The organism is Brachybacterium aquaticum (assembly GCF_014204755.1).
Taxonomy (GTDB): Bacteria; Actinomycetota; Actinomycetes; order Actinomycetales; family Dermabacteraceae; genus Brachybacterium; species Brachybacterium aquaticum.
Genome location: NZ_JACHLZ010000001.1, coordinates 173,015 through 401,062, shown reverse-complemented (window position 1 = coordinate 401,062; position 228,048 = coordinate 173,015). Strand labels below are relative to the sequence as shown.

General features: G+C 72.8%; 191 protein-coding genes, 7 tRNA genes and 1 pseudogene (2 of these 199 only partly in view). 98 read left to right on the top strand and 101 right to left on the bottom strand.

The window, feature by feature from the left end:
• A protein-coding gene (locus HNR70_RS01690) for a Pls/PosA family non-ribosomal peptide synthetase (RefSeq protein WP_184324132.1) crosses the window boundary here: on the top strand, window positions 1-3,800 show its 3' portion. Its footprint begins 217 nt before the window's first position; 3,800 of the gene's 4,017 nt are visible here — the last part of the coding sequence; its start codon lies off the left edge, out of view; its stop codon occupies window positions 3,798-3,800.
• Window positions 3,797-5,164: a M1 family metallopeptidase gene (locus HNR70_RS01685; RefSeq protein ID WP_184324131.1), complete on the top strand. Its 1,368-nt coding sequence runs from the start codon at window positions 3,797-3,799 to the stop codon at window positions 5,162-5,164. Before HNR70_RS01690 ends, HNR70_RS01685 begins: the two co-directional genes overlap by 4 nt.
• Before the next feature lie 6 nt (window positions 5,165-5,170).
• Here the strand turns inward: HNR70_RS01685 and HNR70_RS16355 are convergent, their stop codons facing one another.
• On the bottom strand, window positions 5,171-5,767 hold the full coding sequence (locus HNR70_RS16355) for a 4'-phosphopantetheinyl transferase family protein (RefSeq protein WP_184324130.1): 597 nt from the start codon (window positions 5,765-5,767) through the stop codon (window positions 5,171-5,173).
• 23 nt (window positions 5,768-5,790) lie between these two features.
• Complete coding sequence (nrdF, locus tag HNR70_RS01675; RefSeq protein WP_184324129.1) at window positions 5,791-6,759, bottom strand: class 1b ribonucleoside-diphosphate reductase subunit beta; 969 nt, start codon at window positions 6,757-6,759, stop codon at window positions 5,791-5,793.
• Between the two features lie 280 nt (window positions 6,760-7,039).
• Between nrdF and HNR70_RS16350 the strand changes: the two genes are divergently transcribed.
• Complete coding sequence (locus tag HNR70_RS16350; protein WP_312857540.1) at window positions 7,040-8,407, top strand: DUF418 domain-containing protein; 1,368 nt, start codon at window positions 7,040-7,042, stop codon at window positions 8,405-8,407.
• A gap of 7 nt (window positions 8,408-8,414) precedes the next feature.
• On the opposite strand, the gene HNR70_RS01665 is transcribed toward HNR70_RS16350, so the two are convergent.
• Window positions 8,415-8,846, bottom strand: coding sequence for a hypothetical protein (locus tag HNR70_RS01665; RefSeq protein ID WP_184324128.1), 432 nt, complete (start codon window positions 8,844-8,846; stop codon window positions 8,415-8,417).
• Between the two features lie 143 nt (window positions 8,847-8,989).
• On the opposite strand from HNR70_RS01665, the gene HNR70_RS01660 reads away from it, so the two are divergent.
• The 3 genes from HNR70_RS01660 (at window position 8,990) to HNR70_RS01650 (ending at window position 11,124) form a co-directional block, all read left to right on the top strand.
• Window positions 8,990-9,865, top strand: coding sequence for a WXG100 family type VII secretion target (locus HNR70_RS01660; RefSeq protein ID WP_184324127.1), 876 nt, complete (start codon window positions 8,990-8,992; stop codon window positions 9,863-9,865).
• 63 nt (window positions 9,866-9,928) lie between these two features.
• Window positions 9,929-10,453: a hypothetical protein gene (locus HNR70_RS01655; RefSeq protein WP_184324126.1), complete on the top strand. Its 525-nt coding sequence runs from the start codon at window positions 9,929-9,931 to the stop codon at window positions 10,451-10,453.
• Window positions 10,450-11,124, top strand: coding sequence for a hypothetical protein (locus HNR70_RS01650; RefSeq protein ID WP_184324125.1), 675 nt, complete (start codon window positions 10,450-10,452; stop codon window positions 11,122-11,124). The genes HNR70_RS01655 and HNR70_RS01650 overlap by 4 nt, the downstream gene beginning before the upstream one ends.
• Before the next feature lie 31 nt (window positions 11,125-11,155).
• Here HNR70_RS01650 and HNR70_RS01645 read toward each other — a convergent pair whose 3' ends face one another.
• Both HNR70_RS01645 and HNR70_RS01640 read right to left on the bottom strand, forming a co-directional pair.
• Window positions 11,156-11,908 carry an anaerobic ribonucleoside-triphosphate reductase activating protein gene (locus HNR70_RS01645; protein WP_184324124.1) on the bottom strand — a complete coding sequence of 251 codons (753 nt, stop codon included), beginning with the start codon at window positions 11,906-11,908 and terminating at the stop codon, window positions 11,156-11,158.
• Entirely contained in the window at window positions 11,905-13,836 is a 1,932-nt protein-coding gene (locus HNR70_RS01640) for a ribonucleoside triphosphate reductase (RefSeq protein ID WP_184324123.1), read from the bottom strand. Before HNR70_RS01640 ends, HNR70_RS01645 begins: the two co-directional genes overlap by 4 nt.
• A gap of 308 nt (window positions 13,837-14,144) precedes the next feature.
• Here HNR70_RS01640 and HNR70_RS01635 point away from each other — a divergent pair, with 308 nt between their 5' ends.
• Complete coding sequence (locus tag HNR70_RS01635; protein ID WP_184324122.1) at window positions 14,145-14,480, top strand: PadR family transcriptional regulator; 336 nt, start codon at window positions 14,145-14,147, stop codon at window positions 14,478-14,480.
• A complete protein-coding gene (locus HNR70_RS01630) occupies window positions 14,477-15,487 on the top strand; it encodes a permease prefix domain 1-containing protein (RefSeq protein ID WP_184324121.1) in 1,011 nt (336 codons plus the stop codon). The genes HNR70_RS01635 and HNR70_RS01630 overlap by 4 nt, the downstream gene beginning before the upstream one ends.
• A 120-nt stretch (window positions 15,488-15,607) precedes the next feature.
• On the opposite strand, the gene nrdE is transcribed toward HNR70_RS01630, so the two are convergent.
• From nrdE to HNR70_RS01610, 4 genes are all read right to left on the bottom strand, one after another.
• Window positions 15,608-17,740: a class 1b ribonucleoside-diphosphate reductase subunit alpha gene (gene nrdE, locus HNR70_RS01625; protein WP_184324120.1), complete on the bottom strand. Its 2,133-nt coding sequence runs from the start codon at window positions 17,738-17,740 to the stop codon at window positions 15,608-15,610.
• Window positions 17,741-17,745: 5 nt separating this feature from the next.
• Window positions 17,746-18,144 (bottom strand): class Ib ribonucleoside-diphosphate reductase assembly flavoprotein NrdI, encoded by a 399-nt coding sequence (gene nrdI, locus HNR70_RS01620; RefSeq protein ID WP_184324119.1) that lies wholly within the window; start codon window positions 18,142-18,144, stop codon window positions 17,746-17,748.
• Window positions 18,145-18,165: 21 nt separating this feature from the next.
• Window positions 18,166-18,420, bottom strand: a complete 255-nt coding sequence (nrdH, locus tag HNR70_RS01615; RefSeq protein ID WP_184324118.1) for a glutaredoxin-like protein NrdH — start codon at window positions 18,418-18,420, stop codon at window positions 18,166-18,168.
• A 640-nt stretch (window positions 18,421-19,060) separates the two neighbouring features.
• Window positions 19,061-20,626 (bottom strand): Gfo/Idh/MocA family oxidoreductase, encoded by a 1,566-nt coding sequence (locus tag HNR70_RS01610; RefSeq protein ID WP_184324117.1) that lies wholly within the window; start codon window positions 20,624-20,626, stop codon window positions 19,061-19,063.
• Window positions 20,627-20,838: 212 nt separating this feature from the next.
• Between HNR70_RS01610 and HNR70_RS01605 the strand changes: the two genes are divergently transcribed.
• Window positions 20,839-21,519, top strand: a complete 681-nt coding sequence (locus tag HNR70_RS01605) for a lysophospholipid acyltransferase family protein (protein WP_184324116.1) — start codon at window positions 20,839-20,841, stop codon at window positions 21,517-21,519.
• 40 nt (window positions 21,520-21,559) lie between these two features.
• On the top strand, window positions 21,560-21,943 hold the full coding sequence (locus HNR70_RS01600) for a universal stress protein (RefSeq protein WP_184324115.1): 384 nt from the start codon (window positions 21,560-21,562) through the stop codon (window positions 21,941-21,943).
• Between the two features lie 109 nt (window positions 21,944-22,052).
• On the opposite strand, the gene HNR70_RS01595 is transcribed toward HNR70_RS01600, so the two are convergent.
• Both HNR70_RS01595 and HNR70_RS01590 read right to left on the bottom strand, forming a co-directional pair.
• Window positions 22,053-23,564 (bottom strand): catalase, encoded by a 1,512-nt coding sequence (locus HNR70_RS01595; protein ID WP_184324114.1) that lies wholly within the window; start codon window positions 23,562-23,564, stop codon window positions 22,053-22,055.
• A gap of 91 nt (window positions 23,565-23,655) precedes the next feature.
• Window positions 23,656-24,102 (bottom strand): Fur family transcriptional regulator, encoded by a 447-nt coding sequence (locus HNR70_RS01590; protein ID WP_184324113.1) that lies wholly within the window; start codon window positions 24,100-24,102, stop codon window positions 23,656-23,658.
• A gap of 188 nt (window positions 24,103-24,290) precedes the next feature.
• Between HNR70_RS01590 and HNR70_RS01585 the strand changes: the two genes are divergently transcribed.
• The gene (locus tag HNR70_RS01585) at window positions 24,291-24,866 is read left to right on the top strand and encodes a GNAT family N-acetyltransferase (RefSeq protein WP_184324112.1); all 576 of its coding nucleotides are present in this window, start codon (window positions 24,291-24,293) and stop codon (window positions 24,864-24,866) included.
• Window positions 24,867-24,929: 63 nt separating this feature from the next.
• On the opposite strand, the gene HNR70_RS01580 is transcribed toward HNR70_RS01585, so the two are convergent.
• The 4 genes from HNR70_RS01580 to HNR70_RS01565 form a co-directional block, all read right to left on the bottom strand.
• Window positions 24,930-25,002, bottom strand: a tRNA-Thr gene (locus HNR70_RS01580).
• A gap of 97 nt (window positions 25,003-25,099) precedes the next feature.
• Window positions 25,100-26,791: an alpha/beta hydrolase gene (locus HNR70_RS01575; protein WP_184324111.1), complete on the bottom strand. Its 1,692-nt coding sequence runs from the start codon at window positions 26,789-26,791 to the stop codon at window positions 25,100-25,102.
• A 130-nt stretch (window positions 26,792-26,921) separates the two neighbouring features.
• Window positions 26,922-27,656, bottom strand: coding sequence for an ABC transporter permease (locus HNR70_RS01570; RefSeq protein ID WP_184324110.1), 735 nt, complete (start codon window positions 27,654-27,656; stop codon window positions 26,922-26,924).
• Window positions 27,657-27,687: 31 nt separating this feature from the next.
• A complete protein-coding gene (locus HNR70_RS01565) occupies window positions 27,688-28,650 on the bottom strand; it encodes an ABC transporter ATP-binding protein (protein WP_184324109.1) in 963 nt (320 codons plus the stop codon).
• 172 nt (window positions 28,651-28,822) lie between these two features.
• Here HNR70_RS01565 and HNR70_RS01560 point away from each other — a divergent pair, with 172 nt between their 5' ends.
• On the top strand, window positions 28,823-29,956 hold the full coding sequence (locus HNR70_RS01560) for a sensor histidine kinase (protein WP_184324108.1): 1,134 nt from the start codon (window positions 28,823-28,825) through the stop codon (window positions 29,954-29,956).
• Window positions 29,938-30,621 (top strand): response regulator, encoded by a 684-nt coding sequence (locus HNR70_RS01555; RefSeq protein ID WP_312857539.1) that lies wholly within the window; start codon window positions 29,938-29,940, stop codon window positions 30,619-30,621. Before HNR70_RS01560 ends, HNR70_RS01555 begins: the two co-directional genes overlap by 19 nt.
• A gap of 25 nt (window positions 30,622-30,646) precedes the next feature.
• Here the strand turns inward: HNR70_RS01555 and HNR70_RS01550 are convergent, their stop codons facing one another.
• Window positions 30,647-31,012, bottom strand: a complete 366-nt coding sequence (locus tag HNR70_RS01550) for a metallopeptidase family protein (protein WP_184324107.1) — start codon at window positions 31,010-31,012, stop codon at window positions 30,647-30,649.
• A gap of 121 nt (window positions 31,013-31,133) precedes the next feature.
• Between HNR70_RS01550 and HNR70_RS01545 the strand changes: the two genes are divergently transcribed.
• Window positions 31,134-31,206: transfer RNA gene (locus HNR70_RS01545), tRNA-Glu, on the top strand.
• A 17-nt stretch (window positions 31,207-31,223) separates the two neighbouring features.
• Here the strand turns inward: HNR70_RS01545 and HNR70_RS01540 are convergent.
• Window positions 31,224-32,126 carry a glycosyltransferase family 2 protein gene (locus tag HNR70_RS01540; RefSeq protein WP_184324106.1) on the bottom strand — a complete coding sequence of 301 codons (903 nt, stop codon included), beginning with the start codon at window positions 32,124-32,126 and terminating at the stop codon, window positions 31,224-31,226.
• A gap of 138 nt (window positions 32,127-32,264) precedes the next feature.
• Between HNR70_RS01540 and HNR70_RS01535 the strand changes: the two genes are divergently transcribed.
• The 4 genes from HNR70_RS01535 to HNR70_RS01520 all read left to right on the top strand — a co-directional run bounded on the left by HNR70_RS01535 (window position 32,265) and on the right by HNR70_RS01520 (window position 34,024).
• A tRNA-Asp gene (locus tag HNR70_RS01535) sits at window positions 32,265-32,338 on the top strand.
• 84 nt (window positions 32,339-32,422) lie between these two features.
• Window positions 32,423-33,442, top strand: a complete 1,020-nt coding sequence (gene curA / locus HNR70_RS01530; RefSeq protein WP_184324105.1) for an NADPH-dependent curcumin/dihydrocurcumin reductase — start codon at window positions 32,423-32,425, stop codon at window positions 33,440-33,442.
• 97 nt (window positions 33,443-33,539) lie between these two features.
• Window positions 33,540-33,615 (top strand) — tRNA-Phe (locus HNR70_RS01525).
• 178 nt (window positions 33,616-33,793) lie between these two features.
• Entirely contained in the window at window positions 33,794-34,024 is a 231-nt protein-coding gene (locus HNR70_RS01520; RefSeq protein WP_184324104.1) for a DUF1129 domain-containing protein, read from the top strand.
• A gap of 16 nt (window positions 34,025-34,040) precedes the next feature.
• On the opposite strand, the gene HNR70_RS01515 is transcribed toward HNR70_RS01520, so the two are convergent.
• Window positions 34,041-34,634: a MarR family winged helix-turn-helix transcriptional regulator gene (locus tag HNR70_RS01515; RefSeq protein WP_184324103.1), complete on the bottom strand. Its 594-nt coding sequence runs from the start codon at window positions 34,632-34,634 to the stop codon at window positions 34,041-34,043.
• Between the two features lie 99 nt (window positions 34,635-34,733).
• On the opposite strand from HNR70_RS01515, the gene HNR70_RS01510 reads away from it, so the two are divergent.
• Together HNR70_RS01510 and HNR70_RS01505 are read left to right on the top strand one after the other, a co-directional pair.
• Window positions 34,734-37,025: an MMPL family transporter gene (locus HNR70_RS01510; protein ID WP_184324102.1), complete on the top strand. Its 2,292-nt coding sequence runs from the start codon at window positions 34,734-34,736 to the stop codon at window positions 37,023-37,025.
• Window positions 37,026-37,161: 136 nt separating this feature from the next.
• The gene (locus HNR70_RS01505) at window positions 37,162-38,835 is read left to right on the top strand and encodes a formate--tetrahydrofolate ligase (RefSeq protein WP_184324101.1); all 1,674 of its coding nucleotides are present in this window, start codon (window positions 37,162-37,164) and stop codon (window positions 38,833-38,835) included.
• A 44-nt stretch (window positions 38,836-38,879) separates the two neighbouring features.
• Here the strand turns inward: HNR70_RS01505 and HNR70_RS01500 are convergent, their stop codons facing one another.
• The 6 genes from HNR70_RS01500 to HNR70_RS01475 are packed head-to-tail and all read right to left on the bottom strand — an operon-like array spanning window position 38,880 to window position 45,752.
• Entirely contained in the window at window positions 38,880-39,470 is a 591-nt protein-coding gene (locus tag HNR70_RS01500; RefSeq protein ID WP_184324100.1) for a cation:proton antiporter, read from the bottom strand.
• Complete coding sequence (locus HNR70_RS01495; protein ID WP_184324099.1) at window positions 39,467-40,039, bottom strand: MrpF/PhaF family protein; 573 nt, start codon at window positions 40,037-40,039, stop codon at window positions 39,467-39,469. Before HNR70_RS01495 ends, HNR70_RS01500 begins: the two co-directional genes overlap by 4 nt.
• On the bottom strand, window positions 40,036-40,575 hold the full coding sequence (locus HNR70_RS01490; protein ID WP_184324098.1) for a Na+/H+ antiporter subunit E: 540 nt from the start codon (window positions 40,573-40,575) through the stop codon (window positions 40,036-40,038). The genes HNR70_RS01495 and HNR70_RS01490 overlap by 4 nt, the downstream gene beginning before the upstream one ends.
• On the bottom strand, window positions 40,572-42,182 hold the full coding sequence (locus HNR70_RS01485; protein WP_184324097.1) for a Na+/H+ antiporter subunit D: 1,611 nt from the start codon (window positions 42,180-42,182) through the stop codon (window positions 40,572-40,574). Before HNR70_RS01485 ends, HNR70_RS01490 begins: the two co-directional genes overlap by 4 nt.
• On the bottom strand, window positions 42,179-42,835 hold the full coding sequence (locus tag HNR70_RS01480) for a Na(+)/H(+) antiporter subunit C (protein WP_184324096.1): 657 nt from the start codon (window positions 42,833-42,835) through the stop codon (window positions 42,179-42,181). The genes HNR70_RS01485 and HNR70_RS01480 overlap by 4 nt, the downstream gene beginning before the upstream one ends.
• On the bottom strand, window positions 42,825-45,752 hold the full coding sequence (locus HNR70_RS01475; protein ID WP_246375334.1) for a Na+/H+ antiporter subunit A: 2,928 nt from the start codon (window positions 45,750-45,752) through the stop codon (window positions 42,825-42,827). The genes HNR70_RS01480 and HNR70_RS01475 overlap by 11 nt, the downstream gene beginning before the upstream one ends.
• A 148-nt stretch (window positions 45,753-45,900) precedes the next feature.
• Here HNR70_RS01475 and HNR70_RS01470 point away from each other — a divergent pair, with 148 nt between their 5' ends.
• Window positions 45,901-47,253, top strand: coding sequence for an MFS transporter (locus tag HNR70_RS01470; RefSeq protein ID WP_184324094.1), 1,353 nt, complete (start codon window positions 45,901-45,903; stop codon window positions 47,251-47,253).
• On the opposite strand, the gene HNR70_RS01465 is transcribed toward HNR70_RS01470, so the two are convergent.
• Both HNR70_RS01465 and dcd read right to left on the bottom strand, forming a co-directional pair.
• Window positions 47,250-48,053, bottom strand: coding sequence for a hypothetical protein (locus HNR70_RS01465; RefSeq protein WP_184324093.1), 804 nt, complete (start codon window positions 48,051-48,053; stop codon window positions 47,250-47,252). The two genes, HNR70_RS01470 and HNR70_RS01465, sit on opposite strands and share 4 nt — an antisense overlap.
• Window positions 48,050-48,643: a dCTP deaminase gene (dcd, locus tag HNR70_RS01460; protein ID WP_184324092.1), complete on the bottom strand. Its 594-nt coding sequence runs from the start codon at window positions 48,641-48,643 to the stop codon at window positions 48,050-48,052. The genes HNR70_RS01465 and dcd overlap by 4 nt, the downstream gene beginning before the upstream one ends.
• A gap of 143 nt (window positions 48,644-48,786) precedes the next feature.
• Between dcd and HNR70_RS01455 the strand changes: the two genes are divergently transcribed.
• Together HNR70_RS01455 and HNR70_RS01450 are read left to right on the top strand one after the other, a co-directional pair.
• Window positions 48,787-48,857, top strand: a tRNA-Gly gene (locus tag HNR70_RS01455).
• Between the two features lie 90 nt (window positions 48,858-48,947).
• The gene (locus tag HNR70_RS01450) at window positions 48,948-49,523 is read left to right on the top strand and encodes a TetR/AcrR family transcriptional regulator (RefSeq protein WP_184324091.1); all 576 of its coding nucleotides are present in this window, start codon (window positions 48,948-48,950) and stop codon (window positions 49,521-49,523) included.
• On the opposite strand, the gene HNR70_RS01445 is transcribed toward HNR70_RS01450, so the two are convergent.
• The 7 genes from HNR70_RS01445 to HNR70_RS01415 form a co-directional block, all read right to left on the bottom strand.
• Entirely contained in the window at window positions 49,520-51,916 is a 2,397-nt protein-coding gene (locus HNR70_RS01445; RefSeq protein WP_184324090.1) for a pyrophosphatase, read from the bottom strand. The two genes, HNR70_RS01450 and HNR70_RS01445, sit on opposite strands and share 4 nt — an antisense overlap.
• 63 nt (window positions 51,917-51,979) lie before the next feature.
• Window positions 51,980-53,884, bottom strand: coding sequence for a thioredoxin-like domain-containing protein (locus tag HNR70_RS01440; RefSeq protein ID WP_184324089.1), 1,905 nt, complete (start codon window positions 53,882-53,884; stop codon window positions 51,980-51,982).
• A 94-nt stretch (window positions 53,885-53,978) separates the two neighbouring features.
• Window positions 53,979-54,644 carry an HAD family hydrolase gene (locus HNR70_RS01435; protein WP_246375117.1) on the bottom strand — a complete coding sequence of 222 codons (666 nt, stop codon included), beginning with the start codon at window positions 54,642-54,644 and terminating at the stop codon, window positions 53,979-53,981.
• Window positions 54,641-55,333, bottom strand: coding sequence for an HAD family hydrolase (locus HNR70_RS01430; RefSeq protein WP_184324087.1), 693 nt, complete (start codon window positions 55,331-55,333; stop codon window positions 54,641-54,643). Before HNR70_RS01430 ends, HNR70_RS01435 begins: the two co-directional genes overlap by 4 nt.
• A 23-nt stretch (window positions 55,334-55,356) precedes the next feature.
• On the bottom strand, window positions 55,357-56,634 hold the full coding sequence (locus HNR70_RS01425; RefSeq protein WP_184324086.1) for an O-acetylhomoserine aminocarboxypropyltransferase/cysteine synthase family protein: 1,278 nt from the start codon (window positions 56,632-56,634) through the stop codon (window positions 55,357-55,359).
• A 76-nt stretch (window positions 56,635-56,710) separates the two neighbouring features.
• Window positions 56,711-58,339, bottom strand: coding sequence for an ABC-F family ATP-binding cassette domain-containing protein (locus HNR70_RS01420; protein WP_184324085.1), 1,629 nt, complete (start codon window positions 58,337-58,339; stop codon window positions 56,711-56,713).
• A 100-nt stretch (window positions 58,340-58,439) separates the two neighbouring features.
• A complete protein-coding gene (locus tag HNR70_RS01415; protein WP_184326488.1) occupies window positions 58,440-59,378 on the bottom strand; it encodes an N-acetylmuramic acid 6-phosphate etherase in 939 nt (312 codons plus the stop codon).
• A gap of 112 nt (window positions 59,379-59,490) precedes the next feature.
• Between HNR70_RS01415 and HNR70_RS01410 the strand changes: the two genes are divergently transcribed.
• On the top strand, window positions 59,491-60,486 hold the full coding sequence (locus HNR70_RS01410; protein WP_184324084.1) for an N-acetylglucosamine kinase: 996 nt from the start codon (window positions 59,491-59,493) through the stop codon (window positions 60,484-60,486).
• Entirely contained in the window at window positions 60,483-61,349 is an 867-nt protein-coding gene (locus HNR70_RS01405) for a DUF1345 domain-containing protein (RefSeq protein ID WP_184324083.1), read from the top strand. The genes HNR70_RS01410 and HNR70_RS01405 overlap by 4 nt, the downstream gene beginning before the upstream one ends.
• Before the next feature lie 27 nt (window positions 61,350-61,376).
• Here the strand turns inward: HNR70_RS01405 and HNR70_RS01400 are convergent, their stop codons facing one another.
• Entirely contained in the window at window positions 61,377-63,194 is a 1,818-nt protein-coding gene (locus tag HNR70_RS01400; RefSeq protein WP_184324082.1) for an HNH endonuclease signature motif containing protein, read from the bottom strand.
• Between the two features lie 795 nt (window positions 63,195-63,989).
• Between HNR70_RS01400 and HNR70_RS01395 the strand changes: the two genes are divergently transcribed.
• Window positions 63,990-65,414: a flavin-containing monooxygenase gene (locus tag HNR70_RS01395; protein ID WP_184324081.1), complete on the top strand. Its 1,425-nt coding sequence runs from the start codon at window positions 63,990-63,992 to the stop codon at window positions 65,412-65,414.
• A gap of 22 nt (window positions 65,415-65,436) precedes the next feature.
• Here the strand turns inward: HNR70_RS01395 and HNR70_RS01390 are convergent, their stop codons facing one another.
• The 9 genes from HNR70_RS01390 to HNR70_RS01350 all read right to left on the bottom strand — a co-directional run bounded on the left by HNR70_RS01390 (window position 65,437) and on the right by HNR70_RS01350 (window position 76,077).
• Window positions 65,437-67,218, bottom strand: a complete 1,782-nt coding sequence (locus tag HNR70_RS01390; protein WP_312857537.1) for a CopD family protein — start codon at window positions 67,216-67,218, stop codon at window positions 65,437-65,439.
• Entirely contained in the window at window positions 67,215-67,625 is a 411-nt protein-coding gene (locus HNR70_RS01385; protein ID WP_184324080.1) for a fluoride efflux transporter FluC, read from the bottom strand. The genes HNR70_RS01390 and HNR70_RS01385 overlap by 4 nt, the downstream gene beginning before the upstream one ends.
• Window positions 67,622-68,206, bottom strand: coding sequence for a fluoride efflux transporter FluC (locus tag HNR70_RS01380; RefSeq protein WP_312857536.1), 585 nt, complete (start codon window positions 68,204-68,206; stop codon window positions 67,622-67,624). Before HNR70_RS01380 ends, HNR70_RS01385 begins: the two co-directional genes overlap by 4 nt.
• Before the next feature lie 55 nt (window positions 68,207-68,261).
• Window positions 68,262-69,710, bottom strand: coding sequence for a dihydrolipoamide acetyltransferase family protein (locus HNR70_RS01375; RefSeq protein ID WP_184324079.1), 1,449 nt, complete (start codon window positions 69,708-69,710; stop codon window positions 68,262-68,264).
• 32 nt (window positions 69,711-69,742) lie between these two features.
• Window positions 69,743-70,738 carry an alpha-ketoacid dehydrogenase subunit beta gene (locus tag HNR70_RS01370; RefSeq protein ID WP_184324078.1) on the bottom strand — a complete coding sequence of 332 codons (996 nt, stop codon included), beginning with the start codon at window positions 70,736-70,738 and terminating at the stop codon, window positions 69,743-69,745.
• Complete coding sequence (locus tag HNR70_RS01365; protein WP_184326485.1) at window positions 70,735-71,844, bottom strand: thiamine pyrophosphate-dependent dehydrogenase E1 component subunit alpha; 1,110 nt, start codon at window positions 71,842-71,844, stop codon at window positions 70,735-70,737. The genes HNR70_RS01370 and HNR70_RS01365 overlap by 4 nt, the downstream gene beginning before the upstream one ends.
• 58 nt (window positions 71,845-71,902) lie before the next feature.
• Window positions 71,903-73,381 carry a glycoside hydrolase family 3 N-terminal domain-containing protein gene (locus HNR70_RS01360; RefSeq protein WP_184324077.1) on the bottom strand — a complete coding sequence of 493 codons (1,479 nt, stop codon included), beginning with the start codon at window positions 73,379-73,381 and terminating at the stop codon, window positions 71,903-71,905.
• Window positions 73,382-73,408: 27 nt separating this feature from the next.
• Window positions 73,409-74,686 (bottom strand): Gfo/Idh/MocA family protein, encoded by a 1,278-nt coding sequence (locus HNR70_RS01355; protein ID WP_184324076.1) that lies wholly within the window; start codon window positions 74,684-74,686, stop codon window positions 73,409-73,411.
• 62 nt (window positions 74,687-74,748) lie between these two features.
• Window positions 74,749-76,077: an MFS transporter gene (locus tag HNR70_RS01350; RefSeq protein WP_184324075.1), complete on the bottom strand. Its 1,329-nt coding sequence runs from the start codon at window positions 76,075-76,077 to the stop codon at window positions 74,749-74,751.
• A gap of 212 nt (window positions 76,078-76,289) precedes the next feature.
• Between HNR70_RS01350 and HNR70_RS01345 the strand changes: the two genes are divergently transcribed.
• Window positions 76,290-76,808: an RDD family protein gene (locus HNR70_RS01345; RefSeq protein ID WP_184324074.1), complete on the top strand. Its 519-nt coding sequence runs from the start codon at window positions 76,290-76,292 to the stop codon at window positions 76,806-76,808.
• A gap of 62 nt (window positions 76,809-76,870) precedes the next feature.
• Here HNR70_RS01345 and HNR70_RS01340 read toward each other — a convergent pair whose 3' ends face one another.
• Window positions 76,871-77,980: a histidinol-phosphate transaminase gene (locus tag HNR70_RS01340; RefSeq protein WP_184324073.1), complete on the bottom strand. Its 1,110-nt coding sequence runs from the start codon at window positions 77,978-77,980 to the stop codon at window positions 76,871-76,873.
• 154 nt (window positions 77,981-78,134) lie between these two features.
• On the opposite strand from HNR70_RS01340, the gene HNR70_RS01335 reads away from it, so the two are divergent.
• The 7 genes from HNR70_RS01335 (at window position 78,135) to purB (ending at window position 85,913) form a co-directional block, all read left to right on the top strand.
• Window positions 78,135-78,533 carry a phage holin family protein gene (locus tag HNR70_RS01335; protein WP_184324072.1) on the top strand — a complete coding sequence of 133 codons (399 nt, stop codon included), beginning with the start codon at window positions 78,135-78,137 and terminating at the stop codon, window positions 78,531-78,533.
• A gap of 1,271 nt (window positions 78,534-79,804) precedes the next feature.
• Window positions 79,805-80,395 (top strand): hypothetical protein, encoded by a 591-nt coding sequence (locus tag HNR70_RS01330; protein WP_221421068.1) that lies wholly within the window; start codon window positions 79,805-79,807, stop codon window positions 80,393-80,395.
• A gap of 108 nt (window positions 80,396-80,503) precedes the next feature.
• On the top strand, window positions 80,504-81,544 hold the full coding sequence (locus HNR70_RS01325; protein WP_221421067.1) for a peptidoglycan-binding domain-containing protein: 1,041 nt from the start codon (window positions 80,504-80,506) through the stop codon (window positions 81,542-81,544).
• Window positions 81,544-82,191: an ABC transporter ATP-binding protein gene (locus tag HNR70_RS01320; RefSeq protein WP_184324069.1), complete on the top strand. Its 648-nt coding sequence runs from the start codon at window positions 81,544-81,546 to the stop codon at window positions 82,189-82,191. The genes HNR70_RS01325 and HNR70_RS01320 overlap by 1 nt, the downstream gene beginning before the upstream one ends.
• Window positions 82,188-83,276 carry an ABC transporter permease family protein gene (locus HNR70_RS01315; RefSeq protein ID WP_184324068.1) on the top strand — a complete coding sequence of 363 codons (1,089 nt, stop codon included), beginning with the start codon at window positions 82,188-82,190 and terminating at the stop codon, window positions 83,274-83,276. Before HNR70_RS01320 ends, HNR70_RS01315 begins: the two co-directional genes overlap by 4 nt.
• A 362-nt stretch (window positions 83,277-83,638) precedes the next feature.
• Window positions 83,639-84,349, top strand: a complete 711-nt coding sequence (locus HNR70_RS01310) for a hypothetical protein (RefSeq protein ID WP_184324067.1) — start codon at window positions 83,639-83,641, stop codon at window positions 84,347-84,349.
• A gap of 148 nt (window positions 84,350-84,497) precedes the next feature.
• Window positions 84,498-85,913, top strand: coding sequence for an adenylosuccinate lyase (gene purB / locus HNR70_RS01305; protein ID WP_184324066.1), 1,416 nt, complete (start codon window positions 84,498-84,500; stop codon window positions 85,911-85,913).
• 36 nt (window positions 85,914-85,949) lie between these two features.
• On the opposite strand, the gene HNR70_RS01300 is transcribed toward purB, so the two are convergent.
• Window positions 85,950-86,666 carry an SDR family oxidoreductase gene (locus tag HNR70_RS01300; protein ID WP_184324065.1) on the bottom strand — a complete coding sequence of 239 codons (717 nt, stop codon included), beginning with the start codon at window positions 86,664-86,666 and terminating at the stop codon, window positions 85,950-85,952.
• Window positions 86,667-86,716: 50 nt separating this feature from the next.
• On the opposite strand from HNR70_RS01300, the gene HNR70_RS01295 reads away from it, so the two are divergent.
• Complete coding sequence (locus HNR70_RS01295; protein WP_184324064.1) at window positions 86,717-87,469, top strand: CPBP family intramembrane glutamic endopeptidase; 753 nt, start codon at window positions 86,717-86,719, stop codon at window positions 87,467-87,469.
• Between the two features lie 22 nt (window positions 87,470-87,491).
• On the opposite strand, the gene HNR70_RS01290 is transcribed toward HNR70_RS01295, so the two are convergent.
• From HNR70_RS01290 to mshD, 10 genes are all read right to left on the bottom strand, one after another.
• Window positions 87,492-87,818: a rhodanese-like domain-containing protein gene (locus HNR70_RS01290; RefSeq protein ID WP_184324063.1), complete on the bottom strand. Its 327-nt coding sequence runs from the start codon at window positions 87,816-87,818 to the stop codon at window positions 87,492-87,494.
• A 10-nt stretch (window positions 87,819-87,828) separates the two neighbouring features.
• The gene (locus tag HNR70_RS01285; RefSeq protein WP_184324062.1) at window positions 87,829-89,190 is read right to left on the bottom strand and encodes a permease; all 1,362 of its coding nucleotides are present in this window, start codon (window positions 89,188-89,190) and stop codon (window positions 87,829-87,831) included.
• The gene (locus HNR70_RS01280) at window positions 89,187-90,029 is read right to left on the bottom strand and encodes an ABC transporter ATP-binding protein (protein WP_184324061.1); all 843 of its coding nucleotides are present in this window, start codon (window positions 90,027-90,029) and stop codon (window positions 89,187-89,189) included. The genes HNR70_RS01285 and HNR70_RS01280 overlap by 4 nt, the downstream gene beginning before the upstream one ends.
• Before the next feature lie 280 nt (window positions 90,030-90,309).
• Entirely contained in the window at window positions 90,310-91,095 is a 786-nt protein-coding gene (gene pstB / locus HNR70_RS01275) for a phosphate ABC transporter ATP-binding protein PstB (protein ID WP_184324060.1), read from the bottom strand.
• Between the two features lie 29 nt (window positions 91,096-91,124).
• Complete coding sequence (pstA, locus tag HNR70_RS01270; RefSeq protein ID WP_184324059.1) at window positions 91,125-92,288, bottom strand: phosphate ABC transporter permease PstA; 1,164 nt, start codon at window positions 92,286-92,288, stop codon at window positions 91,125-91,127.
• Between the two features lie 7 nt (window positions 92,289-92,295).
• The gene (locus HNR70_RS01265) at window positions 92,296-93,396 is read right to left on the bottom strand and encodes a PstC family ABC transporter permease (RefSeq protein WP_184324058.1); all 1,101 of its coding nucleotides are present in this window, start codon (window positions 93,394-93,396) and stop codon (window positions 92,296-92,298) included.
• 120 nt (window positions 93,397-93,516) lie between these two features.
• Window positions 93,517-94,668 carry a phosphate ABC transporter substrate-binding protein PstS gene (gene pstS, locus HNR70_RS01260; protein ID WP_184324057.1) on the bottom strand — a complete coding sequence of 384 codons (1,152 nt, stop codon included), beginning with the start codon at window positions 94,666-94,668 and terminating at the stop codon, window positions 93,517-93,519.
• A gap of 262 nt (window positions 94,669-94,930) precedes the next feature.
• Window positions 94,931-95,494 (bottom strand): DUF4190 domain-containing protein, encoded by a 564-nt coding sequence (locus HNR70_RS01255; protein ID WP_184324056.1) that lies wholly within the window; start codon window positions 95,492-95,494, stop codon window positions 94,931-94,933.
• 78 nt (window positions 95,495-95,572) lie between these two features.
• Window positions 95,573-96,517 (bottom strand): NUDIX hydrolase, encoded by a 945-nt coding sequence (locus HNR70_RS01250; protein ID WP_184324055.1) that lies wholly within the window; start codon window positions 96,515-96,517, stop codon window positions 95,573-95,575.
• A 3-nt stretch (window positions 96,518-96,520) separates the two neighbouring features.
• Window positions 96,521-97,474, bottom strand: a complete 954-nt coding sequence (gene mshD / locus HNR70_RS01245) for a mycothiol synthase (protein ID WP_184324054.1) — start codon at window positions 97,472-97,474, stop codon at window positions 96,521-96,523.
• Between the two features lie 181 nt (window positions 97,475-97,655).
• Between mshD and HNR70_RS01240 the strand changes: the two genes are divergently transcribed.
• The 6 genes from HNR70_RS01240 to HNR70_RS01215 all read left to right on the top strand — a co-directional run bounded on the left by HNR70_RS01240 (window position 97,656) and on the right by HNR70_RS01215 (window position 102,752).
• On the top strand, window positions 97,656-98,405 hold the full coding sequence (locus HNR70_RS01240) for a hypothetical protein (RefSeq protein ID WP_184324053.1): 750 nt from the start codon (window positions 97,656-97,658) through the stop codon (window positions 98,403-98,405).
• Window positions 98,406-98,591: 186 nt separating this feature from the next.
• The gene (locus HNR70_RS01235; RefSeq protein ID WP_184324052.1) at window positions 98,592-99,233 is read left to right on the top strand and encodes a heme-binding beta-barrel domain-containing protein; all 642 of its coding nucleotides are present in this window, start codon (window positions 98,592-98,594) and stop codon (window positions 99,231-99,233) included.
• Window positions 99,226-100,398, top strand: coding sequence for a CAF17-like 4Fe-4S cluster assembly/insertion protein YgfZ (gene ygfZ, locus HNR70_RS01230; RefSeq protein WP_312857535.1), 1,173 nt, complete (start codon window positions 99,226-99,228; stop codon window positions 100,396-100,398). Before HNR70_RS01235 ends, ygfZ begins: the two co-directional genes overlap by 8 nt.
• Before the next feature lie 93 nt (window positions 100,399-100,491).
• On the top strand, window positions 100,492-100,938 hold the full coding sequence (locus HNR70_RS01225) for a hypothetical protein (protein WP_184324051.1): 447 nt from the start codon (window positions 100,492-100,494) through the stop codon (window positions 100,936-100,938).
• Window positions 100,935-102,296, top strand: coding sequence for an FUSC family protein (locus HNR70_RS01220; RefSeq protein ID WP_184324050.1), 1,362 nt, complete (start codon window positions 100,935-100,937; stop codon window positions 102,294-102,296). The genes HNR70_RS01225 and HNR70_RS01220 overlap by 4 nt, the downstream gene beginning before the upstream one ends.
• Window positions 102,297-102,434: 138 nt before the next feature.
• Window positions 102,435-102,752 carry a DUF2516 family protein gene (locus HNR70_RS01215; RefSeq protein WP_184324049.1) on the top strand — a complete coding sequence of 106 codons (318 nt, stop codon included), beginning with the start codon at window positions 102,435-102,437 and terminating at the stop codon, window positions 102,750-102,752.
• A 181-nt stretch (window positions 102,753-102,933) separates the two neighbouring features.
• On the opposite strand, the gene fbaA is transcribed toward HNR70_RS01215, so the two are convergent.
• The 3 genes from fbaA to HNR70_RS01200 all read right to left on the bottom strand — a co-directional run bounded on the left by fbaA (window position 102,934) and on the right by HNR70_RS01200 (window position 105,434).
• Window positions 102,934-103,962, bottom strand: a complete 1,029-nt coding sequence (gene fbaA / locus HNR70_RS01210) for a class II fructose-bisphosphate aldolase (RefSeq protein ID WP_184324048.1) — start codon at window positions 103,960-103,962, stop codon at window positions 102,934-102,936.
• Between the two features lie 147 nt (window positions 103,963-104,109).
• A complete protein-coding gene (locus HNR70_RS01205) occupies window positions 104,110-104,742 on the bottom strand; it encodes a TrmH family RNA methyltransferase (protein WP_184324047.1) in 633 nt (210 codons plus the stop codon).
• Window positions 104,739-105,434: a DedA family protein gene (locus HNR70_RS01200; protein WP_184324046.1), complete on the bottom strand. Its 696-nt coding sequence runs from the start codon at window positions 105,432-105,434 to the stop codon at window positions 104,739-104,741. Before HNR70_RS01200 ends, HNR70_RS01205 begins: the two co-directional genes overlap by 4 nt.
• Before the next feature lie 254 nt (window positions 105,435-105,688).
• Here HNR70_RS01200 and ypfJ point away from each other — a divergent pair, with 254 nt between their 5' ends.
• Window positions 105,689-106,621, top strand: a complete 933-nt coding sequence (gene ypfJ / locus HNR70_RS01195; RefSeq protein ID WP_184324045.1) for a KPN_02809 family neutral zinc metallopeptidase — start codon at window positions 105,689-105,691, stop codon at window positions 106,619-106,621.
• Between the two features lie 136 nt (window positions 106,622-106,757).
• Here ypfJ and pyrE read toward each other — a convergent pair whose 3' ends face one another.
• Complete coding sequence (gene pyrE / locus HNR70_RS01190) at window positions 106,758-107,357, bottom strand: orotate phosphoribosyltransferase (RefSeq protein ID WP_184324044.1); 600 nt, start codon at window positions 107,355-107,357, stop codon at window positions 106,758-106,760.
• 25 nt (window positions 107,358-107,382) lie between these two features.
• On the bottom strand, window positions 107,383-108,234 hold the full coding sequence (locus HNR70_RS01185) for an SDR family NAD(P)-dependent oxidoreductase (RefSeq protein WP_184324043.1): 852 nt from the start codon (window positions 108,232-108,234) through the stop codon (window positions 107,383-107,385).
• Between the two features lie 93 nt (window positions 108,235-108,327).
• Here HNR70_RS01185 and HNR70_RS01180 point away from each other — a divergent pair, with 93 nt between their 5' ends.
• The 7 genes from HNR70_RS01180 (at window position 108,328) to HNR70_RS01150 (ending at window position 114,068) form a co-directional block, all read left to right on the top strand.
• On the top strand, window positions 108,328-109,128 hold the full coding sequence (locus HNR70_RS01180) for an exodeoxyribonuclease III (RefSeq protein ID WP_184324042.1): 801 nt from the start codon (window positions 108,328-108,330) through the stop codon (window positions 109,126-109,128).
• 352 nt (window positions 109,129-109,480) lie between these two features.
• Window positions 109,481-110,650 carry a CpaE-like family protein gene (locus HNR70_RS01175; protein WP_184324041.1) on the top strand — a complete coding sequence of 390 codons (1,170 nt, stop codon included), beginning with the start codon at window positions 109,481-109,483 and terminating at the stop codon, window positions 110,648-110,650.
• A complete protein-coding gene (locus HNR70_RS01170) occupies window positions 110,647-111,855 on the top strand; it encodes a TadA family conjugal transfer-associated ATPase (protein WP_184324040.1) in 1,209 nt (402 codons plus the stop codon). The genes HNR70_RS01175 and HNR70_RS01170 overlap by 4 nt, the downstream gene beginning before the upstream one ends.
• Window positions 111,852-113,000, top strand: coding sequence for a type II secretion system F family protein (locus tag HNR70_RS01165; RefSeq protein ID WP_184324039.1), 1,149 nt, complete (start codon window positions 111,852-111,854; stop codon window positions 112,998-113,000). The genes HNR70_RS01170 and HNR70_RS01165 overlap by 4 nt, the downstream gene beginning before the upstream one ends.
• Before the next feature lie 113 nt (window positions 113,001-113,113).
• Window positions 113,114-113,344 carry a DUF4244 domain-containing protein gene (locus tag HNR70_RS01160; protein ID WP_246375116.1) on the top strand — a complete coding sequence of 77 codons (231 nt, stop codon included), beginning with the start codon at window positions 113,114-113,116 and terminating at the stop codon, window positions 113,342-113,344.
• Window positions 113,344-113,739 (top strand): TadE family type IV pilus minor pilin, encoded by a 396-nt coding sequence (locus tag HNR70_RS01155; protein WP_184324038.1) that lies wholly within the window; start codon window positions 113,344-113,346, stop codon window positions 113,737-113,739. The genes HNR70_RS01160 and HNR70_RS01155 overlap by 1 nt, the downstream gene beginning before the upstream one ends.
• Window positions 113,736-114,068 carry an Rv3654c family TadE-like protein gene (locus tag HNR70_RS01150; protein ID WP_184324037.1) on the top strand — a complete coding sequence of 111 codons (333 nt, stop codon included), beginning with the start codon at window positions 113,736-113,738 and terminating at the stop codon, window positions 114,066-114,068. Before HNR70_RS01155 ends, HNR70_RS01150 begins: the two co-directional genes overlap by 4 nt.
• Window positions 114,069-114,094: 26 nt before the next feature.
• Here HNR70_RS01150 and HNR70_RS01145 read toward each other — a convergent pair whose 3' ends face one another.
• Both HNR70_RS01145 and HNR70_RS01140 read right to left on the bottom strand, forming a co-directional pair.
• Window positions 114,095-115,855 carry a heparan-alpha-glucosaminide N-acetyltransferase domain-containing protein gene (locus tag HNR70_RS01145; RefSeq protein ID WP_184324036.1) on the bottom strand — a complete coding sequence of 587 codons (1,761 nt, stop codon included), beginning with the start codon at window positions 115,853-115,855 and terminating at the stop codon, window positions 114,095-114,097.
• Between the two features lie 210 nt (window positions 115,856-116,065).
• Window positions 116,066-118,540, bottom strand: coding sequence for a DNA 3'-5' helicase SftH (locus HNR70_RS01140; RefSeq protein ID WP_184324035.1), 2,475 nt, complete (start codon window positions 118,538-118,540; stop codon window positions 116,066-116,068).
• A gap of 95 nt (window positions 118,541-118,635) precedes the next feature.
• Here HNR70_RS01140 and HNR70_RS01135 point away from each other — a divergent pair, with 95 nt between their 5' ends.
• The 3 genes from HNR70_RS01135 to topA all read left to right on the top strand — a co-directional run bounded on the left by HNR70_RS01135 (window position 118,636) and on the right by topA (window position 124,143).
• Entirely contained in the window at window positions 118,636-120,375 is a 1,740-nt protein-coding gene (locus HNR70_RS01135; RefSeq protein WP_184324034.1) for a DUF7059 domain-containing protein, read from the top strand.
• Window positions 120,372-121,304, top strand: a complete 933-nt coding sequence (locus HNR70_RS01130) for a phosphatase PAP2 family protein (protein ID WP_184324033.1) — start codon at window positions 120,372-120,374, stop codon at window positions 121,302-121,304. The genes HNR70_RS01135 and HNR70_RS01130 overlap by 4 nt, the downstream gene beginning before the upstream one ends.
• A gap of 103 nt (window positions 121,305-121,407) precedes the next feature.
• Entirely contained in the window at window positions 121,408-124,143 is a 2,736-nt protein-coding gene (gene topA, locus HNR70_RS01125) for a type I DNA topoisomerase (RefSeq protein WP_184324032.1), read from the top strand.
• Window positions 124,144-124,226: 83 nt separating this feature from the next.
• On the opposite strand, the gene HNR70_RS01120 is transcribed toward topA, so the two are convergent.
• The 3 genes from HNR70_RS01120 to HNR70_RS01110 form a co-directional block, all read right to left on the bottom strand.
• Window positions 124,227-125,153: a carbohydrate ABC transporter permease gene (locus HNR70_RS01120; protein WP_184324031.1), complete on the bottom strand. Its 927-nt coding sequence runs from the start codon at window positions 125,151-125,153 to the stop codon at window positions 124,227-124,229.
• A complete protein-coding gene (locus tag HNR70_RS01115) occupies window positions 125,150-126,088 on the bottom strand; it encodes a carbohydrate ABC transporter permease (RefSeq protein ID WP_184324030.1) in 939 nt (312 codons plus the stop codon). Before HNR70_RS01115 ends, HNR70_RS01120 begins: the two co-directional genes overlap by 4 nt.
• A 93-nt stretch (window positions 126,089-126,181) precedes the next feature.
• On the bottom strand, window positions 126,182-127,528 hold the full coding sequence (locus tag HNR70_RS01110) for an ABC transporter substrate-binding protein (protein WP_184324029.1): 1,347 nt from the start codon (window positions 127,526-127,528) through the stop codon (window positions 126,182-126,184).
• Window positions 127,529-127,781: 253 nt separating this feature from the next.
• Here HNR70_RS01110 and HNR70_RS01105 point away from each other — a divergent pair, with 253 nt between their 5' ends.
• The 3 genes from HNR70_RS01105 to HNR70_RS01095 are packed head-to-tail and all read left to right on the top strand — an operon-like array spanning window position 127,782 to window position 130,782.
• Window positions 127,782-128,855, top strand: coding sequence for a Gfo/Idh/MocA family protein (locus tag HNR70_RS01105; protein ID WP_184324028.1), 1,074 nt, complete (start codon window positions 127,782-127,784; stop codon window positions 128,853-128,855).
• On the top strand, window positions 128,852-129,583 hold the full coding sequence (gene tmk, locus HNR70_RS01100) for a dTMP kinase (protein ID WP_184324027.1): 732 nt from the start codon (window positions 128,852-128,854) through the stop codon (window positions 129,581-129,583). The genes HNR70_RS01105 and tmk overlap by 4 nt, the downstream gene beginning before the upstream one ends.
• The gene (locus HNR70_RS01095) at window positions 129,580-130,782 is read left to right on the top strand and encodes a DNA polymerase III subunit delta' (RefSeq protein WP_184324026.1); all 1,203 of its coding nucleotides are present in this window, start codon (window positions 129,580-129,582) and stop codon (window positions 130,780-130,782) included. Before tmk ends, HNR70_RS01095 begins: the two co-directional genes overlap by 4 nt.
• Window positions 130,783-130,857: 75 nt before the next feature.
• Here HNR70_RS01095 and HNR70_RS01090 read toward each other — a convergent pair whose 3' ends face one another.
• The 4 genes from HNR70_RS01090 to HNR70_RS01075 form a co-directional block, all read right to left on the bottom strand.
• Window positions 130,858-131,922, bottom strand: a complete 1,065-nt coding sequence (locus HNR70_RS01090) for a DUF3027 domain-containing protein (RefSeq protein WP_184324025.1) — start codon at window positions 131,920-131,922, stop codon at window positions 130,858-130,860.
• Between the two features lies 1 nt (window position 131,923).
• A complete protein-coding gene (locus tag HNR70_RS01085; protein WP_184324024.1) occupies window positions 131,924-132,310 on the bottom strand; it encodes a cold-shock protein in 387 nt (128 codons plus the stop codon).
• Window positions 132,311-132,604: 294 nt separating this feature from the next.
• Window positions 132,605-133,327 carry an NUDIX hydrolase gene (locus tag HNR70_RS01080; protein ID WP_184324023.1) on the bottom strand — a complete coding sequence of 241 codons (723 nt, stop codon included), beginning with the start codon at window positions 133,325-133,327 and terminating at the stop codon, window positions 132,605-132,607.
• Window positions 133,324-134,091 (bottom strand): endonuclease III domain-containing protein, encoded by a 768-nt coding sequence (locus tag HNR70_RS01075; protein WP_184324022.1) that lies wholly within the window; start codon window positions 134,089-134,091, stop codon window positions 133,324-133,326. The genes HNR70_RS01080 and HNR70_RS01075 overlap by 4 nt, the downstream gene beginning before the upstream one ends.
• 153 nt (window positions 134,092-134,244) lie before the next feature.
• Between HNR70_RS01075 and HNR70_RS01070 the strand changes: the two genes are divergently transcribed.
• Window positions 134,245-134,922: a Crp/Fnr family transcriptional regulator gene (locus HNR70_RS01070; RefSeq protein ID WP_312857534.1), complete on the top strand. Its 678-nt coding sequence runs from the start codon at window positions 134,245-134,247 to the stop codon at window positions 134,920-134,922.
• 113 nt (window positions 134,923-135,035) lie between these two features.
• Here the strand turns inward: HNR70_RS01070 and HNR70_RS01065 are convergent, their stop codons facing one another.
• Genes HNR70_RS01065 through HNR70_RS01050 form a run of 4 tightly spaced genes read right to left on the bottom strand, consistent with a single transcriptional unit; the run spans window position 135,036 to window position 136,903 of the window.
• Complete coding sequence (locus tag HNR70_RS01065; RefSeq protein ID WP_184324021.1) at window positions 135,036-135,857, bottom strand: MBL fold metallo-hydrolase; 822 nt, start codon at window positions 135,855-135,857, stop codon at window positions 135,036-135,038.
• Between the two features lie 11 nt (window positions 135,858-135,868).
• Window positions 135,869-136,402 carry a RidA family protein gene (locus HNR70_RS01060; protein WP_184324020.1) on the bottom strand — a complete coding sequence of 178 codons (534 nt, stop codon included), beginning with the start codon at window positions 136,400-136,402 and terminating at the stop codon, window positions 135,869-135,871.
• A 4-nt stretch (window positions 136,403-136,406) separates the two neighbouring features.
• Window positions 136,407-136,577, bottom strand: a complete 171-nt coding sequence (gene sp36 / locus HNR70_RS01055) for a Sp36 family protein (protein WP_184324019.1) — start codon at window positions 136,575-136,577, stop codon at window positions 136,407-136,409.
• Window positions 136,578-136,600: 23 nt separating this feature from the next.
• Complete coding sequence (locus HNR70_RS01050) at window positions 136,601-136,903, bottom strand: WhiB family transcriptional regulator (protein ID WP_184324018.1); 303 nt, start codon at window positions 136,901-136,903, stop codon at window positions 136,601-136,603.
• Between the two features lie 240 nt (window positions 136,904-137,143).
• Here HNR70_RS01050 and HNR70_RS01045 point away from each other — a divergent pair, with 240 nt between their 5' ends.
• The 6 genes from HNR70_RS01045 (at window position 137,144) to HNR70_RS01020 (ending at window position 144,792) form a co-directional block, all read left to right on the top strand.
• Complete coding sequence (locus HNR70_RS01045; protein ID WP_184324017.1) at window positions 137,144-139,543, top strand: transglycosylase domain-containing protein; 2,400 nt, start codon at window positions 137,144-137,146, stop codon at window positions 139,541-139,543.
• Entirely contained in the window at window positions 139,543-140,481 is a 939-nt protein-coding gene (locus tag HNR70_RS01040) for a metallophosphoesterase (RefSeq protein WP_184324016.1), read from the top strand. The genes HNR70_RS01045 and HNR70_RS01040 overlap by 1 nt, the downstream gene beginning before the upstream one ends.
• Before the next feature lie 55 nt (window positions 140,482-140,536).
• Window positions 140,537-140,613 (top strand) — tRNA-Pro (locus HNR70_RS01035).
• Window positions 140,614-141,241: 628 nt separating this feature from the next.
• Window positions 141,242-142,369, top strand: coding sequence for a C40 family peptidase (locus HNR70_RS01030; protein WP_184324015.1), 1,128 nt, complete (start codon window positions 141,242-141,244; stop codon window positions 142,367-142,369).
• A gap of 338 nt (window positions 142,370-142,707) precedes the next feature.
• Window positions 142,708-144,120, top strand: a complete 1,413-nt coding sequence (locus HNR70_RS01025; protein ID WP_184324014.1) for a beta-N-acetylhexosaminidase — start codon at window positions 142,708-142,710, stop codon at window positions 144,118-144,120.
• A gap of 48 nt (window positions 144,121-144,168) precedes the next feature.
• Complete coding sequence (locus HNR70_RS01020; protein ID WP_184324013.1) at window positions 144,169-144,792, top strand: LytR C-terminal domain-containing protein; 624 nt, start codon at window positions 144,169-144,171, stop codon at window positions 144,790-144,792.
• Between the two features lie 39 nt (window positions 144,793-144,831).
• Here HNR70_RS01020 and HNR70_RS01015 read toward each other — a convergent pair whose 3' ends face one another.
• Window positions 144,832-146,865 (bottom strand): Ig-like domain-containing protein, encoded by a 2,034-nt coding sequence (locus tag HNR70_RS01015; RefSeq protein ID WP_312857533.1) that lies wholly within the window; start codon window positions 146,863-146,865, stop codon window positions 144,832-144,834.
• A gap of 166 nt (window positions 146,866-147,031) precedes the next feature.
• Here HNR70_RS01015 and HNR70_RS01010 point away from each other — a divergent pair, with 166 nt between their 5' ends.
• Complete coding sequence (locus tag HNR70_RS01010; protein WP_184324012.1) at window positions 147,032-148,513, top strand: phosphotransferase; 1,482 nt, start codon at window positions 147,032-147,034, stop codon at window positions 148,511-148,513.
• Here HNR70_RS01010 and HNR70_RS01005 read toward each other — a convergent pair.
• A complete protein-coding gene (locus HNR70_RS01005; protein ID WP_184324011.1) occupies window positions 148,476-148,985 on the bottom strand; it encodes a hypothetical protein in 510 nt (169 codons plus the stop codon). The two genes, HNR70_RS01010 and HNR70_RS01005, sit on opposite strands and share 38 nt — an antisense overlap.
• Before the next feature lie 245 nt (window positions 148,986-149,230).
• On the bottom strand, window positions 149,231-152,638 hold the full coding sequence (locus HNR70_RS01000) for an ATP-binding protein (RefSeq protein WP_312857532.1): 3,408 nt from the start codon (window positions 152,636-152,638) through the stop codon (window positions 149,231-149,233).
• Between the two features lie 241 nt (window positions 152,639-152,879).
• Here HNR70_RS01000 and HNR70_RS00995 point away from each other — a divergent pair, with 241 nt between their 5' ends.
• From HNR70_RS00995 to HNR70_RS00980, 4 genes are all read left to right on the top strand, one after another.
• Window positions 152,880-154,529: a glycosyltransferase family 2 protein gene (locus HNR70_RS00995; RefSeq protein WP_184324010.1), complete on the top strand. Its 1,650-nt coding sequence runs from the start codon at window positions 152,880-152,882 to the stop codon at window positions 154,527-154,529.
• Window positions 154,475-155,788, top strand: a complete 1,314-nt coding sequence (locus tag HNR70_RS00990) for a CDP-glycerol glycerophosphotransferase family protein (protein ID WP_246375115.1) — start codon at window positions 154,475-154,477, stop codon at window positions 155,786-155,788. Before HNR70_RS00995 ends, HNR70_RS00990 begins: the two co-directional genes overlap by 55 nt.
• 73 nt (window positions 155,789-155,861) lie before the next feature.
• Window positions 155,862-156,548: an IspD/TarI family cytidylyltransferase gene (locus HNR70_RS00985; RefSeq protein WP_184324009.1), complete on the top strand. Its 687-nt coding sequence runs from the start codon at window positions 155,862-155,864 to the stop codon at window positions 156,546-156,548.
• The gene (locus HNR70_RS00980; protein WP_184324008.1) at window positions 156,541-157,248 is read left to right on the top strand and encodes an SDR family NAD(P)-dependent oxidoreductase; all 708 of its coding nucleotides are present in this window, start codon (window positions 156,541-156,543) and stop codon (window positions 157,246-157,248) included. Before HNR70_RS00985 ends, HNR70_RS00980 begins: the two co-directional genes overlap by 8 nt.
• Window positions 157,249-157,257: 9 nt before the next feature.
• On the opposite strand, the gene HNR70_RS00975 is transcribed toward HNR70_RS00980, so the two are convergent.
• The 5 genes from HNR70_RS00975 to HNR70_RS16345 form a co-directional block, all read right to left on the bottom strand.
• Window positions 157,258-158,124, bottom strand: coding sequence for an ABC transporter ATP-binding protein (locus HNR70_RS00975; RefSeq protein WP_184324007.1), 867 nt, complete (start codon window positions 158,122-158,124; stop codon window positions 157,258-157,260).
• Entirely contained in the window at window positions 158,117-159,064 is a 948-nt protein-coding gene (locus HNR70_RS00970; RefSeq protein ID WP_312857531.1) for an ABC transporter permease, read from the bottom strand. Before HNR70_RS00970 ends, HNR70_RS00975 begins: the two co-directional genes overlap by 8 nt.
• Window positions 159,065-159,242: 178 nt before the next feature.
• Window positions 159,243-160,250 carry an NAD-dependent epimerase/dehydratase family protein gene (locus HNR70_RS00965; protein WP_312857530.1) on the bottom strand — a complete coding sequence of 336 codons (1,008 nt, stop codon included), beginning with the start codon at window positions 160,248-160,250 and terminating at the stop codon, window positions 159,243-159,245.
• Window positions 160,251-160,294: 44 nt separating this feature from the next.
• Window positions 160,295-161,014: an IspD/TarI family cytidylyltransferase gene (locus HNR70_RS00960; RefSeq protein ID WP_184324006.1), complete on the bottom strand. Its 720-nt coding sequence runs from the start codon at window positions 161,012-161,014 to the stop codon at window positions 160,295-160,297.
• Entirely contained in the window at window positions 161,011-163,047 is a 2,037-nt protein-coding gene (locus tag HNR70_RS16345; RefSeq protein ID WP_184324005.1) for a CDP-glycerol glycerophosphotransferase family protein, read from the bottom strand. The genes HNR70_RS00960 and HNR70_RS16345 overlap by 4 nt, the downstream gene beginning before the upstream one ends.
• A gap of 296 nt (window positions 163,048-163,343) precedes the next feature.
• On the opposite strand from HNR70_RS16345, the gene HNR70_RS00950 reads away from it, so the two are divergent.
• Complete coding sequence (locus tag HNR70_RS00950) at window positions 163,344-164,927, top strand: polysaccharide pyruvyl transferase family protein (RefSeq protein ID WP_184324004.1); 1,584 nt, start codon at window positions 163,344-163,346, stop codon at window positions 164,925-164,927.
• Between the two features lie 49 nt (window positions 164,928-164,976).
• On the opposite strand, the gene HNR70_RS00945 is transcribed toward HNR70_RS00950, so the two are convergent.
• The 7 genes from HNR70_RS00945 to HNR70_RS00915 form a co-directional block, all read right to left on the bottom strand.
• A complete protein-coding gene (locus HNR70_RS00945) occupies window positions 164,977-165,678 on the bottom strand; it encodes an acyltransferase (RefSeq protein ID WP_184324003.1) in 702 nt (233 codons plus the stop codon).
• 107 nt (window positions 165,679-165,785) lie between these two features.
• Window positions 165,786-166,835, bottom strand: a complete 1,050-nt coding sequence (locus HNR70_RS00940) for an alcohol dehydrogenase catalytic domain-containing protein (RefSeq protein ID WP_184324002.1) — start codon at window positions 166,833-166,835, stop codon at window positions 165,786-165,788.
• Between the two features lie 38 nt (window positions 166,836-166,873).
• Window positions 166,874-168,748 carry an SIP domain-containing protein gene (locus tag HNR70_RS00935; protein ID WP_184324001.1) on the bottom strand — a complete coding sequence of 625 codons (1,875 nt, stop codon included), beginning with the start codon at window positions 168,746-168,748 and terminating at the stop codon, window positions 166,874-166,876.
• Window positions 168,749-168,752: 4 nt separating this feature from the next.
• Window positions 168,753-169,844 carry a FecCD family ABC transporter permease gene (locus HNR70_RS00930; protein WP_312857529.1) on the bottom strand — a complete coding sequence of 364 codons (1,092 nt, stop codon included), beginning with the start codon at window positions 169,842-169,844 and terminating at the stop codon, window positions 168,753-168,755.
• Complete coding sequence (locus tag HNR70_RS00925) at window positions 169,841-170,839, bottom strand: FecCD family ABC transporter permease (protein ID WP_184324000.1); 999 nt, start codon at window positions 170,837-170,839, stop codon at window positions 169,841-169,843. The genes HNR70_RS00930 and HNR70_RS00925 overlap by 4 nt, the downstream gene beginning before the upstream one ends.
• Before the next feature lie 3 nt (window positions 170,840-170,842).
• A complete protein-coding gene (locus HNR70_RS00920; RefSeq protein ID WP_184323999.1) occupies window positions 170,843-171,907 on the bottom strand; it encodes an ABC transporter substrate-binding protein in 1,065 nt (354 codons plus the stop codon).
• A gap of 238 nt (window positions 171,908-172,145) precedes the next feature.
• Window positions 172,146-172,817, bottom strand: coding sequence for a DUF4194 domain-containing protein (locus HNR70_RS00915; protein WP_184323998.1), 672 nt, complete (start codon window positions 172,815-172,817; stop codon window positions 172,146-172,148).
• 230 nt (window positions 172,818-173,047) lie between these two features.
• Here HNR70_RS00915 and HNR70_RS00910 point away from each other — a divergent pair, with 230 nt between their 5' ends.
• Together HNR70_RS00910 and HNR70_RS00905 are read left to right on the top strand one after the other, a co-directional pair.
• A complete protein-coding gene (locus HNR70_RS00910) occupies window positions 173,048-174,880 on the top strand; it encodes a coiled-coil domain-containing protein (RefSeq protein WP_184323997.1) in 1,833 nt (610 codons plus the stop codon).
• Window positions 174,881-174,981: 101 nt separating this feature from the next.
• Window positions 174,982-175,419 carry an MGMT family protein gene (locus tag HNR70_RS00905; protein WP_376768812.1) on the top strand — a complete coding sequence of 146 codons (438 nt, stop codon included), beginning with the start codon at window positions 174,982-174,984 and terminating at the stop codon, window positions 175,417-175,419.
• Here the strand turns inward: HNR70_RS00905 and HNR70_RS00900 are convergent.
• Window positions 175,389-176,966 carry a DUF3375 domain-containing protein gene (locus tag HNR70_RS00900; protein WP_184323996.1) on the bottom strand — a complete coding sequence of 526 codons (1,578 nt, stop codon included), beginning with the start codon at window positions 176,964-176,966 and terminating at the stop codon, window positions 175,389-175,391. The genes HNR70_RS00905 and HNR70_RS00900 overlap by 31 nt on opposite strands.
• A 190-nt stretch (window positions 176,967-177,156) precedes the next feature.
• Here HNR70_RS00900 and HNR70_RS00895 point away from each other — a divergent pair, with 190 nt between their 5' ends.
• Both HNR70_RS00895 and HNR70_RS00890 read left to right on the top strand, forming a co-directional pair.
• Window positions 177,157-180,153 carry a glycoside hydrolase family 2 TIM barrel-domain containing protein gene (locus HNR70_RS00895; RefSeq protein WP_184323995.1) on the top strand — a complete coding sequence of 999 codons (2,997 nt, stop codon included), beginning with the start codon at window positions 177,157-177,159 and terminating at the stop codon, window positions 180,151-180,153.
• A 368-nt stretch (window positions 180,154-180,521) separates the two neighbouring features.
• Complete coding sequence (locus HNR70_RS00890) at window positions 180,522-180,962, top strand: hypothetical protein (protein ID WP_184323994.1); 441 nt, start codon at window positions 180,522-180,524, stop codon at window positions 180,960-180,962.
• Between the two features lie 161 nt (window positions 180,963-181,123).
• Here HNR70_RS00890 and HNR70_RS00885 read toward each other — a convergent pair whose 3' ends face one another.
• Both HNR70_RS00885 and tgt read right to left on the bottom strand, forming a co-directional pair.
• On the bottom strand, window positions 181,124-182,968 hold the full coding sequence (locus HNR70_RS00885; protein WP_246375114.1) for an outer membrane protein assembly factor BamB family protein: 1,845 nt from the start codon (window positions 182,966-182,968) through the stop codon (window positions 181,124-181,126).
• 20 nt (window positions 182,969-182,988) lie between these two features.
• Window positions 182,989-184,290 (bottom strand): tRNA guanosine(34) transglycosylase Tgt, encoded by a 1,302-nt coding sequence (gene tgt, locus HNR70_RS00880; protein ID WP_312857528.1) that lies wholly within the window; start codon window positions 184,288-184,290, stop codon window positions 182,989-182,991.
• A gap of 363 nt (window positions 184,291-184,653) precedes the next feature.
• On the opposite strand from tgt, the gene HNR70_RS00875 reads away from it, so the two are divergent.
• The 4 genes from HNR70_RS00875 (at window position 184,654) to HNR70_RS00860 (ending at window position 193,060) form a co-directional block, all read left to right on the top strand.
• Complete coding sequence (locus HNR70_RS00875; protein ID WP_184323993.1) at window positions 184,654-187,308, top strand: SGNH hydrolase domain-containing protein; 2,655 nt, start codon at window positions 184,654-184,656, stop codon at window positions 187,306-187,308.
• A gap of 129 nt (window positions 187,309-187,437) precedes the next feature.
• Window positions 187,438-189,552, top strand: a complete 2,115-nt coding sequence (locus HNR70_RS00870; RefSeq protein ID WP_184323992.1) for a DUF6541 family protein — start codon at window positions 187,438-187,440, stop codon at window positions 189,550-189,552.
• On the top strand, window positions 189,549-190,868 hold the full coding sequence (locus tag HNR70_RS00865; protein ID WP_184323991.1) for a M18 family aminopeptidase: 1,320 nt from the start codon (window positions 189,549-189,551) through the stop codon (window positions 190,866-190,868). Before HNR70_RS00870 ends, HNR70_RS00865 begins: the two co-directional genes overlap by 4 nt.
• A 44-nt stretch (window positions 190,869-190,912) precedes the next feature.
• Window positions 190,913-193,060, top strand: a complete 2,148-nt coding sequence (locus HNR70_RS00860; protein WP_184323990.1) for an acyltransferase family protein — start codon at window positions 190,913-190,915, stop codon at window positions 193,058-193,060.
• 37 nt (window positions 193,061-193,097) lie between these two features.
• Here the strand turns inward: HNR70_RS00860 and HNR70_RS00855 are convergent, their stop codons facing one another.
• Window positions 193,098-193,364: a hypothetical protein gene (locus HNR70_RS00855; protein ID WP_184323989.1), complete on the bottom strand. Its 267-nt coding sequence runs from the start codon at window positions 193,362-193,364 to the stop codon at window positions 193,098-193,100.
• Between the two features lie 162 nt (window positions 193,365-193,526).
• On the opposite strand from HNR70_RS00855, the gene HNR70_RS00850 reads away from it, so the two are divergent.
• The gene (locus HNR70_RS00850; RefSeq protein ID WP_184323988.1) at window positions 193,527-194,357 is read left to right on the top strand and encodes a uroporphyrinogen-III synthase; all 831 of its coding nucleotides are present in this window, start codon (window positions 193,527-193,529) and stop codon (window positions 194,355-194,357) included.
• A 16-nt stretch (window positions 194,358-194,373) separates the two neighbouring features.
• Window positions 194,374-194,838: a hypothetical protein gene (locus tag HNR70_RS00845; RefSeq protein ID WP_184323987.1), complete on the top strand. Its 465-nt coding sequence runs from the start codon at window positions 194,374-194,376 to the stop codon at window positions 194,836-194,838.
• A gap of 7 nt (window positions 194,839-194,845) precedes the next feature.
• On the opposite strand, the gene HNR70_RS00840 is transcribed toward HNR70_RS00845, so the two are convergent.
• The gene (locus tag HNR70_RS00840) at window positions 194,846-196,378 is read right to left on the bottom strand and encodes a glutamyl-tRNA reductase (RefSeq protein ID WP_184323986.1); all 1,533 of its coding nucleotides are present in this window, start codon (window positions 196,376-196,378) and stop codon (window positions 194,846-194,848) included.
• Between the two features lie 354 nt (window positions 196,379-196,732).
• On the opposite strand from HNR70_RS00840, the gene hemE reads away from it, so the two are divergent.
• The 9 genes from hemE (at window position 196,733) to HNR70_RS00795 (ending at window position 206,817) form a co-directional block, all read left to right on the top strand.
• Window positions 196,733-197,791 (top strand): uroporphyrinogen decarboxylase, encoded by a 1,059-nt coding sequence (gene hemE, locus HNR70_RS00835; protein WP_184323985.1) that lies wholly within the window; start codon window positions 196,733-196,735, stop codon window positions 197,789-197,791.
• Entirely contained in the window at window positions 197,788-199,296 is a 1,509-nt protein-coding gene (gene hemG, locus HNR70_RS00830) for a protoporphyrinogen oxidase (RefSeq protein ID WP_184323984.1), read from the top strand. The genes hemE and hemG overlap by 4 nt, the downstream gene beginning before the upstream one ends.
• The gene (gene hemQ, locus HNR70_RS00825; RefSeq protein WP_184323983.1) at window positions 199,293-200,018 is read left to right on the top strand and encodes a hydrogen peroxide-dependent heme synthase; all 726 of its coding nucleotides are present in this window, start codon (window positions 199,293-199,295) and stop codon (window positions 200,016-200,018) included. The genes hemG and hemQ overlap by 4 nt, the downstream gene beginning before the upstream one ends.
• Before the next feature lie 46 nt (window positions 200,019-200,064).
• On the top strand, window positions 200,065-201,318 hold the full coding sequence (locus tag HNR70_RS00820) for a ferrochelatase (RefSeq protein WP_184323982.1): 1,254 nt from the start codon (window positions 200,065-200,067) through the stop codon (window positions 201,316-201,318).
• Complete coding sequence (hemC, locus tag HNR70_RS00815; RefSeq protein WP_184323981.1) at window positions 201,315-202,310, top strand: hydroxymethylbilane synthase; 996 nt, start codon at window positions 201,315-201,317, stop codon at window positions 202,308-202,310. The genes HNR70_RS00820 and hemC overlap by 4 nt, the downstream gene beginning before the upstream one ends.
• Window positions 202,310-203,152, top strand: a complete 843-nt coding sequence (locus HNR70_RS00810) for a uroporphyrinogen-III synthase (RefSeq protein WP_184323980.1) — start codon at window positions 202,310-202,312, stop codon at window positions 203,150-203,152. The genes hemC and HNR70_RS00810 overlap by 1 nt, the downstream gene beginning before the upstream one ends.
• Complete coding sequence (hemB, locus tag HNR70_RS00805; RefSeq protein ID WP_184323979.1) at window positions 203,149-204,171, top strand: porphobilinogen synthase; 1,023 nt, start codon at window positions 203,149-203,151, stop codon at window positions 204,169-204,171. The genes HNR70_RS00810 and hemB overlap by 4 nt, the downstream gene beginning before the upstream one ends.
• 100 nt (window positions 204,172-204,271) lie before the next feature.
• Complete coding sequence (gene hemL, locus HNR70_RS00800; protein WP_184323978.1) at window positions 204,272-205,609, top strand: glutamate-1-semialdehyde 2,1-aminomutase; 1,338 nt, start codon at window positions 204,272-204,274, stop codon at window positions 205,607-205,609.
• A gap of 2 nt (window positions 205,610-205,611) precedes the next feature.
• Window positions 205,612-206,817, top strand: coding sequence for a WD40 repeat domain-containing protein (locus tag HNR70_RS00795; protein ID WP_184323977.1), 1,206 nt, complete (start codon window positions 205,612-205,614; stop codon window positions 206,815-206,817).
• Window positions 206,818-206,871: 54 nt separating this feature from the next.
• Here the strand turns inward: HNR70_RS00795 and HNR70_RS00790 are convergent, their stop codons facing one another.
• Window positions 206,872-208,470, bottom strand: a complete 1,599-nt coding sequence (locus tag HNR70_RS00790; RefSeq protein ID WP_184323976.1) for an HNH endonuclease — start codon at window positions 208,468-208,470, stop codon at window positions 206,872-206,874.
• A 235-nt stretch (window positions 208,471-208,705) separates the two neighbouring features.
• On the opposite strand from HNR70_RS00790, the gene HNR70_RS00785 reads away from it, so the two are divergent.
• Window positions 208,706-208,779 (top strand) — tRNA-Met (locus HNR70_RS00785).
• 20 nt (window positions 208,780-208,799) lie between these two features.
• On the opposite strand, the gene HNR70_RS00780 is transcribed toward HNR70_RS00785, so the two are convergent.
• Window positions 208,800-209,264 (bottom strand): methyltransferase family protein, encoded by a 465-nt coding sequence (locus HNR70_RS00780; protein ID WP_221421063.1) that lies wholly within the window; start codon window positions 209,262-209,264, stop codon window positions 208,800-208,802.
• A gap of 173 nt (window positions 209,265-209,437) precedes the next feature.
• Between HNR70_RS00780 and HNR70_RS00775 the strand changes: the two genes are divergently transcribed.
• Window positions 209,438-210,100, top strand: a complete 663-nt coding sequence (locus HNR70_RS00775) for a pentapeptide repeat-containing protein (RefSeq protein WP_184323974.1) — start codon at window positions 209,438-209,440, stop codon at window positions 210,098-210,100.
• A gap of 462 nt (window positions 210,101-210,562) precedes the next feature.
• Here the strand turns inward: HNR70_RS00775 and HNR70_RS00770 are convergent, their stop codons facing one another.
• From HNR70_RS00770 to HNR70_RS00760, 3 genes are read right to left on the bottom strand one after another with little or no spacing between them, the layout of a single operon-like run.
• Window positions 210,563-211,348: a GNAT family N-acetyltransferase gene (locus tag HNR70_RS00770; RefSeq protein WP_184323973.1), complete on the bottom strand. Its 786-nt coding sequence runs from the start codon at window positions 211,346-211,348 to the stop codon at window positions 210,563-210,565.
• Window positions 211,341-212,474 (bottom strand): glycosyltransferase, encoded by a 1,134-nt coding sequence (locus tag HNR70_RS00765; RefSeq protein ID WP_184323972.1) that lies wholly within the window; start codon window positions 212,472-212,474, stop codon window positions 211,341-211,343. The genes HNR70_RS00770 and HNR70_RS00765 overlap by 8 nt, the downstream gene beginning before the upstream one ends.
• Before the next feature lie 10 nt (window positions 212,475-212,484).
• Complete coding sequence (locus HNR70_RS00760; RefSeq protein ID WP_184323971.1) at window positions 212,485-213,633, bottom strand: NAD-dependent epimerase/dehydratase family protein; 1,149 nt, start codon at window positions 213,631-213,633, stop codon at window positions 212,485-212,487.
• Window positions 213,634-213,778: 145 nt separating this feature from the next.
• On the opposite strand from HNR70_RS00760, the gene folP reads away from it, so the two are divergent.
• Window positions 213,779-214,807, top strand: a complete 1,029-nt coding sequence (folP, locus tag HNR70_RS00755) for a dihydropteroate synthase (RefSeq protein WP_184323970.1) — start codon at window positions 213,779-213,781, stop codon at window positions 214,805-214,807.
• Between the two features lie 37 nt (window positions 214,808-214,844).
• Here the strand turns inward: folP and HNR70_RS16560 are convergent.
• The 3 genes and pseudogenes from HNR70_RS16560 to HNR70_RS00740 all read right to left on the bottom strand — a co-directional run bounded on the left by HNR70_RS16560 (window position 214,845) and on the right by HNR70_RS00740 (window position 219,405).
• A pseudogene (locus HNR70_RS16560) lies at window positions 214,845-217,576 on the bottom strand (alpha-mannosidase).
• Between the two features lie 147 nt (window positions 217,577-217,723).
• Window positions 217,724-218,545, bottom strand: a complete 822-nt coding sequence (locus HNR70_RS00745; RefSeq protein WP_184323969.1) for a serine hydrolase domain-containing protein — start codon at window positions 218,543-218,545, stop codon at window positions 217,724-217,726.
• Window positions 218,542-219,405, bottom strand: a complete 864-nt coding sequence (locus HNR70_RS00740; RefSeq protein ID WP_184323968.1) for a serine hydrolase domain-containing protein — start codon at window positions 219,403-219,405, stop codon at window positions 218,542-218,544. Before HNR70_RS00740 ends, HNR70_RS00745 begins: the two co-directional genes overlap by 4 nt.
• Before the next feature lie 349 nt (window positions 219,406-219,754).
• Here HNR70_RS00740 and HNR70_RS00735 point away from each other — a divergent pair, with 349 nt between their 5' ends.
• From HNR70_RS00735 to pknB, 8 genes are all read left to right on the top strand, one after another.
• Window positions 219,755-220,510, top strand: coding sequence for a L,D-transpeptidase family protein (locus HNR70_RS00735; protein WP_184323967.1), 756 nt, complete (start codon window positions 219,755-219,757; stop codon window positions 220,508-220,510).
• Between the two features lie 233 nt (window positions 220,511-220,743).
• Entirely contained in the window at window positions 220,744-221,457 is a 714-nt protein-coding gene (locus HNR70_RS00730) for an FHA domain-containing protein (RefSeq protein WP_184323966.1), read from the top strand.
• A gap of 7 nt (window positions 221,458-221,464) precedes the next feature.
• Entirely contained in the window at window positions 221,465-221,992 is a 528-nt protein-coding gene (locus HNR70_RS00725) for an FHA domain-containing protein FhaB/FipA (RefSeq protein WP_184323965.1), read from the top strand.
• On the top strand, window positions 221,989-223,413 hold the full coding sequence (locus HNR70_RS00720; protein ID WP_246375113.1) for a PP2C family protein-serine/threonine phosphatase: 1,425 nt from the start codon (window positions 221,989-221,991) through the stop codon (window positions 223,411-223,413). Before HNR70_RS00725 ends, HNR70_RS00720 begins: the two co-directional genes overlap by 4 nt.
• Window positions 223,413-224,825, top strand: coding sequence for an FtsW/RodA/SpoVE family cell cycle protein (locus HNR70_RS00715; protein WP_312857527.1), 1,413 nt, complete (start codon window positions 223,413-223,415; stop codon window positions 224,823-224,825). Before HNR70_RS00720 ends, HNR70_RS00715 begins: the two co-directional genes overlap by 1 nt.
• Window positions 224,822-226,267, top strand: coding sequence for a peptidoglycan D,D-transpeptidase FtsI family protein (locus HNR70_RS00710; RefSeq protein WP_184323964.1), 1,446 nt, complete (start codon window positions 224,822-224,824; stop codon window positions 226,265-226,267). Before HNR70_RS00715 ends, HNR70_RS00710 begins: the two co-directional genes overlap by 4 nt.
• Complete coding sequence (locus HNR70_RS00705) at window positions 226,264-227,931, top strand: serine/threonine-protein kinase (protein WP_184323963.1); 1,668 nt, start codon at window positions 226,264-226,266, stop codon at window positions 227,929-227,931. Before HNR70_RS00710 ends, HNR70_RS00705 begins: the two co-directional genes overlap by 4 nt.
• A protein-coding gene (gene pknB, locus HNR70_RS00700; protein WP_184323962.1) for a Stk1 family PASTA domain-containing Ser/Thr kinase crosses the window boundary here: on the top strand, window positions 227,928-228,048 show its beginning. Its footprint extends 2,192 nt past the window's final position; 121 of the gene's 2,313 nt are visible here — the first part of the coding sequence; the start codon lies at window positions 227,928-227,930; its stop codon lies beyond the right edge, outside the window. Before HNR70_RS00705 ends, pknB begins: the two co-directional genes overlap by 4 nt.

Here is a 228,048-nt window from a genome sequence, read left to right as displayed (position 1 = left end):
CGAAGGTCGGGGTGCGGATCAGCTCCGGCACCACCGATCTGTACGTCGCGATCCTCGGGGTGCTGCTGGCGGGCGCCGCCTACGTCCCGGTCGACGCCGACGACCCCGACGAGCGCGCCCGCGTCGTGTTCGAGGAGTCCGCCGCCCTCGCCGTGATCGGCGACGGCCTGGTCATCACCCCCACGGCCGCCGCGCCCTGGGCCGGGATCGCGCCGGCCCCCGGCGCCCCGTCGGCCGGAGCCCCGTCGGCCGACGTGCCCGTCGAGCCGGGCGCTCCCGTTACCCCGCGCGCGCCGTCCCCCGCCGACGACGCCTGGGTCATCTTCACCTCCGGCTCGACCGGCAAGCCCAAGGGCGTCGCCGTCACCCACCGCAACGCCGCCGCCTTCGTCGAGGCGGAGTCGCGGATGTTCCTGCAGGACGCACCGATCGCGCCCGGCGACCGGGTGATGGCGGGGCTGTCCGTCGCGTTCGACGCGAGCTGCGAGGAGATGTGGCTGGCCTGGGCGTACGGCGGCTGCCTCGTCCCAGCGCCGCGGTCGCTCGTGCGCTCCGGCGTGGACGTCGGCCCCTGGCTCGAGGCGAACCGGATCACGATCGTCTCCACCGTCCCCACCCTCGTCTCCCTCTGGCCGGACTCGGCGCTGACGGAGGTGCGGCTGCTGATCATGGGCGGTGAGGCCTGCCCGCCCGAGCTCGCCGCCCGCCTCCAGGCCACCGGCCGCGAGGTGTGGAACACCTACGGCCCCACCGAGGCGACGGTCGTCGCGTGCGGCGCGATGCTCGACGGCACCCCGCCCGTGCGGATCGGCCTGCCCCTGGACGGCTGGGACCTCGCGGTCGTGGACGCACAGGGCCAACCCGTCGGCCCCGGAGAGAGCGGCGAGCTGATCATCGGCGGCGTGGGACTGGCCCGCTACCTCGACCCCGCCAAGGACGCGGAGAAGTACGCCCCCATGCCCAGCCTCGGCTGGGAGCGCGCCTACCGCTCCGGCGACATCGTGGTCAACGACCCGGACGGGCTGCTGTTCGCGGGCCGCGCCGACGACCAGATCAAGCTCGGCGGGCGACGTATCGAGCTCGGCGAGATCGACGACCAGCTGCTGCGCCTGCCCGGCGTGGTCGGCGGTGCGACCGCCGTGCGCTCCAGCAAGACCGGCAACAAGCTCCTGGTCGGCTACCTCACCGTCGACGACACCTACGACGCCGAGATCGCGCGCGGCCTGCTGCGCCAGCGCATGCCCGCCGCGCTCGTGCCGCGCCTGGCGGTCGTGGACGACCTGCCCACCCGCACCTCCGGCAAGATCGACCGCGACGCGCTGCCGTGGCCGCTGCCCGGCTCCTCCGAGCGCAGCGCCGACCTCTCCGGCACCGCCGCCTGGATCGCGGAGATCTGGGCCGACGTGCTCGGCGCCGAGGTCACCTCCGGCAAGGACGACTTCTTCGACCTCGGCGGCGGCTCCCTCACCGCCGCGCAGGTGGTCAGCCGCCTGCGCGAGCAGCACCCGGAGCTGACCGTCGGCGACGTGTACCAGCAGTCCACGGTCGCGGCGCTCGCCGCGCACCTGGACGCCATGGACTCCACTGCCCAGCGCAGCACCCGCACCGTCGCGCCGCTGCGCCGCCGCACCCAGATCGCGCAGCTCCTCGCGCTCGTGCCGCTGCGCACCCTCGCGGCGCTGCGCGGCATCTCCTGGCTGATGCTCGTCTCCACCGTGCTCGCCGCGCTCACGGACGTGCCCTGGCTCGTCGCGTTCCCTCTGTGGCTCGTGATCCCGATGGCGCTCGTGTTCATCCTGCCGCCCGGGAGGATGACCCTCGCCGCGCTGCTGGCCCGGATCCTGCTGCGGAAGGTCACCCCCGGCAGTCATCCCCGCGGCGGCAGCGCCCACCTGCGGCTGTGGCTTGCCGAGCACGTCCAGGACGAGCTCGGCGCGACCTCCCTCTCGGGCGCCGTGTGGTTCCCCTACTACGCGCGCCTGCTCGGGGTGCGACTCGGCAAGGACGTGGACCTGCACTCCCTGCCGCCGGTCACCGGGATGCTCGAGATCGGGGCGGGCGCCTCGATCGAGCCGGAGGTGGACCTGGCCGGGTACTGGATCGACGGGGACGTGCTGCGCATCGGCCCGGTGCGGATCGGGAAGCGGGCCCGCATCGGCGCCCGCAGCACCCTCGGCCCCGGCGCCCGCGTGGGCCGGGACGCCGAGATCGCCCCCGGCTCCGCGGTGCTGGGGAAGGTGCCGGCCGGCGAGTTCTGGTCCGGCTCCCCCGCCGCGTACCGCGCCGAGTCGCGCGGGCCCTGGTCCGACGACGCCCCGCCGCGCCGCCCCCTGTGGGAGCTAGCCTACGGGGCGCTGTCCCTGCTCATCGCCGCCCTGCCCGGGCTCGGCGTGCTCGTGGGCGGCGCCGTGCTGATCCCCGCCGTGCGCGGCACGGACACCCTCGGCGCAGCGGCCCTCGCGGCCCTGCCCTGGCTGCCGCTCGCGGCGCTCGCCGGCTTCGCGGCCGTGGCGCTCGCGGTGCTCGTCCTCACCCGTCTGCTCGCCCGCGCCATCTCCCCCGGCCACCACCCGATGCGCTCCGCGGCGGGCGTATCGATCTGGGCGACGCTGCGACTGCTGGACGAGGCCCGCACCTGGCTGTTCCCGCTGTACGCGGGCGGACTGACCCCCGTGTGGATGCGGATGCTCGGCGCGAAGGTGGGCAAGGGCGCGGAGATCTCCACCGCCCTGCTCATCCCGAGCCTCGTGCAGGTCGGCGACCACTCCTTCCTCGCCGACGACACGCTCGTGGGCCCCTACGAGCTCGGCGGCGGCTGGATCCGCGTGGAGCGGGTGAAGGTCGGCAAGCGCGCGTTCGTCGGCAACTCCGGCATGCTCGCCGCCGGCCGCAAGGTCCCCAAGCAGTCCCTCGTCGCGGTGCTCTCCGCCGCCCCGCGCCGCAAGTCCGCGAAGGCCGGCACCTCGTACCTCGGCAGCCCGCCGCGGAAGCTCCGCCGCGCCGAGGAGGAGCACGATGACGCCCTCACCTACGACCCGCCGAAGAAGCTGCTCGTCCAGCGCGGGATCGTGGAGACCCTGCGCCTGGTGCCACTGCTCATCGCGCTGCTGCTGCCGGTCGCGGTGTGGGGCGGCCTGTACGCGCTGCTGGTGCGCGGGACGGCCGGGATCGTCCTGGCGCTCGTGCTCGGCGGGGCGGTGCTCATGCTCGCGGGGCTGCTGGCCGCGGGAATCACGGTGGTCGCGAAGTGGGCGATCATCGGCAGGCACCGCCCGGGTGAGCACGCCCTGTTCACCGCCTACGTGTGGCGCTCGGAGCTGGCGGACACGTTCACCGAGGTGCTCGCCGCGCCCTGGTTCGCGAACGTCACCGCCGGGACCTGGGCGCTGAACGTGTGGCTGCGGGCGCTCGGCGCGAAGGTCGGCGAGGGCGTGTGGTGCGACTCGTACTGGCTGCCCGAGACGGACCTGGTCACCCTCGGCGACGGTGCGACCGTGAACCGCGGCTGCGTGGTCCAGACCCACCTCTTCCAGGACCGGGTGCTGAGCATGGACACCGTCACCCTCGGCGCGGGTGCGACCCTGGGGCCCGGCAGCGTGATCCTGCCGGCCGCGGCGATCGACCGCCATGCGACCGTGGGACCCGTGTCCCTCGTGATGCGCGGCGAGCGCGTGCCGCCCGGCACCCGCTGGACCGGCAACCCCATCGGCCCCTGGGACGACGAGGACGCCGCGCAGGACGAGCAGGACGAGGACGTCGAGAACGATCAGGACGAGCAGGACGAGCAGGAGCGCGTATGAGCAGCACCCACCCCGGCAGCGACCCGTACCTCCCCGGCCACGGTGACGCCTCCTACTCGGTGCGCCACTACGACCTCGACCTGACCTACAAGGTCGAGACCAACCGCCTGGACGGCACCGCGACCCTGGCCTGCCAGGTGCACGAGGACCTCGACTCCCTGCACCTGGACCTGCACGGCCTGCAGGTGGCCGCCACGAAGGTCGACGGCAAGCAGGTCAAGCACACCCACCGCGGCGGCGACCTGGTGCTGAAGAAGCAGTTCCCCGCCGGCCGGGAGGTGCGCGTGGAGGTGCGCTACGGCGGCAAGCCCCGCCCGGTCCGCGCGCGCGTCCACGGCGCGACAGGCTGGGAGGAGCTGACCGACGGGGTGATCGTCGCCGCGCAGCCCCACGGCGCCCCGTCCTGGTTCCCGTGCAACGACCGCCCGGACGACAAGGCGACCTACGAGATCAGTCTGGCCGCGAACCCCGCCTACCACGTCGCCGTCTCCGGCGAGCTGCAGGGCAAGCGCCGCAAGGGCAACGCCACCACCTGGACGTACCGCCAGGACGTGCCCATGCCGACCTACCTCGCGACCGTCCAGATCGGCCGCTACTCCGAGGTGAAGCACCGAGGCAGCGCCGTGCCGGTGCGGTCCCTGGTCCCCTCAGGCGTCGGGGCGAAGGATCTCGCGCACGGCTTCGCGCAGCAGCCGCAGATGCTCGAGCTGTTCGCGCGGATGTTCGGCCCCTATGCCTTCCCCTCCTATACCGCGGTGATCACCGACGACGAGCTGGAGATCCCGCTGGAGTCCCAGGCGCTGTCCACCTTCGGCCGCAACCACCTCGCCGGCGACTGGGAGGCGGAGCGGCTGATCGCCCACGAACTGTCCCACCAGTGGTTCGGGAACACCGCAACCCTGAAGCGCTGGCAGGACATCTGGCTGCACGAGGGCTTCGCCTGCTACTGCGAGTGGCTGTGGGCGGAGGAGAGCGGCCGCGCCACCGTCGAGGAGGAGGCTCGTCAGCATCACGCGTCCCTCGCCGAGCTGCCCGAGGACCTGCTGATCGCCGACCCCGGCCCGGAGCTCATGTTCGACGACCGCCTCTACAAGCGCGGTGCCCTCACCGTGCATGCGCTGCGCCAGCGCGTGGGCGACGAGACGTTCTTCCCGATGATCCAGTCGTGGCTCGCGCAGCACAGGGGCGGCTCGGTGACCACGGAGATGTTCGAGGCGCACGTCGCCCGCGAGAGCGGCGAGGACCTCACCGACCTGTTCGAGGCGTGGATCCACACCGAGGAGCTGCCGGACCTGCCCGATCAGCCGGCGCGGCGCGAGCCCACGCACCGCGGCGGGCTGCTGGGGCTGTTCGCGCGGGACTGAGCAGGATCAGCCCAGCGCCACCGCGATCACGAACCCCGCCGGCGCCGCAGCACCGCGCACGTCGTGGTCGGCGAGACGCACCTGCGTCATCGGGGTGCGCAGACCGTTCCCGGCGAGCTTGAGCACCGCCTCCTTGCCCGCCCAGAGCCGGGCGCGGCGCTCGGCAGTATGGGGATCGGCGGCGCGCGGGTCAGCCTCGTCCGGATGCAGCACGAGGGAGCCGTCCCAGCCGCGGTCCACCGCGGCGATCTCCTCGATGTCCACCCCGATCCCGCCGCCGAGGCGCACGGCGGTGAGCAGATGCGGGCCGGAGCGGGAGAGGCTCACGCCGACGAGCGGGGGCCGGGCCCTGCCGGCCGCGACCCCGTCGGCCGCTCCCCCGTCGGCGGCCGGTGCGACCCGCGCCCACGGCCGACCGTGCCGCGAGGAGCCGCAGGCGGGACAGAGCCGCCCCACCTGCACGTCGGTCGCGCTCGCCCCGACGACGTCGCGGACGTGCGCCCGCAGGGGGTCGTCGGCCGCCGCCTCGAGCGGATGGAGGCGGAGCGAGAACGGCGCCGGACCCGAAGGTCCGGCGCCGTCAGCGCGTTCGTGGGAGAACACGAGGGTTCAGAGGGGTCTGCCGCTCAGAAGTCCCAGTCGCCGTCCTCGGTCTCCACGGCCTTGCCCATGACGTAGCTCGAGCCGGAGCCGGAGAAGAAGTCGTGGTTCTCGTCCGCGTTCGGGGAGAGGGAGGCGAGGATCGCGGGGTTCACCTCGGTGGACTCCTGCGGGAACAGCGACTCGTAGCCGAGGTTCATCAGCGCTTTGTTCGCGTTGTAGCGCAGGAAGGTCTTGACCTCCTCGGTCCAGCCGACCGGGTCGTAGAGGTCCTCGGTGTACTCCTCCTCGTTGTCGTACAGCTCCATGAGCAGCGAGAAGGTGTAGTCCTTGAGCTCGGCCTGGCGGGCGGCCGACGCCTTCTCCACCGCGCGCTGGAACTTGTAGCCGATGTAGTAGCCGTGCACGGCCTCGTCGCGGATGATCAGACGGATGATGTCCGCGGTGTTGGTCAGCTCGCCGTGGCTGGAGTAGCGCATGGGCAGGTAGAAGCCCGAGTAGAACAGGAAGGACTCCAGCAGGGTCGAGGCGACCTTGCGCTTCTCGGCGTCGTCACCGGCGTAGTAGCCCATGACGATGTTGGCCTTCTTCTGCAGCGGCTCGTTGAACTCGCTCCAGCGGAAGGCCTCGTCGATCTGCTTGGTGTTCGACAGGGTCGAGAAGATCTGCGAGTAGGACTTCGCGTGCACCGACTCCATGAACGCGATGTTGGTGTACACCGCCTCCTCGTGGGGGGTGATCGCGTCGGGGATCAGGGAGACCGCGCCGACGGTGCCCTGCACCGTGTCCAGCAGGGTCAGGCCCGTGAACACGCGCATCGTGAGGGTCTGCTCCTGCTCGGGCAGACGGTTCCAGGACTGGATGTCGTTGGACAGCGGGACCTTCTCGGGCAGCCAGAAGTTGCCGGTCAGGCGGTCCCACACCTCCTGGTCCTTGGGGTCCGGGATCCGGTTCCAGTTGATGGCCTGGACCGTCGTCTTCAGGTGGTCGTTCACCGCAGCCTCACAGTCAGAAGTTCGGGGGTCAGTCCCGGCCAGTCTAGGCAGGGATCAGGCTCCCGGGCCCGTCGGACCGCCCCGGGGCGCGGTGGGAAGCGCCACCTTGACGACGCCGCCCGCAGCGGGATGCCGACGAACCATGACGTCCTGCCCGACTTTCGTCGGACGATCCCGCCGGCGGTGCCCGCTAGGTTCGAGGCATCGCGCGGCGTCAGGGGTGGGTCGGCGAGGGAACGGCCCCTCCCCGAAGCGCGTCGCCAGGACGGAAGGCCGCCCCGTGACGACCTCAGCCCGCAGCTCGCTCCCGCTCCCCACGTCCACCGCGCCGCCCCGCTCGCTCGCCCCCGACATCGCGCGCGGGCTGATGCTCGCGCTCATCGCGATCGCGAACGTGTCCTGGTACCTGTGGGGCCATCCCGGCGCCGTCGGCATGAGCCCCCACGTCCCCGCCCGGAGCGGCCTGGACACCGCGGTGCAGACCGTGATGACGATCGCCGTGGACCATCGGGCGATGCCGCTGTTCGCGTTCCTCTTCGGCTACGGGATGGTGCAGTTCCACCGCTCCCGCCTCGACCGGGGCATGGCTCCGGCGCTCGTGCGCGCGATGCTGCGCCGACGCCACTGGGCGATGCTGCTGCTCGGCGCGCTGCATGCGGCGCTGCTGTTCTACGGCGACATCCTCGGCGCGTACGCGATCGCGGGGCTGCTGCTGGTGTGGATCTTCTTCGGCCGGCGCACCCGCACCCTGATCGTCTGGGCGGCGGTGATCGGCGGGCTCCTGCTGGTCTTCTCGCTGTTCAGCGTGCTCAGCGCGACGGTGATGGCGCTGTTCGCCCCGCCCGAGGTGATCGTCGAGATGAACGCCGGTGCCGGGGCGTACTCCTCCGAGGCGTACCGCGAGGCGGCCTACGGCGGCCCCTACCTCGCAACGGTCCTGTCACGGCTCTCGCTGTGGGCGGTCAGCACCCCGGCCGCCGCGCTCACCGCCGCGCCGCTGCCGATCCTGCTGGGCTGGATCGCGGCGCGCCACCGCCTGCTCGACGAGCCGTGGCAGCACGTGCGCACGCTGCGCCGCCTCGCCGTCGGCGGCATCGCGATCGGCTGGCTCGGCGGACTTCCCGACGCGCTCGTCCTCCTCGGCGCGCTGCCCCTCCCGGAGGGTCTGGCCTGGGCTTTCTACGGGCTCAACGCCCTGACGGGCGTCTGCTGCGGCATCGGCTACGCCGCCGCCTTCGCGCTGCTGGCCGCCCGGCTCGAGGGGCGTCGGGCCCCGTCGGCCGACGCGACTCCCCCGGCCGACGGGACTTCTCCGGCCGACGGGACTTCTCCGGCCGACGGGACTTCTCCGGCCGACGCGACTCCGGCGACCAGGGCGCCGTCCGGGATCGTGCGGGTGCTCTCCGCGGTCGGGCAGCGTTCGCTGACCTTCTACCTGTTCCAGTCGCTGCTGCTCGCGCCGCTCATGGCGGCGTGGGGGCTGGGACTGGCGCCGCACCTGTCGACCTGGTCCGCCGTCGCGATCGCGCTCGGCGTGTGGCTGCTGTCCCTGCCGCTCGCGGCGTGGATGGACACGCGCGGGATGCGCGGCCCGGCCGAGAGGCTGCTGCGGCGCATGACCTACGGGAAGCTGGTACCGGCGCGCTGACGCGGGCTCAGCGCCGACCGGGAGGCAGCTGCTCCCGTTCCCGTCGGCGGGTCTCCCGCAGCCAGGACGGATACATCCACAGGGGCAGGATCCATCGCTGCCAGGTCGCGAAGTGGGCGACCCCGTAGAGGACCGCCTGCGCGAGCGCCACCACGAGCGCGAGTGTCAAGGTGGGACCCGAGACCGGGGCGAGCATCGGTCCCAGCACGGCCACGAGCGCCAGCAGCATCAGGGTCTCGGCGAACACCGGGATCAGGACGAGGGCGAGCCCTTCGTGGTGCGGGCGCATGCGGTCCTGCGGGTGCGGCTCACAGCGGACCCACCATCGCGCACCCTCGGTCCTGCCGGCGCGCCACCACAGGCACAGCCCCGCGAGGGCGAGACCGGAGACGAACAGGACTGCTCCGATCAGCAGGCCGAGGAGCATGTCGCTGGTCATGGCCCCATGGTGTCACGTGGGGAGTTCTCCCCATCGCCGCCGTGGGCCACGCCCCGTAGGCTCGTCGCGACGACCACGGACGCGTCCTGTGACGCCGTCCCCGCGAGGGCCCCCGCAGGTCGGGGCGCCGAGGAGGAGAGAGCATGAGCGGCTTCTGGGGAATGGACACCGCCCAGGGCGACGACTTCGGCACCCTGCTCGGCCGGGCGCGCACCACGACCGAGCAGCGGTTCGGCGATCTGCAGTCCGTGGTCAGCGGCATCGTGGGAACGCAGTGGGTCGGCCCCGACGCCGACGCGTTCTCCGAGCGGTACGCCCAGGAGGTGACCGCCGGGGTGGACGCCGCGGTCGCGCGCATGCAGACGCTGCTCACCGAGCTGACCCAGCACATCCAGGAGCAGGAGACCGCGTCCGGCGCCGGGGACGCGTCCGGGGACATCGTCCTGACCTCCACCGTCCTGCCGACCCAGACCCCGCCCCCTGCCCCGGAGACGGAGGAGCGCCCGGGATTCTGGCAGCGGTGGGGCGAGGGGTTCCTCGACAACCTCACGCCGAGCTGGATGGGCGGCGCCACCACCCTCACGTCGGTCGTGCACAACCTCCCCGGCTACCTGCTCGAGAACGTCCCGCGCTTCGTCCCGATCCTCGGCGATGTGTACACGGGACTGCTGGCCGGGGCGGAGCGCTTCGGCGAGGAGTCCCACCTGCCGCTCGGCGAGCGGCTCCAGCGCGCCGCCCTGGACGGAGTCCTCACCGGAGGCGGCTCGTTCATCGGCGGCACCGCCGGCACCCTGATCGGCGCGTTCGGCGGCGTGCTCGCGGGCGGCGGCTCGGTGGGGCTCGCAGGCGCGGCCGCGGGTGCCGCCGTCGGCGGTGTCGGCGCGATCCCCGGTGCGCTCGCCGGCGCCGGGACGGGCGCGATCGTCGGCGGGGTCCTCGGCGGCATCGCCGGGGACCTGATCGGCGGCTATGTGGGTTCCGCGGCCGGCGCGGGCCTCGCCGACGCCATCCTCGACTGACGGTGAACCTCGACCGACCGTGAACCTGGACTGACCTGGAACGGAGCCACGTACGCTGTGAGCATGAGCCCCACGACCCGCACCGTCCGGATCACCGATCCGGGCGCGCCGTCCCTCCGGATCGCGCTCGAGGTCCCCGAGGCCTGGGTCGCGCCCGACCTCCCCGATTCCCTCCCCGCCGAGGTGCTCTGCGTCCTCAGCGACGGCGGCGCGCTGACCGCCGGGTTCTCCACCAATGCGGTGGTGCTCGCGCAGGAGCTTCCCGAGGGCCTCGCGCTCGACGACTGGCAGCGTCAGGCGCTCACCCAGCAGCTCTCGACGCTGCCCGATGTGCAGGTGTTCGACGACCGCGTCCTCGAGGGGCCGACCCCCACCTGGTACCGGGCTCGTGTGGCGACCGGCGAGGGGCCGGCGACGCTGCTGGTGCGCGAGTGGTCCCGCATCGTCGGCGGTCGCGGGCTGACGCTCACCCTCACCACGGTGCCCCCCGTGGACGCCGCGCACGGCGACCTGCTGGACGCGATCGCCGGGTCTTGGACCACGCAGCTCGACGAGGACGCCCCCGCGACGGGCGAGGAGGACGCATGATCACCTACGACCCCTCCCAGCCGACCGTTCTGCGGGTCGACCCGGACTCCACCGAGGAGGTGCTCGCCGCGCTCGCGGCGCAGCGCCCCGTCGACGGGTCCGACCAGGTCGATGCCGAGGTGCTGGGGATGTTCGCGACGGTCCTCTCCGCACCGCGCGGCGCGCTGCGCCTCGAGTCGGTCGGCGCGGAGCACTACGTCGCGCACGAGTTCACGCTCGCTGCGCAGGGAAGCCTGCGCGTCACGCGAGGGCGGGACGAGCTCGTCGAGATCGGGCTCTTCCCGACCCAGTTGTTCTCCGGCGTGCTGCTGCGCCTGCTGCAGCTCGCCCCGGTCGAGCCGCTCCCGGCCGCGGTGCGGGTCACCCTGCCGGCCGGGCTGCTGGACGAGGTGCTCACCGAGAACCGTGCCGCCCGGACGGCGCCGCTCGCGACGCTCCAGGAGGCCGGCGCCTCCCTGCCGCCGGCCCGCGATGCCCGCCTGGAGCAGGCACCGCTGCGCGTCCACCGGCTCGTGCGCCGCGACGAGGCCGGGGACCGCACCGCGCAGCTGGTCATGCTCCGGGGGCGCTACCTGCGGGTCGAGTCCGGTGCCTTCGGTACGGCGCTGGTGGGCACCGATCCCACCGGGGCCCACCGGGTCATGAGCGATCTGCTGAACCCTCGGCGCTGAGCCGCCCGGTCGAGGTTCCCGGACCACTGCCTCAGGGACGCACGGCCACCGTCACGCCGCACCGCTCCCCGCGCTCCGCGGCCCGTTCCGCGATCGCCGCGAAGCGCTCGGGCCAGTCCTCCTCCCCGTCGAGCGCGGCGGCGAAGTCTGGCGACGCCCCGTCGGCCCGCGCGCGCTGGAGCACGAGCGATGTCCCGCCCTGTCGGCCGACGAGGTCGAGGACCTCGGGGACCTGGCCGGCGAGCGCCGGGGTCACGGTCATCCGCAGCTCGTGCGCCGCCCCCGAGTCGCGCAGGATCCCGAGCGACTCCTCGACCTTCGCCGCCGCGGCATCGCTCCCGACCAGCTCCGCGTACCCGGCGGGCGAGGCCTTCACGTCCATGCCCACCCAGTCCACGAGCGCAGGGCCGACGCGCCGCCCCGCGCGGTCCACGCCCAGCAGGGCGCGCAGCCGCGCGGGGTGGGCGCCCCCGGTGTGGAGGCCCACGGCGAAGCCGACTTCCCGCACCCGGGCGGCGGCAGGGATGAGCGCATGCTGCGCGGTCGCCTCGCCGCCGCTGAACACGACGCCGTCCAGCAGGCCGCGGCGCCGCCCGAGCAGCTCCTCGACCTGCGAGAACGGCACCTGGCCGGGCACGGTCGGGTCGAGGATCGCGGTGTTGTGGCAGTAGGTGCAGCGCCACGGGCAGCCCTGGCAGAACACGGTCGCCGTGAGGCGGCCGGGCCAGTCCACCGTGGACAGCGGCACCAGCCCCGCGATCCTCAGCTCCGCCGCGCCGCTCACCGCGAGGTCACCGCCGGCTGGTGCGCGAGGTCGGACTGCTCCCCGAACGCCGCGTGCTCGGTGAAGAAGGTGCGCTCGGCGTGCTCGCCCTGCTTGCCGATGTTGAACGAGGCGACGGGGCGGAAGTAGCCCATCACGCGCGTCCACACCTCGCAGGCCTGCCCGCAGCGCGCGCACTCGGTGTGCTCGCCGGAGAGGTAGCCGTGGGTGGGGCAGATCGAGAAGGTCGGGGTGATGGTGAGGTAGGGCAGGCGGAAGGTCGACAGCGCCCGGCGCACCAGCTCCTTGCAGGTCGCCGCGGAGCTCATCGCCTCGTTCATGTACAGGTGGAGCACGGTGCCGCCGGTGTACTTCGACTGCAGCTCCTCTTGGTGCTCGAGCGCCTCGAAGGGGTCCTCGGTCGCGCCGACGGGCAGCTGCGAGGAGTTCGTGTAGTACGGGTTCTGCGCGGTGCCGGCGGTGAGGATGCCGGGGAAGCGGGCACGGTCCTCCTTCGCGAAGCGGTAGGTGGCGCCCTCGGCGGGGGTGGCCTCGAGGTTGTAGAGGTTCCCGGTCTCCTCCTGGAACTCGACCATCCGCGCACGGACGTGGTCGAGGATGCGCAGGCACATCTGCCGGCCCTCCTCGTCCATGACGTCGTGGGCGTCGGCGGTGAAGTTGCGGACCATCTCGTTCATGCCGTTCACCCCGAGGGTGGAGAAGTGGTTGCCGAGGTGGCCCATGTACCGCTTGGTGTACGGGTACAGGCCCGAGTCCATGAGCTCCTGCACGGTGGCGCGGCGCCGCTCGAGGGTGTCCTTGCCGAGCTCGAGCAGACGGTCCAGCGCCTCCCGCAGCGCGGGCTCGTCCCCGGCGTGGAGGTACCCCAGCCGCGCCATGTTCACGGTGACCACGCCGATGGAGCCGGTGAGCTCGGCGGAGCCGAACAGGCCGTTCCCGCGGCGCAGAAGCTCCCGCAGGTCCAGCTGGAGGCGGCAGCACATCGAGCGGATCATGCCGGGGTCCAGGTCGGAGCTGAGGAAGTTCTGGAAGTAGGGCAGGCCGTACTTCGCGGTCATGTCGAACAGCCGCTCGGTGTTCTCGCTGTCCCAGTCGAAGTCGGGGGTGATGTTGTAGGTGGGGATCGGGAAGGTGAAGGCGCGGCCGTCCGCGTCGCCCTCGGTCATCACCTCGAGGAAGGCGCGGTTGATCAGGCCCATCTCCTCGGCGAGGTCGCCATAGGCGAAGTCGCACACCTCCCCGCCGATCAGGGGGTGCTGCTCGCGCAGGTCCGCGGGGCAGGTCCAGTCGAAGGTGAGGTTGGTGAAGGGGCACTGGGAGCCCCAGCGGCTGGGGACGTTGAGGTTGTGGATCAGCTCCTGCATCGACTGGCGCACCTGGTCGTAGGTGAGGCCGTCCAGGCGCACGAAGGGCGCCATGTAGGTGTCGAAGGAGGAGAACGCCTGTGCGCCGGCCCATTCGTTCTGCAGGGTGCCCAGGAAGTTCACGATCTGCCCGCAGGCGGAGGAGAAGTGCTTCGGGGGGCGGGAGCCGATGGCGCCGGCGACCCCGTTGAAGCCCTCCTCGAGCAGGGCGCGCAGGGACCAGCCGGCGCAGTAGCCGGTGAGCATGTCGAGGTCGTGGATGTGCAGATCGCCCTCGCGGTGGGCGCGGCCCGCCTCGGGGCTGAAGACCTCGTCCAGCCAGTGGTTGGCCATCAACTTCCCCGCGGCGTTGAGGATCAGCCCGCCCACCGAGTAGCCCTGGTTCGCGTTCGCGTTCACGCGCCAGTCGGACCGCTCGACGTACTCGGTGACGGTCGCGACGGGGTCGACGAGACGGCGGGCGGGCGCGGGCGCGCCGGCCGACGGGGCGGCGGGGGCGGGCGCGCCGGCCGACGGGGCGGCGGGGACGTGGGCGTGCGAGGAGGCGACGGGGGCCTGGGTCATGGCTCTCTCCTGAGCGGTGCGAGGGTGAGGCGGGGGTGGGGAGAGACCCCGGGGCACGTGTCCCGGGACGGTCGCCGAGCTCGGCGATGCCGTCACGCTATTCCCGCTCTCCACAACATCTGGGGGTGCGGCGCGCCGACGACACGACATGTTGTGGTGTGCGGCCGCTTCGGGGTGGCGCCGCCGGGACCGAGGTCCCCGTCGGCCACACCATTCCCCTTGCCGTACTACGCCTGCCGTAGTACGTTGAGTGGAGCACAGCACCGGACGGCACAGCACCACCGGACGGCACAGCGGGAAGGAGCGCCGTGATCGGAGCCGACGCGATCCGCGGGCACATCGACCTGATCCTGCTCGCGATCCTGGAGGAGGACTCCTCCTACGCCTACGAGATCTCCCGGCTGCTCACCGAGCGGTCCCGCGGCGAGTACGTCATCAAGCAGACCACCCTCTACACGGCGCTCAAGCGCCTGGAGGGGCAGGGCCTGCTCACCGCCCACGAGGACCTCTCCCCCACCGGGAAGCCTCGCACCTACTACTCCCTGACCGCCGAGGGCCACGAGCAGCTCGCCCTCAAGCGCGCCGAATGGCGCAGCACCCGGGCACTCGTCGACCGCTTCACGGAAGGACCGGCACCGTCATGACCGTCATCGACTCCTATCTCGACACCCTGTTCGCCCCTTACCCCGACACCCCGCGCCTGCGCGAGGCGCGCAACGAGCTGCGGGCGCTCATGGAGGACCAGCAGCAGGCGCTGATGGACGCCGGGCGCTCCGAGTCCCAGGCCGTCGGCGCGGTGATCGCCGAGTTCGGCAGTCTCGAGGAGGTCGCCGCCGAGCTCGGGATCTCCGCGGAGCTCGGCGGCGGTCCGGGCGCCTCCGCCGCCGTCCCCGCACTGCCCGTCCTCACCGCAGAGCGCGCGAGGGAGTACATCGAGGCCATCCGCCGCGGCCGCTGGGTGCCCGCCGTCGCGATCCCGCTGTTCGTCCTCTCCCCGCTCCCGCTGCTGGTCCTGATCGCGATCGGCGGGGAGGAGCCGGGGCCCTGGGCGCTCGGCATCGGCCTCACTACGGTGCTGGTCCTCGTCGGCCTCGGGGTGCTGCTGCTGGTGATGCAGGGCAGCCGGATGGAGGAGTACGAGGAGATCACGAAGGGGCGCTTCACCCCCACCTCGGCGGTGCGGGAGCTCGCGACCACGCTCCGCCGGGAGCACCGGCGCGAACGCGGACTGTCCATCGGGGTCGGGATCATGCTGTGGATCCTCGCGGCCGTGCCGACCACCCTCGCGGGCGTGCTCGCCGAGGCGGGGTCGCTGTCCCCGCTGTACGGGGTGTGCCTGACGCTGGCGATGGTGGCGCTCGGGCTGTGGCTCGTGCTGCGGGCCGGCTGGTCGGAGACCGCGGCGGTCGCCCTGCTGCAGGAGGCCGACGAGGACGACCTCGCCGCCACCAGCGCCTCCCCCGCGATCCGCGCGATCGCGGCGGTGTACTGGCCCATCGCCGCCGCGATCTACCTGGCCTGGAGCTTCCTCAGCGGGGACTGGCACCTCACCTGGCTGGTCTGGCCGATCGCCGGGGTGCTGTACGCGGGGCTGTGGTCGCTGAGCGGCGCGCTCGGGACGCGGGAGGACGCCCCCGTGGGCCGCCGCTGAGCCGCCGGCACCCGTCGAGCCCGCCCCCACCCACAGAGCGAGCGGCCCGCCCCGGGATCTCCCCGGGACGGGCCGCTCGCTCATGGCCGGGCCTGCGCGCAGGCGCTGACCCTCAGGCGCTCACAGCATGCAGCTGACGCAGCCCTCGACCTCGGTGCCCTCGATCGCCATCTGGCGCAGGCGGATGTAGTACAGGGTCTTGATGCCCTTCCGCCAGGCGTAGATCTGCGCCTTGTTGACGTCGCGCGTGGTGGCGGTGTCCTTGAAGAACAGCGTCAGCGACAGGCCCTGGTCCACGTGCTGGGTGGCCGCGGCGTAGGTGTCGATGATCTTCTCGTAGCCGATCTCATACGCGTCCTCGTAGTACTCGAGGTTGTCGTTGGTCATGTACGGCGCGGGGTAGTACACCCGGCCGATCTTGCCCTCCTTGCGGATCTCGATCTTGGAGACGATCGGGTGGATCGAGGAGGTGGAGTGATTGATGTAGGAGATGGAGCCGGTGGGCGGCACCGCCTGCAGGTAGGCGTTGTACATGCCGTGCTCGGCGACCTCGGCCTGCAGCTGCTTCCAGTCGTCCTGGGTGGGCAGGTGCACGTTCGAGTTGGCGAAGAGCTCGCGGACCTTGTCGGTCTTCGGCTCCCACTCCTGCTCGGTGTACTTGCGGAAGTACTCGCCGGTGCCGTACGCGGAGTTCTCGAAGTCGTAGAACTTCTCGCCGCGCTCCTTGGCGAGCTTCATCGACGCGAGGATCGCATGGAAGGTCACCGCGTAGAAGTACATGTTCGTGAAGTCGATGCCCTCCTCGGACCCGTAGAACACGCGCTCACGGGCGAGGTAGCCGTGGAGGTTCATCTGGCCCAGGCCGATCGCGTGGGACTTGCGGTTGCCCTCGGCGATCGTGGGGACGGACTCGATGTCGGAGGTGTCCGAGACCGCCGAGAGGCCGCGGATGGCGGTCTCGATGGTGCGGGCGAAGTCCGGGGAGTCCATTGCCTTGGCGATGTTCAGCGAGCCCAGGTTGCAGGAGATGTCCCGCCCCATCTGGTCGTAGCTGAGGTCCACGTTCATGGTGGAGGGGGTGGAGACCTGCAGGATCTCGGAGCACAGGTTCGAGTGGGTGACCTTGCCCGGGATCGGGTTGGCCCGGTTCACGGTGTCCTCGAACATGATGTACGGGTAGCCGGACTCGAACTGGATCTCGGCGAGGACCTGGAAGAAGTCGCGGGCCTTGATCTTCTTCTTCGCGATGCGCGGGTTGTCGACCATCTCGCGGTAGTGGTCGGTGACGTTCACGTCCGCGAAGGGCTTGCCGTACTCGCGCTCCACGTCGTACGGGGAGAACAGGTACATCGGCTCGTTCTTCTTGGCGAGCTCGAAGGTGATGTCCGGGATCACGACGCCGAGGGAGAGGGTCTTGATGCGGATCTTCTCGTCGGCGTTCTCGCGCTTGGTGTCCAGGAAGCGCAGGATGTCGGGGTGGTGGGCGTTGAGGTACACCGCACCGGCGCCCTGACGCGCGCCGAGCTGGTTGGCGTAGGAGAAGGAGTCCTCGAGCAGCTTCATCACGGGGATGACGCCGCTGGACTGGTTCTCGATGTGCTTGATCGGCGCACCGTACTCACGCAGGTTGCTCAGCAGCAGCGCCACGCCGCCGCCGCGCTTGGACAGCTGCAGCGCGGAGTTGATGGAGCGGCCGATGGACTCCATGTTGTCCTCGATGCGCAGCAGGAAGCACGAGACGAGCTCGCCGCGCTGGGCCTTGCCGGCGTTGAGGAAGGTGGGGGTGGCCGGCTGGAAGCGGCCGTCGAGGATCTCGTCGACGAGGTTGCGGGCGAGCTGCTCGTCGCCGTGGGCGAGGGTGAGGGCCACCATCACCACGCGGTCCTCGAAGCGCTCGAGGTACCGCTTGCCGTCGAAGGTCTTCAGCGTGTACGAGGTGTAGTACTTGAACGCGCCGAGGAAGGTCGGGAAGCGGAACTTCTTGGCGAACGCCTGGTCCGAGAGGGACTCGATGAACGAGAAGTCGTACTGGTCGAGCACCTCGCGCTCGTAGTAGTCGTTCTCGACCAGGTAGTCCATCTTCTCGCGCAGCGAGTGGAAGAACACCGTGTTGGGGTTCACGTGCTGCAGGAAGTACTCCCGCGCGGCCTCACGGTCCTTGTCGAACTGGATGCTGCCGTCCGGACCGTACAGGTTCAGCATCGCGTTGAGCGCGTGATAGTCCAGCCGCCGGTTGTGCTCGACCGGGGGCATCTCGGTCAGTGTCGCCAAAACTCTTCCAATCCGTCATGGACCCGCGTCACGTCGCGCGGGGTTCCGAACAGTTCGAACTTGTACATGTGGGGGACCTTGCACTTGGCGGAGATGATGTCCCCCGCCAGGCAGTAGGCCTCGCCGAAATTGGTGTTCCCCGCGCTGATCACGCCCCGGATGAGCTTCCGGTTGCGTTCGTCGTTGAGGAACTTGATGACCTGCTTGGGCACGGCGCCGCGGCCGTTGCCCCCGCCATAGGTCGGGACCACGAGGACGAACTCCTCGTCGGCGACGAGGGGCTCGTCCGTGGGACGCAGTGGGATCCGGTCGGCCGGCATCCCGAGCTTCTCGACGAAGCGCTTGGTGTTGCCGGACACCGAGGAGAAGTAGACGAGGTTGGACACGCCGACGCCTCCCCGGGGGGATCAGACCGCGGCGGACCGGCGCTGCGCGCCGGCGCCCGCGAGGGCCTTGATCTTGTCGGGGCGGAAGCCGGACCAGTGGTCCTCGCCGGTGATGACGACGGGAGCCTGGACGTAGCCGAGGGACTTCACCTTCGCCAGGGCGTCGGCGTCCTCGGTGATGTCGACGACGTCGTAGGCGACGCCCGCCTTGTTCAGCGCGCGCTTGGTGGCATCGCACTGCACGCAGAGGGGCTTCGAGTACACGGTGATGTCCAAGGGAGGGGCCTTTCACGAGCGTTGCGCCGGAGCGCGGGGCGGGAGACGGAGCGGGATGGTCCGGAGGCCGTGGAGCTGTGCCGAGGAACAGCGCCGACGGGCCGTGTCGCCGCGCCGTGGGCCCTCTGCGGGGCCGGTGCGCGCCGACCTGATCAACACTACACCTAGTGGTGCCGGGGCGCGAGGACCACAAGATGTACTGAACTACAACAATGTCATCCACAATGCGCTGTTGACAGGATGTGGACGACGGGGCCTCCATTGGGGACGGAGCGACGCCGCCCCGTGCGAGCGGCCACGATGCATGCACATCCCAGTGTGGACGGGGGGTCCGACAGCCCACGGCGGCGGTGGAAGGCGCCGCGGCGCGGCACCGGGAACCGGCCCGATCGTGAGGTGGATCCCGGCGTGTCCGACGCGCCGCTCGGCGTGTCGCGCGGAGGCCCGCGGCGTGTCGCCCGCTCCTCCCCCGCCGTCCCCCGTCCGTCCCCCGTCCATCCCCAGTGGGAGGGATGGGCGCGGCCGACGGGGTCGGCGGCCCACGCCATCCCCGCCGACGACGGAGCCCCCGCCGTCCCTCAGCGGGACGACGGGGGCTCCGTGCGCGGGTGCGTGCGACGCGGGGGCCGACGCTCGCGTGTCAGTCGCGGCGCTCCTCGGGCGCCTCGCCACCGGCGGGGAAAGTCTTCGGCGTCGCGCTCTCCTCGACGGACCACACGTCGTGGACCTCGGCAGCGGCCTGCGCGCCCGGCGCGGTCGCGGGCTCCTCGTGGGAGGGCTCGTCAGGGGCGGGGGCGGGCTCGGCGCTCTCCGGCTCGGCGCTCTCCGGCTCCGCGTCGGGCGGAGCGGAGTCGACGGCCTCCGCCTCGATCGGTTCGGCGACCGCGAGTTCCTCGAACCCGGGCTCGTCGACCGCGGGCTCCGCCGGCGGCGCCGTCACGACCGGTGCCGCGACGGCCGCTGCGCCCGGCGCGACCGACCCGTCGGCCGAGACATCCCCGTCGGCCGACTCGGTCTCGGACGCCACATCCTCGGGCTCCGTCTCCTCCCCCGCGGCGACCTTCGCGCCGGGGTCGCCCTCGAGGCTGCGACCGTCGGCCGCGACGACCGCAGCGAGCACCTCGCGCAGCAGGCCGACCTGGCGCTGGGCCTCGGCGGCGCCGGAGACCGGGGCGACGCCCTTCTCCACGAAGGCGTGGAAGGCCTCCCACATCGACTCCGCGGAGCCCTTCGGGGCGAGGGTCGAGGTCTCCTGGACCACGCCCGACTTCTTCTCCCGCATCGACACGGTGGAGCGCTCGTCGCCGTGGGAGGGCGCCGCGAGCTCGACGCGCATCCGGCGGCGGGCGGAGAGCACCTGGAGGCGCTCGGAGTACTCGGGCGCGAAGGGGAGGTAGTGCCACACCAGGCGCACCTGGGCCCCGCCCTCGAGCTCGCCGAGCAGCTCGATCGAGCCGGGGATGACGCCCTTGGGCCAATGGCGCACGGCGATCAGGGAGGTGATCGGGCCGTAGGCCGCCTCGGTCACCGCCATCTGATGGGCGACGCCCGTCAGCAGACCCTTCACATAGAGGTCGCGGTCGCGCTGGGTGGCGCCCTCGCCGGCGCCGACCTCGACCGCGGACTGTAGGGCCTTGCGGCGCTCGGTGCGGCGGTCGGTGGGGATGTCGTAGGAGGAGGTGGTGACGTGGGCCTGGCCGAACAGCGGCTGGCTCGCCGGCATCAGCACCTCGTGGTCCACCATGCGCAGGTCCTTGGTGGCGATGTGCTCGCCCATGCGCACCACGGCGTCGTCGTACTGCTGGGGGTAGGCCATCATGGTCAGGCGCCGCCCGGTCATCCGCTCGAAGTCCGCGACCTGGGCGATCTCCTCGGCGGAGTAGCCCAGCGGCGGCTCGACCAGCACCGGGATGCCGCGCTTCATGAGCTGGAGCAGGTCCTCGACGTGCAGGCCGTCGGTGGACAGCAGCGCCGCGTCCACCGCGACGGTCTTCGCGCGCACGGCGGCGATCAGATCCGCGACCGACTCGTAGCGGCGGTCCTCGGCGATGCCCCACACCTCGGAGGACTCGCGACGGCGGCGCGGCGAGTGGTCCACCAGCGCGGTGACGGCGAAGCGGTCCCAGCGTCGGCGCAGCACCGGCAGGTGCACGGCCTGGGCCATGGTGCCCGCACCGATCACGGCGATGTTCAGGGTCTTCGGCATCGACAGGCTCCTCGGGGATCGTCGGGGACGGGCGCCGCGCTCGGCCGACGGGCCGGCGGCGCCGGACGGTCCCCGGCTGCGCGCCCCTGGCGGGCGCGTGACGCACGCCTGTTCTACCACACGCACCCGTGCCCGAGTCGTGCCGCCGACCGTCCCCACCTGCACGGCGGCGCTATCGTGGTCCGCGATCAGACCCCTCAAGGAGGACACCAGTGGCCGGACGCTTCTACATCGGCGCGCGCGCCTTCGCGCGCCCCCTCGTCAGGCTGATCTGGAACCCCAGGGTGAGCGGTCTGGAGAATGTCCCGGAGCAGGGCGCGTTCGTCATCGCCTCGAACCATCTCGCCAACATGGACAGCTTCATGATCCCGGTGGTGCTGCCGCGCACGATCCGCTTCGTCGCCAAGGACACGCTGTGGACCCAGAAGGGCCCGCAGGGCGCGGTGCTGCGCTGGTTCTTCGACGCCGTGGGCGCCGTGCCCGTGGACCGCGAGGCCCTCGCCTCCGGCAAGGGCGCCCTGCAGGCGGGGCTCGAGATCCTCCGCAGCGGGGCGGGCTTCGCCGTCTACCCCGAGGGCCACCGCTCCAAGGACGGCCTGCTGCACCAGGGCAAGCAGGGCGCGGCCTGGCTCGCGCTCGAGGCCGGGTGCCCGGTGATCCCGGTGGGCGTCAAGGGCACCGAGCACATGTTCTCCCGCCTCCTCCCCGAGCGCGGCGCGATCACGATCCGCGTGGGCACTCCGATCCTGCCCGAGGAGATCGACCCGTCGGCCTCCAAGGGGCTGCGCCGACGCCTGCTGACCGCCCGGATCATGGACGAGATCCAGGCCCTGTCCGGGCAGCGCCGGGCCGATGGCCCGCAGGGACGCTCCGCAGACCAGCAGGACAAGTAGGATCGGGCGCAACCCGAGCCCGCACCCCGAGGAGCGCATGATGGCCGTCGTCGTCGGATTCATCCCCACCGAGGTGGGCTTCGCCGCGCTCGCCGCGGCGCGGCAGGAGGCCGAGCAGCGCGGCGGCCCGCTGATCGTGGTGAACGTGCTGCGCGAGGGCGTCGATGAGGATCCCCGCCACGCGAATGACCAGCAGCTGGAGATCGCGCGCGACGAGCTGCGCGGCGCGACCGTGCGCGTCGCCTTCCGCCAGGAGACCGTCGACGACGACATCGCCGACGTGTTGCTGCGCGTGGTCACCGAGGAGAAGGCCGAGCTGCTGGTGATCGGCGTGCGCCGCCAGCGCGAGCTCGCCCGGCACCTGCTGGGGCTGACCGTGCAGAAGCTGCTGCTCTCCGCCCCCTGCGAGGTGCTCGTCGTCTGACCCGGCGACTGAGCAGCACCGCTCGCCCACCGCACACGACGGCGGCCCGCCCCCTTCCGGGGACGGGCTGCCGCGGCGTTCCGGGACCGCTCAGGTCACCGGGCAGGGATCACTCGTCGACGGGATCCGCGCCGGGGACCTGCTCGTCCTGGCCGGCCTTGACCGCGGCCTCGATGGCCTCGCCGACCTCCTGATCGATGTTCTTCCAGTACTGGAAGGCATTGGAGAGGACGGGCTCGACCACGGTGGACAGCGCACCGGAGACGGTCTCGATGAGGCGCTGGCGGGCGCCCTCGTCCATGACCTCGCGGATCAGGGTGTGGGCCTGGCCGAAGTCGTCGTCCTCGGCGTGCAGGGTGTACGCGGAGCGGACCAGGGTGCCGTCGGCCTCCCAGCCGTTGTCGACCGGGCCCTGCTCCTCCTGGTACGCGCGGCCGAAGGAGTTCGGCGCGTAGACCGGGGCGTCACCGCTGTGGAAGAACTCCATCGCGCCCTCCTTGTCGTACGAGTTGGTCTCGACGACGGGACGGTTCACGGGCAGCTGGTTGAAGTTGGTGCCCAGGCGGTTGCGCTGCGCATCGGGGTAGGAGAACACGCGGCCCAGCAGCATCTTGTCCGGGGACACGCCCGTGCCCGGCACGGTGTTCGAGGGGCTGAAGGCGGCCTGCTCGATCTGCGCGTAGTGGTTGGAGGGGTTCTGGTTCAGGGTGAAGCGGCCCACGGGGATGCGCGGGTAGTCCTTCTTCGACCAGGTCTTGGTGAGGTCGAAGGGGTTGAAGCGGTACTGCTTCGCCTCCTCGTAGGGCATGACCTGCACCTCGACCTTCCAGGACGGGAAGTCGCCGGCGTTGATCGAGTCGAACAGGTCGCGGCGGTGGTAGTCCGCGTCGGAGCCGGCCAGCTTCTCGGCCTCCTCGTTGCTGAGGAACTCCAGGCCCTGCTCGGTGAGGAAGTGGTACTTGACCCAGAACTTCTCGCCGGCCTCGTTGACCCACATGTAGGTGTGCGAGGAGTAGCCGTTCATGTGGCGCCAGGTCTTGGGCAGACCGCGATCGCCCATGAGGTAGGTGACCTGGTGGGCGCTCTCCGGGGAGAGGGTCCAGAAGTCCCACTGCATGGTGTTGTCGCGCAGGCCGGAGGCCGGCAGGCGCTTCTGGGAGTGGATGAAGTCGGGGAACTTCATCGGGTCGCGCAGGAAGAAGATCGGGGTGTTGTTCCCGACGATGTCGAAGTTCCCCTCCTGGGTGTAGAACTTCAGCGCGAAGCCGCGCACGTCGCGCCAGGTGTCGGGCGAGCCCAGCTCACCGGCCACGGTGGAGAACCGCGCCAGCATCGGGGTCTTGGTGCCCTTCTGGAACAGGCCGGCCTTGGTGTACTGCGAGACGTCCTCGGTGATCTCGAGCTCGCCGAAGGCGCCGGAGCCCTTCGCGTGGGGGCTGCGCTCCGGGATGCGCTCGCGGTCGAAGCGGGCGAGCTTCTCGACCAGGGCGACGTCGTGGAGCATCAGCGGGCCGTCGGCGCCGAGGCTCAGCGAGTGCGCGTCGGACTGGCGCGGGGCGCCGGACTCGGTGGTCGACGGGAGCGAGCCGTCGTGGGGGGCGGTGGGATCCAGATCGGTCATGGGACTCTCCTCGGGTGGTGGGTTTCTGACAGGTCGTGACGAACTGCGGAGACAGCGGTCCTGCGACCCTGGGGAGCGGCGGGGCCGCGCCTCAGGGAGTTCTCGGGGTGGTGGCGGCGAGGCGCGCGCGGCACTCGGAGCAGACGCCCCGGTAGACCACGTCGGCGACCTCGATCTCGAAGCCGTGGTCGTCGTGCGGCAGCAGGCACGGTGCCTCGCCGATAGCGCACGGGACGTCCTCCAGGCGCCCGCACTCGCGGCACACCAGGTGGTGGTGGTTGTCGTGGCGGTGCAGCTCGTACTGCATGCTGCGCCCGCCGACGGAGACGCGGCGCAGCAGCTCCGCATCGGACAGGGCGTTCAGGACGTCGTAGACCGCCTGGCGGGAGACCGTGCCCAGGTGCTCGCGGACGGCCTGGGCGATGGTCTCGGCGTCAGCGTGCGGGTGGGCCTCGACCGCGGCCAGGGTCGCGAGCCGCGGGGCGGTCACGCGCAGGCCGGCGCTCCGCAGGGCGGAGGTGTGGTCGGTGCTCGACATGGCTCACACCCTAGTCACCTTTCTGGACAGAATCAAGAAAGCGTCGCAGTCCGGGCGGCGGTGCAAGAGGTGCATGAGGAGCCCTGCGCGGGCCGGCCCGCGCGCCCTTGACGCGCCCCTCCCCCGCGCGCAGACTGACCCCACCGCGGAGTCCGAGGACGGGCCCCGCCCCACCGGGAGGAGCCGGGATGGCTCACGAGATCCGCGCCCTGACCACCGAGACCTTCCCCGCCTGGGAGGCCCTCGCTGCGAAGCACAACGGCGTGTGGGGCGGCTGCTGGTGCTCCTACTTCCACGGCGACACCCCGATGACCCTCAAGGGCGAGCACGACGGGCCGACGTTCAAGCGGCGGCTCGTCGAGGAGGGCGTCGCGCATGCGGCGCTGGTACTCGAGGGCGAGCAGGCGATCGCCTGGTGCGAGTACGGCAGCCCGCTCGAGCTGCCGAACATCTACCACCGCAAGGAGTACGACGCGGGCGAGACCTCGCCCGCGCCGTGGCGGATCACCTGCTTCTTCGTGGACCGCGACCATCGCCGCCAGGGCGTGGCGCGCGAGGCGCTCGACGGGGCGCTCGGCCTGATCGCCGCGGCGGGCGGCGGGGAGGTCGTCTCCTTCCCGAACGAGCTGGTGGAGGGGAAGCGCACCTCCTCCTCGTTCCTGCACAACGGCACCCGGGCCATGTTCGAGAAGGCGGGGTTCACGATCGAGCGGAGCCTCGGCAAGCGCAAGACGGTCGCGCGGCGCACCGTCGCCCCGGCGTGACCTGGGCGCGCCGGGAACGGAGCAGGCCCGGCCCCCTCACCGGGGACCGGGCCTGACCTGCGGAGCCGCCTGCGGGAATCGAACCCGCGACCTATTCATTACGAGTGAATCGCTCTGCCGACTGAGCTAAGGCGGCGTCGCCGCGCAGGGCGGCGGACCGGATCACTGTACGTGACCCGGATCGACGGGTGCAAAGCTGTCCGGGGCGATCCCCGTCACCCCGGTCGCCCCCGTCAGCAGGTGAAGCCGTCCTCCGGGACCGTGTCCTGGAGGAGGTAGGCGTCGACCTGCTCCTCGATGCAGCCGCCGGAGCGGCCGTAGGCGGTGTGGCCGTTGCCCTGATGGGTCAGCAGCACCGCGTCGTCGAGCTGGGAGGCGAGGCTCTCGGACCACTGGTAGGGGGTGGCGGGATCGCCGGTGGTGCCGATGACGACGATGGGGCCGGCGCCCTCGGCGCTGATCGGCGCGGGCTCGCGCACCGGCTCCTCGGGCCACAGGGCGCAGCCCTGACCGCCGAGCATCGGGCCGAAGGTCGGGTACAGCTCGGCGAGGCGCTCGGCCTCCTGCTCGACCCACTGCTCGTCGGCGACACCGGGGTGGTCCAGGCAGTTCACGGCGGAGATCGCGAAGGTCGCGTTGGTGCGGTAGGTGCCGTCGGCCGAGCGCTCGGAGGAGAGGTCGGCGATGTTCAGCAGGGGCGCCCCGTCGCCGCTCATGGCGGAGGAGAGGGCCTCGCGGCCCATCTGCCACAGGGAGTCCTCGTAGAGCAGGACGAGGAAGGCGGAGCGGGCGAGCGCACCGGTGAGCAGCCGGTCGGGATCGGTGGTGGTCAGCGGTGACTCGTCCACGCCGGCGAAGAAGTTCAGCAGCTGCTGCTTGGCCTCGGCGGCGTTGCCGCGCAAGGGGCACTCCTCGCCGGCGTTCAGGCAGTCGGCGACGAACGCGTCGGTGGCGTGCTCGAAGCCCTCGGCCTGGCCGGCGGAGAACTCGTTCATCGAGATGCTGGGGTCCAGGGCGCCGTCGAGCACGAAGTGCCCCACCCGCTCGGGGTACAGGTCCGCGTAGCTGGCGCCGAGGTAGGTGCCGTAGGAGTAGCCGAGGTAGTCGAGCTGCTCGCTGCCCAGCGCCGCGCGCAGCACGTCCATGTCGCGGGCGGCGGAGTACGTGTCGACGTAGGGCAGCACGTCGCCGGAGTTGGCCTCGCAGGCCTCGACGACCCGCGTGCCCCACTCCTCGGCGAGCGCGTCGCCGTCCTCGCTGCCGGGCTCGCCGGTGGCGGCGAGGTACTCGTCGGTCTCGGCGTCGTCGAGGCACTCGACGGGGGCGGAGCGGTTCACGCCGCGCGGGTCGAAGCCGACCATGTCGTACTGGGCACGGACGCCCTGGGAGATCAGGTACGGCACGGACTCGAGGAAGTTCACCCCGGAGCCGCCGGGTCCGCCGGGGTTGATGACCAGGGAGCCCTCGCTCCGGCCGGTCGCGGCGATGCGGCCGACGGCGATGTCGATGTCCCCGGCACCGGGGTCGTTCCACTGCAGCGGCACGGTGATCGTGCCGCACTCGGCGCCGTCGACCTCGATGCCCTCGCAGGCGCCCCACTGGATCTGCTGGGAGTAGTAGGTCTCGTACGCCGGATCGCTCGCGGGGTCGCCGTCGATGCCCATCGCGGCGGACTCGCCGACCTCCTGGAGCGCGGGGCCCGCCGACTGGTCGTCCTGGGTGCCCTGGTCGTCCTGGGTGCCCTGGTCGTCCTGGGTGCCCGTGTCGCCCCCGTCGGCCGACGAGGAGGAGCTTCCGCCGTCGCTGGCCCCGTTGGCGCCGGTGCCTCCTCCGGCGTCGGTGCAGCCGCTCAGCAGCAGCACTGTCGCGGCCGCCGCCGCAGCGAGGCGGGTGAGGGGGCGGCGGGCACGGGAGGCGAGGGCCATGCGGTCTTCCTTGTCCGGTGGGGTGCGGGGTCCGGTGGGATGCGGGGTCCGGTGGGGTGCGGTGTCCAGTGGGGTGCAGGGTCCGGCCATCCTAGGCCGGACCTCGGGCGGGAGGGTCCCAGGCTCCCGCTCAGGCGATCTCGCGCCGCATCCAGCGCCGGGTGCCGAGCACGGCGGGCAGGAGCACCAGCAGCACCAGCGGCAGCAGCTCGAACGCACCGGCGCGCCCCTCGGCGAGCGCCACGGCGGCGGCGGTGAGGTCCAGGGCCCGCACGATCTCGGCGAGGGTCTCGGAGCCGAAGGCGACGGCGAGCGTCCCCGCGGTCGAGACGACGAACGGGATGCCGATCGCGGCGACGATGCCGAGCACGGTGGACTGCAGCAGGATCCCCATGGAGAGGGACAGCAGCACGGTCGCGCCGAGCACGGCGAGCTGCGTGGTCAGCACGCCGTCGAGGGTGGAGAGGATCGCGCCCTCGCCGAGCAGCTCGCCGCCCACCCAGGTCGCCCCGAGCGCGAGCAGCACCGTGACCAGCACGATCCCGGCGGCGAGGACCAGCGCCGTGAGGGTCTTGGAGCCGAGCACGCCGGCGCGGCCGGGGCGCTGGAGGAAGGTGTTCTGGATGGAGCGGTCGGACCACTCCCCCGCCACGACCGGCACGATCACTGCCGGGAGGATGAGCGCGAGGGGCAGGGTCATGAGCACCACGGTCAGCTCGACGTCGCTTGTGCGGCCCTCCATGAGGGAGGGCTGGAGGAGGCCGCCGAGCGCGGCGGTGCCGGCGAGGGCGAACAGGGACAGGGTCAGCAGGATCGCGGCGCCGCGGGTGTCGAGGGCGGCGCGCAGGTCGAGGTCGGGTCGCATGGGAGGGCTCCTTGAGCGGGTGGGTCGCGGATCAGGCCGCGGCGGCGGTGGCCGGAGCGAGGGCGGGCTCGCCCTCGCCGGTGAGCTGGAAGAAGACCTCCTCGAGGCCGCTGCCCTCGCTGGTGCCGAGCGCGGTGAGCACGAGCTGCTCGCGCAGGGCGAGGCGGCCCATGTCCTCGGGGCTGAGGCTCGCGACGAGCTCACCGCCGGCGCGCAGCTCGTGGGCGATGCCGTGGAGGTCCAGGGCCCGCACGAGCGCCGGCATGTCCGCGCTCGCGACGCGGGTGCCGGTGACGGCGGTGAGGTCGGCGAGGGTCCCCTCGCGCACCAGCCGGCCGCGGGAGATCACCACGAGCCGGTCCACGGTCGCCTCGACCTCGCGCAGCTGGTGGCTGGAGAGCAGCACGGTGCCGCCGGCATCCGCGAAGGAGCGCAGCAGGCGGCGCATCCAGCGGATCCCCTCGGGGTCCAGGCCGTTGGCGGGCTCGTCGAGCACGAGCACGTCGGGGTCGCCGATCAGCGCCGTCCCGATCCCGAGCCGCTGGCGCATGCCGTAGGAGTAGCCGCCCACGCGGACCTTCGCCGCACCCTCGAGGCCCACCATCGCGAGCACCTCCTCGGCGCGGCCTCTCGGCATGCCGACCGTCCTCGCGGCCAGGCGCAGGGTCTCGATGCCGGTGCGGCCGCCGTGCAGGGCGCGGGCGTCGAGCATGACGCCGATCTCGCGGGCGGGGCGGCGCAGGGTGCGGTAACGGCGACCGCTCACGAGCGCCTCGCCGTGATCCGCGTCGGCGAGGCCCGTGAGGATCCGCAGGGTGGTGGACTTGCCGGCGCCGTTGGGGCCGAGGAATCCGGTGATGGTGCCGGGGCGGCAGGAGAAGGTGAGGTCGTCGACGGCCGTGCGGTCGCCGTAGCGCTTGGTCAGTCCGCGCACCTCGAGGGCGGGGGCGGCGGCAGGGGTCTCGTCGGTCTCGTGGGGCTCGTCGTGGCTCATGGCTGAAGCGTCCTCCCCGGTCCCCGTCGGCCGACACCGACCCCCGGCGCGCGCCTGACTGACGAAGGTCTGTCGGGCCCGGGCCGGAGGGCCCGGGGGCACCGACCTCCGTCGGCCGCGCCGCCGCCCTTCGTCCGCCTTTCGTCGCCCGCCCCGTCGGTACAGTGGCGCCGTGGACCACCAGGGAGCTCCGGCGCGGCAGCGCTGGCAGGAGGCGGCGATCCTCGTCGCCGTCACGGCCGAGGCGATCGCGCAGCTGCTGCTGTCCACCACGTGGATGGGCCTGGTGCGGGGCCTGCTCGCCCTCGTGCTCGGCGCGGCGCTGCTGCTGCGCCACCGGCACTGGCGCTGGCTGCTGCCGCTGGTCGCGGCGGCGAATGCCGCGGCCATGTCGGTGACCGTGCTGATCATCGCGACCTACGCCTTCGCCACCCGCTCCTCGAGCCGCCTGCTGACGGTGCTGTTCGCTCTCCTCTCGGCGCTCGCCTCCTCCGTGCCCGCGCTCGTGCAGCTGAAGGCCGAGCCGCAGGCGAGCATCATGGGGATGGTGCTGACGCTGCTGATCGTCGCCGCCTCGGCCGCGATCGGGATGTACACCGCGGTGCGGCGCACGCTGCTGGCGGAGCTGCGCCAGCGGGCCGAGCAGGCCGAGTCCGGGCGCGCCGCCGCGGAGGAGCAGGCCCGACGGGCCGAGCGCACCCGCATCGCCCGGGAGATGCACGACATCGTCGCGCACAAGATCTCGCTGGTCGCCCTGCAGGCCGGGGCGCTCGAGGTGAACCCGAACCTGGAGCGCGAGCAGGTCCAGCAGTCCGCCGCGCTGATCCGCGGCACCGCCACCACCGCCCTGTCCGAGCTGCGGGAGGTGCTGGGGGTGCTGCGCGGCGACGGGGAGCAGGCGCCGCTGGCCCCGCAGCCCACCTGGGAGGACGTGCGCAAGCTCGTCGATGAGTCCAAGGACGCGGGCGTGGCGGTGGACCTGTTCGACTTCATCGACGACCCCGTCCCCGATCCGCTGGCCCGCACCGCCTACCGCGTGGTCCAGGAGGGGCTGACCAACATCCACAAGCACGCACGGCACACGAAGGCGCGGGTCGCACTGATCGGCGAGCCCGGCACCGACCTCGTGATCGAGGTCAGTAATGTGCTCCCCAAGGGGTTCACGACCGATCTGCCGGGTGCGCGGATGGGCCTGTCGGGCATCGAGACCCGCGTGACGCATGCGGGCGGCACCATCACGTCGGGACCCACCGACGACGGACGATTCGAAGTGAGGGCGGTGATCCCGTGGCCGACGACGACGTGACGCGCGTGGGACTGATCGACGACGACTCGCTGGTGCGCGCGGGCCTGGCCATGATCCTGGGGGCCGACCCCGAGATCGAGGTGGTCGGGCAGGCGGCCGACGGATCCGAGGCGGTCACGCTCGTCCAGAAGCATCGCCCCGACGTGCTCCTCATGGACGTGCGCATGCCGACCCTCGACGGGATCGCGGCGACCAAGGCCGTGACGGCCCTGCCGAACCCGCCGAAGATCATCATGCTCACCACCTTCGACATGGACGAGTACGTCTTCCAGGCGCTCGAGGCCGGGGCCAGCGGCTTCCTCCTCAAGGACACCCCGCCGCAGGACCTCGCCCGTGCCGTGCACGTGGTCGCCGGCGGCGAGGCGATGCTCTCCCCCACCGTCACCCGGCGCATGCTCACCCACTTCTCCGACGCGAACCCCGGCTCCCGTCAGGAGCGCCACCCGGGCCTGGACCAGCTCACCGAGCGCGAGACCGAGGTGCTCGGCGCGGTCGGCGCGGGGCTGTCCAACGCCCAGATCGGGATGCGGCTGTTCATGAGCGAGGCGACCGTGAAGGCGCACGTCTCGAAGATCTTCGCGAAGCTCGACTGCACCAACCGCGTGCAGATCGCGATCATCGCCCACGAGGCCGGGCTCACCGACCTCGACGTCGACCAGGTCTGACGGCGCGGTCGGGGCTGGGATGGACTCAGCCCCAGCCCAGCTCGTGGAGGCGCTCGTCGGAGATGCCGAACAGGTGCCCGAGCTCGTGCAGCACGGTCACCGCGATCTGGTGGACCAGCTGCTCGCGGGTGCGGGAGATGCGTTGCAGCGGGCCGCGGAAGACGAAGATCCGGTCCGGCTGGCGGTACCCGTCGAAGACGCTGCGCCTGTCCAGCGGGATCCCCTCGTACAGCCCCAGCAGCTCGGTGCCGGCGGACTGCTCACGGCTCGGCTCCTCCTCCACGAGGATCACCACGTTCGCCTCGGCGATCGCGCGGGCCACCTCGTCCGGCAGCGAGTCCAGGGCGTCGTCGACCGCCTCCTCGAACTCCTCGCGGCTGATCTCGATCATCTGCCCATCGAACCACGCCGGCGCACGCCCGGCGGTGTCGGATAGGACGCATCGGCGCGGAACTCCGAGGCGAGGGCGGCCGACGGGTGGGTATGCTCTGTGCGGGCAGTTCTCTGCCCGGGCCCCCATCGTCTAGTGGCCCAGGACACCGGCCTTTCACGCCGGCGACACGGGTTCGAATCCCGTTGGGGGTACTGTCACTCGGCCGCTGTCACGATGTCGTGCCGCCGCCGAGCACGTCCTCCCAGGTCGCCCCGGGAGCAGGGACCCCGATCTCGGCCACGGGTCGGCGGGGTGCCGTCGCCTCAGCCCATTCCCGCTCGATCTCGCCGTCGTAATCCGCGAGCCGCTTCCAGTGATCCGCGACGCGTGGCCCGAACTCGGTATCAGCGCGCACAGCGGCCGCCCCGTTGACCGCTTTGGCCCGCATCTGCCCGAGGCTGCGGTACGGGATGTGGAGGATCCGCAGTTCGGACGGTGCGGAACGGGCCAGGTCCAGTGCGCTGTGGTTGCCCATGTCCACCCACGCCCAGCCCTCCGGCCGGATGGCGACCTTCTCCGTGTTCGGTTCCGTCTCCACCAGGAGGCGGCTCCCCGCCGCCGTGAGATCGACACCCTCCGGTCCGTCCGGATGCGCGTCATGGAGCGCAGCCGCCGCGACGCGGGCCCCCTCTATCCCCCCGAGCACCTCAGCCACGGTCCCGCCCTGCGCACACCAGAACTCATCGGCGTCGAACAGTACGACCCAGTCCGCCCCGGCGCGTCGGGCCCGATCGGCGAGGTACGACATCACCCGGGCCTGACGGTGCGCAGGATCCTGATACGTCCCGAGATGGACGCGAGGATCCTCGGCGGTGATCCCGGCCAGCACCTCGCGCGTGGAGTCGGTCGAGAGATGATCGAGCACGATCACCCCGTCCACACCCTGGGCGAGAAGGTTCCGCACCGTCAGTCCGATGACGTCGGCCTCGTTCCGCACCAGGGACACGGCCCAGACCGAGCCGACCTGGCGCGCGCGGCGCGGGAGGCGTGGCAGCGTGATGGCTCGCTGGGTGCGCAGCTGCAGCGGACGATGCCTGACGATCCAGCGCCTCACGGAGGACTTCACGCTCATGCGCAGAGCGTAGCGAGCACCTGTGCACCGGCCACTCGATCAGGTGCGAGAGGGGTCACACCGAAAGTGGTCGTGAGCCCCGAAAACCTCCGGTAGAGTTATCCGAGTCGAAAGGCCGAGAGGCCCGGAGACGAGAGAGGCCCTGTAGCTCAGTTGGTTAGAGTGCCGCCCTGTCACGGCGGAGGTCGCCGGTTCAAGCCCGGTCAGGGTCGCCCCTCCACGAAGGCCCCGGAACATCGTTCCGGGGCCTTCGTCGTGCTCGGCGTACGTTCACGCTCAGGTCCTACCCTCGAGGGATGAGCACCACCACGAACCACCGCATCCGCCTCGCCGCCCGCCCCCACGGAGTCCCGGTCGAGTCCGACTTCCTCCGCGACGAGGCACCGCTCCCCGCTCCCGGGCCCGGCCAGGCCCTGCTGCGCACCCTGTGGATCTCCCTGGACCCCTACGTGCGCGGCCGCATGAGCGACGCGAAGTCCTATGCCGCCCCCATGGAGGTGGGCGACGTGATCGTGGGAGGGACCGTCTCCGAGGTGGTCTCCGCCGAGTCCGACGCCCTCTCCCCCGGCGACATCGTGCTCGGCTACGGCGGCTGGCAGGAGTACAGCGTCGAGGACGTCTCCGCGCTGCGCAAGCTGGACCCGTCGGCCGCCCCGATCTCCACCGCCCTCGGCGTGCTCGGCATGCCCGGCTTCACCGCCTACGCGGGCCTCACCGCGATCGGGAAAGTGCGGCCCGGCGAGACCCTCGCCGTCGCCGCGGCGGCCGGACCCGTCGGCTCCGCCGTCGCCCAGATCGCCAGGCTCCGCGGCGCCCGCGCGATCGGCATCGCCGGCGGCGAGCGCAAGGCCGCCCACCTCGAGGCGCTGGGCCTGGACGCCGCGCTCGACCACCGCGCCCCGGACCTGCCCGGCCGCCTCGCCGCGGCCGCGCCGGACGGCATCGACGTGTACTTCGAGAACGTGGGAGGCGCGGTCTGGGACGCCGTGCTGCCGCTGCTGAACGAGTTCGCGCGCGTGCCCGTGTGCGGACTGGCCGCGAACTACAACGCCACCTCCCTGCCCGAGGGGCCCGACCGCAGCGGCGCCCTCATGGGGCAGATCCTCTCGAAGAGCCTCACCGTGCGCGGCTTCATCCAGCGCGAGTTCGCGCCGACGATGTTCGCGGACTTCCAGCGCGAGATGAGCGGCTGGATCGCGAGCGGGCAGGTGCTCTACACCGAGGACGTCACCGAGGGACTGGACCGCGCGCCCGAGACCTTCGTGGGCATGCTGCGCGGCGACAACCTCGGCAAGACGCTCATCAAGGTCGCCTGAGCACGGATCGCCGTGGTCTGCCTCTCACCGGGGCCGCTCGGGTTCAGCCGACAGCACGAGGACTGTTACGCTTGTCCTCGGTCGCCACGGCGACCACGGCTCTGTAGCTCAGTTGGTAGAGCGTTCGACTGAAAATCGAAAGGTCACCGGATCGACGCCGGTCGGAGCCACCACCCCGAAGCCCCCTGGTCACCCAGGGGGCTTCGTCGTTCCTGGGGGTCGGCTCGACCTCCGGCGGCGCGTCCTCTGGGGGCTGTCCCCCGGGGGGATGGGGAGTCCTCCCCGTCGCGCGCGACCGACGGGTGCCGTGGAATGGTCCCGTCACGCCGGACCGATCCGCAGGAGCAGCTCATGCCTCGCAATGCCGATCCCGACGGGCCCCGGGCCCGCTCGCTGCATCGCCGCCTCGCGATCCTGTGCGGTGCGGTCGCCGTCGCCTGGCTCGCGATCGCGCTCGGCAGCTCGGCGCTGCCCACCGGATCGATCCCCTCGATGGTGCTACTGGGGCTCGCCGCTGCGGTCTTCGCGACCCTCGCCCTGCTCCACGCCCGCTCGGGCTGGGGCCGCTCCCTGCGGCGCTGAGCCCCGAGGCGGAGCGTCAATCCTCCGCGGACTCGGCCCAGTCCACCCCGTCCATCGAGAGCCGCTGCGCCATGTCCTCGAGGAAGTCGATGACGACTCGGCGCTCCCCGGGAGCGAGCCGACGAGCGGCCTCGACCCGGCGGGCCTGCTGCGCTCCGACCGTGCGCAGGGCGGCGGCGCGGGTCGACGGCTCGACCGCGAGCACCGTGGCGCGGCGGTCCGACGGATGGGGCTCGCGCCGCACGTGACCCGCCCGCTCGAGACGATCCAGCAGCTTGGTGGTCGAGGCGGTGGAGATCCCGAGGGCACGCGCGAGGGAACCGGGGGTGGCAGGCGTCCCCCTGTTCCCGGCGACGATCAGCACGTGCAGAGCCCGCATGTCGGTCTCGCCCAGCTCCATGTAGCGCAGCGACGCCTCGGCGAGCGCCTTCTCGGCGGCACGCAGACGCACGAGAGCGGCCATGACCGCGTCGATCTGGGCCACGTCCTCGTCGGCGAGTCCGCTGCGGTCCACGAGCTCTCCGCGGGGATCGCTCGCCGCGAGGCTGAACAGCGACGTCCCGAGGTCGGGGTCGGTCCGCTGTCGCTCACTCCCGGGATCAGCTGCCATGGGAGCCATGGTAGCCCCACCTCTCTCACCAGGTAGATATCTAGCCAAGCTAGCAATGTGTGCGAGAATGGGCCGACTCCGTTCGCGAAGGGACACACCATGCCGCACTCCGCCTCCTCCCCCGCTTCGTCCTCTTCCCCCGCTTCCCCCGACCCTGCCGGTCCTGGCGCCCCGTCGGGTGGAGCCTCTGCGCACGCCGGCTCGCCGCAGAGCGGCGGGCGTCGGCATCGCCGGGACCTGCCCCGCACGCCCCGGGCGCTGCGCATCCTGCTGCCGGCGCTGCTGATCGTCGGCTGGCTCGCGCTCGCGGGGGTGGGCGGCCCCTACTTCGGGCGGGTCGACGAGGTCTCCTCGAACGACCGCACGGCCTATCTGCCCGAGTCCTCCGAGGCGACCCGCGTCGCGCAGCTCGCCCCCGAGTTCACCGGTTCCGATGCGATCCCCGCGATCATCGTCATCACCTCCCCCACCGCGATCGACGCGGAGTCCTCTGCGGCGATCGAACAGGCCACCGCCGATCTGGCCCAGCTCGAGCAGGTCCGCGGCGACATCTCCCCGCCGATCACCTCCGAGGACGGACTCGCGGTCCAGGTGTTCGTGCCGCTGGACGCCGAGACGGACCTCGCCGAGGCGACCACCGCCATCCGGGCCGAGCTCGAGGCCGATCTGCCGCCGGGCCTCACCGGGTACGTCACCGGGCCCGCGGGCTTCTCCGCCGATCTCGCCGAGGCCTTCGCGGGGATCGACGGCCTGCTGCTGGGCGTCGCCCTCGCTGCCGTGCTGCTGATCCTGGTGGTGGTCTACCGCTCGCTGCTGCTGCCCGCCGTCGTGCTCGCCACCAGCATGTCCGCCCTGTGCGCGGCGCTGCTGCTGATCTGGCACCTGGCCGCCGCCGATGTGCTGCTGCTGTCCGGCCAGACCCAGGGCATCCTGTTCATCCTGGTGATCGGCGCGGCCACCGACTACTCCCTGCTCTACGTCGCCCGGTACCGCGACGAGCTGCGCCGCACCGCGAGCCGCTGGACGGCCACCACGAGGGCCCTGCGCGGCACGATCGAGCCCGTCCTCGCCTCGGGCGGCACGGTGATCGCGGGACTGCTGTGCCTGCTGCTCTCCGACCTGCGCTCCAACAGCTCCCTCGGACCGGTCGCCGCGGTCGGCATCCTGTTCGCGATGGCGGCCGCCTTGACCTTCCTCCCCGCCGCGCTGCTGCTCCTCGGCCGTACGGCGTTCTGGCCCCGTCGGCCGCGGCTCGAGACCGGGGCCGACGGCGGGGCCGAGACCGGCACGTCGGGCCACGGCGTCTGGGAGCGCATCGCCCGCGCCGTCCGCCGCCGCCCGCGCCCTGTGTGGGTGCTGACCGCGCTGGTCCTCGCCGTCGGCGGGATCGGCCTGGTCCAGCTCGAGGCCGACGGGGTCCCGCAGTCGGATCTGGTGCTCGGGGAGTCCGCGGCCCGGGAGGGGCAGGCCGTCCTCGGCGAGCACTTCCCCGCCGGTGCCGGCTCCCCTGTGCAGGTGCTCGTCCCGGAAGCGGACCTGGAGGCCACGGCGGAGCTGCTGCTCGCGGCCGACGGCATCGACTCCGTCGCGGTGACCGCCGCGGACTCCCCCAGCGGCTCCGCCCCGGTGACCGCCGACGGGATCCAGCCCCTCGGCCCGCCCGGGAGCCCCGCCCCCGAACCGACCGTCGTCGACGGGCAGGTGCTGCTGCAGGCGACGCTGTCCAGCGCGCCGGATTCCCTCGCGGCGGAGGAGACGGTCCGCGAGCTGCGCGGCGAGCTCGCGGCGCAGGATCTGCCCGCCCTGGTCGGCGGCTCCACGGCGACCGCGCTGGACACGGACGAGACGTCCGTGCACGACCGCGCGCTGATCATCCCCATCGTCCTCGTGGTGATCACGGTGATCCTCATGCTGCTGCTGCGCGCGATCCTCGCCCCGCTGCTGCTGATCGCCACGACGGTGCTGTCCTTCGCGACGGCGCTCGGGATCTCCGCGATCGTGTTCGAGCATGTGTTCCGCTTCCCCGGCGCGGATCCCGCCGTCCCCCTGTACGGCTTCGTGTTCCTCGTCGCCCTCGGGATCGACTACAACATCTTCCTCATGACCCGGGTGCGGGAGGAGTCCCTGCGGCACGGGACGCGGGACGGGGTGGTCCGCGGGCTCGCCGTGACCGGCGGGGTCATCACCTCCGCCGGCCTGGTGCTCGCGGCGACCTTCGCGGCCCTCGGGGTGATCCCGATCCTGTTCCTCGCCCAGATCGCGTTCATCGTCGCCCTCGGCGTCCTGCTGGACACCTTCGTGGTCCGCACCCTGCTGGTGCCGGCCCTCGCCCTCGACCTCGGTCGGGTCATCTGGTGGCCCTCGGCGCTGTGGCGGCGCGGGAAGCCGTGAGCCGGGCGCTCCACCACCGCTCGCCGCGGTCGCTCCGCAGGTCCTCCCGGAGCGACCGCGGCGAGCGGCCGCGCCTCCTAGGCTGAGGGGGACCCCCGGGAGAACCCCGGACCCGACCATCCCCTGGAGGACGACGATGTCAGCCCAGAACCCGGATCTCGAGATCGCCCAGGCGGCGACCCTGCTGCCGATCCGCGAGATCGCCGAGCGCGCCGGGATCCCCGAGAAGGCCCTGATCCCCTACGGCACGACGAAGGCCAAGGTGGACGTCCGCGCGATGGAGCCGACGGGGCGCACGGGACGCCTCGTGCTGGTCTCCGCCATGTCGCCCACCCCCGCGGGCGAGGGCAAATCCACCACCACCGTCGGCCTCGCCGACGCCTTCTCGCTGCTCGGCCATCGCACGATGGTCGCCCTGCGCGAACCCGCACTCGGCCCGATCATGGGCGTCAAGGGCGGCGCCACCGGCGGCGGCTACTCGCAGGTGGTGCCGATGGAGGACATCAACCTCCACTTCACCGGCGACTTCCACGCGATCCAGATCGCGAACAACACCCTCGCGGCCCTGGTCGACAATCACCTCCAGCAGGGCAACGAGCTCGACATCGACCCGCGCCGCATCCAGTGGAAGCGGGTCGTCGACGTGAACGACCGCGCCCTGCGCCAGGTCGTCATCGGGCTCGGCGGGACCGGGCAGGGCGTCCCCCGCGAGGACGGATTCGACATCGTCGTCGCCTCCGAGATCATGGCGATCCTGTGCCTCGCGACAGATCTCGCGGACCTGCAGCGCCGCATCGACGCCATCGTCGTCGGCTACCGCCGCGACCGCACCCCGGTGACCGTCGCCGATCTCCAGGTGGGCGGCGCGATCACCATGCTGCTCAAGGACGCCCTGCTGCCGAATCTGGTCCAGACCCTCGGCGGCACGCCCGCCCTCGTGCACGGCGGGCCTTTCGCGAACATCGCCCACGGCTGCAACTCCCTCGCCGCGACCCGCCTCGCGCTCTCCCTCGCGGACATCACCGTGACCGAGGCAGGCTTCGGCTCCGATCTCGGCGCGGAGAAGTTCCTCGACATCAAGTCCCGCCTCGGCGGTCTCCATCCCGACGCCGCCGTGGTCGTCGCGACCGTTCGCGCACTGAAGATGCACGGCGGCGTCGCCAAGGAGGACCTCGGCACCGAGGACCTCGACTCCGCGCTGAAGGGCACCGCGAACCTCGCCCGCCACGTCGAGAACCTGCGCAAGTTCGGCATCGAGCCGGTCATCGCGCTGAACCGCTTCCCCACCGACACCGAGGCGGAGCTCGAGGGCGTCCTCGCCTGGGCGAAGGAGCAGGGCTTCCGCGCGGCGCTGTCCGAGGTGTGGGCCAAGGGCGGCGAGGGCGGCAAGGCCGTGGCCGAGCAGGTGCTCGCCGCGATCGAGGAGGACAGCCCCTCCTACCACCCGCTCTACGACCCGGCCGACGGGATCGAGAACTCCCTGCGCACCCTCGCCAAGGAGATCTACGGCGCCGACGACGTGGTCTTCGAGGACAAGGCCCCCGCACAGCTGCGGATGCTCAAGCGCAACGGCTGGGACACCCTGCCCGTGTGCGTCGCGAAGACGCAGTACTCCTTCTCCGACGACCCCAAGGCCCTCGGCGCGCCCACCGGCTTCGTGCTGCACGTGCGCGACCTGGTCCCCAAGATCGGCGCGGGCTTCGTCGTCGCCCTCACCGGCGCGATCATGACCATGCCGGGCCTGCCCAAGGAGCCGGCCGCCCTGCGGATGGGCGTCACCGAGTCCGGGGAGTCCGTCGGCCTGTTCTGACGCGCAGCCGGTCGCGCGGGGTCGCCCTTCGCGACCGGCGGTGCTCAGCGCCGCTGGTCGCGCTCGGCGACCTCCTCGGCCTCGAGCTCGGTCTCGTCGTCCAGGTCGATGTCGATGACGTCCTCGTCCTCGACCTCGTCGGCGCCCTCCTCGGGCTCCTCCCAGTTGTGGCCGGTGATCGCCGGGACCGCGTCGGTGACGGTGTTCTCCGGGAAGCGGTCGCCGCCGGCGTCGGCCATGCCCTCGTGGTCGTCGTCCTCCTCGTCCACGAAGCCGTCCTCGTCGTCATCGTCGTCCGACGGGGAGGCCAGGCGGTCGCTGAGCTCGTCGATCGCATAGTCACCGCCGCGTACGAAGCCGCGGCGGAAGGCCGCACGGCCCACCATCACGCTCGCCACCGGCACGGTGAGCATCTGCGCGAGCAGCACCACCAGCAGGAACGCGGCCAGCGACCAGGACCCGGCGGCGAGCGACGCCCCGGCGAAGACCAGGATCAGGCCCAGCACCTGCGGCTTGGACGCGGCGTGGATGCGCATGAGCACCCCGTCGAAGCGGTTCAGGCCGATCGCGGCGACCACGCCCAGCAGCAGCCCGGCGCCCATCAGCACCGCGGCCACGATCTCGACCGCGCTCATCGCCGCTCCTCCGTCCAGTCGTCCTCGAAGCCTCGCGAGCTGCCCGACTCCGCGCCGAAGCCGACCTCGGAGCCGTCGTCGGCGCCATCCGCGGCGCCGTCCCCGCCCGCGGGCGGCAGCGGCTCGCCGGGGTGCTCGGAATCCTCCTCGGGGTCGTCGGCCGACAGGGGCGCGGCCTCGGGGGCCGACGGGTGCGGCGCGGGCAGGCCGTCCGCGGTCTGCTCGCCGGGCTCGGCGTGGATCGCCTCGTGCGGGCCGGTGTCGGTGGAGGGCTCCTCGGGGTGGGGGCGCCGTCCCTGCATCGGGTCCTCGCGGGCGACGAAGCGGGCGAAGGTGACGCTGCCGACGAAGGCCAGGCCCGTCAGGCTCAGCATCGCGGGGCCCGCCCAGGCGGCCTGCGCGTGCGCGGTGTAGATCGCCATGCCCATCACCACGAGGGTGACCAGGGATTCGCTGGAGATCGCGCGGTCCAGGATGGTGGGGCCCACGATCATGCGGAAGACGACCGCGAGCGCGGCGAGGGCGAGGATCGCGCCGTAGACGACCAGGACGATGTCGAAGGCGCTCATCGCAGACCCGCCTCCTCGAGCACCTCGCGGCGGCCGACGGCCCACAGCAGCCGCTCCTCTTGGGCGAGGACGTCGCGCCGGGCCTTCTCCACGGCCTCGGGGGTGCCGGCGTTGAAGGTGTGCAGGAACAGGGTGCCGGTGGCGCGCTGCGCCTCGACGACGACCGAGCCGGGGATCAGGGTGCACAGCACGCCGGTGAAGGTGAGGAAGAAGTCCGAGCGGGAGGCCATCTTCACCGCGATCACGGAGCTGGGCGGCTGGGGGCCGGGGCGCAGCGCCCAGTAGCCCACCTGCACCGCGGAGACGCACAGGTCCAGCAGGAAGCGCAGCACGAAGGCGATGAAGCGCAGCGGGCGCAGGGTCAGCTCGTGGCCGGTGGGCGGCATCGGGAACAGGACGAACACGAGCACGGCGACGATGAGACCGCCGAGCACGTTCTTGAGGTCGATCCCGCCCCACAGCAGGCACCACAGCACGACCGCGGTGAGCATCCACATCCAGGAGCCGCGGAGGTCCTTCAGGCGTCGCGCGATCATCCGTCGGCCCCCTCACCGGTGTCGGTCGCGCCGTCCTCGACCACGACCCCGTCGTCCAGGCGGTGGCCCTCGTCGTCGATGCGGTAGCGCAGCTCCCCCGCGGCCTCGTCGCCGATCACGGCGCCGACGTACGGGGTGCGCTGGAGCACCGAGTGGGAGGCCTCGTCCGCGTAGGTCATCATCGGGCCGGCGAAGACGGTCAGCGCGAGAGAGAAGGCGATCATCGCGGCGGTCGCGCCGGTCATCACCTTCGGCATTTGCACGTCGCGGGCGACGATCTCCTCGCTCGGCTCCTGCCAGAAGGCGCGGTTCCAGATCTTCGCGATCGCGTACAGGGTCAGCAACGAGGTGATCACGCTGATGGCGATGAGGATCCAGCCGGAGGTGCGGTCGAACTCGATGCCTGCCTCGATCAGGCCCACCTTGCCGATGAACCCGGAGAACGGCGGGATGCCGGCGAGATTCATGGCGGGGATGAAGAACAGCACCGCGATCAGCGGGGCGAGCTTCTGCAGGCCTCCGAGCTTGGCGAGGTTCGTCGTCCCGCCGCGGTGCTCGATGAGCCCGGCGGCGAGGAACAGCGTGGACTGCACGGTGATGTGGTGGGCGACGTAGTAGATCGTCGCGGCCATGCCCAGCTGCGTGCTCATCCCGATGCCGAAGAGCATGTAGCCCATGTGGGAGACGAGCGTGAAGGACAGCACGCGCTTGAGGTCCGTCTGCGCGACCGCGCCGAGGATGCCGATGATCAGGCTCAGCGCCGCCGCGGCCAGCAGCAGCGCGGAGATCTGGGAGGCGGGGAAGAGCAGGGTCTCCAGGCGCAGGATCGCGTAGATGCCGACCTTGGTGAGCAGGCCCGCGAACACGGCGGTGACCGGGGCGGGCGCGGTCGGGTAGGAGTCCGGCAGCCAGGCGCTCAGCGGGAAGATCGCGGCCTTGATGCCGAAGGCGACCAGCAGCATCAGCTCGAGGATCATCCGGGTGCCGGGCTCGAGACCGTCCAGGCGCACGGCGAGCTCGGCCATGTTCACGGTGCCGACGGCGGCGTACACGGCCGCGATCGCCGAGAGGAAGATGATCGAGCTGAGTACGGAGACGATCACGTAGGTCGTCGCGGCGCGGACGCGGCTGGCGGAGCCGCCGAGGGTGAGCAGCACGTAGCTGGAGGCCAGCAGCACCTCGAAGCCGACGTAGAGGTTGAACAGGTCGCCGGCGAGGAAGGCCATCGACACGCCCGCCACGAGCGTGAGGTAGGTGGGGTGGTAGATCGCCACCGGGGTGCGCTCGACGTTCTCGCTGACGCTCTGGGCGCTGGAATAGACCAGTACCGCGAGGGTGACGAAGCTGGAGACGACGAGCATCAGGGCCGTGAGCCGGTCGGCGACCAGCACGATGCCCAGCTGCGGGGTCCACGTGCCGATCTGGAGGACCAGCACCCCCTCCTGGTTGACGTGCCAGCCCAGCACGATCGCGATGACGAAGATCGAGACCAGGGTGAGGATCGCCAGCCACAGCTGGATCTTCGTGTGATGGCGCAGCAGCAGCGTGGTCGCCGCGCCCAGCAGCGGCAGCATCACGGGCAGGGCCAGGAGCATCTCGATGCTCATGCGTCCCCCCGTCCGTCGGTGTGCTCTCGTCCGGGCTCGGTCGCCGGTCCCGCGCCGGGCGGGACCGGGCGGTGCCCGCGGCCGGTGCCGGAGCCGGGGCGGGACGGTGCGGCCTCGCCCTCGTCGGCCTCGGTGGCGTCCTGGGGGACGTCCTCGGCGCTGGTGAGGTCGGCGCCCAGCGGGTCCTCCTCGTGGGGCCGCTCCCCCAGGCCCTGGGACTGGGCAAGGGCGCCGCGGCGGGCCTCCTCGCTGAGCGCCTGCGACCAGGGCAGGTGCTCGGCGTCCTCGGTGCGGCGGCGCCGACGGCGCAGCACGCGGCGGTCCTCGACGTCGTCGGGGACCTCGTCGTGGCCGAACAGCTGCCAGGCTCGATAGGCCAGTGCCATGCCGAAGGCAGTGACGCCGAGGGTGATGACGACGGCGGTGAGCACCATCGCGAACGGGAGCGGGTCGGTCATCTGCTCGGGATCGCCGCTGCCCTCGAAGGGCGGCGCGCCGATCGGTCCGGCCGCGACGATGAACAGCAGGTTCACGCCGTTCCCGGCGAGCACGAAGCCGAGCATGATGCGGGTGAGGGTGCGCTCGAGCACCAGGTAGATGCCGCAGGCGATGAGCACGCCGGCGGTGAGCAGGAGGGCGAGGCTAACGGGCATCGGCGTCGGCCTCCTGCTGCTGGTCGATCTGGGCGCCGAGGGTGCGCAGGAAGTCGAGCATCACGCCGACCACCACGAGGTACACGCCGAGGTCGAACAGCAGCGCGATCGGGAACTTCAGCTCGCCGAGGAGCGGCACGTCCACCACGGGCGTGACCTGGGCGAAGATGGTGCCGCCGAAGAACACGGGCAGCACCCCGGAGGCCACGGCGAGCGCCATGCCGGCGCCGAGCACGAAGCCTGCCTGCAGGGGCATCGCCTCGGAGAGCTCGTAGCGGCCACCGGCGAGGTAGCGCACGGCGAGCGCGAGGCCCGCGACGAGACCGCCGGCGAAGCCGCCTCCGGGCAGGTTGTGCCCGGCCATCAGCAGGTACACCGAGAACATCATCATCATCGGGAAGACGATGCGAGTGATGACCTCGAGGATCACCATGCGCCGCTCGGGGGCGAGGGTCAGCCCGGCCGAGAGCCAGGTGCGCCAGCGGTTGCCGCCGGCGACCTCGTCGGGGCGCGCGTCGAAGTCCAGGGCGTTCTGGGGCAGGTCGGAGTCCGCGCGGCGGCGCCAGATCGAGGTGCGCGAGGAGTCGATGTCGCGCACGCGGGCGATGGGGCGCTCGCGACGCGTGACGAAGATGAGGGAGGCGACGCCGGTGGCGACCACGAGCAGCACCGAGATCTCGCCCATGGTGTCCCAGACGCGGGCGTCCACGAGGGTCACGTTGACGACGTTGTGCCCGCCGCCCTGCTCGTAGGCCGGCTCGATGAGGCCCTTGCCGAGCGCCTCGCGGTAGCGGGCGTCGGCCGCGTAGAGGGTCCCGCCGCACAGCACGAGCGCGGTGGCGATCGCGATCCCCCAGCGGCCCCAGGAGCCGATCCGCAGGGGGCGGCGGGAGAAGTGGATGGGCAGGCGGCGCAGCACGAGCACGAGCACGACGGTCATCGCCGTCTCGACGAGCACCTGGGTGGTGGCGACGTCCGGCGCACCGGCGGCCAGGAACAGCACCGCGACGGCGTAGCCGGTGACGGTGATGAGGAAGACGGCGCGCAGGCGGCGGCGGGAGCGGGCCGCACCGATCGCGGCGAGCGCGGCGACGGGCAGCACGAGCATCTCGGCCGGGTGCTGGAAGAGCACGAGGTTGTCCGGCAGCGGCGACTGGGTGAGGGCGACGGGCGCGACGAGCGCGACCAGCACCACGAGCATGGTGCCGAGCGTGTAGGGCAGGGAGCCGCGCTGGAAGAGCGGGGTGATCGCGACGGACAGCGCGTCGGTGCTGCGCAGGATGCGGCGGAAGCCGCGCTCGGCGTCGAAGGCGTCCATCGCGCCCTCGGACGCCCAGGTGAGCGGCGAGACCTTCTTCTGCAGCTTCGCGAAGGGCTTCGCGACCGCGCAGAGGGCCGCGCCGAGGCCGAGGGTCACCAGCGACAGCAGCAGCGGCACGCCCAGGTGAGGGATGACGGCGAGGTAGATGCCCTCACCGGTCTCCGGGAGCACGGAGGAGTAGGCGCGCAGCACCTCCTCGAGCGGGGCGGTGACGAAGGGCAGGGCGACGGTGCCGAGCGCCACCACTGCCGGCGGCAGCCAGAACAGGACCGGGATCCTCGCCGACGCGACGCGGGGCGCGCCCGGGGCGGGACCGAAGGCGCCCACCACGAAGCGCCAGGAGTAGGCGACGGTGAGGACCGAGCCGGCGACCAGGGCGAACAGCAGCCCTCGCTGCCAGCCGCCCGCCTCCCACAGCGCGGTGTAGATCGACTCCTTGGCGACGAAGCCGTACAGCGGCGGGACCGCGGCCATGGACGCGGCCGAGACGATGCCGATCACGGCGACGACGGGCGCCGCCTTCCCGACGCCCGACAGGACGCGCAGGTCGCGGGTGCCGAACTTCTTGTCGATGATGCCGACGACCATGAACAGCGGCGCCTTGAACACGGCGTGGGCGATCAGCATCGCGAGGCCCGCCATCACCGCGTCGTGGGTGGCCAGGCCCGCCACCGCCGCGAGGAAGCCGAGCTGGGAGACGGTGCCGTAGGCGAGCAGGAGCTTGATGTCGGTCTGACGCAGGGCCCGCCAGCCGCCCAGCAGCATCGTCGCCGCGCCGAGCACCGCGAGGATGATCGAGAGGATCTCGAGGTGGGTGAGCGCCGGGGCGAGGCGCAGGATGAGGTACACACCGGCCTTCACCATCGCCGCGGCGTGCAGGTAGGCGGAGACCGGGGTGGGTGCGGCCATCGCGCCCGGCAGCCAGAAGTGGGTGGGCAGCAGCGCGGACTTGGTGGTGGCGCCAGCGAGGATCAGCACCATTGCGGTGATGAGGTACGGGCCCGGGTCCTGCCACATCGGGTCCGCGACGATCGCGCTCAGGCGCAGGGTCCCGGCGGAGGAGGCGACCATCAGCAGGCCCACCAGCATCGCCAGACCGCCGGCGGTGGTGGAGATCAGGGCGTTCAGGGCGGCGCGGCGCGAGGCCTGCTTGTCCTGGTAGTGCCCGATCAGCAGGTAGGAGAAGACGGTGGTGAGCTCCCAGAAGGTGTAGATCACCATGACGTCGTCCGCGAGGACGAGGCCCACCATGGCGCCGGCGAAGGCGGTGAGCACGGCGGCGAAGCGGCCCAGTCCCGGCTCGGTGTCCTTGAAGTAGCGGGCGCAGTAGAGCAGCACGATCGCGCCGATGCCGGTCGCGATCAGCGCGAGCACCCAGCTGAGGGTGTCCAGGCGGAAGGCGAGGTCGATGCCGAAGGCGGGGATCCAGGGGACCGCGACCTCGCGCGGCGCCTCCCCCAGCGTGCGCGGGTCGATCGTCGCCAGCCACACAGCGGACGCCGCGGGCACGAGGGCCAGCGGGTAGAAGGCGTTGCGGCCGACGGCGCGGACCAGGATCGGAGCCACGAGCGCCGCCACGAGGTGGGCGAGCAGCATCGTGATCACGGAGACTCCGTCCGGCGCGGGGAGGAAAGGGGCCGTGGCCATACTACGGGAAGCGGGGTCCACTTCCTGGACCGGTCCTGATGCCGCCCCGAGGCCGTCCTGATCCCCGGCGGGGATCCGCCCTCCGTAGAGTGTGCTCATGACCACGCCCTCGGCCCCGCAGGCCGCTGCACGGAAGCGTCCCCCCGTCATCCCCTTCGCCCTGTGGGACGGCGGGATGAGCGCCTTCAGCTCCGTGATCCTCACCTTCGTGTTCGCGACCTATGTCGCCAGCGCCGTCGCGGCCGAGGGCGCCGTGGGCGACGAGGCGATCAAGGCCGCCCAGGACCACGGCTCGCAGGTGCTCACCACCTGGCAGTCGATCGGCGCGGTCGCCATCGCGCTGCTCGCCCCGCTGCTGGGCAACCTCGCCGACCGCGGCGGGGCCCGCAACATGCTGCTGCGGGTGACGACGATCGCGACCGTGGTGGTCGTGGCGCTCATGCCGCTGGTGGCGCTGGACTCCGACTACCTCACCCTCGGGGCGGTGCTGATCGCGCTGGCGGTGGTGTTCAGCGAGCTCGCCGGGGTGTTCGTGAACTCGGTGCTGCCGGAGATCTCCACCCCCGAGAACCGCGGACGGATCTCGGGAACCGCGTGGGCGGTGGGCTACTGGGGCTCGATCGTGTGCCTGGGCATGGTGCTGGTGCTGTTCGTCATGCCGGGCACCGGGATCCTCGGGATCACGGACGAGAACGGCTGGAACTACCGGGCGATCCCGCTGTTCGTGGCGCTGTGGATCCTGGTGGGCACCCTCCCCCTCATGCTCCGCGCCCCGCGCCATCCCGCGTCCGCGCCGGAGGAGAGGTGGAACCCGTGGCAGGGCTACGCGAGCATCGTGCGCCGCGTGATCCGGGCCTTCCGCGAGGAGCCCGTGATGCTGCAGTACCTTGTGGCCTCCGCGATCTACCGCGACGGCCTCGGGGCGGTGTTCTCGATCGCGGGCGTGCTCGCCGCGAACGCGTACGGCTTCTCCACGGTGGAGATCATCATCTTCGGCATCGCCGCGAACCTCGTCGCCGGCATCGGGGTGTTCCTCGGCGGGCGGATCGACGACCGCGTGGGCCCGCGGCCCGTGATCATCGGCGGCTGCGCGGGGATCATCGTGCTGGGCCTGGTGGTCCTGGCCTTCGGATCGACAGCCGTGTTCTGGGTGGCGGGCCTGGCGATCTGTCTGTTCGTCGGCCCCGTGCAGTCCGCCTCGCGGAACCTGCTCACCCGCCTCTCGCAGCCGGGCCGGGAGACCGAGAACTTCGGGCTCTACGCCACGACCGGTCGGGCGCTCGGCTTCCTCGGCACCGCCGCCTTCTCCGCGACCGTGGCGATCTTCCAGGACACCCGCACGGGCATCCTCGGGATCGTCATCGTGGTCGCGCTGGGCCTCGTGGCCTTCGTGCCGATCCGGCTCGGTGCCGCCGGGCGCGCCGCGACGACCGTCCGGACGGCCCGCTAGCCGAGGTCCGCGGGGTCGACCAGGAACCCGTCGGGATCGGTGACGTACCCGCCGACGGTCTCGACGAGCGCCTCGGCGATCCGGCCGATGCGCCGGTACGCCTCCTCCCAGCGGGCGGAGGTGTCGAGGTCGGGCACCTCGATCGCGTCCTCCTCCTCGTCGGCCGGGACGTGCACGAGCTGGTAGTCCACCGCGTCGTCCAGCCAGCCGAGCGCCGTGAGCGCCATGGGCCGCACGGTGCGGCCCACGCGGAGCTCGAGCACGTCCCCGCCGGGCAGCGGGGCGCTCAGGGAGTAGCCGGTGCGCTCGGCGCCCTCGGGCACCGCATCCAGCTCCGCCTCGGGCTCCAGCGGGGCGATCAGCTGCGCGAGGGACTCGGGGGCGAGGGCGTGGGGGCTCGTGACCGTGAGGTCCCGGACGTGGAAGGGGTGCGGCTCGAGGCGCACATGACCGTCTGTCACCACGGCCCCGTACAGCCGCCGTCCGAGCGCCCACACGAGGTCCAGCGCCCGGCGCTCGACGCCGAATGGGATGCCGTCCTCGAAGGCGCGGCCGTAGCCGTGGGAGTCGGTCATGCCCTCCGGCAGCGGGTCCTCGCGATCCTGCGGGGTGTCCAGGGTCCAGCGGCCCGCGCCGCGCGGGGAACGGTCCGGCACCAGGCGCGCATCGTCGCCGAGGTCGATCGCGCCGTCCTCGTCGGCCTCGGCCCCGGGGCGCACGTTGCGCACCATGGTGAGCACGTCCGCGGGGTCGGTGTCGCGGGGCAGCTGGAGGCGGTGGCGGGTGCGGTTCCCGCTCACTTCTCGCCCTCGACGGGGATCAGGGTGCGGTGGAAGTTCTGGGCGGAGCGCGAGGGGGTGGGGCCGCGCTGGCCGAGGTAGCGGTTGAGGTTGCCCGCGCTGCCGTAGGGGCGCTCGGCGGGGCTGGAGAGGCGGAAGAAGCACAGCTGGCCGATCTTCATCCCCGGCCACAGGGCGACGGGGAGGGTCGCCATGTTCGACAGCTCCAGCGTGATGTGGCCCTCGAAGCCGGGATCGATGAACCCGGCCGTGGAGTGGGTGAGCAGGCCGAGCCGGCCCAGCGAACTCTTGCCCTCCAGGCGCGCGGCGACGTCGTCCGGGAGCGTGATGCGCTCATAGGTCGAGGCGAGCACGAACTCGCCGGGGTGGAGCATGTACGCCTCGTCCGGGTCCACGGCGACCTCGCGCGTGAGGTCGGCCTGCTCGACGGCGGGGTCGATCAGCGCATGCTTGTGGTTGTCGAAGAGCCGGAAGAACCGGTCGATCCGCACGTCCACGGACGCGGGCTGGATCATCTCGTCGTCGAAGGGGTCCAGACGGACCCGGCCGGCACCGATCTCGGCCCGGATGTCACGATCGCTCAGCAGCACGGCGCCCACCCTAATCGTCGGCGCGGCGCGGCGGCACCCGGTCCCGCCACCCGTCGCCGGTTCGCGGAGCACTCGCGGATCGGGGTATGCTGGCTCCCGTTCGCTCGCACGGCAGGACATCCTGGCCGGTCGGGCGGCTCTTCGCGGGTGTAGTTCAATGGTAGAACTTCAGCTTCCCAAGCTGACAGCGCGGGTTCGATTCCCGTCACCCGCTCTCGCGACGCCGGTCCCTTCGGGGGCCGGCGTTCTCCGTTCCCGGGGCCGACGTTTTCTGTCAGACCGTGCGCAAGTGCAAGAATGCGCCATGCCCAAGATCATCGGAGGGTCGCTCGAGGAGCATCGGGAGCGCACGCGCGAGAAGATCTTCGCCGCGCTCGCGGAGCTGCTGGAGGACCAGGAGTTCGAGTCGATCACGTTCTCCCGCATCGCCACCGCGGCCGGGGTGGGCCGCACGGCGATGTACAACCACTTCCCCGACCGCGAGACGCTGCTGGTCGAGTACGCGATCCACGAGACGACCGACTACATCGCCCAGCTGCGCGCCGGGGTGAGCGACTCCGCCACGCCGCGGGACGCCGCGATCGCCTATGTGCGCACGCAGCTGGACCTGAACGTGTCCTTCCACGTCCCGCAGACGGCGGGCCGCGCCTCCCTGACCCCGGAGGCGGCCGCGCGGATGCGCGAGCACGTGGTGCTCATCGAGGACGTGCTGCGCACGATCGTGGCCGACGGGGTCGCCGCGGGCGACTTCGCGGCCGACCTCGACGTGGATGCGACGGTGCGCATCATCAACGGCCTGCTGGTCGGCTCCTCCGCGAAGCGCTACGCGCGCGGGGCGCTCGAGGACTTCGTGCTGCGCGGGCTCGGCGCCGCGGTCTAGCGGCGCTCCTCCGCCTCCCAGTCCATCGCGTCCAGCGAGTCCGCGGGCTCGGTCTCGTCGGCGCGGGCGAAGAGCGGCTTCGAGATGCCCTCCTGCTCGTCCTCGAGATCGACCTCGGGGGCGGTCGCGGCGATGACCCAGCAGGTCACGACGATGATGATCGCGAGCACGGCGATGCCCCAGCGCAGGAACACGCTGGTGCCGTCGGTGTTCAGGGAGACGACGGCGCTGATCGAGAGCGCGCCGAGCAGGGCGCTGGTGAGCGCGAGCGGCAGCGCGATGGAGCCGAGCACCGAGCGCAGGATCCCGGTGAGCACGGCGCCGCCGAGGGCCCCGGAGTGGCCCCAGGACCCGGCGCCGCCGTAGCGGCCCGAGCCGATCACGGAAGCGGCACCGGCGAGGGTGGAGGATGCGCCGAGGGTCCACAGCCCCAGGCCCGCGCCGGTGAGCACGACGCCGATCACGTAGGCGGGCAGCGCGGCCGGGCCGAGGCCGAAGCCGGCGACGACGGGGCCGAGCACGGCGACGACCACCGGGGTCAGGCTCGCCCGGCGCACCGTCTCGGCGAGCTCGGGAAGGTCGGCGCGGGCGCGGCCCTCGAGCATGCTCGCGCGGGTCTCGACCACGGCGCCGGCGCCGACACGACGGGAGGCATCCAGCAGCGAGGAGCCGATCAGCAGCACCACGACCACGCCGAGGCCGAGGCCGCCGATCACGGTGGGCGAGGCCGGGCTCAGCGCGTGCAGGGCGCGGTCCTCCCAGATGGTCCCGGCGCGGGGGGCGGTGCGGAGGGCGGAGACGATCGGGGCGAGGGCGCCGAGGGCGAGGAGCACCGAGGCGACGAGCAGGGCGCCGAGCGGACCGGTGGCGGCACCCGCCGCGGCGCGCCTGGGCCCCGCCTCGGTGCCGGGGCGGTCCAGCAGCGAGGGGGCCATGAGGGCGCCGGCGTGGCCGGCGACGACGATCAGCGCCCCGAGGCCGGCGTGGACCGCGAGGGCGAGGGCGAGGGAGGGCACTCCGGCCGAGATCGCGGAGAGCACGAGGGCGACGAGCACGACGAGGCCGAGCGTCCCGGCGGCCATGAGCGCGGTGGAGCCGAGCCCGGTCGCGGTGCCGAGCGCGCCGCCGGTGCGGGAGGTGCGGGCCGCGCGCAGCACGGAGGCGCCGCCGCGGCGCCCCGTCGAGCCCAGCAGCAGCTCGGTCGCGAGCGCGACCAGCGCGCCGAGGCCGAGCGCGGCGGCGACCGTGGTGGCGGGGTCGATGGAGTACAGGCCGAACAGGTCCAGGAACGCCGAGGCGTACTGGCCGTCGTCGGTCGAGGAGATCACCGAGGAGAGGTCCTTGGCGAGCTCCTCGATCTGCGGCTCGAGCTGCTCGCGCGGGGTGTCGGTGCCGCCGGTGATCGCGGGGTCGGTGAAGTTCTCCAGGCCCACGTCCTCGAAGCGGAGGTCCTTGTACGCGGCGGGGATCCACAGCGCGGAGGCGACCGTCGCGCCGACGATGCCGAGCACGGAGGGGATCAGCCCGCCCATCTGCAGCCAGGCCCGCTCCTGCCCGGGTCCGCCGCGCAGCGGGATCAGGGCGGCCGCGGCGGCGGCGAGCAGGGCGACGCCGAGGGCGAGGAGCACGACGATGAACCCCTCGGCGGCGAGCACGGGCACCCCGAGCAGCACGCCGAGGGCGGCGCCCGCGAGGGCGACGGCGACCAGATCGGCGCTGAGCGCACCGCCGCGGCGCACCATGCGGGCGCTGCGCAGGTGCGGGGCGCCGAGGTTGTCCTCGTCGTCGGCCGAGAGCTCGTGCTCGTCGGTGCCGACGAGGAGCGCGGCCGCGGCGGCCCCGGCCTCGATGGGCGCCGCGCAGGCGCGCAGCACGAGGGCGGAGATCGCGGCGCCCGCGGCGAGGGCGACGAGCGCGGGACCGGCGGTGGTCTGCAGGAACCAGATCACGATGACGACCGGCAGCAGGGCGAGGGCGAGCGCGCCGGTGACGGTCAGCGCGCCGAGCCGGGGCACCATGGCGCGGCGCCGCTCGGGGTCCAGCCCCAGCGCTGCCAGCTGCACGGCGAGACCGCGCCAGGCGGCGAGCGGGCCGAGGGCGAGGCCCACGAGCAGCAGGGCGGAGCGCAGGATGCGGTCGTCGGTCGTGCCGGGGGCGAGGTAGAGCACGACCGCCAGCGGCAGTCCGACCCACAGCAGGATCGAGCCGGCCGCCATCAGCGGTGCGCCGAGGCGGCGGCCCAGGGTCTCGTCGACCTCGGTCGAGTCCTCGTCGCGGCGCAGGCGGGAGGGGACAATCGCCCCTGCCACGAGGGCGGCCACGGCGAGGACGCCGAGCACGAGCAGGGTGACGGCGAGGTCGTCGCCGAGGGGGAATTGCGTGATCAGGTCCACGAAGAGTCTTCCGACGGCGGTGCGAGGTCAGTCAGGGCAGTCAGGGCAGCGCGGGGCGGCGGCTCAGGCGAGCAGCGAGAGGTCCAGGTGGTCCGGACCGCCCTCGACGACCCGGATCGGGACGCCCCAGTCCTGCTGGTGCATGTGGCAGGCGGGGAACTCGACCGCCGGGTCCGCGTCGCAGGAGGCGGCGCGGGCGCTGACATGCAGGACGCCCTCGGTATACGAGGTGTCCAGGGTGATGGTCCGCTCAAGCGCCGTGTCGACCCCGGCGCCGTCGGCGACCATCGAGGTGGGGGTCGTGGCGACCGTGACCTGGGTGGACGGGCCGAGGGAGTTGTCGAGCTTGTGCCCGGGCGGCGGGGTGAACAGCACCCGCACGGTCAGCGGGCCGGGGCCCACCTCGGTGACGGGCCGCTCGGAGCGCTGGGCGCCCTCGTCGATGACGCGCTCGGCGGCCTTGGCGACCGGCACCCAGGTGATGCGGTGCCCGCCGGACTCGACGACGATCAGCTGGCCGATCCCGTCGATCGGGGGGCCGACGATCGCGTCGGACGGCTCCTTGAGGTCGGTGGCGACCGTGACGACGGTGCCCGCCTCCTCGTCGAGGAGGCGGATGGCGCCGTTGTAGGTGTCCGAGACGGCGATGCGGCCGTCGGGCAGGGCGGTGACGCCGAGGGGGTGCTGCAGGCGGGCGTGGTCGACGGGGCCGTCGACGTGCCCGAAGTCGAACAGGCCCTTGCCGACCAGGGTGGTGATCCGCATGGTCTGCGGGTCCAGCACGCGCACCGCGGAGGACTCGGAGTCGGCGACGACGATGCGGCCATCGGGCAGCTCGTCCAGGCCCGAGGGCTGCGCCCACCAGGAGGTGACGGCGGGGCCGTCGACGAGGCCCTCCTGGGTGGTGCCGGCGAGGACCAGCAGAGCGCCTGTGGCGGGGTCGTAGGTCCACAGCTGGTGGATGCCGGCCATGGCGATCACGGCCCGGTTCAGGGCGTGGCTCCAGGTGAGGTCCCAGGGCGTGGACAGAGCGTAGGAGGTGGCCTCCCCCTCGCCGCGCGGCAGCGGCTCGCCCTGCATCCACTGCGCGCCGGAGCCGGCGACGGTGGTGACCTCGGTGGCGGTGCGGGAGCGCAGCAGCCGGTCCTGCCCGACCTTCACGCCGCGCAGGCGGTGGTTCGCGGTGTCGGCGACCAGCAGGTCGTAGCCGACCTCCGAGGCGACCTCGGCGGGCAGGGCGAGAACGCCGTTGGGCTCGGCGAACTGCGCGGTCTCCTCGTCGCCGTCGGCGTGGCCGCGGGCGCCGCTGCCGATGATCGCGTCGACCGTCGCGCCGTCGTTCTGGAAGACGACCAGGCGGTGCTGGCCGGCGTCGGAGACGACGAGGCGGCCGTCGGGCAGGACGGCGAGCTTCGAGGGGAAGCGGAGGGTCTGCGGGGTGCGGTCCTCGAGGACGGTCGGGGCGGGGCCGCGGCGCAGGGACCCGTCGGCCTCGCCCTCGGCGACGAGCCGCTCGATCAGCTGGTCGAGGTTCGCGGCGTGCCCCTCGCCGGAGAGGTTGCCGGCGATGCGGCCGTGGGTGTCCAGCACCATGAGGGTGGGCCAGGCGCGGGCGCCGTACTCGCTCCAGGTCTCCAGCTCCGGGTCGTCGATGACGGGGTGGGAGACCTCGTAGCGCTCGATGTTGGCCTGGAGCGCGTCGGGGTCCTTCTCGAACTCGAACTTCGGGGAGTGCACGCCGACGACGACCAGCTCATCGGCCCACTTCTCCTCGAGCGGGCGCAGCTCGTCCAGGACGTGCAGGCAGTTCACGCAGCAGAAGGTCCAGAAGTCCAGCAGCACGATCTTGCCGCGCAGCGCCTCGAGGTCCAGGTCCGCGCCGCCGGTGTTCAGCCAGCCGCGACCGCGCAGGGGCGTGCCGGGAGCGCGATCGGAAAGGGGCGCAGAGGAGTCCGACGGAGGGGTCATGGGGTCCAGTGAACACCGGAACAGCGTCCGGGGGCCAACTCAGGTGACACGTTCGGACATCCGCACAGCGGATGCTCAGGCACCTGACCTGCCGTCACCAGGTCGCGATCCACTCCCGCAGCGCCGGGTCGGTGAGCGAGGTGAGGGCCGCGTCCGCGGGCGGCGCGGGATGCCCCGGCGCGGGTACGGCGATGAGGCGCAGCCCGGCGTCGCGGGCGGCGCGGGCGCCGGTGGCGGAGTCCTCGAAGGCCAGGCACTCCCCCGGCGCGAAGCCCATCGCCGAGGCCGCCGCGGCGTACATGTCGGGGGCGGGCTTGGGATTCGGGACGGTGTCGGACGCCTCGAGCACGGTGAAATGCTCGCGCAGCCCGCCGGTGGTGAGCTTGTGCTCGAGCGCCTCGAGCCACGAGTTGGACGCGCAGCCCAGCGGCACCTTCGCCCCGGCCGCCGCGAGCACCTCGGCCGCGCCGGGCATGGTGCGCACTCCCCCGCCGAGCTCGCGCTCGAACTCGCGGGTCAGATGCGCGAGGGTCTCCTGCTCGTCGACCCCGGCGCGGCGGGCGATGATCTCGCCCGCCACCTCGAGGGTCGAGCCGTGCAGTGCTACGTCGTCCTCGGCGGTGAGGTCCGCGCCGAGGGCGGCGACGACGGTGTCCTGGGCGCGCTGCCACACCGTCTCGGTGTCCAGCAGCAGGCCGTCGCAGTCGAAGACGATCGCGCGCGGCGTCCAGTTGCCGAAGGCCTCGCTCAGGGCGTTCATCGGCGCGCCTCCCATCCGGAGATCCAGTCGGCGAGCACCGGGTCGGCGAGCGAGTCGAGGCGGCGCGGGGCGCGGGGGTCCTGCCCGGGGATGGAGGGCACGGCGATCAGCTGCATGCCGGCGGCGGTCGCGGCCTGCGCCCCGGTCTCGGAGTCCTCGAAGGCGAGGCAGTCGACCGGCCGGGTGCTGAGCGCCTCGGCGGCGACCAGGTACAGGTCGGGGGCGGGCTTGCCGGCGGAGACCTGGTCCACGGCGACGGCGGCGTCGAAGGCGTCCTCGAGGCCGAGCCCGGCGAGGGTCTGCTCGAGCAGGTCGCCCGGAGAGTTCGATGCCACGGCGATCGGGCGCACCGCGGCGATCGCGCGGACGGTCTCGACGGCGCCGGGCAGCGGCACCAGCGGCTCGCCGAGCCGCTCGTGGTGCTCGACGTACAGGTCCTGGCCCACCGTGCGGGGGTCCTTGTCCACGGCGTCGGCGATGGCGGTGACGACCACCTCGATCGGCCGACCGGTCAGCGCGCGCCGGACATGGCCCTCCAGCTGCGCGCCGTGCCGGGCGAGGTAGTCCTCCTGCAGGGCGACCCACCTCCCCTCGGTGTCCACGAGCAGGCCGTCGCAGTCGAAGACGACGGCCGACGGGGCCCATGCAGGGGGCCAGGTCGCGAGCGGTGAGGGGTGCGCCTCGGTCATGACCCCAGCGTATCCGCCTCCGCTCACTGCGCCGCGGCGAGGCCCTGCTCGAGGTCGGCGAGGATGTCGTCGATGTGCTCGATGCCGACGCTGAGTCGCACGAAGCCGGGCTCGACGCCGGCGGCGCGCTGCTCCTCCTCGGTGAGCTGGGAATGGGTGGTCGAGGCGGGGTGGACGACGAGGCTGCGCACGTCGCCGATGTTGGCGACATTCGAGTGCAGGGTCAGGGCGTCCACGAAGCGGCGTCCGGCCTCGACACCGCCCGGGAGGACGAAGCCGAGCACGCTGCCGGAGCCGCGGGGCAGGTAGCGGTCGGCGAGCTCCTTGTACGGGGAGGACTCGAGCGAGGCCCAGGTGACCGACTCGACGCGCTCGTCGGCCTCGAGGAAGCGGGCGACCTTCCACGTGTTCTCGAGGTGGCGCTCCATGCGCAGCGGCAGCGTCTCCAGACCCTGGCCGATGAGGAAGGCGTTGAACGGGGAGACGGCGGGGCCGAGGTCGCGCAGCAGGTTGGTGCGGGCGCGGGTGGCCTGCGGGGCGGGCAGTCCCGCGAAGACGAGGCCGTTGTAGGACTCGTCGGGCTCGGTGAAATGGGGGTACTTCGCGGCGTGGGCGGTGAAGTCGAAGCTGTCGCCGTCCACGAGGACACCCGCGATGGAGGTGCCGTGGCCGCCGAGGAACTTGGTGGCCGAGTGGACCACCACGTCCGCCCCGTGCTCGAGGGGGCGCAGCAGGAACGGGGTGGCGACGGTGTTGTCGACGACGAGCGGCACGCCGACCTCGTGGGCGACGTCGGCGAGGGCGCGCAGGTCAGCGATGTCCTGCTTGGGGTTCGGGATGGACTCGACGAAGAAGGCCCGGGTGGTCTCGTCGGCCGCCGCCCGCCAGGACTCGGGATCGTCGGGATCAGCGACCCACTGCGCCGTGATGCCGAGGCGCACGAGGGTGTGCTTGAAGAGGTTGAAGCTGCCGCCGTACAGGCTCGGGGAGACCACGACGGAGTCGCCGGCGCCGGCGAGGTTCAGGATCGCGAGGGTGATCGCGCTCTGCCCGGAGGCGACGAGCAGACCGGCGGCGCCGCCCTCGAGGGCGGCGACCCGGTCCTCGACCGCGCTCTGGGTGGGGTTGGTGATGCGGGTGTAGATCGGGCCCGGCTCGGTGAGGGCGAAGCGGCCGGCCGCGGACTCGGCCGACGGGAAGACGAAGCTGGTGGTCTGGTGGATCGGCAGCGCGCGGGAGCCGGTGTCGGTGTCCGGGGTCTGGCCGGCGTGGATGGCGAGGGTCTCGAACTTCTGCGACATGGCGGTGCTCCTCCGGGTCGGGGTGTCGCGCTCAGCGTCGCGCGCCGCGGCCACGGGGCCCGAGGAATGTGAACCTCTATGACGCCGCGGGCGCGAGCTCGAGCACCCTCCCCTGCCAGCGCCGCCGCAGCCACCGGTCGTGGGAGGCGATCAGCACCGCCCCGTCCCAGTCCTCGAGGGCCGCCTCGAGCCGGGTCGCGGTGACCAGGGCGAGGTGGTTGGTGGGCTCGTCAAGGACCAGCAGCTCGGGCGGGTCGGCGAGCACGGCGGCGAGCATGACGCGGCGCAGCTGCCCGCGGGACAGCGCCGTGAGCGGCCGGTCGAGGTCGCGGGGGTGCACGAGCCCGTACAGCTCCGCCCCCTCCCCGAGCTGCTCCCGGACGGCCCGCCCCGGCACGGCCTCGTCGTCCTGGCCGAGGTGGCCGATGCGCAGCCCGCGCGGCGCGTCCACGGTGCCAGAGGTCGGCGCGAGCCGGCCCGCCACGAGATCCAGCAGGGTCGACTTCCCCGCACCGTTCGGGCCCGTCACGAGCAGCTTCTCCCCGGCCGACAGGCTGAAGGAGGTGGGCGCAAGCCGGCCGGTGACCGCGGCGCCCGCGACCGACAGCAGCACGCCGCCCCCGGTCCGTGCCGCGGCGGGCAGGTGCGTGAGGTGCAGCTCCGCCGGGGGCTTCCTCACCTGCTCGCGCTCGAGCCGCTCGAGCCGGGCCCGCGCCTCGCGCAGGCGGCGGGAGACGACGGTGGCGTTGCGGTCCGCGTAGAACTTCTTCGAGGCGCGGGCCTCGGTGCGGGGTGCGGCGCCGGCGTGCCCGACGCTGCCGGCGTCCTGCACGGCGGCGCGCAGGGCCTTCAGCTCCTCCTGCTCGGTGCGGTAGCGCTGCTCCCACCGGTCGCGGGCCTCGAAGCGTGCGAGCAGGTGGTCGGTGAAGGTGCCGGTGTAGGCGGTGACGCCGCCGGGCTCCGCGTCGAGCGGCGTCTCGGCGGGGTCGAGGTCGAGCTGGGCGCGGGTCGCGTCGTCGAGGAAGGCGCGGTCGTGGCTGGCGATCAGCACCGGGCCGGGGTGCTCGGCGATCCGCTCGGCGAGGAAGGCGGCGGCGCGGTCGTCGAGGTGGTTGGTGGGCTCGTCGAGCAGCCAGGTGACCGGGCGGGCGATGAGCAGGTGGGCGAGGGCGAGCCGCTCCCGCTGCCCGCCGCTGATCTCCCCGAGCGGCGTGCCCCGGTCGATCTCCGCGAGGCCGAGCCCGTCCAGGACCTCCTCGGCGCGGCGCTCGGCGTTCCACACGTCGGCGAGGGTCGCTTCGGCGAGCAGCGCGTCGTACCGCCGCGCCGCCTCCGCATCGCCGCCGGCGAGCTGCTCCCCCGCCGCTTCGAGCTCCCGCTCGAGCCGCCGCGAGCGGGACAGCGCATCGCGCACGACCTGCGCGAGCGGCGTCCCGGCCGGGAAGGGCAGCTCCTGGTGCAGCACGCCGACGGGGCCGGGCGCGCTCCAGGTCCCGGTGTCGGGCGTGAGCTCCCCGCCGAGGATGCGCAGCAGAGTGGTCTTCCCGCTGCCGTTCTCGCCGAGCAGGCCCATGGGGCGCCCCGCGGGCACGACGAGGGACACGTCGGTGAGGACCCGGCGCTCGTCGGCGCCGCGGGACGCGGGGTGGGTGAAGGAGATCCCGTCGGCCCTCAGGTGCAGGGCGGTGTCGGGGTGCGCGGGCATGGATCAGCTCCTCATGGCGAGGCGGTACGGCGGACGACGGGGCTGATCACAGGCGCATGACGCCGACCCTAGGGCGTGAGGCGCGGGGACGTCGAGCGATTTACCGCTCGGCGGTGAGCGCCGCCACGGCGGACCGGATCCCGGCGGGATCCCCGACCCGCCGCGGATCGCGCGGATGGGCCTCCAGCGCGCCCCGCGCGGAGCCCGCGTCGGCCGAGGCGAGCAGTGCCACGAGCGCGACCCGCACCTCGCCGCCGGCCTCCTCGAGCACCGCCGCGGCGCGCTCGGGGGTGGCGCCGGTCGCCTGGACGAGCATGCGCACGGTCCGGGCGACGAGCTTCGCGTTGGTGGGGCGCACCTGGATCATGAGGTTCCCGAAGGTGGTGCCGAGCCGCACCATCGTGGCCGTGGACAGGGCGTTCAGGGTGAGCTTCTGCGCGGTGCCGGCCTTCATGCGAGTGGAGCCGGTGACGACCTCGGGGCCGACGTCCAGCAGGATCCTGTGGTCGGCGAGTTCGGCGAGGGGAGCGGCGGGGTTCGCGGAGATGAGGGCCGTGGGGAGGCCGTCGGCCCGTGCCTGCCGCAGGGCCCCGCCGACGAAGGGGGTGCGACCGGACGCGGCGAGGCCGATGACCACGTCCCCGGGGCGGCAGGCGGTGCGGACGAGCTCGGCGCCCTGCTCCTCGGAGTCCTCGGCGCCCTCGACGGCGGTGCGGAAGGCGCCGAGGCCGCCGGCGAGGTGGGCGGTGACCATGGACTCGTCGGCGTCGAAGGTGGGTGCGAGCTCCACGGCGTCGAGCACGCCGAGCCGGCCGGAGGTGCCGGCGCCGAGATAGTGCACGGTGCCGCCGGCGGCGATCGCGGCGACGCACTCCTCGACGAGGCCCGCGATCCGTGCGGCCTGCGCCTGGACCGCCGCGGCGACGGCCGCGTCCTCGCCGAGGATCACGTCGACCATGCCGCGGGCATCGAGGCTGTCGAGCTCGGCGCTGCGCGGGTTGCGCTCCTCGGTCGGGGAGGCGAGGTCGACGAGCGACATGTCGAGAGGGCGGGAGGTGCTCACGGGGACTCCTGTCGTCGGTGACGGGTGCCAGGGTAACGGGCGCGGGACGAGCGGATACCCTGGGGATCCGCGCCGAGAAGGGGGCCCGATGAGCAAGTCCGCAGGGCTGCCGCCGCGCGCCATGACCGTGATCGCCGGGGACATCGGCGGCACCCGCGCCCGCCTCGCGCTCGCGCCCGTCGACAGTGCGGTGATCGCCGAGGTGGTGGGCCCCGGTGCGAACATCCGCGCCTCCGGTGCCGCCGCGCTCGACACCCTCGCAGAGTCCGTGGCCGAGCTGCTGGAACGCGGCGCCGCGTCGATGGAGGCGGAGGTCGAGGTCGTCGCCGCGGCCCTCGGCATCTCCGGCGCCGGACCCGCCCGCGCCGACGAGGTGCGCCGCGCGCTCGGCGACCGGCTGGTCGGCCTCGGGATCCCGGCCGAGCGCCTGCTGGTCACCGACGACCTGCACTCCGCGTTCCTCTCCGGGGGTGTGGGGGACACGGGTCTGCTGGTGCTCGCGGGGACCGGCGCGGTGGCGGTGCGCTTCGAGGACCGCGAGGCGGTCGCGCGGCGCGACGGGATGGGCTGGCTGCTGGGCGATGTGGGCTCCGCGGTGTGGCTCGGCAGGCGCACGCTCGAGGCGGTCGCGGCGGACCTCGACGACCGCGGACCCCGCACCCTGCTCACCGAGGAGGTCGGTGCCGCGCTCGGCCTCGATCTGCGTCGCGGCGGGGACCCGCCCTCCCCGACCGGCGATCCGCGCCAGGACCTGATTCGTGCGCTCGACGAGCAGCTCCCTGCCGGAGCGCCCGCGGCGCTGGGCCGGTTCGCGGTGCTGCCCGGACGGGTGCCGGAGGACGCGGTCGCCGGCGAGATCCTGCAGTCCGCGATCGCGCACGTCCTGGAGACGGTGCGGGCGCTGGATCCCGGGGCGGCGCTGTCGACGGTGCTGGCGGGCTCGGTGCTCACCGGTCCGGGTCCGCTCCGGGACGGGGTGCTCGACGCGCTGCGCGCGGAGCGCCGCGAGGTCCGCGAGGCGCCCGACGGGATGCCCGGCGCGCTCCTGCTGGCGCGCGAGCTCGCCGCGGAGGTGCGGGGATGACGCGGGACGAGACGGCGGAGGCGGAGGAGAGGGTCGAGGAGCCGTCGGTCGACGCGCCGGTCGAGCCCGCCGAGGGCGACGCGCCGGCCGAGCCCGCTCCCCCGCCGCGCTGGCGGCGTCGGCTGTCGCGCTGGCGCGCGCTGTCGTGGCGGCGCCGGCTGCTGTCGGAGAACCTGCGCCTGGGGGTGGCGTGGCTGCTCGCCTTGGCGATCGGCCTGCCGACGGTGTTCCTGTTCAGCGCGCCGATCCCGGACACCCGCGCGGACGGGGTGCAGATGCCGCTGACCCTGATGGTCGTGATCGTGATCCTGTCGATCTATGCGCTGGTGTTCGCGGGGCTGACTCTGTGGGTGCTGTCCGGGGCGTCGCGCTCTCGGATGGTCGCGGCGGCGCGGCTGCCGCGGGCGAGGCGGCATGTTCGCTTCTACCGCTGGTACCTGGGGCGTACGAGCGCGTTCGGCGAGGTGGTTCAGATGCTGCTGATCGCGGTGACGGCGGTGTTCCTGCTGATCTCGCCGCCGCCGTGGATCCCGGTCGCGGCGCTGCTGGCGCTGACGGTCGCGGCGGTGATCACGGCGTGGATCAGCGCGGTGGCGACGTTCGCTGTGGAGTACGCGGCGGAGGACTCCCGGGGATCGGCGTTCTCGTTGCCGGGGTCGGAGGCACCGACGGGCGCGGACCGGGACATCCAGGACTACGTGTACGGCGCGCTGCTGATCCAGACCACGTCGGGGACGGGTGAGATGGTGCCACTGACCTCGTCGGCGCGGCGCCTGGTGCGGCGGCACGTGCTGCTCGCCTATCTCATGAGCACCATCATCATCACGCTCGGGGTCTCGGCGGTGATCACGGCGGTGGCGTAGGGCCGGCCGGGTTCCTGGGCACTGCGGTCAGAAGGGTGGTTCGCCCCAGTCGGGGTGGGGCGGGATGATGCGGCGCCGTGCGAGGGCGAGGCGTTCCTCCGGAGTGAGGTTCTTCAGCTGCTCGTGGATCGAGAGCTTCTCCGCATAGGTGCGTTCGTGAATGCGGGCGGCCATCTCGAGCTCCGCGGCGATGACCGGGGTGAGCAGGTCCGTTTCCTCAAACGTGGTGGTGGTGATCCCGTCCCCGAGGTGCCATGTCGTCGGGTACGGGCCGGCGATGGTGGTGCCGTCCCCGCGGGCAGGATCCAGTGCCTCGTCCCGGACCGGGTCGAGGAGCTTCTTCGTCTTCAGTTGATGGTGGAAGTGACACAGCCGGTGGAGGTTGAACAGGCTGGTCTGTCCACCCTCGTCGGGATGGTGATGGTCGTATTCGAGGATGTGATCGTCCTCCGCCATCAGGACTGTGGGTCTGTCACACCCGGGTACCGCACAGACGGGGTGTCTGAGCCGGAGTTGTAATCGCATCTGGGCGGTGGGGGTGTAGGTCGCGGCGTTCACGGGAAGGAACGCCCCCGAGATCGGATCGGTGAGGATCCTCTGCCACGTCTTCTCCCCGGCCGCGAGGCGGCGCGCCTGCTCGGCCGGGATCGGGGTCATCCCCTCCAACATCGCGGGCGCGTTCGACAAGCCCATCATCGTCGTGACCGGCACGGTGAGCAGCAGCTTGATCGCACTGGTGGTCTCCTGGACCGGGTCGATGTCCAGGATCGAATGGGTCAGGATCGCGTAGCGCAGATGACGCAGAGACATCGGCCGGCCCTGCTCCCGCAGCACCTCATCGATATCGAACGGGAGCGGTCCTTCCTCCTCGTCCTGCAGCATCCGCCGCTGATCCTTCTGCACCGTCCGCGAGGCGACATCCAGACGGTGCATCAGCGCTTTGATCTCCAGGACCGGGCCCGTGATCGTGAGCGTCGCCGTGCCGGCATCCTCGTCGATCCCCGCCAGATCCACGCTCCGCGCGGTCGATGGAAGAGTCGGGAGGGTGCCGGCGGTGACGAGCTTCGTCCCGACCCTCACCTGTTTCTCGAACGCGAGCTGGGGAACGTTCGCGATCTCCACCCCCGCCATGTGCTCATCCAGACGCCGCGCCTGCTCGGGGGTGAGACGGCGGGCGTGACGCAGGAGGTAGCGGTGGAACGCCTCGGGCATGTCCCCCGCCAGCAGGATCTCGAACGTGGCAGGCATGTCACAGACCGCGCGGTGGGCGTCGTGGACCAGCGCGGTCGCGGACAGGTTCGAGACCCGCAGCCCCGTCGCGATCTTCACCGCCGTCACCTCGGCAAAGTCCAGCGACCCCTCGTTCTCCGTATCCTCCGCGAACAACTCCGCGACCTGCTGCAGGTGGAGACCGTACAGATGGGCACGCTCCCGCATCAGCAGATGGATCTGCAGCACCGACCCCGCCAGCGGAGACTCGAACCCACCCGCATCCTCCACCACCACCGATGCGTCCAGCCTCCGCCGCGCGCGAGTGTGGAACATCCGCGCAGGCTCCGGCGCCGCATCCGAGGCGTCACAAGACTCCGGGACGTCACTCGCGGGCATCGGGACAGGGAAGTGAACAGGCCTCGCAGGGACGTCCTGGGCCGCGAGAACATCCGACGCAGGCGACGGCCCACCCGGGGATGCAGCGGAAGCGGAACCCGATGCGGGCGACGCCGCAGTAGAAGCCGTGGAGGCTGAACGCGGTGCGGGCGCGCGTCGCGACGACGTCTCGGCGTCCCCGGCCTTGTTCGTCTTCCCGGTCTTGCCCGGCACGTCGTCCTCGAACTCCCCCACCACACTCACCCCCTCCGCGAACCCCTCGAAGACCCACCCACGGGCGCTCCATTTCGAATACCCCCACACTACCAACCACACCCCCCATTACTAAGGGTCAGAACCATATGGGGACGAATTTGTGGATAACCCTGGAGTGTGGAGGAAAGGTCGGTGCGAGACAGTAGTGCGCCACGACCGAGCCGGCGATCCAGAGGACCGAGGGGGCGACCGGCGGGCACCGCGCGGACAGCCCGACCCCCGGGCCTACACGCGCCAACAGGGACCGCCGAGGCGGTATCGCGGGCAGGTAAAACACCATTCTGCCCACAGCCGCCGACGTCACGACAGGCCACCCCGGGCAGCACGGGCGGGCACACCGACACCCCCTCTCGACACCCACGAGACCCCGCTCCGAGAATTCCCGACACGCCCTACCAGAAACCCCCGACAGACGAAGCTCAACGCTGAACGAATTGCGGAAAAGTGGGCCATGTGGAGGAATCATCAGCCCGACATGATGAATTCGCCCGCGACAACCCTCCAAGCCTTACCGCGCCGATCCCACTCGTCGTCCCCAGCGCCATCCCGCCGGCCGCCCCCGTGCGCGCCGCAGGCCGCACCGCTCGCCGTCGGCCCGTCGGCCGCGCCGAGCGCACCCCGTCGGCCGCGCCGCCTCGAGCGCACCCCGTCGGCCCGCCCGCGCCCCGTCGCCCGCACCACACCGTCCACTCGCCCCCACGCCCCTCCCGCCCAGGCCCTGACGATTAGGATGGCGGGCGTCAGCGCGCCGTCCCGACCGGAAGAAGGCTCCTCCCGATGCCCGAGCTCCACGACCAGATCCCCACCCGTGAGAAGGTGCTGATCATCGGCGCCGGTCCGGCCGGTCTCGCGGCCGCCGCGTCGCTCAAGGCGCTGTCGGTGCCGTTCGACCTGGTGGACCGGGCCCGGCACGTCGGCGGCATCTGGGATCCCGAGCGCGAGGACAGCCCGGTGTGGCCCGCGATGGAGATGATCTCCTCGCGCGAGTACACGCAGTTCGAGGACATGATCCAGCCGGTCTCCTTCCCGGAGTTCCTGGCCCCCTCACACATGGCGAAGTACCTGCGCGCCTACGCCTCGCACCACCAGCTCACCGACCACTTCCTCCCGCGCACCACCGTGCGCTCGGCGCGCCCTTTCGAGGAGGGCGTGTGGGAGGTGGAGCTGTCCACCGGTGCGGTGAACATTTACCGCGCGGTCATCTCCGCGCACGGCATCGCCGAGCGTCCGCACCGCCCCGACTGGGCCGCCGATGTCCCGAAGTCCGTGCAGGTCATCCACTCCAAGGAGTGGAAGGGCTCGGACGGTCTCGAGGGCAAGCGGGTGCTCGTGGTCGGCTCGGGCCAGTCCGCCGCGGACATCGCGGTCGACGCCGCGCGTCGCGCCCTCGAGGTGCGCTGGTCGGTGCGCACCGGCCACTGGGTGGTGCCCCGCCGCATCGCCGGGATGCCCGGTGACGTCGCCGCGGCGCGCGAGCCCGCGATGCTCGGCTCCCTGAACGCGAAGATCGCCGAGAGCGTCATCCGCCGCACGGTGGGCGACCCCGCCTCGGCCGGTCTGCCGCGCCCCCGGCTGCCCCTGCTCGAGGACACCGTGATCGTGTCCGACGACCTGCTGGACCGGGTCCGCGAGGGCCGGATCGCACCGGTCGGCGAGGTGCTCGAGGTCGATCCGGAGGGCGCGGTGCTCCACGCCCGCACCGGCGGCCGCACCGGCACCGACGCCTACGCGGCGGATCTCATCGTGCTCGCCACCGGCTACGAGACCGGCGCGGACCACCTCCCCCAGGACGTCATCCCCCGCACCGCGAGCGGTGAGCCGGACCTGTTCCTCGGCGCCTTCGCGCGCGGCCGCGACGACCTCGTGATCCTCGGCCAGCAGCGCACCTCCGGCGGGGTGCTGCCGATCCTCGTCGAGCAGGCAGACATCACCGCGTACATGATGGCCGCGACCAAGGGCGGCGGCTCCACGCCGGCGCTCGAGCAGTTCCGCAAGGTGCGCGCCGGCTCCGAGAGCGCGATCCCGGCCCGTCCCGCGCCTGCCGCGGACGGTGTCCGCGGGCGCCTGCAGACCGCGCTCGGCACCCGGAAGGTCACCGCGCGCGAGCTGCCGGCCCGTGCGGCCGAGCCCGAGCTGATCCCGGCCGTGGACCGGGACACCCTGCTGGGCCGCCTGCGCTCGGTGCGCTCGCTGTTCGACTGACTCGCTGTTCGACTGACGGGTCTCAGGCGCGCGGGGCGCGCCGCCGCCCGGCGAGCGCCACGACGGCCGACGCCAGTGCGGTCGCGCAGGCGACCACCAGCACCAGCACACCCGTGAGGTGCTGGTCGTCGAGCGCGGTCGCGCCCCAGTCGCGGCCGGTCGCGCCGAACCAGCTGGCGGCCATGAGGTCGTCGGTGACCAGCAGGACCATGCCCGCCGCCACGCCCAGCAGCAGCGGGAGGCCGGCGACGACCGCGCGCCGCCCTCCGCCTGCCACCGTCCGCACGGCGAGCGCCGTGAGCGCGCCGCCCCCGAGCGACAGCATCTGCAGCGCGAGGTGCGCGGCATGGCCGTCGAGGCTCACCCGCAGGAACGGCCCGATGTACGCGAGCACCAGCAGTGCGGGGCCCGCGAGGGCGAGCAGCGCCGCCGCCCACCAGCGTCCGCCCACGAGCGCGCGCAGCCGCGACGGGACCGGCATCGCAGCACCGATCAGCACCCCGGCAGGGACGAGCAGCAGCAGGTGCTGCAGGACGTGCGCGGAGATGAGCACCTTGCCGTAGACGTTCAGCGGTCCCGAGGTGAGCAGCACCAGCAGCGCAGCACCCACGACGAGCATGGCGCTGTCCCGGCGCGGACGCTCAGGCGCCGTCGGCCGCCACCAGGCGAGCACGAGCACACAGGCGAGCGCCATCCCGAAGGGGTCCGGGCGCCACTGGGTCAGGACGGTGCCGAGGTCCGGGGCGGGCGGGAGCGGGTAGCCGGTGAGGATCCCGGCGGCACCCGGGGGCGGGGTGCCCGCGTCGGTCGGCGGCGGGGAGGAGCTCATCGCCGCGGCGAGCGCGACAGCGAGGCCCATGAGCGCGAGCTCGAGCAGGGCGAGGCGCCGGTAGGTCGCGCGGGCGCGGCGGCCATCGTCCGACGCCGTGAAGCCGGTGGCGAGCTGGCGGCGCTGGAGCGCGCCGAGCCCGCCGAGGGCGAGAAGCAGCACCGCCTTGCCGAGACCGATCTGGACATAGGGGCTGGTGAGGATGTCGGCGGGGCCGTTCATGCGCACCGCGATCGCCCACACGCCGCTCGCGGCCAGGGCGATCCAGCAGATCAGCGCGAGATGCGAATAGCCGCGCAGCACGCGGAGGTCGTCGCGCCGGCCGCGCGGGAGGATCTGCAACACGGCGAGGCCGCCCACCCAGATCCCGACGGCGAGCAGGTGGACGAGCATGGTCGAGGTGCCGACCTCGTGGGTCTGGTCGCCCGCGGCGTGGCCGGTCATGGCGGCGGCGAAAGCGACCACGCCCGCGAGCACGGCGACGGCCCGGGCGAGGCCCTGCGAGGTGCCCAGCAGCGCCACCGTCGTGGTCGCGGCGGCCGCGACCAGGGCGGTCAGCAGCCACACACCGAGGTCGGTGGCGAGGAAGACGGCGAGGTCGGAGCCGAAGCGGGGCGAGCCGACGGGCTGGCCGGTCGCGATCGCGTAGGAGAAGGCGAGGGAGGCGCCGCGGGCGAGGGTGGTGACGGCGGCGGCGCCCGCGACGACGGCGAGGGCGCGGGTGCGGTCGGCCTCCTCGCGCAGCAGCCAGCCGGCGACGACGGCACCGCCGAGGGTGAGGGCGCCGGCGAGGTCGGCGAGGGTCGCGGCGATCGGCGCGCCGAGGCGGGCGACGGGGCCGGCATCCATGAGGACGAGGTTGTCGCCGCCGGCGGCGTCGGCCGCGAGGACCGCGACCAGCGACAGCAGCGCGAGGGCGAGCAGGAGCAGCAGCAGCGCCCCGGGGCGGGGGCGCCGGAGGGTCGGGGAGCTCACGTGGCGATCACCAGGCCGACCCAGAGCGCGCCCATCCCGACGCCGGCGCTGAGCATCAGGTAGGCCAGCGCGATCGAGTACTCGCCGCGGCGCACCATGTCCACGATGTCGTGCGCGGCGGTGGACAGGGTGGACAGGCCACCGCAGAACCCGGCGCCGAGCGCGGCGTAGAAGTAGCCGCCCGGGCCGGTGGCGGAGCCGAGGCGGGCCACGACGACGCCGAGCAGGAAGCAGGCGATGACGTTGACCAGAAAGGTCATCCAGGGCTTGACCCGCTCGTCGCGCTCGAGGCCGCGCCCGGCGGCGACGCGCACGCCGAGGGTCTGCACGCCCCAGCGGGAGACGGCGCCGAGCCCGCCGCCGATGCCGATCACGAGCGCGCCGAGGAGGAAGGCGAGGGGGCTCATCGCGCCTCGCTTCCCTCGTCGGCTCCCTCGGCGGTGCGGCGCAGCGAGCGCGCGGCCAGGTGTCGGCCGATCAGCAGGCCGAGCGCGACCGCGCCGAGGCACAGCACCACCGTCTCCGCGGCGTAGAACAGGGCGAGGATCGGGAAGTTCGCGCCGATCATCGCGGAGCCCTCGAGCACCACGGTGGACATGGTGGTGAAGCCGCCGCACAGGCCGGTGCCCAGCAGCGGCGTCATCCATGGCCGGCCGGGCCGAACCTCGAGGGAGCCGTTCAGGGCGCCGAGCGCGAGGCAGCCGAGCACGTTGACCCACAGCGTCGCCCAGGGCACCTCCACCAGGGTGGGGGTGGTGACGGTGGGGGCGAGGACCGTGAGGGTGTAGCGCAGGATCGCGCCGAGCGCGCCGCCCGCGGCGACCAGGAGCGCGACCTTCCAGGGGGCCAGGCGCGGACGGACCGGGCCGGAGCCGAGGGTCTCGGAGTCGGCGACGTCCTCGTGGCGCACCGCCGCTATCTCGACGGTGCGCATGCGCGGGTCGCCGCGCCGCGGCACGCGCGAGGCGGGGGTGGGGTCCGAGGTCACCGCCCCAGGGTACCGACGCGCGGCGGGACGCCCCTCCCAGCCGGGGCGGACATGCTCAGCCCCACACGAGGCCGAGCGAGGGGTCCTCGAGCACGGCGGAGACGTCGCGCAGCAGCTCGGCGCCCAGCGCCCCGTCGATGAGGCGGTGGTCGAAGCTCAGCGACAGCGTCGCGACCTGGCGCGGCTCGATGCGGCCGTCGACCACCCAGGGCTTCTCCTTGATCGCGCCGACGCCGAGGATCGCGGACTCTCCCGGGTTCAGGATCGGGGTGCCGGAGTCGATGTCGAACACGCCGTAGTTCGTGATCGTGATGGTGCCGTCGCGGGTGTCGCGCAGGGCCGTGCGGCCGGCGCGCGCGGTGCGGGCCAGCTCGCTGATGCCCTCGGCGAGCTCGCGCAGCGTCATCAGGTGCGCGTCCTTGAGGTTCGGGACGATGAGGCCGCGCGGGGTGGCCGCGGCGATGCCGAGATTCACGTAGTGCTTGTAGACGATCTCCTGCGCGTCCTCGTCCCAGGAGGCGTTGACCTCGGGGTTGCGACGGATGGCGACGAGCAGCGCCTTGGCGATCACGGCCAGGGGGCTCACCTTGACGTCGGCCCATTCGCGCGAGGCGCGCAGCTGGGAGACGATCCGCATCACGCCGGTCATGTCGATCTCGTTGAACACGGTGACGTGCGGGGCGGTGAAGGCGGAGGCGACCATCGCCTCGGCGGTGCGCTTGCGCACCGAGCGGATCGGCACGCGAGTGGTGCGCTCGTCGCTGGTCACGCCCGAGAACGGTTGGTCGCGGGTGGACTTCATCGCGCCTCCGAGGCCCGCGGGCGCCTGCGGCGACTCCTCGGGGAAGTAGTGGCCGTCGCTCTCGCCGCCGTAGGCGCGCTGCTGGGCGTTCAGGACGTCCTGGCGGGTGACGGTGCCCTCGGGGCCGGTGGCGAGCACGTCGTGCAGGGCGATGCCGAGATCGCGGGCGAGCTTGCGCACGGGGGGCTTGGCGAGGATGCGGTCGATGGGGACCTGCTGGTCGTCGGCCTGCGCGGGGGCGGTGCGGCGCCGGCGGCGGCGCTGCGGGGCGGGGCGGTCGCCGTAGCCGACGAGGTTCTTGGGCTCCTCGTCCGACGGGGCGTCGGCGGGCGCGGCGGGCGCGGCGGGCGCCTCGGGCTCGACCTGCGCGGCGACCTCCTCGGCCGACGGGTCGGCCTCGGGGGCGTCGGCGGGCTCGTCGGCCGACGGGGCGGGGGCGGGGCCGCCCGCGGTGTCGACGCGCAGCAGCGGGGCGCCGACGGCGACCTCCTCGCCCACGGCGACGAGGATCTCGACGACGGTGCCGGCGACATGGCTGGGCAGCTCGACGGCGCTCTTGGCGGTCTCGACCTCGACCACGGGGTCGTTGATCTCGAGGCGGTCGCCGACGGCGACCTTGATCTCGAGGATCTCGGCCTCGGTGAGGCCCTCACCGGGATCGGTGAGGTTGATCGTGACGATCTGCGGTGCCGACGTGTTCATGGTCGTGATCCTTTCACGCAGGGGCGCGGCCGTCAGTGCTCGAGCAGGCGATCCACGCCGTCGAGCACCCGGTCGAGGTCGGGGAGGTAGGCGTGCTCCATGCGGGAGGGCGGGTAGGGCAGGTGGTAGCCGCCCACCCGCAGCACGGGCGCCTCGAGGTGGTAGAAGCAGTCCTCGGAGATGCGGGCGGCGATCTCAGCGCCGAGGCCGCTGACCACGGGGGCCTCGTGGACGATGAGGAGCCGGCCGGTCTTGCGCACCGAGGCGGCGATGGTCGGGTAGTCGATCGGGGCGAGGGAGCGGGCGTCGATGACCTCGAGGTCGATCCCGTCGGCCGCGGCGGTCTCCGCGCTCTCGCGCACCACCGGCATGCTCGGCCCCCACGCGAGCACCGTCGCGTCGGTGCCGGGGCGCACCACCTGCGCCTGCCAGGGCGAGAGCGCGGGGCGGTGGTCGGGGTCGACGTCGCCCTTGACCCAGTAGCGGCGCTTCGGCTCCAGCATGATCACCGGGTCCTCGCACTCGATGGCCTGGCGGGTCATCCAGTAGGCGTCCTGGGCGGTGGAGGGGGCGAGGATCCGCAGGCCCGCGGTGTGGGCGAAGTACGCCTCGGGGCTCTCGGAGTGGTGCTCGACCGCGCCGATCCCGCCGCCGTGGGGGATGCGGACCACGACCGGCATGGTCACCCGGCCGCTGGTGCGGTTGTGCATCTTGGCCAGCTGGGTGGTGATCTGGTTGAAGGCGGGGAAGACGAAGCCGTCGAACTGGATCTCGACCACGGGCCGGTAGCCGCGCAGGGCCAGGCCGATCGCGGTGCCGACGATGCCGGCCTCGGCCAGCGGCGTGTCCACCACGCGCTGGGAGCCGAACTCGGCGTGGAGCCCGTCGGTGACGCGGAAGACGCCGCCGAGCACGCCGATGTCCTCGCCCATCAGCATGACCTTGTCGTCCGCGGTCATCGCGTCGCGGAGCCCGGCGGTGATGGCCTTGGCAATGGGAAGGGTGATGGGGGCCTTCTGTCCGCTCATGCCTGCTCCTCCTCATCGTCGTCGAACTGGGCGGCGTACTCGAGGTACTCCTCGCGCTCGCGGGCCACGATCGGGTGGGGCTCGGCGTAGGGATGGTCGAACATGTGCACGGGGTCGGGGTCCTCCATGCCGTGGATGTGGTGGTGCAGCTGCATGGCGAGGTCGTGGGCCTCCTCGTCGCAGCGGGCCACGAAGTCCTCGTCGATCTGGTCCAGCTGCTCGAGGTGGCGGCGCAGGCGCAGGATCGGGTCCTTCTCCGCCCACTCCTGCTCCTCGGCCTTCGGGCGGTAGCGGGAGGCGTCGTCGCTCGTGGTGTGTGCGGCCATGCGGTAGGTGACGGCCTCGACGAAGCGGGGGCCCTCTCCCTCGCGGGCGGCATCCAGAGCCGTGCGGACGGTGCCGAGCACGGCGAGGACGTCGTTGCCGTCCACGCGCGCCGACGGGATCCCCCAGCCGCGGGAGCGCTGGGCGAGCGGCACCCGGGTCTGGACCTCGGTGGGCACCGAGATCGCCCACTGGTTGTTCTGCGTGTAGAAGACGATCGGGGCCTGGAAGGAGGCGGCGAAGGTGAGGGACTCGGAGACCTCGCCCTCGCTCGAGGCGCCGTCGCCGAACAGGGCCAGCACCGAGGTGTCGGTGGAGAGGTCGCCGGTGCCGACCAGGCCGTCGCGCTGCAGGCCCATGGCGTAGCCGACGGCCTGCGGCGCCTGGGAGCCGAGCACGATCATGTACGGATGGGTGCGCAGCTCGTTGGGGTCCCAGCCGCCGTGGCTGACGCCGCGGAACATCTCCAGCAGGCGCCACGGCTCGATGCCGCGCGCCCAGGCCACGCCGTGCTCGCGGTAGGTGGGCACGAGGTAGTCCTGCTCGCGGGCGGCGTGGCCGGCGCCGATCTGCGCGGCCTCCTGGCCGAGCGCGCTGGCCCACAGGCCCAGCTGGCCCTGGCGCTGCAGGCTCGTGGCCTCGAGATCCGCGGCGCGGATCATCACCATGTCGCGGTAGTAGCCGCGCAGGCGCTCCGGGGACGCCAGGCCGTGCTCGTCCAGCACGGCGTCGAGCTGCTCGTGCGGGGTGCGGGTGCCGTCGGCATCCAGGAGCTGGACCATCGGCTCCTCGGCCGCGACGTCGGGGATCGTGGATCGGAAGACGCTCACGGGCCCGAGACTAACCTACGGTGCCGTAAGTTCCAAGGAGATGCGCGACGGCTCGCATCATCGTGCGGCCTGCGCCGTGGGCGAGGACGAGGGCGCGATGGTCCGGGGCGGCGTCGGGCACCCCGGTGTGGACGGCGATCGCGTCGGGGCGCGTCGCGAGGGCGGCGGCGAGGCGGCGGCCCTCCTCGGCGTCGCTGCGGGGCAGTCGTGTGAGGACCAGGACCTGCACGTCCGGGCCCGGAAGGGTGTCGTAGTCGGGGACGTCCGTGCGCAGTCCGCGCTCGCGCAGGGCGGTGACCAGGGCGTCCGGCCGTCCGCCGCGGCGCACGTCGAGGACGGCGGCGGGTCGGAGGTCGAGGCGGGCGTGGCCGTGGCGGGAGCGGACCGCGCGGGCCGCGGCCCCGGCGCCGAAGCGCTCGGCGCGGGCGAGGGCATCCTCGAGGGCGGGGGCGGGGACGAAGCGGCGCCGGGTGCGCAGGGAGCGGAGCCGGTCGCGGGCGCGGGACGCGCGGGCGCGCAGGTCCTCGCGGGTGAGGCGGCCGGTGTCGACGGCGGCGAGGATCGCGTCGTGGGCCTCGCGCAGCATCTGGCGGTCCTCGCGGCGGGCGCTGCTGCCCAGGCACAGCAGGTCGGCACCGGAGACGAGGGCGCGCACGGCGGCCTCGCCGTACCCGGGGTTCTCGGCGACGGCGGCCATGTCCAGGGCGTCGGTGATGACGAGGCCGCGGAAGGTGCCGCCCACGGCGCGGTCCAGCAGCGGCCGCGCCCAGGGGGAGATCGAGGCGAGGCCCTCGCCGAGGGCGGGGACGAGCACGTGCGCGGTCATCACCGCGTCCAGCCAGGGCGCGATCCGCCAGGGGGCGAGGTGCTCGCGCTCGAACTGCGCAGCGGGCAGGTCGATGCGGGGCAGGGCGGTGTGGGAGTCGGTGGCGGTCGCGCCGTGGCCGGGGAAGTGCTTGGCGCAGGTGCCGATCCCGGCGTCGATCAGGCCCGTCGCGAAGGCGCGGGCGTGGGCGGCGACGCGGTCGGGCTCGTCACCGAAGGCGCGGGTGCCGATCACGGGGTTCGCGGGGTCGGTGGAGACGTCGAGCACCGGGACGAGGTCGAGGTCGATGTCGCAGGCGGCGAGCAGGTCGCCGAGGGCGCGGCCGACGTGCCGGGTGAGCTCGACGTCCCCCGCTTCCCCGAGCGCCCAGGCGGTGGGCAGGGAGGAGCCGGTCGCGGCCTGGAGGCGGGTGACGTCCCCGCCCTCCTCGTCGATCGCGATGACCAGGTCCTCGCTGCGCGCATGGAGAGCGCGAGCGAGGTCCCGTGCCGTCGCAGGATCGGGGGTGCTGTGGCCGAAGAGGATCACCGCGGCGAGGCCCTCGTCGAGGGCCTCGCCGAGCCATTCCGGCACGGCGGTGCCGGTGAAGGGCGCCATGAGGACGCCGAGGACGTCCCCGTCCCATGCCCTGACCTGCTCCACCCCGCCCTGCTCACGCTCCATGCTCGAACAGTACCGAGCGGGACGCGTTCAGGAGAGCTGTGCGAGTGCGTCCTCCAGGGCGGGGATGTCCAGCGGCTCCTGGCCCGCGTCCAGGTCCTGCACCGGCAGCGGGCAGTCTCCGAGGTCGGGGATCTCCAGGCGCTCGCCGCCGGCCTTCATCGACTCGTGGGCGATGATGCCGGGGAGGGTGTAGCGGGCGGCCTGCCAGGCGTTGACCTGGGACTGGAGGCCGTCCGCGACGGCGCGAGCGAAGTCGTCGACGAGGAAGTGATGGGCGCCCTCGTGGCCGTTGGGCAGACCCTGGAACTCCCGCGGCAGGCGGGCCTGGTGGTGGGAGCGGGCGGCGCCGGCGACGAAGGCGTCGCGCAGGGTGGGCGAGACATCGGCGAGGCGCGGGTCGTCCAGCGACATGGTGGCGTCGGTGCCGATCAGGTCGGTCACCTCGAGCACGCGGCGCTTGTCGTGCCAGTAGGTCGCCTCGACGGTCTCCTCGAAGGAGGACTCCTCGCCGAAGAAGCGGAAGCGGGACTCGCGCTTGTGGGAGGGGTAGCCGACGCGGCGCAGCTCGTTGGTGCGGAAGGCGCCGCCGTTGTCCATGCCGAACAGGGCGAAGGCGTTGGAGACGTCGTTGCCGAACATCGACACGTCCTTGTCGAACACGCCGTCGCCGCGGGTGTCCGGTCGACCCAGGCACGAGACGGACACGGCGTGCCGCTCCCCCAGCACCCCGAGGATGCCGCCGATCGAGTGGGTGGGGTAGAGCATCGGCGGGTACGAGGCGGTGGCCTTCCAGCCCTCGCCGCCGGAGTACTTGTAGGCGTCGTAGAACCCGAGATCCATGTCGTGGACGTAGTCGCCCTCGGCGTAGAACACCTCGCCGAACACGCCCTGGCGGTGCAGGCGGCGGGCGAGGACCACGGCGGCGTTGTACTGGCTGGTCTCGCCCATCATGTAGACCAGGCCGGTGCGCCGCACCTCCTCGGTGATCGCCCGGATCTCCTCCTCCTCGATCGCCATCGGCACCGCGGAGTAGACGTGCTTGCCGGCGCGCAGGGCGGCCAGGGCGTGCTCGCCGTGGGTCCAGCGCTGGGTGAAGATCGCGACGGCGTCGACGTCCGAGGCGAGCAGCTCCTCGAGGGTGGCGAAGCGGCCGGCGAAGTGCACGCCGCGCGCCTCGACGGCGTCGATCCGCTCGGGGACGGCGTCACAGGCGTAGAGCGCCTCGATCTCGGGGTGGGCGGCGAAGAGCTCCGCGAAGTGGGAGCCGAACTGGCCGATCCCGACGATCCCCAGGGTGAACGACATATTTCCTCCTCGAAATTAAGTGGTGGGGAAACGCTACCCAGATCGCGGCGACGCGGCAAGCCTCAGAGCCGGCGCCAGCGCCCCGAGCGCCACACGTCCCGCCACGGCGGCACCTCGCGGCCCTGCGCGGCCATCCGCCGCCGCAGCCGGCGGCGGGAGAGCAGCATGCCCGCCACGCCGAGGCCCAGCAGCGGGAGCTGGACCGCGAAGGCCACCCGGAAGGCGTGGAGGTCGTAGGCGCCGTCCGGCCGCAGCAGGTCCAACACCAGGCCGATCAGCAAGATCGAGAGCAGTCCGCCGATGAACCCGCCCATGATCACCACGCCGGTCGCCGTGCCCAGCCGGTGCCGGGCCAGGTCCGTGCGAGGGAAGTCGAAGCCCACGCTGCTGGCGGGCCCGCCGATCGAGAAGCCCGCCACCAGCAGCACCAGCAGCCAGATGGGCGCCGGCCCGGGCCACAGCACCAGGGCCAGCAGGGGCACGCCGATGCAGGCCACGATCAGCAGCACCAGGGTGGAGCGCCGCAGCGGATGGCGCTCGGTGAGCGCACCGATCAGCGGCCCTCCCACCACGGCCACCACCACCAGCACGGTCATCACCGCCGAGGCCGCGGGCCGGCTCAGCCCCTCCCCCGCGGTGAGGTACGGGTAGCCCCACATCATGGAGAAGGCGATGCCGGTGAAGCCGGCCGTGAAGTGGGTGAAGAACCCCAGCTGGGTGGAGGGATGGCGCACGATCCGGGCGAGCACCAGCGGGATCCGGGCGAGATCCTGCCGCACCCGCGGGCGCGGCATCCCCGGCGGGGTCGCGCGCACCACCAGCAGCGCGAGCAGCGCGGCGAGCGCGCTGACGGAGGCGGCCCCGCCGAAGGCGGGCGTCCAGCCCAGCATCGTCAGCGCCGCCACGAAGGGCACTGCGGAGGCGATCTGCCCCACCTGGCCCAGGATCCCGGTGAGCTGGGTGAGGATCGGCACCCGCGCCGCCGGGAACCAGGCGGGGACCAGCCGGATCGCGCTGGAGAAGGTGAGGGCGTCCCCGGCTCCCAGCACGATCCGCGCGATCATCGCCACGCCCACGGTCTCCGTCTGGGACATGAGCACCTGGCCCAGCGCCATGAGCACGGCGCCGGAGGTGAGGGTCGCGCGGGAGCCGAAGCGGTCCAGCAGCACGCCGGCGGGGATCTGGCAGAGCGCGTAGACGGCCAGCTGCAGCACCACGAAGGTGGAGACGATCGTGGCGGAGGCGCCGAACCGCTCGGTGGCCTCGAGCCCGGCCACGCCCATCGTGGTGCGCTGCAGCACCGCGATCGCGTACGCCGTCACGGCCGCGACCCACACCCCGTAGGCGCGGGGGCCTCCGAGGGCGGGGGCGGGCGCGGCGGGGGTGCTCATGGAGGTCCTTTGGGGAGGTCGGGGCGGGGGCAGTCGGGCCGAACGCTGCGGGCGCCCTCCTACTCCGGCAGGGACCCGACCGGCTCCGAGGGTAGCCGCCCGGGCCGCTGCCCGGCGCGGATGTCCGACGGTTGCCGCGGGGCGCGGTGCGACCCGCGGGTCACGGCGGATGGTCGGTGGTGGGCGGTGGGCGCGGATGCTTGGCTGGGGCCATGGATCCTCTGGCGTCGCGGCGCGTGCGCGCCCACCTCACGGACTGCGTCGGCTACCTGGGTCTCGCCGCGGCGACGGCGCCCGTCGGAGTGCTGCTGGTGAGCACCACCTCTCTCGGGGAGAGCCGACTGTTCGCGCAGCTGGTCAGCGCGGTGCCGCCCGTGGCCGCGACCCTGCTGGCGGCGCGGGCCGAGTCCGGGCCGCACCGGGCCACCTGGGGCAAGCGCCGGCAGGGTCTCGAGGTGGCGGGCGCCGGCGGGGCGGCGCTGCCGTTCTCCCGAGCGCTGGGACGGAACACGGTGAAGATCCTGGTGCCCTGGCAGCTGGGGCACCTCACCGCGATCGGCGCCGTCGGGGGCGGCTTCGAGGAGGGCGATGCGCTCACCTACGGCTCCGCCGTCGCCGTCTACGCGACGCTCGGCGTGGTCGCCGCGACGGTGCTGCGCCGCCCCGGGCGCGGGGTCCACGACCGGCTCGTCGGCGGCCGCGTGCTCCTCCCCGCCGCACCCCGCGGCTGAGGCGCGGGCCCAGGATCTGCCCGAGGCCCGAGCCCGATCCCGGAGCGCGGAGCGCGGAGCGTTCAGCGGGAGCGCCAGGCGGCGGCGATCTCGATCAGCAGGTCGTTGGCCTCCTGGCCGGCGATCGTGGCGCGCACCCCCTCGGTGCCGTAGGCGCGCATCACCAGGCCGCGGGCGTCGGCGAACTCGGCGAAGGCCGGAGTGTCCTCCCCCAGCGGGAAGTACACGAAGTTGCCGTGGCTCGCGGGCAGCTCCCAGCCCTGCGCGGCGAGCGCCTGCTGCACGCGGGACCGCTCCGTGCGCACCCACTCGGCGCGGCGCTCGAGCTCCTCGGCGACCGTGGGCTCCAGGCAGGCCAGCGCGGCGGCCTGGGCGGGGCGGCTGGCGGAGAAGGGGATCGCCACCTGGCCCAGCGCGGCGGCGAGCCGCGGATGCGCGACCGCGTAGCCGAGCCGGAGCCCTGCCAGGCCCTGCAGCTTGGAGAAGGTGCGCAGCAGCACCACGTTGGCGTGGCGGCGGAAGATCCCGGCCGTGCCCAGCACGGTGGCGGGGTCGTGGAACTCGCGGTACGCCTCGTCGATCGCGACCACCACGTGCTCCGGGACCTGCGCGAGGAACGCCTCGACCTGGGCGGTGCTCAGCGAGGGCCCGGTGGGGTTGTTCGGGGTGCACAGCAGCACCAGGCGGGTGCGCTCGGTGATCGCCGCCGCCATCGCGTCGAGATCGTGCTCGGCGTCCGCCGTGAGCGGCACCTGCACGGAGGTGCCGCCCTGGGCGCCCACCAGCAGCGGGTACGCCTCGAAGGAGCGCCAGGCGTAGACCACCTCGTCCCCCTCGCCCACCAGGGCCCGCACCAGATCGGCGGTGACCGAGACCGAGCCGTTGGACAGCGCGATCTGGGCCGGCTCCACGCCGTGGTTCTCCCCCAGCGCCTCGCGCAGCGCGATCCCGGCGGCATCGGGGTAGAGGTGCATCTCGTCGAGCGTCGCGATCACGGCCTCGCGCACCGCCGGGACGGGCGGGAAGGAGGACTCGTTGGAGGAGACCTTCAGGCGGCGGATGCCGTCATCGGCCGGCGGCTTCCCGGGAACGTAGACCGGCAGGTCCTCGAGGGCGGGGCGCAGGCGGATGGTCTCGACGGGGGCGTCGGGGCGGGGGGACGTCTCAGACATGTCGCCAGGATAGGCGGCGCCGGGCAGGCGGCGGCCTTGCGGTGAACGCACCCGCCGCGACCGGCGCACGGCGCCGCTCCGCTCCGCCCACGGCCCGCGCGATCCGGGGGCTCTCCCCCGTGCGTCGAGCGGGCACGGGCAGGACAATGGCGCCATGAGATTCCTCGGCCACATCATCGTCACCGGCCTCGCGCTGTGGGTCACGGCGCTGATCCTGCCCGGCATGCACCTGGGCGAGAACAGCGCGAGCGTGCTCACGCAGGTGCTCACCATCGGCGCGATCGCGCTGATCCTCGCGCTGATCGACACGATCGTGAAGCCGATCCTGGAGCTGCTGGCCCTGCCCATCACCTGTCTCACGCTGGGCCTGTTCCAGCTGGTCATCAACACGCTGATGCTGCTGCTGGCGAGCTGGGTCTCCGGCCTGCTGGGACTGACCCTGACCTTCGACAGCTTCTGGTGGGCGCTCGGCGCCGGCATCATCATCGGCATGCTCTCCGCGATCGTCGAGGCGGTGACCGGGCTCGGGGAGTCGCACGCGAAGAGTGAGTAACGCTCCCACGACGACTCCTCCACTCATATTTCAACGACATGTGTCACGTGCCACGATGCAGTGAGCAGCCGCACGACTCGACGGGAGCACCCCAATGACGCGCCGCCTCACAGCCATCGCCACCAGCGCCCTGTTCTTCACCGCACTCGGGATCACCCCAGCCCTTGCCCCAACCGATTCAGGCCCCTGTCGTGCAGCCATGGAACGACCATCGGCGTCCGCGGCGAGCAGCAGCGACTCGACACCCTGACCATCAAGGCCAACGTGGTGATTCTGGATTCGACGACTTCCGCACTGGTGACTCGGACGGTATCGACCGCGACCAGCGGACGTCGGAGCGCCTCGTCGGCCTCGTTGCTGTATTCCGGCAGCTACGGCGGGTGCACTCCTGACATCTCGCGCTGAGCGATGAAAGACTCACATTCCTCCACCGCATGTCGGACCCACGCCCGCACTCGGCGCATCACCCTCGCACCCTGCGTCGCCGCGCTGGTCGTCGCTCCGGGATGCACGACGGAGCAACCGGGGTCCGAGAGTCCCGGCTCCCCGTCGGCAACCGCGGTCGACCCCACCGGCGCGCCCACACTCAACTCTGAAGAGCCACTTTTCCGCACACCTGGTAACGATCATATTTCGGGCAACGAGCTCCAGCACCATCGCTGCTACGTTGACAGCGACATTCACGGAACGATCAGTGACATTCACGGAACGATCGGAGGCACGCAGTGAAGCGTCGACTTGCCGCAATCGCTACGGGAGCCCTCCTCCTCACCTGCTCCCTTGGGGTCGGCCCTGCCCTGGCGGCAACTGAATACGGCTCCTTGTCATGCAGCCACGGTGCGACGATTGGGGTCCGGGGTGAACAACAGCGTCTCGACCGGTTGGAGATCCGTGCGGGCGGTGGGCTCGTCGATTGGACCAACTCGTCATACACCATCTCCGGAGTTTCTGGCGTGACCAGCGGCAGTTGGAGCGCATCGTCATACTCGTTGTACTACGCCGGAAGCTATGCCTGGTGCAATGGCGACATCTCACGGTGAACCATGTTCGTGCACCGGAGAGAGAATGGGAGATCCTCCAACGGGATTTGCCCGCGCCATTCCATGAGGTGGTTGCCCCGGCAGCGAGGGATCACCGACATCCTCCTCTCGGTCAGCTGGCGTGAGTTCACACGGCTCACGATCTGCATGAGCGCCATAGCCACGATGGCTGTCAGCTGTTCAGGGCCACCAGCGACAGAGGACCATCCGGCGACCTCGGGAGCTCCGGCCGTGAACCCTCGGACATGGGAACCGGACCAGGAGATCTCCCACCGCACGTACTCGGACCAAGAGCTCGAGCAGTTCCGCGTCAGCTTCCTGGACGAACAAGCGGCGTCGATGGACATCGAGTCTCCGCCTGAGGTCGAGCTCGTCAGATGGACCTTCACACGCGAAGAGCATTCCCAGGCACTGGCAACGTGCGTCACCGAGGCCGGATTCCCAGCTGAGTCCGCCTCTCATGGAGGCGTCTCGTTCGACCCTCCCCCTCCTGCCGCCCAGAACGATGCAGTTTACCTGGCACTCTACGTCTGCGACGCGAAATACACCCCGCACCCCGCTCTGGTCACCGACTGGACCCCAGAGCAGATCGGAATGGCCTGGGACTACTGGAACGAAGCGTTCATCCCGTGCCTCGAAGCGCAGGGGGTGCCCATCCCCGAAGCAGAGGTTCCGTCCCGGCAGACGTACATCGACACTTTCTTCGCTGGTGAGCCCCGGTGGTACCCGCCGGCCTGGGTCGCACAACTGGGCGACAGAGCTGACGCCGTCGAGGACGCGTGCCCGCCGATGCCGCCCCACGAATACTTCTATGGCAGCTGACACCCAGGAGATCCACCGGTGAACGAAGACGACGCAGTTGGAGACCCGAGCTCGCCGACTCCACCATCACAGAAGCATCCGCGGCGCGCCCGCACGGTCGGCGTGACGGTGATCGTGCTGCTCCTGATCGTCGGCGGGTACTGGATCGGCAGGACGACTGCCGGCGGCAGCGACGACGAGACGGCCGCCCCCGCGTCCGAGACACGCACCGTCGAGGTGAGCACTCAAGAGGTCGGGAGATCGCTCACCCTGGTCACCTCGGTGACGAGGGAGTTCTCGACGGTGGCGACGAATCGCCTCTCGGGGACCATCACGGAGGTCGGTGATCTCGACGCCATCGAGCCCGGCGACATTCTGTACCGGGTGGACCATGTCCCCGTCCGGGCTGTCGCCGGGACGGTGCCCTTCTACCGGGACCTGGGCCGCGGGGACTCCGGGGACGATGTGGCCCAGCTCCAGGAGACGTTGCGCGCATTGGATCTGCTGTCGGGCCCCTCCGACGGCGAGTTCGGCCCGGCCACCAGGGATGCTGTCCGTGACTGGCAGGAGTCGCTCGGCCTCGAGGAGACCGGTGAGATCACTCTGGGCAGGCTCATCGCGATCCCTCAGCTGCCCGGCCCCGTCCGTTTGGACCCGTCAATCATCGCCCCTGGCCTGCTCGTCTCCGGCGGGGAGTCGGTGGTCGCCGTGCCGGGCGACGAGCCGGAGTTCGTGATGCATCTCAGCACCGCCCAGGCCGATCTGATCCCCTCCGGGGCAACGCTGACCGTCACCCACGGGGAGCAGTCCTGGCCGGCAGTCATCGCCTCCTCCGGGCCCGGCGATCAGGGGACCGACCTCACCCTCACCGCGCCAGACGGCTCCTCGGTCTGCGGCCAGGAGTGCAGTGCGCTGAGCGGCGCCGAGACGATCAATCTCATGACCCAGGTGGAGATCGTCCCGTCCGTCACGGGGCCCGCGATCCCGCTGGCCGCGATCAGCACCGGCCCCGACGGCCGCACCACGGTCGAACATGCCGACGGCACCGACGTCGAGGTCGAGATCCAGGGGATCGAGGCCGGGATCGCAGTGGTCGACGGTCTGGACGCGGGGGACGAGATCAGGCTCCCCGACGGCGCAGCGCCTCCTCCCTCCGACGGGGGCGGCTGATGGACCGCGCCGATCTCGCCGTCGAGGATCTCCGCTTCCGCTACCGCCGCGGCGGCGAGGAGATGTACCGCGGGTTGAACGCCACCTTCACCCCCGGTGCTGTCACTGCCATCACCGGTGCATCCGGCCGGGGCAAGAGCACCCTGCTCTACCTGCTCGGGCTCCTCCTGTCGCCGTCCTCGGGCCGGGTCCTGCTCGATGGGCAGGACGTCTCCGCGGCGCCCGACGCCGAGCGCTCGGCGCTGCGAGCCGGACGGTTCGGCTTCGTCTTCCAGGACTCCGAGCTGGACCCCACCCGGACCCTGCTGGACAGCGTCAGCGAGGTGGGGCTGTACGGCGGTATGCCCGCTGGGACGCTGCGGCCCCGGGCGCGGGAGCTGCTGGACCGTTTCGGCCTCGGGCACCGTGCCGATCATCGCCCCGGCCAGATCAGCGGCGGGCAAGCTCAGCGGGTGGCGCTGTGCCGGGCGCTGATGAACGATCCGGACATCGTCCTGGCCGATGAGCCCACCGGGAACCTCGACCCGGGCAATGCGGATCTGGTGCTCGACCAGCTCACCGAGATCGCCGCAGACGGCCGTTCCGTGCTGATCGCGACCCACGACCCGCAGGTCCTCGCCCGCAGCACGGAGGAGCTGGCGCTGTGAAGATCTCCGCACTGTGCCGCGAGGCGCTGGTGAGCGCCCTCGCCGCCCGAACCTCCTCCGCGCTGGTGATGGTCGTGGCCGCCGCCATGTGCCTGGCAGCGATCCTCACCGCCGGCCAGGCCGAGGCCAGCCGCAGCGCGATCCACGATCAGCTCACCAGCGACAGCTCACGCCTGGTGAGCGTCTCTGCCCAGGACGAGGCCGGATTCGTCACCCCGGCGACCGTCGGCGTGATCCATGGGCTGGATTCGACCGATGTGGTGCTCGCCCGCACGCCGGCCACCGATGTGGTCAATGCCGCCACCGGCACCGGTGGCCCGGTCGTGCCCCTGTGGGAGGTGCACGGTGACCTCGACTCCGCCGTCACCCTGCTCAGCGGCCGCTGGCCGCAGCCCGGTGAAGCACTGATCTCCGAGACGTCCCGACAGACCTTCGGCCTCACCGACGACGCCGGGGCCGCCCAGCTGGGAGAGGGCCGCCAGATCCCGATCGTCGGGACCTTCCGCGCCGCCCCGGCATTCACCGTCTACGATGCCGGGATCCTCGCCGTCAGCACGCCGGGCACCCCACTGGCCTCGGTCGACGTACTCGCGACGTCCCTGGCGGATGTCGAGGCGGCCCAGGCCGGCACCCTCGAGATCCTGGCTCCCGACGGCCCGCAGCAGGTGACCGTCGAGTCCCAGCTCAGTGCGGCCCGTACGGCGATGGAGCTCGATGCCCAGCTGGCCGAGACGTCCCGCACGCTGCTGATCACCGTGCTGGGGATCGGTCTGCTGCTGGTCTGCGCCGTGGTGCTGGCAGACGTGCTCATCCGGGCCCGGGACCTCGGACGACGACGAACGCTGGGCATCAACCGCACCGATCTGGTGGCGATGGTCTCGCTGCGCGCGGGCGCGGCGGCCGTTCCCGGGATCGTGGCTGCCGTGGGAGTCACGCTGGCGCTCGGCCAGGACATCGTCGACGTCTCCCCCCTGGTGGCTCTGCCCATCGGACTGCTCACCCTGGATGCCGTGCTGCTGGCCGCGATCCCGCCGGCGCTGCTGGCGGCCTTCCGCGACCCGGTGCGCGTGATGCGAGTGGCCTGAACCGCCCAGCAGCTGCCATCGCCGGAGCAGGTCGCGGGCCGGACGATCTGACGGCTGGTGGACACGTTCTGATCGACGCTCCCGGGCGGCGTGACCATCGACATCATCACGACGACCGCAGAGGGCGCCCCGGCCTCGGCACGGAGCGACAGCCACGGGAACGTTCGGATAACGATTCAGAGTGCGGCGAGAACATTTTTACGACACATGACACCCTCGAAATGCACCTAAGGTCGAGAACCTCTGAGGAGAACTGCCATGACGCGCCGTCTCGCCACTATCACGACCACCTTTCTTCTCGCCGTCTGTGCAGTGGGAGCGGGTCCCGCACTCGCTGCGACCGACTCCGGCTCACTCACCTGATGCCCTCAAGGACGCGTCGCCTTCGGCTCGCCGCAGTCATCGCACTCTCCGCGCTGATCACACTCACCGGATGCTCGGACACGCCCTCGAGCACTCCCACCCCTCAGCACACGACGACTGCGGAAGACCCGCACACGTGGGTCCCGGACGAACCGATCGAGCACCCCACGTACAGCAAGGAAGAGCTCGACGAGTATCGATCCGCCTATCTGGATGAGCGCGCAGGATTATTGGATTCACCTCCCCCGGACGTCGAACTGATCCGCTGGACGACCACCCCGGAGGACAATTGGGAAACGACTGTCACCTGCCTCACAGAGGCGGGCTTCCCGGCCGAAGTCGGTCCGACGGGCGGAACCGTGTTCACGCCACCGGTGCCAACATCGCAGGAGGACGCCCTTCTCCTGGCGCAATATATCTGCGACGCTCAATACACGCCGGTCCCCGCACTTCGCACCGATTGGACGCCGGAACAGATCGGAATGGCGTGGGATTACTGGACCGAAGCCTTCATTCCCTGCCTGGAATCCAATGGGGTCACTATTCCCGATGTACCCACGCCCTCTCGCGAGACGTACATCGACACCTTCTTCGACGGGCCCCGCGCGTGGTATCCGCCCGACTGGATCCCGCACGACCAGCCTCGTCGCGAACGGATCGCAGAGAGCTGCCCGCCGATGCCTCCCCATGAGTACTTCTACGGCACGTGAGCGCCCCGGAGATGCCCATGTGCGCCGCTCTCCCAGCGCAGGTCCTCCGTGGGCGCCCTCCTGCAGTTCGCGCCCGGTGCATCACGCACGCGCCCACCTCCTGGCACGGTCTCTCGCCCGATCCGCCGGGTCTGGGAGAATGCTCCCCATGGCTCACTCCTTCGCGGACATCACCCCGCAGATCGCCCTGACCCCGCTCGACGGCCGCTACCGCGCGCAGACCGCGCCGCTGGTGGACCACCTCTCCGAGGCGGCGCTGAACCGCTCCCGCCTGGTGGTGGAGACCGAGTGGATGATCCACCTGCTGGATCAGCAGGTCATCCCCGGACTGCGCACCCTCACCGACGAGGAGCGGGCGCTGCTGCGCGCGATCCCGAAGGACTTCGGCGCCGACGGCATCGCCGAGCACGCCGAGATCGAGCGGGAGACCGTCCACGACGTCAAGGCGATCGAGTACTACATCAAGCGCCGCCTCGCCGGCACCAGCCTCGAGCCGCTCGCCGAGGTGGTGCACATCTACTGCACCAGCGAGGACGTCAACAACCTCTCCTACGCGCTGATGGTCAAGGGTGCGGTGGAGCAGGTGTGGCTGCCCGCGCTGCAGGGCGTGATCGCGGACCTCACTGCCCTGGCCCGCGAGGCCGCGGAGGTGCCGATGCTCTCGCGCACCCACGGCCAGCCCGCCACCCCCACCACGCTGGGCAAGGAGGTCGCGGTGTTCGCGCACCGCCTGCGCCGTCAGGAGCGACGGATCGCCGCGGACGAGTACCTGGGCAAGATCAACGGCGCGACCGGCACCTATGCCGCGCACGCCGTCTCCGTCCCGGGCGCGGACTGGCAGCAGGTCTCCCGCTCCTTCGTGGAGCACCTGGGCCTGATCTGGAACCCGCTGACCACCCAGATCGAATCCCACGACTGGCAGGCCGAGGTGTACGCGGACATCGCCCGCGCCGGTCGGATCCTGCACAACCTTGCCACCGACGTGTGGACCTACATCTCGCTGGGCTATTTCCGCCAGCGCCTGTCCGCGCAGGGCGGCACCGGCTCCTCGACCATGCCCCACAAGGTCAACCCCATCCGCTTCGAGAACGCCGAGGCGAACCTCGAGATCTCCGGCGCGCTGCTGGACTCGCTGGCCCAGACCCTGGTCACCTCGCGCCTGCAGCGCGACCTCACCGACTCCACCACTCAGCGCAACATCGGCACCGCGCTCGGCCACTCGCTGCTGGCGATCTCGAACCTGCGCAAGGGCCTCGCGGGACTGGACGTGGACGCCGACGCCATGGCCGCGGACCTCGAGGGCAACTGGGAGGTGCTCGGCGAGGCCGTGCAGTCCGTGATGCGCACCCTCGGCGTGCAGGGCGTGCCGGGCCTGGACAACCCCTACGAGCGGCTCAAGGAGCTCACCCGCGGCCACCGCGTGGACGGTGCCGGGATGCGCGCGTTCATCGAGTCGCTCGGCCTGCCCGAGGCGGAGCGGGAGCGCCTGCTGGCGCTCACCCCGCAGACCTACGTCGGCCTCGCCGCGCAGCTCGTGGGGCACCTGGACGACGAGCGGGTCTGAGCCCGCCCGCCGTCCGGGCACCCGGCGGGTCCTGCGTCAGCGCGGCCGGATCGAGAGGGTGTCGATGCTCGCCTCGGCCGGCAGGCGCAGGGCGAGGGCGACGGTCGCTGCGACCGAGGTGGGCTGCACGTAGTCCTGCTCGCGGTACTCGCCGTTCTCCGAGCCGCGCAGCTGGCGCTGCATGTCGGTGGCGACACGGCCGGGGTGCACGGAGCTGACGCGCACGCCGTGCTCGCGCTCCTCGGCGCGCAGGGAGTCCGTGAAGGCGCGCAGGGCGAACTTCGAGGCGGCGTAGGCGCCGCCGCTGGGGCCGGCGTTGAAGCCGTTGCCGGAGTTGATGGTGACCACGGTGCCGCGGGCGGCGCGCAGGGCGGGCAGCAGCAGGCGGGTCAGCTCCGCGACCGCGACCACGTTCACGGCGAGGGAGCGGGTCCACTCCCCCGCCTCCAGCTCGTCGACCCGGCCGCGCACCAGGATCCCGGCGGAGTGGACGACGCCCGCGAGCCCGCCGGAGAGGTCCAGGGCCTCGACGGCCGCGGCGACGGCGGCGTGGTCGGTGAGCTCGGCGACGAAGGGCTCGGCCGACGGGAACTGCGCCGCGAGCGCCGCGGTCGCCTCCGCGTCGCGGCCGCCGAGGATCAGGTGGTGGTCGGCGGCGAGCTCGTCGGCGACGGCGCGGCCGATGCCGCGGGTGGCGCCGGTGATCAGCACGGCCGGGAGGGACACGGGAGACGCAGCGTTCGTGGAGGTCATGGGAACGAGTCTGGCACGGCAGGACGTGGCACGATGACGCCGTGGAGCCGATGAGACCGAGCCGAGCCTGGCTGCGCGCGGAGGTGCTGGTGGTGCTCGCGCTGTCGCTGGGGCGCAGCGCCGTGTACTCGCTGCTGTCCCTCGCCCAGGCCCTCGCCGCCGGGCCGCTGTCCACCCAGTCCACGTCGCTGAACACGTCGCTGCGGGAGAACCCGTGGCTGGACCTGCTCTACCAGCTGCTCTCGATCGCCTTCACCCTGGTGCCGGTCGCGCTCGTGGTGCTGCTGCTCGCGGCGACCGCCGGGTCCGTGCACCAGGCGCTGCGGGATCTGGGGATGGACCTGGGCCGACCGCTGCGGGACCTGCTGCACGGGGTGCTCATCACCGCCGGGATCGGGATCCCGGGGCTGGCCGTGTACTACCTGGGCCGGGCGCTCGGCGCGACCGTCGAGGTGATCCCGGCGGCGCTGGCGACCCATTGGTGGACCACCCCGGTGCTGATCCTCCATGCGCTCGAGAACGCCCTGGTCGAGGAGGTGATCGTGGTCGGCTACCTCTACCAGCGCCTCGAGCGGCTCGGCTGGTCGCCGCGGCGGATCCTGCTCGCCTCCGCCCTGCTGCGCGGGGCCTGCCACACCTATCAGGGGGTGGGGCCGGGGCTCGCGAACCTCGTCATGGGGCTCGTGTTCGGCGAGTGGTACCGCCGAACCCGCCGCACCATGCCGCTGGTCGTCGCGCACACCCTGATCGACGTGGTCGCCTTCGTGGGCTACGCGCTGCTGAAGGACGTGCTGGCGACCTGAGCCGGTGGCCGCGCGCGGCGCGTCAGAGGATGAAGGGCTCGCCCTCACCGTCGGAGACGATCGGCAGCCCCGACTCGTACCAGAGGTCCATGCCGCCGGCGACGTTGATCGCGTCGTAGCCGTTGCCGTTCAGCCACTGGGCGACCTGGAAGCTGCGCCCGCCGGAGCGGCACACGATGTACAGGTCCGCGTCGTCCTCGGGGAGCTGGTCGAGGTTCTGCAGCAGGGTGCTGGCGGGCAGGTGCTGGGCGCCGGGCGCGTGCCCGGCATCCCACTCCGCCTGCTCGCGCACGTCGATGAGGTGCGCTCCCTCGGGCACGGCGTTCGGGGCGACGGTCTCGAAGTCCATGGGATCCAGACTATCCCCGCCCTGCGCCGCCGCGGAGCGCGGCCCGTCGCACGAGCGGTGAGGCGACCAGCACCGCCGCGATCACCAGGCCGTACGCGGCGAGGACGGCCAGCAGGTACTGCACGGCCTGGCCCGGGTCGCTCGGGGAGCCGAGCACCGCGGTGATCACGAGCAGGGCCGTGCCGGTGGCGAGCACGGAGCTCAGCAGCACCGGCAGCGCGATCTCGGCGAGCCGGGCGCGGTGCAGCTGGCCCACCTGGGCGCCGGCGATGTGCTGGGCGCGCAGCACCGGGACCTGGTCGATGACGCGGGCGGTCTGGGTGACGCCGGTGGTGACGGCGGCGAGGACCGCGGCGATGCCGAGGGTGAGCAGCCCGCCCGTGGTCAGCGCCGTGGCGAGCATCCGATCCTCCGCACGGGCACCGTCGGCCAGCAGCGAGATCACGGTGAGGAACCCGGCGACGACGAGGGCGAAGGTGATGCCGGAGACGGCGCGCCAGCCGGCCTTGGGGTCGGCGGCGAGGCGGCGCGCGCCCACCATCAGCGCGGGCCCGGGGGCGAGGCGCGCCGCGAGCAGTGCCAGCAGCCACACCAGGAACGGGCCGATGACGTTCAGTCCCGCGACGACCGCGCCGACGAACAGCACCAGCACCGCGATGTAGGCCATCCCGTCGGCCACCCCGCTGAGCATCCCGGCGCCGACCTGCATGAACAGCAGGAACCCGCCAACGAGCAGCGCCCAGCCCACCACGCGCAGCACCGACATGCGCACTACCCGGGAGTCGCGCGCGACGCCGAGGGGGCTGAGGGCCACGCCGGCGAGGGACACGCCCGCGGACACCGCGGCGAGCAGCACCACCCCGGCGACGCGCACCGGGTACGCCCACACCGGCATCAGCAGATCGGCGGTGGTGAAGGGGCGGATGCCGAAGTCGAGCCCGGTGAGGGCCGGGGTGACGGCGAGGTGCGCCAGCACCCCGGCGATCGCGCCGAGCAGCGCCTGCGCGGCGACGTCGAGCACGGCGACGGCCCCGACCTGTCCGGCGGTCCCGCCGACGAGGCGGGTCGTGGCGAGGTCCTGCTCCCGTCGGGCGAGCGACAGGCGCGCGGCGGAGCCGCCGAGGCCGACGGCGCTCGGCAGCAGCATGACGCTCGCGGTGAGCGCGCAGGTGACGAGGAACGGGATGAGCCCGGCCTCGCCGCCCGCGGCGGCGGAGGGCTCGGCGGGGAGGCGGCCGACGAAGGCGGCGGCACCGCCGAGGACGGTGGCGAGGATGCCGGTCGCGGCGGCGAAGGCGATCACCGGCAGCACGTCGGCGAGGGCGCCGCGGCGGCGCAGCAGCAGCGGGGCGGAGGCGAGCAGCGCGGTCATCGGGACTGCCCCTGTCCCTGCACGACCTCTCTCTGCGCGGCGGGGCGCACGAACTCGCGCTCGATGCGGCCGTCGCGCAGGGCGACGGTGCGGCGGCAGGCGGCGGCGACCGCGGCGTCGTGGGTGACCATGACGAGGGCGGCGCCGGAGTCGCGGCAGGAGTCCACGAGGATCTGCAGCACGGCCTGGCCGGTGGCCTGGTCGAGCGCGCCGGTGGGTTCGTCGGCGAAGACGACCGAGGGGCGGCCGTCGAGGGCGCGGGCGATGGCGACGCGCTGGGCCTGCCCGCCGGAGAGCTGGGTGGGGCGGCGGTCCTCCATGCCCTCAAGGCCCAGCCGCTCGAGCCAGGCGCGGGCCTCGGCGGTCGCGGCGCGGCGGGAGGTGCCGCCGAGCATGCGCGGCAGGATGACGTTCTCGAGCGCGGTGAGCTCAGGCAGCAGCTGGCCGTCCTGGAAGACGAAGCCGAAGGCGCTGCGGCGCAGGAGGGTGCGGCGGCGGTCGCCGAGCTCGGCGAGGTCCGCGCCGTCGTGCAGGACGCTGCCGGCGGTGGGGGTGAGGATCCCGGCCAGCAGGTGCAGCAGGGTGGTCTTGCCGCAGCCGGAGGGGCCCATCACGGCCAGGGAGTCGGCCGGGGCGATGTCGAGGTCCACGCCGTCCAGGGCGCGGGTCGCGGCGCCGGTGCCGCCGTAGGTCTTGCGCAGGCCGCGGGCGGCGAGGACCGGGGCGGGGCGAGGGGCGGGCGGGATGTCGACGCGGGGTGCGTAGGTCGTCGGGGCGGCGGCCGACGGGGCAGGGTGCGCCGGGACGGCCGACGGGACGGGAGCGGGTGCGTGGGTCATGGCTCCAGGCTCGCGCCCGGAGCCGGGGCGGCGCGTCCGCCTGCGGTGCGGTCCTGCCCGGTGCAGGTCAGACCGTGGGTGGACGGTCGGGTGCGCCCGTCGGCCGCCGACGGCCATCACACCCGTCGGCCACACTCAGCCCCGTCGGCCGCGCAGAGCCCCGTCGGCCGCGCCGGGCCCTGACGACGAGAAAGTCCGGTGCTGTGCCGGATCCCGAGGGATCTGGGACAGCACCGGACTCCGGTGCGCAGAGGGCCGGCGCGTGGTGGCCCGGGGCGGCTCAGCCGAAGCGGCCGGAGATGTAGTCCTCGGTCTGCTTGTTCGAGGGGTTGGTGAACATCTTCTCGGTGTCGTCGACCTCGATGAGGTGGCCGGGCTTGCCGGTGCCCGCGATGTTGAAGAAGCCGGTGCGATCCGAGACGCGCGACGCCTGCTGCATGTTGTGCGTGACGATCACGATCGTGTACTCCTCCTTCAGCTCGTGGATGAGGTCCTCGATCGCGAGGGTGGAGATCGGGTCGAGCGCGGAGCAGGGCTCGTCCATGAGGACGACCTCGGGCTTGACCGCGATGGTGCGGGCGATGCACAGACGCTGCTGCTGACCGCCGGAGAGGCCCATGCCCGGCTTGTCCAGGCGGTCCTTCACCTCGTTCCACAGGTTCGCGCCCTTGAGGGAGCGCTCGACGAGCTCGTCGCCCTCGGAGCGGGAGATGCGGCGGTTGTTGAGCTTCACGCCGGCGAGCACGTTGTCGCGGATGGACATGGTGGGGAAGGGGTTGGCCTTCTGGAACACCATGCCGACGCGGCGGCGCACGTTGACCGGGTCGATCTTCGGGTCGTAGATGTTCTCGCCGTTGATCTCGACCGTGCCCTTGGCGTACGCGCCGGGGATGACCTCGTGCATGCGGTTGAGCGTGCGGAGGAAGGTCGACTTGCCGCAGCCCGAGGGACCGATGAGGGCGGTCACGGACCGGGGGCGGATCTGGATGTCGACACCCTCGACGGCGAGGAAGTCGCCGTAGTAGATGTTGAGATCCTCGACGTTGATGGGCTGGGGGGCTGCCATCAGGAGTCCTTTCGCGGTGGGGACCGGGCTCAGCGGGAGAGCTTCGGCGAGAAGTAGTAGGCGATCAGGCGGGCGATCAGGTTCAGCACCATCACGATGACGATCAGGGTGAAGGCGGCGGCCCAGGCTCGGTCGATGTTGGTCGAGATCGAGCAGGCGTACACCTCCTGGTTGATCGGGTTGGTGACGGTGTCCGTGCGGCACTGCGCGTTGCCGGCACGGTACTGCTGGTTGATGAACGTGGGCAGGGTGGCCATGCGACCGTCGAACATGTTCCAGTTCAGGCCCGTGACCATGCCGACCGTGAGCAGCAGCGGGGCCGTCTCACCGATCACTCGGGCGATCGCCAGGGTGACGCCGGAGGTCAGACCGCCGATCGCGGTGCGCAGCACCACCTTCACGATCGTGAGCCACTTGGGCACGCCCAGCGCGTAGGAGGCCTCGCGCAGGTCCAGCGGGACCAGACGCAGCATCTCCTCCGCGGAGCGGACCACGGTGGGGATCATCAGGACCGACAGCGCGACGGCGCCCATGATGCCCATGCGGGTGCCCTGGTCGGGCATCAAGGCGATGAAGAGGCTCAATCCGAACAGACCCGCGACGATCGAGGGGATGCCGGTCATGACGTCCACGAGGAAGGTGACGCCCTTGCCGAGGACCTTCTTCCAGCCCTCCCCGGCGTACTCGACCAGGAAGATCGCGGTGAACAGGCCCACCGGGATCGAGATGATCGAGGCCCACAGGGTGATCAGCAGGGTGCCGACGGTCGCGTGGAGCACACCGCCGGCGTCCGCGCCGCCGATCACGCCCGACATGTCCGAGGTCCAGAACGCGAACGGGGTGGGCGCGGCCTTGACCACGCGGACCAGTCCGCGGCTGATGACCTCCCACATCAGGGAGATCAGCGGGAACATCGCGATGGCGAAGGCGCCGATGACGACCAGGGTCACCAGGCGGTCCATCGCCCAGCGGCGACCCTCGCGGACGCGCGAGTAGAGGTAGCCGAAGAGGAGGTGGAGGACGAAGCCCAGCAGGATCGCGCCGGGGATCGACAGGGCACCGGCGATCGCGAGGATCGCGATGGCGACCAACAGGCCGGCCAGGCCCGTGAAGACGAGGTGGTACCAGGGCAGACGGCGCTCGTCGGTCGTGCGCATCGTCGGCCGGGTCTCGGTGGGGGTGGTGGTGCTCATGCTGACCTCAGCTCTTGACGCCGCTGCGGGCGACGATCCAGCGGGCGATGGCGTTGATGATGAACGTCAAGACGAACAGCACCAGGCCCGTGAAGATGAGAAGGGACATATCGACGCCGGAGGCCTCCGCCTGCTTGGCGGCGATGTTGGCCGCGATCGACTGGTGCAGACCCACTTGCAGGATGTGGAAGCTGAAGGTGGCACCGGGCGAGAGGATCATGAGCACGGCCATGGTCTCGCCGAGCGCGCGCCCGAGGCCCAGCATCGAGGCCGCCACGACGCCGCTGCGCCCGAAGGGCAGCACGACGGTGCGGATGGTCTCCCAGCGGGTCGCGCCGAGCGCCAGGGCCGCCTCCTCCTGCAGCCGCGGGGTCTGCAGGAAGATCTCGCGGGAGACGGAGGTGATGATCGGCAGGATCATGACCGCCAGCACGACGCCGGCGGAGGCCATGTTGCGCATCGGGGAGGTCGGGTCGCCCGCGAAGAGGCCGAAGATCGGCTCGCCGCCCCAGCCGAACACCGGGGTGCCCGCCCAGTCGTACAGCGGGAAGCTCTGCGGCCAGGTGACGCCGTCGAGGAAGAAGTTCTCAGGCCAGCGCAGGAAGTTGAAGATCGAGTCCTCGTTCCCGCCGCCGAAGGTGTTGTGCAGGAACTGGTACAGCGGATCGAGCCTGGGCACGAGCCAGATGCCGCCCCAGAGGCCGTAGACCACGGAGGGCACGGCGGCCAGCAGGTCGATCATGTAGCCGAGGCCGGAGGCCATGCGGCGGGGGGCGAAGTGCGAGATGAACAGCGCGATGCCCAGCGAGATCGGCACGGCGATCAGCAGCGCGATGGTCGCGGCGAGGATCGTGCCGAAGACCAGCGGCAGGCTCTCCTCGATGAGCGAGAACTCCGCATCAGCACCGGCGAACTCCCGGCTCTCGGTGATGGCGGGCATCGACTCCGAGGTGAGGAAGATGGCGACGGCCGCCAGGGTGAGGAAGATCAGCAGGCCCGAGCCGACGCTCAGACCGCTGAAGAGGGAGTCGCCGTAGCGCTTGCTGCCGGACTTCATCGAGGCCGGCGGCGCAGCCGGGGCGTCCGGCTCGATGTCGGTGGTGCTCATGCGGGACCTTCCTCAGAGCTCACAGGACTGCGGGGGTGGGGGTGAGGTGTGGGACGCCGCTGTCGCGGCTGTGCCGCCGGGTCAGAAATGACCCGGCGGCACCCCGTTGTGCGACTGGGATCAGCCGACGGTGATCGCGTCGATCGCGGCCTGGGCCTCGGCGCGCAGCTCCTCGGAGATCGGGGCCGAGCCCGCGTTCTCCTCGCCGACCTTCTGGCCGTCCTCGGAGATGATGTAGGACGCGTACGCCTTGACGGCCTCGCCCTCGGCGGCGTCGGCGTAGGAGCCGCACAGTGCGAGGTAGGAGACCAGGACGATCGGGTACACGCCGGACTCGGTGGTGGTGCGGTCGAGATCCACGACGATGTCGTTCTCGGCGCGGCCCTCGGCGCGCGGCGAGACGTCGACGGACTTGGCGGCGGCCTCGGAGCTGTAGGGCACGAACTCCTCGCCGACCTGGATGGCGGCGGTGCCGAGGTTGACGGCCTGGGAGGCGTCGGCGTAGCCGATGGTGCCGTTGCCGCCCTCGACGGTGGAGATCAGGCCGGAGGTGCCGTCACCGGACTGGCCGCCCTCGATGGGCCAGGTCTCGACCGCGCCGTGGGTCCACGCGTCGGGAGCGTTGGCGTCGAGGTACTCGGTGAAGTTCTCGGTGGTGCCGGAGTCGTCGGAGCGGTGCACCGGGACGATGGCGGTGTCGGGGAGCTCGGCGTCGGGGTTGAGCTCGGTGATCTTGGGGTCGTTCCAGGTGGTGATGTCACCGGCGAAGATGCCGCCGATGACCTCGGCCGAGAGGTTCAGGGAGTCGACGCCCTCGAGGTTGAAGACGACCGCGATCGGGGAGATGTAGACCGGCAGGTCGAAGGCCTGCTCGCCGTTGCACACCTCGGTGGAGGAGGCGAGCTCTTCCTCGTCCAGGGCGGCGTCGGTGCCGGCGAACTTGACCTCGCCGTTCAGGAACTGCTCACGGCCGGTGCCGGACCCGGTGGGGTCGTAGGTGACCGTGAGGTCGCCGCCCTCGGCCTGCACGAGGCCCATGAAGGACTCGGTCCATGCGGTCTGGGCGTTCTGCTGCGAGGACGCGCCGGAGCCCGCGAGGTTGCCGGACAGCTCGGCGTAGCCGCCGGCCGTGGCCGCGCCGCCGTTGTCCGAGGAGCCGGAGCCGGTGGAGTCGCCACCGTTGTCCGAGCCGCCACCGCACGCGGTGAGGGCGAGGCCGCCGACGAGGCCGAGCGCGGCGAGCGAGACGAGCTTGTTCTTACGAACGTTCACTGCGTGTCCTTTCGAGGGCCGACGGCCCAGGAGTTCGACTGCTGAGGGAGGTCTGTCGGCGGTGAACCTAGGGAGAGCAGATGACGCGCCGCACGTCGTTGGATGAACAGCAGGTGAACACCCCTTGCGGATGACTGTTTCCGCAGGTCACGCCAGATTACGAACGGGTCACACTCTGGAATCCGAGGCCCGGGAGTGCGCTGCGCCACGTCGTGGCGCCCGCTCGCGTCCGCGCGCGGTCGGCGCGAGGTTGTCAGCGGGATCAGTAGCCGCCCTCGGTGCTGGCCACGATGATCACCAGCACGAAGTACGCGATGAGGAAGAGCAGCACGAGGCAGCCCAGGATCGAGAGCACCAGGCCCGCGATCGCGAGGCCCCGACCGGACTTCGGCGCGGTGGCGGACGGACCCGTCTCGCGCATGCCGAGGATCGAGAACACGAGGCCCACGGGGGCGGTGAGCCCACCGCACATGAGCAGCGAGGCGATGCCGAGGATGAAGCCGGCGACGCCCTTGCCGGAGGTCGGCATCGGAGGCGCGTAGCCCACGGGGGCGTATCCGCCGGCGCCGGCGGGAGCGGCCGACGGGGAGCCGAAGGACGGGCCGAACCCGTCGGCCGAGGGGGCCGGCGCAGCGTAGGGGTCGTGGGCGCCCGGGGCGCCCGGCGAGCCGTAGGGGGTGGAAGAGCCGTAGGAGGTCGCAGAGCTGTAGGGGTCCTGGGCGTACGGGTCCTGCCTGGAGGAGCCCTGGCCGTACGAGTTCTGGCCGTAGGGATCGGAGCTGCCGTACGGGTCCTGCGCGCCGTAGCCGCCTCGGTCGTCGCTCATCGTCGTGGGGTCCCCTTCGTGGTGGTGCGGTGTGGCAGTGGTGCGGTGTGACAGTGGTGCGGGTCGGCAGTGGTGCGGTCAGCCGATGTTGGGCAGGTGGCGCTCCACGGCGACCACCGTGCCGCCGGGCGTGGCGTGCAGCAGCAGCGCCTCCCCCGCGGCGAGGTACGGGTCCTCGCGCGGCAGCTCGAGCGCGGCGCCGGGCAGGGCCACGGCGCGCACGGCCTCGATGAGAGTGGGCAGGACGGGGCGGTGCGTGCACACCACCGTCGGCCGCGCCTCGCGCAGCACGCGGTCCATGACGGCGGCGGTGCGCGAGGGATGGTCCTTGTGCCCCGCCTCGGTGAGCTCGTCCTTGGTGCGCACCTTGAGCCCCTCGATCTTCGCCAGCGGCTCGACGGTGCTCAGGCAGCGCTCCCACGGGCTGGAGACGACGGTCGCGGGGTCGAAGGCGTCCAGGAGCGGCGGCAGGGCCTTGGCCTGCTTCTTCCCCTTGGAGTTCAGGGGCCTGGTGCCCTCGCCCTTGCGCCACTTGGCACGGGACACCGCAGCGCCGTGGCGCTGGACGATGATCGGCACGGTCTGGAGCTCGCCGGCCTCCAGGAAGCGGCGCAGCGCGGCGAGGGGCACGAGGTCGCCCTGTCGGGCGACCAGGTCCTCGGCCTCGTCCAGCGCCACCCAGCGCACCTTGTCGATCTCGCCGGCGTCCTTCGGGCCGGGGGCGACCTTCGCACGGACGGTGCCGGTCCAGTACTGGACGATCTTGGTGCGCCCGTCGGGCAGGAGGTAGACGGAGGCGGGCAACGGCCGGTGCAGCCGCACCCGGTACCCAGTCTCCTCGGCGACCTCGCGCACGGCGGCGGCGGGGAAGGTCTCGCCCTTTTCGAGCTTCCCCTTGGGGATCGACCAGTCGTCATAGCGCGGACGGTGGACGAGCAGCACCTGGATCCTCTCGCCCTTCTCGCGCCAGGCGAGGGCGCCGGCGGCGAGGACGGGCGGCGGCTTGCCGGGGACGACGCTCACGGCTCAGCCCTCGGTCGCGGCCGACGGGGCCCCGTCGATCGCGTCTCCGTCGGTCGCGCGCTGATCGTCCGCGTCCTGCCGGCGCATCTGGACGTCGCGGCCGGAGACGGTGAAGCCCCAGGCCTTGTAGAGGCGCAGCGCCGGGGCGTTGTCCGCCTCGACGTACAGCTCCACCCCGGGCACCCCGGCGGCCGCGAGGCGCTCGAGGGAGGCGGCCAGCAGCACGGTCCCCACCCGGTGGCCCTGCACCGAGGGATCGGTGGCGACGACGTAGATCTCGGCGTCGGACGGCGCGGTCGCCGCCTCCCCCGCGTCCTCGCGCTTGGCCCACACGAAGCCGACGAGCTCGTCGCCCCGTCGGCCGACGACCATGTCGCCTGCGTCGAACCAGGACTGGGCCATGCGCTGGTCGAGGTCGGCGCGGGTCAGGGCGCCCTGCTCGGGATGGGAGGCGAAGGCGCGGGCGTTCACGCCGACCCATGCGTCGGCGTCGCGCTCGGGGTCGAAGGTGCCGAGGGTCAGCCCCGGCAGGGTCGACCCCGGCGCCGCGGGCAGCGGCTCGGCATCCGGACCGAGCGGGCGGTGGAGGGTCAGCAGACGGCGGGTCTCGCCGAGGCCGGCCGACGTGAGGAAGGCCAGGGAGCCCTCGAGCGCGCCGTGCGCCCACACGCCCGCGTCGGGGCGCTCGGCGAGCGCGGCCTCGAGCAGGGCGGTGCCGTGGCCGCGTCGTCGGTGTCCCGGATGGACCATGCCCTGCACCGTGCCGTCGGCGAGCACGCTCGCATAGGCGAGCGCCGTGCCCTCCTCCTCGAGCAGGAGGTGCCGGGCGCCGGCGCCGTCCAGGGCCAGCCGCGCCGCCTCGTCGAGCGCAGCGACGCCGTCGTGCGCGGTCGCCGCATCGAGCAGGGCGCGGACCCCGTCCCGACTCTCCGGGGACAGCTCGGACGTGGTGATCATGAGGTCCTTCCGGGGAGGGGCGGACGGGCGGTGCGGCGACGGCCGGCGCGCGGGATGCGCCGGGTTCGGGGCACGAGTATGCCTTCACCTGCGGCCACTCGTAGACTGCCACTGTAGCGCCCGGCGGGATGATGCCCGCCTGCGCGTCGAGACGACCGGAACGGACAGCGAGGGAGGCCCAGTGACCGCTCCCGAGCGCGCCCCGCTCGGCGCCGCCCTCGCGCTGCTCCTGGCCCTGGTCTCCCTCACCGGCCCCCTCTCCCCCGCCCTGATGGCCGTCGCCGTCGGCGTCCTCGCCCTCCTGGTCGGGATCGGCTGGCCGGACCTGCTCGAGCTCCCCTCGGCCACCGGCACCCGCATCGTCGTCGCCGCCACCGGGATCGTCGGCGCCCTCGTCGCCGTCCTCGCCCCCGAGCGCTTCACCCCGGTCTCCGGGGTGGTGATGGTGTGCGCGACCGGTGTGTTCGCCTCCTTCGTCCACCAGATGCTGCGCCCGGAGCGGCGAGGGCTCACCGAGTCGCTCACCGGCACCGTCGCGGGCGTGTTCGTCTCGGGCATCGGCGCCTGCTGGGTGATCGCGCAGAACGAGTCTGCAGATCTCGGCACGGGGACCGTGGTCACCGCGATCGCCGCGGGCCTCGCCGCGACCCTGCTGCTGGGCGCGACCCCGCTGCGGGCGCTCGCGCGCTTCGCCGCCTCCGTGCTCGTCGGCGCCGCCGTCACGGCCGCCCTCGCCGCGACCCTGGCCGGCATGGCCCCGCTCGTCGCCGTCCTGGTGGGGCTGGTGACCGCCGTCGGGGCGAGCGCCGCGCAGCTGCTCGTGGACTCCTCCCTCGTGGCCCGCGACCCCCTGCCCTCCCTCGCCGTCGCCGCGGTGCCGGTGGCGACCGTGGGCGTGCTCGCCCACCTCGCCGTCATACTCGGGCTCTGACACGGACTCCGACTCCGACCCTGCCGCCCGACGTGCCCGGGCCCGCACCGGGACGCTAGACTTCCCCCATGTCCGCGATGTCGCTGTTCTTCCTGCTCCTTGTCGTCCTGGTGGGTGTCGGCACCCTCGCCTTCGCCGTGCTGGTGATCTCCCGCCTGTTCGACCGCTGAGCGGCCTCCGGCACCGATGCCCATCACGCTCGACACCTCGCTCCCGCCCTCGCTGTACCCGCTGGCCTGGCTGATCGGCCGCTGGGAGGGCAGCGGTGCGCTCGCCACCCCGTCGGCCTCCTCCCCTGATCTCCGCGTCGAGCAGACCCTCATCTGCTCCGCCCAGGAGGACGGCACCCTCGCCTGGCGCTCGGTGATCCACCGGGTCGACGCCCCCGCACCCCTGCCGCCCACCAGCGCCTTCGCCCGCGACGCCGAGGAGTCGGCGCCGCCGGCGGACCCCGCCGCGACCGGTGAGCGCTCCCTCCTGCACCGCGAGGACGGGGTCTGGACCGTCGGAGACCTGCTGCCCGGCCAGGACCGCGCCGCCGCCGAGGCCGCCCCGCCCGGCAGCCCCGCCAGCCACCTCTCCTACCGCCTGGACGCGCGCTTCGAGCGGCGCGGTGAGCAGGCCGAGCAGTGGCAGGGCGAGGTGCGCGGCCCGCGCGTCCAGCTCGCCCTCCCCGGGGCCGACGGGCAGGTCGCCGCGACCCGCATGTTCGGCTACGTGCGCGGGACGCTGATGTGGCTGTGGGAGCAGCCGGCCCCCGTCGAGGGCGGCGCCCCCGGCGAGACGGTCCTCGCTCCGCACCTCTCCCTGGAGCTCCACCGTGCCTGACCTCACCCCGTCCGAGCCCGCTGCTGACGCCCCTGACACCGACTGCGCCGCGCCCGCCCGCGCGATCCGGCCGCTGCTGACCGCGGGCGCCGTCCTCGGCGACGGCCCGGATGCCGCGGTGCCCGCCCACTACGGGGCGCCGCTGCGCGAGCAGCGCCATCTGCTGGACGGCACGGCCGTGGTGGACCTCGGCCACCTCGAGCTGCTCGAGGTCGCAGGTCCCGACGCCCGCACGTGGATGACCACGATCACGAGCCAGGTCCTCACCGGCACCCCCGTCGGCACCTCCTCGTCGCTCGCCGTGCTGTCCCCGCAGGGCCGGGTCGAGCACCTCGCCTCCTCCGTGGTCACCGGTGAGGAGTCGCTGCTGCTGGTCCTCGACCCCGGCGCGCGCGCCGGGCTGCGCCGCTACCTCGAGATGATGCGCTTCGCCGCGCGCGTGGAGCTCACCGACCGCGACGACCTGCGGGTGCTCGGCGCCCCCTCCCCCGCCCCGGCCGTGCTGCCGGGCCTGGGCCTGCCCGAGCCCGTCGCGGTGTGGGCGGAGCCGTGGCCCGCGATCGCCCCCGGCGGCGTCGCCTACGGTCCCCCGCCCGAGGATCCCGTCGGCGCGGTGCTGAGCGTCTTCGACGGCGCGGCGCTCGAGGCGCTGCCCTGGGAGATGCGGCACCTGGCGGGGATGAGCTCCTGGGAGGCGCTGCGCATCGCGGATCATCGCGCCCGCCAGGTCCGCGAGGTCGACGAGCGCTCCATCCCCCACGAGCTGGACCTGCTGCGCACCACCGTGCACACCGCCAAGGGCTGCTACCGCGGCCAGGAGACGGTCGCGAAGGTGCTGAACCTCGGCCAGCCCCCGCGGCGCCTGGTGATGCTGCACCTGGACGGCTCGCAGGACGTGCCCGTCGTCCCCGGCGGCGAGGTGCGCCTCGGCGGCGCGGACGGGAAGGTCGTCGGCACCGTCACCTCCGCCGCCCTTCACGCCGATCTGGGCCCGATCGCCCTGGCCGTGGTGCGCCGCGCCGTGCCGCTGGACGCCCCGCTGACCGTGCAGGTCCCCGTCGCGGAGGCCGACGGCGGTGCGGGCGAGATGTGGATCGACGCCGCACAGGAGCCGATCGTGGTGCCCCGCGACCACGGCGAGCGCCCCGCGACCGCGAAGCTCTGACACCCGCCCCTCCACAGCCCCTTCGCGGATCCTGCACGGCTCTCCTGCGCCGTCCCCCTGTCCCGAGCCCGGGGACCTGGGACAATGGCGGACATGAGCAGTCAGGCCGCACCGGAGGACGAGCAGCAGGACTGGACCCGGCACCGCCGTGAGGTGGTCGAGGCCCAGGAGCAGGCGCTCCGCGCCGCCCGCGACGAGGAGCACGAGAAGGCGACCGCCATGATCCGTGCGGCCGTGGACCGCTACCGCGCCGCCGGCATCGCGCCCGTGCCCCTGCGCGCCCGCCCCTACCGCGGCTCCGGCACCGTGCGCACCGGCCTCGAGGGCTGGTACCTCAAGCAGGACCGCTCCCTGGCCGTGGACGCCGAGGGCCGCTACTACGTGCTGCGCGTCGACGGGGGCCTGCTCTCCCGCCTGCGCGGCGCCGCCCCGGAGCCCAGCCCCGCCCCGCTGATCGTGGGGCGCGGCGCACGGGACGGGGACACCTTCCGCCTCGAGGAGCTGCTCGAGATGCGGCTCGCAGATCCGGTCACCGCATGAGCGCCTCGAGGAAGAATCGCGGCGAGCAGCGCACCGGCGACGCCCGCACCGCACCCGCCCACATCCCCCCGACCACCACCACCGGCTCGCTGCCGGTGGTCGAGCGGGCCCGCGGCCGGTTCCGCACCTGGCTGAGCGGAGGCGTCTCCCGCGGCCGCGCCGACGCGCTGACCGTGGGCCGCGCCGCCATCGCCGCTTCGCTCGCCTACCTGCTCAGCGGCCTGATCTGGGGCCACGAGCACCCGTTCTTCTCCTCCATCGTCGCGTTCATCATCATCGGCTTCGGCATCGAGAAGAAGATGCGCAAGGTCGTGGAGATGGCCGGCGGCGTCATGGTCGGGGTGCTGCTCGGCGAACTCACCCGCCAGCTGCTCGGCTCCGGCGCCTGGCAGATCCTCGTGGTCGTGTTCTGCGCGGGGATGATCGCGCGGTTCCTGGAGAACAGCAGCCTGTTCGGCTTCCAGGTCACCATCCAGTCGCTGCTGGTCATGATCATGCCCACGACCCCCGGGATGACCCCGGGCGGGAGGGTGCTCGACGCGCTCACCGGCGTGACCGTGGCGCTGCTGATCCACCTGCTGCTCTCGGGCAACCCGCGCCGCCTGCAGAGCCGGGCCGCGAACTCCTTCTACCTCGAGCTCGAGGACGCGCTGGTCAGCCTCGCCCTCGCGGCCCGCACCGGGGACCGCGGCGTCGCGCAGGCGGCGCTGAAGAACCTCCGCGACGTCTCCCAGAAGTACACCGACGAGTGGCAGCTGGCCAACGACGTCGCCAACGAGATGGCGACCTTCTCCCCCTCCGGTCTGCGCCATGCCGACGACGTCGAGCGGATCCAGCACCTCCTGGTCGGCTCCGACCGGGCGATGCGGAACATGCGCGTGATCGCCCGGCGCGAGGTCGAGTTCCTCGATGCCGTGCGCGGCGACGCCCACTCCACCCTCGCCGACTCGCTGCTGGCCGCGCGCGACGCCGTGCAGGAGCTGCGCAGCGCCGTCTCCACCGACGAGGACGTGGACTTCACCGCCGCCCGGCGGGAGCTGCGCCTGTTCTGCTCCTACCTCTCCCCCGAGCTGCTGCTGCGCAACGACGAGGGGATGCGCCCCGGCCGCGCCGGCCATTTCGAGGGCGTCACCCTCACCATCCAGCTGCGCTCGCTCGCGATCGACCTGCTGCAGGCCACCGGGCTCACGGCCGCGGAGGCCAAGCGCTTCCTGCCCAGCCTCGTCATCGCGGCCGACGGCGACTCGATCGGCCCGCGCCCGATGACGGTGGAGATGCGAGCGGTGGAGCCGCCTGCGACCACCGAGGCGCTCGAGCTGCTGATCACCGACCGCTCCGATCCCGACCGGCGGCGCTGAGCCAGTCCGCAGGTGCTGAGCCCGTCCGCAGGTGCTGGGCCTTGCCCCGGCACTGGCCTGACCCCGTCGCTGCCCCTCGTCACCGAGGACGGCTCGCGCCGTCAGGGACTCCTCCAGGGCCGCCCGTATCCTGGGGCGATGATCGTCGCCATCCAGACCTGGATCTTCCTCGTGCTCGCCGTGGCCCTGTTCGCCCTCGAGATCTGGGCGTTCGTGAACGCCCTGCGCTTCCGGGCGGACGCCTACGTCGCCGCGGGCAAGCGCACCAGGGTGTTCTGGAGCGTGCTGACCGGCGTGGCGATGCTGCTGGGGTTCCTGTCGCTGCCCTACCCGATCGGCCGCGGCAGCAACATGCTGTTCATGCTCGCCGGCGTCATCATCGCCGGGATCTTCCTGGCCGACGTGCTGCCCGCGCTGAAGCGGGTCATGGGTCGGGCGCAGGGCAACCGGTGGTGACGCGGGGCTGAGGGACCGCGCGTCCCCGTCGGCCGCGACCTCCCCGGCGGAACGGGGAAGGGCCCCGCAGCAGTTCGGCTGCTCCGGGGCCCTTCTCTATGCGCTCTTCGCGCTCAGTGCGTTGCGATCAGCGGTGCTCGATCGGCTGATCTCCTACCGCTCGTTCCTCGCAGTACGTCGATCAGCCCTGGTGGGTGCCGGCGGAGCGGAGGTTCTCGCAGGCCTCGACGATGCGAGCGGCCATGCCGGCCTCGGCCTTCTTGCCCCAGGCGCGGGGGTCGTAGGCCTTCTTGTTGCCGACCTCGCCGTCGATCTTCAGCACGCCGTCGTAGTTCTCGAACATGTGCGAGACGACGGGGCGGGTGAAGGCGTACTGGGTGTCGGTGTCGATGTTCATCTTGATGACGCCGTTATCCACGGCCTCGCGGATCTCCTCGAGGGTGGAGCCGGAGCCGCCGTGCATCACCAGGTCGAAGGGCATGTCCTTGCCGTACTCGGCGCCGACGGCCTTCTGGATGTCCAGGAGGATCGAGGGGGTGAGCTTGACGTTGCCCGGCTTGTACACGCCGTGCACGTTGCCGAAGGTGAGGGCCGTGAGGTAGCGACCCTTCTCGCCCAGGCCCAGGGCCTTGGCGGTCTTCAGGCCGTCCTCGGGGGTGGAGAAGAGCTTGGACTCGTCGACGTCCGCGGAGACGCCGTCCTCCTCGCCGCCCACGACGCCGACCTCGATCTCGAGGATCTTCTTCGCGGCGACGGTCTTCTCGAGCAGGCGCTCGGCGATCTCGAGGTTCTCGTCCACCGGCACGGCGGAGCCGTCCCACATGTGGGACTGGAACAGCGGGTCCAGGCCCTTGTTCACGCGGTTCTCGAGGTCCCACTCGATCAGGGGCTCGACCCAGGTGGGCAGGACCTCCTTGGCGCAGTGGTCGGTGTGCAGCGCGACGGTGATCGGGTAGTTCTTCGCGACGGCGTGCACGTACTCGGCGAGCGCCAGAGAGCCGGCGACGCGGTCCTTGATGGTGGAGCCGGAGAGGTACTCGGCACCACCGAAGGACACCTGGATGATGCCGTCGGAGCCGGCCTCCGCGAAGCCCTGCAGGGCGGCGGTGGCGGTCTGGGAGCTCGAGACATTCACGGCCGGGTAGGCGAACTTGCCCGCCTTGGCGCGGTCGATCATCTCTGCATACTGATCCGGGGTGGCGACTGCCATGGGGATTCTCCTTCGTCGATGGGAGTCCGTGACGACCGGCGGGGCGATGGCACCGCTCAGCGTCGTCCGATCGTCGTCATTGTTCCACAGCGCCCCGGGCCCCAGCTGGCCGCAGGTCCCCCGTGGACAGGGGCCCGATGTGCGGGCTCAGCGCAGCGGGCCGTCCGGGATCTCGGCGTGCTGGAGGATCCAGGTGTGCATCGCGATCGCGGCCGCCGCGGCGACGTTGATCGAGCGGGTGGAGCCGAACTGGGTGATGCCGACGACGAGGTCCGCGGCCTCGAGGATCTCGGGGCTCACCCCGGGCCCCTCCTGCCCCACCACCAGCAGGGCGTTCGCGGGCAGGGCGGTGCGCTCGATCGGCAGCGCGCCCTCGACCAGGTCGATCACGACCAGCGGGCGCCCCTGCTCGCGGGCCCAGGCGATGAGGTGGGCGGCGTCGGGGTGGTGGATCTCGTGCTGGTAGCGGTCGGTGACCATCGCGCCGCGCCGGTTCCAGCGGCGTCGGCCGACGACGTGGAACGCGCCGACGGCGAACGCGTTGGCGGTGCGCACCACGGAGCCGATGTTCGCGTCGTGCTCGAGGTTCTCGATGGCGACGTGGAGGTCGTGGCGGCGGGTGTCGAGCTCGGCGACGATCGCCTCGCGCCGCCAGTAGCGGAAGCGGTCCTCGACGTTGCGGCGGTCGCCGTGGGCGAGCAGCTCGGGGTCGAGCCGGGGATCCTCCGGCCAGGGCTCAGGATGGGGGCCGACGCCGACCTCGCGGTAGGGGGCGGTCACCGGTCCCCGTCGGCCTTCTCGTCGTGGGCCTTCTCGTCCTCGAGCTCCTCGATGTACTCCTGGTCGGGGTCGGGCAGGCCCATCTCGCGGCGCTTCTTCTCGCGCAGCACGAGCTTCACCGCGAACCACAGCACGACGAGGATGATGATGACGTAGACGACCTTGGAGAAGATGTCGGTGTAGGGCTCGATGACCGTCCAGTTCGCGCCCATGAAGTAGCCGATGGTCACGAAGACCGTGTTCCAGATGCCGCTGCCGAGCGCGGTGAGGAGGGTGAACTTCCCCAGCGGCATCGCGTACAGGCCCGCCGGGATGGAGATCAGGGAGCGGATGCCCGGCACCATGCGGCCGAAGAAGATCGCCTTGTTGCCGTGCTTGTCCATGAAGGCGACGGTCTTGTCGTAGTCCTCCACGTGGATCAGCGGCAGCTTGATGAAGATGACCCGCAGCCGCTCGGGGCCGAGCAGGCGCCCGATGCCGTACAGCAGCCAGGCGCCGACCACGGAGCCGGCGATCGAGGCCAGCAGCATCACGACGTAGGACTGGTCCGGACCGGCGGCGGTCACGCCCGCCAGCGGCAGGATCACCTCGGAGGGGATCGGCGGGAAGACGTTCTCGAGGAAGATCAGCAGGAAGACGCCGAGGGGGCCGAGGCTGTTCATGGTCGAGACGGCCCAGTCGACGATGTTCACGCGGTGCTCCTGGTCGGTCGTGGGAAGGCGCGGCCATGGGACGGCGCGGGGCCGGGTGCGGCCCGCGGACCATGCTAGGGCCTCCGCCTCGACGCACCGTCGACCCCTCGGTCACCTGCCCGGAACCTTCACCGCGCGCTCACCGCGGCGCTACCGCGCCGCGTCGGGGCGATACTGCGCCGGGGCGGCACCGGCCCGGGAGGTGCCGCCCGATTGTGACCGTTCCCAGCGTTCTCCCGGTCTACTCTGTGCGCATGACCTTCAACCCCAATGCGGAGATCCGCTCCGACAACGTCTCCGCCGCTGGTCGCGGCGGGGGCGGAGGCTTCAGCCCGCGAGGTGGCGGGATGGGCGGCGGAGGCGGGCTCAAGCTCGGCGGCGGCGCCGGCTGCGTGCTGCTCGTGATCGTGCTGATCTACGCCCTGATGGGCGGGAACCCGATGGAGCTCCTCGGCGGCGGCACCGGCCAGCAGCCGACCGCCCAGCAGGGCAGCGCACTCGACCAGTGCCAGACCGGCGCGGATGCCAACGAGCGCGACGACTGCCTGGTCCAGGCCACCATCGAGTCCGCGGACTCGCTGTGGTCGCAGCTCGCCCCCGCCGCGGGCATCCGGTTCGCCGAGCCGCAGGGACGAGTGTTCAACGGCCAGGTCCAGACCGGTTGCGGCGCGGCCACGGCCGACGTCGGCCCGTTCTACTGCCCCGCCGACTCCACCATCTACGTGGACGTGTCCTTCTTCGAGGAGCTGTCCTCGCGGTTCGGGTCCGACGGGGGCCAGCTGGCGAAGGCCTACGTGGTCGCCCACGAGTACGGCCACCACATCCAGTACCTCACCGGCGTGATGTCGCAGGCCGATCGCAGCCAGACCGGTCCGCAGTCCGACGGGGTGCGGCTCGAGCTGCAGGCCGACTGCTACGCCGGGGTGTGGGCGCACCACGCGGCGAACACGGTCGACGACGAGGGCAACACGATGATGGAGCCGCTGACGGACCAGGACATCGAGTCGGCCCTGTCGGCCGCGAGCGCTGTGGGCGACGATCACATCCAGGGCGATGTCGCCGGCGGCCAGGTCCAGCCCGAGACCTGGACCCACGGCTCCTCCGAGCAGCGCCGCGCCTGGTTCACCACCGGGTACGAGCAGGGCACCGTCCAGTCCTGCGACACCTTCTCGGTCGACCAGGTCTGAGCCGGCCCGTCACGAGCTGGCCTGACGCAGAAGGCCTGACATACGAGGCCTGACGCAGGAGGAGCCCCACCCGATCGGGTGGGGCTCCTCCTGCATTCCGGATACTCCGGCTGTTCCGTCGGCGGGGCCGGTGGGCTCAGATCTCGAGCTCGGAGATGTCGAAGGCGGAGAGGTAGCGGTAGCCGGCCTTCTCCACGGCCTCGCGGGAGGCGTCCGCGCGGTGGACGATGACGGCGACCGCGGCGATGTCCGCGCCCGCCTCGGTGAGCGCCTCGCACGCGGTGAGGACGGAGCCGCCCGTGGTGGAGGTGTCCTCCACGGCGACCACGCGGCGGCCGGTGACGTCCGGGCCCTCGATGCGTCGCTGCAGGCCGTGTGCCTTGTTCGCCTTGCGCACCACGAACGCGTCCAGCGGCTCCAGCTCCCCGTCGGCCGCGGAGGCATGGAGGATCGAGGTCGCGACCGGATCCGCGCCGAGGGTCAGCCCGCCCACGGCCTCGACGCCGGGCACGAGGCCCTCGCGACGCAGCAGGTCCAGCATCACTCGGCCCACGAGCGGCGCGGCCTCGTGGTGCAGGGTGATGCGGCGCAGGTCGACGTAGTGGTCCGCCTCCGCGCCGGAGGAGAGGATCACGCGCCCGCGCACCACGGCGAGGTCGCGGATGAGGACGCGCAGGCGCTCGCGGTCCTCCGCGATCGACGGGACAGTGCTCGGATCAGTGCTGGTGGTCGACATGGCGCCAGGGTAGCGCCCGCGCCGTTCAGGGGGTCTCGTCGTCCCGCTGCCAGGGGGCGTGGAGGTTCCGGCGCGAGGCCTTGCGGCGCGAGCGCTCCACGGAGCGGGCCTGCAGGCGGTGGTACCAGTTCGGGGAGGTCATCGCCCGCACCAGCGGCCGCGGCGCGACCCGGGACATCTCGCCCGCGGTGCGGTACTTCACCGACGGGATCGACAGCACCGTCCCCTTGGCGGTGTCCTTCAGCGCCTGCTCGACGACGTAGGGGGCCTTCAGCCAGGTGATGCGGGGCAGGCCGTCCATCGTCATCGCGGCGCGCTCGTGGAACTCGGTCTGCACGAAGCCGGGCAGCAGCGCGGTCGCGGAGACGCCGGTGCCCTTCAGCTCCATGGCGAGGGACTCGGTGAACACGGTGACCCAGCTCTTGGAGGCGGCGTACGGCCCGGCGGTGGTGTACCCGGCCAGGGAGCTGACGTTGAGGATCGCGCCGCGGCGGCGCTGGACCATGGTGCGCGCGGCGGAGTGGGAGAGGACCAGCACGGCGCGCATGAGGGTGTCCATCTGGCGCTCGTGGTCCTCGACGCCCACCTCGAGGAAGCCGCCGCGCAGCCCGTAGCCGGCGTTGTTGACCAGCAGGTCGACGGGGTCCACGGGGTCGGTCAGGCGGATCTCGACCCGTTCGAGCTCGTGGCGCTCGGAGAGGTCGGCGGGGAGCACCTCGACGGTGACGTCGTGGACGTCCCGGATCTGCTCGGCGACGGCCCGCAGCCGATCCTCGTCGCGCGAGACCAGCACGAGATGGTGCCCGGTCCCGGCCAGCTGCCAGGCGAACTCCAGGCCCAGTCCCGAGGTCGATCCGGTGACCAGTGCGCGCGCCATGTCGAGATTCTACGATCGGCCGGAGGGTCCCACGAACCGTTCCGATCCCGCCCAGGAGACACCGCCTGCGACGGGCCCCGTAGGATCGGGCCCATGCGCATCGCGACCTGGAACATCAACTCCCTGCGGGCCCGGATGGATCGGGTGGCCGCCTTCCTCGAGCGCCACGATGTGGACGTCCTGGCCCTGCAGGAGATCAAGGCGAAGCCCCAGCAGCTGGATCTCACCGTGCTGGAGGAGGCCGGGTACGAGGTGGCCGCGCACGGACTGAACCAGTGGAACGGCGTCGCGCTCGTCTCCCGCGTGGGCCTCGCCGACGTGCGCACCGAGCTGCCTGCCGTACCGACCTGGCCCGAGGACGAGACGGGCGTGGTGGAGGCGCGGGCGCTCGGCGGCGTGGTCGGCGACGGGCTGCGGATCTGGTCGCTGTACGTCCCCAACGGCCGCGAGCTCGACCACCCCCACTACCCCTACAAGCTGCGCTGGCTCGAGGCGCTGCGTGCCGAGGGCGCGCGCGAGCTCGCGGCGGACGCCGACGCGAAGGTCGCCTTCGTCGGCGACTTCAACGTCGCCCCCTTCGACGAGGACGTGTGGGACATGGACTTCTTCGAGGGCAAGACCCACGTGACCGAGCCGGAGCGCGCCGCCTTCCGCGCGGTCGTCGACGAGGGCTTCGCCGACGTGGTCCGTCCCGAGCATCCCGGCCCCGGCGTCTACACCTACTGGGACTACCAGGCGCTGCGCTTCCCGAAGAAGGAGGGCATGCGCATCGACTTCGTGCTCGGCTCCCCGGCGGTGCAGAAGGCGGTCACCGGATCGTTCATCGACCGGGAGGAGCGCAAGGGCAAGGGCGCCTCGGACCACGCACCGGTGGTCGTGGACCTCGAGTTCTGAGGAGCTCCGCGGGGAGGGTCCGCGGGGGCGGGTCCGCACGGGCCCGGACATGGTGGAGCGGCGCTGCGATCTAGTCCCAGCGCCGCTCCGGACGAGCCGTCTGCATCGGGATCAGGCGTACACGTGAAACAGCTGCGGTGACGCTGTCGACGTCTCACAGCCGGTCCGTTGCGGGGACCAGTCGTACGTGGGTTCCGATGCCGGTATTCGTCGTTGTGCAGATCACACTACGCGCATCGTGAGGGGTGTGCAAGGACCCTGGTCCCGGTGACCGTTCCTCCACAAACGGGGGTTGTCCACCGCCGACGGGACTGGCCTGGGCAGGCCCTTCCACAGCGGCCACGATGGCCGCATGACCAGCACGATCTCCCCTTCTGTCCGCCCAGCGCAGACCGCTGACGACGCCCTGCTCGCCCCGCCCGGAGGCACGTCGGCGGCCGCCTCCGCAGGCCCTTCCGGCGAGTCGCCCCGGCGGCGTCGCAGCCGCTTCCCGGTCGGCGGTCCGGAGGCTTCCGGCTCCCCCTCGGAGGCCCGCGGCGCGGTCCTGTACCGGGGCCCGGAGGGGGCGCTGCGGGAGCTGGTGCGGGACCATGCCACGGCCGTCGGCGCGGAGCTCGCGGCCGCTCCCTCGGCGCGGGTCGCCTGCGAGGTGCGGGCGGCCGAGGCCCTCGCGGACGGGACCTCGCTCCCCGCTCCCGGCGGGGTGCCGCTGCTCGTGGTGACGGCGGCCGACGAGGTCCCTTCCTCGCTCTGGCCCCTGGCTCTCGCGGCCGGTGCGCAGGCGGTGCTGCCGCTGCCGGCCGCCTCCGCCGAGCTGCTCTCGCGCCTGACCTCCCTCACCCGCACCCGCACCGGAGCACGGATGCTGGGTGTGGTGGGCGGCTGCGGCGGGGCCGGCGCCTCGAGCTTCGCGGCGCGGCTGGCCGGCGCGGCCCGGCGCGGCGGCCCGGTGATCCTGATCGATGCCGATCCGCTCGGCGGCGGCCTCGACCTGCTCGTCGAGGCGCCCGGGACGGGCGGGCTGGACTGGTCGCGCACGGCGACGCTCGGACCGGACGACGGGGCTGCGCTGCGCGACGGCCTGCCCGTCGTGGACGAGGTGCGGGTGCTGGTCGCCGGGGAGCGGCCAGGCCCCGAGCAGGGCGCGGTCGCCCGCGTCCTCGCCGCCCTCGCCCCGCTCGGCGGCACCGTGGTCGTGGACCTCGCCGCCCCGGCGGTGCCGGAGATCGCCGACCACCTGGACGAGCTGCTGGTCGTGGTGCCCTCCGGGGATCACGCCGTGCGGGCGGCGGCACGGCGGCTGCGCGCGTGGGGCGCCCTTCCTCTCCCGGTGCGGGTGGTGGTGCGGCGCAGCGGACCGCTGACCCCGGCGGAGGTCGCCGAGGACCTCGCCCTCCCGCTCGCCGCCGCCTTCCGCGACAGCCCTCGCGGCACCGTCCCCCTGCTGGACGTGCGCCGGCGAGGCGCGGACCGGGCAGCGCGGGAGCTGCTGGCCGGGGAGACGGGAGCGGTGGGGTCATGAGCACGGGCGGGATGGCGCCTGCCGACGAGCTGCCGGCGCTGCTGGAGCTGGTGCGCGAGGATCTCGCCCGGTCCCCGGGCGAGGTGGACGTGCCCCGCGTGGTGCGGCTGCTGCGCGAGCGGGGACGGGTACTCGGCGCCTCGGCGACCCTGGAGCTCACCGGGCGTCTGCGCGACCACGTCGACGGCCTCGGCGAGCTGCAGGACCTGGTCGCCGACGGGGTCACCGATCTGCTGGTCAACGACGACGGTTCCGTGTGGGTCGACGACGCGGACGGGCTGCATCGCAGCGCTCTGCGCCTCTCCCCCGCCCGGGCCCGGGATCTCGCGGTGCGCCTGGCGACCTCCGGCGGGCGACGCCTCGACGACGCGGTGCCCTGGGCGGATGCCCACCTCCCCTCCGGGATCCGCTTCCACGCCGTGCTCCCTCCCCTCTCCCCCGGCGGCGCGATCCTCTCCCTGCGCCTGCCGGCCCAGCGCCGCCTGGACCTGGACGACCTGGAGCGCCTGGGCGCCGTGGGCGCGAACGCCCGGGAGGTGCTGCACGCGATCACCGCCTCCCGGGTGCCGTTCCTGGTCACCGGCGGCACCGGCACCGGCAAGTCGACCCTGCTCGCGGCGATGCTCCACGAGGCCTCCCCCGCCGAGCGGATCGTCGTGGTCGAGGACGTGCTGGAGCTCGCCGTGGACCACCCCCATGTCGTCCACCTGCAGTCCCGGCACGCCAACAGCGAGGGCGCCGGGGCGGTGGAGCTCACCGACCTCGTACGGCAGAGCCTGCGCATGCGCCCGGACCGGATCGTGCTGGGCGAGTGCCGCGGCGGCGAGATCCGCGAGCTGCTCCAGGCCCTGAACACCGGGCACGAGGGCGGCTGCGGCACCGTCCACGCGAACACCGCTGCGGACGTCCCGGCCCGGCTCGAGGCGCTCGGAGCGCTCGGCGGCCTCGACCGCGCGGCTCTCGCCGCCCAGGTCGCCAGCGCCCTCGAGGTGGTCGTGCACCTGGGCAGGCGCCAGGGGGTGCGAGCACTGGAGGAGGTCGCCCTGCTCCGCCGCGGTACGGACGGGATGCTCGAGGCGGTCACCGCCCTGCGGGTGGACGACGGACAACTGTGCGAGGGGCCCGCGGCCGGGGCGTTCGCCGCCCGGCTGCACGGGCACGGAGCGTCCGCGGCACCGGCTCGCGGCGGGAGGCGGTCGGCATGAGCGCGGACCTGCCCTTCTCGTTGCCAGGGATCCTGCTGCCCGGACTGCTGCTCGTGCCGCTCGGCGCGGTGCTGGCCTGGGTGCTCACCCCTCCGGGGGGAGCGACGGCGGGCCCTGCTCCTGCCGGTCGCGGCCGGCGCACTCCCTCGACGGCCCTCGGTGCGGCGCGGATGATCGAGCAGCTCGCGACCGTGATCAGCTCCGGGTCCAGCATCCGTCAGGCCTGGTCGGCCCTTGCCCGCACCCTGCCGGAGGGTCAGCTGCGCGATCTCGCCCGTGCCTGCGCCGCCGGGGCCGATCCGCGCCGTGCGGCGCAACCGGGCCCAGGCCGCGGTGCGAGCCGGGAGCGGGACGAGGCGACGCTGACCTCGCTCGGGGCGGCCCTCGCCGTCTGCGAGCGCACCGGCGCCCCCACCTCGCAGATGCTCCAGCACCTCGCGGACGCGCTCCGCGACCTCCACGATGCCGCGCAGGCCCGGCGCAGCGCCTTCGCCGGTCCCCGCTCGACCGCGCGCATCCTCCTGGTGCTGCCGCTGGCAGGGCTGGGGCTGGGGATGCTGCTGGGCGGTGATCCGCTGCGGCTCCTGCTCGGCTCGGGCGCCGGACGACTGCTCGGCGCCGTGGGAGTGGCACTCACGGTCGCGGGCTGGTGGTGGATGCGGCGCCTGATGCGGCGCGCCGATCCGCCCCGCGACGCAGCAGTGGATCCCTCCGTCGTGCTCGAGCTCGTGGCCGGGGCACTGGAATCCGGACTGCCGCTGTCCCGGGCGGTGCGCGACGTGGCCGAGGCGCTTCCCGCAGGGGCGGACGCCGAGTCGCTGCACCGCAGCGCAGCGGCCCTGGCCGCGGGGATCCCCGCCCCGGTCGCGACCGCCGGCCTGCCTCGCGAGCTCGAGGCCCTGTCCAGCTCCGCCGTCCTCGCCGAGAGCACCGGCGCCGACCTCGCCCGGGTGCTGCGCTCCGCAGCGCGGGATGCACGCCGGGGCCGAGCCCGGGACGCGGAGGTGCGGGCCGCCGAGCTGGCGGTGCGGCTCGTGCTCCCCACCGGCGTGACCCTGCTGCCGGCCTTCGTGGCCCTCGGCATCGTCCCCACGGTCGCCTCCCTGCTGGGCGGCACCCTCTCCCTCACCTCCACCGGGATGTGAGGCACCGACCACCGGGAGAGTCCCGGTGCGCCCCGCCCACTTGGGCCGGGCACGGCGGCCTCGGCCGCCACTGCGGGGCGGCGAGCGCTGTCCCGGATCGAAGGAGGAGCACCATGTCCACTACCCGCACCCGTCTCGCGCGCGTCGCCGTCCTCGGCGCCGCCGCACCCCGCTCGCTCGGTCGCCGGCTGCGCGACGAGACCGGGGCCTCGACCGCCGAGTACGCCATCACGGTGCTCGCGGCCTGCGGCTTCGCCGCCGTCCTGGTCGCGCTGCTCGCGTCCGGGGAGGTTCGCACGCTGCTGATGGGAATCATCACCTCGGCCCTGTCCATGGGGTCGTGATGCCGCGGTCCGCCCGGTCGTCCCGTCTGCGGGACGACCGGGGGTCCGCCACCGCGGAGACAGCGATCGTGCTGCCCGTGGTGGTGGCGATGGTCGTGGTGCTGCTGCTGGCCGGCACCGGTCTCGGCGCCCAGGTGCGCCTGGAGGGCGCGGCGCGCGGGGCCGCCCGGGAGCTGGCCCGCGGCGAGGATCCAGGGGCAGCCGCGGACGTGGCCCGGCGCATCGGGGGCGAGGGCACTGCGGTGAGCGTCTCCGGGGACGGCCAATGGGTGCGGGTGGAGACGTCCCGCACCCTTCGCGCACCGACGGGCCTGCTCGCCGGAGTGTCCTGGACCCTCACCGCCGATGCGGAGGCCCGGCGGGAGCCTCATCTGATCGAGGGAGGCTCCCCATGAGCACCGGCGGCGCCTCCGTGCTGGCCTGGACCGGTGCGACCACCGCGATGATCGCGGCGCTGTCTCTGCTGGGCGCGGGGACCCTCGCCCATGCCCGGGCGGGGACCGCCGCGGACCTGGCCGCCCTCGGCGGGGCTGACGCCCTCGCTGTCGCCCACCCCTACCCCTGCCAGGTGGCCGCCGAGGTCGCCGAGCGCAACGGCGCCCGGCTCGCGCACTGCGAGATGCGGGAGTGGGACGTGCTGGTCAGCGTGGAGGTGGACGCGTCACCCCTGCCACCCGCCACGACCCGGGCACGAGCCGGTCCCGGACCCGCGGAGCTGCCGTGAGGGCGGGCGGCGGGGTCACTGCAGAGTCACTGCGGCGGCGTTCCCGCGCCCTCAGCCGGCGTCGTCCCCGCCTCGGGCGTCGTGCCTTGCTGCGGTGCCATCCCGCCCTGAGGTGCCGTCCCGCTCCGAGGTGCCGTCTCCTGCGAGGGGGTACTGGGCGAGGCGGTGCTCGGAGTCCAGGTGGTCGCCGCCCAGGCCCTTGTGGCCGGGGTCGTGGCACCGGGCTGATCGGTGCGGGGCGGCTGAGGGGCAGGGGCCGCGCCGATGTCCGCCGTCGTCGAGGCGGCGTCCGCCGTCGTCTGACCGACGTCGGGCGCCGTCACAGCGGCCGGGGCCGGCACGGTCCGGGCGATGCGACGCGAGACGCGTGCGGTGAGCTCCTCGAGCGGGCCGCGTCCCCGCAGCGCCGACCAGAGGGTGCAGGCGAGCAGCAGCGCCACCGCCGTCACCGCCCACACCCGGTTGTCGACGATCCAGCCTCCGGGACCGGCCAGCAGGAACACCGAGACGATATGGAGGGAGTAGGCCGTCAGCGGCATCGACCCCAGCGCCGACAGCGGCAGCAGCACCCACCGCAGGGGCCGCGCCACGAGCAGCAGCACGCCGATCACCAGCAGCGCGATCCCGCCGGAGCGGAAGATCTCCAGGGTCGAGCCGGAGTGCGGCTCGAGAGAGATCACGGAGTCGCCGAGCCTCCATGCGGGGTCCATCTCCCACAGCATGTCCCCGTAGGACTCCCACCCCTGGACGTCGGCCCCGCCTGCGGAGTCGACGGCGAGGATCTCGCCGGTCTCGGCGTCCACCTCCACGTACGTCAGGTCATCCGAGGACTCCGTCCCCCAGGCGCCCGTCGTCCAGTAGTCCGCGGGCTCGCAGAACACCGTGGGATCGCCCGGCATCGGCGGATAGCAGACCATGTCGGTGAAGTCGATGCTGTCCGCGGGCACGGTGCCCGGGTCGTACTCCGTCGACACCCAGGACCCCGACTCACCGAAATCGGCACTGTACGAGGAGCTCTGGTTGTAGACCACCCCGCCGTAGTCCGGGAAGAAGAGCATGACCAGGAAGAACAGGGCAGAGCCGAGCACGGTGGCGCCGATCGCGAGCACCGCGCCGATCCCGGCGAGCGCGGCGGCCACGCGCTTGCGCTCCAGCGGCAGCCGGCCCAGCGCCATGCCGAGCAGCATCAGCGGTGTCCAGGTGGTCACGCCGTACACGCCGGTCACCACCAGGCTCGTCCCGGCGCCGTACCCGCCCAGCGAGAACACCTCCACGGCGGCGGAGAGCAGCGGCCCCACCAGCGCGATCGGCAGGGCGAGCAGGAGCAGGCGGCCGGGCCGCCAGCGCAGCACGGGCAGCGCCAGGACGTACATGACCCCGTAGAAGGTGAGGATCACCGAGATGGAGGTGCCGAGCATCTCGAGCACCAGGCCGATCAGGAAGATCACCAGCGCCCGCCCGAGCAGCCCCGCCCGCAGGCGCGGAAGCTCCTCGACCTCGGGGATCCGCTGCCTGCCGGTGAGCAGGGCGATGGAAATCCCGGCGAGGACGGCGAAGAGCAGGGCGGAGTTGCCATTGACCACGACCAGCCAGCTGAAGGGGTTCCCCAGCTCGAAGGGCGGGATATTCCCCACGTGCGCCCCGACCATCCCCAGGATCGCCAGGGCCCGTGCCGCGTCCAGCGCAGTGATCCGGGGCGGGGAGACGAGGGCGCGCAGCCGCTCGCGCGGTGTCGGGCGCGAGGCAGGGACCGCCTGCTCCGGGCGGTCCAGCACGGCACTGCTCATCGGTGGCTCCTCCACCCCTGGCGGCTCCCCCGCCGCTCCGCCCCGGCGTGCGGGGAACATGCCGATTGTCGTGTGCGGCGGTCGTCGCCGACCCGCCGACACCGTCACGGTTCGGTCACGGTGCGGCAGCGGCCGCCCGTGCGGGCGGTGCGGCAGCCGGTGCGGGCGGCGCAGCCGGTGCGGCGACGCCCCGGCGCGCCCGGCCGCGGCTCACTCGTGCAGCAGCTCCAGCAGTGCGGCGGCCTGCGACTTCGACAGGGGCTCGTTGCCGTTGCCGCACTTCGGGGAGACCACGCAGGCGGGGCAGCCCGCCTCGCACGAGCACTCGGCGATCATGTCGGCCGTGGCGCGCACCCAGGCGGCCGCGTCGTCGGCCCCGCGCTCGGCGAAGCCGGCGCCGCCCGGCGCCCCGTCGTACACGAAGATCGACGGCTCCCCGGTGTCCTCGTGCTGGAGGGCGGAGAGTCCGCCGATGTCCCAGCGGTCGCAGGTGGCCAGCAGCGGCAGCATCGAGATAGCGGCGTGCTCGGCGGCGTGCAGGGCGCCGGGCAGCTCGTCGGACGGGATCCCGGCGGCGTCGGTGCGCGCCCGCGGGATCACCCACCACACCGCCTTGGTGGTCAGGGTGCGCGGAGGCAGGTCCAGGGGGTGCTCGGCGAGGAAGGCCTGGGTGTACACGTCGCGGACCTGGTAGCCGGTGACCTGGTCGGTGACGTCCACGGTGCCGAAGCAGAGCCGCACGCCGTCCGCCCAGTCGATCTCCCGGTCCACCTGGCGGATCCGCAGGGAGGACGCGGCGAGGGGATGGGTGGAGTGCAGCGGGTCCTCGCGGTGCACGAAGGCGACGGCCTGGTCGACGTCGAGGTGGTTGACGACGTAGCTGGTGCCCTGGTGGAGGTACACGGCGCCGTCGTGGACCTGGGTGTGGGCGCTCGCGGAGTCGACGGTGCCCAGCAGCACGCCGCTGCTCTCCTCGACGATCCGCACCGGCTCCCCGCCGCTGCCGCGCAGGTCGGTGAGTTCGTGGGCGGATTCGCTGAGGGTCCAGTACCAGCCGGTGGGACGGGAGCGGAGCACGCCGCGTCGGGCGAGGGTCATCAGCAGGTCCCGAGCGGTGGGGCCGAAGATCTCCTCCTCGCCGTCGCGGATGGCGAGCTCGGACGCGGCGGCGCACAGGTGCGGGGTCATCACGTACGGGTTCGCGGGGTCGAACACGGCCGCCTCGACCTCGGCGCCGAACACGGTCTCGGGGTGGTGGACGACGTACGTGTCCAACGGGTCCTCGCGGGCCACGAACATCGCCAGCGCCCCGCCGCCGGTGTCCTGGCGCCGCCCGGCCCGGCCGAACTGCTGCCACAGCGACGCGCGGGTGCCGGGCCAGCCGGCGACCAGCACCGCGTCGAGCCCGGCGATGTCGATGCCGAGCTCGAGGGCATTGGTGGAGGCGAGCGCCCGCAGCTCCCCGGAGCGCAGGGAGTCCTCGAGCGCGCGTCGGTCGCGGGCGAGGTAGCCGCCGCGGTAGGCGGCGACCTGCTGCGCACGCCTCGCGAGCTCACCGTTGCCGCTCCTCTCCGCCTTCTGGCCGAGCAGGCGCTGGGCGCCGGTGGAGATCAGCTCGGCGCCGCGGCGGGAGCGGGCGAAGACGAGGGTCTGCACCTCGCGCTCGACGAGGTCGGCGAGCAGCGCCGCGGCCTCGCTGGTCGCCGAGCGGCGCAGCGGGTCCTCGCGCCGGGCGGCGCCCCCGCCCGAGTCCGAGCCCGACGGGTCCCCGGCCTGATCGGCCTCCTCGTCCGCCTCCTCGTCGATCGACGCGAGCACGCTGTCGTCCCGATGCGCGGGGTCGCCGCGCCCGTCGACCCGGGCGCGGGTCCCCGGCTCCCACAGGCCGATCGTGAGACCGGCGCGCGGGGAGCCGTCCTCGGTGACCGCCTCGACGTCCCGGCCGATCAGCCGCGAGGCGGACAGCTCCGGGTTCGCGGTGGTGGCGGAGGCGAGGATGAAGGTGGGGTCGGCCTTGTAGTGCGCGGCGATGCGGCGCAGGCGCCGGATCACCATCGCGACATGGCTGCCGAACACGCCGCGATAGCTGTGGCACTCGTCGATGACGACGTAGCGCAGGGCGCGGAAGAAGTGGGCCCACTGCTCGTGGCCGGGCAGGATCCCGAAGTGGAGCATGTCGGGGTTGGTGAGCACGATCGTGCCGTGGCGGCGCACCCAGCGGCGCTGCTCGGTGGGGGTGTCCCCGTCGTACACGGCCACGCGGGCGTCGCGGATCCCGGCGCCGTCGGCCATGGCGGTGATGTTGGTGAGCTGGTCCGCGGCGAGCGCCTTGGTGGGCGAGAGGTAGAGCGTCGTCGCCCGTCGCGCCTCGATGTCCAGCTCCCGGGCCCCGATCGCGGTGAGGACGGGCAGCAGGTAGGCGAGGGACTTGCCGGAGGCGGTGGCCGTGGCGAGGACCACGTCGCGACCGTCGTGGGCGAGACGCGCGGCCTGCTCCTGGTGGATCCATGGGGCGGTGATGCCGCGGCTCGCGAGATGGGTGAGCAGGCGCGGGTCGGTCCACTCGGCGAACGTGCCCCGGCGGCCCTCGCGCGCGGGCCGCCGCTCGATGTGGGTGAGGCAGTCGCGCCTGATCAGCGGGGCGCTGAGATCAGCGAGGAGCTCGGATGCCCTGCCTGCCCGCATCCGTCACCGCTCCCTTCGCGCCCCTCACAGGGTCTGCGCACATCCCACACCCGGTGCTCGGTTCGGCACCAGGACGCTGGGGCACAATCGTAGCCATGCCCCCCCACACCCCGGTCGCGCCGCCGACCGTCCTGCCGGCGGACGTCGATGCCCTGCGCGCGGACCTGCGCGCGGCCCGCTATCTCAGCGAGCACGTCGAGGAGCTGCTGGGCCCCGTCGCCGCAGCGGCCCTGCGCCGCGAGGACGCCGTCCCCGCCCGCCGCGCGCTGCGGACGATCACGGATCCGGCCGGGACGCTGCTGGGCGTGTTCACCCTCGGCGCGACCGTGACGCGGGAGCGCCTCGACGAGGTGCTGCCGACGCTCGGCGCGGCAGGGGCGGAGCGGCTCGGGATCGTCGGGCCCGCGGGCGAGCGGGCCGACGGGGATGCGGCTGGCGGGGATGCGGCTTGCGGGGATGCGGCCGACGGGGGCACCCAGCGCCTGCGCGCCCTCATCGACCTCGCGCCCTACGCGGCCGAGGACGACCGCGGCAGCGTGACGTGGTGGATCGCCTCGGACCTCTCCGAGCTCGCGACCGACGCGCCCCTGCACCCCGCGCACGTGCTCGGCGTGGGCGGGGCCTCCCTCACCCTCGCCCGGATCACCCCGCGCGCCGAGGTGGGACGGGTGCTGGACGTCGGCTGCGGCGGCGGGATCCAGGCCCTGCACGCCTCCCGGCACGCCGCGCACGTGGTCGCCACCGACCTCTCCGAGCGGGCCCTCGCCTTCGCCGCCTTCAACGCGGCGCTGAACGGGGTCGAGCTCGAGCTGCGCCAGGGCTCCCTCCTCGAGCCAGCGGCCGGGGAGACCTTCGACCTCATCGTCTCCAACCCGCCGTTCGTCATCACGCCCCGCGCCGCCGACGAGGACCGCGACGCCTGGACCTACCGCGACGGCGGCCGGGCGGGCGACGCCCTGCTCGGCGAGCTGCTCGCCGATCTCCCCGCCCACCTCGCCCCTGGCGGCACCGCGGTGATGCTCGGGAACTGGGAGATCACGGGTGCGCCGGAGACCGTTGCAGAGGACTCGCAGGAGGGCGCGCCCGGGTCCGGGAGCACCGAGGGCAGGAGCGCCGAGGACAGGAGCGCCTGGGACGCGCACCCGCGCGCCTGGCTCGAGGCAGCGTCGGCAGGCGGCGTCGACGCCTGGGTGATCCAGCGCGAGCAGGAGGACCCCGCCGAGTACGCGGGGACCTGGGCGCGCGACGGCGGGATCACCGTCCGCGACCCGGAGTGGCCGGCCCTGGTCGGGGCATGGCTGGACGACTTCGCGAGCCGGGACGTGGCCGCGATCGGCTTCGGGTACGTGCTCCTGCATCGGCCCGCAGGAGCGGCCGACGGGTCGAGTCTTGTCGACGGGTCGGGCCCGGCCGACGAGGCAGGCCGCCGCCGCGGCGTGCTGCGCACCGAGAGCGCGACCGGCACCGGCAGCGGCACCCTGGCCGAGCACCTCGCCGCCTCGCTCGCGGCGATCAATCTGCTCGAAGACCTGGACGACGAGGCGCTGCTGGCCGCGCGGCCCGTCCGTGCGAGCGACGTCATGGAGCGCCGCCATCTGACGCCCGGGGAATGGGATCCCGTCCTCATCGAGCTGGTGCAGGGTCGGGGGCTCGCGCGCGCGGTCCGCGCCGACCAGGCGCTCGCGGCGACCGTCGGCGCGCTGGACGGCACCCTCACGCTCGGCCAGGTGATCGCCGCCGTGTGCGCGCTGACCGACGCGGACGTCGACGAGACCCGCGAGCGGCTCCTGCCGATCGTCCGCGAGCTGGTGATCACCGGGATGGTGACCCTGTGAGCGCGCCCGTCCCGTCCCTCGCCCGGCCTCTGCTGTCCCTCCTGACCGCCGCGGTGTGCGCGGTCGCGGTGTGGCTGCTCGCCCGCGCCGCCGTCGGCACGGCGAGCGGACAGCGGCTGGACCAGCTGATCCTCTCGGGCGCGGAGGCGCACCAGGGACGGCTGTCCACCTACGCCGAGCTGGCCGTCGGCTCGGTGAGCACCCCGGTGATCGCGGGGATCCTCGCGCTCACGGTCATGCTGGTGCTGCTGCGCCGTCGGCCGACGACACTGTTCCCCCTCGGCGTGCTCGTGCTCGGCGCGAACCTCACCACGCAGGTGATCAAGCATGTGCTGGTCACCCGCGAGGCGCTCGGGCCCGGCATCGAGATCACCCCCAACTCCTTCCCCTCCGGACACACCACCCTCGCCGCGACCGCGATGGTCGCCCTGGTGCTGGCCACCGGCCGGGCCCGGGTGGTGCTCGCGCCGCTCGGGGTGCTGTGGACCCTCGCGGCAGGGGTGGGGACCCTGGTGGTCGGCTGGCACCGGCCCAGCGACGTGGTCGGGGCGATCGGGGTGGCCGCAGCCTGGACCTGCCTGGTCCTGGCCCTCGACGGGCTGCACACCCGCCACCGCGCACGCCGGGAGGCGGCCACCGGACGCCGCCGCTCTCTCGCGCGCCGCGCTCCCGGCTCTCCCCGCACTGCCGCCGACCTGGTGGTCGCCCTGCTCCTCGGCGTCGCAGGGGTGGCGGGCCTCGCCTACGGCGCGATGCAGCTGGCCGGGCTGGGGCTGCCGCTGGACCTCGCCGACACCGCCCAGCAGCTCGAGGCGTTCCGCGCCACCGCCGCCGTGATCGGCGGCAGCACGGCGGCATGGATGGCGCTCGTGCTCGGGCTGCGCACGCCGGGCGTCCCCGAGACCGCCATGCCTGAGCGTGTACCGTGAGCTTTCGCCACGGGCTCGGAGAGCACCGGGCGGATCCGGGGTCACGGCGTGCGACCCCGGCGGACGGGCCGCGACGTGACGCGGCGAGGAAGGACACTGCATCGTGACTGGCGGACGGCATCTGGTGATCGTCGAGTCCCCGGCGAAGGCGCGGACCATCGGCCGCTACCTCGGCGAGGACTACGACGTGAAGGCCTCGGTGGGCCACATCCGCGACATCCCGGTGCCCCGCGACCTGCCGGCCGACATGAAGAAGGGCCCGTACGGCAAGTTCGGGGTGGACGTCGAGAACGACTTCGACCCCTACTACATCGTCAGCCCCGACAAGAAGAAGACCGTCGCGGACCTGAAGAAGTCCCTCAAGGACGCCGACACCCTCTACCTCGCCACCGATGAGGACCGTGAGGGCGAGGCGATCGCCTGGCACCTGCTGGAGACCCTCAAGCCCAAGAAGTCCACGCCCGTCAAGCGCATGGTGTTCCACGAGATCACCAAGGACGCGATCCAGGCGGCGCTGCAGAACACCCGCGACATCGACGAGCACCTCGTGGACGCGCAGGAGACCCGCCGCATCCTCGACCGCCTCGTCGGCTTCGAACTCTCCCCCGTGCTGTGGCGCAAGATCAAGCCGTCGCTGTCCGCGGGTCGTGTGCAGTCCGTCGCCACACGCCTCGTCGTCGAGCGGGAGCGCGAGCGGATGGCCTTCGTCGCCTCCGACTACTGGGACATCACCGGCACCTTCGCCGGGACCGGCGGGGACGCCACCCAGTTCACCGCGAAGATCGCGACCGTGGACGGCGACCGCGTCGCCACCGGCAGCGACTTCGCCGACGACGGCACCCTGAAGCCCCGCTCGAAGAACGCGGCCGTGCTCACCGAGGCCTCCGCCGCGGAGCTCGTCACCGCGCTCACGGACGCCCCGGCGACGGTGACGTCGCTGGAGTCCAAGCCGTACACGCGCCGTCCCGCAGCCCCCTTCACCACCTCCTCGCTGCAGCAGGAGGCCAGCCGCAAGCTGCGCCTCGGCGCGCGCCAGGCGATGCGGGTGGCGCAGTCGCTGTACGAGAACGGCTACATCACCTACATGCGCACCGACTCGGTGACCCTGTCCGGCGAGGCGATCCGCGCCTCCCGCGCACAGGCCGCCGAGCTGTACGGCTCCCAGTACGTGCCGGACAAGCCGCGGTACTACCAGAACAAGTCGCAGTCCGCGCAGGAGGCGCACGAGGCGATCCGCCCCGCCGGCGACCACTTCCGCACCCCCGCGGAGGTGGCCGGGCAGCTCTCCGGCGACGAGTTCCGCCTCTACGAGCTGATCTGGAAGCGCACCGTCGCCTCGCAGATGGCCGACGCGAAGGGCACCACCTCCACCGTCGAGCTGCAGCTCTCCCAGAACGACCGCACCGCGACCTTCCGCGCCGCCGGCACCGTGATCACCTTCCGCGGCTTCCTCGCCGCCTACGAGGAGGGCCGCGACGCCGCCCGCTACGGCGACGAGAACGAGTCCGGCAACGACAAGCGTCTGCCGCAGATGGAGGAGGGCCAGACCCTCGCCACCGGCGAGCTCGTGCCCGACGGCCACACCACCACCCCTCCCCCGCGCTACACGGAGGCCTCGCTGGTGCGCGCCCTCGAGGAGCGCGGCATCGGCCGCCCCTCGACCTACGCCTCCACCGTCGCGACCATCCAGGACCGCGGCTACGTGCTGCGCCGCGGCACGGCGCTGGTACCCTCGTGGACCGCGTTCGCGGTGGTGCGCCTGCTCGAGGAGCACTTCGGACCGTTCATCGACTACGACTTCACCGCCCAGATGGAGGCGCAGCTGGACCGCATGGCCCGCGGCGAACTGGGCCGCGCGGACTACCTGCGCGACTTCTACCTCTCGGACGGGACCGACGGGGACGGGGGCCCCATCGGCCTGAAGCCCATGGTCGACGACCTCGGCGAGATCGACGCCCGCGCCATCAACTCCATCGAGATCGGCGACGGGATCACCCTGCGGGTCGGCCGCTACGGTGCCTACGTCGAGGAGCTCGTGCGCGACGCCGACGGCAACGTCGTCGAGGGCGCGGACCCGCGCCGCGCGAACGTCTCCGACGACATCGCGCCCGACGAGCTCACCGTCGAGAAGGCCCGCGAGATGCTCGAGCGCGCCAAGGACGACGGCCGCGTGCTCGGCACCGACCCGGCGACCGGCCACGAGATCATCGCCAAGGACGGCCGCTACGGCCCCTACGTCACCGAGGTCCTGCCCGAGCCCGCCGAGGTCGACGGCAAGAAGGTCCCCAAATCCAAGCAGCCCAAGCCCCGCACCGGCTCGCTGCTGAAGTCGATGGACCTCTCCACCGTCACCCTCGAGGACGCCCTGAAGCTGATCAGCCTCCCGCGCGTGGTGGGCACCGCCGAGGACGGCACCGAGATCACGGCGCAGAACGGCCGCTACGGCCCCTACCTCAAGAAGGGCACCGACTCCCGCTCGCTGGAGTCCGAGGAGCAGATCTTCTCGATCACCCTCGAGGAGGCGCAGAAGATCTACGCCCAGCCCAAGACCCGCGGCCGTGCCGCGGCGAAGCCTCCGCTGAAGGAGCTGGGCACCGACCCGACCTCCGAGAAGCCGATCGTGATCAAGGACGGCCGCTTCGGCCCGTACATCACCGACGGGACCACGAACGTGTCGCTGCGCGCCACGGAGAAGGTCGAGGAGATCACCGAGAAGATCGCGATCGAGAAGCTCGCCGAGAAGCGCGCGAAGGGCCCTGCCAAGAAGCCCGCGACCCGTCGCACCACGACCACGCGGAAGTCGACGACCACGAAGAGGTCGAGCACCGCGAAGAAGTGACGGGACGCGACCCCGCCCCTGCACGGCTCCGCGGCCCCCGGCCCGACGGTCGGAGGCGGCGGGGCTGTCCTGTCACCGGGCCGTCACTTCACCGAACCGGCGGCGAGCCCGCCGATGATCCGGCGCTGGAAGAGCAGCACCACGATGATCAGCGGGATCGTCACGATCACGCCGGCGGCCATCTTCGTGCCGTACGGGGTGTCGTAGCCGGAGATGCCGGTGAACTTCGAGATCGCGACGTTCGCCGTCTGCATCAGCGGGTCGTTCACCATCGTCAGGGCGATGAGGAACTCGTTCCACGCCGCGATGAAGGTGATGATCGCGGTGGTGAAGATGCCCGGCACCGCGAGCGGGAGGATCACGCGGAAGAAGGCGCCCATCCTCGTGGTGCCGTCCACCATCGCGGCCTGCTCGAGCTCCACCGGGAGCTGGCGGAAGTAGGCGTTGAGGTTCCACACCGCCAGCGGCAGGGCGAAGGAGATCGAGGGCAGGATCATCGCCTGGTAGGTGTTGATCCAGTTCCAGGGGAACCAGTCGTAGCCGCCGGTGAACAGCTTCAGCAGCGGCACGACGAGCGTGATCACCGGGAACATCGAGGTCGCCACGATCAGGAACATCACCGCGACCTTGCCGCGGAAATCGAGCCGCGCCAGCGCGTACGCACCGAGCACCCCGAGGGCGACCACCAGCGCCGTGGTGCCGCCGGCGACGATCAGGGAGTTCAGCAGCGAGCGGGTGAAGTGGTTGCCCGGGGCGAACACCGCGATGTAGTTCTCCACGCTGAGCGGGCACGGGATCAGCTGGGTGGAGCGGCCCTCGCTGGGGCGGCGCAGCGAGGAGACCACCATCCAGTAGAAGGGTGCGAGGCAGTACGCGAGGATGAACGCCATCCCGGCGCCCACCACGATCCTCGCGGCGAGCTGCCCCCGGTGCCGCTTCGGGGTGAGCACCTCGCCGGTGCGGGAGACGACGCCCCCGCGCACGGTGCTGTCGTCGGTCGTGGTGCTCATGCCAGGCTCCCCTCGCTCGTGGTCCGCAGTCGTGCCGCGCGACGCGCCCGTCGGCCCGGCCCGCTGCGGCCCTGCTCCCCGATGACGTCGGCGCCGAGGATCTTGATGAACAGGTAGGCGACCAGGCAGATGTAGGCGAACAGCACCATCGAGTACGCCGAGGCCATGCCGTAGTCGGTGCGGGAGGCCGCGTCGGAGGCGAGCATCGACAGGGTCTGACCGCTCGCCAGCCGGCCCAGGAGCACGAACGGCAGGTCGAACATCCGCATCGCGTCCAGCAGGCGGAACAGCACCGCGACCACCAGGACCGGTCGCACCAGCGGCAGGGTGATCCGCCAGAAGGTGTGCCACGGTCCGGCGCCGTCGACCTTCGCCGCCTCGTAGACCTGCTGGTCGATGGTCTGCAGGCCCGCCAGGGTGAGCAGGCCGATGAACGGCGCGGTCTTCCAGATGTCGGCGATGAGCACGGCGGCCTGCGCCTGGATCCCCTCCGTGGTCCACAGGATCTGGGTGCCGATGAGGCGGTTCGCGATGCCGTTGGCGTCGAATATCAGCTGCCACATCAGCGCCGAGACGACCGTCGGGATCGCCCAGGGCACGAGGATCGAGGCGCGGACGATTCCCGTCGCGCGCAGGGCCCGGGCCATGATCAGCGCCATCGCGACGCCCAGGACAGTCTCGACGCTCACCCCGACGACGGTGAACATCGTGGTGTTCCAGAAGGCGTTCCAGAACCCTGCGCCCGCCCCGGCGCCGGTGAAGGCGTCGACGTAGTTCTGCAGGCCCACGAACGTATCGCCCTGCTGGATGATCCCCGTGGTCGGGTCGATCTCCCCGCCGGAGCTGTGCAGGGACTGCCAGGCGGAGAGCACGAGCGGGAAGCCGACCACGAGGGCGAGCAGGATCATGGTGGGCAGGAGGAGCAGGTTCGCCATCGCCCCCTGTCCACCGGTCACCGGGCTGCGCCGTGCGGCGGTGCGTGGCACCGCTGCGTCAGGGGGCGCGGTGCGGGGAGCTGCCATCGCAGGTCAGCCTCCGAGCTCGGTGAGCCGCTCCTGCAGGCCCTCCATCGCCCCCTGCACCTCGGACTCGCCCGAGATCGCTCCGTACACGGCGTCCTGGATGGCCTGGGTGACGTCGCCGTACTTCACCACCTTCGGGCGCACGACGCCGCCCTCGATGGAGGCCTTGAGCTCCTCGATGAAGTCGAAGGCGGCGACGATGTCCGGGTCCTCGTAGACCGCGGCCATCGCGGTGGGCGTGGTGGTGTTGAGCATCCAGTCCTTCTGCTGCTCGAACTCGCTCATGAAGGCGATGAAGTCCACCGCGGTCCCGGCGTTCTTCGCGAAGGCGCTGATGGCGTAGTTCGCACCGCCGAGCGTCGAGGCCCCGGCCTCCTTCACCCCCGGCACGAGGCTCACACCGATCTTCCCGTTGACCTTCGAGGAGCCGTCCTCGGCCTGGGCGAGCTCCCAGACGTAGGGCCAGTTCGTCTCGAACAGGAGCCGCCCGTCCTGGAACGCCTGGCGGGTCTCCTCCTCCTTGTAGGTCAGCGCCTCCTCAGGGATGAAGCCCTGGTCGAAGCCGTCGCGGATGGTCTGGATCGCCTCCACGGCCTCCGCGGAGTCCGCCTGGGGTGCGCCCTCGGCGTCGAAGATGTCGCCGCCGTTGGAGCGGATCACGGCCGAGGCCTGGCAGGTCAGTCCCTCGTACTTCGAGAACTGGGCGCCGTAGCCGAGGATCGAGGAGTCCTGCGCCTGGACGTCCTGGACGATCTGCCACATCTCCTCGAAGGTGGCGGGCGGCTCGGTGTGCCCCGCCTCCTCCAGGAGGTCCTGGCGGTAGAACAGAAGCTGCGCGTTGGTGGTGAAGGGGACGGCGTACAGCCGGTCGAAGTACTTCCCCGTCTCGAGCGCGCCGGGCAGGATTCCCTCGAGGTCGAACCGGTCCTCGGGCAGCTCGACGACCCACTGGTTCGCGGCGAACTCCGCGGTCCACACCACGTCGAGGCTGACGATCGTGTACGCGTCGGACTGCGCCTGAGCATTGTTGATCATCTGCGCGCGCTGCTCGTCGGCCGACTCGGGCAGCTCGATGAGGGTGACGGTCTCGTCGGGGTGGTCGCTGTTCCAGCGGTCCAGGAACTCGGCGAGCTGACCGGTGGTGTCCTTGCCGCGGGCGAGGGAGATCGGCCCGCGCTCCTCGAAGTCGAGCGTCGGGCCCGCGGCGGCGTCGCCGCCGCCGTCGCTGCCCCCTCCGCCGTCGGATCCGCCGCAGGCGGCGAGGGCGAGGGCGGAGGTGCCGAGGGCGCCGGCGCCGAGCACGGCGCGGCGGGAGGTGAGGGAGGCGTCGTGGGTACGGGGCGAACTGGTCATCGTCTGCTCCAAGGCGTGTCGATCCGATGCGGCGCCGATGCCGCTTGGTGTCCTGCCGGTCCTCGGAGAGTAGGTCCGGCCCCCTCCGGGCGACAACGGAAGGGATCGGCCGTGACCTCTTCGAGATGTCCGCGTCCCGCTGCTGCTCGGGCGACCGATCCCGCGGTGCCCCGATTCAGCCCTCCGCGCAACCTCCTCCACAGCGTCCCCTGCACCGAGCGCGGTGTCGGGGACGCTCGGTAGATTGGCCCCCATGAGCGATCCCGACGAGTCACGCGAGGTCGGGGACGGCACCCTGGTGCTCCCCGCCCCGACCGTCCCCGATCCCGCCGATGCCGCGGGCCTGCGCTGGGGGGTGATCTCCCCGGGGCACATCGCCTCGCAGTTCACGGACACCGCGCATCGCGCGACCGCCTCCCGGATCGTCTCGGTCGTCTCCCGCTCGGCCGAGCGGGCCGCCGCCTTCGCCGCCGAGCACGGTGTCGAGCGCTCCTTCGACTCGGTCGAGGCGATGCTCGCCGCGGGCGGCCTCGACGCGGTGTACATCGCCTCCCCGCACGCCCAGCACCATGAGCTCGCCCGCCCCGTGCTCGAGGCGGGCCTGCCGGTCGTGGTCGAGAAGGCGTTCACGCTGAACACCGCCCAGGCCCGCGACCTGCTCGATCTCGCCCGGGAGAAGAGCGTGTTCGCGATGGAGGCGATGTGGGCGCGCTTCCTGCCACAGTACGACGTGCTGCGCCAGGTCGTCGCCACCGGGATGCTCGGCGAGATCGTGGAGGTCGCCGCCGATCACGGCCAGCACTTCGACGCGGGCCCGGAGCACCGCCTGTTCGCCCCGGCCCTCGGCGGGGGCGCACTGCTGGACCTCGGCGTGTACCCGCTGTCCCTCGCGCAGATGGTCCTCGGCGACCTCGACGACCTCGCTGTGCGCGGGGACCTGACCGACCAGGGGGTCGATGCGAGCGTCGGCCTGCTGGCGCGCGGAGCGCGCGGGGGCCTGGCCCGCCTGTCCACCACGCTGCGCGCCCGCACGCCCACCGAGGCGGTGGTGGTCGGCACCCTCGGCACCGCCCGGCTGTCCGGACCGTTCTTCGCGCCGAGCACCCTCACGGTGACGCTCCTGGACGGCCGCTCCGCGCAGTTCGCCCACGACGGCCCGCCCGGGGACGGGATGGCCTACGAGATCGCCGAAGCCGCCCGCCGCATCGCCGCGGGCGAGCTCGAGTCTCCCGTCATGAGCTGGACGGACACCCTGTCCGTCATGGCCACCATGGACGCCGTGCGCGCGCAGCTCGGCGTTCTCTACCCCGGTGAGGAGTCCGCATGAGCTTCCTGGACACCGCGCACGGACTGCACGTGCCCGCCCCCCATCCGCCGCGCCGCGGCGTGTTCATCTCCTTCGAGGGCGGTGACGGCGCCGGAAAGTCCACCCAGATGCGGATGCTGCGCGATCACCTCATCACCGACCGCTCGGTCGCCGAGGACCTGATCCTCACCACCCGGGAGCCGGGCGGCACACCGCTCGGCGAGCAGATCCGCGACCTGCTGCTGCACGGGGAGGACGTGGACCCGCGCGCCGAGGCGCTGCTGTACGCGGCGGACCGCGCCCACCACATCACCACCGTGGTGCGCCCCCATCTCGCCCGCGGCGGTCTGGTGCTCGGAGACCGCTACCTCGACTCCTCGGTCGCCTACCAGGGCGCGGGCCGGGCGCTGGAGCCGTCCGAGATCGCGTCCCTGTCGCTGTGGGCGGTGGACGGCCTGCTCCCCCATCGCACGATCCTGCTGGACGTGCCTATCACGACCCTGGACGACCGCCGCGGCCCCGTCGGCAAGGACCGTCTGGAGAGCGCAGGTCTTGAGTTCCACGAGGCGGTGCGCAACGAGTTCCTGGACCTCGCCCGCGACGACCCCGAGCGCTACGCGGTGATCGACGGGACCCTCCCGCGCGAGGAGGTCCACGCGCAGGTGCTCGCCGCCGTCTCCGAGGTGCTGAACCTGTTCGACCCCACCTTCGAGCCGGCCCCGCCCGTGCGCCACCGGGACGAGCAGTGACGAGCGTCCCTGCCGTCGACGCCCCGGCCTGCGCCCCCGGCACCCCGTCCGGTGCCCCCGCGCCGGGCGTGTGGGCCGACGTGGTGGGCCAGGACGCGGCGGTCGCACAGTTCCGCCGTGCCGCCTCGCCCGAGGGATCCCTCGCCCAGGCATGGCTGATCACCGGCCCGCCCGGCTCCGGCCGCTCCACCGCAGCCCGCGCCTTCGCCGCGACCCTGCAGTGCGAGCAGGGCACGGGCTGCGGGCAGTGCCGCGCCTGCCGCACCACCCTCGCGAACACGCACCCCGACGTCACGGTCGTCGCCACCGACAAGCTCTCGATCGCCAAGGAGGAGGTGCGGGCGCTGGTCATGACCGCGCAGCGCGCCCCCGCCACGGGTCGGCACCGGGTGCTGATCGTCGAGGACGCGGACCGGATGACCGCCGGCACGTTCAACGTGCTGCTGAAGTCGATCGAGGAGCCGCCGCCCTCGACGGTGTGGATGCTGTGCGCGCCGTCGGCCGAGGACCTCGCCGCGACCATCCGCTCCCGCTGCCGCCTGGTGACCCTGACGCTCCCGGGCTCCGACGTGGTCGCCGAGCTGCTGCGCCGCCGCGACGGGGTGGATGAGCAGCTCGCGCTGCGCGCCGCCCGCGCCGCGCAGGGGCACATCGGCCTCGCCCTGCGCTACGCGACGCAGGAGGGAGCGCTCGCGGCCCGCGAGGAGTCCGCGCGCACGCTGCTGTCCCTGCGCCGCACCGGGGACGCCGTCCTCGCCGCGCAGGCGCTCGTGGACCGGGCGACCGCCGAGGCGAAGGAGCACGCCGACCAGGTCGCTCTCGAGGAGAAGGAGCGCTTCCTGCGCTCGGCCGGGATCGAGGACGGCAAGGTCCCGCCCTCGCTGCGCGGCCAGCTGCGCCAGCTCGAGGAGGACGCCAAGCGCCGCCAGACCCGCCTGGTCCGCGACGTGCTGGACCGCTATCTCCTCGATGCGCACTCGGTGCTGCGCGACATGCTCAGCACCCAGCTGGGCACCGGGGCGGAGCTGGTGAACATCGACGTGGCCGACCAGATCGCCCAGGTCGCCGCGCAGGGCAGCGGCCGGATCACCCTCGGCCTGCTGGACGCGGTCCAGGAGGCCCGCACCCGCATCGCCGGGAACGTGCCGCCGCTGCTCGCGATCGAGGCACTGCTGGCGAGGGTCGCGACGGCGCTATGAACGCGCGGCTCGACGGGGCGCGGACGACGGGCGGCGGCCACCCCGCAGGGTGACCGCCGTCCGTCTCAGCTCTGTTCAGGCCTGGTCGGTGGGGGCCTCGTCGGAGGGGGACTCCGCGGCCGGCTCGACCTCGGGGATCTCGAGGATGGGCGCGGCGTCCTCGGCCGGAGCCTCGGCCACGGGCTCCTCCGCAGGGGTCTCGGCGACCGGCGCCTCGGCGACCTGCTCGTCGGCCGACGCCTGCTCCTCGGCGGGCTCGTCGGACTGCTCGGTCGCCTGCTCCTCGGCGGGCTCGTCGGCATGCTCCTCGGCCGACGGCTGCTCCTCGGCAGGGGCCTCGGGGGCCTCGTTCGCCTCGACCTCGACGTCGAGCTCGTCGACGATCACGCCGGTGGCGCGCGGGATCTCCTTCTCGCCGTCCTCCTGGCCGGTCTCGGAGTGGGCGCCGCAGCCGTAGTTCAGGTGGACCACGCGGCCGTCGGCCGGGGACCACTCGTTGGTGCACACGCCGAACTCGCCGCGCAGGGAGCCGGAGAGCTTCATCAGGAAGCCGCAGCTGGTGCAGTTCGCGGCGACGGTGCCCTTGCGGCCGCGGCCGGAGGTCTGGCGGGGACCGAACTCGCCGGACTGCCAGCGCTCGGCGGCCTCGGAACGCCCCTCCGGGGAGAGCACGCGCGCACGGCCCAGGCCCAGCTCCCACTGCGCGACGCGGTCCTCGTCCTCCTCGCCGGTGGACTCGTAGCCCTGCTCGAGGCGCTCGTCCTGCTCGCGGTAGGGAAGCAGGTCGTCGGCGCCGACGTCCTCCGGCTTCAGGCGCTCGGACCACGGCTCCCACTCGGGGGCGAGGATCGCCTCCTCGCCGGGCAGCAGCGCGGACTCGGCGACCGTCGGTGCCTTCGCGCGGGAGGCGCGGGTGAGCACGACGACCCACGACCAGCCGCGGTAACCGGGCATGGTGCACTCGAAGACGTGCGTGACCAGCCGCTCCCCGCTCGCCTCGACACGGAGGTGCTCACCGACCTGACCGGGCTCGGTGACCTCCTCGAGCGCCTCGCGGGCGAGGTCGACGGCCGCGGCGGAGACCGCGTCCAGCTTGGGCTTGGCGGTGCGGCGGCGGGGGGCGGTGGTCGGGGACGTCATCTCAGGCCTCGAAGTTGTCGGCGACGGCTCGCAGCACGGTGGCGATCTTCTGGGAGTGGCCGCGATCGGGGTAGCGCCCCTGGCGCAGCCCGTTCGAGGCGTCGTCGAGGAGCCGGATCAGGTCCTCGACCATGCCGGCCATGTCCTCGGGCTTGGCGCGGCGCGCGCGGGCGACCGACGGCGCGGGCTCGAGCAGCTGCAGCGAGAGCACCTGCGGGCCGCGGCGGCCGTCCACCATGTCGAACTCGACCCGGGCGCCGGGGCGGAGGGTCGTGACCCCCTCGGGGAGGTTGGTGGCGTGCACGTACACGCTCTGCCCGTCCTCGTCGTCGAGGATGAAGCCGAAGCCCTTCTCGGCGTCGTAGAACTTCACCTTGCCTCGTGGCACCTGGATCCCATTCCTTGTCTGCTGGCCCGTCGGTCTGCGGTTCATGCTGCGGTTCATGGTTCCCGGGGCGCGGCAGGGACGGCCATGACGGCGTCCACACACATCCCGCGGGGCTGCCGGAGACCGTCCGGCAACGGTCCATGCTATCGGACCGGGCACGCGCCATGGCGAGCCGATATGCCCGGGGTGACCACGACCACCGCCCCGTCGGCCGGGCCCGACCGGCGCGCCGGCCGCACCGGTCCCGCGCGGGCGCCGGAGCCCCGCGCGGACGCAGAAGCCGGGGGCCGGAACTCAGCGACGCCGCTCGGGCGGGATCTCGCGGATCCCGGCGTCCCGCGGCACGCCCTCGAGTCCGAGCCCGGTGAGCACCTTCTCGAGGATCATCGCGGTGAACCCCCAGACGAACGCATCCTCGGGCAGCTCGAACACGGGCCCCACCTCGAGGCCGCGCAGCCGGCCGTGGCGGCGCAGCGACGGATCGGTGAGCGACCCCTCCCCCGTCAGCGGCGCCCACACCACGCGCTCGACCTCGACCGGGTCCTGCACACCGAGCACCGGCACGACCGGCGACCAGCTGAGCACCGGGGTGACCCGCTGGCCGCGCCAGGGCATGGGGATCGGGGCGAAGGCGCCGAGCACGTGCGCCTCGGACGGGTCGAGCCCCGTCTCCTCCTGCGCCTCGCGGAGGGCCGTGTGGACGTCGTCGCGGTCCCCGGGGTCGCGACGCCCGCCGGGCAGGGAGAACTGGCCGGGCTGGGAGCGCAGACGGTGGCCGCGCTCCTCGAGGACGAGCTGGGCGTCGTCGATCCCGGTGCCGGCGACGTGGATCAGCACGGCGCTGCGGCGCCCGCCGTCGGTCGGCATCGCGGGGGCGCGGCCGTCGGGGTCGCGGCGCACCAGGACATCGCCGCGTCGCGCACGCTCGGCGAGCGGCGCGAGGAAGCGGGCGTCCGCGGGAAGGTGCCCGGCGCGCGGGGCGCGCTCGGCGCGAAACTCGGGGCCGCGACGGGTCATGACGACGCTCCGGAGTCGGGCGGGGCTCCGTCGGCCGACGGGGCTCCCGGGGCAGACGACGCTCCGGCCCCGGGCGCGGCCGGCGCGCTCGGGCAGAGGTCGGCGAGCACGCAGCTATCGCAGTGGGGCGTGCGGGCGGTGCACACGCGCCGGCCGTGCAGGATCAGGCGCAGCCCGAGCATCGTGAGGTCCTCCGCCTCGGCGCCGGTGCCGTCGGCCTCGACCCAGGCGACCACGTCCTCCTCGATGCGGCGCGGGTCGGTCTGCGCGGTCCAGCCGAGCCTGCGGGCGAGGCGGCCGACGTGGGTGTCCACCGCCAGCAGCGAATGCCCGAACCAGGCCCCGCGCACCACGTGCGCGGTCTTGCGCCCCACCCCGGGCAGGGCCTCGAGCGCGGCCTGGTCGTCCGGGACCTCCCCGCCATGGCGCTCGAGCAGCCCGCGGGCGAGGCCGACGATCCGGCGGGCCCTGGTGGGTCCCATGCCGAGCGGCCGGACCACCTCGGTCACCTCCGCCTCGTCGGCACCGGCGAGGGCGGCGGGGCCCGGCCAGCGGGAGAACAGCTCCGGGGTCACCTGGTTCACGCGCACGTCGGTGGTCTGTGCGGAGAGCACGGTCGCGACCAGCAGCTCGAAGGCGTCGCGATGATCGAGCTCGGTGCGCGCCCCGATGTGGAGGTCCTCCAGCCGGGAGGCGACGAGGGCCGCGCCCGCAGGGCCGCGATCCTCCCGCGAGGGGGCGGAGCGGGGCCTCGGGCTCGACATGCGGGCGCTCCTCCTTGCGAGGTGATGGGACTCGTCGGTCCGGGCGCGATAGGGTTTGACCATCATGTGACAGCCGCCACCGCCGAGAGTGGCGTCCGCCACAGGGTTGCACAGCAGGTCCCGACGTTCGGGGCCCCACATCCAGGAGGTTCCGTGGACGAGAACATCGTACGGTCGTCGCCGCTGTTCGCCGCGCTCGACGAGGACGGCAAGCAGGCCGTCCTGGCGTCGATGAGGCAGGAGGACTATCACCGCAGCGCCATCATCTTCCGCGAGGGAGATCCCGGTGATCGGCTCTTCATCATCGGCTCCGGCAAGGTGAAGGTCGGCCACGCCTCGGGCGACGGCCGCGAGAACCTGCTCGCCGTGCTCGGCCCGGGCGAGACCCTCGGCGAGCTGTCCCTGTTCGACCCGGCGCCGCGCAACGCGACCGCGACGGTGGTGGCCGAGTCGACCCTGTACTCGCTCTCCCAGCAGGACCTGTACCGGGTCCTCGCCCAGCGCCCCGAGGTGGGCCGTCACCTGCTCGCCTCGCTCGCGCGCCGTCTGCGCAAGACCAACGAGTCCCTCGCGGACCTGGTCTTCGCCGACGTGCCCGGCCGCGTCGCCAAGAACGTGCTCGACCTCGCCCAGCGCTTCGGCCGTCAGACGGACGACGGCGTGATGGTCGCCCACGGCCTCACCCAGGAGGAGCTGGCCCAGCTGGTCGGCGCCTCCCGCGAGACCGTGAACAAGGCCCTGGCCGACTTCGCCTCGCGCGGCTGGATCCGGCTGGAGGCCCGCGCAGTCCTCATCCTGGACGTCGAGCGCCTGCGCCGCCGCGCCCGCTGACCCCGCCCGGCCCCGTCGGCCGGCACGAAGAAGCCCCTGTGCTCCTCGGAGCACAGGGGCTTCCGGCTGTCCGGTCCGACCGTCCGGGAGGTCGGGCGCGCCCGCAGGCGCGCTCAGCGGTCGCGCGAGAGGTGGTCGAGGGTGGCGCGCAGGTTCCAGCGCGCCGCCTTCTCCAGCGGTGCGGGCAGGTCCTCGCCGTAGACCACGCGCAGCAACCGGTCCAGGGTGAGGATCCCGGCGGTGCGGGCGCGGCGCACCTGCTCGATCCGCTCCTCGCGGTGCGCGATGGTCTCCTCGATCGCGGTGAGCGCCTCGAGCGGGGACTCGTAGGCGGGGCCGTGACCAGGGTGGATCGCGCCGATGCGGCCGTCCTTCGCCAGCGCTCGCAGGATCGCGAGGGACTGGAGGTAGTCGGTGAGCGAGCCGCCGTCCTCCGGGACGATGACGGAGGAGGAGCCGCCGAGGAGCGTGTCGCCGCTGAGCAGTCGGCCGCCGTCCACGAGCACGCCGACGGAGTCGGCGGTGTGCCCGGGCAGGTGGATCACGTGCCCCACGACCCCGTGCGCGCCCATCAGCGCGGCTGGCAGCGACCTGGAGCCGGGGACGGCGTCCTGGTCCGCGGCCCACAGCGGCACCTCGCGCCCGGAGCGGGCGGCGAGCTGACGGGCGAGGGTGGCGGCGCCCGCCGAGTGGTCGAGGTGGCGGTGAGTGACCAGCACGCCCTGCGGCCTCACGCCGTCACCGCAGATGAGCAGCAGCTCGGCGAGGTGCTCGGGGTCCTTCGGGCCGGGGTCCACGACCCACACCTGGTCCCCGTCGCGCAGCACGTGGCTGTTGGTGCCGGTGAGGGTCATCGGGCCGGGATTGTCCGCCCGCACCGTGATCAGCTCGACGGCGGGAGCGTCCGGATCGCGGTCCGGCCCCTGCTCCTCCATGTCCGCGCCGCTCAGGCGGTGGGGGCGAGCGGCGAGGCCAGCTCGACCATCAGCTCGAGCTCGACCGGGGCGTCCAGCGGCAGCACCGCGACACCCACGGCGGAACGGGCGTGCGCGCCGGCCTCGCCGAAGACCTCGCCGAGCAACTCGCTGGCGCCGTTGATCACGCCGGGCTGGCCGGTGAAGGACGGGTCCGAGGCGACGAAGCCGGTGAGCTTCACGACGCGCTGGATCTGGTCCAGATCGCCGATCAGCGCCTCGATGGCGGCCAGGGCGTTCAGGCAGCAGGTCGCCGCGAGCTCCGCGGCGCGCTCGGGGGCGACCTCCGCGCCGACCTTGCCGGTGGCAGGCAGGGCGCCGTCCACGAAGGGCAGCTGGCCGGAGGTGTGCACGTGCGCGCCGGACCGCACGGCGGGGACGTAGGCGGCCACGGGCGCCGCCACGGCGGGAAGCTCGAGGCCGAGCTCGGCGAGGCGGGAGCGGACGCGGGCGCTGCCGCTGTCAGACGCGCTGCCGCCGCCGTCGGTAGTCGCAGGGGTCGTCATCGGCTCAGCCCTCGCCCTTGGGGCGCTTGAGGTAGGCGACCAGGTTCTCCGGGTTCGGACCCGGCACGACCTGGACGAGCTCCCAGCCCTCGTCGCCGTAGTTGTCCAGGATCTGCTTGGTCGCGTGGATCAGCAGCGGAACGGTCAGGTACTCCCAGCGGGTGAGTGTGCTCATGCCACGAGCCTACCCGGAGAGGCTCAGCCGCCGACGACCGCCTGCTCGGCGCGCCGCAGCACGGCACCCCAGTCGCTCACCTGGGGATGGCGGCGCAGCAGCCGACGGCGCTCGCGCTCGGTCATCCCTCCCCACACGCCGAAGTCCACGCGATTGTTCAGCGCATCGACGAGGCATTCGGTGCGGACCGGGCAGGCGCCGCAGGCGGACTTCACCGCATGCTGCTCGGCACCCTGCACGAAGAACCCGTCGGGGTCCATGGTCACGCAGGCACCGCGCGTCGCCCAGCTGCTGTCATCGGCGATGGAAGATCCCCCGATGCTCATCCTCGTCCCCTTCCCGTCTCGCGGATCTGCTCTGATCCGTTCGTCCCCTTACTGTATGGAGACGGTCGCCACATGGCAAAACGCACCGGAAATCCGCGCATCTCGGGCCGGAGGTGGTATCACGCGGGGGTTTCGGGCGGGTGCGCCGGCAGATCACAGCCGGGCATCGGTTCCGTGAAGATCCCGCGCCCGCGGCCTGCCTCATCGCCTCCGCGGCGAGGGCCGCCGTACTGTAGTTCCATGGCCCGCTCCTCGTCGTCGTCCGGCTCCGGTCGCTCCCTCCCCGTCGCCCTCGCGCAGACCGTCTACCTGCTGCTGGGGCTGCTCGCCGTCTCCGCGCTCGCAGGCGTGCTGCTGGCGGCCTTCTTCCTCCCGGCCGTCTCGGCGAGCTCCGCGGTCGCCAAGGACGGGGTGGACCTGTTCGAGTCCTACCCCACCGAGCTCGAGGTCGAGCCCCTGAACGAGGCGAGCCGCATCGAGGCGGCCGACGGCTCGTTGCTGGCGACCTTCTACACCGAGAACCGCATCATGGTGCCGATCGAGGAGATCTCGCCCCATATGCAGCACGCCGTGGTCGCGGTCGAGGACCGGCGATTCTACGAGCACGGCGGCGTGGACCCGCGCGGCCTGGTCCGCGCCTTCGCCTCGAACGCCGCCGGCGGTGCCACCCAGGGCGGCTCGACCCTCACCCAGCAGTACGTGAAGAACGCGCTGCTGATGGATGCGGTCCAGCGCGGCGACCAGGAGGACCAGCTCGCCGCGACCGAGCAGACCTACGGCCGCAAGCTGCGCGAGGCGAAGCTCGCCATCTCCCTGGAGAAGCAGTGGTCCAAGGAGGAGATCCTCAACGCCTACCTGAACGTGGCCCAGTTCGGTCCGTCCCAGTACGGGGTCGAGACCGGTGCCCGGCACTACTTCTCCAAGAGCGCCAAGGACCTCAACCCCGGTGAGGCCGCGCTGCTGGCCGGCATCACCAACGGCCCCAACCAGTACGACCCCGTCGCCCACCCCGAAGCGGGCCAGAAGCGCCGCAACGACGTGCTCGGCGACATGCGCCGCGACGGCTACATCACCGAGGAGGAGTACACGCAGTACACCGAGCAGCCCGTCGAGGAGATGCTCAAGATCCAGAACGTCACCGCGGGCTGCGCCGACGCCGGCACCAGCGGCTTCTTCTGCGACTACGTGACCCGCTCACTGCTGAACGACCCGACCTTCGCCCCCACCTACGAGGAGCGGCGCAAGCTGCTGTACGGCGGCGGCCTGACGATCCGCACCACCCTGAACCCCGAGACCCAGGCCGCGGCCGTGGACATCCTCCAGCGCCGCGTCCCCGGCGACTCCGAGCACGGCTTCGGCCACTCGATCGTCACCGTCGAGCCCGGCACCGGCAACATCCTCACGATGGCCGAGAACCGCTCCTTCAACCCGCACGAGCAGGTCCAGCCCGGCGAGACCGCGATCAACTACAACGTGCCCCAGGCCCTCGGCGGCGGCAGCGGCTTCCCCGTCGGCTCGACCTTCAAGCCCTTCGTGCTCCAGGAGTGGCTCGAGAGCGGCCGCAGCATCGACGACCGCGTCAGCACGGTCCGCGAGGAGATGCCCAGCTTCCCCGCCGAGTGCCTCTCCCGCGGCGCCTGGCGCGAGAACCCCGGCTACGACCCGGACAACGCGGTCTCCGTCCCGATCGCCCCGATGGAGACCGTCCTGAACTCGACGAAGTTCTCCATCAACACCTCGTACGCGAACATGGCCCGCCAGCTGGACCTGTGCGAGATCGCGGAGAGCGCCCGGAACATCGGCGTGGTCCCGGCGACCTACAACCCGTACGACCCGACCACGTGGGACATGCCCATCGAGGACCTGTACGGCACCGAGCTGGCCCCCTCCGTGGTGGTCCTCGGCGAGCTGCGCATCTCCGCCCTGGACATGGCCGCCGCCTACGCGACCTACGCCGCGAGCGGCACCTACTGCAAGCCGCAGGCGATCACCGAGGTCGTCGACCGCAACGGCGACCCGATGGAGATCTCCGGCGCCGAGTGCCACCAGGCCGTGGAGAAGGACATCGCCGACACGATGACCTGGGTCCTCCAGCAGGACCTCGAGGACCCGCGCGCCACCGGCAAGGGCCGCACCATCCCCGGCCACCCGGCCGGCGGCAAGACCGGCACCTCCGGCTCGCAGTTCCACACCTGGTACGTCGGCTTCACCCGCCAGATGTCCACCGCCGTGTGGTTCGGCCACCCGCAGTCCAACATCCGCCCTGGCGGGTTCTCCGTGGACGGCCAGATGCTCGAGCGCGGCAGCGTGTGGGGCAACACCGTCTCCCTGCCCACCTGGCAGGAGTACATGACGCGCGTCCACGAGGGCCTGCCCTCGGAGGCCTTCCCGTCGGCCCCCGCCTCGACCGCGACGGCCGACGCCGACGCGGTCCAGCCGGGCGTGGTGCCCGACGTGTCCGGCATGGTGCTCAGCGAGGCCGAGTCCACGCTGCAGGCCGCCGGATACTCCACCGAGGTGCGCCGGGAGCCGAGCGGCGACGTCGGACAGTGGTACGTCATCGGCACCGAGCCCGCGCCGGGCACGCGCCTGCCGGAGGGCGAGACCGTCGTGATCCGCCAGTCCGAGGGCGAGGGCTGATGCGCCCGGCCGTCCTCGCCGCCGGCGCCCTCGGGACCCTCGGCCTCGGCACCGCCGCAGCCGCGCACGTCTGGGCGCGGCACGTGGAGATCCACCAGTACACGCTGCGCGAGGCGGAGCTGCGGATCCTCCCCCCGGGAACCCGCACCATCCGGATCCTGCACATCAGCGACATCCACCTCCTGCCGGACCAGGACCGCAAGCTCAAGTTCCTCGAGCACCTCGAGAGCCTGCGCCCGCACCTGGTGATCGACACCGGCGACAACATCGCCTCCGCCGCCGCGGTGCCGGTCCTCGCCCGGGCCCTGGAGCCGCTGCTGCGCCGCCCGGGCGCCTTCGTGATGGGCTCGAACGACATGTTCACCCCCGTCGCGAAGAACCCCACCCGCTACCTGCTGCCGGACGCCCGACCCAAGGGGCTCACCGAGCGCACCGATCCGGACCTGCCCACGGAGGAGCTCGCCGCGGCGCTCTCCGCGCACGGCTGGAAGGACCTCACCAACACCCGCGCCAGCATCGAGCTGGGCGGTCTCGAGGTGCGGCTGGCCGGGGTGGACGATCCCCACCTCGAGCGCGACGAGATGCCGGCGCCCCTCCCGCCCGGCACCCCCGCTCCCGCGCACGGGCACGTGCTGCGCCTCGGCGTCGCCCACGCCCCGTACCAGCGGGTCCTGGACGCCTTCGCGGCCGACGGCTCCGACCTGATCCTCGCCGGCCACACGCACGGCGGCCAGCTGCGCCTGCCCGGCATCGGGGCCCTCGTGACGAACTGCGACCTGCCGCGCAGCCAGGCCCGCGGGCTCTCGACCTGGCAGGGCGTGCCGCTGAACGTCAGCGCCGGGATGGGGGCGAGCCCTCACTCGAACTACCGCCTGCTCACCCCGCCCGAGGCGACCTTGCTCACGTTGCGCTCGCCGAGGCCCTCGACGGGGGCCTGAGCGGCCCAGGGCCTGCTAGAGTTGCTCCTCGGTGACCCGCTCCGGCGAGGTCCACCGGGGTGTGGCGCAGCTTGGTAGCGCGTGCCGTTCGGGACGGCAAGGTCGCAGGTTCAAATCCTGTCACCCCGACCACCGCGAGGAGCGGCGGGATCTTCAGGGATCCCGCCGCTCCTCGCTTTCTACGCCCTCCGTGCACGCCGCCCTCTGCGCCCTCCACCCTCTGCGGCGGCCCTTCCGCGCGCCACACGCTCCCGTTGTCGACATGATTCGGAAACCTGCCGTTTACTCCCCGGTACTACCCACCGATACGGCAATTCGGACAAAGGGTGCAACCCACGCCATGGATGATTCGGACATTTCCACCACTCCCGGAGACACCCCGTCTCACCTGCACAGACTCCACCCCCCTCCCGCCGGACCCCACCGAGGAAACGCCGGAACCTCGAATCACAGGGGTGTAGTTACTACCCGGGAATTCTGCATTCCAGCGCAACACGCGGAAAATGGGTCTTGGATGGCAAAAACTTGGCAAACTCCCGCTTTTCTCGGCGTAAACCTCCTTGTCGACTTCATGAGTCCTGCACATAAAGTGACCAGCGGCGTCGCCCTTCTCAAGCGGCGCCCACCGAGCCGTCGCCCTCCCGTCACCGGACCGGTCGCTTCCTCCTCTTCCCTCGTGTGACGGGCGCAGCCCCCCTCGTCCCCGCGGCTCCTCGCCACGTGGCCGTCCTGCGCGGCGACAGAGAAGGAGACCCCGCCGATGTTCCGCACCGCAGCGCACGCCACGCACCGGGCTCCCGGCCGTGCCGTGATCGACTACCGAGGGCTCGCCGCCCCCGTGGGCAAGGGCGTGGGAGGTGTCGCCGTCATCGGCGCCGTCTCCGCGACCGCCGCCCTCGCCGGCACGGCGTCCGCCTCGGCCCAGGCCCCCGCGGCCCCGACCTCCTCGGCCGTGCGCGGAGTCGTGCCCGCCCCCGCCGCGCCGACCGTCCTGCCCGCCACCACCCAGTACACCTCCGTGAAGCTCCGCCCCGGGGCCCGCGGCAGCGCGGTGACCTACCTCCAGCAGCAGCTGAACGCCTCGGGTGCCGACCTCTCCGCCGACGGCGTCTTCGGCGCCGCGACCCTGAAGGCCGTCCGCACCCAGCAGGCCTCCGCGGGACTCGCCGTGGACGGCGTCGTCGGCCCCAAGACCTGGGCCACCCTCACCGGCACCTCCGCCGCCGCCTCGGTGGCGACCGCCTCCACGAGCGACCAGCCGAAGCTCCGCCAGGGTGCGCGCGGAGATTCCGTGCGCACCCTCCAGAACCTGCTGAACGCCTCCGGCGCCTCGCTGACGGTCGACGGCGTGTTCGGCGCCGGCACCGCGAGCGCGGTCCGCGCCCTGCAGTCCGCGGCCGGCATCGGCGTGGACGGCGTGGTCGGCCCGAAGACCTGGAACGCCCTGGGCGGCTCCGTGCGCATCCCCGCCGACGGCACCAGCGGCGCCTCCACCGCTCCTGCCGGGGGCTCCAGCGCCTCCACCGGCACGTCCGTGGACGGTGCCGCGGTGATCTCCGCGGCCCGCGCCCAGATCGGCGTGCGCTACACGTGGGGCGGCTCGACCCCGTCCACCGGCTTCGACTGCTCGGGGCTCGTGTACCACGCGTACAACCAGGCCGGGATCAACCTGCCGCGCAAGACGGCCAAGGGCTACACCTTCGGCGGCCGGATCATCTCCCAGTCCGAGGCACAGCCCGGCGACCTCGTCGCCTTCACCGGCAACGACTACGGCCACATGGGCATCTACGTCGGGAACGGCCGCATCATCGACGCCTCCGGCTCTCGCCAGCAGGTCGTCGAGCGCTCCATCTGGAACGCACCGCACGTCTTCGTGACCTACCGCTGAGTCCCGCGGACGTGCGCTGAGTCCCCGTCGGACGCCGGACCGACCACCAGGTCGACCCCGGCCCCGCAGATCCCACGGATCCGGACCCAGCGGCGCATGCCCTGCTCGACGCGCACGCGTCACCGGGAAGGAGCAGGACAGCGCCCCGGAGCCCGGTCGGCCTCGCCGACCGGGCTCCGTCCTGTCCGCACCGCGCGCGACATGCCCGCGACGCCGGCACCGCGCCCGCGCTCGACGGTGCCCGTGATCGGCGAAGGTGCCGCGTACAGCCCCGAAGGCGCCCTGCCCCATGGCAGACTGGCACGGTCACGATCGCCCTCGACCACCAGGAGATCCGGATGCCCGACCCCATCGCTCTCGTCCCGCTGCCCCGCTCCGTCGTCTGGTCGGAAGGCACCTGGGAGACGACCGACCCGTGGGAGGGGCTCTCCGTCGGCCTCAACAGCGATCTGCCGCTGACCGAGTACTCGCTGTCCATCTCCCCGCAGGGCGCGGCGCTGACCGCCGGCAGCGAGGCCGCGCTGGCCGACGGCCGCAACACCTTCGCCCAGATCGTCACCGGCGCGAACGGGTCCATCCCCTGCGTCACCATCGCCGACAGCCCGAAGTACGCCTGGCGCGGCCTGCACCTGGACGTGGCCCGCCACTTCCTGCCGGTCGAGGAGATCGAGACCTTCCTCGACGCGATGGCGCTGCACCGCCTGAACGTGCTGCACCTGCACCTCACCGACGACCAGGGCTGGCGCGTGGAGATCAAGGGCTACCCGCGCCTGACCGAGGTGGGCGCCTGGCGCGACCAGACCCTCGTGGGGCGCATGGACGCCGACGAGGACAGCTGGACCTTCGACGGCGTGCGCCACGGCGGCTCCTACTCGCAGGAGGAGCTGAAGGGCCTCGTCGAGTACGCGCGCAAGCGCGGCATCATGATCGTGCCCGAGATCGACCTGCCCGGGCACATGCAGGCCGCCGTCGCCGCCTACCCGGAGCTCGGCAACTTCCCCGAGCAGAAGGTGGGAGTGCGCGAGGTCTGGGGGATCTCCGACCACGTCCTCGGCGTCTCGGACCAGGTCTTCGACTTCCTGCGCGACGTCCTCACCCAGGTGGCGGCGATCTTCCCCGCCCCCTACATCCACATCGGCGGCGACGAGTGCCCGACCGGCGAGTGGGAGCGCTCGACCGCGGCGCGGGCCCGCCTGAACGAGTGGGGCCTCACCCGGATCTCCGAGATCCAGGGGCGCTTCACGACCTACGCCTCCGAGGTCCTGCGCGAGCACGGCAAGCGCGTCATCGCCTGGGACGAAGTCCTCGAGACCCACCTGCCCGACGACACGATCATCATGAACTGGCGCGACCCGGCCGGCGTCACCACCGCCACCGACCGCGGCTTCCAGACCATCGTGGCGACCTCGGACCTGCTGTACTTGGACCACTACCAGGCAGCCCCCGCGGACGAGCCGCTCGCCATCGGCGGCCGCACCACCCTCGAGGACGTGTACACCGGCCGACTGCTGCCCAAGAAGCTGGGCGGCGACCAGGAGCGGCTGATCCTGGGACTGCAGGCCCAGCTGTGGTCCGAGTACCTGCCCGACGCCTCCGCGTTCCAGTACATGGCCTTCCCGCGTCTGTGCGCTCTCGCCGAGCGCGCCTGGGGCTCGCCCGCGCAGAGCTACGCCGAGTTCGAGGAGCGCCTGCGCGCCCACCTGCCGCGACTGGACGCCTTCGGCATCCGCTACCGGCCGCTGGACGACTGAGCTCGCCCGGCCACCGCCACCGCTGCGACCACCGAGACGGACGACCACATGTCCTCCTCCCCCCGGGAGCCCTCCTCCCACCGCGATGCCCACCCCTACGGGCGCTCGGCCGACGACGTGCGCCGTCGCGACCAGCGGCTGCGCCGCACCCGTCGCCTGCGCGCGACGCAGCTGGCCATCTTCTCCCTGCTCACCGTCGCCCTGATCGCGATCGGCGTGTTCGCGGTCGGGGAGCTGCGCCGGCCCGCCGCCGAGCCGGGGGTGATCGCCCCGAAGTCCTTCGGTCCCGAGGAGACGGTGCTGACCTGTCCGGAGCCGGGTGCACTGCCCGCGGCGCCGGGCGATGTGCCGGTCACCGTGCTCAACGGCACCACCCGCAGCGGTCTCGCCGGCCGGGTGGGTGAGGACCTCGCCGCCCGCGGCTACGACCTGCAGGGCACCGGCAACACGGGCGCGGCGAGCGGCCCGGCCACGATCGTCCACGGCCCCGACGGCTATCTCGCCGCGCAGTCCCTGCGCGCCCAGGTCCAGGGCGCACAGCTGCGGCTGGACGGGAACCGGGAGGGCAGGGCGGTGGACCTGCTGCTGGGCGACGGGTTCACGGGACTGGACGAGGAGGGCACCGCGTCGGCCGCTCTCCAGCAGCCGGTGGAGACCCCCGAGGGCTGCTGACCCGGGGCTGCTCCCCGCGGCCCGCCCCGCGAGCGGGAGTCAGTCCTCCCAGTCGCGGCGGTCGGCCTCCATGCGGGTCCCGGTCCACAGCGAGACGACCCCGCCGAAGAGCAGCAGCATGACGATCGTGCCGAACACGAAGGCGGTGCTCGGTGCGGAGGGCATGAGCCCCACCAGCAGGCTGTTGATGCCGCTGACCTGCGCACCCTGCTCGGCACCGACGGTGATCCCCGGGTCCACGTCCACGACCAGGCTCGCGTGGGCGGGGACCCCGGCGCTGTCCACGACGTCGTAGGCGATGGTGCTGGTCCGGCCCGTGAAGCCCTCAGCCGGGGTGAAGGCCACCGCGCCGTTGCCGTCCACCGTGAACACCCCCTCCCCCGGGATCACCAAGCGCTGACCGCGCCCGTCCTCGAGCTCGGACACGTTCACCGCCGCGAGGGACCCGATCCGCAGGGAGGCCGGGTCCAGGGGCTGTGCGGCGCTGCCGGCGGTGTCGTTGGCCAGCACGTCCACGGTGACGGTCTGCTCCGGCGGGGTGCGGGCCTCGTCGTCGCGCAGGGTGGCGATCACGGGCGAGTAGACCGCCTCGAGCGTCGCCTCGACCGGGTTGTCCGCATACACGCCGCGCGCGGTGACGCGCACGGGGGTCGCCGCGCCGGAGAAGCCGTCCTGCGGCGTCATGACGACCGCGCGGTTCTCCAGGTCGATGCGCCAGATGCCCTCCCCCGGCACCGCAAGGACCGTGTCGTCGGCCGTGAGGGTCGCCCCCTCCGGCAGGGCGGCGGAGGCGAAGCGCAGGGAGTCCGAGCGCACGTCGCGGATGCCGGTGGAGAGGTCGAAGGTGGTCTCCGCGCCCGGGGCGGAGGCCTCGGCGCGGGAGGTGAGGACCGGGTAGGCGGTGCTCAGCAGGGCCGTCGCCGCCGTCGCCCCCTCGCCGTCCCCGCCGCTGATGCCCATCGGCGCGGTCTGATGGACCTCCGCGCTCTCCGGCGAGAAGCGGACGGTCGCGGCGGTGCGGTCCAGCACCCACACGCCCTCCCCGGGGACGACCACGCGCGTCCCGTCGGCCGAGGCCTCGTAGGACTCCTGGTCGCCGAGGGGTTGCAGGCGCAGGGTGGTGGGGTCGACGTACTGCTGGCCCTCCCCGACCACGAAGACGATGTCCTCCCCGTAGGGCGCAGACCAGTCGAGGTCGGAGATGATCGGGACGGTGAGGGTCACCCGCGCGGCGCGCTCCACCGCGCCCTCCTCGTCCTCGACGACCAGGCGTACGGGGTCGAGCTGCCGGCCGAGCCCGGGACCTGCCGGGGTGTGGGTGAGGGCGGTGCGGTCCTCGGAGAGCTGCCAGGTGCCCTGGCTGGGGACGATCGCCCGGCTGCCGTCCTCGACCACCGTGGAGCCCGCCGGCAGCCCTGCCAGCTCGAGCCGCACGGTCCCGTCGGCCGGGACTGCCCCCGGCAGGCCCACCGCGGTGGGGGCACCAGCGGAGCCGTGGACAGAGATCTCCTCCAGCTCGAGCAGCTCCGGCGTGAGCACGACCGGCAGCGAACGGCTGTCGTGCAGGCTCCCCACCGTCAGCGAGATCGGGAGCGTCGGCCCGTCCACACCCACCAGCGGCGTGAACACGAGGTCCTGACCGAGCAGCGACCAGGTCCCCTCGTCCTCGACGACGATGCTGCGGGAGTCGGTGCCGAGCTGCATCCTCTCCGCCAGACCCGGCGCGAGGTCCTCGGGGACAGCCAGTCGCGCGGCGTCGAGGTCCACCTCGGCCTCGACGTCGTCCTGCACCAGCGCCCGCAGCGGGATGCGCGTGACCGAGCCGGGGATCATCTCGAGGCTCTGTGTCTCGGCCGGGAAGTCGAAGGGGCCGTCCTCGCCGAGCGCGGCGGCGGGCAGCGCGGTCACCGCGGCGAGCGCGCCGGCGGCGGCGAGGGCCGCGACACGGCCCAGGGGCCGGTGCAGCAGGCTGCTCAGCGGTCGACGGGGCGGACGACTCAGCGGCGGGCGGAGCGCCCGACGCGCGCGATCGCCCGGGCGCGCGGGCGCGGGGCGGGGCGACGGCTCGGGCACCGCCCCAGGGTAGCAACGCCGCCCGGGACGCCCCGGGGGCGGGCTCGCCGACGGGGCGATGATGACGGGCGATGACGTCGGGAGCGATGATGTCGGAGGCGATGATGTCGGAGGTGATGATGTCGGAGTCGCGACGGCGCGGCGGGGCCGACCGTAGAGTGTCGACATGGACGAGATGCGCCCCACCGCCCTGCTCGACGTGACCGCCCTGCCGCCGCTGGGCGAGGTCCTGGACCTGCTGCCGGAGCTCCTGGCCGCCTGGATGCCCGCCCAGCGCTGGTACGCCCACAAGGGGGCCGGCACCCCGACGATCGCGATCGACGGCTGGGCGACCCTGCGCGTCGCGCCGGACCACGTGGTCGTGCTGGTCGTCGCCGCGGTGCGCCTCGAGCACGGCGCGGAGGCGCTGTACCAGGTGCCGCTCGTGCTGCGTCGGCCCGACGCTCCCTCCCCCGCACGGGAGGAGGGCGCCGAGGTGGGCGTGCTCGCGGTGCCCGGCGGGCCGCTGCGGGTGGACGACGCGGCCCGCGACGCCGACGGTCGCGCCGCGCTCATCGCGACCCTGGTCTCCGGTGACGGCGCCGCGGGGCCGGGCCTGAGCCTCGCCTCCCACCGCACCGCGCCCGACGCACCGCTGCCGCTGGGCCGGGCGATGCGCTCCAGGATCCTGTCCGGGGAGCAGTCCAACACCTCCCTGATCGTGGAGACCGAGGGCGCATCGCCGCTGATCGTGAAGCTGTTCCGGGTGCTGCAGGACGGCGAGAACCCCGATGTGGTGCTGCAGGGCGCGCTGACGCGCCAGGGCTCGACGCGCGTGCCCGCCGTGGTGGGCTCGGCGACCGTGCGCACCGCGGGGCTGCGCACCCATGGCCTGTTCGCCCAGGAGTTCCTGCCCGGGGTCGAGGACGCCTGGCGGGTGGCGCTGCGCCTGGCCCTGGCCGGGGAGGACTTCACCGAGGCGGCCCGGCACCTGGGCTCCACCCTCGCCGAGGTGCACCGCGACCTCACCGCCGCGCTCGGCACCGTCGCCGCCGACGAGCAGATGGTCTCCGGCATGCTCGCCCAGATGCGACGCCGCGTCGAGGAGGTCGCAGCGGAGGTGCCGCAGGTCGCCGCCCATCGCGAGCACCTGGAGTCGCTGCTGGACGCCGCGGCCGGGGTGCCGTGGCCCGCCATGCAGCGCATCCACGGCGATCTCCACCTGGGCCAGGTGCTGCTGGTGCCCGAGCGGGGCTGGGTGCTGCTGGACTTCGAGGGCGAGCCGCTGCGGCCGCTGGCCGAGCGGGCACTGCCCGACTCACCCCTGCGGGACGTCGCGGGGATGCTGCGCAGCCTGGACTACGTCGCGGGCGCCGTCGCCCTCGAGCACGGGGCCGACGCCGCGCAGTGGACCGCCGCGGTCCGGGCCGCCTTCCTCGAGGGGTGGTCCGGCGGGGCCGGGACGGAGGGGACTCCGGCCGACGGGGCTGGGGTGCCCGAGGCGACCGCGGTGCTGCTCGCCGCCTTCGAGGCGGACAAGGCGGTGTACGAGGCGCTGTACGAGGCGCGGAACCGGCCGGGCTGGCTGCCGATCCCGCTCGGGGCGCTAGAGAGGCTCAGCGCACCCGGCCTCAGCGCACCCGGCGGGGCGGCGGCGTCAGCGGACTGAGCGCGGTGACCGGGCTGGTCGTGGTCACGGGGTGCAGGGAGCCCGGCAGGAAGGGGGCGCTGATGGCCCGGACCGCGACCCGCACGCCGACCACGACCTCGAGCAGGTCGCCGAGGTCGTCGCGCCAGGAGACGGTGATCCCGCCGTGCCCCTCCTCGACGGCGCGGCGGTGCATGCCCGCGGCCAGCGCGCGCGCCTCGACCGCGCGGAGCAGGGCGTGCGCGGCGCCGGGGCGCGGATCCGGCGCGGCATCGGAGGCGAGGAGGGCGCTGACATGGCAGAGGGTCTGCAGACCCCGCCAGGACTCTCCCGAGGAGCGGTCCCGCTCAGGGCGGTGATCGTGGAAGGAGAGCAGTCCCGGCTGCTCCTCCAGGAGCGCACCGGTGACCGAGGCGAGCAGGGAGCGGATTCGCCCGTGGGTGGTGTCCTGGTCGGGGATGCGGTCCTCGGGCTCGCGGGGAAGCGCTGACATCTTCGATCGCCTCTTCCGCTGCTTGCGCTGCTGTCGTCCGACCGCCGTCACCGGCGGCCCGTGCTGCCGTCCTGCCCTGCTCCGCCGACCTGCCCTGCCGCGGCATCGCGGTGTCCGCATCGCGGTGGTCGGCGCGGCCAGGGTACCGAACCGGGGGTGGTTCTGCCGATGGGGAGAACTCCCCATCCCCACTCAGGCTACCGGACAGTAACCCTCGTGGGGCACACCCGGCTCGCTCAGCCCGCTCACCCCTCTGAACCCTCTTCGACCGGCACGAACTCGACCGGGGCGACGGAGGAGTAGCGGTCCTGGCGGATGGAGACCACGCCCACGCCGCCGATGAACGGGGCCAGGGCCTGCGGGTTCTTGCCGGGGTTGGCGAGGATGACCTGGAAGCCGAAGTGGCGGAAGGACTCCATGGCGGCGGTGATGAACTTGCCCGCGCCCTTGGAGAACGCCTCGTCGATGATGATCGGCGCGTATCGGGGCACCTCCTGGCCGGTGCCGGCCAGCTGGTAGCGCAGCGCGGCGGCGAGGCAGAAGGTGGCCAGGCGCTCGTTCTGGCCGCCCGAGAGCGGGCCGCCGGACTCGTGGGCGTGGACCACGGTGCCGCTCGCGTCGACCTCCTCGGCGTGGAAGTGGACGTGGCGTCGCACGTCCAGGATCACGCGGGAGACCTGGTCGTCGCGGGTGCGGGCGGCGCCGATGAGGTCCATGAGGTGGCGCAGGGAGAGGAACCGCTCCTCGGCGAGGTCGCGGTCGCGGGAGATGTCGTTCAGGGCGGTGTCCGCGACCGCCTCCTCGAGCGCCCGCTTGAACTCGTCCAGCGCCGCGAGGTGCACGGGGCGCATGGACAGCTGCAGGTAGCGGCCGGAGTGGAACTCGACCTGGGCGAGCAGGGCGTTGATGCGCTGGAGGCGCTTGCGGATCTCGGCGGGCTCGCGGGCGATCGCGGTGGCGAGGGCCTGCACGTCGCCGAGGGTGTTGCCGGTGAAGAACTCGAAGAAGCGGTCCTCGACCTCGGGCAGCTTCTCCTCCTCGATCCGCTGGAGGATCGCGAGGTAGTCCTCGGCCCCCTCGAGGGTGGGGGCGGTGTCCCCGGCCTGGGCGGGCCAGCGGCGGGAGAACTCGCGCATGGCGGTGCGCATGTCCTCCTCGGCGCGGGAGGTGCGGCGGGTGAGGTCCATCAGCTCGGCGTCCAGGGTCGCCGAGGCGTCCTTGGTGACCTGGTCGATGGTGGACAGCACGAGCGTCGGCGCGATCGCGGCGAAGCGCTCGGCGAGCTCCTGCTCCACCGCGGGGTCGAGGCTCGAGCCCTCGATGCGCTCCTTCGCCTCGGCCAGGCGCTCGTCGGCGCGCTCGGCCTGCTCGGCGATCTTGCCGGCGCTGCGCACCACCTCGAGCAGCTCCTCGTCGCTGGCGGCGATGGACGCCTCGACGTCGTCGATCTGGCGGGCGAGCTCGGTGAGCGCGGCGGAGCCGTCCTCGGCGGCGCGGACCATGTCGCGCAGGTTCGCCACGCGCCGTGCGACGGAGGCGGCGTCGATGTCGTCCCAGGTGACAGAGCTGATGGACTGCAGGGCGTAGAGCCGTTCGCGGCGCCGCTCCCGCTCGGTCTCGACGTCCTTGCGCTTCGCCTGCGCCTCGAACAGGGCCTGCTCGGCGCGGGTGCGCTCCTGCTCGAACACGGCACGCTTGGCGCGGTTGTCGAAGCCGAGCACCCACTGGGAACGGTCGTTGATCTGGCGGTCGGCGTTCTTCTCGTGCCGGGTGGAGGAGTGCTTGATCTGGCCGGAGCGCAGCACCGCCCGGTTCAGACGGGTGAACTCCTCGAGGCTCTCCGCGCAGGTGTAGTCCATGCGGGCGGCGATCTCGTGGGACAGCCACACGTGGAACTCGCCGTCCTTGACGTCGAGCTTCGCGGCGAGGGAGCGGGGGTCGATGTTCTTCGCCGGGCGGCGCAGGTCGGTGTTGACCCGGTTGTAGGAGATGCGGCGGCGCAGCTTGGTGCGGTCGATGACGGCGGCGACCTCGCGGTAGACGCGGTCGGGCACCAGGATCGAGCGGGCGAGGCCCCGCAGCGCCTGCTCGGCCGCGGCGGTCCACTCCTCCTCGCCGGTGCGGACCTGCAGCAGCTCCGCGGCGAAGGGCAGCTCGGTGGGAGCGATGCCCACCTCGGCGGCGATGTGGTCGCGCAGGGCCACGTCCTCGGAGTGGAGGTTGGAGGCGCGGGAGGTGAGGGAGGCGAGCTCCTCGCGGGTGCGCTGGAGGGCCGCGCCGAGCTCGCGCACGGCGGCCTCGGCCTCCCAGCGGGCGGCGTCGGCACCCTTCTCCTCCTGCTCGAGCGACTCGCGCAGCTGCGCGACCTCGCGCTGCAGGGCCAGGAACATGTCCTCCCCCGCCGGGGTGCGCAGCTCGACGGTGGCCAGCTGGGCGGCGAACTCGGTGCCGCGCTCGCGGCGCCGCTCCCGCTCGACCTCGAGGCCGGCGATCTGCTGCTTCCAGTCGTCGATCTCGCCGCCGCCGGCACGGCGGCGCTGCTCCTTGAGCTGGGCGAGGTCGGCGCGGGCCTCGGCCACGTCCTGGGTGAGGCGGCGCTGCTGGGCGGTGAGGGAGTCGCGCTCGAGCTGGAGGCGCCCGGTCTCGTCCCCGAGCAGGCGCACCAGGTGCTGGGCGGCGAACACGTCGATGTCGGCCCTGCGGTCCACGAGCTCCCCGCCGCGCTCGCGCATCGCGGACCAGTCCTCGTGGTTGGTGCGCAGGCCGCGCAGCAGGTCGCGCTGCTCGCGGGCGGTCACCAGCGCCTCGTACACCTCGGAGAGGTTGTGGAAGTTGGCGAGGGCCTGGTCGGCCAGCTCGAAGGTGCGCGGCTGGTCGAGCATGTAGTCGCGCAGGAGGGCGTTGACGTCACCGAGCTCCTTGGCGGACTGGATCTTGTGCAGCAGGCCCAGCGCCTTCTCGTCCGGGATCCCGAGGATCTGGCAGAAGGCGGCGCGGTACTCCCGGAACTGGCGGAAGGTCTCGGTGCCGGGGTGGGCGGCCTCGAGCGCCTTGCCCTCGATCTGGGTGGAGACGAACTGGCGCAGGTCGGTGACGTCCAGGGGCTTGCGCGCGATGACGTAGAGGCTCTTGACGTCGCTGTCCGCGGAGTGGCCGGCGTGGAGCAGCAGCAGGCGCGAGAGTTGGACGGTGCCGCCCATGCCGTCGCCGTAGCGCAGGGTGAGCACCGACAGGGTGGTCTTCTCGCGCAGCACCTCCTGGCTGAACTCACCGGTGGCCTGGTCGTAGTGCATGGCCCAGGCGCCGCGCACGTAGCTGGCCACGGTGCGGCGGTACTTGGAGCGGTTCGGGCCGGCGTCGGACGCGGCGGCGTTGAACTGCAGGGTGCGCGGCGGGGTGAGCAGGGCGCTGATCGCATCCAGGAGCGTGGACTTGCCGGTGCCGGGCCCGCCGGTGAGGAAGAAGCCCTTCGACGAGATCGCCAGGTCGTGGGTGCCGTGGAAGGTGCCCCAGTTGGAGACCTGCACATGGTTCAGGCGCCACTGCCCGGGGTGCGGATGGTCGGGATCGGTCGCCGCGCCCGTCTCCCGCACGTCGGCGGTGATGCCGGGCAGGTCCAGTCCGTCCTGTGCGGTCTCGCTCGTGGTGGTCACCCGGGAAGCGTACTAAGGAGCGGGCGGTCCCACGACTCGCGCGACGCGTCTCCCCCCGTTCACCTTCCGTTCACCTTGATATAGTCACGCCACGACGAACCGCGGCGCCGAGGCGGAGCGGGGTCGTGCACTCTTCCCCGTCCAACGATCTGCCGCGAGCGGGGCGCGGCGGCCGCGACCGTGGAGGAGGGCCCATGCAGGAGGCGCCTCCCGGCCCCGGCTCGAGGAGAGAGCATCCTCCATGGCGACCCTGAAGCCCCTCGCTCTCCAACACATCGCCGACGCCTCGCGCGCGACTCTCTGGGAACAGACCTTCTCCGCCGCGGTGTGGCGACCGGTAATCGGCGAGCGCGCCGTGGTCCTCGAGGCGGAGGGGGAGGACATCACCCTCGTCGGCGCCCGCGCCGGCCGCCGCCGGGAGCTCGGCGCGGTGAGGAATGGTCGCCGCACGCTGCAACGCGCCGAGCTGGCGGAGGACTGGCTCTGGCTCGAGGGGAGGATCCGCAGCGCGACGTGGCGCCTCGAGACCGCTCTCGACCTGCCGCCGGTCACCGCCGTGATCCCGACCTACCGCCGCGAGGATGACGCGCTCGCCCAGGCCGAGCGCTTCCTGGAGATGGAGGTGGTGACGGAGGTCCTCGTCGTCGACCAGGGCGGGACGCTCGCCCAGGATCCGCGGCTGCGTCGCCTCCTCGCGCACGAGGAGCGGCTGCGTCTGGTGACCCAGCCGAACCTCGGCGGCTCGGGCGGATACGCGCGCGGCATGCTCGAGGCCGGCCGGAACCCCGGCGCGGCCGTGCTGTTCTCCGACGACGACGCCGTGATCTCCGGGGAGTCGCTGCGCCGGATGCTCGCCTTCCAGACCCTCGCCCCGCGCCCGACGATCCTCGGCGCACCGCTGTTCTCCTCGAAGAAGCCGCAGCGACTCCTCGCCCACTCCGAGACGGTGGACACGCGCACCTTCAACTGGCGACCCACCGGGCTCGAGTCCGGGCCCATGAACCTCCGCGGCACCACCCCCGTCGACTGGGGCGCGCTCGCCCCGTCGACCCCCGCCACCTACACCGGCTGGTGGGGAACGCTCTTCCCCCCGGGGACCGCCGCCGACCTCGGGCTTCCCCTTCCCCTGTTCCTGAAGTGGGACGACGCGGAGTACGGCCTCCGTGCCACGGCGCGCGGCTACGACCATGCCGTGCTCCCTGGCACCGCCGTCCACCATCCGCCGTGGAACGCCCACATCACCCAGATGTCCTGGCCCGCACGGCTCCTGCACCGGAACCGCCTCGCAGTCGCCGCAGGCAGCGGCGCCGGCCGAGGCGTGATCGTCTCCTCCTTCGCCCACCAGTGCAAGCACGTGCTCGCCGGACATCTGCTGACCGCCGAGCTGTGGGAGGCCGGGATCGACGAGTTCCGCGCCGGGCCTGACGCATGGCTCGGCGACGATCAAAACCGCGCACGCTCCGAGGGCGAGCGCATCGTCGAGGCCTGGCACCACGAGTGCGACTTCCCGAGCCCCGTCGCTCCGACCCACACCTCCCCGCGGCCACTCCCCATCGCGCTCGGACACGCGCTCCTCCGACTCTCCACGCCCGATCGCGCTCCACGGGTCACGCTGAGAGTCCCCTCGAAGAAGGTCCGCTGGACCACCACGATGGGGGCCGACGCCGTGCAGATCACTCGCGGTGGAACCCCTCTGGAGGCCTATCGGGTGCGCGGCTCGCACATGCGTCGCGCCCTCGCGAGGAGCATCGCCTCGCACCTCGACCTCGCACTGCGCTGGGGCGCCCTGCGCAGGAGATACCGCCGCGCCCTGCCGCAGCACACCACCGTCGAGGCATGGACGGCGCTGTTCGCCGACGCCGCCCCCGGGACCCCGACGGGGAGGGACTGACCATGCCGACCCGTGGGATCTCCCTGCGCCGCCGTGCCCGCAGCACCGGCGGCAAGCTGCTGCGCAGACTTCACCTGCTGCCGGGCGGGATGCCCGACGGCATCGGCGAGGACGAGGCGTTGCAGCACGCGACCCTGGACGGCGAGGTCCTGGTCTACTTCCCCGACACCACCGACAGCCTCTACCAGCTGCGCAGCTGGTACGGGCCGCTCCACGAGCTGCATCGCGCCCAGGGCGTGACGATCGTGTGCATGGACTCCCGCACCGCTGCGGTCCTGCGCGACGAGGTCGAGATGCCGGTGGTGGTCATCGCGCTGGAGGCCACCCTGGACGCGATCATCCTGCGCAGCGGGATCAAGCTCGTGCTGTACGTCAACTACAACGCCCTGAACTCCGCGGCGCTGCGCTCCCGCTCGGCGATCCACGTCTCGCTCCTGCACGGCGACTCGGACAAGGTCGTCTCGGTCTCCAACCAGATCAAGGCCTACGACTACTCCTTCGTCGCCGGACAGGCCGCGATCGACCGGCTCGAGCGGTACACCTCGCTGTTCGACGCCCCCGCACGCTGCATCCCCGTGGGCCGCCCCTCGCAGGACACCGACCGCACGGCCATCGCTCCCCGCAGCGATCCCCGCCGCACCGTGCTGTACGCGCCGACATGGGAGGGCGGCGAGGCATCCGCGGCGTACAGCTCCCTGCTCAGCCATGGACCGACCGCGGTGCGCTCGATGCTCGAGGCCGGCCTCCGGGTGATCTACCGGCCCCATCCCCTCACCGGGGTGAGGGTGGCGGGGTTCGGCACCGGCGATCAGGAGCTGCGTGAGCTCCTCTCCCACGATCCGCTCGGCACGGTCAGCGAGGGCCGACCGCTGCAGCAGGACTTCGAGGACGCCGACCTGCTGCTGTGCGACGTCTCCGCGGTGGCCAACGACTGGCTGCCCACAGGCCGTCCCCTGATCATCACCCGCACCGGCGACCCCCTCTCCTCCCACGCGGCGACCGCCCTGCTGCGGACGGCACCCCGGCTCGACGTCCACAGCGCCGGCACCGCCGGTGCGCTGGCCGCGCTGCTGATCGAGAAGGACCCCGGGCGAGACGAGCGGCTCGAGCTGGTCGAGTACTACCTCGGCGACATCACGCCCGGCAGCTCCCTGGAGCGCTTCCTGGAGGCGTGCCGCCGCCTCTCCTCCCGGCGGGACGAGATGTGGGAGCGGATCTCCCGCCAGGATCTCCCCGCGGCCCCCGGGAGCGGCGCATGAGGCACCGACCGGACCCGCGCCGGGACCCCATCGGGACCGCGCCTTACCGGCCACCGCTCACCGGAGGACGCACATGTACTCACTGATCCTGTTGAACGGAGGCATCGGAGAGCGCGTTGGCGCACACCAGCCGAAGCAGCTGCTGAAGCTCCGTGGGATTCCGATCCTCGTCTACGCCCTCGTTCAGGCCGACCGCATCGACCAGATCACCCAGATCGTCCTGAACTACCCGTCCGGCTGGCGGGACGCCGTCGAAGAGGTCCTGGACGACTACGCCATCGGGACGCCGGTGACGCTCGTCGAGGCGGGCGACTCCCGCCACGCCTCCGTCGCCGCGATGCTCCCCCACTGCACCGAGACCGATGTGATCCTCCACGAGGCAGCGCGTCCCCTCGTGACCCGCGAGGACTTCGAGGGCCTGATCGCAGACGAGCGCCCGAACGTGGCCCTCATGAGCCCGATCCCCTTCACCGTCGCCCCGGTGGACCCGGAGACCCACGAGGTGACTGGCTCCCTGGACCGCTCCCGACTGCGCAACGTCCAACTCCCGCAGAAGTTCGCGCTCGCCGACCTCGTCGCCGCCCACGAGATAGCCGCACGAAGCGGAAGGATCTACACCGAGGACGCGACCCTCGTGGCGGACAGCGGTCGTCCCGTCCACTTCATCGAGGGCTCCGATATGAATCTCAAGGTCACCACGCCCACCGACCTTCGCATGGCGGCCTTCCTGCTTCGCCCCCAGGGGGACGCCGATGTCTGAGACGGCGCTGATCACCGGCGCCTCGCGCGGCATCGGTCTGGAGACTGCACGACGACTGCTCCATCACAGCGAGGAGATCACGACCCTCGTGCTCTTCGCCCGCGCCTCGGCCGACTTCGATGCCGCGGTCGAGCAGCTGCGCGCGAGCAGCCCGGTGGGGCGCAGGGTCATCGCCCGCACCGTCGACGTCGGGGACCGCGACGCGCTGCACGCGGCTCTCGAGTCCGTGCACCAGGAGGTCGGCACGATCGATCACCTGGTCAACAACGCCGGCTACACGAACCCGGTCCCCCTCCAGCAGGCGGAGATCGAGGACTTCGAGCGGACGATGGCGGTGAACGTCTATGCGCCCTTCCTCATCGTCAAGTGGCTCCTGAACCGGGGGAACAGGTTCAAGATGATCGTGAACATCGCCTCGACCGCGGGGATCAAGGGGCGCTCGGGCTGGCTCACCTATTCGGCGTCGAAGGCGGCGGTGATCAACATGAGCCAGGTGATGCGCGAGGAGCTCGCGATCTACGACACCCGCGTCGTGTGCCTCTCCCCCGGGCGCACGGCGACCGTCCTGCGTCGCACACTGGCTCCGGAGGAGGATCCGTCCACGATCATGCAGCCGGAGCACGTCGCCCGGGTGATCGAGACGCTCACCTCGCCGATCGGCCGATTCATCGACTCCGAGAACATCGTCGTCCGCAAGTGAGTGCGAGGCTCAATTCTTCGCCTTCGCATACTCCTTCATCTCCGCGATGTACTGCTTGTACCGTCGGCAGACCACGTTCGGTGCCCCGTCCATGACGAGCTTGCCCTCGTGCACCCAGAGCACGCGGGTGCACATCGTCTGGATCGTCGCGAGCGAATGGCTGACCAGGAACACGGTGCCCGCGGACTCGCGGATCTCGTCCATCTTTGCCTTGCTCTTGGCGCGGAAGCCCGCATCGCCCGTGGCCAGCGCCTCATCGATCATCAGGATGTCGGGCACTGCCGAGGCGGAGATCGAGAAGCGGAGCCGAGCGCCCATGCCGGAGGAGTAGGACTTCATCGGCAGGCTCACGAAGTCACCGATCTCGGCGAAGTCCACGATGTCGTCGAACCGCTCCTGGACCTGCTTGCGGGAGAGACCAAGGGCCAGTGCGCCGATCATGATGTTCCGCTCGCCGCTGAGATCCTTCATGAGCACCGCGTTGACGCCCAGGAGCGCGGGGTTCCCCGCCACGTGCACGGTGCCGGCCGCCGGGGGGATCAGACCTGCGATCGCCCGCAGGAGGGTCGACTTCCCCGAGCCGTTCACCCCGATGATCCCGATCGCCTCGCCGTGCTTGGCGGCGAAGGTGATGCCGCGCACGGCCTTCACCTCGCGGATCGGCGCCTGCTTCGCCCCTCGGCGCACCAGGCGGTCCCGCACTCCCCAGTCGCGGGTCGGACCATGCCCCACCTTCCGCGCGCCGAGCACGCGGTAGGACACGTGAAGGTCGTTCACCACGAGGGAGAGCTGGTCCGAGGGGACCTCGGGAGCAGGAGCAGTGCCGAGCTCGTCCGGGTCGATCTCGAAGTCGACCTCGTCATCGATGTCAGTCACGCCCGTACCGCTCCTCTCCGGCCCAGAAGTACAGGAAGCCGACGACGGCGACGACGACGGCCCATGCCACGCCCAGCAGCCACATGAAGGCGTCCGGCGGATAGGCCGGCTCGTCGAGGATCGAGGAGCGCACCAGATAGAGGTAGACCGCCACGGGCTGGTACTCCATGATCCAGCCCCAGCTGAATTGGCTGAGGTAGCGCTCGACCGAGAAGATCACGCCCGAGGCGTACATGAGGATCCGCAGGAAGTGCGGAAGCAGGTTGTCGATGTCCGGGGTGACGGCGACGAGGCGCGCCGCGATGAATGCGCATCCGGTGGAGAACAGCCACAGCAGCAGCACCGCCGGGATCAGCAGCAGCCAATACCCGTCGATCGTGATGCGCCCGGCCATGGGCAGAAGGCCCGAGAGGTACGAGATCACGCACATCACGATGAGCGCCGGACCGAGCATCGCTAGCTCCGCGAGGACGCCGGCCATGGGCAGAACCGCGCGGGGGAACTGCACGGAGCGCACCAGGGACATGTTCTTCCCCAGCGAGTGCGAGCCCGCCATCACCGATCGCTCGAAGAACCGGAACATGAAGACTCCCACCACGATGAACGCGATGGTGTTCTCGATCCCCTCCCGGCCGATCCTGAGCAGGAATCCGAAGATGAGGACGTAGACCAGGGCGTTGATCATCGGGGAGATGAGCGACCACACCTGGCCGAGATAGGTGTTCTGGTTCTCCGCCTCGGCCTTGGACACCGCCATCACATGGATGAGGGAGCGATAGGCCCAGGTGTCGCGGACATAGGCGCCCAGTCGTGGACGGACGCCGATCTGCTCGAGGTCGTTGCGGTCCACGGCGACGGCGAGTGAGTCCGCGGAGAAGACCCGCTCGATGGGCTCCGGAGGGCGGGGCACGGTGACGGAGGACGCCTCGTCGATCGTCACGCCGTCGCTCCTCTGGGATGCCGGTCCACCGCTGCCTCCGCCTCTTCTCCGTTGCCGCTCGGCAACCTGCCGTTCATGATATCGACGTCCCCAGGAACGTCCCACCGCAGCGCGACGTCCTCCTTCCGGACGCGAGCGTCGTGGTCGCCGGGCAGCGCCACGGGCACGATGCGGCCCTTCAGAGCTCTCCCCGGTGGCTCTCGACCGTGCGAGCGAGGCCCTCGTCCAGAGCGACTTCGGGGCTCCACCCCAGGGCGGCGAGCCGTGCGCTGCTGAGCCCCAGCGCCTTCGTCGCGGCGTACCGGCCGGTGGTGTCGGAGGGCCGGGTGTGCACCTGGAGACCGAGCTCCGGGCGCACCTTCGTGAACGCCTCCGCGAGCTCGCGGATCGACACGAGACCGTCGGCGTCGGAGACGTTGTGGACCATCTCCTCGGCCACGAGCACGGTGTAGTAGAGACCGGCGATCGCGTCCCCGACGTAGGTGTAGGTGCGCTGCGAGCTGCCGTCGCTGTTCAGGACGATGTCCTCCCCGGCGAGCACCTTGGACGTGAACTCGGCCTGCACCCGGCCGTCGTCCAGCGCCATACCGGGACCGTAGATGTGGCCGAAGCGCGCGATCCTGCAGCGGATCCCGTGCTGCGCGGCGTAGGCCGCGCACAGCGTCTCCGCGGCCCGCTTCCCCTCCGGGTAGCACGCCCGCGGCGTGAGGATGTCGAAGCCGCCGTAACTGTCCTCCTCGATCAGCTCGACGTCCTCGCCCTGGGCCCCGTACACCTCGGAGGACGACATCAGCGAGAAGGTGCTGCCCTTCCGGACGGCGAGGTCGAGCAGGTTCATCGTGCCGAGCAGATTGGCGCGCATCGTGCCGATCGGATCCGCGCTGTGCAGCGAGGGACGTGCCGCGCTCGCCCCGTGGATGATGAGGTCGAGGGGGCCGTCCACCTCCAGCGGCGCGGCCACGTCCTGCACGATGAGGCGGAAGTCCGCTCGGTCGACGACGTCGGCCAGGGCGCGCCGCGCCTTCTCCTCGTTGCGCACGAGCCCGAGCACCGTGATCCCGGCGTCCCGGTCGTCGTTGAGCCCGAGTAGCGTGCGCACCGCATAGGAGGGGAGCATCCCGCTCGCCCCGGTGACGAGCACGGTCGAGCCGGCGAGGTCACCCCAGGGGAGATCGCGCGCGAGCACGCGTCCGATGTCCTCGCGGATCACTGGATTGGTCGACGGCATGGTCAGAACCCCACAATCTGCTGGTTCTCGATGAGCTCGAAGTACGTCCGGCAGATGTAGAAGTCCTCCGCCGTCGTGATCTTGATGTTGGAGACGGGACCGTCGACACGATGCAGCGGGGTGTGGCCGAAGTCCTTCATCACGGAGCACGAGTCGATCGTGTCGTCCTCCCCATGCGCGACCGCCGCGTCGTACGCCTCGAGGATCTCCCCCAGCCGGAAGCTCTGGGGGGCGCGCGCGGCGAAGAGGTTCTCCCTCGGGATGATCGCTCCGACCTCGCCGTCGTCACTGGCGATGATCGTCTCGTTCACCTTCGAGCAGGTGATCGCCGTACCGTGCTCGCGCACGGTGCGGATGTTCGCGCTGATCAGCTCCTCGTCGATGAGGGGGCGGACTCCGTCGTGCACCAGCACCACGGTGTCGCCCGGGCGCTCAGCGGCCACGGCCTGCAGGGCGCGGTGCCGGGACTGCTGTCCCGTGCCTCCTCCGTCGACCACCCACTTCACCTTGGAGAGCTCGTAGCGCGCGACGAGCTTCATGAAGTGGTCCCGCCATGTCGGGAGGATCGCGACGGCGACCGCCTCGATATCGGGATGATCCTCGAAGTGCTGGAGGGTGTGGACGATGATCGGGCGCCCGTTCACCTCGAGGAACTGCTTGGGCAGGGCCCGTGAGTTCATGCGCGTGCCGCTTCCGCCCGCGAAGATGATCCCGACGCTCATGACACGTTCTCCTTCACTGCCTGGTGCTCGTCCGTCCGGTCCGCCGAGGTCTCGTGGGGTGCCTCGAGCGACGGGACGTCGATCTGGTCCTGTCCCGCCACCGGGGAGCCGATGGGCTCGCCCAGGATGAGCCAGTCGATGACCCGGTCCGCGGAGTGGGTGTCAACGTGATCGAAGTTCTCGCGGACGAACTTCTCGCGCCGCCACTCCTCGTGGTCGCCGTCCTTCATCGCCGTCAGGAGCTCGTCGAAGGTGGTGCACACCTTCCCGGGAGCGGTCTCGACGTAGTCGCGGTGGAAGCCCCGCGTGGTCGAGTACACGTCCTTGTCGTAGGCGAAGAACAGCATCGGCCGTTCGAGGAGGGAGTACTCGTAGATGATCGACGAGTAGTCCGTGATCAGCAGATCCACCGAATGCAGCAGATCGTTGCCGTCGGGGAAGTGGGAGAAGTCGCGCAGGCGATCGGAGTACTCGGGAGGGATGGGGATGGGCTTGTTCACGAAGTGGTGCATCCGGAACAGGACGACGGTGTCGTCCCCGCAGGAGTCGTGGAGCGCCTCGAAGTCGATCCTGTCGTAGTCGTAGTAGCCGTCGCGGATGCCTCGCCCGCGGAAGGTCGGCGCGAAGAGGATGAGCCGCTTGTCCTTGAGATCCGGGTTCTCCCGGTAGAAGGATTCCTGCACCTCCTCGGTGCGCTGGGGGTCGAGGAAGGAATCGATCCGGGGCAGCCCCGTGGGGATCACCGCCTCCTCCTCGATGCCGAACACCTCGGCGTAGACGGGCACGAGGTGCTTGGAGCCGGTGATCGCGTAGGTGTAACGACGGTGGGCATTGTTCAGCTTCGGGGAGCCGTAGTTGCCGAAGCGGCTGTATCCCACCGCCTTGAACCCGCTGCCCGCGTGCCAGACCTGCACGATGGTGCAGTCCTCGGCCAGCTTGAGCGAGTCGAACATCGCGAAGTAGTCGTCGATGAAGACGAAGTCGGCCTCTGCCAGGAGCTTCACCGCACGCAGCGTCGTGCGCTTGTCGCTGGTGCTGGGGACGCGGAAGGATTCGCTGAACTCGAAGTCCTTGTCGAGGCCCCGCTCGATCATCCGGTCCCGGATGCGCAGGAGGTTGCCGCTGATCCGGGGGCGCTGCTCGGAGGCGAAGAGGATCCGGGGCTTCCGGTTCGCAGGGCGGTGCTCGCGGACGTATGTGTAGTACTTGGTGAGCGCCTTGTTCTTGTTCTTCCTGCTGGTCGCCCGCTTCCTCAGGCGCGAGGGGTAGGTGCGCAGGCGCTTCATCGGCCCCTGCTTCTTGGGCGCCTTGGAGCGCTTGAAGAGCTGGTAGACGCGCATGAGCAGGACCGGCGGATCCTCGGCCTCGGAGAACCCGAAGGAGATCGTGTAGCCGGTCCGGTTCGAGTCGTACAGGAACACCCGGGAGAGCTCCGGCAGGCGCTCTGCGCCGGAGAGGTCGTAGGTCGCCGCTTTCCCGCGCCCGCCGTCGACGCGCGGGATGAGCCGCCAGGTCCCGTCCGGGAACTGGCGACGACCGTTGAAGCGGGTGATGTTGATGCGGATCTCGTATTCGCGCCCGCCGAGGTGCGTCGCCTCGGCCACCTGGACATTCTTCTTGTCCACGAAGAGGAACTCGACGGCACCGCTCTCGATGTCCGGGAGGGAGGGCACTGAGGGGGTCTGTGCGGCGAGCTCCTGTTCGGCGGGGAGCTCGACGCGCCCTTCCGTCCCCGCCTCGGTGGAGAGCTGTCCGACACCGTCCCCCGCCGGTCCCTCCCCCTCGGCGATCGCAGCAGCCGCAGGATCGTCGGCCTCCGCAGCCAGCGCGGCGCCGACCAGCTCACCGGGGACGTCGGGGTAGTCGCCCGCCGAGTCACCGGGCGCGCTCTCGGGCAGCGGAACCGGGTCCTCGGCCTCCGAGAGCCCTCCTGCGTCGGGGACTGCCGGGTCATCGGTTCCTTCGAACGTCAGCCTGAGCGTCATCCAGATGTGGTCCCAGGCGATGTCCGCCACCTTCAAGCGCGCTGTCACTCGCTCGATGTCCTCTCCGTCGCGTCGTCCCTGCATCCCCGCCTGCGGTGCTCCGCCAGGAGCGTGCCTCAAGACCGCTCCGCCTCAGCACGGCGGCCCGCTCGCCCCGTCGCCGGAGATCTCCTCCGGGGGTGGCGTCGGCACGATGGTCATCCGCAGACCCGATGCGCCGTACATACTGTACGTCGGGTAGACGCAAGGTGGACGCACGATGAACTCCGGATGGATCCCGGGTGTCGCCGCAACCGTCCGCCGCCCCGGGACAAGCCGGTGGCCACGATGAGAACGGAGCACACGTGCCAAAGCTCAAGGTCCTCCTCCTGACGAACAACGATTCCGACAACGTCGGCGATCAGATCATCGAGGCCTCGGTGATCTCCCTGCTGAAGGGCGTCATGCTCAACCTCGGACTGGGGACGGATCAGTACACGATCTCCAGCCGGGCGGCCGGCATCATCAGCAAGAAGTACATGCAGACCAAGGACCCGGCCCTCCTCGCGGACGCCCGCAAGCTCATCTCCGGATCAGATCTGCTGATCTTCGGCGGAGCGCCGCTGTTCAACTACGCGTACCAGAACTTCTACCTCAAGACCATCACCACCCTCGAGCTCGCCGAGGAGTACGGGGTTCCCGTGCTGTTCTCCAGCATCGGGGTGGAGAAGTACGACGTGAAGAACGCGAAGTCGCAGCGGCTCAAGAAGGCCCTGCAGCTCCCCGTGGTGCGGCAGATCACCACCCGCGACGACCTCGAGTCCGTCCAGCGGTACACCGAGGAGACGGGGATCCCGGTCGCGCACGTGGCCGACCCCGCAGTCTTCGCGGATCTGGTCTTCCGGAAGCCGAAGGCTGGCACCCCCGCGGCACCCGAGAAGCGGCCCGCGGTAGCAGCGCTCGTCTCGCACCCCTCCCCCTCCGCCCTGCTCGCCGCTGCGAAGCAGGCCGCGCCCCCGCACCTGAAGGCACTGGTCAAGCAGGTGCGCCGGGGTGAGATCCCCTCTCCGAGGGCCCTTTTCCGTCCTGCATCCCCCGCTGCGCCCACCGCCTCATCCTCCCCCTCACCTGCACGCCCGAAGGCGCCCGCCGCCGCGAAGCCGCCGAAGAAGTCCGGACGCCGGATCGGACTGGTCGTGACGCGCGATGCGATCTTCAGGGACAACGGGATCGACTTCACCGAGGAGGAGCAGCAGGAGCTCTGGCTCGACATCATCGAGCGGCTCTCCGCCCGCGGGGACGACTACAAGCTCTTCACCACCGGCCACTTCTCCGACGAGGTGTTCCTCGACAACCTCGTCCGCACGCGCGGCGTCCCCGCCGGCAAGGTCTCCTTCACGATCAACTCCCCGGAGGAGCTGATCGCACAGCTCTCCGCCTGTGACGGGGTGATCGCATACCGCCTGCACGCGAGCATCACCAGCTTCGCCCTCTCCATCCCCTCCGTGGGGCTGTCCTGGAACTTCAAGGTCCCCTACTTCTACGACTCGGTCGGCTGCGGGGACCGTGCGATCGCTCCTGAGAACTGGAACGCCGAGCATGTCCTCGCCCAGCTCGATCGGGCGATGCGCGAGGGCGTCCCCAAGGACCACCAGGAGCTCATGGGGGTGTACGAGACGCTCTTCGAGGGCGTGAAGGGGGTCGTCGCACCCCAGAGCTCCCGCACCCCGTTCACCTACAAGGAGCTCGCGGAGAACCTGCCGCCCTATGGCGGCACGTCCCACAAGCAGTACAAGGAAAAGGTCCGCCGCAAGATGCGACGCTCCTACGACAGCTACAAGAAGAAGGACGTCGCCCTGGCGGCGACACGGGAGACCCTCGCCGAGGAGCGGGAGCAGAGGGCTGCGGAGGGGGAGTCCCGAGCCGAGGACGGTCGGCAGGCGCCCTGAGGTGAACGCGGTCGGCGGATTCCCGACCCCCGCCGACCGTGCGCGTCCCTCAGTCGTCCGTGAGGTTCCAGTACTTCTCGGACCTCTGCTGTGCCTCCGGAACACCATCGATCCCGGGCTCGCGGAAGGTCAGGACCGGGCGCTCCCATGCCACGTCGCGACGGACCACCTTCGCCGGCGCGCCGACGGCCACGCAGTTGTTGGGCAGGTCCCGCGTCACGGTGCTGCGCAGCCCCACGACGGTTCCGTCGCCGATGGTCACTCCCCCCATGACGACGACCTCCTTGCCGAGCCAGACGTGCTCCCCGACGTCGACGCTCCCTGCGGGGTTGGTGCGCTTGCCCGTGCGGACGTCGTAGATGGCATGGGAGTCGTCGGCACGGATGGCCACACCGGAGGCGAGCATGCAGTCGTCCCCGATCCTGACGCTCTGGCCTTCCGAGACCCGGATGAAGGTGCGCGTCTCCGCACCGACATTGGCGCCGATGTCGACCGTGCACTGGTGCCCGAGCCGCATCGAGAAGCGCAGACCGGTGCGCTTCTCGGAGGTCTCTCCGATGACGACCACGGAGTCGTCGCCGGAGAAGTCGATCGCGAGGTCGACGACCCGGGCGCTCGCCGCGACGACGAGCCTGTTCCCGGAGCCTCGGAAGGTGATCTTCACCTTCGCGGCCGACGGGAGGGTCCCTTCGAACTCGATCCTGTTGCCGCGCTGGTCGCGATAGGGCGTCAGTTCCTGCAGCACATCCATCGAGTTGTCCGTCTCCTGCTCGTCTCGGTCCGATCCGGCCGGACACGACCCTGCGCCGATTTCCCGGCGCGCGGCCTCCGACGCGTGCGCTGAATGCTAGTCGACGCTCAGGGTCGGATGATCGTCACCCCGGGGCGGGTGCGCTCGCCCAGCTCCACGAGCGCGTCGCACGCCTCCTCCAGCGAGATCGTGCGGGTGACCAGGTCCTGGGGGCGCAGGGACCCGTCGCGGACCAGGTCCAGCAGGCCCGGATAGTCCGCGGCGGCCATGCCGTGGCTCCCCAGCACCGCGAGCTCCTGCGAGATGACCCGCGGCATGGCCAGGCGCGGCGGGGCGGCGTAGAGCCCGATCTGCACGTGCCGTCCGAGCGGGGCGAGCGCGAGCAGCGCCGCGTCGGTCGTCGCCTCACGGCCGAGCGCCTCGACGGTGACCGTCGGCCGCTCCCCCGCCGCGGCGATGATGGCGTCGGCGACGGCCGCGGGCTCGAGGCCCCGCCCGTCAGCACCGCGGCTGTCGACGGTCTCCGCCGCGCCGTGGGCGCGGGCGAGCGCGAGCGCGCCGGGATCGATGTCGACCGCGATCGGGCGGGCGCCGAGCGCGGCGGCGATCATCACGGCCGACAGCCCCACGCCGCCGCAGCCGATCACCGCGACGGTCTCCCCCGCGCGCAGCCCCGCCCGGCCGGTCAGGCCGCGGTAGGCGGTGGCGAAGCGGCAGCCGAGCGTGACGACGGCCTCCGCGGGCAGGTCCTCGCCGACGGGGACGAGGTTGTGGTCGGCGGCGCGGATCACGACCTGTTCGGCCCAGGAGCCGTCGTGCGTGAAGCCGGGCTGGGTCTGGTCCGGGCAGATCTGGGAGGCACCGGCCCGGCACCACCGGCACCGCCCGCAGCCCTCGACGAAGGGGGTGGTGACCCGGTCGCCGACGCGCACGGAGGTCACGCCCTCGCCGAGGGCGGCCACGCGGCCGACGAGCTCATGGCCGGGCACGTGCGGGAGGGTCACGTCGCCGTCGTGGCCGGCGAAGGCGTGGTGGTCGGAGCGGCACAGCCCGGTCGCCTCGACGTCGAGCACCACGCCGCCCGGCGGGGCGAGGGGGGCGGGGACCTCGCGGACCTCGGGGCGCTGCCCGAACTGCTCGATGACGACGGCTCTCATGGGGAGGAGTCTGTCATCCCTCCAGCTCAGCCCTCTTGTCAGCCCTCTGCTCTGCCCTTGCGCCAGTACCCCATGAAGCTCACCTGCTTGCGGTCCACGCCGAGCTCCTTGACCAGGTGGCGGCGCAGGCCGGTGATGACCCCGGCCTCTCCGGCGAGCCAGGCGTAGAAGGGGCCGTGGCCCTCGGTGGTCTCCCACAGGATGGTGGAGTCGATGTCGACCTCCTCGAAGTCGCCGGGCTCGTGGGGCACGCCCACGGAGCACTCGGCACACAGCTCGGGCCGTTCGTCGAGGAGGGTGCGCACGGCGGGGTCGAGCAGGGTGCCGTGCGGGGCGTCGCCGCGCGGCAGCCAGGACACCTCGACGTCGGAGCGTGTGAGGATGCGCTGCGCGTCGGCGGCGTCGGGCACCTCGATCAGGGCGTGGCCGGTGAAGGATTCCGGGAGCGTCTCGAGGACCGCGCAGATCGCGGGCAGGGCGGTCTCGTCGCCGGCGAGCAGCACGCGCCGGGCGGTGCCGGGGCGGAACTCGATCCCGCCGTAGTCGGGGCCGACGAGGCGGGCGTTCGGGCCGAGCAGCGTGATCGGGTCGCCGACCTGCGCGGCGGCGGCCCAGCGGGCGGCGACGCCGGAGCCGGGGACGGCCGGCTCCTCGAGGTGGAGGACCATGTCGATGTCGAGCTCGGGGTGGGGGCCGAGGTTGCCGGGGTGCCCCGCGCCGCGCCATTCGCGGATCGAGTAGGTGCGCATCCAGCCGCGCTCGGCCGGATCGACCTGCAGCCAGCCCCGGTACCAGCCCTCGAAGGCCGCGGGCTCGGCGAGCGCGTCCGGGCGCAGCGCGGCGAGGTGGTCCTCGCGGGCGTCCGGGGCGGGGATGATCAGCTTGATCCGCACGTCCAGCAGCGGACCGCCCACGCCGAGGTGGTGCAGGTCCGGGCCGGTGAGGGTCAGGCGCAGGAGGTTCGCGCCGACCATGTGGCGGGCGGCGACGGTGAGCGGGAAGGCGAGCTGGGGGCTCGCCTCGAGGGCGGGAACGGCGGTGCTCGCGAGATCGGCGCGCGGGGCGGCGGTGCTCTCGAGGGCGGCGGCTGCGGGGGTCATGGGGTCCTCCTCGGGGACTCGGGGGGAGGCGCCCTCGCGGCCCAGCGGCAGCACCATGGGGGTGCCGGTGACGGGGTCGGGGGCGATGAGGGCCTCCAGCGCGAAGACCTCGCGGACCATGTCCGCGGTGATCACGTCGGCCGGAGCGCCCTGGGAGTGGATGGCGCCGCCGCGCACGGCCACGAGGTGGTCGGCGTAGCGGGCGGCGAGCTGGAGGTCGTGCAGGACGATGCCGACGGTGGTGCCGCGGGTGCGGTTCAGCTCCCGGACCACGTCGAGCACCTCGAGCTGGTGGGTGACGTCGAGGTAAGTGGTGGGCTCGTCCAGCAGCAGCACGTCGGTGCGCTGGGCGAGGGCCATGGCGATCCAGACCCGCTGGCGCTGCCCGCCGGAGAGCTCGTCGAGCATGCGCCCGGAGAGCTCGTCGGTGCGGGTGAGGGCGAGGGCCTCGGCGACGGCCTGCTCGTCCTGGTCGGTCCACTGCGGGAACAGCCCCTGATGGGGGTACCGTCCGCGGGTGACGAGCTCGCGCACGGTGACGCCATCGGGCGCGAGCGGGGCCTGGGGCAGCAGCCCGAGGCGCCGGGCGAGCTCCTTGCCGCGCAGGGAGTGGATGTCGGTGCCGTCGAGCCGTACTTGGCCGCGCTGCGGGGGCAGCAGGCGCGAGAGTCCGCGCAGGAGGGTGGACTTCCCCGAGCCGTTGGCGCCGACGATCATCGTCACCTTCCCCTCGGGGAGGGTGAGGTCGAGGTCCTCGACGACGACGCGGTGGTCGTAGGCGAGCTGGAGGGAGGCGGCGGTCAGCTGGGCCATGGGGTCACCTGTCCCTTCCGGGGGTGCGGGAGCGCACGAGCATCCACAGCAGGAACGGCGCTCCGAGCGCTCCTGTGATGACGCCGGCCGGCATCTCGACCCGGCCGAAGAGGTTCTGCCCGGCCACGTCGGCCGCGAGCACGAGGACCGCGCCCACCAGCGCGGACAGGGCGAAGGTGTGCCGGCCCGCGAGCAGCCGCGCGAGCGGCCCCGCGAGGAAGGCGACGAAGGCGAGCGGCCCCGTGACCGCGACGGTGAAGGAGCTCAGCAGCACGCCGACGAGCACGAGGGCGATGCGGGTGGCGGGCACGGGCAGGCCGAGGCTCGCGGCGGTGTCGTCGCCGAGCTGGAGGATCCGCAGGCGGCCGACGAGCGCGGCGAGCACGGGGATCAGCACCACGAGCGCGGCGGCGAGGATCCCGGCGCGGGGCCAGGTCGCACCGGAGAGGGAGCCGACCAGCCAGTGCATCGTCTCGCCGGCCTGCTGGGTGGCCATGCGGCTGAGCAGGTACTGCACGAGAGCGGTGAGGGCGGCGGCGACGCCGATGCCGACCAGCACGAAGCGGTCGTCCACTGCGCCCGCTCCCCCGGCGCCGGGGCCACCGGGGCGGTGCGCGCGGGCGACCCACAGCACGAGCAGCGCGGTCGCGATCCCGCCCAGCAGCGTCCACCAGAACAGGGCGAGCCCCTGCGCGTCCAGGAGCGCCATGGCGGCGACGGCCGCGGCGGAGGAGCCGAGGGTCACGCCGATGACGTCGGGGCTCGCCAGGGGGTTGCGCAGCAGGGTCTGGAAGACGGTGCCGGAGAGCCCGAGCGCCGCGCCGCCGAGGGCGCCGACGACGGCGGCGGGCAGGCGGTCGTCCATGACGATGAAGGAGATGCCGGGGATCTGCTCGCCGAGCAGGGCGCGCACCGCGAGGTCGGCGTAGACGAAGGGGGTGCCCAGCAGCACCCGGGCGATGACGAGGGCGAGCACCGCGGCGGCGAGCACGGCCACGAGCAGCCACCGCCGGGCGGGACGGGTGCGGCTCGTAGTACCGGTGGCGCCGGTAGTGCTGGTGCTGCCGGCGGTGCGGGCGGTGCGGGCGGTGTTCACAGCGCCACCCGTTTCCGGGTGCGGATCAGGACGAGGAAGACGGGCACGCCGAGCAGGGCGGTCATCACGCCGACCTGCACCTCGGCGGGCGGGGCGATGACGCGGCCGACCACGTCGGCCAGCAGCAGCACGGTGGGGCCGACGAGCAGGCACAGCGGCAGCAGGCGGCGATGATCGGCGCCGACGAGCAGGCGCACCGCGTGCGGGACGACCAGGCCCAGGAAGCCGACGGGACCGGCGAGGGCCACGGCCGCGCCGACCAGGAGCACGATCCCGATGCCGAGCACCACGCGGGTGCGGGCCACGTGCACGCCGAGGCCGGTGGCGGCGTCGTCGCCGAGGGCGAGGGCGTTCAGGGCCCGGGCGGGCAGCAGCACGAGCGCGGCGCCGAGCAGCAGGGCGGGGGCGACGGCGGCGAGGTCGCCGAGGTCGCGGGCGCCGAGCACGCCCACCTGCCAGGCGCGCATCCGGTCCAGCGATCCCTGGTCGAGGACGACCAGGGCGCTGACCACGGAGCCGAGGCCGGCGGTGACGGCGGCGCCGGCGATCGCGAGGGTGATGGGGGTGGCGCCGGAGCGGGTGGCCGAGGCGATGGCGTAGACGGTCACGGCGGCGAGGGCGGCCCCGGCGAAGCCGGCGACCATGAACTGGGTGACCTGGGAGATCGACAGCAGGTAGACGCCCAGCGCCACCGCGGCGGAGGCCCCGGCGTTCAGCCCGAGGATGCCGGGGTCGGCGAGCGGGTTGCGGGTCATGCCCTGCAGCCCGGCGCCGGCGAGCGCGAGCGCCGCACCCACGGCGAGACCGGCGAGGGTGCGCTGGAGCCGGCTGGCGAGGACCGCATGGTCGGCGCTGGTGGGGTCGAAGGCGACGAGGGCCTGCCACACCGTCCCCGGGGGCACGGTGCGGGCGCCCACCAGGAGGGAGAGGAGGCACGCGATCGCCAGGGCCACGACGGCCCCGGCGATCGCGAGCGCGGTGGTGCGGCGCGGCACCGCTCAGGCCTTGGCCGTCCGTGCGGCCTCGACGACGGAGGGGACGACGTTCTCGAGCGCCCACGGGAGGCTGAGCACGCTCGCGGCGGAGATCGAGAGGGTCTGGTGGTCGTCGGCCGTGAGCACGAGGGCGCCGGAGGCGACGGCGGGGATCTTGTCGAACAGCGCATCGGCCTGGAGCGACTCGATGGTGGTGTCGGCCGACGCCCAGGTGTAGAGGACGTCGGAGACGAGCTCGTCGCCGCGCTCGGCGGACCACTCGAAGTAGAAGGTGGAGTCGTCCGGGGTGTTCTCGGTGACCACGTCGGCCTGGGTCATGCCGAGGGCGGTGAAGAAGCGCGGGCGGGTGTCGTCCCCGGCGTAGATGCTGATGGCGTGGTCGGTGGGCGAGAGGTTCGCGGCGATGAAGGTGGACTCGGCGACCTCGGGGTTCTCCTCCCCCACGGCGGCGAGGTCGGCGGTGAGGGTCGCGGCGAGCTCCTCGGCGCGGGCGCTGCGGCCGGTGGCGGTGCCGACGGCGGTGAGCACGTCCTCCCAGGAGGCGGTGTAGCTCGGGGCGAGCGGGCCGATGGTCGGCGCGATCTTGGCGAGGGTGTCGTACTCCTCCTGGGTGAGGCCGGAGTAGGCGGCGACGATGAGGTCCGGGGTGAGCGCGGCGATCTCGTCGGCGTTGACGCCGTCGGTCTCGGAGTAGGTGGTCGGGGCGTTCTCGCTGCCCCAGGACGCGCCGAGCTCGTCGAGCTTCGCGTCGATCCAGTCGGTGGACTGCTGGTCGTTGCCGCCCCACTCCACCAGCGGCAGGCCGACGGGGACGATGTCGAGGGCGAGGACGGTGTCGCCGTTGACCCAGGAGACGGTCGCGATGCGCGTGGGCTCGGCGGCGATCTCGGTGGTGCCGTAGATGTGCTCGACGGTGACCGGGAAGGCGTCGGCCGCGGCCCCGGACCCGCCGTCGGAGGCGGAGGAGCCGGAGGTGCCGGGGACGTCGGCCCCGCCGCTGCAGGCGGCGAGCGCGGGCAGCGCGAGGGCGGTGAGCACAACGGAGCGGCGCGAGAACGTGCGCGACATGGGGAGGTTCCTTCTCTCGGCACCCCCGGGGAGGAGGTGAGGTGAGCCTGACCTTATTACGCAAGCCTCGGATTGCTCAATTGACGGCCGCCCAGGAAGGGGGGCCCTGCGGGCAGGCCGGGGCAACGGTGCTCGTCAAGGGCACAGCGTGGCATGGGAATGCGTTCCAGATCACGCGCCCGGTCGAGGGTGCCGGGACTGGATCAGACCCCGGGGATCGCCGGGAGGAGGCCCAGCGTCAGGCGTCGGCGTCGTCCTCGTCGGCCGCGTCGCGGGGGTCCTCGAGACCGTCGACCCCCGCCTGGCGATACAGGGCGATGAACTCGCGGGCGGTGTCGGGGCCGATCATGAGGCGCAGCACCGGGGAGACCTCGAAGTCGTCGCCCTGCTCGTCCAGCAGGCCCGCGCGCTGGACCTTGGCGATCGAGGCGCGCACCTCCTTGGCGAATCCGGCCTCGTCGGTCGAGGTGGTGCGGCGATAGGCGGCGAGGGCCTGCTGAATCTCGGCCTCGGAGACGACGGTGCGCTGGCCGCGCGAGGACTGGGTCAGCAGCATCTGGCGCAGCACCAGCAGGAGCACGGAGTCCAGGCGGTTCATGCCGGTCAGGCGGCGCAGGAGCTTCGGGGCGTCGGGGTCGTCCTCGCTCTGGCGCACGAAGGCGACCTGGGCGTCGTCGTCGACGATCAGCTCGAGGAAGAGGTCGGCCAGGCGCGCCTCGATCGCGGCGCGGTCGCGCAGCAGCTGGGCGTAGCGGCCGCCGTCGCGTCGGCCGTCCAGGAAGGGGCCCTGAAGGAGGTGCACGAGCACCCGGCGGGACTCGTCCACCAGGGCTCCGCCGGGCACGGAGGGGGCGGCCTCGTCGGCGGGGTCGAGGTCGTCGTCGGCGATGCGCGATGCGGGACTGGTCACGGTCGCTCACTGTACCGTCGCCCCCTCCGCAGGGCCTCCCCGCAGGCGGGCCCGGGACCCGTCGCAGAGTTCGGCCTCCCCTCCGACCGGCTGGTCGCGGGGTGGCACGAGTTCCGCGCAATTGGTAGGAAGGACCCTCGTGACGGGCCTCCGTCTGGTGGAATCGCCCGTACAAGCAGGATGCCCTCCGCCGGGACCGTCGGAGGGTCGTCGACCGCAAGGAGCGGACCGTGAACCTGTCCCAGCCCGCCATCATCGCCATCATCATCGCGGTGGTGCTCCTCCTGATCGTGCTGATCGTGGTGGGGGTCATCGCCTCCAAGAAGCGCAAACAGCGCCAGCAGGAGGAGGACCGCCGCCGCGCTGCGCAGATCCGCGATGAGGCCGCGCAGAAGGAGCAGGCCCTCCAGCAGAACGATCTGAAGACCCGCGAGGCCGAGCTCGACGCCGACCGGGCCCGGCTCGAGGCCGAGCAGAAGGCCAAGGCCGCCGAGCAGGAGCAGATCGCCGCGCAGCGCCGTGCCGCCGAGGCCGAGGAGCAGCGCCGGAAGGTCGACGAGGAGCGCCGCGCCCTCGAGGAGCAGCGCGCCGAGGCGGACCGCCTGGATCCCGACACCGACTCCTCGGCTCAGCAGAGCCGTGGCACCGCTGCCGGTGCCGGGACTGCCGCGGGCGCGGGCGCGGGTGCCGCCGGCGCGGGCGCCGAAACCGGCGCGCATGATCGCCACGAGGCCGACGCGGCTCGCACGGCCGACGGGCATTCGACGCATCGTGAGGCCGAGCGCGCCGAGACCGGGCGCAACGAGTCCGACCTCGCCGGGGCCGACCAGCGCGACGTCGCGCAGCACGGCACGGACCCGCACGGGACCGACCAGCAGAGCACGGACCAGCGCGATCTCGATCCGTCCGATGACCGTCGCGAGGGAACCGACCGTCCTGAGGGATCGGCCGACGAGGCGGACCGCTCGCGCCAGCATGGTCGACGCGCCGCCCGCCCGGTGACCGACGAGAACGTCGAGAACGCCGACCGTTCCGAGTACTCCGGGAACTCCGAGTACTCCGGGAACAGCGAGTACACCGGGCAGGCCGAGCGGACTCAGCGCCCTGAGCACTTCGAGCACGCTGAGCACGGCAACGCCGCCGACCGTGCGGACGATGCTGCGGAGCGCGATCGCCGTCCGGGCACCGCGGCTGCCGCGGGCACGGCCGCCGCAGCCGGTGCGGGCGCGGGTGCCGTGGCCGGCGGTGCCGCCCGGTCGGACGACCGGGACCACGGGGCGTCCGAGCAGCGCCCCGCCGCGGAGCACTACTCCGCAGAGCACACCTCCACGGAGCGCACGGGCGCGGAGCGCACCTCCGACGACCGCTTCGCCGACACCTCGGCCCACGGCTCGACCGAGGGCACCGAGGGCACCGAGGACATCGCCTACGGCCGTCCCACCGCGCAGGACCGCGTCGGCCACCGTGACGATGCGGACGGGTCCTCCTCCTCCGACCAGGGCTACACCTGGCAGAGCGAGGACGAGGTGCAGGGACAGCGCACCGCGCAGGACGCGCCGCGCGACGACACCCATCGGACCGGGGCGGAGGACAGCCTCTCCGCCGAGGAGTGGAGCTCGTCCGACGAGCGCACCGATGACCGCTCCGAGCATGCGCCCCAGTACACCTCGCGGGAGCAGCACTACGCCGCGCAGGAGCGGGGCACCGGGCAGTTCGGGCAGGACCGCCAGGACGTCCGGACCGGCCAGGAGCACGGGTACGGCCAAGAGCACGGAGACGCCCAGCAGCCCCGCGTCGTCCAGGATCCGCAGTTCGACGAGGACGCCCCGCTCGCGCAGGAGACGCAGCAGGCGCAGGGCGGTGCGCAGTCGTACACCCCGCAGGACACCGCTCGCGACACCTCCCGCACCGTCGACCGCGATGGGCAGAGCCCGCGCCTCGGTGAGGGTGAGGACGACGCGTACTTCCGTCAGGAGCAGCTGCTGCGCGAGCAGAACGGCGAGCTCCCGCCGGAGGCGCCCGAGTTCCGTGGCCCGGAGGACGGCGCCGAGCCGCAGCGCTGAGCTGCGCGCGACCGCCCCTCATCGGGCAGCGCGCACGCATTCCGGGACGGCCCGGGACCCTCACGAGGGTCCCGGGCCGTCCCCGTGCCAGACTGGCGCGCATGGCCGATCCCGCACCCCGCACCCGCATGGACGACCTCACGGTCGAGCGGGTGCTGCGCGTGGTCGAGGCGATCCCGCCGGGACGCGTCGCCGCCTACGGCGAGGTCGGCGCGGTGGTCGGCGTCGGCCCCCGACTCGTCGGTCGCATCCTGCGCACCTGGGGCGCGGGCGTGCCGTGGTGGCGGGTGACGAGCGCGTCGGGCGACCACCCGTTGCTGGAGCGGGCCCGTCCCCACTGGGACGAGGAGGGGATCGCGGTCGCGCCGCACGGGCGCGGCTGCCGGATGAAGGACTTCGGCGCGGACCTCGAGCGGTTGCGCACCGACGCGGCGCCCGCGCTCGCAGAGCTCGAGACTGACGAGCTCGAGGCTGACCAGCTCGGGACGGCGGAGGAGCCTCCGGCCCCTCAGTCCACCGGCACGTCCTCGAGGAAGTAGAAGGCAGGCACTCGGGCCGCGTAGTCGTTGCCGTCCAGCTCGCGCCAGGTGACGATCTCCGTAGACCCCTCGCGGGCCTGGGCATGGTTGGTGGCCAGGAACATCAGACCGATGACGCTGGCGAGCCCCTGCTCCGCAGGCCGCGCCCGCAGCACGTCGCCGATCGAGGCCTGGCCGGAGGTGCCGCGCACGTCGTTGACGTGGGAGGTGAGGCCCACGATGTCGATGTCGTTGGTGCGCACCAGGTCCTGCAGCACCTCGACGGACAGCGTCGTGGCGTCGTGGACCTCGGCCTCGGCGGGGGCGCCGGGGTCGGTGGGGTCCTTCAGGCGGTGCTGGGAGACCGAGCCGATCTGCACGCGCGAGAGGTCCAGCTCCAGCGGGAACGGGGTGCGGGTGGGCACCTCGTCCTTCTGGGCGAGTGCAAGGCCCTGGGCCTCCTGGAGCGCCTCGAGCAGCACGCGGTGCTGGCGGAAGTCCTGGGAGCGGACGAAGCGCGCGAGCGAGCGGTACAGCTCGGTCTTGACGTCCAGCACCTCCTGCGCCGGCTCGTAGAGGTCGCTGAACACGTTGGCGAGGCGCTCGCGCTCGTCGCGGGAGAGGGAGCGGGAGAAGTCTCGCTCCAGCAGCCGGTCCACGAGCTCCTGGGTGCTGCGGGTCTGGACCGGGTCGTTGAGCATCCGGAAGAACGCAGTGAAGGTGCGGCCCACCGTGGACTGGCCCAGCAGGTCGTCGCCCGCCAGCAGCTGCTCGAGGATCTCGCCGCGCGAGCCCTCCGGGGAGAGGATCTGCTCGCGCAGGTGCAGGTCGACGGCGCGCAGGTCCTCGCGGTACTGGAGGAAGTCGCCGGACAGCTCCGCAGCGATCTGCAGGATGTCCCGCAGCCGGTCCACCGACGCCTCGGTGCTGGGGAGCATGAGCTCGCCCTCGGCGAGCTCGCGGATCTCCTGCTCGATCCGCTCCCGGCGACGCTGCAGGTCCGCCAGGCGCACGTCGCGATCGGTCTCGGTCTCCTGCGCGAGGCGGTCGAACTGCTGGATGACCAGCTGCAGGCGCGACTCGGTGGTGGTGGGGCGGTGCTCCTCGAGGGAGGCGATGAACTGAATCGCATCGATCGTGGCCGGGGACGGCTCGAAGGTGGTCTCGGTGCGCTGGGGGTCGTCGCGCCGGGTCAGGTAGCCCTCGCGCACCCAGCCGTCGACGTACTCGGCGGCGCTGCGGCCGCCGCGGGCGGCGGGTCCGTCGGCCGACGGGCCCTCCAGCTCCTCCGCGCCGAGATCGGCATCGGCGACCCCGCCGCCGACAGCAGCATCCTCGTCGTGCAGCAGCGAGAGGTGCGCGCCCACGCGGGCGATGAGCTCGCTGCGGGGCAGGCGCCGGTCCCCGGCGGGGAAGGTGGCCTGGAGGATCGCGAGCACCGCGGGCGCCTTCGTGGCCGCGAGCAGGCGCCAGGTGCTGGCGCGGCGCAGCTGCTCGTACGCCTCCTTGCGCGCGGACACGGCGTCGACGCGACGGTCGGTCCAGCGGTTCGGCTCGGTCGTGGTCACGATCAGCGAGTCTAGCGGGGCGCGTCCGTGCGGAACGGACACCCACGACGGGCGCGGGAAGACCCCGCTCCACTTCCCGCATCCCCACTCCCCCGCTACGATAAGTCGTGAACGTTCACGCATCGCGCATCACCACATCGTGCGCCCCGGCCCGCCCCGCCGCCCGCGCACCACCACGCCAGGAGACCCCATGAGCATGCCGACGACGCCGTCCGCCCCGACCGACCGCTGGTGGGAGGAGCTGCCCGCGGGCCGGAACCGCCTCGTCGGCCGCGCCCACCTGCACTCCGACGCCCCGGAGCTCAGCCTCGACGGGACCTGGGACTTCCGCTACGGCACCCGCGCGGACGGCACGGACCTCGGCGCGCCCGCCCCCATCGAGGTGCCGGGACTGTGGCAGCTGCAGGGCCACGGCGCCCCGCAGTACACCAACGTCGTCTACCCCATCCCGATGGACGTGCCCCACGTCCCGGACGAGAACCCGACCGGCCACTACTCCCGCGCCGTGACCGTCCCCGCCGAGTGGACGAGCGCCCGCGAGGACGGTGCGCGGATCCTGCTGCGCTTCCAGGGCGTGGACTCCGCGGCGAAGGTGTGGATCGACGACGCCGAGATCGGCGTGACCTCCGGCTCCCGCCTCACCCAGGAGTTCGACGTCACCGAGGCGCTCGCGGCCGAGGGCGAGCACCGCCTGGACGTGCGGGTCGTGCAGTGGTCGGTGAACACCTACGTCGAGGACCAGGACATGTGGTGGGCGTCGGGCATCTTCCGCAGCGTGGACCTGCTGCTGCGCCCCGTCGGCGGGATCCACGACCTCATCACCCACGCGGACTTCGACCCCGCGACCGGGCAGGGCACCCTCACCGCGAGCGCCTACGGCACCGGCGGCGAGCTCGTCCCCGCGACCGTGCGGATCCCGGCGCTCTGTCTCGAGGCCGCGGCCGACGGCAGCGAGATCGCCGCGGGCGAGGTCGCGCCGTGGAGCGCCGAGTCCCCGACCCTGTACGAGGCGACGGTCTCCACCGACACCGAGACCGTCACCCTGAAGCTCGGCTTCCGCCGCGTCGAGGTGGACGGGGAGATCTTCCGCGTCAACGGCGAGCGGATCGTGTTCCGCGGCGTGAACCGCCACGAGGCCGATCCGGTGGTGGGCCGCACCCAGCACCTGGAGAACCAGGACCTCGACGTGGGGCTCATGAAGCAGCACAACCTCAACGCCGTGCGCACCTCCCACTACCCGCCCCACCAGCGCTTCCTCGAGGTGTGCGACGAGGTGGGACTGTACGTGATCTGCGAGGGCGACTTCGAGACCCACGGCTTCCACGTCGACTCGACCTGGGGCGAGGACGCCACCGGCGCCCCGCAGCGCCCGGCGGCGGACGACCGCTTCCGCGAGACGCTGTGCGAGCGCTCCTCGCGGTTCGTGCGCCGCGACCGCAACCACGCCTCGATCGTCATGTGGTCGATCGGCAACGAGTCCTCCACCGGCCCGGTCACCGAGGCGATGATCCAGGCGGTGCGCGACACCGACCCGACGCGTCCGGTGATCTACGAGCAGGACTACCGCGCCCAGACCGTGGACGTCTTCTCGCTCATGTACCCCACCCATGACGAGTCCGAGCAGATCGGGAAGCGGGCGCTGACCGACGAGTACCGCGAGAAGCTCGTCGGCATGCTCGAGCACCTGGGCGTGGATGCGGGCGAGGAGGGCTTCGGCTCGGACGAGCAGCCGATGCCGGCGCTGTCGAAGCCGTTCCTGTGGATCGAGTTCGCGCACGCGATGGGCAACGGCGCCGGCTCGCTGAAGGAGTACATGGACCTGGTCCACCGCTACCCGGCGCTGCACGGCGGCTTCATCTGGGAGTGGATCGACCACGGCCTGGTGACCACGGACGCCGAGGGCAACGAGATCTACGGCTACGGCGGCGACTTCGGCGAGCGCCTGCACGACGGGAACTTCGTGGCCGACGGGCTCGTGCTGCCCGACCGCACCCCGTCCCCGGCGCTGCTGGATGCGAAGCACCACTACTCCCCCGTCGGCCTCGAGGTCGGCGAGCGCGCCGCGACCCTCGTGAACCGCTACGCCTTCCGCGACCTCTCGGGGCTGCGCGCCGAGGTGTCGGTGGATGCGCAGTCGACCTGGCAGGAGCTCGATCTGCCCGATCTCGCCCCGGGGCAGAGCGCCGAGGTGGCGCTGCCGGAGGGTGAGCACGCGTCGGTGACGGTGCGGCTGCTGACCCGCGAGGCCGACGGGCCGGTCCCGGCCGGGCACGAGATCGTCGCCGCCTCGCATGTGGACGCCGAGCGTCTCGCGGCGGCGCTCGCGCCGGCCGGGTCCGGTGCGGTCGCGCCGGTGCAGGCGGCCGACGGCACCTGGCAGGTGGGTCCGGCACGCCTGGACGACCTGGGCCGGCTGGTGGGGCTCGGCGAGCTCGAGGTCGAGCACGCGGGCGCGGACCTGTACCGCGCCCCGGTCGACAACGAGCGCGCCCGCACCCGCTACCCGCTGGAGGCGCGGTGGAAGCGGATCGGGCTGGACGGCGCGCGCCGCCGCCTGCTCGGGATCGAGGCCGACGGCGACGCGCTCGTGGTCCGCTCCCGGGTCGGTCTGGACGGCAATGCGCTCGGCGCGGACGTCACCGAGCGGTGGACGGCCGACGCGGACGCGGCCGAGGTCGCCGTGATCGTGACCCCGGTCGAGTTCTGGCCGGAGGACCTGCCGCTGCCGCGCATCGGCTGGACCTTCGCGCTGCCCGCAGCCCCGGACCAGGTGGAGTACGAGGGCTTCGGCCCGCACGAGTCCTACCCCGACACCGGCGGCGGCACCACCTTCGCGCTGCGCACGGCGAGCGTCGAGGAGCTGCAGGTCCCGTACGTATTCCCGCAGGAGAACGGGAACCGTGCCGGGGTGGTGCGGGCCGTGCTGCGCGGCGGCACCGGGGCCGAGGGCGTGGAGCTCACCGCGCCGGAGGGTCTGGGGCTCGCGGTGCGGCCCTGGTCCACCGCCGAGCTCGACGCCCGTGCGCACGACGGGGCGCTGCGCACCGACGGGCGCACCTGGGTGACGCTCTCGGCGGCGCTGCACGGCGTGGGCTCGGCGGCCTGCGGCCCGGAGCCGCTGCCCGAGTACGTGCTGACCGCTCGCGAGGAGTCCTTCCGATTCCGCCTCGCGCCGACGCGCGGCTGAGTCATTTCCGCGCCCGCGCGCGGCTGAGGACGTCCCGCCGAGGACGCCTCGGCGCCCCATGCCGTGCCCCGGTCCGTGCTCACGGGCACGGGCAGGGGCAGCAGTCTCAGGGACAGCAGACCCCGGGACAGCAGGGCTGGGGCCAGCCGGCACAGTCCGGTCAGCAGAGCTGGGGCCAGCAGGGTCAGCCGGGGCAGGCGCCGTCGGCCCCCGAGCAGCCGCAGTGGTCGCAGGCCTCGCCCTCGCCCGCGGCCTCCGGCTATCCGGGCGCGGGCTCGGCCTATCCCGGCGCGGCCGGAGCGAGCGCCGTCGGTGCAGGAACTGTCGGGACGGGCGCGAAGTCCACGCTGCGCAAGCTGGCGGACTGGATGTTCTACGGCGCGATCGCGGTGATCGTGATCCGCCTGATCGGCAACGTCGCCGTCTTCGCGGGCGGCATGCTCGCCGGCGGCATGTCCAGCTCCGCCGTCATGGGCATCACCGGGATCTTCGGGATCCTGTACCTGCTGGCCAACGGCATCGTCTCCCTCGCACTGCTGGTGCTCGCCGTGATGGCCGCCATCCAGGCCTCGGGCCGTGGCCGCACCGGCGCGATCATCGTCGCCGCCACCCTGATCGTCGCCGTGATCGCGTACTGGATCATCAACATCCCCTACCAGGTGGTGATCTCCGGCGCGACCGACACCGGCACCATCGGGACCGCCTCGATCGTGTTCCTGGTCGTCGAGATCGTCCGCGCGCTGATCGTGTTCGCCGCGCTGATCATCGGCGCGATGATGGCCCGCCGCTGGGCGAAGGACAACGCCTGAGCGCACGTCCCCAGCGCGCTGCCTGAGCTCAGCGTCAGAGCGCGCTGTCCGAGCGCACTGCGCTCCTCCGCCGCGCCCCGGTCCTCCCGGCGAGGGCCGGGGCGCCGTGCTTCCGGGCCATGGGGCGCGTGCGGCACTCTGCCCTTCGCGGTCCCCGAGCCTCAGCCGCCGAGCAGCAGGGCCTCTTCCCCGACGGTGACCAGCGCCCGACCGCCGGGCAGGGGACGGAGCTCGCCGATCCCGCCTGCGACCTCCCGCTCCAGCCGCACCTCACCGGTGGCCACGTCGATCACGCGCAGCCGCTGCGCGCCGCGGGGGTCCAAGGGGTGCTCGCGGACGAGCTCGTCCAGCACCACCACGGTGCCGGCGCCCTGGACCCCGCGCACGGCGGCGTCCGGGGAGGCCAGCGGCAGGGTCCAGGTATTCGCGCCGGTGACGGTGTCGTAGGCGACCAGCTGTCCGGCGTCGTTGGTGACGACCATGGACGCGGTGTCGATGCCGAGGCGGGAGGTGAACTCGGACGCCTGCGCGGTGCCCTCCCCGCCGGGTGCGGTCCACGCCGCGGCGGCCTCGGAGGCGATCATCTCGCCGGCCGTGTCGGTGCCGGTCTCGGTGCCGGTGGCGAGCACCCGTCCGTCCTGGATCCGCACGGTCCACTCCCCCGCCGGCGAGGCGTCGGACTGCCACAGCACCTCGCCGTCGCGATAGGCGGTCGCGACCAGTGCGCCCTCCTCGTCGGCGCAGACGGTGAGCACCTGCGCGGGCTCGTCCCGCAGCGCCTGCGGGTCCGCGGGGGCCAGGGTGGCGGCGACGCGGCACTCCGCGTCCGCGGGGGCGAGGACACGGCCGACGGGGAAGCCTGTGGCGGGGTCGAGCTGGGTCCATCCCTGTGCGGCATCGAAGCGCAGCGGAACGATCGGGAGCACACCCGTGGACGCGACGGCGTCCAGCAGCCCCGGAGCGGTCTCGGGGCGTGCGGGGACGTCCTGGCCCGCCGGGTCGGGGCCGCGGGTCGCGGTCGCGTCGCCGCCGGCGGATCCCTCGCCGGCAGTGCCATCGCCGGCAGGGTCGTCGTCTGCAGAGTCCTCACCGGCTGCGGCCTCACCGCCAGGGGCCTCACCGTCCAGGACGGTCCACAGGGCCTGCTCGGGGGCGGTGAGGTCGTAGCCGCTCAGTCGGCAGGCGCCATCCTCGCAGTGGCGCACCACGAGCTGGTCGCCGTCCAAGGACAGGGGCGCGCCGGGCACCTCGATGTCGGGGACGGACGAGTCCGGCGCACCGGCGGCGAGGGAGAGCACGGCGGTGGTCGTGCCGTCGGTGCGGACCGCGCGGGTCCCGTCGGCGGTGAGCGCGAGGACGTCCTGCGCCTCTGCCGGGAGGTCGCGCGCTCCGGAGTCGTCCACGAGCTGGGCGCTGCCGTCGGCCCGGCGCAAGAGCAGGGGCCCGTCGGTTCCGGGCACGGCGTGGACGACGTCGCCGTCCTCGAGGGCGGCGAGGCGGACGCTCGCGACCTCGTTGAGCGGGGCGATGCGGGTGGCGAGGACCGAGGGCACGGTGAGTGCGAGAGCCACCGCCGCGGCGAGCGCACCGGCGAGGAGGAGCGGTCCCCGGGAGGTGCGCGCGCCGGACGCGGCAGGCGCCTCGGCAGCGTCGTCCCCGTCGATCGCCTCATCCCGGTCGATCGCCTCGACCCCGTCGGCCGCGCGTCCCCGGCGCAGCCCAAGCAGCGCGAGGACCCCCGCGCCGACCGCCGCGCCCGCGAGGATCCCGGCGGCCAGGCGCAGCGCGCCGAGCACGAAGTGCCCGCCGAGCAGGGCGCAGATCCCCGCGAGGGCGCCGAGGACGACCGCAAGGCCCAGGAGCATGGTCGCGTCGGCCCCGGACCGTCCCGCCGCGAGCCCGTCGGCCCCTGCTCCGTCGGTAACAGGCCCGTCGGTCGCAGGCTCGTCAGCGTCGGACGCGTCCGTCGGCGCGGGCCGCGGCGCCCACGGGGACTCCTCGCTCATCACGGGCTCAGCTCACCCGCTCAGCGCGGGGAGCCGTAATAGGCGCCGGTGGTCTCCTCCCGCAGCGCGTCGAAGTCGCCGCTGTGCAGGGAGGTGCGGATGCGGTCCACGAGCCGCACCACGAAGCGCTCGTTGTGGATGGTGCACAGGGTCGAGGAGAGCATCTCCTTGGCCCGGAAGAGGTGGTGCACGTACGCCGCCGTGTAGTGGGTGCAGGTGTAGCAGTCGCAGGTCTCGTCGATCGGCGCGAACTGGCGGCGGTACATCGAGCCGGTGAGGTTCACGCGCCCGGTGCGGGTGTAGACGGCGCTGTTGCGCGCCACCCGCGACGGGGAGACGCAGTCGAAGGTGTCCGCGCCCGCGGCGATCGCGGTGAACAGGTCGTCGACCTCGCTGATGCCGAGGAGGTGGCGGGGCTTGGCGTCGGGCAGCTCATCGGTCACCCAGCCCACGATGGTGCCGAGGTTCTCCTTCTCCAGCGCTCCGCCGATGCCGAAGCCGTCGAAGCTCCAGCCCTCCACGTCCATGGCGCCGAGGTCGCGGGCGGCCTGTCGGCGCAGGTCCTCGTACTGCGCGCCCTGGATCACGCCCCACAGCTGCTGGTACGGGCGGTGGGTGCGCTCCGCGGTGAGGCGGGCGTGCTCGGCCAGGCACCGGATCGCCCACAGACGCGTCCGCTCCAGCGCCCGCTCCTGGTAGCCGCGAGAGTTCATGAGGGTGGTGAGCTCGTCGAAGGCGAACATGATGTCCGCACCCAGGCCGTGCTGGATCTGCATGGAGATCTCGGGGGTGAAGCGGTGCACGTCGCCGTTGATGAAGGAGCGGAAGGTGACGCCGTCATCGTCGACGTGGGCCAGGCGTTCCTTGCCCTCGGCGACGTCGTCGTCCTCGCCGGAGGCGGTGCGGGCCTTCTCCCCGCCCGCGAACTCGCTCGAGAGGACCTTCTTGAACCCGGCGCCGAGGCTCATCACCTGGAAGCCGCCGGAGTCGGTGTAGGTGGGGCCGGACCAGTTCATGAACGCGCCGAGGCCGCCGGCCTCGTCAACCAGGTCGTGGCCGGGCTGGAGGTACAGGTGGTACGCATTGGCCAGCAGCGCCTGCGCGCCGAGGTCGCTCATCGACTCGGGCAGCACCGCCTTGACGGTCGCCTTGGTGCCCACCGGCACGAAGGTGGGGGTCTCGATGACCCCGTGCGGGGTGGTGAGCACCCCGGCCCGGGCCTTATCCCCATGGCGGGCGGTGACCTCGAATCCCACGTCCGCCGGGGAGGGCGGGGCGGCGGGGGTCACGGCGGGCGGGGCGTCGGCGGGGGGCGTGGTCACCGTCCCATGGTCCCATGGCCGGGCGCGCCGTAAGATTCCCGGAGCCCCGCCCGACGCCCGCATCCCCAGGAGCCCCGTTGACCACCGCCCCCTCGGCCCCGCACACGCTGCGCGGCTCGGCGGCATCCGCGGACGAGGGAACCGTCGGCCCCGGCGCGACCGCAGCGGGAGGGGATCGCGATCAGCACGCCCGATGAGCCGTCGCCACCGCGCCGCAGCGGCCGACGCGCGGGGGCGCTGAGCGAGGAGGAGATCGCGCGCCAGAGCGCCGTCGCCGATGAGCGAGCACGCGGCGAGCACGGTGCGTCCTCGGACCTCTCCGCATGGGAGCAGCCCGCCTCCGCGACGACGGACTCCCCGGCGATGGACTCTCCGGACGAGCCGGTCCCGCCGGCCGCCTCCGCGTCGCTCGCCGACGACCTCGAGGACTGGACCCAGGAGCCGACTCCCCCGACGCCTTCGGCGCCGCCCGCCCCGCAGCCGTCGCGCCCCGCGCTCGCCCCGCAGGAGAGCGCCTCGGCCCCGGCCTCGCGGCCGGCTCCGGCGCGTCGGCCCCGCTCCTCCTTCTCCGTCTGGGCCGACGGGATGCGCCCCACCCGGACCTCCTCGCTCGAGGACTGGCTGCAGGGCCCCCTCGAGCAGCACTCGGAGCAGGAGGCGGAGGACGCCTGGTCCACGAGCGACTCGATCTCGGGCGCCTGGCGACCGGTGCAGGAGAGCGCGCCGGAGCCCTCGCGCACCGTGCCCGGCGGTGCGGGGACGGGCGCTCACCTCGGAGCAGACGCTGACGCAGGGACAGACACTGACACCCGCGCCGACACCGGCGCTGACACCCGCCCTGAGACCGACGCGCCCGACGGCGCGGCCCCGTCGGCCGGCTCGACGCTCGCCGACACCTGCGCAGGCACCGGCGCCGCTCGCCCCGACGCGACGGCCACCGTCGCGGAGCCGACGCGCGAGACCGCCCGGGCCCGCCCCGCCTTCCGCCGCGAGCTGCACGGCCTGCGCGCGGTCGCGCTGGGGCTCGTGGCGATCTACCACATCTGGCTCGGCCGGGTCTCGGGCGGCGTGGACGTGTTCCTGTTCCTCTCGGCCTTCTTCCTCACCGGCACCTTCGTGCGACGCCTGGAGAGCGGGCGTCCGCTGGGGGTGCCGCGCTACTGGCTGCACACCTTCAAGCGCCTCCTGCCGCCGGCAGCGGTGACGATCCTGCTCACCCTCGCCGCGACGGCGCTGTTCCTGCCCGCCTCGATCTGGCCGACGGTGATGCAGCAGTCCGTCGCCGCTGTGACCTACCTGCAGAACGCGCTGCTGGTCTCGCTCGAGGTCGACTACCACGCCCGCGACGCCTCGACCGCCTCGCCGCTGCAGCACTTCTGGTCGCTGTCCGTGCAGGGGCAGGCGTTCGTGGTGTGGCCGCTGCTGTTCGGGCTGGTGGTGCACCGGGCGAGGAAGGGCCGGTCGGTGCGCCGCCCCCTCATCGCGCTCATTGGACTGATCGGTGCCGCGTCCCTGACCTGGTCGATCATCTCCACCGCCTCCCAGCAGGAGATCGCCTACTTCGACACCGCCGCGCGGCTGTGGGAGTTCGCCGCGGGGTCGCTGCTGGCCCTGTCGCTGCCGGTGCTGGACCGGCTCACCGGCGCCCGCCGCCCCGAGGACGGCGCCGCCCCGCGCCACCGCACCCTGCGCGCCCTGATGGGCTGGGCCGGCATCGCGGCGCTGCTCGCCTGCGGCATCGTCCTGGACGTGTCCTCGCAGTTCCCCGGCTGGATCGCGATCTGGCCGCTGACCGCGGCGAGCGCCGTGGTGGTCGCCGGATACTCCGGGCGGCGCTGGGGCGTGGACCGTCTGCTGTCCACCCGCCCGGCCGCGTTCATCGGCGACATCTCCTACGCCCTGTACCTCGTGCACTGGCCGATCCTGGTGATCTGGCTGCACCACAGCGGCCAGGAGCGGGCCGGTCTGCTGGACGGCCTGGTGGTGCTTACCGGCTCGGTGCTGCTGGCCTGGATGCTGACCCGCGCCGTGGACGCGCCGGTGCGCCGCTCCCGCTGGCTCGAGGCGCGGCCGTGGCGGTCCCTGGTCGCGATCACGATGAGCGTCGCCCTGGTCGCCGGGGCCGCGGGCGGCTGGTGGACCTACCTCCAGCGCACCCCGCCGCAGCCCCCGGTCGCCGCGGAGTCGGCGCCGGCGACCGACGAGGTCGCGACCGAGGCCCCGACCGTGCTGCGCCCCGCGGGCTGGCAGCTCGGCTCCCAGTGGCCGGACCTGCCCGAGAGCTGCGGAGGTAAGTGGGCGCCGGCGACATCGTTCCGCAACACCCACTGCCAGCAGCTGCTGCCGGCGGACGCGGAGCCGACCGAGACGATCGTGGTGGTGGGCAGCTCCCACTCCCGCCAGTACATCCCGGCCCTGCTGCCGCTGGCCGAGGAGCGAGATGCCCAGGTCGTCAACCTCAGCATGGACGGCTGCGGCTACCTCGCCGGCACCGAGCGGTGGCCCTACTGCCGCGGCTACGACGACTGGGTGCTCGCCTATCTCGACGCGGCCCAGCCCGACATCGTGCTGACCACCGTCACCCTCACCACCGCCGACGGCACCGCCGAGACCCTGCCCGAGGGCACCGAGGGCGCGATCCAGCAGCTCCTGGACCGGGGCATCGACGTGATCGCCACCCGGGACACCCCGCGCTGGGAGGTCAACGAGTACGAGTGCGCGGAGGCCGCGGTCGACGCCGGCGGCTCCCCCGCGGACGCCGATGCGGCCTGCGGCGCCGACCGCACCGAGAAGCTCGCCGCGACCAACCCCGCCGCCCCGCTCGCCGAGCTCACCGGCACGGGCGGCGCCTCGGTGACGGTGCTGGACTACTCCGACCTCATCTGCCCGGACGGACGCTGCGCCCCCGTGCTCGGCGACGTGTACGTCTACATGGACGACGACCACCTCACCCGGCTGTTCGTCGAGGAGGTCATCGCCCCGGCCGCGACGCGGGAGCTCGAGACCGCGCTGTCCTGACCCTGCCTGCTATGACACGGCCTGTCGTGACGCGCCCCACCGGTGCGCGCCGGGCCCCGGTGCGGCCGCTAGCATGACCCGGGACCAGGGGCCGACCGCGCCCGACCGACGGGAAGCAGGTGGCCACGCGTGGACGTGCTCAGTGTGCTCGCGGCGCTGGCCGCGGCACTGTTCGTGCTCGGCGCGCCGGGTCTGCCGACGGTGCTCGCGCTGCGGATGCGCCCCCTGCCCGCGATCGCGTCCGTGGTGCCCCTGTCCCTCGCGCTGATCGCCGCCACCGCCGAGCTCGGCCACGTCCTCTCCATCCCCTGGACGGTCCTGTCCCCGCTCGTGCTCGGCCTCGTGCTCGGCGCGATCGTGTGGGGCATCGGCCGGATCGCGCGCGGCCCCCAGGGTGGTCGACGGGGCGACCTACGGGGCAGCTCGCGCACGCACCGGTCCGAGCCCGGCGTCGAGACCGTCGCGGCCGACGACGCCTCCCACGACGACGGGGCAGCCCGGATCGAGGGGGCCGACGAGGCCTCCCCCGCCCCCGCCACCCCCGTCGGCCGCTTCCTCACCTCCCCTCGCGGGCAGGCCGCCGCGGTCCTCACGGGCCTCGTGATCGGGATCGGCTCGCTGCTGGTCCAGGGCCTGCGGATGATGGGCTCGATCGACGCGATCAGCCAGACCTACGACAACGTCTTCCACCTCAACGCCGTGCGGCACATCCTCCGCGCCGGGGACGGCTCCGCCTGGGTCGTGGGCGGGATGACCACCCTGCCGGGCGAGGAGACGTTCTACCCGGCGCTCTGGCACCAGACGGTGAGCCTGGTCGTGCAGCTCTCCGGCCAGGAGATCATCCTCGCCTCCAACATCGTGATGCTGCTGGCGGTCGCCGTGATCTGGCCGCTGGGCATGGCGACCCTGGTGCGCACCGCCACCGCCTCGGGCCCGATGGGCTGGATGGCCGCGGGCGCCCTGGCCGGGATCACCTCGACCTTCCCGCTGGCGATGATGTCCTGGGGCATCCTGCTCCCCTATCTGCTGTCCCTGTCGCTGATGCCGCTGGTGTTGGCCGCCGTCGCGCACGTGGCGACCCTCGCCCCCGCCGGCCCTCACCGCCTCACCGCCGCGCAGACCTGGGTGCTGCTGGTCGCCGCGTGCGCCTCGGTCGCCCTCGCCCATCCCCAGGGCGTGTTCGTGGGGCTGATCCTCGGCGTGCCGATGCTGGTGTGGGCGGTGCTGGTGCGGGCCGGGGACCTGGTGCTGCGCCGCCCGCGCGTGCTGCGCCGCCTCGTCCCGCTCGCGCTGGTCACGGCGGCGGTGATGTACATCGGCTGGACGGGCTTCGAGGAGTTCCGCCCTTCGGAGAGCTCGGCGGTGTGGGAGCCGAACGCCACGCAGGACGAGGCGATCGCCCAGGCGCTGTCCCTCGCGGGGAACGGCGCCCCGGCCTGGTGGCCGCTCGGGGCGGTGGTGCTGGTGTGCGCCCTCGCGGTGCTGATCGGCAGCCGCTCGCGCTGGCTGGTGCCGGCCTTCGCGGCCGCGGCGTGGATGTCGGTGATCACCCGCTCCACCCCCATGGGCGACTTCCGCTACCAGTGGACCGGGACCTGGTACAGCGACAACTACCGCATCACCGCGATCGTCGCGGTCGCGGCGGTGCCGCTGCTGGCCGTGGGTCTGGACGTGCTCGCCCGCTGGGCGGTGCGGCTGCTGCCCGTGCTGCGCGGAGCCGCCGGTCCCGTCGCCGCGGTGGCGGTGGTGCTGGTGCTGCTGGCCGCGAGCATCTTCTCCCCGAGCATGTACGCGGCCCGGGCGGACATGGCCTGGCACTGGCGCAACACCGAGCTGCTCACCCCCGACGAGCGGGCGCTGCTCGAACAGCTGCCCGAGGTGGTGCCCGAGGACGCGGTCATCGCCACCAACGCCTGGAACGGCAGCTCGCTGGCCTATGCGATCTCCGACCGTCCCGTGCTGAACACCTTCATGGGCTTCCAGGCCGAGGACGAGGTGCACCTGCTGAACCGTCAGCTGGACGACGCGCAGACCGACCCCGCGGTGTGCGACGCGATGGAGGACCTGCACGTCGAGTACGCGCTCGACTTCGGGCCCGAGGAGATGCACGGCAATCGCGCCACCTACACCGGGCTCAACGAGATCTCGCAGACCGGGGCCGCCGAGGTGGTGCTCCAGGTGGGCGACGCGAAGCTGCTGCGCATGCTCCCGTGCCGCGGCACCGATGGTTCAATGAACGGGTGAGCCCCTTCTCCGCAGCTTCCCCCTCCCCCCGCGCCCGCCGGACCGCCCTGGACCTCGGCGCCTTCGTCACCGCCTCCCCCTCCAGCTTCCACGCCGCCCGTGAGGGGGCCCGCCGCCTGGCGGCGGCCGGCTTCACCGAGCTGCGCGAGACGCAGGCGTGGGACGCCGCGAACGTCGCCGGGGACCGCTACGTGCTGCGCGACGGCTCCCTCATCGCCTGGTCCGCCCCGGCCGGCGCGGACACCGCGACCCCGCTGCGGATCGTCGGCTCCCACACCGACTCCCCCGCCCTGAAGGTCAAGCCCGACCCCCGCTACGGCGCCGAGGGGCTCACCCAGGTCGCGGTCGAGATCTACGGCGGTCCGCTGCTGAACTCGTGGCTGGACCGGGAGCTGCGCCTGGCCGGCCGCCTCGCCCTGGCCGACGGCAGCACCGTGCTCGTGGACACCCCCGGCCTGCTGCGCGTCCCCCAGCTCGCCGTGCACCTGGACCGCGCCGTGAACAAGGACGGCCTGCACCTGGACCCGCAGCGGCACATGCAGCCGATCATCGGCTTCGCCGGTCTGGACGTGCTCGAGGTGCTCGCCCATCACGCGGGGGTGCGCTGCGGCGAGATCGTGGGCATGGACGTGGTCACGGCCGACGCGCAGGCCCCGGCCCTGTTCGGCGCCGACGAGGAGTTCCTCGCCTCGGGCCGTCTGGACAACCTCAGCTCCGTGCACGCCGAGGTGGAGGCGCTGCTCGCCGTCGCCGGCGGTGCCCGCGAGGCGACCGCCACCGGCCCCGCCCCGATCGCGATGATGGTCGCCAACGACCACGAGGAGGTGGGCTCGGCGACCCGCTCCGGCGCCGCCGGTCCCTTCCTCGAGGACGTGCTGGTGCGGGTCCACGCCGCGCTCGGCGGCACCGAGGCGACCCGCCGCCAGGTGCTCGCCTCCTCGCTCGTGCTCTCCGCGGACGCGGGCCATGCCGCGCACCCCAACTACCCCGAGCGCCACGACCCCGTGACCCGTCCGCGGCTCGGCGAGGGCCCGATGCTGAAGATCAACGCCCAGCAGCGCTACGCCACCGACGCGGTGGGGATCGCCACCTTCGTCGCCGCCTGCGAGAAGGCCGGGGTGCCCCACCAGCACTTCGTCTCCAACAACGCCATGCCCTGCGGCTCCACCATCGGCCCGATCACCGCCACGCGCCTGGGGATGACCACGATCGACGTGGGCATCACGCTGCTGTCGATGCACTCGGCCCGTGAGATGTGCGCGACCGCGGACCCGCTGCTGCTGCAGCAGGCCTGCGCCGCCTTCCTGCGCGGCTGAGCCGCACGACCGACCTGCGCCGCCGGAAGGACCCTCCCACCCGCATGCCCGACTCCCCGACCCCGTCGGCCGCCCAACCCCCGTCGGCCGTCTCCTCCCACCCCGGCGCGACCGACGCGCGCTCGACCCATGCGGGCCGCTTCCGGCCCGAGCTGCACGGCCTGCGCGGACTCGCCATCGGCCTCGTGGTGCTCTACCACGTCTTCTTCGACCGGGTCTCCGGCGGCGTGGACGTGTTCCTGTTCCTCTCCGCGTTCCTCCTGGTGGGCACCTTCACCCGGCGCGTGGACCGCGGGGCGCCGATGCGGCCCGCCGCGTACTGGGCCCGCACCTTCAAGCGCCTGCTGCCGCCCACGGCGGTGGTGTCGATGGCGACGCTGGCGGCGGTGTTCTGGCTGCTGCCCGAGAGCCGGCGCCTCACCGCGCTCACCGACGCCGCCGGCGCGATCCTGCACGTGGAGAACTGGGTGCTGATCCAGCGGGGCGTGGACTACTACGCCGCCGAGGAGACCGGCGCGTCCCCCTTCCAGCACTTCTGGTCCCTGTCGATCCAGGGACAGGTGTTCCTGCTGTGGCCGCTGCTGATCGCGGCGACGGTGCTGATCGCGAGGGTGCTCCGGCGCAACGCCCGTGCGGCGCTCGCGCTCATGTTCACCGCGGTGCTCGTGGTCTCCTTCGCCTGGTCGGTGCACTCCACCGCCACCCAGCAGCAGATCGCCTACTTCGACACCTTCACCCGGCTGTGGGAGTTCGCGGCCGGCAGCCTGCTGGGCCTGATGCTGCCGGCCTGGGAGGCGCACGCCGAGCGCCGCCGCGCCGCCCGCGCCCGCCATCGCCGCACCGGCCCCCGCCCGCAGTTATGGCGGGTGTGGCTGGGCTGGGCCGGGATCGCCGGCCTCATCTCCTGCGGCCTGCTCGTGGACGTGCAGGGCGCCTTCCCCGGCTGGATCGCGGCCTGGCCGCTCGCCGCGGCGGCGCTCGTGCTGATCGCCGGGACCAGCGGCCACCGCCTCGGGGTGGACACGCTGCTCGCCACCGGCCCCGCGAAGCTGCTCGGCGACATCTCCTACGGCCTGTACCTCGTGCACTGGCCGCTGCTGACGATCCACCTCGCCGTCGCCGGGAAGGAGCGCGCCGGCCTGCTCGACGGCACGGTGATCATCGCGGCGTCCCTGGTGCTCGCCTGGCTGCTCACGAAGCTGGTGGACTCCCCGATCCGGCGCTGGGGCTGGGCGAACGCCCGCGCCCGCCGCGCCGGGCTGGTCGTGGTCTGCGCGCTCGTCCTCGCCCTCGCCCCCGTCGCCGGGGCGCGCGAGCACGTGCTCGGCCAGCAGCGCGAGGCCGAGGCCCGGGCCGTCGCCGACAACCCCGGGGCCCGCGTGCTGGACCCCGACTTCGAGCTCCACCCCGATGCGGACCCGTCGGCCGAGCCGCTGCCCACCCTGTCCACGCTCGGCAAGGACTGGTTCACCGGCACCGAGCCCTGCACCGGCGCGCTCGAGCCGCAGGGCGCGCCCGCCGAGCGCCTGCGCACCCGCTGCGCGCAGATCCCCGGCGAGGAGGGCGGTCCGGTGCTGGTCAGCGCCGGCAACTCCCGCGTCGAGCAGCTCACCGGCGCCCTCGCCCCGCTCGCCGCCCGCGAGGGCTGGACCGTGATCACGCTGTGGGAGGGCGGCTGCACCTGGTCGCCGGACGCCGAGGTGAATGAGGTCTGCGACCAGTTCAGCGCCGACACCCGCGCCTACATCGAGCAGATCAGCCCCGACGCCGTGCTGCTGGACACCACCTTCTACACCCCGGACGGCGAGGAGGTGCTGGTCCCCGGCATCGAGGAGACCCTCGCCTCCCTCGCCGCCCTGGACACCCAGGTCATCGCCCTGCGCGACCAGCCCCGCCTGAGCGTGGACCCGGTCGCGTGCACCGAGGAGAAGGGCGACGAGGACCCCTCCTGCGCCTCCCCGCTGCCGGAGCCGCTCGCCCAGGAGCGGCCGGACGCCCAGCTGCTCGCCGCGGCAGGCGGCACCGTGGTGCCGCTGGACGTGAACGACCTGATCTGCCCGGAGGGGTCCTGCCCGCCGGTGATCGGCAATGTGCGCGTCTCGCTGGACGTCAACCACATCACCGAGAGCTACGCGATCTCCATGCAGGGCGAGGTCGACGCACGCCTGCGGGAGGGCGGCTTCCGCTGGTGAGGCGCGCTCCGGCGCCTGCCGCCAGGGGGCGGAGCGCTCAGTCGCGCCGGGCGATCGTCTCGACGACCTCGACGGCGGCGCGGGCGCGGGTGACGGAGGGATGGTCCTCGCCGTGCGCGCGCTGGGCGTCCTTGAGCAGCTCGTCGACCTGGTAGAACGCGTCCTCGAGGTGGCCGGACTCGGCGGTGGCCTCCGCGAGCTGGGCCCGCAGTTCGATCGCCTCGGAGCTGACGGACTCACCGTGCTCGAGCAGGTCGATCAGTCGGCGGGTGATCTCGTGGACGCGCTCCTGCGGAGTGCTCATCGGGGCCTCTCCTCGGCTCCTGGGGACGGGGACGCCCCGATCCTACGGTCCCCCGCCCGTGCCGGGTTCCGGCGGAACTCAGGCAGAATGGGGCCCGGCCCCCGGGCCCGCCGTGAGCCCTGCCCCGGCCCACCGCTCCACCTCGAGACGACGGAGGACACGATGGACGCGTCGTCCGCGACCGCTGCGCACGTGCTGGTCCCCGCCCCTGCCGGCCAGGCCGGCTCCCTGATCGCCGCGCTGCGCGCACAGGGCCTCCGCGCGGACCACACCCCCTTCGTGGAGCTGCGCGACCAGCGCGACACCGATACGCGCGCCGCCGCCGCTGCCCTCACTGCGGGCGGGATCGGGCACCTGGCGGTCACCTCCCCGCGCTCGGTGCAGGTCCTCGCCGAGGTCGCTGCGGCGCTCGCGGCCGACGGGGCTGCTGTCGACGGGGGCGGCAGTGCTGCTGCCGATGGGGCCGACGCCGCGCTGCCCCTGCCGGCGGACGCGACCGTCACCGCCCTCGGCGAGGAGACCGGCGAGGCGCTCACCGCCGCAGGCGTCCCCGGGGCGGCGCTCACCGTCGTCGCCGCCGAGGCCGATCTCGCCGCCGCCGTGCTCGAGGCCACCTCCGAGGGCGATGCCGTGCTGCTGGCCGGTCCCGCGCATCTCGCCCCTGACCTCGCCCAGCGTCTGCGCAGCGCAGGACGGGACCTCACCGTCGCCGTCACCCACCGGGTGCGCAGCACGGGCCTGGACACCCAGACCGTGCGGGATCTGAGACTGCACGGCGTGGACGCCCTCGTGCTCACCACGCCGCTGCTCGCGGACCTCGCCGGACACCTCGGCATCCACCGCGACATCCGCGTGGTCGCCGCCGACGCCTCGACCGCCGCCCGGGCGGAGGCGCGAGAGCTCGTGGTGCACGGCATCGCCGCGGAGCCGACGGCGGCATCCCTCGCCGCCGCGGTCCGCACGGCGCTGGACACCCCCGTCGTGCACGACTGAGCGACGCGGACCCACGGTGGAGATCAACCCGTTCGAGTCGCGGCTGCGGATGCTGCAGCAGATCGACGGCGTCCAGATGCAGCGCGAGGCCGCACCGGACGAGGAGACGGCCGGCTGCCCCGGCTGCCCGTACTTCTGGACCTGCCCGGTCCCCCACCGCGGCGAGGAGGTCCGCGCCCCGCAGGAGATCGATCCGGCCGATGTGGAGGACCAGGTCGGCCCGCGCCGCGCCTACGTGCCGCGCGACGAGTCGGACGTGGGCTGGACCGACGTGTGGGTGGACGAGGACGGTCTGCGCATCGACCCGGACGAGCTCGTCGAGGAGCTGCCGGACGAGGAGCCCCGTGGCGACGGGCTCTCCGACGCCGAGGAGCCCGCGGAGAGGCAGGAACCCGCGGAGGGTCCTGGCGAGGAGTCCGCGGAGGACCAGGAGCCCCCATCGCGCGGCCGACGCCGCCGCTGGTTCTTCGGGCGCCGCTGAGCGCTGCTCAGTCGGCCTGGTCGTGCCCTGCGGGGCAGGCGCGGCCAGGGGCCCGCAGCGGAAAGTCCCGGCCGGGGACGGCAGTGCCGGGGAGCGCAGTGCGGTCCACGCGCATCCAGCCGGCGGGCTCGGTGCTCACAGCGACCGCAGCACCGGCCATGTCGGCAGCGCCCGCAGCGCCCGCCGCACCGGCCGCGCCTGCCGCGTCGGCCGATCCCTCGACCCGTGCGGCGGCGCCCGGCGCGCCCGCGCCTGCGGCGGTCGCGTCGGCGTCCTCGTCCCGGCTCTGCGGGGCGGAGATGTCGATGCCGAAGATGGTGTGGAAGGCGGCGACGTACTCGTCGGCGAAGCCGGTCTCGGCCAGGTGGCGGGCCCGCTCGGCGGGCTGGTGCATGACCTTGGCGAGGATGCGGCGCACGGAGCGCTCGAGCTGGTCGGCGGTCTCGCCGGAGACCTCGTGGCGCAGGCGGTCGATCTCGACGTCGGCCGCGTCGAAGACCTCGCGGCGCAGGGCGGCGAGCGCCGGGTCGATGCGGCGCACCTCCTGCTGCTGGCGGAAGGCCTCGACGTTCTCGGCGACGATCTCGCGGGCGCTGACCAGTGCCGGATCGGTCTCGGCCTCGCGGCCCAGGCGCAGGTCCGCCAGGCCCAGCACGGTGATGCCCTTGAGGTGGCGGACCAGCGGGTGCAGGTCGGACTGCAGGGCGAGGTCCAGCACGACGGTGCGGCCGGCGCCGAGGAACTGCTCGGGGAACAGGGAGGTGCCGTGGCCGGAGGCGGCGAGGACGAGGTCCGCGTCGCGCAGCGCCGCATCGAGCCCGGCGCGCTCGACGACGTCGGCGCCGTGCCGCTCGGCGAACCCGAGCGCGCGGCCGGACGGGGAGTAGACCAGGGCCCGGCCAATTCCGCGGCGGGACAGCTCGGCGAGCCCCAGGCGGGCGTAGGCGCCGGTGCCGACGATCAGGGCGGTGCGGCCCTCGATCCCTCCGAGCTCGAGCGCGGCACGGTCCACGGCGACGGCCGCGCCGGAGCGTCCGGCGGCGCCGACGGGGGCATGGGTGGCGACGCTCTTGGCGCAGCGGAAGCCGTGCTGGAAGAGGTCGTGGAGCATCGAGGTGGTGCGCCCCTCGCGGCGCGCGGTCTCGTAGGCCTGACGGACCTGGCCGGCGATCTCGGCCTCGCCGAGCACCAGGGAGCGCAGCCCCGAGGTGACCTCGTAGAGGTGCTGCGGGACGGGGGCGTCCATCGCGGCGTCGAAGCAGAGGGAGACCACCCCACGGTCCAGGCCGCTGGTGCGGGCGACCGCGTCGACCACGAGGTCCACTCCCTCGTGGAAGCGGTCGGTGTCGAGGTAGACCTCGAGCCGGTTGCAGGTGGAGAGCACGACCTCGCCGGAGACGACCGGGGGCGCGCCCGTGGTCGCGGCGCGCTCGGCCTGGAGCTCCTGGATGACCTCCGGCAGCGACTCCGCCCCACGGGTGAGGGCGTCGAGCACCTCGAGGTCGAGGTGCTCGTGGGAGGCGCGGAGGGCGGCGAGCATGAGCGCCAGTGTAGGCCCGGCGGCGAAGGTCCCGGCCCTCCCGGCGCCGTCGCCGGCGCTCCCGCGCCGGACCCGTGCCGACCCCCGTGCGCGGCCGTGCACAATGGGGGTGTCATGACACAGAACCCCACGTCAGAGCCCACTTTTCACGACAGCGCGTCAGATACCCGTCGACGCCTGTCAGAATCCGATGTTGCCGCAGGCCGTGGGCTCGCAGAGCCCCCGTCGGCCGCCCCCGCAGCCCCCGCCGCGACCCCGTCGGCCGCCCTCACGGACCCTGCCGCGGCACCCTCCGGGGCGAGTGCCGCGCTGCCCGACGGGCATCCCGCGACACGCCCGACGGCGACCGGCGGCGTGGCCGACGCCTCACTGCTGCAGGAGCTGCGCGGCGTGAGGAGCGACACACCAAGCGTGTGGTTCATGCGTCAGGCCGGCCGCTCGCTGCCCGAGTACCGGGCGCTGCGCGAGGGCACCACGATGCTCGACTCCTGCGTCCGCCCCGACATGGCCGCGGAGATCACGCTCCAGCCGGTGCGCCGCCACGGCGTGGACGCCGGGATCTTCTTCTCGGACATCGTCGTCCCCGCCCGCCTAGCCGGGCTCGGCGTCGAGATCCGCCCTGGCGTCGGCCCGGTCTTCGACCATCCCGTGCGCACCGAGGCCGACATCGAGGCGCTGCCCCCGCTCGGCGACGACTACGAGGAGGCGCTCGCCCCGATCCGCGAGGCGGTGCGCCTGACCGTGGCGGAGCTCGGCACCACGCCCCTGATCGGCTTCGCCGGCGCCCCCTTCACCGTCGCGAGCTACATGGTCGAGGGCGGCCCCAGCCGTGACCACCTGCGCACCCGCGCGCTGATGCGCTCGCGCCCGGACCTGTGGGAGCGCCTGGCGACCTGGGTCGCGGAGCTGTCGGGCCGCTTCCTGCGGGCCCAGGTCCTCGCGGGCGCCTCCGCGGTGCAGCTGTTCGACTCCTGGGTGGGAGCGCTCGGGCAGGAGCAGTACCTCGAGCACGTCCAGGCCCATTCCGCCGCCGCGCTCGCCCACGTCGCGGACCTGCCGGTGCCGCGGATCCACTTCGGCGTCGGCGCCGCGCACCTGTTGCTGCCGATGCTCGGCGCCGGCGCGACCGCGATGGGCGTGGACCACCGCCTGCGCCTGGACCGGGCTCTGGAGGTCCTCCCCGCCGACACCCCGGTGCAGGGCAACATCGACCCCGCGGTCCTGTTCACCTCGGAGGAGGCGCGCTTCGCGGAGGCGCGCGGCGTGCTCGAGGCGGGCGCGGCCGCGGCCGGGCACGTGGTGAACCTCGGCCACGGCGTCCCGCCGGACACCGACCCGCAGGTACTCACCGACCTGGTCGCCTTCCTCCACTCCCAGCGCGTCGCGCGCGCCGCGGAGGCGCCCGAGGCATGAGCGCCCGGATCCTCGTCGTCGGCGGCGGCCTCGCAGGGCTGCTCGCCGCCCGACGCCACCAGCGCGCGGGACACCGCGTGGTGCTGCTCGAGGCCGAGGACCGCCTCGGCGGCGCGGTCGCGGAGCTCGCCCTCCCGGGCGCCGGCGACCTCGCCCTGAACGCGGGCGCGGAGGCGTACTCGACCGCCTCCGGCGCGGTCGACGCGCTGGTCGCTCAGCTCGGGATCGCAGATCGGGTCGTCTCCCCGCGCGCGGGGCTCGGCAGCCGGATCGTCTCCGCCGCCGGGGTGCACCGCGCCCCGGCCGGCGCCCTGCTCGGGGTGCCCGGCCGACCGCTCGCCGCCGACGTCCGCGCCGTGCTCGGCTGGCCGGGGGCTCTGCGCGCGGCGCTCGAGCCCCTGCTGCCCGCCCGCGTCGGCGCACGGCCCGGAGCGACCGTCGCCGAGACGGTGGGACGCCGGATGGGCCGACGGGTGCTCGAGCGGCTCGTCGCCCCGATCGTCGGCGGGGTGCACTCCGCCGATCCGGCCGAGCTCGAGCTCGCCGCCGCCTCCCCGCAGCTCGCGACGGGCCTGGCCGAGCACGGCTCGCTGGTGCGGACCGTGCGCCGCCTGCGCGGCACGGGACGACGGGGCGGCACAGGACGACGGGGCGACGCCGGCCGCACGGCCGGCGCGAACGCCGGGACCCGTGTGCACGCCCTCGCCCCGACCATGGCGGCCCTTCCCGCGGCGCTGCGCGAGGAGCTGCTCGCCGCGGGCGGGATCGTGCGCACCGGCGTGGAGGTCACGGGCCTGGACCGCGAGGGCGAGCCGTGGCGGGTCCGCACCGCCCGCGGTGAGCAGCTCGAGGCCGACCGCCTCGTGCTCGCCTGCCCTCCTGACACCGCCCGCTCCCTGCTCGCCGGGGCCGCGCCGGAGATCGCCGAGGCGATCCCGGAGACGCCGTCGGCCGCGGTGCGGCTGGTCGCCCTGGTGCTGGACGCCCCCGCCCTGGACTCACATCCCTCGGGGACCGGTGCACTGGTCGCGTCGGGCACCCCGGGGATCCGCGCGAAGGCCCTCACCCATGCGAGCGCCAAGTGGGAGCACGTCGAGCGCGCGCTGCGCGAGGCCCTCCCGTCGGCCGCCTCCCCGCACCTCGTGCGGCTCTCCTACGGCCGTCCCGGCGAACAGCTGCCGGAGCGCGAGGAGATCGTCGACCTCGCCCTCGCCGACGCCTCCGCGATCCTCGGCACCCCGCTCACCCGCTCCCGGCTCGCGGACTGGGCCGTGATCGACTGGGACCGGGCGATGCGCCGGCCCGGGCCCGGCCACCGCGCCGCCCTCGACGCGCTCGCGAGTCTGCTCGAGGCCCGGGACGACCTCGAGCTCGTCGGCTCCTGGCGGGCCGGAACCGGCCTCGACGCGATCGTCCGCGCCGACGACGCCCGCGCCGCCGCCGCGCAGGCCCCGCAGACCACCCCGATCTCTCCCACCGCTCCCACGGAAGGAACCCCACGATGAACGACGCCGCCGCCTCGACCCCCGAGGAGATCGCGCAGACCACCCGGTACACGAGCTACACCGTGTTCCGCCGCCTCTCGGGCCTGACCGAGGACGGCGCGCTCACCACCGCCCAGGTCGCCGAGGCGCTCACCCAGACGGTCCCGCTGATCGAGTCTGCCAGCGATGGAGGAGTCGAGATCCTCGGCTTCTACGACGTCTCCGGCTTCCGCGCCGAGGACGACCTGATGCTGTGGCTCGCCGCCGACGAGCCCGAGGCGCTGCAGCGCGGCCTGCGCGAGTTCGAGCGCTCCCTGCCCGGCACCTGGCTGCACCGCGAGTGGGCGTCGGTGGGCGTGCACCGCATGGCCGAGTTCGCCAAGGGCCACGTCCCCTCGTTCATGGTCCCGGGCTTCGAGCGCAAGCAGTGGATCACCGTGTACCCCTTCGTGCGCAGCTACGAGTGGTACCTGCTGCCCGACGAGGAGCGCAACCGCATGCTGCGCGAGCACGGCCTGCTGGGCCGCGACTACCCGCAGGTCAACGCCAACACCGTCGCCGCCTTCGCGCTCGGCGACTACGAGTGGCTGCTCTCCTTCGAGGCCGACGATCTGCACGACCTCGTCGACATGATGCGCCACCTGCGCTACTCCGATGCGCGCCTGCACGTGCGCGACGAGCTCCCCTTCCACACCGGCCGCCGCCTCGAGGACCTCGAGGACGTCGCCGCGCTCCTGGCCTGATCCCGGACGCCTTCCTGCCCGCACGACCTTCACCGAGGACCACACCATGACCGACACCACCACCCAGATGCCCGCGCCGCGCAGCGCGGCCCCCGACTCCCCCACCCATGCGCGTCGCGGCGAGGCCCGTCCCTTCGACGCGATCCTGTTCTCCTCCTTCGGCGGCCCCGACGGGCAGGAGGACGTGATCCCCTTCCTGCGCAACGTCACCCGCGGGCGCGGGATCCCCGACGAGCGGCTGGAGGAGGTCGCGGGCCACTACCGCGCTCTCGGCGGACGGAGCCCCATCACCGCGCAGAACGAGGCGATGATCGCCGCGCTCGAGGAGGAGCTCGCACGCCGCGACGTGGATCTGCCGATCTACTTCGGAAACCGCAACTGGGAGCCCTACAACGCCGAGGCCGTGCGCGCTCTGCACGCCGACGGCCACCGCCACGCCCTCGGACTCGTCACCAGCGCGTACTCCTCGTACTCCTCCTGCCGGCAGTACCGGGAGGACTTCGGCATGGTGCTCGAGGAGACGGGTCTGGCCGGCGAGGTCACCATCGACAAGGTCCGCGTCTACTTCAACCACCCCGGGTTCCTCGCGCCGGTGGTCGACGGCGTCGAGGCCGCCCTGGCGAGCCTCGCCTCCGAGGGCCACGACAGCGAGCGCATCGCCGTGCTCTTCTCCACCCACTCGGTGCCCACGGCGATGGCCGAGGCCTCCGGGCCGGAGGAGACGCGGGTCGAGGGCTCGGGCGGCTGGTACGTCGAGCAGCATCTCGCCGCCTGCCGATGGGTGATGGACCAGCTGCACGATGACGCTCCCGAGCTTCCGGACTGGCAGCTCGTCTACCAGTCCCGCTCCGGGGCGCCGCACATCCCATGGCTCGAGCCCGACGTGAACGACGTCATCGCCCGGCTCGCCGAGGAGGACTCCGCCGATGCGGTCGTCGTCGTCCCCATCGGCTTCGTCACCGATCATGTGGAGGTCGTGTGGGACCTGGACACGGAGGCGAAGGAGACCGCCGAGGAGAAGGGTCTCGCCTTCCGCCGCGTCGCGACCTCCGGGGAGGATCCCCGCTTCATCGCCGCCCTCGCGGATCTCGTCCAGGAGCGGCTGGACGAGTCCTTCCCGCGACGGGTGGTCACGGATTTCGGGGGCACCCCGGACGTGTGCGGGGTGAACTGCTGCGCAGGACGCATCTGCCGTCCCACCACCAGCGCGGTGGACTCCGCGTCGGACGTCGAGCGGGCCCGGGCCGAGCGCCGCGCCACGGCCGGCGACGGCCAGGCGGGCACAGGATCCCTCTCGTGACCGCGTCCCCGCTCCGGCTCGGCACCCGCGCCTCCGAGCTCGCGCTCACGCAGTCCGGGCACGTCGGTGCCGCGGTCGTGGAGGGCACGGGTCACGAGGTCGAGCTGGTGCACGTGAGCACCCATGGCGACCGCGACCGCACAAGCCCCCTCGCCCAGATCGGCGGCACCGGCGTGTTCGTCACCGCCGTGCGACAGGCCCTGCTGGACGGCGAGGTCGATGTGGTGGTCCATTCCTGGAAGGACCTGCCCACCGCGCCGCTGGACGAGATCACGCTCGCCTGCTCGCCCGAGCGGGAGGACCCGCGCGATGCCCTGTGCGCTCGTGACGGGATGACCCTCGCGCAGCTCCCGGCCGGGGCGCGGGTGGGCACCGGCTCCCCGCGACGCGGCGCGCAGCTGCTGCGGGCGCGGCCCGATCTCGAGGTCGTGGGGATCCGCGGCAACGTCGAGACCCGCCTGAACCGGGCGCTCGGGCCGGACGCGGACCTCCATGCCGTGGTGCTCGCCGCCTCGGGGCTGCGCCGCGTGGGCAGAGAGGCCGTGATCAGCGAGCTCCTGCCCGTCGAGGTCATGCTTCCGGCCCCCGCCCAGGGCGCGCTCGCGGTCGAGGCGACCACCGCCGCGCTCGCGCAGGCGCCCTGGTTCGCCGAGCGTCTCGCGGCGGTCGACGACGCGACCACCCGCGCCGCGGTCACGGCGGAGCGGTCCCTGCTGCGGGCGCTCGAGGCGGGCTGCTCCGCCCCGGTCGCCGCGTACGCGGTGCTGGAGCCGGGCGCGGATCCCGCCGCCGCGCAGGTCCTGCGCCTGCGCGCCCTCGCGATCCGTCCCGACGGGACGCACGTCGTCGAGGGCGAGGCCCGGGTGGACCTGGACCTCGCCGCCGATGCGCTCTCCGGGCCGGGCTCGGTCCCGGTCGAGCTCGGCCAGGAGCTCGCCGCGGACCTGCTCTCCCGCGGCGCCGGCGAAATCCTCGCGGAGGTCCGCGCCTGATGCCCTCCGCAGAGATGGCCTCCGCCCCGCCCCGCGCCGCTGGGCCCGTGCTGGTCACGCGCCCGGCGGGGCGGGGGAAGCGTCTCGCGAGCCTGCTCGAGGCGGAGGGCCTCACGGCCGAGCACGCCCCGCTGACCCGCCTCGTCCCGAGCAGCGGCGAGGAGCTCGAGGCCGCCCTCGCGCAGCTCGCCGCGGGCGCGTTCACGCATCTCGTGGTCACCTCCCGCACCGCCGCAGAGCGCCTCGCCGGGGCGGAGGCCCCCTTCGCGACGGCGATCATCGCCGTCGGTGGGGGCACCGCCCAGACCCTGCGCGCGGCAGGCCTCTCGCCCACCGCCGTGGCCGACGGCTCCGGCGCGGCGCTCGTCGCCGCGATGCCGCCCGCCGCCCCGGGCGATCGAGTGCTGCTGCCCGCCTCGTCCGCCGCCTCCCGCACCGTCCCCGAGGGGCTGCGCGCGGCCGGCTACGAGGTCGTGGAGGTCGAGGCCTATCGTCCCGAGCCCGTCGACCCGCCCCCGGCGGTCACCGAGGGCCTGGTCGCAGGGTGGTACGCGGCGATCGTGCTGACCAGCCCGATGATCGCCCGACGTGCGGCCGAGCTCGGCGTGCACCCCGCCACTGCGGTGATCGCCATCGGCGACCCGACCGCCGAGGCCGTCCGCGCCGCCGGCCTCGTCCCCCTCCACCAGGCCGCCGCCCCGACCGACGAGGCGCTCGTCGCGGCCGTCCTCGAGGCGCTCGACGCGGCGCCGCACGAGACGCCCCCGTCGGGCCCCGCCGCTCCGAGCCCCGCCCCGTCGGCCGCCCACCCCACGCACCCCCGATCGAAGGAGACCCGATGACCCAGCCGACCCTCCCCGGACCGATCGACCGCCCCCGCCGCCTGCGCAGCAGCGCCGCGATGCGCTCCCTGGTGCGCGAGCACGCCCTCCGCCCCGCCGACCTCGTGCTGCCGATGTTCGTGCGCGAGGGCGCGAGCGAGAACAAGCCCGTGACCTCGATGCCCGGCGTCGAGCAGCACACGATGGACTCCCTGGTCCGCGCCGCGACCGAGGCGGCCGAGCGCGGCGTCGGCGGCGTGATGCTCTTCGGCGTGCCCGAGCACAAGGACGCCGTCGGCTCCGGCGCCACCGACCCGGACGGGATCCTCAACCGGGCGCTGGCCCGCCTGCGCGCGGAGCTCGGCGATCGGACCGTGATCATGGCGGACCTGTGCCTGGACGAGTTCACCGACCACGGCCACTGCGGCGTGCTCGACGCCGACGGCCGGGTCGACAACGACGCGACGCTCCTGCGCTACCGCGAGATGGCCCTCGCGCAGGCCGAGGCCGGCGCTCACCTGCTGGGCCCGTCGGGGATGATGGACGGCCAGATCGCCGCGATCCGCGACGCGCTCGATGCCGAGGGCCATCTCGAGACCGCGCTCTACGCCTACACCGCGAAGTACGCCTCCGCCTTCTACGGCCCGTTCCGCGAGGCCGTGGACTCGTCCCTGCAGGGGGATCGCCGCACCTACCAGCAGGATCCCGCCAACGGCCGCGAGGCTCTGCGCGAGCTGGAGCTCGACGTCGCCGAGGGCGCCGACCTCGTCATGGTCAAGCCCGGCCTGCCCTATCTCGACGTGCTGAGGGACGTCGCCGCCGCCTCCCCCGTCCCCGTCGGCGCCTACCAGGTCTCCGGCGAGTACGCGATGATCGAGGCGGCTGCGGCGAACGGCTGGATCGACCGCGACCGCACCGTGCTCGAGTCACTGCTGGCCTTCCGCCGCGCCGGCGCCTCGACCGTCCTGACCTACTACGCGAGCGAGGTCGCCGGCTGGTTTGCGGACGGCCTGCCCGCGCACCTGCGCGAGTTCGCCTGAGCCGCGGCCCGGCCCGCGCCCGTCGGCGCGCCCGCCGTGCCGCGGCCCGGCGCCGCACCATCGCCCGTCGTCCCCCGCCCCTCCCGCGAAGGAGCTCCGCATGACCCCCTCGACCACCCTCTCCGGCGATCTCTTCGACCGCGCTCGGCGCGTCATCCCCTCCGGGGTGAACTCGCCCGTGCGCGCCTTCGGCTCCGTCGGCGGCACGCCGCCGTTCCTCACCAGCGCGAAGGGCGCGCTGCTCACCGACGCCGACGGGAACGAGTACGTGGACCTGGTCGGCTCCTGGGGTCCGATGATCCTCGGCCACGCCCATGACGGCGTGGTCGAGGCGGTGCGGGAGGCGGCCGGTCGCGGGCTGTCCTTCGGCGCCCCGCAGGCCGGGGAGGTGTCCCTCGTCGAGGAGGTCGTGCGCCGCATCGGCCCCGTCCAGCAGCTGCGCCTGGTCAACTCCGGCACCGAGGCGACGATGAGCGCGCTGCGCGTGGCGCGCGCCGCCACCTCCCGCGACGTGGTCGTGAAGTTCGCCGGCTGCTACCACGGGCACGTGGACGCCCTGCTCGCCGAGGCAGGCAGCGGGGTCGCGACCTTCGCGATGCCGGGCTCGGCCGGGGTCACCGCCTCCACCGCCCGCGACACCGTGGTGCTGCCCTACGGCGACCGCGAGGCCGTCACCGCCCTGTTCGCCGAGCGCGGCGACGAGATCGCCGCGGTCATCACCGAGGCGGCGCCCGCGAACATGGGCGTGGTCCCGCCGCGGGAGCAGGACGGCACCGGCTTCAACCGCTTCCTCGCCGAGACCGCGCACGCCGCCGGCGCGCTGCTGATCAGCGACGAGGTCCTCACCGGCTTCCGCGCCGGCAAGGAGGGCTACTACGGGATCGACGGCGACGGCTGGGCCCCCGACCTGATGACCTTCGGCAAGGTCATCGGCGGCGGCCTGCCCGTCGGCGCGTTCGGCGGGCGCGAGGACCTGATGGCGCTGCTGGCCCCGTCCGGTCCCGTCTACCAGGCCGGCACCCTGTCCGGGAACCCGCTGGCGACCGCGGCGGGGCTGGCGACCTTCGCGGGCCTGGACGACGCCGCGTACCGGGTCCTCGACGAGGCGTCGGTGGCGCTGCGCGGCCTGGTCGCCGATGCGCTCACCACCGCCGGGGTCCCGCACGTCATCCAGACCGCCGGGACGCTGTTCTCGGTGTTCTTCCGCGACGCACCGGTGGAGACCTACGAGGACGCGAAGGCACAGGACACCGAGGCGTTCACCCGCTTCTTCCACGCGATGCTGGACGGCGGGGTGTACCTGCCGCCCTCGGCCTTCGAGGCGTGGTTCGTCTCCACCGCCCACACCCCCGCGGTGCTGGACCGGATCGCCGAGGTGCTGCCGGTGGCGGCGCGGGCAGCGGCTCAGTCGGCGGCGAAGCCGGCGGCGAAGGACTGATCGTGGCCGGGCGCCGGGGTGAGCGCAGGAGCGGCGCGGTTCCGCGTCGGCGATGGCTCGTCGGTGCCTCTGCCCTCCCCGCCGCGCTGATGCTCGGCGGCTGCGGCCCGAGCGGTCTGCCCGGCCTGCCCGGCCTGCCCGGCCTACCCGGACTGCCCGGACTCCGGCCCCGCAGCGCCCCCGGGTACTGCCTGGGCCCTGACGAGGAGGTGCCGGAGGAGGCGACGCAGACCGTCCCGGACGGGGTGATCGTCGACCCGCGGCCGCCGGACGAGAAGTACCGCTTCGTCTCCGACACGCTCGCGCTCTCCCCGGACGGCACGATGCTCGCCGCCTCCGAGACGTGGGACCACGTGCAGCTGGGGCTGGCCGAGGCGCAGGGGGTCGTCCTGTGGGACACGGCGAGCGGTCAGGTGCTGCGGCGCATCGTCCCGCCACGCACGGGCCTGCTCGCCTGGCACCCGGACGGGGACCGGCTCGCCATCGGGTCCGGTCGCATTGTGTCCATCGTGGACCTCGAGGGGACGCTGCAGGTGAACCTCCTCGGCCACGAACTGCCGAGGCACAACACTGCGTCGATCCGTGCCCTTGCGTTCAGCCCCGACGGGCGGACCCTCGTCTCCTCCGGCTCCGACGGCGCGGTGCGGCTGTGGGCCCTGGAGGTGGATGCCTGCGCACCAGGCTCCGTGCTGCACCCCGGCGAGCGCACCACCGGTGCCCTGAGCTGGTCGCCCGACGGGAGCGTGCTCGCCATCGGCGGCACGAACAGCAGCTCCGAGGGCGACGGTCCGAATCCCGTCGAGCTGTGGGACCCCGGAACGGGGCGCCGCTCCGAGGTCCTCGGCGAGCCGGCCGGGATCGTGTTCGCTCAGGGGTTCGCGGCCGACGGTTCGCTGGTCGTGGTCACCGACGAGCCCGCCGCCATGACGGTTCGGTCTCCGGACGGCAGCCTGAGCGACGCTCCCGTGACCGCGTCGACCTGGTTCGCGGATCTCGCCGTCGGTCCCGGAGCCCGGGTCGCTCTGCTCGGGGACGACGAGCTGCTGCTGTGGGATCGCGGCTCGGGCGAGGAGAGCCGGCTCGAGGTCGACCACGGGGTGGGCGGCATGTGCTGGTCCGCGGACGAGCAGGAGCTGTTCTGCCTGAGTGAGACCGAAGGGGTCATGGCGTGGGACGGGAGCAGGTGGCGGGTGTTCGACCTGCCCTGATCCCTCCGTCCGTGCTCGGGTGAGCGCCCTCGCGGGGCGGGGTCGCCCCACGGGTCACGGGCTGGGTCCGGTCTCGTCGCTCCCGTCGGCCGACGGGTCCGGCACGTCCGGCGGCTCCTGCACGTCGGGCGGCTCCGACTGGTCCGGCAGCTCCGGTCCCGCCCCCGGCATCGACTCGCCCACCGGCTCCGTCAGTGCCTCCGCGCCGGTGGTCGCGGTGATGCCGGTGCGGCTGATCCAGGTGACCCGGTGTCCCGGGTGCTCCGGATCGTCCTCTCGGGTCACGCTGCGGGTCTGCTGCTCCTTGTCGTTGCAGAAGCCGCACAGCCCCTGGCCGTTGTCCAGGCTCGTCGGACCGCCCCGGCTGTGGGGGACGATGTGGTCGCTCTGGCGGATCGGGGCGTCGCAGTGCGGGCCGCGGCAGGTGACGTCGCGCCACAGCAGGTAGCGGGCGAGCGCCGCGGGGAAGGCGCGGGCGACGGACTCGACGGCGACCAGCTCCCCGGTCGTCGGATGGGTGTAGAGCCGGCGGAGCACCGCGCGCAGCTCGGGTCCGTCCTCACCCAACGCTCCGTCCTCGCCGAGCAACTCGTCCATGCGGGCGCGCCGCGCGGCGAGCGCCTCGCGCATCTCCTCGCGCACCGCCTCGGCGGGGACGGGGCCGTACCCCTCGATCTGGGCGATGTCGCCGGCGGCGGGGTCCAGCAGGGCGCGGTCGGTGATGATGACGCCGATGTCGAGCTCGGTGGTCTCCATCCCGGTGTCACGGCCGAGGAGGGTGTCGACGAGGGCGTCCGCCTGGATGGCCTGGTGGCCGCGCCGGTCGCCCTGGGCGCGGCGCCGCTCGGCCTCGCGGGAGAGGCGCTTGCGGATCCGCGCCGCGTCGAGGCCCGGGATGTGGGCGGAGAGGGTCGCCATGCCGTGCTGTCCGCGGCGCACGGTGACGCTGCGGGAGCGGCGGGCGTGCTGGTGTCGGCGGGCCTGGCCGGCGGGGTCGACCTTCTCGATCTGCCGGCCCACCTCGCGCTCCCACTCGGCGCTGCCGCCGTCGCCCAGGTACGGGAGGCGAGCGCCGAGCCGCCGGTCCACCTCCTCGCGCTGAGCGGGGGTGAGCGGGCCGACGGCGCGGGCTGCGAAATGGGCGTTCTCGGGACGGAGCCGTCCGTCGTTCATCGCCCCGAGGATCGTGGGCATCGACTCGACCAGTCGGCGCCGGGCCGCGAGGGTGCGCCCCGCGCCCGAGGGTGAGCGGCGCGTGGCCATGGAGAGGTCCCGGACCGTCGTGCGGTAGGCCCGCTTCTCGAGCTGGGCGGGACTGGGCTGGTCTCCGGCCTCCTGCGCGGCCCGGGCCTCCTCCTCGGCGCGCAGCTCGCGATGTGTCGCATCGGCGAGCGCGACCATGGCCCGGGCCTCGAGCACCTCGAGGGCGGCGGCCTGCTCGTGCAGCCGTGCGACGAGCTCGGAGAAGTCGGTCGTGGCGTGGGCGCCCGGGTCCAGCAGGTCCTCGGGCTCGGCGGCGAGGGCGGCCAGGACGTGGGTCTGGTTGCCGAGCATCTCGGCGAGCGCTCGGGGACCTGCTGCGCGCAGGGCATCGAGCAGCTGCCGGGAGGGATCCTCCGGCCCGGGCTCGAACTCCTGTGCGGATGCGGTCATGCCCCGAGCCTTCCGGAGCGGGAAGCGCGGGGCGAGGGGCGAACCGGGATTGTGGACCGAGGGGGTGTGGGGAGGAACGGTCACGGCGCCTGCTCCAGCGCCGGAGCCCGCCTATGAGAACCCCCGAGGCCTCCAGCGTCCCCGTGCGTCCTTCGATGACAGGATCCTCGACAGCCCTCCCCGCACGCCTCAGGATGGACCGCACAGCCGCGGCGCGGACCCCGCACCCGGCCCACGCTCCGTAGCTCAGCCCGGTAGAGCAGCTCCCCCATAAGGAGTGCGTCGCAGGTTCGAATCCTGCCGGAGTGTCCCCTTCGGCCGACGGGCCCTCACCGCCCGAGCGGCCCGATCCTCCCCCACCGCGGCACCTCGCGCAGGTACTGCTCGTACGGCGCACCGAACACGACCTTCAGCGCCTCCTCCTCGGCAGGGATCTGGACCCGGTCAATGAGCACCGTGAACGCCGCGGCGGGCAGGAGCGCCGCCGCACTGCGCCGCGCGATCGCGTTCGAGACCAGCAGCCCGAGCAGCCCCGCATAGATCGGGTTGCGAGAGACGGCGAAGGGCCCGGACGTCACCAGCACGGTCGCGTCGGATGGGGTGACGGGGCTGATCGTGGTGCCGGCGCGGTGGAAGATCAGGTCCCCGCCGAGCGCGAGCGCCCCGGAGTCGAGTGCCCCCGCCAAGCCGACGGCCCCGGACGCGGCGGTGACGCGTCTCCCGCGGGCCAGCAGGTGCTGGGCGAGCAGTCCGGCGAGCGCCAGGACGGGTGGGGGGATCCTCGGGACACGCATCGCAGCGACTCCGGTGCGACGGGCGCCGACCGACGGCCGGTGCGAGGCGCTCATCCTCCTCGTCGGCCGACCGGCTCACAAGACCCTGCCCGTAGGCTCGGACGGGCCCGCCCCGTGCCCACCCCGTGCCCCGCCAGCGCACCGCCCGCGCCGTCCCCGTCCCGAGGAGCCCCATGCGCCGTCCCGCCGCCACCCGCCGTCCCGTCCTCACCCCGCCGGATCCGGGGGTGCTGGAGCCGGCGGAGGCCTCCGACCTCGACGCCCAGCTGCGCCTGGAGGGTCTGAGCCTCCACGACGCGGACCTCTCCGACCGCGACCTCACCGGTCTTGTGCTGGACGAGTGCGAGCTGGTGGGCGCGATCGCGGAGCGCACGGTCCTCACCCATGCCCGGCTGCTCACCACCCGGATCGAGCGCCTGACCGCGCCGGTGCTGGACGCGGCCCGATCCACCTGGCGGGACGTGGAGATCACCGGGTCGCGCCTGGGGGCGCTGGACGCCTTCGAGGCGGAGCTGCGCACGGTGCGGCTCGCCGGGTGCAAGGTGGACTGGCTGAGCCTGCGCGGGGCGGTGCTGGAGGACGTGCTGCTCGAGGACTGCACGCTCGAGGAGCTGGACCTCACCGGCGCGACCGCGACCCGCGTGGCGCTGGACCGCTGCCGGGTGGGCCGGATCGTGGTGGCCGGCTCCCGCCTGCAGGACGTGGACCTGCGGGGCCTGGAGATCGGAGAGATCGACGACGTCTCCGGCCTCGCAGGGGCCACGCTCGCCCCGCACCAGGTCGCCGCGATGGCCGACGCCTTCGCCGGGCAGCTCGGGGTACGGATCGAGGGGTGATGCCCGCGCGGCAGGAGGACCGACGCCGGGCGGTGTTCTCTCGGCGTCGTTCTCCGCCCTCCGCAGTCTTGTTCCGGACGACGAACCGCGGCACTGTGGAGATGGCATGCACCCCGACGATCCGAGGAGACGCGCATGTCGACGATGACGTCCCGGGAGGTCGACCGTGACGTGGGAGCAGCGCCGCAGACAGCAGCAGAGGGGCCGCTGCTCATCACCGACAACGGCGAAACCGCTTACGTGCTCCTCCCCCCTGCGGGAGTACCGCCGACTCCCGACGGAGCGGAACGACCTCGTCGATCCGCTGAGCATGGAGGACGACAGCGACCTGGAGGTGGAGCCGATCTCGCTGGCTCCGGAGGACCCCCTCTGGTGAACCCCTGGGAGGCGGGCGCAGGGCGATGCCCGGGGCCGCGCGGCGGGGTGCCGCGCAGCGCCGTGCCACAGGGCGCCCCGGGGCTCTCAGCGGTTGAGCCGGCCCTCCAGCATCGCCCGGACACCCGGCCACTCGGGGGCGATGATCGAGTACACGACCGTGTGCCGCACCGAGCCGTCGGGCAGGATCCGATGGGCGCGCAGGATCCCGTCCTGCTGGGCCCCGAGCCGCTCCACGGCGCGGCGCGAGGCGAGGTTGAGGTGGTGGACGCGGAACTCCACGCGCAGGCACTCGAGCTCGTCGAAGGCGTAGCCGAGCAGCAGGACCTTCATCGCGGTGTTGACGTGGCTGCGCTGCGCGGAGCCGGCGAGGTAGGTGTTGCCGATCTCGAGACCGCGGTCCGCGAGGGCGAGGTTCATGAACGTGGTCAGCCCGACCACGCGCCCGTCGGCCGCGCCTGACGCACCCGTCGTGCCGGCCCCGTCGACCGCACCCGCGCGCTCGTCAATGACCGCCCGCTCGTCGATGACCGCCCAGGCGAGGCGGGTGCCCGCGGCGACCTCGCCCCGCAGGGCGCGGACGGAGTCCGCGACGTCCTCCGGCGCGGGGACGTGCGGGGCGAAGGGGAGGCGGTGGATGTCCCCATCGGCCACGGCGGCCCGCAGCCCGTCGACGTGCTCCTCGGCCAGGGGCTCGAGCCGCACGCCGTGCCCTGCAAGGGTCACCGGCGCGAGCGGGGCCAGAGCGCCGGTAGGGACCGCGCGGGTGCGCGACTCCCCACCGGCGGTGCCGGCCGCGCCGACAGTGTCACCGGAGCCGACGGCGTCGACCGGGCCGGCAGTGCCGTCCGGACTGACGGTGCCGTCAGCCATCCCGACCCGCGCGATGCTTCTCGATCGCCATCTCGTAGTAGCGCAGCAGGTCGTCCGAGGCGTTGTCCCAGGAGTACTTCTCCGCCTCGGCGCGGGCGGCGCCGCGGATGCTCTCGCGCAGCACGGGATCGCCGAGCCGGGTGAGGGCGGCATCGAGGCTCGCCTCGTTCCCCGAGTCGAACAGCAGCCCGTCCACCCCGTCGGTGACCTGCTCGAGCGTGGGGCCCGACCGGGCGGCGACCACGGGCAGGCCGGAGGCCATGCCCTCGAGGATCACCAGACCCAGGGTCTCGGTGACCGAGGGGAACACGAAGGCGTCGGAGCTCGCGAAGGCGCTGGCCAGCTCGTTGCCCTCCATGAAGCCGGGGAAACGGGTGGCGGTGCCCTTGAACAGCGCCTCGAGCTCGCCGCGGTAGGGGCCGTCGCCCACGATCGCGAGCGCCACATCGTCCCGGCGCTCCATCATCGGGCGGAGCGTGTGGATCTCCTTCTCCGCCGCGAGCCGCCCCACGAACACCAGCAGCTTCTTCTCCGGGTGCCCGCCGGTGAGGCGGTCGCGCATCGCCTCGGAGGCGAAGCGGGGATGGAACTGCTCAGTGTCCACGCCGCGGCGCACCACGTGCAGGTCCTGGATGCCGTGGGCGGCCAGCTCCTGCTTCATCGTCTCCGAGGTGGCGATGTTGAGGTCGGCCATGGCGTGGTTGCGCTTGATCTGCCACCACACGGCCGGCTTGCCCCACTTCCACGCCCGGTACAGGTCCAGGTAGCGGGGAATGTGGGTGTGGTAGCTGGCCACCAGCGGGATCCGCTGACGGTGCGCGGCGAAGGCGCCGGAGGACGCCAGCAGCAGCGGCTGGGCGGCGTGGACGACGTCCGGGTGGAAGCCGCGGATGATGCCGTCCACGGTGGGGGTGGGCAGGGTGAAGCGCCGGTGCTTGTAGAACGGCAGGGTCACCGGGCGCACGCCCACCACCCGCGCCCCGTGGTGCTCGGTGACGCCGAGGTCGGGCGCGATGACCATGACCTCGTGCCCCAGGTCCACGAACCGCTCGACGGCGTGGCGCAGACGCGTCACCACGCCGTCGACGGAGGGCAGGAAGGTCTCCGTGACGATCGCGATCTTCACGGAAGGACGCTCACTTCCAGGTGACGGTGGGCATGACCAGCTCGCGCTTGACCCGGTCCACGTTCTCCTGGGCGGCCTTGAGGACCTCGGCGATGTGCTCGTCGGTCAGCAGGTGCGGCTCCAGGCCCAGGTCCAGCAGGTTGGTGTGCACCGCGTTGTAGTAGTGGTCGTACTTCTCCACGCGCGGGTTCTCGGTCGGGGCGATCTTCACGTCCAGGCCGAGGTCGCTCCCGACCTTCTGCACCTTCTCGGCGAGCTCCTTGACGGAGAACTGCTCGGTGAACTGGTTGTACACCTTGAACTCGCCGCGCTCGGCGGGGTTCTCGCAGGCCAGCTCGATGCAGCGCACGGTGTCCTGGATGTCCAGGTAGCCGCGGGTCTGGGAGCCGTTGCCGTAGACGGTGAGGTCGTGGCCGATGGCCGCCTGGATGATGAAGCGGTTCAGGGCGGTGCCGAACACGGCGTCGTAGTCGAAACGGTTGACCAGGCGCGGGTCCAGGCGGGTCTCGTCGGTCTCCAGGCCGTAGACGACGCCCTGGTTGAGGTCGGTGGCGCGGATGCCCCAGATGCGGCAGGCGAACATGATGTTGTCGCTGTCGTGCACCTTGGTGAGGTGGTAGAAGGAGCCGGGGGCCTTCGGGAACGGCAGGCGGTCCTTGCGGCCCTTGTGCTCGATCTCGATCCAGCCCTCCTCGATGTCGATGTTCGGCTGGCCGTACTCGCCCATGGTGCCGAGCTTGACGAGGTGGCAGTCCGGGGCGAAGTCCTTGATCGCCCACAGGACGTTCAGGGTGCCCTCGACGTTGTTGCGGTGGTTCTCGATCGCGTGCTCGCGGTCGATCATCGAGTACGGCGCGGAGCGGTGCTCGGCGAAGTGCACGAAGGCCTCGGGCTGGGTCTCCTGGAAGACCGAGGCGACGGCGTCGTAGTCGGTGAGGTCGGCGATGCGGACCTCGATGTCCTTGCCGGAGACCTCCTTCCACGCGGCCACGCGCTCCTCGAGCGGCAGGATCGGGGTCATGGAGTTCGAGCCGAGCTCCACATCGATCTCGCGGCGCACCAGGTTGTCGACGATCGTGACGTCGTGCCCCTTCTGGGACAGGTACAGGGCGGTGGGCCAGCCGCAGAATCCATCTCCGCCGGCGACGACGATCTTCATTTCGGGAGTCCTCCAAGGGTCCGGTGTCCGGCCCGTGACAGGTCCCACGGCCGGATTGTGCAAGTGCATGTCCGCCCTAAACTAGTGCAGGTCGGGTACCGCTCAAAGATGAGGGAAGCCCGCCCGAACAGCGGAGGAACGGACCATGAACAACGGGTACGACGAGAGTCCGACGGGGCGTCCTCCCGAGGTGGACGTCACTGTATCGCTCCCCTCCGAGCCGGTGCTGAGCGCTCCGGAAGCGCTGCCCGCGACCGTCGCAGCGGCCACCGCAGGGGCAGCAGGGGCAGCCGTGGAGACGGCCGTGAGGACCGCCCCGCAGCCCCGCCCGCTGCCGGACACCCGGCGCCGGGTCCTGGTGATGGGGATCGTCAACCGCACCCAGGACTCCTTCTTCGACGAGGGCCGCACCTTCGGGCTGGACGCCGCGGTCGCCGCGGGGATCGCCGCGGCCGACGAGGGCGCGGACCTCGTGGACGTGGGCGGGGTGAAGTTCGCCCCCGGCGAGCCGCTGCCGGTGGCCGAGGAGATCGACCGGGTGGTCCCCGTCGTCGCCGCGCTGCGCGCCGAGCTGCCCGCGCACGTGCTGCTCTCGGTGGACACCTTCCACGCGGACGTCGCCGAGGCCGCGATCGAGGTGGGCGCGGACCTCATCAACGACACCACCGGTCTGTCGGACCCGCGGATGGCGCCGGTCGTCGCGCGCACGGGCGCCTCGCTCGTGATCACCCACTCGGTCGCCGAGCCGCGCAGGCCCTTCCTCCGCCCCCGCTACGACGACGTGGTCGAGGAGGTGCGCGACTTCCTCGCCGCCCGCGTGGAGCGGGCGCTCGAGGCCGGGGTCTCCCGCGACCGGCTGATCGTCGATCCCGGTCCGGACCTGAACAAGAACACGCTCCAGACCCTCGAGCTTCTGCGCGACTGGCAGGAGTACGCCTCCCTGGGCCTGCCGCTGCTCGCGGCCCTGTCGCGCAAGGACTTCGTGGGCGAGAGCTTGGGGCTGGCGAAGGAGGAGCGCCTGGAAGGCTCTCTCGCCGCGGCGGCCTGGGTGATGCGCAAGGGAGCGCGGATCCTGCGGGTCCACGACGTGCGCGCGACCGTGCGGATGGTGCGGATGTGCGAGATCCTCGCCGGCTGGCGCGAGCCCGAAGGACCGCTCGTCCACAACGTGTGAGCACTGCCGACGGGCCCGTCGGCCCGGGGCGGGCGTGTCAGCCGTCGGGCGCCGGCGCCCGAGGTGCGGCGCCCCCGTCCGGCGCGGGATCGAGCACGAGGGTGGCCTCCGCGCGGACGCCGAGGGACTCGTACAGCCGCAGCACCAGGTCGCCGGAGCGGTTCTCGGCGAGCTTCACGGTCTCCACGAGCACCTGCCCGGAGCCCGCACCCGGGGCCGCACCGGCGCCCGCGCCTGCTGCGTCCTGCACCGTGACCAGCGGCGCGCCGGCCCCGGCCGCGGTCGCGGCGGTGACCTCCCGCTCGGGCAGGTTCAGGCGGTAGCCCTCCTGGATCGCGCCGGGGATCCCGGCGCCGGGGCGGAGCGCGACGCGCAGGCGATAGCAGCATTTGTCGGCCGACGGATCGGGGAACTCGGGGGCGCGCACGAGGGTCTGGCGGATCGTCGTGGTGGTGCCGCCGTCGAACTCCCGCACCGTGCGCAGCACGTCGTGGCCGTAGGTGGAGTCGTTGGCGAGCGCCACCCCGAAGTCCCCCTCGGCAGCGTGCACCCAGCGGTGCGCGCAGGTCTCGAAGCGGGCGAAGTCCCAGCTGGTGTTCACGGGGATCGGACGGTCCACGTGCCCGAACTGGATCTCGCTGGACAGGTGCGCGGCGCGCACGTCCAGGGGAAAGGCGAGCTTGAGCGCCTTCTTGCGCTCCTTCCAGTCCAGGTCCAGCTCGATGCCGAGGGATTCGTCCCCCGGGCGCAGCACGAAGGTCTTCACGATCGTGGAGCCCGCGCCGGTCACGCCGCGGCTGTCCTCGCCCTCGCCGGCGGCGGTCGAGTAGGTGAAGGCGACGCGCGCCCCGCCGTCCTCCTCCCCCGCGGTGACCTCGAGCGGGGTCGCGAGGTCGCGGACGGTGCGGCGGTAGAACTCGTCGATGTCCCAGGCGTCCCAGGCGTTGGGGGGGTCGCGGTGCAGCTGCAGCAGCGCGGCGCGGGCGCCGGGGGCGATGGTCTCGCTGCCGGTGGCGAGGTCGACGAGGGAGACGAGCGACCCGTCGGCGTCGAGCTCGGCGCGCAGCGCGGCGTTCTCCAGCACGGTGCGCTCGCCCTCACGGATCACCACCACGGCGTGCTGGCCGTTCTCCGCCTGACCCGCGGCGTAGGCGGGGACGCCCCGGCGCGGGACCGGAGCAGTGTTCAGCAGCAGCGGGGCCGTGCCGTGCCCGTCGGCCGGCGCATTCCCGTCGGCCCCGGCGTCCCCGTCGGCCGGGGAGTCCCCGCCTGCCGCCTGCCCCCTTCCCCGGCCTCGAGGGCGGCGAGGGCGGCGGCGATGACCTGCTCGGCGCGCTCGGCGATCTCGGCGTGGGCGCGCTCGGCCTCACGGTGCACCCAGACGATCGAGGAGTCGGGCAGGATGTCGTGGAACTGGAGCAGCAGGGTGCGCTGCCACAGCTCCTCGAGCTCGTCATAGGGGTACTCGTGCCCCGTGCGCACCGCGGCGAGGGCGGCGAGCAGCTCGGCCTCGTGCAGCACGTGCTCGCTGCGGCGGTTGCCCTGCTTGGTGCCGAGCTGGGCGGAGTAGGTGCCGCGGTGCAGCTCGAGGTACAGCTCGCCGTTCCAGACCGGGGCGTCCGGGTACTCGGCGCGGGCGCGGTCGAAGAAGTCCGCGGCGGTGCCGAACTCGACCTTCGGGGAGCCCTCGAGGTCGCGGGCGCGGCGACCGGCGGCCATCATCGCGCGGGTGGGTCCACCACCGCCGTCGCCGTGGCGGAACAGGTCCATGCCGAGCGTGGCGCGGCCCTTCTCCTTGAAGTTTCGCTCGAAGCGGGCCAGCTCCTCACCCGTCAGCTCGCCGTTGTAAGTGTCCGCCGGCGGGAAGTGGGTGAACACGTCCGTCCCGTCGATGCCCTCCCAGCGGAAGGTGTGATGAGGGAAGGTGTTCGTCTGGTTCCAGGAGACCTTCTGGGTCAGGAAGTTCTCGTTGCCGGCGAGCGCGGCGATCTGCGGCAGCGCCGCGGAGTAGCCGAAGGAGTCCGGCAGCCAGGTCTCGCGCGTCTCGACCCCGAACTCCTCGAGGAAGAACCGCTTCCCGGCGACGAACTGGCGCGCCATCGCCTCGGAGCCGGGCATGTTGGTGTCAGACTCGACCCACATCCCGCCCACCGGCACGAAGCGACCGGAGGCGACGTGCTCGCGGATCCTCCCGAACAGCTCGGGGTAGCGGTCGCGCAGCCAGCGGTACTGCTGGGCGGAGGAGGCGGAGAAGGTGGCCTCGGGGTCCTCCTCCAGCAGGGTGCACACGGTGGAGAAGGTGCGGGCCACCTTGCGGCCCGTCTCGCGCACGGGCCAAAGCCAGGCGGAGTCGATGTGGGCGTGGCCGGTGGCGAGCACCGTGAGGGACGAGTCCCCGGCGGGCCGGGACAGCGCCGGGCGCAGCGCCTCCCGTGCGGCGTCGACGGTGCCGGGAAGGTCGTCGGGGTGGGTGAAGGCGAGGTCGACCAGCAGCTCGGGGGCGGAGGCGTCGTCCGAGGCCCAGTGCGCCGGGACGGTGCCGGTGACGTGCAGCCAGGTGGTGGACCAGGCGCGGCCGAGCGGCGCGCCGAGCTCGATCGGGGCGTACTCGGCACCGGCGGCGATCGCCTCGCGCGGCGGGATCGGCTCGCCGGGCAGGCGGTGCGCGGTGAGGGTGACCGCGGCGGTCTCGGGGTGGATCGCCGGCAGCAGGTGCTCCCGGGTGAACCGTCGGATCCTGGACTCGGTGACGGCTCTGCCGTCGAACATGCTCGCGCTCTCCTGAGCAGACGGTGCGGTTCCCGGTGCGTCGCAGCGCCTCGTCGGCCCTAGCCGCTGCCGTGCCCTGCGTCACGCACCCGGGTGGGCGGCCGACGGGCGGGGCGGCCCCGCGGCAGGGCGGCCGACGGGCGGGGCTCAGCCGGCGTGGGCGGCGAGGACCTCGTCGGCCAGCCGCGGCATGACCTCGCGGTGGGCGTCGCAGAAGTCGTGGGAGGTGCCGACCACGAGGGCGAGGTCCGCGTCCGGGTCGACCCAGAAGGCGGTGCCGCGCATCCCGAAGTGCCCGATGGTGCGCGGGGAGTTGTGCGCACCGGTCCAGTGCGGGGACTTCTCGCCGCGCACCTCGAGGCCGAGGGCGAAGGGGTTGGGCTCCTGCTTGCCGAAGCCGGGCATGATGCCCACGAGCTCAGGGAACTGGATCCGGGTGAGCTCGGCGAAGTGGGCCTCGTCCAGCAGGGTGGGGCGCAGCAGCTCGGCGGCGAACAGGGCGAGGTCGGTGAGCGCGCCGGAGGCGCCGACGGAGGCCGACCCCTCCCAGTAGAGGCCCGTCATCCCCAGCGGGTCCGCGATCCGCTCCTGCACCCAGTCGCCGAAGTCCCGCCCGACGGCCCGCTCGACGTGCCGTGCGGCCTCGTCGATGCCGTGGTTGGAGTAGTGGCGGCGCAGCCCCGGGGCCTGGAGCGTGTTCTCGGACTCGTAGAAGTAGCCGCTCGCATGGGCGAGGAGGTGGCGCAGCGTGGCGCCGGGCGGGCCGGCCGGGTCGTCGAGGTCGACGCGGCCCTCCTGCAGGGCGAGCGCCGCGCCGACGCCGGTGAGGGTCTTGGTCACCGAGCGCCAGGGCCGGATCCGCTCCACGTCACCGCGTCGCTCCCGCACCCCCTCGGGGCCGAGCACGATCGCCGCGGCCTCGAAGCCGAAGTCGTCGAGGACTCCCAGCGCGCCCGCCCCGGTGCTCATCCGTCCTGTCCCGAGGGTGCGGTCCGGGCGAAGCGCTCGAGGACGGCGTCGGTGATCCCGGGCCAGACCCGCACGTGCTCGGGCCCGAAGGGCTCCTCGCCAAGGAAGACGGCGGCCAGTCCCGCGTCAGGGTCGGCCCAGAGGAAGGAGCCGGACTGGCCGAAGTGGCCGACGGTGCGGGGGCTGGAGGCGGAGCCCGTCCAGTGCGGATCCTTGTGGTCGCGGATCTCGAGTCCGAGCCCCCAGTCGTTGGGCTTCTGCCGGCCGTAGCCGGGCAGGATCCCCGCGAGCCCCGAGAACTGCACGCTCGTCGCCTCGCGCCACAGCTCCTTGGAGATCAGCGTGGGGGCGAGCAGCTCGCGGCCGACGGCCAGCAGGTCGTGCACGGTGCCGCGGTAGCCGGCGGCCGGGGAGCCGTCGACCTCGAGGTCCCGCAGCTCCAGTCCCTGCACCACGGTCTGCTCGACCCAGTCGGCGAAGTCGTATCCGGTCGCGTCCTCGACGTGGGCGGCGAGGACCTCGAAGCCGGTGTTGGAGTAGATGCGGCGTGCGCCGACGGCGCCGACGGTCTCCTCGCCCTCGAAGGGGTACCCGGCGGTGTGGGCGAGCAGGTGGCGGACGGTCGCGCCCTCGGGCCCGGCCGGCTCCTCGAGGTCGACCAGACCCCGCTCGACGGCGACGAGCACGGCGAGCGCGGAGATCGGCTTGGAGACGCTGGCCAGCGGCAGCACCCGGTCCGCAGCGCCCTGGGTGTGGAGGACGGCGGAGGCGTCCGTGACGCCGAGGGCGTGGACGAAGTCCAGGTCGACGGGGATCTCGACGGGCGTCTCGTCGCGGGGTGCGTCGGGGCTCGCAGTCATCACGCACTCCACTATGGCACGGTCCTGGAGAGCCGGCCCGGCACGACCCTGGAGGGCGGGCCCGGCACGGTCGCCGCACCGTGCCGAGGCGCCGTCGACCCGCCACTGACAACCGTCCAGAATCCCGACCGGACGGCAGGACGGGCCCGTGACCGAACCGTGATATGTCCGATTCGTCCCTCCACCTGCGCCATCACATCTCCTCCACAATCCATGCGCCGACCAGCCATGCCTTTGGGTTGTTTACCATCCCTTGACTGTTGCACGATGGCCGTGACGGCCCCCACAAGGGGTGCCTGCCCGCTGTCGGCGCCACCCGCGCTCGGCACATCACAAGGGGGATTGACCGATGGACCTGACCGTCACCGACAGACCGGCTCCGCCCACGGACCCGGACCAGGGGCGCGGACTGCTGCCGATCGCACCCTCCCGCCGCACCCTGCTGATCGGGGTGGGGACGCTGGGGGCGGGCCTCGCGCTCGGCACCGGGGCCGCCGACGCCGCCGGACCGACGCTCCGCAAGGGGGACCGCGGCAGCGCGGTGACCACCCTGCAGAAGCGGCTGAACGCCCTGCGCTACTGGTGCGGCACTTCCGACGGCAGCTTCGGGCACCTCACCCAGCAGGCCGTCTTCGCCGTGCAGAAGGCCGCCGGCCTCGGCCGGGACGGTGTGGTCGGGGCGAGGACCTGGGGCGCGCTCGATGCGGGGAAGCAGCCGAGCCGCCGGATCACCAGCGGCAGCGGATTCGAGGTCGACCTCTCCCGGCAGCTGCTGATCCTCACCGGGGGCGGCCGCATCGCCTGCATCCTGAACACCTCCACCGGCAGCGGGGAGCGCTACTACTCCGGCGGCCGCTGGAAGACGGCGACCACGCCGAAGGGCGACTTCCGGATGTACCGCCTGTACTCCGGGGGCTGGCAGAACGGGCCGCTGGGGAACCTGTACCGGCCCGGCTACTACGACCGCGGCTGGGCGATCCACGGCTCCGCCTCGATCCCCACCTATCCCGCCTCGCACGGCTGCAGCCGCATCTCCGTGGGCGCGTCGGACTACCTGTGGGCGCGCGGCTGGTTCCGCACCGGCCAGCGGGTGCTGATCCACTGAGGCACGGACCGGACCACGGATCGTCCGACCCGCCCGCTGCGCCCCGGCGTGCTGCCGGGGCGCAGCGGGCGGGTCGGGACCGCCGCCTTCACCTCTCCTGCACGATTCCCTCGCCCCCTCCGCGCCCGGCGCTCCCGACTCCGCCCTGGCCACGCGCTACGATCGGGGGGCGCACAGCTCAGTCGGGGCTGTTCGCGCGCACCTGGCAGCCACAGCGAGAGCGAAGGACCACCGTGGGGATCTTGGATCGGATCGAGCGCGGCCTCGACCGCGGCGTGACGAGCGTCTTCTCGCCCGGTCGCGGGCAGCTGAAGCCGCTCGACCTGGCACAGGGCCTCAAGCGGGAGTGCGACGACCAGATCCAGGTCCTCGACCGCACCCGCACCCTCGCCCCGAACGTGTACACCGTCTACCTGCACTCGCAGGACTTCGACCGTTTCGCGTCCTGGCAGGACACCCTCATCGACGAGCTCCAGCGCGTGCTCATGGAGCACGCGGACACGCAGCGCTACATGTTCGTGGGTGCGGTGTCCGTGGCGCTGGAGAAGGACGACGAGGTGCGCCAGGGACGCTTCGAGACCGAGTCCCGCACCGAGCGCGGGAGCGTCGCGCCCGCAACGGGCGCCGCCCAGGACGGCTCCGCCGGCAAGCCCATCGTCGAGATCGACGGCCAGCAGTACCTGCTCACCGGCCCGGTCACGGTGATCGGCCGCGGCGGCGACGCGGACATCATCCTCGAGGACACCGGCGTGTCCCGTCACCATCTCGAGCTGCGCGCCGAGCCGGACAGCTCCCTGGTCGCCACCGACCTCGGCTCCACCAACGGCACCTTCGTGGACGGCGAGCGGATCCGCACCCCCGTGACCCTCCACGACCGTTCCATGATCAAGATCGGGCGCACTCGCCTGACCGTCCTGCTGCCGGCCTCCGGGGCGGGCTCCTGGTGAGCGCCCTATGAGCGAACTGACCCTCGTCGCCCTGCGCCTGGGCTTCGTGCTGGCGCTGTGGATCTTCGTTGTGGTCGTGGTGCTGGTGCTGCGCAACGACCTCTTCGGCACCACCGTCGTCACCCGCTCCAGCCGCGATCCGCGCCGTGAGCAGCGCCCGGCCTCCGGCCCGATCGGCGGCGCCGCCTCGCAGGCGGGCACCGATCCCGCGTCCCTGCGCACCGACCCGTCGGTGACGCAGGCGGCGATGGTCGTCACCGCAGGTCCCCTGCGCGGCACCTCCCTGACCCTGGGCTCGACCCCGATCCTCATCGGCCGAGCCCCGGAGTGCACGCTCGTGCTCGACGACGACTACGCCTCCAACCGCCACGCCCGCGTGTTCCAGCGCGACGGGGAGTGGATGGTGGAGGATCTCGGCTCCACCAACGGCACCCTGGTGTCCGGGCGGCGGATCGAGGGCGCGGTCCCGTTCCGTCCGGGGGCCCAGGTGCGGATCGGCCGCACCGAGATCGAGCTGAGACGAGGTCCGCGATGAGCATCGCCCTGCGCTACGCCGCCCGCTCCGACGTCGGCCTCGTCCGCTCCAACAACCAGGACTCCGGCTACGCCGGCAGCCATCTGCTGGTCGTCGCGGACGGCATGGGCGGCCACGCCGGCGGCGACGTCGCCTCCTCGGTCGCGATCGGCCACATGGCGGCGCTGGACTCGGACACCCCGGCCAGCGACATCGTCGCCACCCTCGAGGAGAGCGTGCTCGAGGCGAACCAGGAGATCCTGCGCCGCGCCCGGGACGAGCCCCAGCTGCGCGGTCTCGGCACCACCATCACCGCCCTGCTGCGCGCCGAGGACAAGTTCGCCCTCGCCCACATCGGCGACTCCCGCGCCTACCTGCTGCGCGGCGAGGAGACCGTCCAGATCACCAAGGACCACACCTTCGTCCAGCGCCTGCTGGACGAGGGCAGGCTCACCGAGGACGAGGCCGAGCGCCATCCCCAGCGCTCCGTGCTGATGCGCGTGCTCGGCGACGTGGACGCCGATCCGGAGCTGGACCTCTCGCTGCGGGCCGCCCACGCGGGCGACCGCTGGATGCTGTGCTCCGACGGCCTGTCGGGCCTGGTCTCGCTGGACACCATCGACGCGACCCTCAAGGAGATCGAGGACCCCGGCGAGTGCGCCGACACCCTCGTGCAGCTCGCCCTCAAGGGGGGCGGCCCCGACAACATCACCTGCATCATCGCCGACGTCGTCGAGCTCGAGGACCTCCCCCGCGGGGTCGAGGCCCCCTCCACGACGCCGCAGATCGTGGGCTCCGCGGCCCGCAACCGCCACCGCCCCACCTCCGGCTCCGGCCCGGCCGCGAAGGCCGCCGCGCTCACCCGCGAGGAGCCCGAGATCCCCTACGCGGACGAGGACTTCTCCGAGGAGGAGCCGCCGCGCCGCAGCCCGTGGCCCGTGCTCGTGGTGCTCGGCCTGCTCGTCGCCCTGCTCGGCGGCCTGCTGTGGGGCGGCTACTCGTGGTCGCAGCGCCAGTTCCACGTGGGCACCGACGGGACCCGCGTGGTGCTCTACCAGGGCCTGTCCCAGGACCTGGGCCCGATCTCGCTGTCCACGCCGCTGGAGTACACGGACATCGCGCTGGAGGACCTGCCGGAGGTGACGCGGCAGCAGGTGGAGAACACCATCTCCGCCTCGGACCGCGAGGCCGCCGATCAGATCATCGACCGGCTCGAGCAGGCCGCCGTCGCCAACCAGCCGCCGCCCGCGGTCTCGCCCGCGCCCTCCGATGCCGGGGGCGCGTCCGACGCGGGCGGAGCTTCCGACGCCAGCGGCGCCGGCGGCGGCACCTCCGTCGGCGGCACCGGAGCCGACGGCGCCCAGGATGACACCCAGCAGTCCGAGAGCGACGACACCCGGCCGACCCTCACCTCCACCCCCGGCGAGGGCGAGGAGTCGTAGTGGCCACGGTCGTCTCCTACACCGCACGGCCGCGCCGCCTCCTCCAGGGGCTGCTGCTGGCGTTCGCGGTGGCCATCGGGCTCGGCGCCTACGCCCTGGTGGGACTGGGCCGCTTCGACGAGGTGCCCGCGAACCTGCCGCAGATCGCGATCGGCGCGGTCGTGCTGGCGCTGGCCCTCCAGATCGCCGTGATGTGGCGCGCCCCGTACGCGGACCCCGTGATCCTGCCGATCGTGGTGCTGCTGAACCTGCTGGGCATCGCGATGATCGAGAGCGTCCACGCCGCCAACGAGATCTACGGACTGCGCAGCTCAGCGAGCGCCGACCGCCAGATGCTCTGGGCGATCATCGGGGTGGTGCTGTGCATCGCGCTGCTGGTGACCCTGCGCGATCACCGCCGGCTGCGCCGCTACACCTGGATCAGCGCCGTGATCGGCGCGGTCCTGCTGCTGCTGCCGCTCGTGCCCGTGATCGGCTCGGCCCGCAACGGCTCGAAGATCTGGATCTCCATCGCCGGCTTCAGCTTCCAGCCCGCGGAGCTGGCGAAGATCTGCTTCGCCATCTTCTTCGCCGGCTACCTCGTCTCCCGCCGCGACACCCTCGCCCTGGCCGGCCCGAAGGTGCTCGGCATCCACCTGCCGCGCTGGTCCGACTTCGGCCCGATCCTCATCGCCTGGGGCTTCGCCATGGCGGTGCTGGTCTTCGAGACGGACCTGGGGACGTCACTGATGTTCTTCGGCCTGTTCGTGGTGATGCTCTACGTCGCCACCGACCGGCTGAGCTGGCTGGTCATCGGTGCGGTGATGTTCCTGCCGCCCGCGGTCTTCGCCGCCACCCAGATGGGGCACGTGCGCACCCGCATCACCTGCTGGCTCGACCCGCTCTCCAGCGCGAACTTCTCCTCCTGCGAGCAGATCTCGCAGGGCCTGTTCGGCCTCGCCAACGGCGGGATCACCGGCGCGGGCCTCGGCGAGGGCCGCCCCGACGTGGTCCCCCACGCCGAGTCCGATTTCATCTTCTCCTCGTTCGCGGAGGAGCTCGGCCTGGTCGGCGCCTTCGCGCTGCTGCTGCTCTACCTGCTGCTGGTCCAGCGCGCGATCCGCGCGGCGGTCGGCATCTCCGACGGCTTCGGCACCCTGCTGGCCGGCGGACTCGGCTTCGTGATGGCGCTGCAGGTGTTCGTGGTCGTCGGCGGCGTGACCCGGGTGATCCCGCTGACGGGGCTGACCCTCCCCTTCCTCGCCGCGGGCGGCAGCTCGCTGGTGTGCAACTGGCTGATCGCCGGGATCCTCGTGCGGCTGTCCGACGCGGCCCGTCGGCCCGCCGCCCGCCAGGTCGACGGCGCGACCGCCGCTCCCGTCCCCCCGCAGAGCCCGAAGCCCCCGCAGAGCCCGCAGGAGGTGACGGCATGAACAAGCCCCTGCGCCATGTGTGGCTGGTGGTCAGCGTCCTCTTCGTGCTGCTGTTCACCTCCACCACCTACTTCCAGGTGATCGCCCAGCCCCGGCTGAACGCCCACGGCCAGAACGATCGCACCCTGTACAACGAGTACGGTCGCCATCGCGGACCGATCGTGGTGGACGGTCACGCCATCGCCTCCTCCCAGGAGTCCGGCGACACCTACGGCTACCTGCGCACCTACGATCCGGGCGCGATGTACGCCCCGGTCACCGGCTACTACTCGGTGGTGTACGGCTTCACCGGCATCGAGCGCTCGCTGAACGACACCCTGTCCGGCGAGGCGGACTCGCTGTTCTACCACCGCATCTCCGACATCCTCTCGGGCCGGCAGGGCCAGGGCGCGACCGTCGAGCTGACCCTCGACGCCGGTGCCCAGCAGGCCGCCTGGGACGCGCTCGACGGCCGACGCGGCGCTGTGGTGGCGCTCGACCCGGAGACCGGCGCGATCCTCGCGATGGTCTCCGCGCCGAGCTTCGACCCCAACGAGCTCGCCACGCACGACACCTCCGCGGTGTCGCAGGCGTGGTCGGCGCTGAACGAGGACTCCTCCCGGCCGCTGACAAACCGCGCGATCGGCGGGGACCTGTACCCGCCCGGCTCGGCCTTCAAGCTGATCACCGCCTCGGCGGCGCTCGAGAGCGGCGACTACACCGCCGACTCGGTGATCCCCGGGCCCGGCACCTACCAGCTGCCGAACTCCTCCTCGGTGATGAACAACTTCTCCGAGGGCCGGCAGGACGCCTGCGGGCCCGACGACGAGTCCACCCTCGCCGAGGCGCTGCGCCAGTCCTGCAACACGTCCTTCGCGATGCTGGGCGTCGCCGTGGGCGAGGACCAGCTGCGCAGCACCGCCGAGGACTTCGGCTTCGGCAAGGACCTGTCGATCCCGATGGGCGTGACCCCCTCCCGGATCGGTGAGGACCTCGACGCCGCGCAGCTGGCCACCACCTCGATCGGACAGTACGAGACCCGGGTGACGCCGCTGCAGATGGCGATGGTCGCCGGGGCGTTCGCGAACGACGGCGTGGTGATGCAGCCGCAGCTCGTGCAGGCGGTGCGCACCGCGGACCTCTCCACGGTCGCGGAGCTGACCCCGAGGGAGTTCGGGCAGCCGCTCAGCGCCTCCAACGCCGCGCAGATGCGGCAGATGATGGTGGGCGTGGTCGAGGACGGCACCGGCGCAGCGGCAGCGATCGACGGCGTCGAGGTGGGCGGCAAGACCGGCACCGCGGAGTGGGGCACGGACCGCGCCCCGCACTCGTGGTTCGTCGGGTACGGACAGACGGAGCAGCGGAAGGTCGCGGTCGCGGTCGTGGTCGAGGAGGGCGGATACGGGTCGCGCACGGCGGCGCCGATCGCCCAGGACGTGATGGAGGCGGTGATCCAGCCATGAGGACCGAACCGGGGCTCGTGCTCGAAGGACGCTACGAGCTGACGTCCCTGATCGCCACCGGCGGGATGGGGCAGGTCTGGAAGGGACGCGACAAGGAGCTGAAGCGCGAGGTCGCGATCAAGGTCCTGCGCGAGGAGTACGCGGGGGACGAGGGCTTCCTCAAGCGCTTCCGCGCCGAGGCGCGCCACACCGCCGCCCTGTCCCATGAGGGCATCGCGGCGCTGTACGACTACGGCGAGCTCGACGGCCGCGCCTACATCGTCATGGAGCTGTGCCCGGGCCGGCCGCTCTCGGACATCATCGAGGAGAACCCCGGCGGGCTGCCCGAGAAGCGGGTCGTCTCGCTGCTCATCGAGCTCGCCCGCGCCCTGGACGCCGCCCACTCCAAGGGCGTGGTCCACCGCGACGTGAAGCCCGAGAACGTGCTCGTGGACGAGAACAACGGCTGGTCGATGAAGATCACCGACTTCGGCATCGCCCGCAGCAAGGACCAGGCGCGTCTGACGAAGACGGGCCTCGTCATGGGCACGGCCCAGTACCTCTCCCCCGAGCAGGCGATGGGCAAGCAGGCCACCTCCCTCTCGGACATCTACGCGCTGGGCATCGTGGGCTACGAGATGCTGGTCGGCTCGCGCCCCTTCACCGGCTCCAGCCAGGTCGAGATCGCGATGGCGCAGGTCAAGCAGCAGCCTCCGGAGCTCCCCGAGTCCCTCAACGCCGACCTGCGGCGCCTGGTGATGATGATGCTGGCCAAGGCGCCGGCGAACCGTCCCCGCTCCGCCGCGGCGGTCGCGCGGATCCTCGAGGCGATCCAGCGCGGTGTCGAGCCGCGCTTCACCACCGGCGCGATTCCGGTGACCCGGGTCGAGGACCACGACTGGACCGGCGAGAACCGGGTCCGGCCGGCAGGTTCCCGCGACGGGTCGCCGGGCTCCCCCGGCTCCGGTGGGACCGGTCCGCAGGAGCGCCGCCCCGGCGCCTCCCCGACCGGCACGCGCACCGCCGCGATGCCGCTGCCGCTGTCCGGGCGCGGCCGCGGGATCCGCCACCGCTCGGGAGCCTCGGGACCCTCCGCGCTGTCGGCCGCGTCGGCCGGCTCCGCGCCCCGGCTCGACCCGGTGCCGTCCCGGCACTCGGCCTCCACGCGCGACTCCGCGTCGTCCCGCGACTCGGCCCGCTCGGCGATCTCGCCGGGCGCCGCGCCCCGCTCCTGGCCGGAGTCCGCGACGTCCGCTCGCGGCACGGAGTCGCCCCTGCACGCCGCGTCGGCCGCGAGCACGGCCGACGGGGCCGAGCGCGCCTTCGCGGGCGGCGCCTTCGAGGACGTGGACACCGCCTCGTCCTCCCGCACCGTGCGCGGCACCTCGACGGGCCGACGGGTCGGCGGGCTGTCCGTGCCCGGGCTCGTGCTGATCATCCTGGTGGTCGTTGCGATCGCGGTCGCGATCGCCGGAGGCCTGGGGCTGCTGCCGCTCGGCGCGCTGGGCGCCACGGGCCTCGCGGACGGCGGAGCGGCCGCCGCCGGGGCGGCGCTGGCCGTCGTCGGCGTGGCCCCGCCCACCCCGCCGGAGGGTGACGGGGCGTCAGGAACTACGATGGTCCGATCGGTCGGTGTCGACCATGGAATCGGTGTCGACCAGGGCACGAGGACGGGTGTGGAGTGAGCGAAGCGACAGTGGTCCTGGGTGGGCGCTACCACCTGGGCAGGATCCTCGGTACCGGGGGCATGGCGGAGGTGTTCCTCGCGGAGGACACCCGCCTGCACCGCACGGTGGCCGTCA

Coding starts and splice junctions, on each gene's coding strand:
- HNR70_RS01685 (WP_184324131.1), top strand. CDS start 3,797: ATGAGCAGCACCCACCCCGGCAGCGACCCGTACCTCCCCGGCCACGGT.
- HNR70_RS01665 (WP_184324128.1), bottom strand. CDS start 8,846: ATGACCAGCGACATGCTCCTCGGCCTGCTGATCGGAGCAGTCCTGTTC.
- HNR70_RS01660 (WP_184324127.1), top strand. CDS start 8,990: ATGAGCGGCTTCTGGGGAATGGACACCGCCCAGGGCGACGACTTCGGC.
- HNR70_RS01655 (WP_184324126.1), top strand. CDS start 9,929: ATGAGCCCCACGACCCGCACCGTCCGGATCACCGATCCGGGCGCGCCG.
- HNR70_RS01650 (WP_184324125.1), top strand. CDS start 10,450: ATGATCACCTACGACCCCTCCCAGCCGACCGTTCTGCGGGTCGACCCG.
- HNR70_RS01640 (WP_184324123.1), bottom strand. CDS start 13,836: ATGACCCAGGCCCCCGTCGCCTCCTCGCACGCCCACGTCCCCGCCGCC.
- HNR70_RS01630 (WP_184324121.1), top strand. CDS start 14,477: ATGACCGTCATCGACTCCTATCTCGACACCCTGTTCGCCCCTTACCCC.
- nrdE (WP_184324120.1), bottom strand. CDS start 17,740: ATGCCCCCGGTCGAGCACAACCGGCGGCTGGACTATCACGCGCTCAAC.
- HNR70_RS01610 (WP_184324117.1), bottom strand. CDS start 20,626: ATGCCGAAGACCCTGAACATCGCCGTGATCGGTGCGGGCACCATGGCC.
- HNR70_RS01600 (WP_184324115.1), top strand. CDS start 21,560: ATGGCCGTCGTCGTCGGATTCATCCCCACCGAGGTGGGCTTCGCCGCG.
- HNR70_RS01595 (WP_184324114.1), bottom strand. CDS start 23,564: ATGACCGATCTGGATCCCACCGCCCCCCACGACGGCTCGCTCCCGTCG.
- HNR70_RS01590 (WP_184324113.1), bottom strand. CDS start 24,102: ATGTCGAGCACCGACCACACCTCCGCCCTGCGGAGCGCCGGCCTGCGC.
- HNR70_RS01585 (WP_184324112.1), top strand. CDS start 24,291: ATGGCTCACGAGATCCGCGCCCTGACCACCGAGACCTTCCCCGCCTGG.
- HNR70_RS01575 (WP_184324111.1), bottom strand. CDS start 26,791: ATGGCCCTCGCCTCCCGTGCCCGCCGCCCCCTCACCCGCCTCGCTGCG.
- HNR70_RS01570 (WP_184324110.1), bottom strand. CDS start 27,656: ATGCGACCCGACCTCGACCTGCGCGCCGCCCTCGACACCCGCGGCGCC.
- HNR70_RS01565 (WP_184324109.1), bottom strand. CDS start 28,650: ATGAGCCACGACGAGCCCCACGAGACCGACGAGACCCCTGCCGCCGCC.
- HNR70_RS01550 (WP_184324107.1), bottom strand. CDS start 31,012: ATGATCGAGATCAGCCGCGAGGAGTTCGAGGAGGCGGTCGACGACGCC.
- HNR70_RS01540 (WP_184324106.1), bottom strand. CDS start 32,126: ATGAGCGTGAAGTCCTCCGTGAGGCGCTGGATCGTCAGGCATCGTCCG.
- curA (WP_184324105.1), top strand. CDS start 32,423: ATGAGCACCACCACGAACCACCGCATCCGCCTCGCCGCCCGCCCCCAC.
- HNR70_RS01520 (WP_184324104.1), top strand. CDS start 33,794: ATGCCTCGCAATGCCGATCCCGACGGGCCCCGGGCCCGCTCGCTGCAT.
- HNR70_RS01515 (WP_184324103.1), bottom strand. CDS start 34,634: ATGGCAGCTGATCCCGGGAGTGAGCGACAGCGGACCGACCCCGACCTC.
- HNR70_RS01510 (WP_184324102.1), top strand. CDS start 34,734: ATGCCGCACTCCGCCTCCTCCCCCGCTTCGTCCTCTTCCCCCGCTTCC.
- HNR70_RS01505 (WP_184324101.1), top strand. CDS start 37,162: ATGTCAGCCCAGAACCCGGATCTCGAGATCGCCCAGGCGGCGACCCTG.
- HNR70_RS01500 (WP_184324100.1), bottom strand. CDS start 39,470: ATGAGCGCGGTCGAGATCGTGGCCGCGGTGCTGATGGGCGCCGGGCTG.
- HNR70_RS01495 (WP_184324099.1), bottom strand. CDS start 40,039: ATGAGCGCCTTCGACATCGTCCTGGTCGTCTACGGCGCGATCCTCGCC.
- HNR70_RS01490 (WP_184324098.1), bottom strand. CDS start 40,575: ATGATCGCGCGACGCCTGAAGGACCTCCGCGGCTCCTGGATGTGGATG.
- HNR70_RS01485 (WP_184324097.1), bottom strand. CDS start 42,182: ATGAGCATCGAGATGCTCCTGGCCCTGCCCGTGATGCTGCCGCTGCTG.
- HNR70_RS01480 (WP_184324096.1), bottom strand. CDS start 42,835: ATGCCCGTTAGCCTCGCCCTCCTGCTCACCGCCGGCGTGCTCATCGCC.
- HNR70_RS01475 (WP_246375334.1), bottom strand. CDS start 45,752: ATGCTGCTCGCCCACCTCGTGGCGGCGCTCGTGGCTCCGATCCTGGTC.
- HNR70_RS01470 (WP_184324094.1), top strand. CDS start 45,901: ATGACCACGCCCTCGGCCCCGCAGGCCGCTGCACGGAAGCGTCCCCCC.
- HNR70_RS01450 (WP_184324091.1), top strand. CDS start 48,948: ATGCCCAAGATCATCGGAGGGTCGCTCGAGGAGCATCGGGAGCGCACG.
- HNR70_RS01440 (WP_184324089.1), bottom strand. CDS start 53,884: ATGACCCCTCCGTCGGACTCCTCTGCGCCCCTTTCCGATCGCGCTCCC.
- HNR70_RS01435 (WP_246375117.1), bottom strand. CDS start 54,644: ATGAACGCCCTGAGCGAGGCCTTCGGCAACTGGACGCCGCGCGCGATC.
- HNR70_RS01430 (WP_184324087.1), bottom strand. CDS start 55,333: ATGACCGAGGCGCACCCCTCACCGCTCGCGACCTGGCCCCCTGCATGG.
- HNR70_RS01425 (WP_184324086.1), bottom strand. CDS start 56,634: ATGTCGCAGAAGTTCGAGACCCTCGCCATCCACGCCGGCCAGACCCCG.
- HNR70_RS01420 (WP_184324085.1), bottom strand. CDS start 58,339: ATGCCCGCGCACCCCGACACCGCCCTGCACCTGAGGGCCGACGGGATC.
- HNR70_RS01415 (WP_184326488.1), bottom strand. CDS start 59,378: ATGTCGCTCGTCGACCTCGCCTCCCCGACCGAGGAGCGCAACCCGCGC.
- HNR70_RS01410 (WP_184324084.1), top strand. CDS start 59,491: ATGAGCAAGTCCGCAGGGCTGCCGCCGCGCGCCATGACCGTGATCGCC.
- HNR70_RS01405 (WP_184324083.1), top strand. CDS start 60,483: ATGACGCGGGACGAGACGGCGGAGGCGGAGGAGAGGGTCGAGGAGCCG.
- HNR70_RS01395 (WP_184324081.1), top strand. CDS start 63,990: ATGCCCGAGCTCCACGACCAGATCCCCACCCGTGAGAAGGTGCTGATC.
- HNR70_RS01385 (WP_184324080.1), bottom strand. CDS start 67,625: ATGAGCCCCCTCGCCTTCCTCCTCGGCGCGCTCGTGATCGGCATCGGC.
- HNR70_RS01375 (WP_184324079.1), bottom strand. CDS start 69,710: ATGAACACGTCGGCACCGCAGATCGTCACGATCAACCTCACCGATCCC.
- HNR70_RS01370 (WP_184324078.1), bottom strand. CDS start 70,738: ATGAGCGGACAGAAGGCCCCCATCACCCTTCCCATTGCCAAGGCCATC.
- HNR70_RS01365 (WP_184326485.1), bottom strand. CDS start 71,844: ATGGTCCAGCTCCTGGATGCCGACGGCACCCGCACCCCGCACGAGCAG.
- HNR70_RS01360 (WP_184324077.1), bottom strand. CDS start 73,381: ATGGAGCGTGAGCAGGGCGGGGTGGAGCAGGTCAGGGCATGGGACGGG.
- HNR70_RS01355 (WP_184324076.1), bottom strand. CDS start 74,686: ATGTCGTTCACCCTGGGGATCGTCGGGATCGGCCAGTTCGGCTCCCAC.
- HNR70_RS01350 (WP_184324075.1), bottom strand. CDS start 76,077: ATGAGCACCCCCGCCGCGCCCGCCCCCGCCCTCGGAGGCCCCCGCGCC.
- HNR70_RS01345 (WP_184324074.1), top strand. CDS start 76,290: ATGGATCCTCTGGCGTCGCGGCGCGTGCGCGCCCACCTCACGGACTGC.
- HNR70_RS01340 (WP_184324073.1), bottom strand. CDS start 77,980: ATGTCTGAGACGTCCCCCCGCCCCGACGCCCCCGTCGAGACCATCCGC.
- HNR70_RS01335 (WP_184324072.1), top strand. CDS start 78,135: ATGAGATTCCTCGGCCACATCATCGTCACCGGCCTCGCGCTGTGGGTC.
- HNR70_RS01320 (WP_184324069.1), top strand. CDS start 81,544: ATGGACCGCGCCGATCTCGCCGTCGAGGATCTCCGCTTCCGCTACCGC.
- HNR70_RS01310 (WP_184324067.1), top strand. CDS start 83,639: ATGCCCTCAAGGACGCGTCGCCTTCGGCTCGCCGCAGTCATCGCACTC.
- purB (WP_184324066.1), top strand. CDS start 84,498: ATGGCTCACTCCTTCGCGGACATCACCCCGCAGATCGCCCTGACCCCG.
- HNR70_RS01300 (WP_184324065.1), bottom strand. CDS start 86,666: ATGACCTCCACGAACGCTGCGTCTCCCGTGTCCCTCCCGGCCGTGCTG.
- HNR70_RS01295 (WP_184324064.1), top strand. CDS start 86,717: ATGAGACCGAGCCGAGCCTGGCTGCGCGCGGAGGTGCTGGTGGTGCTC.
- HNR70_RS01290 (WP_184324063.1), bottom strand. CDS start 87,818: ATGGACTTCGAGACCGTCGCCCCGAACGCCGTGCCCGAGGGAGCGCAC.
- HNR70_RS01285 (WP_184324062.1), bottom strand. CDS start 89,190: ATGACCGCGCTGCTCGCCTCCGCCCCGCTGCTGCTGCGCCGCCGCGGC.
- HNR70_RS01280 (WP_184324061.1), bottom strand. CDS start 90,029: ATGACCCACGCACCCGCTCCCGTCCCGTCGGCCGTCCCGGCGCACCCT.
- pstB (WP_184324060.1), bottom strand. CDS start 91,095: ATGGCAGCCCCCCAGCCCATCAACGTCGAGGATCTCAACATCTACTAC.
- pstA (WP_184324059.1), bottom strand. CDS start 92,288: ATGAGCACCACCACCCCCACCGAGACCCGGCCGACGATGCGCACGACC.
- HNR70_RS01265 (WP_184324058.1), bottom strand. CDS start 93,396: ATGAGCACCACCGACATCGAGCCGGACGCCCCGGCTGCGCCGCCGGCC.
- HNR70_RS01255 (WP_184324056.1), bottom strand. CDS start 95,494: ATGAGCGACGACCGAGGCGGCTACGGCGCGCAGGACCCGTACGGCAGC.
- mshD (WP_184324054.1), bottom strand. CDS start 97,474: ATGATCACCACGTCCGAGCTGTCCCCGGAGAGTCGGGACGGGGTCCGC.
- HNR70_RS01235 (WP_184324052.1), top strand. CDS start 98,592: ATGCCCATCACGCTCGACACCTCGCTCCCGCCCTCGCTGTACCCGCTG.
- HNR70_RS01225 (WP_184324051.1), top strand. CDS start 100,492: ATGAGCAGTCAGGCCGCACCGGAGGACGAGCAGCAGGACTGGACCCGG.
- HNR70_RS01220 (WP_184324050.1), top strand. CDS start 100,935: ATGAGCGCCTCGAGGAAGAATCGCGGCGAGCAGCGCACCGGCGACGCC.
- HNR70_RS01215 (WP_184324049.1), top strand. CDS start 102,435: ATGATCGTCGCCATCCAGACCTGGATCTTCCTCGTGCTCGCCGTGGCC.
- fbaA (WP_184324048.1), bottom strand. CDS start 103,962: ATGGCAGTCGCCACCCCGGATCAGTATGCAGAGATGATCGACCGCGCC.
- ypfJ (WP_184324045.1), top strand. CDS start 105,689: ATGACCTTCAACCCCAATGCGGAGATCCGCTCCGACAACGTCTCCGCC.
- pyrE (WP_184324044.1), bottom strand. CDS start 107,357: ATGTCGACCACCAGCACTGATCCGAGCACTGTCCCGTCGATCGCGGAG.
- HNR70_RS01185 (WP_184324043.1), bottom strand. CDS start 108,234: ATGGCGCGCGCACTGGTCACCGGATCGACCTCGGGACTGGGCCTGGAG.
- HNR70_RS01180 (WP_184324042.1), top strand. CDS start 108,328: ATGCGCATCGCGACCTGGAACATCAACTCCCTGCGGGCCCGGATGGAT.
- HNR70_RS01175 (WP_184324041.1), top strand. CDS start 109,481: ATGACCAGCACGATCTCCCCTTCTGTCCGCCCAGCGCAGACCGCTGAC.
- HNR70_RS01170 (WP_184324040.1), top strand. CDS start 110,647: ATGAGCACGGGCGGGATGGCGCCTGCCGACGAGCTGCCGGCGCTGCTG.
- HNR70_RS01165 (WP_184324039.1), top strand. CDS start 111,852: ATGAGCGCGGACCTGCCCTTCTCGTTGCCAGGGATCCTGCTGCCCGGA.
- HNR70_RS01160 (WP_246375116.1), top strand. CDS start 113,114: ATGTCCACTACCCGCACCCGTCTCGCGCGCGTCGCCGTCCTCGGCGCC.
- HNR70_RS01155 (WP_184324038.1), top strand. CDS start 113,344: ATGCCGCGGTCCGCCCGGTCGTCCCGTCTGCGGGACGACCGGGGGTCC.
- HNR70_RS01150 (WP_184324037.1), top strand. CDS start 113,736: ATGAGCACCGGCGGCGCCTCCGTGCTGGCCTGGACCGGTGCGACCACC.
- HNR70_RS01145 (WP_184324036.1), bottom strand. CDS start 115,855: ATGAGCAGTGCCGTGCTGGACCGCCCGGAGCAGGCGGTCCCTGCCTCG.
- HNR70_RS01140 (WP_184324035.1), bottom strand. CDS start 118,540: ATGCGGGCAGGCAGGGCATCCGAGCTCCTCGCTGATCTCAGCGCCCCG.
- HNR70_RS01135 (WP_184324034.1), top strand. CDS start 118,636: ATGCCCCCCCACACCCCGGTCGCGCCGCCGACCGTCCTGCCGGCGGAC.
- HNR70_RS01120 (WP_184324031.1), bottom strand. CDS start 125,153: ATGAGCACCACGACCGACGACAGCACCGTGCGCGGGGGCGTCGTCTCC.
- HNR70_RS01115 (WP_184324030.1), bottom strand. CDS start 126,088: ATGGCGAACCTGCTCCTCCTGCCCACCATGATCCTGCTCGCCCTCGTG.
- HNR70_RS01110 (WP_184324029.1), bottom strand. CDS start 127,528: ATGACCAGTTCGCCCCGTACCCACGACGCCTCCCTCACCTCCCGCCGC.
- HNR70_RS01105 (WP_184324028.1), top strand. CDS start 127,782: ATGAGCGATCCCGACGAGTCACGCGAGGTCGGGGACGGCACCCTGGTG.
- tmk (WP_184324027.1), top strand. CDS start 128,852: ATGAGCTTCCTGGACACCGCGCACGGACTGCACGTGCCCGCCCCCCAT.
- HNR70_RS01090 (WP_184324025.1), bottom strand. CDS start 131,922: ATGACGTCCCCGACCACCGCCCCCCGCCGCCGCACCGCCAAGCCCAAG.
- HNR70_RS01080 (WP_184324023.1), bottom strand. CDS start 133,327: ATGACCCGTCGCGGCCCCGAGTTTCGCGCCGAGCGCGCCCCGCGCGCC.
- HNR70_RS01075 (WP_184324022.1), bottom strand. CDS start 134,091: ATGTCGAGCCCGAGGCCCCGCTCCGCCCCCTCGCGGGAGGATCGCGGC.
- HNR70_RS01065 (WP_184324021.1), bottom strand. CDS start 135,857: ATGGAGGAGCAGGGGCCGGACCGCGATCCGGACGCTCCCGCCGTCGAG.
- HNR70_RS01060 (WP_184324020.1), bottom strand. CDS start 136,402: ATGACGACCCCTGCGACTACCGACGGCGGCGGCAGCGCGTCTGACAGC.
- sp36 (WP_184324019.1), bottom strand. CDS start 136,577: ATGAGCACACTCACCCGCTGGGAGTACCTGACCGTTCCGCTGCTGATC.
- HNR70_RS01050 (WP_184324018.1), bottom strand. CDS start 136,903: ATGAGCATCGGGGGATCTTCCATCGCCGATGACAGCAGCTGGGCGACG.
- HNR70_RS01045 (WP_184324017.1), top strand. CDS start 137,144: ATGGCCCGCTCCTCGTCGTCGTCCGGCTCCGGTCGCTCCCTCCCCGTC.
- HNR70_RS01040 (WP_184324016.1), top strand. CDS start 139,543: ATGCGCCCGGCCGTCCTCGCCGCCGGCGCCCTCGGGACCCTCGGCCTC.
- HNR70_RS01030 (WP_184324015.1), top strand. CDS start 141,242: ATGTTCCGCACCGCAGCGCACGCCACGCACCGGGCTCCCGGCCGTGCC.
- HNR70_RS01025 (WP_184324014.1), top strand. CDS start 142,708: ATGCCCGACCCCATCGCTCTCGTCCCGCTGCCCCGCTCCGTCGTCTGG.
- HNR70_RS01020 (WP_184324013.1), top strand. CDS start 144,169: ATGTCCTCCTCCCCCCGGGAGCCCTCCTCCCACCGCGATGCCCACCCC.
- HNR70_RS01010 (WP_184324012.1), top strand. CDS start 147,032: ATGGACGAGATGCGCCCCACCGCCCTGCTCGACGTGACCGCCCTGCCG.
- HNR70_RS01005 (WP_184324011.1), bottom strand. CDS start 148,985: ATGTCAGCGCTTCCCCGCGAGCCCGAGGACCGCATCCCCGACCAGGAC.
- HNR70_RS00995 (WP_184324010.1), top strand. CDS start 152,880: ATGGCGACCCTGAAGCCCCTCGCTCTCCAACACATCGCCGACGCCTCG.
- HNR70_RS00990 (WP_246375115.1), top strand. CDS start 154,475: ATGGACGGCGCTGTTCGCCGACGCCGCCCCCGGGACCCCGACGGGGAG.
- HNR70_RS00985 (WP_184324009.1), top strand. CDS start 155,862: ATGTACTCACTGATCCTGTTGAACGGAGGCATCGGAGAGCGCGTTGGC.
- HNR70_RS00980 (WP_184324008.1), top strand. CDS start 156,541: ATGTCTGAGACGGCGCTGATCACCGGCGCCTCGCGCGGCATCGGTCTG.
- HNR70_RS00960 (WP_184324006.1), bottom strand. CDS start 161,014: ATGAGCGTCGGGATCATCTTCGCGGGCGGAAGCGGCACGCGCATGAAC.
- HNR70_RS00945 (WP_184324003.1), bottom strand. CDS start 165,678: ATGGATGTGCTGCAGGAACTGACGCCCTATCGCGACCAGCGCGGCAAC.
- HNR70_RS00940 (WP_184324002.1), bottom strand. CDS start 166,835: ATGAGAGCCGTCGTCATCGAGCAGTTCGGGCAGCGCCCCGAGGTCCGC.
- HNR70_RS00935 (WP_184324001.1), bottom strand. CDS start 168,748: ATGGCCCAGCTGACCGCCGCCTCCCTCCAGCTCGCCTACGACCACCGC.
- HNR70_RS00920 (WP_184323999.1), bottom strand. CDS start 171,907: ATGTCGCGCACGTTCTCGCGCCGCTCCGTTGTGCTCACCGCCCTCGCG.
- HNR70_RS00905 (WP_376768812.1), top strand. CDS start 174,982: ATGGCCGATCCCGCACCCCGCACCCGCATGGACGACCTCACGGTCGAG.
- HNR70_RS00895 (WP_184323995.1), top strand. CDS start 177,157: ATGAGCATGCCGACGACGCCGTCCGCCCCGACCGACCGCTGGTGGGAG.
- HNR70_RS00890 (WP_184323994.1), top strand. CDS start 180,522: ATGTTCTACGGCGCGATCGCGGTGATCGTGATCCGCCTGATCGGCAAC.
- HNR70_RS00885 (WP_246375114.1), bottom strand. CDS start 182,968: ATGAGCGAGGAGTCCCCGTGGGCGCCGCGGCCCGCGCCGACGGACGCG.
- HNR70_RS00875 (WP_184323993.1), top strand. CDS start 184,654: ATGGACTCTCCGGACGAGCCGGTCCCGCCGGCCGCCTCCGCGTCGCTC.
- HNR70_RS00860 (WP_184323990.1), top strand. CDS start 190,913: ATGCCCGACTCCCCGACCCCGTCGGCCGCCCAACCCCCGTCGGCCGTC.
- HNR70_RS00855 (WP_184323989.1), bottom strand. CDS start 193,364: ATGAGCACTCCGCAGGAGCGCGTCCACGAGATCACCCGCCGACTGATC.
- HNR70_RS00850 (WP_184323988.1), top strand. CDS start 193,527: ATGGACGCGTCGTCCGCGACCGCTGCGCACGTGCTGGTCCCCGCCCCT.
- HNR70_RS00840 (WP_184323986.1), bottom strand. CDS start 196,378: ATGCTCGCCGCCCTCCGCGCCTCCCACGAGCACCTCGACCTCGAGGTG.
- hemG (WP_184323984.1), top strand. CDS start 197,788: ATGAGCGCCCGGATCCTCGTCGTCGGCGGCGGCCTCGCAGGGCTGCTC.
- hemQ (WP_184323983.1), top strand. CDS start 199,293: ATGAACGACGCCGCCGCCTCGACCCCCGAGGAGATCGCGCAGACCACC.
- HNR70_RS00820 (WP_184323982.1), top strand. CDS start 200,065: ATGACCGACACCACCACCCAGATGCCCGCGCCGCGCAGCGCGGCCCCC.
- HNR70_RS00810 (WP_184323980.1), top strand. CDS start 202,310: ATGCCCTCCGCAGAGATGGCCTCCGCCCCGCCCCGCGCCGCTGGGCCC.
- hemB (WP_184323979.1), top strand. CDS start 203,149: ATGACCCAGCCGACCCTCCCCGGACCGATCGACCGCCCCCGCCGCCTG.
- hemL (WP_184323978.1), top strand. CDS start 204,272: ATGACCCCCTCGACCACCCTCTCCGGCGATCTCTTCGACCGCGCTCGG.
- HNR70_RS00790 (WP_184323976.1), bottom strand. CDS start 208,470: ATGACCGCATCCGCACAGGAGTTCGAGCCCGGGCCGGAGGATCCCTCC.
- HNR70_RS00780 (WP_221421063.1), bottom strand. CDS start 209,264: ATGCGTGTCCCGAGGATCCCCCCACCCGTCCTGGCGCTCGCCGGACTG.
- HNR70_RS00775 (WP_184323974.1), top strand. CDS start 209,438: ATGCGCCGTCCCGCCGCCACCCGCCGTCCCGTCCTCACCCCGCCGGAT.
- HNR70_RS00770 (WP_184323973.1), bottom strand. CDS start 211,348: ATGGCTGACGGCACCGTCAGTCCGGACGGCACTGCCGGCCCGGTCGAC.
- HNR70_RS00760 (WP_184323971.1), bottom strand. CDS start 213,633: ATGAAGATCGTCGTCGCCGGCGGAGATGGATTCTGCGGCTGGCCCACC.
- folP (WP_184323970.1), top strand. CDS start 213,779: ATGAACAACGGGTACGACGAGAGTCCGACGGGGCGTCCTCCCGAGGTG.
- HNR70_RS00745 (WP_184323969.1), bottom strand. CDS start 218,545: ATGAGCACCGGGGCGGGCGCGCTGGGAGTCCTCGACGACTTCGGCTTC.
- HNR70_RS00740 (WP_184323968.1), bottom strand. CDS start 219,405: ATGACTGCGAGCCCCGACGCACCCCGCGACGAGACGCCCGTCGAGATC.
- HNR70_RS00735 (WP_184323967.1), top strand. CDS start 219,755: ATGGACCTGACCGTCACCGACAGACCGGCTCCGCCCACGGACCCGGAC.
- HNR70_RS00725 (WP_184323965.1), top strand. CDS start 221,465: ATGAGCGAACTGACCCTCGTCGCCCTGCGCCTGGGCTTCGTGCTGGCG.
- HNR70_RS00720 (WP_246375113.1), top strand. CDS start 221,989: ATGAGCATCGCCCTGCGCTACGCCGCCCGCTCCGACGTCGGCCTCGTC.
- HNR70_RS00710 (WP_184323964.1), top strand. CDS start 224,822: ATGAACAAGCCCCTGCGCCATGTGTGGCTGGTGGTCAGCGTCCTCTTC.
- HNR70_RS00705 (WP_184323963.1), top strand. CDS start 226,264: ATGAGGACCGAACCGGGGCTCGTGCTCGAAGGACGCTACGAGCTGACG.